General features: G+C 69.5%; 205 protein-coding genes, 8 tRNA genes, 1 other RNA gene, 5 pseudogenes and 1 riboswitch (1 of these 220 running past the window's edge). Of the genes and pseudogenes, 120 read left to right on the forward strand and 99 right to left on the reverse strand.

The window, feature by feature from the left end; translation table 11 throughout:
• The 3 genes from ACLVWQ_RS31270 to dnaA all read right to left on the reverse strand — a co-directional run.
• Positions 1-199, reverse strand: a 199-nt coding sequence (locus tag ACLVWQ_RS31270; RefSeq protein ID WP_414112604.1) for an NAD(P)-binding domain-containing protein, incomplete at its 3' end; no start/stop codon positions are given.
• A 129-nt stretch (positions 200-328) separates the two neighbouring features.
• A complete protein-coding gene (dnaN, locus tag ACLVWQ_RS31275; protein ID WP_107020400.1) occupies positions 329-1,459 on the reverse strand; it encodes a DNA polymerase III subunit beta in 1,131 nt (376 codons plus the stop codon).
• Between the two features lie 988 nt (positions 1,460-2,447).
• Positions 2,448-4,331, reverse strand: a complete 1,884-nt coding sequence (gene dnaA, locus ACLVWQ_RS31280) for a chromosomal replication initiator protein DnaA (protein WP_414112605.1) — start codon at positions 4,329-4,331, stop codon at positions 2,448-2,450.
• A 419-nt stretch (positions 4,332-4,750) separates the two neighbouring features.
• On the opposite strand from dnaA, the gene rpmH reads away from it, so the two are divergent.
• From rpmH to ACLVWQ_RS31325, 9 genes are all read left to right on the forward strand, one after another.
• Entirely contained in the window at positions 4,751-4,888 is a 138-nt protein-coding gene (rpmH, locus tag ACLVWQ_RS31285; protein ID WP_055512249.1) for a 50S ribosomal protein L34, read from the forward strand.
• A gap of 20 nt (positions 4,889-4,908) precedes the next feature.
• The gene (rnpA, locus tag ACLVWQ_RS31290; RefSeq protein ID WP_414112606.1) at positions 4,909-5,280 is read left to right on the forward strand and encodes a ribonuclease P protein component; all 372 of its coding nucleotides are present in this window, start codon (positions 4,909-4,911) and stop codon (positions 5,278-5,280) included.
• Entirely contained in the window at positions 5,277-5,642 is a 366-nt protein-coding gene (gene yidD, locus ACLVWQ_RS31295; protein WP_414112607.1) for a membrane protein insertion efficiency factor YidD, read from the forward strand. Before rnpA ends, yidD begins: the two co-directional genes overlap by 4 nt.
• A gap of 3 nt (positions 5,643-5,645) precedes the next feature.
• Complete coding sequence (yidC, locus tag ACLVWQ_RS31300) at positions 5,646-6,947, forward strand: membrane protein insertase YidC (protein WP_414112608.1); 1,302 nt, start codon at positions 5,646-5,648, stop codon at positions 6,945-6,947.
• Positions 6,948-6,962: 15 nt separating this feature from the next.
• Positions 6,963-7,472: a protein jag gene (locus ACLVWQ_RS31305; protein ID WP_414112609.1), complete on the forward strand. Its 510-nt coding sequence runs from the start codon at positions 6,963-6,965 to the stop codon at positions 7,470-7,472.
• 163 nt (positions 7,473-7,635) lie between these two features.
• Positions 7,636-8,352, forward strand: a complete 717-nt coding sequence (rsmG, locus tag ACLVWQ_RS31310; RefSeq protein ID WP_414112610.1) for a 16S rRNA (guanine(527)-N(7))-methyltransferase RsmG — start codon at positions 7,636-7,638, stop codon at positions 8,350-8,352.
• A 373-nt stretch (positions 8,353-8,725) separates the two neighbouring features.
• Positions 8,726-9,799: a ParA family protein gene (locus tag ACLVWQ_RS31315; protein ID WP_414112821.1), complete on the forward strand. Its 1,074-nt coding sequence runs from the start codon at positions 8,726-8,728 to the stop codon at positions 9,797-9,799.
• On the forward strand, positions 9,796-10,902 hold the full coding sequence (locus ACLVWQ_RS31320; protein WP_414112611.1) for a ParB/RepB/Spo0J family partition protein: 1,107 nt from the start codon (positions 9,796-9,798) through the stop codon (positions 10,900-10,902). The genes ACLVWQ_RS31315 and ACLVWQ_RS31320 overlap by 4 nt, the downstream gene beginning before the upstream one ends.
• A 321-nt stretch (positions 10,903-11,223) precedes the next feature.
• Positions 11,224-11,841, forward strand: a complete 618-nt coding sequence (locus ACLVWQ_RS31325) for a GNAT family N-acetyltransferase (protein ID WP_414112612.1) — start codon at positions 11,224-11,226, stop codon at positions 11,839-11,841.
• Positions 11,842-11,935: 94 nt separating this feature from the next.
• Here ACLVWQ_RS31325 and trxA read toward each other — a convergent pair whose 3' ends face one another.
• The 7 genes from trxA to ACLVWQ_RS31360 all read right to left on the reverse strand — a co-directional run bounded on the left by trxA (position 11,936) and on the right by ACLVWQ_RS31360 (position 21,650).
• The gene (gene trxA / locus ACLVWQ_RS31330) at positions 11,936-12,268 is read right to left on the reverse strand and encodes a thioredoxin (RefSeq protein WP_414112613.1); all 333 of its coding nucleotides are present in this window, start codon (positions 12,266-12,268) and stop codon (positions 11,936-11,938) included.
• A gap of 42 nt (positions 12,269-12,310) precedes the next feature.
• Complete coding sequence (trxB, locus tag ACLVWQ_RS31335) at positions 12,311-13,279, reverse strand: thioredoxin-disulfide reductase (protein ID WP_414112614.1); 969 nt, start codon at positions 13,277-13,279, stop codon at positions 12,311-12,313.
• 197 nt (positions 13,280-13,476) lie between these two features.
• A complete protein-coding gene (locus tag ACLVWQ_RS31340) occupies positions 13,477-14,352 on the reverse strand; it encodes a hypothetical protein (protein ID WP_414112615.1) in 876 nt (291 codons plus the stop codon).
• Complete coding sequence (gene sigM, locus ACLVWQ_RS31345; RefSeq protein ID WP_414112616.1) at positions 14,349-15,059, reverse strand: RNA polymerase sigma factor SigM; 711 nt, start codon at positions 15,057-15,059, stop codon at positions 14,349-14,351. Before sigM ends, ACLVWQ_RS31340 begins: the two co-directional genes overlap by 4 nt.
• A gap of 28 nt (positions 15,060-15,087) precedes the next feature.
• Complete coding sequence (locus ACLVWQ_RS31350; protein ID WP_414112617.1) at positions 15,088-16,812, reverse strand: protein kinase family protein; 1,725 nt, start codon at positions 16,810-16,812, stop codon at positions 15,088-15,090.
• Positions 16,813-16,930: 118 nt separating this feature from the next.
• Positions 16,931-19,180 (reverse strand): murein biosynthesis integral membrane protein MurJ, encoded by a 2,250-nt coding sequence (murJ, locus tag ACLVWQ_RS31355; RefSeq protein ID WP_414112618.1) that lies wholly within the window; start codon positions 19,178-19,180, stop codon positions 16,931-16,933.
• 46 nt (positions 19,181-19,226) lie between these two features.
• Positions 19,227-21,650 (reverse strand): DUF6049 family protein, encoded by a 2,424-nt coding sequence (locus ACLVWQ_RS31360; RefSeq protein WP_414112619.1) that lies wholly within the window; start codon positions 21,648-21,650, stop codon positions 19,227-19,229.
• A 233-nt stretch (positions 21,651-21,883) separates the two neighbouring features.
• On the opposite strand from ACLVWQ_RS31360, the gene ACLVWQ_RS31365 reads away from it, so the two are divergent.
• Entirely contained in the window at positions 21,884-23,350 is a 1,467-nt protein-coding gene (locus ACLVWQ_RS31365) for a CCA tRNA nucleotidyltransferase (protein ID WP_414112620.1), read from the forward strand.
• Positions 23,351-23,485: 135 nt separating this feature from the next.
• Here ACLVWQ_RS31365 and ACLVWQ_RS31370 read toward each other — a convergent pair whose 3' ends face one another.
• The 4 genes from ACLVWQ_RS31370 to ACLVWQ_RS31385 form a co-directional block, all read right to left on the reverse strand.
• A complete protein-coding gene (locus ACLVWQ_RS31370; RefSeq protein ID WP_414112621.1) occupies positions 23,486-23,959 on the reverse strand; it encodes a hypothetical protein in 474 nt (157 codons plus the stop codon).
• A gap of 115 nt (positions 23,960-24,074) precedes the next feature.
• Entirely contained in the window at positions 24,075-25,340 is a 1,266-nt protein-coding gene (locus ACLVWQ_RS31375; RefSeq protein ID WP_414112622.1) for an MFS transporter, read from the reverse strand.
• 102 nt (positions 25,341-25,442) lie between these two features.
• Positions 25,443-26,525, reverse strand: coding sequence for an inositol-3-phosphate synthase (locus ACLVWQ_RS31380; protein WP_414112623.1), 1,083 nt, complete (start codon positions 26,523-26,525; stop codon positions 25,443-25,445).
• A 43-nt stretch (positions 26,526-26,568) separates the two neighbouring features.
• The gene (locus ACLVWQ_RS31385; RefSeq protein WP_414112624.1) at positions 26,569-27,252 is read right to left on the reverse strand and encodes a PadR family transcriptional regulator; all 684 of its coding nucleotides are present in this window, start codon (positions 27,250-27,252) and stop codon (positions 26,569-26,571) included.
• A gap of 374 nt (positions 27,253-27,626) precedes the next feature.
• On the opposite strand from ACLVWQ_RS31385, the gene ACLVWQ_RS31390 reads away from it, so the two are divergent.
• Positions 27,627-30,359, forward strand: a complete 2,733-nt coding sequence (locus ACLVWQ_RS31390) for a transglycosylase domain-containing protein (protein ID WP_414112625.1) — start codon at positions 27,627-27,629, stop codon at positions 30,357-30,359.
• A 234-nt stretch (positions 30,360-30,593) separates the two neighbouring features.
• Positions 30,594-32,111 (forward strand): glycosyltransferase family 87 protein, encoded by a 1,518-nt coding sequence (locus ACLVWQ_RS31395; protein ID WP_414112822.1) that lies wholly within the window; start codon positions 30,594-30,596, stop codon positions 32,109-32,111.
• A gap of 192 nt (positions 32,112-32,303) precedes the next feature.
• On the opposite strand, the gene ACLVWQ_RS31400 is transcribed toward ACLVWQ_RS31395, so the two are convergent.
• From ACLVWQ_RS31400 to ACLVWQ_RS31410, 3 genes are all read right to left on the reverse strand, one after another.
• Positions 32,304-33,335: an alanine racemase gene (locus ACLVWQ_RS31400; RefSeq protein ID WP_414112626.1), complete on the reverse strand. Its 1,032-nt coding sequence runs from the start codon at positions 33,333-33,335 to the stop codon at positions 32,304-32,306.
• Positions 33,336-33,434: 99 nt separating this feature from the next.
• A complete protein-coding gene (locus ACLVWQ_RS31405; RefSeq protein ID WP_414112627.1) occupies positions 33,435-34,556 on the reverse strand; it encodes a lipid II:glycine glycyltransferase FemX in 1,122 nt (373 codons plus the stop codon).
• 318 nt (positions 34,557-34,874) lie between these two features.
• Entirely contained in the window at positions 34,875-35,189 is a 315-nt protein-coding gene (locus ACLVWQ_RS31410) for a hypothetical protein (RefSeq protein ID WP_414112628.1), read from the reverse strand.
• A 273-nt stretch (positions 35,190-35,462) separates the two neighbouring features.
• Here ACLVWQ_RS31410 and rpsF point away from each other — a divergent pair, with 273 nt between their 5' ends.
• The 4 genes from rpsF to rplI all read left to right on the forward strand — a co-directional run bounded on the left by rpsF (position 35,463) and on the right by rplI (position 37,220).
• Positions 35,463-35,753 carry a 30S ribosomal protein S6 gene (gene rpsF / locus ACLVWQ_RS31415; protein ID WP_028804085.1) on the forward strand — a complete coding sequence of 97 codons (291 nt, stop codon included), beginning with the start codon at positions 35,463-35,465 and terminating at the stop codon, positions 35,751-35,753.
• Between the two features lie 78 nt (positions 35,754-35,831).
• Positions 35,832-36,461, forward strand: coding sequence for a single-stranded DNA-binding protein (locus ACLVWQ_RS31420; protein ID WP_414112629.1), 630 nt, complete (start codon positions 35,832-35,834; stop codon positions 36,459-36,461).
• 57 nt (positions 36,462-36,518) lie between these two features.
• Positions 36,519-36,755, forward strand: coding sequence for a 30S ribosomal protein S18 (gene rpsR / locus ACLVWQ_RS31425; RefSeq protein WP_003949403.1), 237 nt, complete (start codon positions 36,519-36,521; stop codon positions 36,753-36,755).
• Between the two features lie 18 nt (positions 36,756-36,773).
• Positions 36,774-37,220 (forward strand): 50S ribosomal protein L9, encoded by a 447-nt coding sequence (gene rplI, locus ACLVWQ_RS31430; protein ID WP_414112630.1) that lies wholly within the window; start codon positions 36,774-36,776, stop codon positions 37,218-37,220.
• A 227-nt stretch (positions 37,221-37,447) separates the two neighbouring features.
• On the opposite strand, the gene ACLVWQ_RS31435 is transcribed toward rplI, so the two are convergent.
• Positions 37,448-38,785: an MATE family efflux transporter gene (locus ACLVWQ_RS31435; RefSeq protein ID WP_414112631.1), complete on the reverse strand. Its 1,338-nt coding sequence runs from the start codon at positions 38,783-38,785 to the stop codon at positions 37,448-37,450.
• A gap of 459 nt (positions 38,786-39,244) precedes the next feature.
• On the opposite strand from ACLVWQ_RS31435, the gene dnaB reads away from it, so the two are divergent.
• The 7 genes and pseudogenes from dnaB to ACLVWQ_RS31470 form a co-directional block, all read left to right on the forward strand.
• A complete protein-coding gene (dnaB, locus tag ACLVWQ_RS31440; protein ID WP_414112632.1) occupies positions 39,245-40,723 on the forward strand; it encodes a replicative DNA helicase in 1,479 nt (492 codons plus the stop codon).
• Positions 40,724-40,947: 224 nt separating this feature from the next.
• Positions 40,948-41,646, forward strand: a complete 699-nt coding sequence (locus ACLVWQ_RS31445) for a TnsA-like heteromeric transposase endonuclease subunit (RefSeq protein ID WP_414112823.1) — start codon at positions 40,948-40,950, stop codon at positions 41,644-41,646.
• Positions 41,643-43,778, forward strand: coding sequence for a transposase (locus tag ACLVWQ_RS31450; protein WP_414112633.1), 2,136 nt, complete (start codon positions 41,643-41,645; stop codon positions 43,776-43,778). The genes ACLVWQ_RS31445 and ACLVWQ_RS31450 overlap by 4 nt, the downstream gene beginning before the upstream one ends.
• A complete protein-coding gene (locus tag ACLVWQ_RS31455) occupies positions 43,775-44,893 on the forward strand; it encodes an ATP-binding protein (RefSeq protein WP_003949416.1) in 1,119 nt (372 codons plus the stop codon). The genes ACLVWQ_RS31450 and ACLVWQ_RS31455 overlap by 4 nt, the downstream gene beginning before the upstream one ends.
• A complete protein-coding gene (locus ACLVWQ_RS31460) occupies positions 44,890-47,562 on the forward strand; it encodes a TniQ family protein (RefSeq protein ID WP_414112634.1) in 2,673 nt (890 codons plus the stop codon). The genes ACLVWQ_RS31455 and ACLVWQ_RS31460 overlap by 4 nt, the downstream gene beginning before the upstream one ends.
• A gap of 119 nt (positions 47,563-47,681) precedes the next feature.
• Positions 47,682-48,524, forward strand: coding sequence for a DUF6551 family protein (locus ACLVWQ_RS31465; RefSeq protein ID WP_248844931.1), 843 nt, complete (start codon positions 47,682-47,684; stop codon positions 48,522-48,524).
• 15 nt (positions 48,525-48,539) lie between these two features.
• Positions 48,540-48,728, forward strand: a pseudogene (locus tag ACLVWQ_RS31470) (hypothetical protein); the annotation flags it as partial.
• A gap of 165 nt (positions 48,729-48,893) precedes the next feature.
• Here the strand turns inward: ACLVWQ_RS31470 and ACLVWQ_RS31475 are convergent.
• Genes ACLVWQ_RS31475 through ACLVWQ_RS31485 form a run of 3 tightly spaced genes read right to left on the reverse strand, consistent with a single transcriptional unit; the run spans position 48,894 to position 50,537 of the window.
• On the reverse strand, positions 48,894-49,175 hold the full coding sequence (locus ACLVWQ_RS31475; RefSeq protein WP_062025629.1) for a hypothetical protein: 282 nt from the start codon (positions 49,173-49,175) through the stop codon (positions 48,894-48,896).
• Entirely contained in the window at positions 49,175-50,155 is a 981-nt protein-coding gene (locus ACLVWQ_RS31480; RefSeq protein ID WP_414112635.1) for a caspase family protein, read from the reverse strand. Before ACLVWQ_RS31480 ends, ACLVWQ_RS31475 begins: the two co-directional genes overlap by 1 nt.
• Positions 50,156-50,165: 10 nt before the next feature.
• Complete coding sequence (locus ACLVWQ_RS31485) at positions 50,166-50,537, reverse strand: TIR domain-containing protein (protein ID WP_062025626.1); 372 nt, start codon at positions 50,535-50,537, stop codon at positions 50,166-50,168.
• 424 nt (positions 50,538-50,961) lie between these two features.
• Here ACLVWQ_RS31485 and ACLVWQ_RS31490 point away from each other — a divergent pair.
• A pseudogene (locus ACLVWQ_RS31490) lies at positions 50,962-51,150 on the forward strand (hypothetical protein); the annotation flags it as partial.
• A 375-nt stretch (positions 51,151-51,525) separates the two neighbouring features.
• Here ACLVWQ_RS31490 and ACLVWQ_RS31495 read toward each other — a convergent pair.
• Positions 51,526-52,065 carry a GNAT family N-acetyltransferase gene (locus tag ACLVWQ_RS31495; protein ID WP_414112636.1) on the reverse strand — a complete coding sequence of 180 codons (540 nt, stop codon included), beginning with the start codon at positions 52,063-52,065 and terminating at the stop codon, positions 51,526-51,528.
• 67 nt (positions 52,066-52,132) lie between these two features.
• On the reverse strand, positions 52,133-53,155 hold the full coding sequence (locus tag ACLVWQ_RS31500; RefSeq protein ID WP_414112824.1) for a GNAT family N-acetyltransferase: 1,023 nt from the start codon (positions 53,153-53,155) through the stop codon (positions 52,133-52,135).
• 149 nt (positions 53,156-53,304) lie between these two features.
• Here ACLVWQ_RS31500 and ACLVWQ_RS31505 point away from each other — a divergent pair, with 149 nt between their 5' ends.
• Positions 53,305-54,693, forward strand: coding sequence for a serine hydrolase domain-containing protein (locus ACLVWQ_RS31505; RefSeq protein WP_414112637.1), 1,389 nt, complete (start codon positions 53,305-53,307; stop codon positions 54,691-54,693).
• 175 nt (positions 54,694-54,868) lie between these two features.
• Here ACLVWQ_RS31505 and ACLVWQ_RS31510 read toward each other — a convergent pair whose 3' ends face one another.
• Together ACLVWQ_RS31510 and ACLVWQ_RS31515 are read right to left on the reverse strand one after the other, a co-directional pair.
• Positions 54,869-55,321 carry an N-acetyltransferase family protein gene (locus ACLVWQ_RS31510; RefSeq protein WP_414112638.1) on the reverse strand — a complete coding sequence of 151 codons (453 nt, stop codon included), beginning with the start codon at positions 55,319-55,321 and terminating at the stop codon, positions 54,869-54,871.
• A 110-nt stretch (positions 55,322-55,431) separates the two neighbouring features.
• Positions 55,432-55,896 (reverse strand): MarR family winged helix-turn-helix transcriptional regulator, encoded by a 465-nt coding sequence (locus tag ACLVWQ_RS31515; protein WP_414112639.1) that lies wholly within the window; start codon positions 55,894-55,896, stop codon positions 55,432-55,434.
• A gap of 141 nt (positions 55,897-56,037) precedes the next feature.
• On the opposite strand from ACLVWQ_RS31515, the gene ACLVWQ_RS31520 reads away from it, so the two are divergent.
• A complete protein-coding gene (locus tag ACLVWQ_RS31520) occupies positions 56,038-57,300 on the forward strand; it encodes an MFS transporter (protein ID WP_414112640.1) in 1,263 nt (420 codons plus the stop codon).
• Positions 57,301-57,331: 31 nt separating this feature from the next.
• The gene (locus tag ACLVWQ_RS31525; RefSeq protein ID WP_414112641.1) at positions 57,332-57,751 is read left to right on the forward strand and encodes a GlcG/HbpS family heme-binding protein; all 420 of its coding nucleotides are present in this window, start codon (positions 57,332-57,334) and stop codon (positions 57,749-57,751) included.
• Between the two features lie 66 nt (positions 57,752-57,817).
• Here ACLVWQ_RS31525 and ACLVWQ_RS31530 read toward each other — a convergent pair whose 3' ends face one another.
• Together ACLVWQ_RS31530 and ACLVWQ_RS31535 are read right to left on the reverse strand one after the other, a co-directional pair.
• Positions 57,818-58,684 carry a GNAT family N-acetyltransferase gene (locus ACLVWQ_RS31530; RefSeq protein WP_414112642.1) on the reverse strand — a complete coding sequence of 289 codons (867 nt, stop codon included), beginning with the start codon at positions 58,682-58,684 and terminating at the stop codon, positions 57,818-57,820.
• 5 nt (positions 58,685-58,689) lie between these two features.
• A complete protein-coding gene (locus ACLVWQ_RS31535) occupies positions 58,690-59,226 on the reverse strand; it encodes a DUF2269 family protein (RefSeq protein ID WP_414112643.1) in 537 nt (178 codons plus the stop codon).
• A 76-nt stretch (positions 59,227-59,302) separates the two neighbouring features.
• On the opposite strand from ACLVWQ_RS31535, the gene ACLVWQ_RS31540 reads away from it, so the two are divergent.
• On the forward strand, positions 59,303-59,935 hold the full coding sequence (locus tag ACLVWQ_RS31540) for an HAD family hydrolase (RefSeq protein ID WP_414112644.1): 633 nt from the start codon (positions 59,303-59,305) through the stop codon (positions 59,933-59,935).
• 394 nt (positions 59,936-60,329) lie between these two features.
• Positions 60,330-62,072 carry a globin domain-containing protein gene (locus ACLVWQ_RS31545; protein WP_414112645.1) on the forward strand — a complete coding sequence of 581 codons (1,743 nt, stop codon included), beginning with the start codon at positions 60,330-60,332 and terminating at the stop codon, positions 62,070-62,072.
• A 100-nt stretch (positions 62,073-62,172) separates the two neighbouring features.
• On the opposite strand, the gene ACLVWQ_RS31550 is transcribed toward ACLVWQ_RS31545, so the two are convergent.
• From ACLVWQ_RS31550 to ACLVWQ_RS31570, 5 genes are all read right to left on the reverse strand, one after another.
• Positions 62,173-62,655 (reverse strand): NUDIX domain-containing protein, encoded by a 483-nt coding sequence (locus ACLVWQ_RS31550; protein ID WP_414112646.1) that lies wholly within the window; start codon positions 62,653-62,655, stop codon positions 62,173-62,175.
• A 106-nt stretch (positions 62,656-62,761) separates the two neighbouring features.
• On the reverse strand, positions 62,762-63,667 hold the full coding sequence (locus tag ACLVWQ_RS31555) for a LysR family transcriptional regulator (protein ID WP_414112647.1): 906 nt from the start codon (positions 63,665-63,667) through the stop codon (positions 62,762-62,764).
• A 216-nt stretch (positions 63,668-63,883) separates the two neighbouring features.
• Entirely contained in the window at positions 63,884-65,041 is a 1,158-nt protein-coding gene (locus tag ACLVWQ_RS31560) for a cystathionine gamma-lyase (RefSeq protein ID WP_414112648.1), read from the reverse strand.
• The gene (locus tag ACLVWQ_RS31565; RefSeq protein WP_414112649.1) at positions 65,038-65,532 is read right to left on the reverse strand and encodes a low molecular weight protein-tyrosine-phosphatase; all 495 of its coding nucleotides are present in this window, start codon (positions 65,530-65,532) and stop codon (positions 65,038-65,040) included. Before ACLVWQ_RS31565 ends, ACLVWQ_RS31560 begins: the two co-directional genes overlap by 4 nt.
• Positions 65,533-65,541: 9 nt before the next feature.
• Entirely contained in the window at positions 65,542-65,919 is a 378-nt protein-coding gene (locus ACLVWQ_RS31570; RefSeq protein WP_414112650.1) for a phage holin family protein, read from the reverse strand.
• Between the two features lie 59 nt (positions 65,920-65,978).
• Here ACLVWQ_RS31570 and ACLVWQ_RS31575 point away from each other — a divergent pair, with 59 nt between their 5' ends.
• The 4 genes from ACLVWQ_RS31575 to ACLVWQ_RS31590 all read left to right on the forward strand — a co-directional run bounded on the left by ACLVWQ_RS31575 (position 65,979) and on the right by ACLVWQ_RS31590 (position 68,344).
• On the forward strand, positions 65,979-66,296 hold the full coding sequence (locus ACLVWQ_RS31575; RefSeq protein ID WP_414112651.1) for a cupin domain-containing protein: 318 nt from the start codon (positions 65,979-65,981) through the stop codon (positions 66,294-66,296).
• A 187-nt stretch (positions 66,297-66,483) separates the two neighbouring features.
• Positions 66,484-66,696 carry a DUF5326 family protein gene (locus ACLVWQ_RS31580; RefSeq protein WP_414112652.1) on the forward strand — a complete coding sequence of 71 codons (213 nt, stop codon included), beginning with the start codon at positions 66,484-66,486 and terminating at the stop codon, positions 66,694-66,696.
• A gap of 304 nt (positions 66,697-67,000) precedes the next feature.
• Positions 67,001-67,804: an IclR family transcriptional regulator gene (locus tag ACLVWQ_RS31585; protein WP_414112653.1), complete on the forward strand. Its 804-nt coding sequence runs from the start codon at positions 67,001-67,003 to the stop codon at positions 67,802-67,804.
• Between the two features lie 99 nt (positions 67,805-67,903).
• Complete coding sequence (locus ACLVWQ_RS31590) at positions 67,904-68,344, forward strand: SsgA family sporulation/cell division regulator (RefSeq protein ID WP_414112654.1); 441 nt, start codon at positions 67,904-67,906, stop codon at positions 68,342-68,344.
• Between the two features lie 208 nt (positions 68,345-68,552).
• Here ACLVWQ_RS31590 and ACLVWQ_RS31595 read toward each other — a convergent pair whose 3' ends face one another.
• Positions 68,553-70,094 carry a YibE/F family protein gene (locus ACLVWQ_RS31595; protein ID WP_414112655.1) on the reverse strand — a complete coding sequence of 514 codons (1,542 nt, stop codon included), beginning with the start codon at positions 70,092-70,094 and terminating at the stop codon, positions 68,553-68,555.
• A gap of 71 nt (positions 70,095-70,165) precedes the next feature.
• A riboswitch (TPP riboswitch) is annotated at positions 70,166-70,322 on the forward strand.
• On the opposite strand from ACLVWQ_RS31595, the gene thiC reads away from it, so the two are divergent.
• Positions 70,315-72,204: a phosphomethylpyrimidine synthase ThiC gene (gene thiC, locus ACLVWQ_RS31600; protein WP_414112656.1), complete on the forward strand. Its 1,890-nt coding sequence runs from the start codon at positions 70,315-70,317 to the stop codon at positions 72,202-72,204. (Overlaps the previous riboswitch by 8 nt.)
• 507 nt (positions 72,205-72,711) lie before the next feature.
• Complete coding sequence (locus ACLVWQ_RS31605) at positions 72,712-72,918, forward strand: DUF397 domain-containing protein (protein WP_414112825.1); 207 nt, start codon at positions 72,712-72,714, stop codon at positions 72,916-72,918.
• An 82-nt stretch (positions 72,919-73,000) separates the two neighbouring features.
• Here ACLVWQ_RS31605 and ACLVWQ_RS31610 read toward each other — a convergent pair whose 3' ends face one another.
• The 4 genes from ACLVWQ_RS31610 to ACLVWQ_RS31625 all read right to left on the reverse strand — a co-directional run bounded on the left by ACLVWQ_RS31610 (position 73,001) and on the right by ACLVWQ_RS31625 (position 77,871).
• Positions 73,001-74,077, reverse strand: coding sequence for a helix-turn-helix domain-containing protein (locus tag ACLVWQ_RS31610; protein WP_414112657.1), 1,077 nt, complete (start codon positions 74,075-74,077; stop codon positions 73,001-73,003).
• A 243-nt stretch (positions 74,078-74,320) separates the two neighbouring features.
• On the reverse strand, positions 74,321-75,193 hold the full coding sequence (locus ACLVWQ_RS31615) for a hypothetical protein (RefSeq protein WP_414112658.1): 873 nt from the start codon (positions 75,191-75,193) through the stop codon (positions 74,321-74,323).
• 183 nt (positions 75,194-75,376) lie between these two features.
• A complete protein-coding gene (locus tag ACLVWQ_RS31620) occupies positions 75,377-76,582 on the reverse strand; it encodes a metallophosphoesterase (RefSeq protein ID WP_414112826.1) in 1,206 nt (401 codons plus the stop codon).
• A 176-nt stretch (positions 76,583-76,758) separates the two neighbouring features.
• A complete protein-coding gene (locus ACLVWQ_RS31625) occupies positions 76,759-77,871 on the reverse strand; it encodes a LacI family DNA-binding transcriptional regulator (protein WP_414112659.1) in 1,113 nt (370 codons plus the stop codon).
• A 431-nt stretch (positions 77,872-78,302) separates the two neighbouring features.
• Here ACLVWQ_RS31625 and hisC point away from each other — a divergent pair, with 431 nt between their 5' ends.
• The 6 genes from hisC to ACLVWQ_RS31655 all read left to right on the forward strand — a co-directional run bounded on the left by hisC (position 78,303) and on the right by ACLVWQ_RS31655 (position 88,757).
• Entirely contained in the window at positions 78,303-79,385 is a 1,083-nt protein-coding gene (gene hisC / locus ACLVWQ_RS31630; RefSeq protein ID WP_414112660.1) for a histidinol-phosphate transaminase, read from the forward strand.
• Between the two features lie 332 nt (positions 79,386-79,717).
• The gene (locus tag ACLVWQ_RS31635) at positions 79,718-81,223 is read left to right on the forward strand and encodes a cytochrome ubiquinol oxidase subunit I (RefSeq protein WP_414112661.1); all 1,506 of its coding nucleotides are present in this window, start codon (positions 79,718-79,720) and stop codon (positions 81,221-81,223) included.
• 20 nt (positions 81,224-81,243) lie between these two features.
• Positions 81,244-82,248 (forward strand): cytochrome d ubiquinol oxidase subunit II, encoded by a 1,005-nt coding sequence (gene cydB / locus ACLVWQ_RS31640; protein ID WP_414112662.1) that lies wholly within the window; start codon positions 81,244-81,246, stop codon positions 82,246-82,248.
• 133 nt (positions 82,249-82,381) lie between these two features.
• Complete coding sequence (gene cydD / locus ACLVWQ_RS31645; protein WP_414112663.1) at positions 82,382-85,873, forward strand: thiol reductant ABC exporter subunit CydD; 3,492 nt, start codon at positions 82,382-82,384, stop codon at positions 85,871-85,873.
• Positions 85,874-85,919: 46 nt separating this feature from the next.
• On the forward strand, positions 85,920-87,503 hold the full coding sequence (locus ACLVWQ_RS31650) for a GAF domain-containing sensor histidine kinase (RefSeq protein ID WP_414112664.1): 1,584 nt from the start codon (positions 85,920-85,922) through the stop codon (positions 87,501-87,503).
• A gap of 177 nt (positions 87,504-87,680) precedes the next feature.
• Complete coding sequence (locus tag ACLVWQ_RS31655; RefSeq protein ID WP_414112665.1) at positions 87,681-88,757, forward strand: M23 family metallopeptidase; 1,077 nt, start codon at positions 87,681-87,683, stop codon at positions 88,755-88,757.
• 182 nt (positions 88,758-88,939) lie between these two features.
• Here ACLVWQ_RS31655 and ACLVWQ_RS31660 read toward each other — a convergent pair whose 3' ends face one another.
• The 5 genes from ACLVWQ_RS31660 to ACLVWQ_RS31680 form a co-directional block, all read right to left on the reverse strand.
• Positions 88,940-89,809, reverse strand: a complete 870-nt coding sequence (locus ACLVWQ_RS31660) for a Cof-type HAD-IIB family hydrolase (protein ID WP_414112666.1) — start codon at positions 89,807-89,809, stop codon at positions 88,940-88,942.
• Between the two features lie 129 nt (positions 89,810-89,938).
• Entirely contained in the window at positions 89,939-90,850 is a 912-nt protein-coding gene (locus tag ACLVWQ_RS31665; protein WP_414112667.1) for an LLM class flavin-dependent oxidoreductase, read from the reverse strand.
• 115 nt (positions 90,851-90,965) lie between these two features.
• On the reverse strand, positions 90,966-91,514 hold the full coding sequence (locus ACLVWQ_RS31670) for an RNA 2'-phosphotransferase (protein ID WP_414112827.1): 549 nt from the start codon (positions 91,512-91,514) through the stop codon (positions 90,966-90,968).
• A gap of 196 nt (positions 91,515-91,710) precedes the next feature.
• Entirely contained in the window at positions 91,711-92,655 is a 945-nt protein-coding gene (locus tag ACLVWQ_RS31675; RefSeq protein ID WP_414112668.1) for a MerR family transcriptional regulator, read from the reverse strand.
• A gap of 119 nt (positions 92,656-92,774) precedes the next feature.
• A complete protein-coding gene (locus ACLVWQ_RS31680; RefSeq protein ID WP_414112669.1) occupies positions 92,775-94,541 on the reverse strand; it encodes an SDR family oxidoreductase in 1,767 nt (588 codons plus the stop codon).
• Between the two features lie 355 nt (positions 94,542-94,896).
• Here ACLVWQ_RS31680 and ACLVWQ_RS31685 point away from each other — a divergent pair, with 355 nt between their 5' ends.
• The 5 genes from ACLVWQ_RS31685 to ACLVWQ_RS31705 all read left to right on the forward strand — a co-directional run bounded on the left by ACLVWQ_RS31685 (position 94,897) and on the right by ACLVWQ_RS31705 (position 98,969).
• Positions 94,897-95,910 carry an ABC transporter ATP-binding protein gene (locus ACLVWQ_RS31685; RefSeq protein ID WP_414112828.1) on the forward strand — a complete coding sequence of 338 codons (1,014 nt, stop codon included), beginning with the start codon at positions 94,897-94,899 and terminating at the stop codon, positions 95,908-95,910.
• Positions 95,900-96,847, forward strand: a complete 948-nt coding sequence (locus tag ACLVWQ_RS31690) for an ABC transporter permease (protein ID WP_414112670.1) — start codon at positions 95,900-95,902, stop codon at positions 96,845-96,847. The genes ACLVWQ_RS31685 and ACLVWQ_RS31690 overlap by 11 nt, the downstream gene beginning before the upstream one ends.
• 58 nt (positions 96,848-96,905) lie before the next feature.
• A complete protein-coding gene (locus ACLVWQ_RS31695; protein WP_414112671.1) occupies positions 96,906-97,817 on the forward strand; it encodes an ABC transporter ATP-binding protein in 912 nt (303 codons plus the stop codon).
• Between the two features lie 11 nt (positions 97,818-97,828).
• Complete coding sequence (locus ACLVWQ_RS31700; protein WP_414112672.1) at positions 97,829-98,545, forward strand: ABC transporter permease; 717 nt, start codon at positions 97,829-97,831, stop codon at positions 98,543-98,545.
• 136 nt (positions 98,546-98,681) lie between these two features.
• Positions 98,682-98,969 (forward strand): hypothetical protein, encoded by a 288-nt coding sequence (locus ACLVWQ_RS31705; protein ID WP_414112673.1) that lies wholly within the window; start codon positions 98,682-98,684, stop codon positions 98,967-98,969.
• A 389-nt stretch (positions 98,970-99,358) separates the two neighbouring features.
• On the opposite strand, the gene ACLVWQ_RS31710 is transcribed toward ACLVWQ_RS31705, so the two are convergent.
• The 9 genes from ACLVWQ_RS31710 to ACLVWQ_RS31750 form a co-directional block, all read right to left on the reverse strand.
• Positions 99,359-100,195, reverse strand: coding sequence for an HAD family hydrolase (locus ACLVWQ_RS31710; RefSeq protein WP_414112829.1), 837 nt, complete (start codon positions 100,193-100,195; stop codon positions 99,359-99,361).
• Positions 100,196-100,221: 26 nt separating this feature from the next.
• Positions 100,222-101,499 (reverse strand): serine--tRNA ligase, encoded by a 1,278-nt coding sequence (serS, locus tag ACLVWQ_RS31715; protein WP_414112674.1) that lies wholly within the window; start codon positions 101,497-101,499, stop codon positions 100,222-100,224.
• A 538-nt stretch (positions 101,500-102,037) separates the two neighbouring features.
• Positions 102,038-102,970 carry a prephenate dehydratase gene (gene pheA, locus ACLVWQ_RS31720; RefSeq protein WP_414112675.1) on the reverse strand — a complete coding sequence of 311 codons (933 nt, stop codon included), beginning with the start codon at positions 102,968-102,970 and terminating at the stop codon, positions 102,038-102,040.
• A gap of 68 nt (positions 102,971-103,038) precedes the next feature.
• Positions 103,039-104,439 carry an iron uptake transporter deferrochelatase/peroxidase subunit gene (gene efeB / locus ACLVWQ_RS31725; RefSeq protein WP_414112676.1) on the reverse strand — a complete coding sequence of 467 codons (1,401 nt, stop codon included), beginning with the start codon at positions 104,437-104,439 and terminating at the stop codon, positions 103,039-103,041.
• 8 nt (positions 104,440-104,447) lie between these two features.
• Positions 104,448-106,385 (reverse strand): copper resistance CopC/CopD family protein, encoded by a 1,938-nt coding sequence (locus tag ACLVWQ_RS31730; RefSeq protein WP_414112677.1) that lies wholly within the window; start codon positions 106,383-106,385, stop codon positions 104,448-104,450.
• 13 nt (positions 106,386-106,398) lie between these two features.
• Entirely contained in the window at positions 106,399-107,001 is a 603-nt protein-coding gene (locus ACLVWQ_RS31735) for a copper chaperone PCu(A)C (RefSeq protein ID WP_414112678.1), read from the reverse strand.
• Positions 106,998-107,672, reverse strand: a complete 675-nt coding sequence (locus tag ACLVWQ_RS31740; protein WP_414112679.1) for an SCO family protein — start codon at positions 107,670-107,672, stop codon at positions 106,998-107,000. The genes ACLVWQ_RS31735 and ACLVWQ_RS31740 overlap by 4 nt, the downstream gene beginning before the upstream one ends.
• A 120-nt stretch (positions 107,673-107,792) precedes the next feature.
• Positions 107,793-108,542, reverse strand: a complete 750-nt coding sequence (locus tag ACLVWQ_RS31745) for a YcnI family protein (RefSeq protein ID WP_414112680.1) — start codon at positions 108,540-108,542, stop codon at positions 107,793-107,795.
• 128 nt (positions 108,543-108,670) lie between these two features.
• Complete coding sequence (locus ACLVWQ_RS31750; RefSeq protein ID WP_414112681.1) at positions 108,671-109,543, reverse strand: hypothetical protein; 873 nt, start codon at positions 109,541-109,543, stop codon at positions 108,671-108,673.
• A gap of 224 nt (positions 109,544-109,767) precedes the next feature.
• Between ACLVWQ_RS31750 and ACLVWQ_RS31755 the strand changes: the two genes are divergently transcribed.
• The 3 genes from ACLVWQ_RS31755 (at position 109,768) to ACLVWQ_RS31765 (ending at position 111,352) form a co-directional block, all read left to right on the forward strand.
• Positions 109,768-110,223: an ATP-binding protein gene (locus ACLVWQ_RS31755; protein ID WP_414112682.1), complete on the forward strand. Its 456-nt coding sequence runs from the start codon at positions 109,768-109,770 to the stop codon at positions 110,221-110,223.
• Positions 110,224-110,362: 139 nt separating this feature from the next.
• Positions 110,363-110,500 carry a hypothetical protein gene (locus ACLVWQ_RS31760; protein ID WP_414112683.1) on the forward strand — a complete coding sequence of 46 codons (138 nt, stop codon included), beginning with the start codon at positions 110,363-110,365 and terminating at the stop codon, positions 110,498-110,500.
• Positions 110,501-110,512: 12 nt separating this feature from the next.
• A complete protein-coding gene (locus ACLVWQ_RS31765) occupies positions 110,513-111,352 on the forward strand; it encodes a triphosphoribosyl-dephospho-CoA synthase (protein ID WP_414112684.1) in 840 nt (279 codons plus the stop codon).
• Between the two features lie 854 nt (positions 111,353-112,206).
• On the opposite strand, the gene ACLVWQ_RS31770 is transcribed toward ACLVWQ_RS31765, so the two are convergent.
• A complete protein-coding gene (locus ACLVWQ_RS31770; protein ID WP_414112685.1) occupies positions 112,207-113,703 on the reverse strand; it encodes an aminopeptidase P family protein in 1,497 nt (498 codons plus the stop codon).
• A 134-nt stretch (positions 113,704-113,837) separates the two neighbouring features.
• Positions 113,838-115,349 carry a PP2C family protein-serine/threonine phosphatase gene (locus ACLVWQ_RS31775; RefSeq protein WP_414112686.1) on the reverse strand — a complete coding sequence of 504 codons (1,512 nt, stop codon included), beginning with the start codon at positions 115,347-115,349 and terminating at the stop codon, positions 113,838-113,840.
• Between the two features lie 465 nt (positions 115,350-115,814).
• Between ACLVWQ_RS31775 and ACLVWQ_RS31780 the strand changes: the two genes are divergently transcribed.
• Positions 115,815-116,480: a bifunctional DNA primase/polymerase gene (locus tag ACLVWQ_RS31780; protein WP_414112687.1), complete on the forward strand. Its 666-nt coding sequence runs from the start codon at positions 115,815-115,817 to the stop codon at positions 116,478-116,480.
• Between the two features lie 56 nt (positions 116,481-116,536).
• The gene (locus tag ACLVWQ_RS31785) at positions 116,537-117,355 is read left to right on the forward strand and encodes a hypothetical protein (protein ID WP_414112688.1); all 819 of its coding nucleotides are present in this window, start codon (positions 116,537-116,539) and stop codon (positions 117,353-117,355) included.
• Between the two features lie 244 nt (positions 117,356-117,599).
• Here the strand turns inward: ACLVWQ_RS31785 and ACLVWQ_RS31790 are convergent, their stop codons facing one another.
• From ACLVWQ_RS31790 to ACLVWQ_RS31800, 3 genes are all read right to left on the reverse strand, one after another.
• The gene (locus ACLVWQ_RS31790; RefSeq protein ID WP_414112689.1) at positions 117,600-118,589 is read right to left on the reverse strand and encodes a DUF5926 family protein; all 990 of its coding nucleotides are present in this window, start codon (positions 118,587-118,589) and stop codon (positions 117,600-117,602) included.
• 330 nt (positions 118,590-118,919) lie between these two features.
• Positions 118,920-119,549 carry an ATP-binding protein gene (locus tag ACLVWQ_RS31795; protein WP_414112690.1) on the reverse strand — a complete coding sequence of 210 codons (630 nt, stop codon included), beginning with the start codon at positions 119,547-119,549 and terminating at the stop codon, positions 118,920-118,922.
• 158 nt (positions 119,550-119,707) lie between these two features.
• Positions 119,708-120,520, reverse strand: a complete 813-nt coding sequence (locus tag ACLVWQ_RS31800) for a glycerophosphodiester phosphodiesterase (protein ID WP_414112691.1) — start codon at positions 120,518-120,520, stop codon at positions 119,708-119,710.
• Positions 120,521-120,799: 279 nt separating this feature from the next.
• Between ACLVWQ_RS31800 and ACLVWQ_RS31805 the strand changes: the two genes are divergently transcribed.
• Together ACLVWQ_RS31805 and ACLVWQ_RS31810 are read left to right on the forward strand one after the other, a co-directional pair.
• A complete protein-coding gene (locus ACLVWQ_RS31805) occupies positions 120,800-122,356 on the forward strand; it encodes a S1C family serine protease (RefSeq protein WP_414112692.1) in 1,557 nt (518 codons plus the stop codon).
• A gap of 41 nt (positions 122,357-122,397) precedes the next feature.
• Positions 122,398-122,484 (forward strand) — tRNA-Ser (locus ACLVWQ_RS31810).
• A 177-nt stretch (positions 122,485-122,661) separates the two neighbouring features.
• On the opposite strand, the gene ACLVWQ_RS31815 is transcribed toward ACLVWQ_RS31810, so the two are convergent.
• Positions 122,662-122,898: a GntR family transcriptional regulator gene (locus ACLVWQ_RS31815; RefSeq protein WP_414112693.1), complete on the reverse strand. Its 237-nt coding sequence runs from the start codon at positions 122,896-122,898 to the stop codon at positions 122,662-122,664.
• A 154-nt stretch (positions 122,899-123,052) separates the two neighbouring features.
• Here ACLVWQ_RS31815 and ACLVWQ_RS31820 point away from each other — a divergent pair, with 154 nt between their 5' ends.
• Positions 123,053-123,454: a DUF6415 family natural product biosynthesis protein gene (locus tag ACLVWQ_RS31820; protein WP_414112694.1), complete on the forward strand. Its 402-nt coding sequence runs from the start codon at positions 123,053-123,055 to the stop codon at positions 123,452-123,454.
• Between the two features lie 166 nt (positions 123,455-123,620).
• Here ACLVWQ_RS31820 and ACLVWQ_RS31825 read toward each other — a convergent pair whose 3' ends face one another.
• From ACLVWQ_RS31825 to ACLVWQ_RS31835, 3 genes are all read right to left on the reverse strand, one after another.
• Positions 123,621-124,658, reverse strand: coding sequence for an HNH endonuclease (locus ACLVWQ_RS31825; protein ID WP_414112695.1), 1,038 nt, complete (start codon positions 124,656-124,658; stop codon positions 123,621-123,623).
• 487 nt (positions 124,659-125,145) lie between these two features.
• Positions 125,146-125,709 carry a GNAT family N-acetyltransferase gene (locus ACLVWQ_RS31830; protein ID WP_414112696.1) on the reverse strand — a complete coding sequence of 188 codons (564 nt, stop codon included), beginning with the start codon at positions 125,707-125,709 and terminating at the stop codon, positions 125,146-125,148.
• Positions 125,706-126,479: a GntR family transcriptional regulator gene (locus ACLVWQ_RS31835; protein WP_414112697.1), complete on the reverse strand. Its 774-nt coding sequence runs from the start codon at positions 126,477-126,479 to the stop codon at positions 125,706-125,708. The genes ACLVWQ_RS31830 and ACLVWQ_RS31835 overlap by 4 nt, the downstream gene beginning before the upstream one ends.
• Before the next feature lie 157 nt (positions 126,480-126,636).
• Between ACLVWQ_RS31835 and ACLVWQ_RS31840 the strand changes: the two genes are divergently transcribed.
• The 12 genes from ACLVWQ_RS31840 (at position 126,637) to ACLVWQ_RS31895 (ending at position 133,909) form a co-directional block, all read left to right on the forward strand.
• Positions 126,637-126,969 carry a hypothetical protein gene (locus ACLVWQ_RS31840; protein WP_414112698.1) on the forward strand — a complete coding sequence of 111 codons (333 nt, stop codon included), beginning with the start codon at positions 126,637-126,639 and terminating at the stop codon, positions 126,967-126,969.
• Between the two features lie 2 nt (positions 126,970-126,971).
• Positions 126,972-128,312 carry an FtsK/SpoIIIE domain-containing protein gene (locus ACLVWQ_RS31845; RefSeq protein WP_414112699.1) on the forward strand — a complete coding sequence of 447 codons (1,341 nt, stop codon included), beginning with the start codon at positions 126,972-126,974 and terminating at the stop codon, positions 128,310-128,312.
• An 18-nt stretch (positions 128,313-128,330) separates the two neighbouring features.
• The gene (locus ACLVWQ_RS31850; RefSeq protein ID WP_414112700.1) at positions 128,331-128,519 is read left to right on the forward strand and encodes a hypothetical protein; all 189 of its coding nucleotides are present in this window, start codon (positions 128,331-128,333) and stop codon (positions 128,517-128,519) included.
• A gap of 72 nt (positions 128,520-128,591) precedes the next feature.
• Complete coding sequence (locus ACLVWQ_RS31855) at positions 128,592-129,233, forward strand: DUF2637 domain-containing protein (protein WP_414112701.1); 642 nt, start codon at positions 128,592-128,594, stop codon at positions 129,231-129,233.
• 15 nt (positions 129,234-129,248) lie between these two features.
• Positions 129,249-129,431, forward strand: coding sequence for a mobile element transfer protein (locus ACLVWQ_RS31860; protein ID WP_414112830.1), 183 nt, complete (start codon positions 129,249-129,251; stop codon positions 129,429-129,431).
• 15 nt (positions 129,432-129,446) lie between these two features.
• Positions 129,447-129,737, forward strand: coding sequence for a hypothetical protein (locus tag ACLVWQ_RS31865; protein WP_414112702.1), 291 nt, complete (start codon positions 129,447-129,449; stop codon positions 129,735-129,737).
• Position 129,738: 1 nt separating this feature from the next.
• The gene (locus ACLVWQ_RS31870) at positions 129,739-129,975 is read left to right on the forward strand and encodes a hypothetical protein (protein ID WP_414112703.1); all 237 of its coding nucleotides are present in this window, start codon (positions 129,739-129,741) and stop codon (positions 129,973-129,975) included.
• A gap of 281 nt (positions 129,976-130,256) precedes the next feature.
• Complete coding sequence (locus tag ACLVWQ_RS31875; RefSeq protein WP_414112704.1) at positions 130,257-130,427, forward strand: hypothetical protein; 171 nt, start codon at positions 130,257-130,259, stop codon at positions 130,425-130,427.
• The gene (locus ACLVWQ_RS31880) at positions 130,424-131,125 is read left to right on the forward strand and encodes a DNA methylase (RefSeq protein ID WP_414112705.1); all 702 of its coding nucleotides are present in this window, start codon (positions 130,424-130,426) and stop codon (positions 131,123-131,125) included. Before ACLVWQ_RS31875 ends, ACLVWQ_RS31880 begins: the two co-directional genes overlap by 4 nt.
• Positions 131,122-132,519 (forward strand): replication initiator protein RepSA, encoded by a 1,398-nt coding sequence (repSA, locus tag ACLVWQ_RS31885; protein WP_414112706.1) that lies wholly within the window; start codon positions 131,122-131,124, stop codon positions 132,517-132,519. The genes ACLVWQ_RS31880 and repSA overlap by 4 nt, the downstream gene beginning before the upstream one ends.
• 2 nt (positions 132,520-132,521) lie before the next feature.
• Complete coding sequence (locus ACLVWQ_RS31890; RefSeq protein WP_414112707.1) at positions 132,522-132,731, forward strand: excisionase family DNA-binding protein; 210 nt, start codon at positions 132,522-132,524, stop codon at positions 132,729-132,731.
• Positions 132,731-133,909 (forward strand): tyrosine-type recombinase/integrase, encoded by a 1,179-nt coding sequence (locus tag ACLVWQ_RS31895; protein WP_414112708.1) that lies wholly within the window; start codon positions 132,731-132,733, stop codon positions 133,907-133,909. The genes ACLVWQ_RS31890 and ACLVWQ_RS31895 overlap by 1 nt, the downstream gene beginning before the upstream one ends.
• 174 nt (positions 133,910-134,083) lie before the next feature.
• Here ACLVWQ_RS31895 and ACLVWQ_RS31900 read toward each other — a convergent pair whose 3' ends face one another.
• Together ACLVWQ_RS31900 and ACLVWQ_RS31905 are read right to left on the reverse strand one after the other, a co-directional pair.
• Complete coding sequence (locus tag ACLVWQ_RS31900; RefSeq protein WP_414112709.1) at positions 134,084-134,479, reverse strand: VOC family protein; 396 nt, start codon at positions 134,477-134,479, stop codon at positions 134,084-134,086.
• A 25-nt stretch (positions 134,480-134,504) separates the two neighbouring features.
• Positions 134,505-135,380: a bifunctional DNA primase/polymerase gene (locus ACLVWQ_RS31905; RefSeq protein ID WP_414112710.1), complete on the reverse strand. Its 876-nt coding sequence runs from the start codon at positions 135,378-135,380 to the stop codon at positions 134,505-134,507.
• A gap of 547 nt (positions 135,381-135,927) precedes the next feature.
• On the opposite strand from ACLVWQ_RS31905, the gene ACLVWQ_RS31910 reads away from it, so the two are divergent.
• The 9 genes from ACLVWQ_RS31910 to ACLVWQ_RS31950 all read left to right on the forward strand — a co-directional run bounded on the left by ACLVWQ_RS31910 (position 135,928) and on the right by ACLVWQ_RS31950 (position 145,318).
• Complete coding sequence (locus ACLVWQ_RS31910) at positions 135,928-136,191, forward strand: hypothetical protein (protein WP_414112711.1); 264 nt, start codon at positions 135,928-135,930, stop codon at positions 136,189-136,191.
• A gap of 262 nt (positions 136,192-136,453) precedes the next feature.
• Positions 136,454-137,659 carry an acyl-CoA dehydrogenase family protein gene (locus ACLVWQ_RS31915; protein WP_414112712.1) on the forward strand — a complete coding sequence of 402 codons (1,206 nt, stop codon included), beginning with the start codon at positions 136,454-136,456 and terminating at the stop codon, positions 137,657-137,659.
• Positions 137,656-138,735, forward strand: a complete 1,080-nt coding sequence (locus ACLVWQ_RS31920; protein WP_414112713.1) for a bifunctional MaoC family dehydratase N-terminal/OB-fold nucleic acid binding domain-containing protein — start codon at positions 137,656-137,658, stop codon at positions 138,733-138,735. The genes ACLVWQ_RS31915 and ACLVWQ_RS31920 overlap by 4 nt, the downstream gene beginning before the upstream one ends.
• Position 138,736: 1 nt before the next feature.
• Complete coding sequence (locus ACLVWQ_RS31925; protein ID WP_414112714.1) at positions 138,737-139,894, forward strand: acyl-CoA dehydrogenase family protein; 1,158 nt, start codon at positions 138,737-138,739, stop codon at positions 139,892-139,894.
• Between the two features lie 20 nt (positions 139,895-139,914).
• The gene (locus tag ACLVWQ_RS31930) at positions 139,915-140,370 is read left to right on the forward strand and encodes an acyl dehydratase (RefSeq protein ID WP_414112831.1); all 456 of its coding nucleotides are present in this window, start codon (positions 139,915-139,917) and stop codon (positions 140,368-140,370) included.
• Positions 140,367-141,542, forward strand: coding sequence for a lipid-transfer protein (locus ACLVWQ_RS31935; RefSeq protein ID WP_414112715.1), 1,176 nt, complete (start codon positions 140,367-140,369; stop codon positions 141,540-141,542). The genes ACLVWQ_RS31930 and ACLVWQ_RS31935 overlap by 4 nt, the downstream gene beginning before the upstream one ends.
• Positions 141,543-141,703: 161 nt before the next feature.
• Positions 141,704-142,597, forward strand: coding sequence for a glycoside hydrolase domain-containing protein (locus tag ACLVWQ_RS31940; RefSeq protein WP_414112716.1), 894 nt, complete (start codon positions 141,704-141,706; stop codon positions 142,595-142,597).
• Positions 142,598-142,894: 297 nt separating this feature from the next.
• Entirely contained in the window at positions 142,895-143,440 is a 546-nt protein-coding gene (locus tag ACLVWQ_RS31945; RefSeq protein WP_414112717.1) for a SigE family RNA polymerase sigma factor, read from the forward strand.
• A 234-nt stretch (positions 143,441-143,674) separates the two neighbouring features.
• Positions 143,675-145,318, forward strand: coding sequence for a long-chain fatty acid--CoA ligase (locus ACLVWQ_RS31950; protein WP_414112832.1), 1,644 nt, complete (start codon positions 143,675-143,677; stop codon positions 145,316-145,318).
• A gap of 120 nt (positions 145,319-145,438) precedes the next feature.
• Here ACLVWQ_RS31950 and ACLVWQ_RS31955 read toward each other — a convergent pair whose 3' ends face one another.
• Positions 145,439-149,845 carry a PAS domain-containing protein gene (locus tag ACLVWQ_RS31955; RefSeq protein WP_414112718.1) on the reverse strand — a complete coding sequence of 1,469 codons (4,407 nt, stop codon included), beginning with the start codon at positions 149,843-149,845 and terminating at the stop codon, positions 145,439-145,441.
• Positions 149,846-150,174: 329 nt separating this feature from the next.
• Positions 150,175-150,657 carry an SSI family serine proteinase inhibitor gene (locus ACLVWQ_RS31960; protein WP_414112719.1) on the reverse strand — a complete coding sequence of 161 codons (483 nt, stop codon included), beginning with the start codon at positions 150,655-150,657 and terminating at the stop codon, positions 150,175-150,177.
• A 290-nt stretch (positions 150,658-150,947) separates the two neighbouring features.
• Here ACLVWQ_RS31960 and ACLVWQ_RS31965 point away from each other — a divergent pair.
• From ACLVWQ_RS31965 to ACLVWQ_RS31975, 3 genes are all read left to right on the forward strand, one after another.
• Positions 150,948-151,038 (forward strand) — tRNA-Ser (locus ACLVWQ_RS31965).
• A 241-nt stretch (positions 151,039-151,279) separates the two neighbouring features.
• A tRNA-Arg gene (locus ACLVWQ_RS31970) sits at positions 151,280-151,352 on the forward strand.
• Between the two features lie 319 nt (positions 151,353-151,671).
• Positions 151,672-152,139 carry an SRPBCC family protein gene (locus tag ACLVWQ_RS31975; RefSeq protein WP_414112720.1) on the forward strand — a complete coding sequence of 156 codons (468 nt, stop codon included), beginning with the start codon at positions 151,672-151,674 and terminating at the stop codon, positions 152,137-152,139.
• Position 152,140: 1 nt separating this feature from the next.
• On the opposite strand, the pseudogene ACLVWQ_RS31980 reads toward ACLVWQ_RS31975, so the two are convergent.
• The 3 genes and pseudogenes from ACLVWQ_RS31980 to ACLVWQ_RS31990 all read right to left on the reverse strand — a co-directional run.
• A pseudogene (locus ACLVWQ_RS31980) lies at positions 152,141-152,565 on the reverse strand (transposase); the annotation flags it as partial.
• A 111-nt stretch (positions 152,566-152,676) separates the two neighbouring features.
• Positions 152,677-152,910 (reverse strand): annotated as a pseudogene (locus ACLVWQ_RS31985) (ATP-binding protein); the annotation flags it as partial.
• Between the two features lie 103 nt (positions 152,911-153,013).
• Complete coding sequence (locus tag ACLVWQ_RS31990) at positions 153,014-154,021, reverse strand: helix-turn-helix transcriptional regulator (protein WP_414112721.1); 1,008 nt, start codon at positions 154,019-154,021, stop codon at positions 153,014-153,016.
• A gap of 61 nt (positions 154,022-154,082) precedes the next feature.
• Between ACLVWQ_RS31990 and ACLVWQ_RS31995 the strand changes: the two genes are divergently transcribed.
• From ACLVWQ_RS31995 to ACLVWQ_RS32040, 10 genes are all read left to right on the forward strand, one after another.
• Complete coding sequence (locus ACLVWQ_RS31995; RefSeq protein ID WP_414112722.1) at positions 154,083-154,544, forward strand: VOC family protein; 462 nt, start codon at positions 154,083-154,085, stop codon at positions 154,542-154,544.
• Between the two features lie 239 nt (positions 154,545-154,783).
• Positions 154,784-155,683: a DUF2797 domain-containing protein gene (locus ACLVWQ_RS32000; protein ID WP_414112723.1), complete on the forward strand. Its 900-nt coding sequence runs from the start codon at positions 154,784-154,786 to the stop codon at positions 155,681-155,683.
• Between the two features lie 102 nt (positions 155,684-155,785).
• Positions 155,786-156,016 (forward strand): hypothetical protein, encoded by a 231-nt coding sequence (locus ACLVWQ_RS32005; protein ID WP_414112724.1) that lies wholly within the window; start codon positions 155,786-155,788, stop codon positions 156,014-156,016.
• Positions 156,009-156,941 (forward strand): amidohydrolase family protein, encoded by a 933-nt coding sequence (locus tag ACLVWQ_RS32010; protein WP_414112725.1) that lies wholly within the window; start codon positions 156,009-156,011, stop codon positions 156,939-156,941. The genes ACLVWQ_RS32005 and ACLVWQ_RS32010 overlap by 8 nt, the downstream gene beginning before the upstream one ends.
• A gap of 217 nt (positions 156,942-157,158) precedes the next feature.
• Positions 157,159-157,899: a response regulator transcription factor gene (locus ACLVWQ_RS32015; RefSeq protein ID WP_414112726.1), complete on the forward strand. Its 741-nt coding sequence runs from the start codon at positions 157,159-157,161 to the stop codon at positions 157,897-157,899.
• The gene (locus tag ACLVWQ_RS32020; protein ID WP_414112727.1) at positions 157,896-159,512 is read left to right on the forward strand and encodes a sensor histidine kinase; all 1,617 of its coding nucleotides are present in this window, start codon (positions 157,896-157,898) and stop codon (positions 159,510-159,512) included. Before ACLVWQ_RS32015 ends, ACLVWQ_RS32020 begins: the two co-directional genes overlap by 4 nt.
• 14 nt (positions 159,513-159,526) lie before the next feature.
• Positions 159,527-161,059, forward strand: a complete 1,533-nt coding sequence (locus ACLVWQ_RS32025) for a glycosyltransferase (protein ID WP_414112728.1) — start codon at positions 159,527-159,529, stop codon at positions 161,057-161,059.
• A complete protein-coding gene (locus tag ACLVWQ_RS32030) occupies positions 161,056-163,275 on the forward strand; it encodes an ArnT family glycosyltransferase (RefSeq protein ID WP_414112729.1) in 2,220 nt (739 codons plus the stop codon). The genes ACLVWQ_RS32025 and ACLVWQ_RS32030 overlap by 4 nt, the downstream gene beginning before the upstream one ends.
• Before the next feature lie 118 nt (positions 163,276-163,393).
• Entirely contained in the window at positions 163,394-164,923 is a 1,530-nt protein-coding gene (locus ACLVWQ_RS32035) for an MFS transporter (protein WP_414112730.1), read from the forward strand.
• Between the two features lie 81 nt (positions 164,924-165,004).
• Positions 165,005-165,805, forward strand: a complete 801-nt coding sequence (locus tag ACLVWQ_RS32040; RefSeq protein ID WP_414112731.1) for a TetR/AcrR family transcriptional regulator — start codon at positions 165,005-165,007, stop codon at positions 165,803-165,805.
• Positions 165,806-165,988: 183 nt separating this feature from the next.
• Here ACLVWQ_RS32040 and ACLVWQ_RS32045 read toward each other — a convergent pair whose 3' ends face one another.
• From ACLVWQ_RS32045 to ACLVWQ_RS32060, 4 genes and pseudogenes are all read right to left on the reverse strand, one after another.
• The gene (locus tag ACLVWQ_RS32045; RefSeq protein WP_414112732.1) at positions 165,989-166,477 is read right to left on the reverse strand and encodes a PPOX class F420-dependent oxidoreductase; all 489 of its coding nucleotides are present in this window, start codon (positions 166,475-166,477) and stop codon (positions 165,989-165,991) included.
• A gap of 48 nt (positions 166,478-166,525) precedes the next feature.
• On the reverse strand, positions 166,526-167,350 hold the full coding sequence (locus tag ACLVWQ_RS32050) for a YceI family protein (RefSeq protein WP_414112733.1): 825 nt from the start codon (positions 167,348-167,350) through the stop codon (positions 166,526-166,528).
• A 126-nt stretch (positions 167,351-167,476) separates the two neighbouring features.
• Complete coding sequence (locus ACLVWQ_RS32055; RefSeq protein ID WP_414112734.1) at positions 167,477-170,113, reverse strand: MFS transporter; 2,637 nt, start codon at positions 170,111-170,113, stop codon at positions 167,477-167,479.
• Between the two features lie 176 nt (positions 170,114-170,289).
• Positions 170,290-170,760 (reverse strand): annotated as a pseudogene (locus ACLVWQ_RS32060) (MarR family winged helix-turn-helix transcriptional regulator); the annotation flags it as partial.
• 249 nt (positions 170,761-171,009) lie between these two features.
• Between ACLVWQ_RS32060 and ACLVWQ_RS32065 the strand changes: the two are divergent.
• The gene (locus ACLVWQ_RS32065) at positions 171,010-171,210 is read left to right on the forward strand and encodes a hypothetical protein (RefSeq protein ID WP_414112735.1); all 201 of its coding nucleotides are present in this window, start codon (positions 171,010-171,012) and stop codon (positions 171,208-171,210) included.
• A gap of 42 nt (positions 171,211-171,252) precedes the next feature.
• Here the strand turns inward: ACLVWQ_RS32065 and ACLVWQ_RS32070 are convergent, their stop codons facing one another.
• The 9 genes from ACLVWQ_RS32070 to ACLVWQ_RS32110 form a co-directional block, all read right to left on the reverse strand.
• A complete protein-coding gene (locus ACLVWQ_RS32070; protein ID WP_414112736.1) occupies positions 171,253-172,056 on the reverse strand; it encodes a hypothetical protein in 804 nt (267 codons plus the stop codon).
• Between the two features lie 135 nt (positions 172,057-172,191).
• Positions 172,192-173,091 (reverse strand): RNA polymerase sigma factor SigF, encoded by a 900-nt coding sequence (locus ACLVWQ_RS32075; RefSeq protein ID WP_414112737.1) that lies wholly within the window; start codon positions 173,089-173,091, stop codon positions 172,192-172,194.
• Between the two features lie 245 nt (positions 173,092-173,336).
• Positions 173,337-174,203 (reverse strand): RNA polymerase sigma factor SigF, encoded by an 867-nt coding sequence (locus tag ACLVWQ_RS32080; RefSeq protein WP_414112738.1) that lies wholly within the window; start codon positions 174,201-174,203, stop codon positions 173,337-173,339.
• Between the two features lie 339 nt (positions 174,204-174,542).
• Positions 174,543-174,836, reverse strand: coding sequence for a Dabb family protein (locus tag ACLVWQ_RS32085; protein WP_414112739.1), 294 nt, complete (start codon positions 174,834-174,836; stop codon positions 174,543-174,545).
• A gap of 81 nt (positions 174,837-174,917) precedes the next feature.
• Positions 174,918-175,097 (reverse strand): hypothetical protein, encoded by a 180-nt coding sequence (locus ACLVWQ_RS32090; RefSeq protein WP_414112740.1) that lies wholly within the window; start codon positions 175,095-175,097, stop codon positions 174,918-174,920.
• Positions 175,098-175,358: 261 nt separating this feature from the next.
• A tRNA-Ser gene (locus tag ACLVWQ_RS32095) sits at positions 175,359-175,443 on the reverse strand.
• A 110-nt stretch (positions 175,444-175,553) separates the two neighbouring features.
• The gene (gene tadA / locus ACLVWQ_RS32100; protein WP_414112833.1) at positions 175,554-175,985 is read right to left on the reverse strand and encodes a tRNA adenosine(34) deaminase TadA; all 432 of its coding nucleotides are present in this window, start codon (positions 175,983-175,985) and stop codon (positions 175,554-175,556) included.
• 164 nt (positions 175,986-176,149) lie between these two features.
• Positions 176,150-176,704, reverse strand: coding sequence for a hypothetical protein (locus ACLVWQ_RS32105; RefSeq protein WP_414112741.1), 555 nt, complete (start codon positions 176,702-176,704; stop codon positions 176,150-176,152).
• A gap of 527 nt (positions 176,705-177,231) precedes the next feature.
• On the reverse strand, positions 177,232-177,414 hold the full coding sequence (locus ACLVWQ_RS32110; RefSeq protein ID WP_414112742.1) for a hypothetical protein: 183 nt from the start codon (positions 177,412-177,414) through the stop codon (positions 177,232-177,234).
• A gap of 197 nt (positions 177,415-177,611) precedes the next feature.
• On the opposite strand from ACLVWQ_RS32110, the gene upp reads away from it, so the two are divergent.
• Positions 177,612-178,247, forward strand: coding sequence for a uracil phosphoribosyltransferase (gene upp / locus ACLVWQ_RS32115; protein WP_414112743.1), 636 nt, complete (start codon positions 177,612-177,614; stop codon positions 178,245-178,247).
• Positions 178,248-178,386: 139 nt separating this feature from the next.
• On the opposite strand, the gene ACLVWQ_RS32120 is transcribed toward upp, so the two are convergent.
• Together ACLVWQ_RS32120 and ACLVWQ_RS32125 are read right to left on the reverse strand one after the other, a co-directional pair.
• The gene (locus tag ACLVWQ_RS32120; protein ID WP_414112744.1) at positions 178,387-179,031 is read right to left on the reverse strand and encodes a LytR C-terminal domain-containing protein; all 645 of its coding nucleotides are present in this window, start codon (positions 179,029-179,031) and stop codon (positions 178,387-178,389) included.
• 254 nt (positions 179,032-179,285) lie between these two features.
• Entirely contained in the window at positions 179,286-179,582 is a 297-nt protein-coding gene (locus tag ACLVWQ_RS32125; RefSeq protein WP_003999914.1) for a type II toxin-antitoxin system VapB family antitoxin, read from the reverse strand.
• Positions 179,583-179,765: 183 nt separating this feature from the next.
• On the opposite strand from ACLVWQ_RS32125, the gene ACLVWQ_RS32130 reads away from it, so the two are divergent.
• On the forward strand, positions 179,766-181,391 hold the full coding sequence (locus ACLVWQ_RS32130; RefSeq protein ID WP_414112745.1) for a helicase HerA-like domain-containing protein: 1,626 nt from the start codon (positions 179,766-179,768) through the stop codon (positions 181,389-181,391).
• 517 nt (positions 181,392-181,908) lie between these two features.
• On the opposite strand, the gene ACLVWQ_RS32135 is transcribed toward ACLVWQ_RS32130, so the two are convergent.
• Complete coding sequence (locus ACLVWQ_RS32135; protein ID WP_414112746.1) at positions 181,909-182,505, reverse strand: HhH-GPD-type base excision DNA repair protein; 597 nt, start codon at positions 182,503-182,505, stop codon at positions 181,909-181,911.
• Between the two features lie 101 nt (positions 182,506-182,606).
• Here ACLVWQ_RS32135 and ACLVWQ_RS32140 point away from each other — a divergent pair, with 101 nt between their 5' ends.
• From ACLVWQ_RS32140 to ACLVWQ_RS32150, 3 genes are all read left to right on the forward strand, one after another.
• A complete protein-coding gene (locus ACLVWQ_RS32140) occupies positions 182,607-183,143 on the forward strand; it encodes a cupin domain-containing protein (RefSeq protein WP_414112834.1) in 537 nt (178 codons plus the stop codon).
• Positions 183,140-183,922, forward strand: a complete 783-nt coding sequence (locus tag ACLVWQ_RS32145) for an SDR family NAD(P)-dependent oxidoreductase (RefSeq protein ID WP_414112747.1) — start codon at positions 183,140-183,142, stop codon at positions 183,920-183,922. Before ACLVWQ_RS32140 ends, ACLVWQ_RS32145 begins: the two co-directional genes overlap by 4 nt.
• 166 nt (positions 183,923-184,088) lie before the next feature.
• Positions 184,089-186,092: a copper resistance protein CopC gene (locus ACLVWQ_RS32150; protein ID WP_414112748.1), complete on the forward strand. Its 2,004-nt coding sequence runs from the start codon at positions 184,089-184,091 to the stop codon at positions 186,090-186,092.
• A 16-nt stretch (positions 186,093-186,108) separates the two neighbouring features.
• Here the strand turns inward: ACLVWQ_RS32150 and ACLVWQ_RS32155 are convergent, their stop codons facing one another.
• A complete protein-coding gene (locus tag ACLVWQ_RS32155; RefSeq protein ID WP_414112749.1) occupies positions 186,109-187,179 on the reverse strand; it encodes an aldo/keto reductase in 1,071 nt (356 codons plus the stop codon).
• A gap of 82 nt (positions 187,180-187,261) precedes the next feature.
• Between ACLVWQ_RS32155 and ACLVWQ_RS32160 the strand changes: the two genes are divergently transcribed.
• A complete protein-coding gene (locus tag ACLVWQ_RS32160; protein WP_414112750.1) occupies positions 187,262-188,221 on the forward strand; it encodes an AraC family transcriptional regulator in 960 nt (319 codons plus the stop codon).
• A gap of 270 nt (positions 188,222-188,491) precedes the next feature.
• Here the strand turns inward: ACLVWQ_RS32160 and ACLVWQ_RS32165 are convergent, their stop codons facing one another.
• Positions 188,492-189,955 carry a flavin-containing monooxygenase gene (locus ACLVWQ_RS32165; protein ID WP_414112751.1) on the reverse strand — a complete coding sequence of 488 codons (1,464 nt, stop codon included), beginning with the start codon at positions 189,953-189,955 and terminating at the stop codon, positions 188,492-188,494.
• Positions 189,956-190,089: 134 nt separating this feature from the next.
• Positions 190,090-191,514: an FG-GAP-like repeat-containing protein gene (locus tag ACLVWQ_RS32170; protein ID WP_414112752.1), complete on the reverse strand. Its 1,425-nt coding sequence runs from the start codon at positions 191,512-191,514 to the stop codon at positions 190,090-190,092.
• Between the two features lie 1,001 nt (positions 191,515-192,515).
• On the opposite strand from ACLVWQ_RS32170, the gene ACLVWQ_RS32175 reads away from it, so the two are divergent.
• A complete protein-coding gene (locus ACLVWQ_RS32175; RefSeq protein ID WP_414112753.1) occupies positions 192,516-193,652 on the forward strand; it encodes a helix-turn-helix domain-containing protein in 1,137 nt (378 codons plus the stop codon).
• A complete protein-coding gene (locus ACLVWQ_RS32180) occupies positions 193,652-194,140 on the forward strand; it encodes a DUF4411 family protein (protein WP_414112754.1) in 489 nt (162 codons plus the stop codon). Before ACLVWQ_RS32175 ends, ACLVWQ_RS32180 begins: the two co-directional genes overlap by 1 nt.
• Here ACLVWQ_RS32180 and ACLVWQ_RS32185 read toward each other — a convergent pair.
• From ACLVWQ_RS32185 to ACLVWQ_RS32195, 3 genes are all read right to left on the reverse strand, one after another.
• Complete coding sequence (locus ACLVWQ_RS32185) at positions 194,137-194,997, reverse strand: DUF6602 domain-containing protein (RefSeq protein WP_414112755.1); 861 nt, start codon at positions 194,995-194,997, stop codon at positions 194,137-194,139. The two genes, ACLVWQ_RS32180 and ACLVWQ_RS32185, sit on opposite strands and share 4 nt — an antisense overlap.
• A 112-nt stretch (positions 194,998-195,109) precedes the next feature.
• The gene (locus ACLVWQ_RS32190; RefSeq protein WP_414112756.1) at positions 195,110-195,835 is read right to left on the reverse strand and encodes a hypothetical protein; all 726 of its coding nucleotides are present in this window, start codon (positions 195,833-195,835) and stop codon (positions 195,110-195,112) included.
• An 83-nt stretch (positions 195,836-195,918) separates the two neighbouring features.
• A complete protein-coding gene (locus ACLVWQ_RS32195; protein ID WP_414112757.1) occupies positions 195,919-196,761 on the reverse strand; it encodes a sigma factor-like helix-turn-helix DNA-binding protein in 843 nt (280 codons plus the stop codon).
• 456 nt (positions 196,762-197,217) lie between these two features.
• On the opposite strand from ACLVWQ_RS32195, the gene ACLVWQ_RS32200 reads away from it, so the two are divergent.
• The 14 genes from ACLVWQ_RS32200 (at position 197,218) to ACLVWQ_RS32265 (ending at position 208,572) form a co-directional block, all read left to right on the forward strand.
• Entirely contained in the window at positions 197,218-197,508 is a 291-nt protein-coding gene (locus tag ACLVWQ_RS32200; protein WP_414112835.1) for a hypothetical protein, read from the forward strand.
• Positions 197,505-197,951, forward strand: a complete 447-nt coding sequence (locus tag ACLVWQ_RS32205) for a Pycsar system effector family protein (RefSeq protein WP_414112758.1) — start codon at positions 197,505-197,507, stop codon at positions 197,949-197,951. The genes ACLVWQ_RS32200 and ACLVWQ_RS32205 overlap by 4 nt, the downstream gene beginning before the upstream one ends.
• On the forward strand, positions 197,948-198,301 hold the full coding sequence (locus ACLVWQ_RS32210; RefSeq protein WP_414112759.1) for a hypothetical protein: 354 nt from the start codon (positions 197,948-197,950) through the stop codon (positions 198,299-198,301). Before ACLVWQ_RS32205 ends, ACLVWQ_RS32210 begins: the two co-directional genes overlap by 4 nt.
• Positions 198,298-199,158: a protein spdB gene (locus ACLVWQ_RS32215; protein ID WP_414112760.1), complete on the forward strand. Its 861-nt coding sequence runs from the start codon at positions 198,298-198,300 to the stop codon at positions 199,156-199,158. Before ACLVWQ_RS32210 ends, ACLVWQ_RS32215 begins: the two co-directional genes overlap by 4 nt.
• On the forward strand, positions 199,158-199,541 hold the full coding sequence (locus tag ACLVWQ_RS32220; protein ID WP_414112761.1) for an RRQRL motif-containing zinc-binding protein: 384 nt from the start codon (positions 199,158-199,160) through the stop codon (positions 199,539-199,541). Before ACLVWQ_RS32215 ends, ACLVWQ_RS32220 begins: the two co-directional genes overlap by 1 nt.
• Before the next feature lie 150 nt (positions 199,542-199,691).
• Positions 199,692-201,926: a cell division protein FtsK gene (locus ACLVWQ_RS32225; RefSeq protein WP_414112762.1), complete on the forward strand. Its 2,235-nt coding sequence runs from the start codon at positions 199,692-199,694 to the stop codon at positions 201,924-201,926.
• A gap of 140 nt (positions 201,927-202,066) precedes the next feature.
• Positions 202,067-202,318, forward strand: a complete 252-nt coding sequence (locus ACLVWQ_RS32230; protein WP_414112763.1) for a hypothetical protein — start codon at positions 202,067-202,069, stop codon at positions 202,316-202,318.
• 17 nt (positions 202,319-202,335) lie between these two features.
• Positions 202,336-202,530 (forward strand): hypothetical protein, encoded by a 195-nt coding sequence (locus tag ACLVWQ_RS32235; protein ID WP_414112764.1) that lies wholly within the window; start codon positions 202,336-202,338, stop codon positions 202,528-202,530.
• A 16-nt stretch (positions 202,531-202,546) separates the two neighbouring features.
• Complete coding sequence (locus ACLVWQ_RS32240; protein ID WP_414112765.1) at positions 202,547-203,029, forward strand: hypothetical protein; 483 nt, start codon at positions 202,547-202,549, stop codon at positions 203,027-203,029.
• Positions 203,030-203,231: 202 nt separating this feature from the next.
• Positions 203,232-203,879 carry a DNA methylase gene (locus ACLVWQ_RS32245; protein ID WP_414112766.1) on the forward strand — a complete coding sequence of 216 codons (648 nt, stop codon included), beginning with the start codon at positions 203,232-203,234 and terminating at the stop codon, positions 203,877-203,879.
• Positions 203,876-204,757 carry a DNA primase gene (locus ACLVWQ_RS32250; RefSeq protein WP_414112767.1) on the forward strand — a complete coding sequence of 294 codons (882 nt, stop codon included), beginning with the start codon at positions 203,876-203,878 and terminating at the stop codon, positions 204,755-204,757. Before ACLVWQ_RS32245 ends, ACLVWQ_RS32250 begins: the two co-directional genes overlap by 4 nt.
• A gap of 316 nt (positions 204,758-205,073) precedes the next feature.
• Positions 205,074-206,636: a YfjI family protein gene (locus tag ACLVWQ_RS32255; RefSeq protein ID WP_414112768.1), complete on the forward strand. Its 1,563-nt coding sequence runs from the start codon at positions 205,074-205,076 to the stop codon at positions 206,634-206,636.
• Between the two features lie 341 nt (positions 206,637-206,977).
• Positions 206,978-207,205, forward strand: coding sequence for a helix-turn-helix domain-containing protein (locus tag ACLVWQ_RS32260; RefSeq protein ID WP_414112769.1), 228 nt, complete (start codon positions 206,978-206,980; stop codon positions 207,203-207,205).
• Positions 207,206-207,288: 83 nt separating this feature from the next.
• A complete protein-coding gene (locus tag ACLVWQ_RS32265) occupies positions 207,289-208,572 on the forward strand; it encodes a tyrosine-type recombinase/integrase (RefSeq protein WP_414112770.1) in 1,284 nt (427 codons plus the stop codon).
• 62 nt (positions 208,573-208,634) lie between these two features.
• On the opposite strand, the gene ACLVWQ_RS32270 is transcribed toward ACLVWQ_RS32265, so the two are convergent.
• A tRNA-Ser gene (locus tag ACLVWQ_RS32270) sits at positions 208,635-208,722 on the reverse strand.
• 71 nt (positions 208,723-208,793) lie between these two features.
• Between ACLVWQ_RS32270 and ffs the strand changes: the two genes are divergently transcribed.
• The 6 genes from ffs to ACLVWQ_RS32300 all read left to right on the forward strand — a co-directional run bounded on the left by ffs (position 208,794) and on the right by ACLVWQ_RS32300 (position 217,726).
• Positions 208,794-208,892, forward strand: an RNA gene (ffs, locus tag ACLVWQ_RS32275) — signal recognition particle sRNA small type.
• A gap of 106 nt (positions 208,893-208,998) precedes the next feature.
• A complete protein-coding gene (locus tag ACLVWQ_RS32280; protein ID WP_414112771.1) occupies positions 208,999-211,389 on the forward strand; it encodes a DNA polymerase III subunit gamma and tau in 2,391 nt (796 codons plus the stop codon).
• 109 nt (positions 211,390-211,498) lie between these two features.
• On the forward strand, positions 211,499-212,755 hold the full coding sequence (gene purD / locus ACLVWQ_RS32285) for a phosphoribosylamine--glycine ligase (RefSeq protein WP_414112772.1): 1,257 nt from the start codon (positions 211,499-211,501) through the stop codon (positions 212,753-212,755).
• Between the two features lie 375 nt (positions 212,756-213,130).
• On the forward strand, positions 213,131-215,044 hold the full coding sequence (locus ACLVWQ_RS32290; protein WP_414112773.1) for a hypothetical protein: 1,914 nt from the start codon (positions 213,131-213,133) through the stop codon (positions 215,042-215,044).
• Between the two features lie 175 nt (positions 215,045-215,219).
• On the forward strand, positions 215,220-216,719 hold the full coding sequence (locus ACLVWQ_RS32295) for a N,N-dimethylformamidase beta subunit family domain-containing protein (protein WP_414112774.1): 1,500 nt from the start codon (positions 215,220-215,222) through the stop codon (positions 216,717-216,719).
• A gap of 107 nt (positions 216,720-216,826) precedes the next feature.
• Positions 216,827-217,726, forward strand: coding sequence for a phosphoribosylaminoimidazolesuccinocarboxamide synthase (locus ACLVWQ_RS32300; RefSeq protein WP_414112775.1), 900 nt, complete (start codon positions 216,827-216,829; stop codon positions 217,724-217,726).
• A 74-nt stretch (positions 217,727-217,800) separates the two neighbouring features.
• Here the strand turns inward: ACLVWQ_RS32300 and ACLVWQ_RS32305 are convergent.
• From ACLVWQ_RS32305 to ACLVWQ_RS32340, 8 genes are all read right to left on the reverse strand, one after another.
• Positions 217,801-217,873: transfer RNA gene (locus tag ACLVWQ_RS32305), tRNA-Gly, on the reverse strand.
• Between the two features lie 23 nt (positions 217,874-217,896).
• Entirely contained in the window at positions 217,897-218,517 is a 621-nt protein-coding gene (locus ACLVWQ_RS32310; protein WP_414112776.1) for a response regulator, read from the reverse strand.
• Positions 218,514-219,908 carry a sensor histidine kinase gene (locus ACLVWQ_RS32315; RefSeq protein WP_414112777.1) on the reverse strand — a complete coding sequence of 465 codons (1,395 nt, stop codon included), beginning with the start codon at positions 219,906-219,908 and terminating at the stop codon, positions 218,514-218,516. The genes ACLVWQ_RS32310 and ACLVWQ_RS32315 overlap by 4 nt, the downstream gene beginning before the upstream one ends.
• 134 nt (positions 219,909-220,042) lie before the next feature.
• Positions 220,043-220,861, reverse strand: a complete 819-nt coding sequence (locus tag ACLVWQ_RS32320) for an ABC transporter permease (RefSeq protein ID WP_414112778.1) — start codon at positions 220,859-220,861, stop codon at positions 220,043-220,045.
• Complete coding sequence (locus ACLVWQ_RS32325; RefSeq protein WP_414112779.1) at positions 220,858-221,937, reverse strand: ABC transporter ATP-binding protein; 1,080 nt, start codon at positions 221,935-221,937, stop codon at positions 220,858-220,860. The genes ACLVWQ_RS32320 and ACLVWQ_RS32325 overlap by 4 nt, the downstream gene beginning before the upstream one ends.
• A 147-nt stretch (positions 221,938-222,084) precedes the next feature.
• Positions 222,085-222,160: transfer RNA gene (locus ACLVWQ_RS32330), tRNA-Gly, on the reverse strand.
• Between the two features lie 79 nt (positions 222,161-222,239).
• Positions 222,240-222,311 (reverse strand) — tRNA-Gly (locus tag ACLVWQ_RS32335).
• Positions 222,312-222,728: 417 nt separating this feature from the next.
• Positions 222,729-223,046, reverse strand: coding sequence for a histone-like nucleoid-structuring protein Lsr2 (locus tag ACLVWQ_RS32340; RefSeq protein WP_414112780.1), 318 nt, complete (start codon positions 223,044-223,046; stop codon positions 222,729-222,731).
• A gap of 361 nt (positions 223,047-223,407) precedes the next feature.
• Here ACLVWQ_RS32340 and purS point away from each other — a divergent pair, with 361 nt between their 5' ends.
• Genes purS through purL form a run of 3 tightly spaced genes read left to right on the forward strand, consistent with a single transcriptional unit; the run spans position 223,408 to position 226,657 of the window.
• Positions 223,408-223,671 carry a phosphoribosylformylglycinamidine synthase subunit PurS gene (gene purS / locus ACLVWQ_RS32345; protein WP_055518089.1) on the forward strand — a complete coding sequence of 88 codons (264 nt, stop codon included), beginning with the start codon at positions 223,408-223,410 and terminating at the stop codon, positions 223,669-223,671.
• Entirely contained in the window at positions 223,668-224,402 is a 735-nt protein-coding gene (gene purQ / locus ACLVWQ_RS32350) for a phosphoribosylformylglycinamidine synthase subunit PurQ (protein ID WP_414112781.1), read from the forward strand. The genes purS and purQ overlap by 4 nt, the downstream gene beginning before the upstream one ends.
• Positions 224,399-226,657 carry a phosphoribosylformylglycinamidine synthase subunit PurL gene (purL, locus tag ACLVWQ_RS32355; protein WP_414112782.1) on the forward strand — a complete coding sequence of 753 codons (2,259 nt, stop codon included), beginning with the start codon at positions 224,399-224,401 and terminating at the stop codon, positions 226,655-226,657. The genes purQ and purL overlap by 4 nt, the downstream gene beginning before the upstream one ends.
• A 99-nt stretch (positions 226,658-226,756) precedes the next feature.
• Here the strand turns inward: purL and ACLVWQ_RS32360 are convergent, their stop codons facing one another.
• A protein-coding gene (locus ACLVWQ_RS32360; RefSeq protein ID WP_414112783.1) for a Uma2 family endonuclease crosses the window boundary here: on the reverse strand, positions 226,757-227,180 show its 3' portion. The gene runs 161 nt beyond the window's last position; 424 of the gene's 585 nt are visible here — the last part of the coding sequence; its start codon lies beyond the right edge, outside the window — the gene reads right to left on this strand; the stop codon is at positions 226,757-226,759.

Below are 227,180 nucleotides of genomic sequence, written 5' to 3' on the forward strand. Positions count from 1 at the left end.
TGGACTGCGTCGCGGCACCGGCCGGGACCATCACCCACACCACCCGCGGACCCGTCAGGCCGCCCACCAGCTCGGCCAGACTGCCCACGTCGGCTAGCTCCGGATTGCGGTCGTATCCGATGACGGTGTGACCTGCGCGGCGGATGCGCTCACGCATGTTGCCGCCCATCTTGCCGAGGCCGACGAGACCGAGCTCCATCAGGTATTTCCTTCACTAGCGAGGTGGCAGGAGTGCACTTTCGTACCTGCGTCCGAGCCTAAACCCGGACTCTCCTGCACACCTGTGGGCATAGCCGCTCAGACGTACGCCCTCACCTGCGGCTCTTCGTCAGCCGCTGAGCCGCACCGGCATGATCAGGTACTTGTAGGCCTCGTCCGCCTCGGCGTCCAGCGCGGGCCTGCCGCTGAGCAGCGCCGGCTTGGTGGACGTCGTGAAGGAGAGCTGCGCGACGGGTGAGTCGATGGCGCTCAGCCCGTCCAGCAGGAACGTCGGGTTGAAGGCGATCGAGACGTCGTCGCCCTCCAGCTGGGCGTCGACCCTCTCCACAGCCTGTGCGTCGTCGCTGGAGCCGGCCTCCAGGATGAGCACGCCCTGCTCGAAGCTCAGGCGCACCGGGGTGTTCCGCTCGGCGACCAGGGCCACACGCTTGACGGCCTCCACGAAGGGGGCGGTCTCGATGACGGCGATCGAGTTGAACTCCGTCGGGAACAGCGAGCGGTACTTCGGGAGGTCGCCCTCCAGCAGCCGCGTGGTCGTACGCCGGCCGGCGCCCTCGAAGCCGATGAGGCCCTCTCCGGCTCCGGAGCCGGACAGCGCCAGGATCACGCTGTCGCCGCTCGTGAGGGCCTTGGCGGTGTCCAGGAGCGTCTTGGCGGGCACCAGGGCGACAGCGGACGCCTCCGGGTTCTCCGGCTTCCACAGGAACTCGCGGACGGCGAAGCGGTAGCGGTCGGTCGAGGCCAGGGTGACCGTGTCGCCCTCGATCTCGATGCGCACACCGGTGAGGACGGGCAGGGTGTCGTCACGGCCCGCGGCGATGGCCACCTGGGCCGCGGCGGAGGCGAAGACCTCACCGGGGACGGTGCCGGTCGCGGACGGCATCTGCGGCAGTGCCGGGTACTCCTCCACAGGCAGTGTGTGGAGGGTGAAGCGGGAGGAGCCGCAGACCACCGTCGCCCGTACACCGTCTGTGGAAATCTCCACCGGCCGGTTGGGCAGGGCACGGCAGATGTCGGCGAGCAGCCGGCCGGAGACGAGCACCGTGCCTTCCTCGTCGATCTCGGCGTCCACCGAGACGCGTGCCGAGACCTCGTAGTCGAAGCTGGAGAGGCTCAGCGCGCCCTCCTCGGCCTTCAGGAGCAGGCCGGCGAGTACAGGAGCCGGCGGACGGGCCGGGAGGCTGCGTGCCGCCCAGGCCACTGCCTCCGCGAGTACGTCGCGTTCCACCCGGATCTTCACCGTTGCCGCCTCCGTCTGTTGCCGGCGCTCTCGCCCTGCTGGTCTTCGTCGTCTGACTCGGTGTCGCTCAGCCCACTGACGGGCAGGACTCCGGGGACCAGTCTGACGTACCGGGCTGACAGTCGGTGCCCCTCGGGGTCAAGTCGTACCGAGCGGCACCTGAGGTGCCGGACGCGAGTTGTGCACAGCCCAGGCTTCGAAACGGTTCTCTGGCTCTCTCTAGTTGTCAGTAGTAGTAGGGGCTGTGGATACCGTGGATAACCTCGTATTCGCAGGTCAGAGCAGGTTTTTTGTCCACCGGGCCTGTGGGTGGAGGCGGTGGATAACACGCCTCTTCTGTGGACGGGGAAAAGTTCTGCACACTCGATGCACAGGCAAGGGGTAGTTCTCCCCAGATCCGTCCCCAGCTTTACCCAGGTTCCCCACAGGCCAACCCGGCACCTTCGTGTGACGCCTTTCACTCGACACGGTGAGAACGCGCGTCGAGTTGCCGAACAGTGGACAGCGATGTGGAGAAGCTGACGATCACTGGGGACAACTGCCCCTAGCCTGTGGGTCGCCGGTGGACAACTTCCGGAGCGGCCTGTGGATCGTTTCTCTGTCCACAGGCTGTGGAAAACATTCGTCCACGAATCCACAGGCGACTGAGCTGGGACGATGCTCTTTCGGCGGCACCCCCTGTGGATACGATCTGGACAACTTCTCAGTCCCCAGGCTGTGGACGCCAGAAAGTACCCGAATCTGTGGAGGACGCCCGTAACCTGGCGCGTATTCGAACAGTGGATGGCTGTCCGGTAACGCCGGACCGGCTCCGGATCCGGCCCGGGACGGCCTCAGACCCGTCCGGAAGGGCTTCCGGAGAGCCCGCGAAGGGTGCCGAAGACCCCCGTGGGTGTGTCCGGCCCCGCTCTCGGGGCGTCTGCGGAACAGCGAAAGGCGCCCTCGGGAACGAGTCCCGGGGCGCCCTCGGCGACGTACCGCCGTGCTGTCAGCCGTTCTTGATGCGGTTCGTGAGCTCGGTGACCTGGTTGTAGATCGAGCGGCGCTCGGCCATCAGCGCGCGGATCTTGCGGTCGGCGTGCATGACGGTCGTGTGGTCGCGGCCGCCGAACTGCGCCCCGATCTTCGGCAGGGACAGATCCGTGAGCTCACGGCAGAGGTACATGGCGATCTGGCGCGCCGTCACCAGCACCCGGCTGCGCGAGGAACCGCACAGGTCGTCCACCGTGAGGCCGAAGTAGTCGGCGGTGGCCGCCATGATGGCCGGCGCGGTGATCTCCGGCGACGAGTCCTCGCCGCCGGGGATCAGGTCCTTGAGGACGATCTCGGTGAGGCCGAGGTCGACCGGCTGCCGGTTGAGCGACGCGAACGCCGTCACCCGGATCAGCGCGCCCTCCAGCTCGCGGATGTTGCGCGAGATGCGGGACGCGATGAACTCCAGCACCTCGGGCGGGGCGTTGAGCTGCTCCTGCACCGCCTTCTTGCGGAGGATGGCGATACGGGTCTCCAGCTCGGGCGGCTGGACGTCGGTGATCAGGCCCCACTCGAAGCGGTTCCGCAGGCGGTCCTCCAGCGTCACCAGCTGTTTGGGCGGCCGGTCGCTGGAGAGCACGATCTGCTTGTTCGCGTTGTGGAGCGTGTTGAAGGTGTGGAAGAACTCCTCCTGCGTCGACTCCTTGTCCGCCAGGAACTGGATGTCGTCGACGAGCAGGATGTCCATCTCGCGGTACCGCTTGCGGAAGCTGTCGCCCTTGCCGTCGCGGATGGAGTTGATGAACTCGTTGGTGAACTCCTCGGAGCTCACGTACCGCACCCGGGTGCCGGGATAGAGGCTGCGCGCGTAGTGCCCGATCGCGTGCAGCAGGTGCGTCTTGCCGAGGCCGGACTCCCCGTAGATGAACAACGGGTTGTAGGCCTTGGCCGGCGCCTCGGCGACGGCGACCGCGGCCGCGTGCGCGAAACGGTTCGAGGCACCGATGACGAAGGTGTCGAAGAGGTACTTCGGATTGAGACGCGCGGTGGGCTCACCGGGGCCCGTCGCGGGAGCCGGCTGGGCGGCCAGCGGGCCCGGCGCGCCGCTGGAGGCGGGCAGCGAGGAACCGACGGGTCCACCGCGGTGGACATGCCCCATGGCGGAGGGCGACGGCGGCTCGGACCGCTCACGGCGGTCCTGGCGCTGGTCGTAGTCCGAGCGCTGGTCGTAGTCGGGGCGCTGCTGGTCGTAGTCGGACCGCGGCTCGTACGGGGAGCGGCCGGGCTGCTGCCGGTAGTCCCGCGGCGGGGACGCGTAGGGGTCACGGTCCGGGAAGCCGAGCCGCTGCTGCTGCCATCCGTAGTCGTCCTGCGGGGGACGCGGCCAGGCGCCGGGGCGCTGGTAGTCGGGGTAGGCGGGGCGGGCCGTCGGGAGCTGGTCCTCGTGGGAGGGCGGCTGCTGGTCCTGGCGGTCCTGGGGGTGGTCGTCCATGCGGTCCTCCGCACGGTGGCGGCCGTATCCCCCCCGGTAGCCGTCGGGTCCCTGCGAGGACGGGCGCTCGGGCTCCTCGTAGCGCGGCCGGGACTGCTGGGCGGGCAGCGACGGTGGCGGGGCGGACTCCCCGACGGAGTCATCGACGGTGATCGCGATCCGGATCGGGCGGCCGCACTCGCGGCTCAGCGTGTCGCTGACGATCGGCGCCAGACGCCCTTCGAGGACGCCCTTCGCGAACTCGTTCGGGACCGCGAGCAGTGCGGTGTCCGCCACCAGCGCCAGCGGCTGGCAGCGCTTGATCCAGTGCTCGTCCTTGGTCTCGACACCCTGCCCGCGGCTCTCACCGAGAAGTTGCTCCAATACTCGTGGCCACACTGCGGCAAGATCGGCAGGTACGTCAGCCACAGGGCACGCTCTCTCACGGGGTCCCACGAACGTGTGATTCCTGGGACGGATTGGGTTGGAACTCAGTGGGCGGGGTGGGCGAAGCAGCTGAAGAGGCCGGAACGAATGAGATGGAGCGGAGAGAAGGGAACGAACCGGAGTCCGGCCACGGTAGTCAGGGCGACCCGTGCGGTTCAAGTTGTTGTCCCCAGCCTGTGGATAGTGTCTCCTGGGCAACGCTGGTTTGACCGGATGGCGTAGCCGCGCGTACCGTGACCAGGTCGAGTTGTCGATGGCTGCTGCCGCCTGCCTCCGATGGGCACAGATCGCGAAACAGTGATCGGGAAGCGGTGCACTCGGGCGTAAGCGAGCTACTCGTGGGCGCACGGTGACAGCCAGGACGGCACCCCGCAACTACCGATTCTTTCTGGAGCCCCCGAGTGAGCAAGCGCACCTTCCAGCCGAACAACCGTCGTCGTGCCAAGACCCACGGCTTCCGCCTGCGGATGCGTACCCGTGCCGGGCGCGCGATCCTGGCGAACCGCCGTGTCAAGGGTCGCAGCAGCCTGTCCGCCTGATTACCTAAACAGGTCATGACGTGCTGCCTTCCGAGCATCGGCTGAGGCGGCGCGAGGACTTCGCGACCGCGGTACGCCGAGGACGCCGGGCCGGCCGCCCGCTCCTCGTCGTCCACCTTCGTAGCGGTGCAACCGACCCGCACGTGCCTGGGGAGAGCACTCCCTCGACGCGTGCGGGTTTCGTTGTCAGTAAGGCCGTGGGCGGAGCCGTCGTACGCAACAGGGTGAAGCGTCGGCTGCGCCACCTGATGCGTGAACGAGTGGCTCTGCTGACCCCCGGTAGCCTGGTAGTCGTACGAGCGTTGCCCGGTGCGGGTGATGCCGACCATGCACAGCTGGCCCGAGACCTGGACGCCGCTCTGGAGCGGCTGCTGGGAGGGGGCGCGCGATGAAGTACCCGCTGCTGGCTCTCATCAAGGTGTACCAGTGGATCATCAGCCCGTTGCTCGGGCCGGTGTGCAAGTACTACCCGTCGTGTTCCCACTACGGGTACCAGGCCATCGACCGGCACGGTGCGATCAAGGGAACGGCACTCACCGCCTGGCGCATTCTGCGGTGCAATCCGTGGTCGCCCGGCGGTGTGGACCATGTCCCGCCGCGCAGGCGTCCGCGGTGGCACGAAATGCTGCGCAACGCCTGGCGTGCACGCAAGGGCGGGAACTCCGCCGCCGAACCGGCCACCGAGGGGCACGGTATGTCCAACCATCCCTCGAGCCCGGCCGCCGAGACCCCGTCCCATGCTCAAGGAGCCTGATTAGTGGACACGATTGCCGGCATTTTCAGCTTCATCACGACACCAGTCTCCTGGGTCATCGTCCAGTTCCACTCGGTGTACGGAGCCATCTTCGGCCCGGACACGGGCTGGGCCTGGGGCTTGTCCATCGTGTCCCTGGTGATCCTGATCCGTATCTGCCTGATCCCGCTCTTCGTGAAGCAGATCAAGGCGACTCGGGCGATGCAGACGCTTCAGCCCGAGATGAAGAAGATCCAGGAGCGCTACAAGAACGACAAGCAGCGCCAGTCCGAAGAGATGATGAAGCTGTACAAGGAGACGGGCACCAACCCGCTCTCCTCGTGTCTTCCCATCCTGGCGCAGTCCCCGTTCTTCTTCGCCCTCTACCACGTGCTCAACGGCATCGCGTCGAACGACACCATCGGCGTGATCAACGACCGCCTGCTGGAGAGTGCGCAGAAGGCGCACATCTTCGGAGCTCCGCTGGCCGCGAAGTTCACGGACGGCAGCAGCAAGGTCGAGGCGCTGGGCTCCACGATCACCGACGTGCGCGTCGTCACGGCGATCATGATCGTCCTGATGTCGTTCTCGCAGTTCTACACGCAGCGCCAGCTGATGACGAAGAACGTCGACACGACGGTGAAGACGCCGTTCATGCAGCAGCAGAAGATGCTGATGTACGTCTTCCCGGTCATGTTCGCCGTCTTCGGTATCAACTTCCCGGTCGGTGTCCTCGTCTACTGGCTGACCACCAACGTGTGGACCATGGGCCAGCAGATGTACGTCATCCGCAACAACCCGACTCCGGGCTCCAAGGCTCAGGCCTCCTACCTGGAGCGCCTGCACAAGCACGTCACACAGCACGAGAAGACACGCGGGCGCGGACAGAAGGCCATCGTCAAGGCCATCGTCGCCAAGGGCCGCGACCGCAACGAGTCCGAGCGCAAGTTCATCAACGGCCTGACCAAGGCCGGTCTGGCCGCGCAGGCCGACGGCAGCGTGGTGAAGAGCGAGGCCTCGACCCTCGTCGAGCCCGAGGACGGCACCCCGGCCACGGGCGGCGCTCCCAAGCGTCAGCAGCCCAAGCGGCAGAGCAAGTCCCAGCGGCAGTCGGGCGCGGTCCAGGGCGGTGCCAAGGCGACGGACGAGTCCGAGCCGAAGACCTCTCTCAGCAAGTCCGACGAACCGCAGGACGCCAAGCCCGGCCCGAAGCCGGCGGCCGGCAAGCCCGCCTCCGGCAAGCCCGCGTCCGGTGGCACCCGCAGCAAGGCCCAGTCCGGACAGCGCAAGGGCCCACAGCGGCCCAAGTCCCCGTCCAAGAAGTAAGAAGGAGTCCATCCCGTGACGGAAGGCACCACCTCCGCTGCCCCTGAGAGTGGCGACACCCTGACCCGCCTCGAGCAGGAGGGCGAGATCGCGGCCGACTACCTCGAGGGTCTGCTGGACATCGCCGACCTCGACGGCGACATCGACATGGATGTCGAGGCCGATCGTGCGGCCGTCTCGATCATCAGTGACAACGGCCGCGAGCTGCAGAAGCTGGTCGGCCGTGACGGCGAGGTGCTGGAAGCCCTCCAGGAGCTCACGCGCCTGGCCGTGCACCGGGAGACCGGGGACCGCAGCCGGCTGATGCTGGACATCGCCGGTTACCGTGCCAAGAAGCGTGAGGAGCTCTCCGAGCTGGGTGCGAAGGCCGCCGCCGAGGTCAGGAGCTCCGGCGAGCCGGTCAAGATGGAGGCGATGACCCCCTTCGAGCGCAAGGTGGTGCACGACGCCGTCAAGGCCGCCGGCCTGCGCAGCGAGTCCGAGGGCGAGGAGCCGCAGCGCTTCGTCGTCGTGCTCCCCGCCTGATCAAGCACGTCGTCGTCCCGGCCCCGTCTGCGTTCGCAGGCGGGGCCGAGCTTTGTCAGCGCGGTAGCCCTCGGCTGACGCTCTCGATCGATCCTCAGTAGTTCCTGATAGTCCTTGTAGTCAGCGCGCAGTGCGCTCAAGCGGTACGGAAGGACGGTTCCCCGTGACGGAGTCAGCGGAGCTCCCCCCTGCGCCCGAGCAGGCTCGGGCGGTATTCGGTGATCGCTTCGCGGACGTGGTGCGCTACGCGGAGTTGCTGGCCGACGCGGGAGTTCAGCGTGGTCTGATCGGTCCCCGTGAAGTACCCCGGCTGTGGGAACGGCACCTGTTGAACTGCGCGGTGCTCTCCGAGGTGGTTCCTGAGGGCGTGACCGTGTGCGACGTCGGGTCCGGTGCGGGACTGCCCGGCATCCCGCTGGCCCTCGTCCGCCCGGATCTCAAGATCACACTCCTTGAGCCGCTGCTGCGGCGCACCAACTTCCTCAACGAGGTCGTCGAGCTGCTGGGGCTCGACCATGTCACCGTCGTCCGTGGGCGCGCCGAGGAGGTCCTGGGCACGCTGCAGCCGGTCCATGTGGTGACCGCCCGCGCGGTGGCCCCGCTGGACCGTCTCGCGGCGTGGGGCGTCCCCCTGCTGCGTCCGTACGGGGAGATGCTGCTCCTCAAGGGCGACACCGCGGAGGAAGAGGTCAAGAGCGCCGGGGCGGCCCTGAGCAAGCTCGGAGCCGTGGACACCTCGGTGCTGCATGTCGGTGAAGGTGTCGTGGAGCCTTTGGCCACGGTGGTGCGCGTGGAGGTCGGGGAGAGCCCCGGTGGCGTGCGTTTTGCGGCCAAACGAGCGAAGGCGGCTCGGACGGGACGGGTCAGGCGGCGTCGCTGAGCGCGGCCCGGCGGGGGTGTTCGGTTCTGGCCATGGCGTTCAGGGTGGAGACTCGTTGAATGATCCGTCCTGACGACGAGACGTACTCCACACAAGCTGCCGAACCTATCCATGCCGGAGTGTCGCGCCGTGACAGCCCCGCGCGCTGTGCATCGTGTTTCACGTGAAACGTCGCTCACTGCTGCACGGCATCATCGGTCGCGGGCGCGCTGCGGCCGAACCCCGCGACCGTAACCCTCTGGGATCCCTGCGATCATTCGAAAAAAGACCCTCGCCGGGGGCCGTTGTGTCCCCCGAGGAGGTCACGGAGTTGTCCACAGAGGTGGATTTCTCCACAGAAGACCGGGCCTCGCTGGTTCACGACCCCGAAGGCATGGGAGGCTCTGTTCATTGCGAGCCTGAAGTCGAGGAGAGTGAATCCTTGCGGTCCGACGCCAACATCGCGGGACCGATGACCGATCCGGTCCCCGGTCCCCGAACCGAGTCGATGGGGGACGATGTTTCACGTGAAACACCGCCCCCGATGGACGACACTCCCATCGGTCGTGCTGCCCAACTTGCTGTGGAGGCTCTAGGCCGAGCCGGCGAGGGCCTGCCACGGCCCGAGCAGACCCGCGTGATGGTGGTTGCGAACCAGAAGGGCGGGGTCGGTAAGACCACGACCACGGTCAACCTCGCTGCCTCTCTCGCGCTGCACGGCGGTCGTGTCCTGGTGATCGATCTGGATCCCCAGGGCAACGCCTCCACCGCACTGGGGATCGATCATCACGCCGAAGTTCCGTCCATCTACGACGTGCTGATCGACAGCAGGCCACTCTCCGAGGTCGTTCAAGCGGTCCCCGATGTCGAGGGACTCTTCTGTGCGCCTGCCACGATCGATCTCGCCGGTGCGGAGATCGAGCTGGTGTCCCTGGTGGCACGTGAGAGCCGACTGGAACGCGCGATCCAGGCGTACGAGCAGCCGCTGGACTACATCCTCATCGACTGCCCGCCCTCGCTGGGGCTGCTGACGGTCAACGCGCTCGTCGCCGGTGCCGAGGTCCTCATCCCGATCCAGTGCGAGTACTACGCCCTGGAAGGTCTGGGTCAGCTGCTGCGCAACGTCGACCTCGTGCGGGGGCACCTCAACCGCAACCTGCACGTGTCGACGATCCTGCTCACCATGTACGACGGCAGGACCCGCCTCGCGTCCCAGGTCGCCGAAGAGGTGCGGAGCCACTTCGGCGAAGAGGTACTGCGGACGAGTATTCCGCGCTCGGTCCGTATCTCCGAAGCTCCCAGCTACGGACAGACGGTCTTGACCTACGACCCTGGGTCGAGCGGAGCCCTCTCGTACCTTGAGGCGGCGCGAGAGATCGCGCTGCGCGGGGCCGGCGTGGCCTACGACGCGCAGCATGCCCACGTGGGCGCACACAACGAACAGAACTTGGTGGAGGGGATCCAGTGAGCGAGCGACGGAGGGGGTTGGGCCGTGGTCTCGGCGCACTGATCCCTGCTGCCCCGACAGGGGAGAAGGCAGTACCACCGGCGATGGGCGGCGGAGCGTCCGCGTCGGCGGGAGCCGTACCGGTGCTCACCGCGGAGCGCGGAGTGGCGGCGGCCAAGGTGGCCGCACTTCCACCGGCCCATGTTTCACGTGAAACGGAAGAGTCGTCGACGAGCGTGTTCGGGGAGGCTCCGGCGGCACCCGTGGGAGCGCACTTCGCCGAGCTGCCTCTCGACTTCATCACGCCGAACCCGCGTCAGCCCCGAGAGGTGTTCGACGAGGACGCTCTTGCCGAACTGGTCACCTCCATCAAGGAGGTCGGGCTTCTCCAGCCGGTCGTCGTACGGCAGACCGGCCCGACGCGCTACGAGCTCATCATGGGCGAGCGGCGCTGGAGGGCCTGCCGTGAAGCGGGGCTCGATGCCATCCCGGCGATCGTGCGGGCCACGGACGACGAGAAGCTCCTCCTGGACGCCCTCCTGGAGAACCTGCACCGGGCTCAGCTGAATCCGCTGGAGGAGGCTGCCGCCTACGACCAGCTGCTCCAGGACTTCAACTGCACGCACGACCAGCTGGCGGACCGGATCGGCCGTTCGCGTCCACAGGTCTCCAACACGCTGCGTCTGCTGAAGCTGTCGCCGTCGGTTCAGCGGCGCCTCGCCGCAGGGGTCCTCTCCGCCGGGCATGCGCGGGCTCTGCTCTCCGTCGCGGACTCCGAGGAGCAGGACCGCCTCGCTCATCGGATCGTGGCCGAGGGGCTCTCGGTGCGCGCGGTCGAGGAGATCGTCACCCTCATGGGTTCGCGTCCGCAGGCGGCTCCGCGGTCGAAGGGGCCCCGGGCCGGTGCTCGGCTCTCCCCGGCTCTGAGTGATCTCGCCACACGTCTCTCGGACCGTTTCGAGACCCGGGTGAAGGTCGACCTCGGGCAGAAGAAGGGCAAGATCACCGTCGAGTTCGCCTCGATGGAGGATCTTGAGCGGATCCTCGGGTCGCTCGCCCCGGGCGAGGGGCCGGTTCTGGAGAAGAACCTTGTGGACGACGACTCCGACGAAGCGGAGTCCTGAGTCTCGATCGGCCGGTCGCTCCCGACCGGCCGACGGAGCGGGCCGTGTCCGGTGTGTACCGGAACACGGCCCGCTCTTTGCTTTCTGTCGGTATCGATGGAATCGCATCATCGATACGATGCGTTCGGGTATGGCGCATTCACCTGGCAGCACCTTCTGTGGGGAGGCGGAGGCCATGCGAACGGTGAGCCGCACCGGACTGGTGAGCGCGGGTCTTGGGCTCGGGGCGGTCGGCGGGTTCGTCGGTAGTCTGCTCAAGGAACGGAGCGCTCTGACGGCCGCTCGCGACGCTGCGAGCGAGGGAAGCGAGGAACTGCCTTCATGGGGCGTCGGCTCGTACCGCTCACGCTGGACAACCTCCAGGACCTTCCCCAGCGTTGTCGCGCGTGTGTCTTCTGGGAGCTGGACCCAGTCAGCGGCCAGGCCGCGGTAAAGGCAGGCACTCCCGATCTGGAGAAGGAGGCGTGGATCTCCGCCGTCCTCCTGGAGTGGGGATCCTGCGGCCGGGTCGTCTATGTGGACGACGTACCGGTGGGCTTCGTGCTGTATGCACCGCCCGCCTACGTGCCGCGCTCCACGGCGTTCCCCACGAGTCCGGTCTCACCCGACGCGATCCAGCTGATGACGGCGTTCATCCTGCCGGACTTCCAGGGCCAGGGGCTCGGGCGTGTGATGGTTCAGACGGTTGCCAAGGATCTGCTGCGACGGGGCTTCAAGGCCATCGAGGCTTTCGGGGACGCCCGCTGGCAGGAGCCGGCCTGTGTCCTGCCCGCTGACCATCTGCTCGCCGTGGGCTTCAAGACCGTGAGACCGCACCCGGCGTACCCGAGACTGCGTCTGGAGCTACGGACGACGCTCTCCTGGAAGGAAGACGTGGAGTTGGCGCTCGACCGGTTGCTGGGGGCCGTACAGAAGGAACCAGCGCTCCGTCCGCTGTAGGGACCGCCGGACATGCGGATGGGCCGACCCGTCCGGGTCGGCCCATCCGTGTTTCACGTGAAACATCGTCGCCCGCGGGCGACGAGCTGCCGGACTACTCGGAGATGAAGTCCTCGAGGTCCCGCACGATCATGGCCTTCGGCTTGGCACCGACGATGGTCTTGGCGACCTCGCCACCCTGGTAGACGTTCAGGGTCGGGATGGACATGACGCCGTACTTGGCGGCCGTACCCGGGTTCTCGTCGATGTTGAGCTTGACGACCTCGATCTTGTCGCCGTACTCGGCGGCGATCGCCTCGAGGGAGGGCGCGATCTGGCGGCACGGACCGCACCAGGCGGCCCAGAAGTCCACCAGTACGGGCTTGTCGCTCTTGAGTACGTCCTGCTCGAAAGAGTCGTCGGTCACATGCTTCAGGGTGCCGGCCACGGCGGGCTCCTTAACTGGTTGGTGCGGTGGGGCGGATGGGGGTCAGACGGTGGTCTTCTCGGGCTCCGCCACTTCACCGTCCGCGAGGGCGGAGAGGAAGCGCTCGGCGTCGAGAGCAGCGGAGCAGCCGGTGCCGGCCGCGGTGATCGCCTGGCGGTAGGTGTGGTCGACGACGTCGCCGGCGCCGAAGACACCCGTCAGGTTCGTCCGGGTCGAGGGTGCCTCGACCTTCAGGTAGCCCTCGTCGTCCAGGTCGAGCTGACCCTTGAAGAGCTCGGTGCGCGGGTCATGGCCGATCGCGATGAACAGGCCGGTGACGGGCAGCTCGGACGTCTCACCGGTCTTCAGGTTGCGCAGTGTCAGACCGGCGAGCTTCTGGTCGCCCTGGATCTCGGCCACCTCGCTGTCCCAGACGAACTTGATCTTCGGGTCGGCGAAGGCACGCTCCTGCATCGCCTTGGAGGCGCGGAGCGTCTCGCGGCGGTGGACGATGGTGACGGACTTGGCGAACCGGGAGAGGAAGGTGGCCTCCTCCATGGCGGTGTCGCCGCCGCCGATCACGGCGATGTCCTGGTCCTTGAAGAAGAAGCCGTCACAGGTCGCACACCAGGAGACGCCGCGTCCGGAGAGGGCGTCCTCCCTGGGCAGCCCCAGCTTGCGGTGCTGGGAGCCGGTGGTGACGATGACGGCCTTCGCCCGGTGCACGGTGCCTGCGGTGTCCGTGACGGTCTTGATCTCACCGCTGAGGTCGACCGAGACGATGTCGTCCGGGATCAGCTCGGCGCCGAAGCGCTCGGACTGCGCCCGCATGTTGTCCATGAGCTCGGGGCCCATGATGCCGTCCTGGAAGCCGGGGAAGTTCTCCACCTCGGTCGTGTTCATGAGGGCACCACCTGCGGTGACGGCACCCTCGAACACCAGCGGCTTGAGCGACGCGCGCGCAGTGTAGAGCGCCGCCGTGTAGCCGGCGGGCCCGGAGCCGATGATGATCACGTTTCGGACGTCGCTCACGGCTTGATTCCTCGTCTCTGGGGACTGCTACGTACGACCGGGTGGGAGCCTCTCTCAGTGCTCTCACCCCACCCAACGGATCCTAAGGGGCGCGCATTCCCACTGTGTCCGGGCACACGAAGGCGAGTCGACGCACGGGGAGAGCACGCTCGGGGCGGAGAGCGCTGAGGAAGGTCCGTGGCGGAGCCGAAGGCAGCTCAGTTCCGCGGGTAGGAGTGCTCCAGCAGGACCTTGCCGGCGGAGACCGACGGCCTGTTCAGACAGGCGGAGTCGACGACGTAGGCCGTGACCTGTGTCCTGTCGGTGGCGGAGGGCAGCACCACGAGATACGCGTCCGTGCCCTCGTAGGAACCTTCCTTCGAGGCGAGCGGAGTCGCGTCCCGTCCGATTCCTTGCTTGATGCAGCTGGGCACCGAGTTCGTGGGGGTGTCCAGGACCTTCGGTCCATCGGCGGACGCGCTGCCGTCGGGGCGGGAGCTGCCGGCCTTCTTCTCCTCCGCCTTGGCGAGGAGATCCGCGACCTGGCTCTCCAGTTTCTCCCCGGCGAAGGTGCCGGCGGAGTCGCTCTTCTGCGGGGAGGCCGACGGCGGGTCGTTGTCCGAGCCGTCGTTGCCCATCGACTGGATGAGCAGGCCGCCGAGCCCCAGTGCGGCAGCGGTGAACATGGCGCCCAGGACGGCGGTCCTGCGCCGTCCGCGACGGGGGCGGTTCGTGCGGCCCGGTCCGGTGGCGGCACGGGGATGCCCGGAGGGACGGTCCGCGACGGTCGATGTTTCACGTGAAACATGCCCGCCCTCCCCTCCTTCCGCTGCGTTCAGCAGGGCTTCGGCCGCGAGCGCGGCGTCGATGCGTTCCGCGACGTCGTCGGGCATGCGGGACGGGCCCGGCAGCGTACCAAGCATGCCGCGGATCTCTTCCAGCGAGTCGTAGACGTCGGTGCAGAGCGTGCACTCGTCCAGGTGGCGGCGGACATCCGCCGAACGGGACAGGGGGAGCAGCCCCTCGGTGAGGTCGGAGATCTCCGTGACGTCCGGGTGTCCGGCCGTGTCGGTCGTGCCGGTCGTGGATGTCACGCTCGCCCACCTCCGCCCTTCACAGCCGCTGAATCGCTTGGTCCGTCATGTGGTCCCGCTGCGGGTGGGACGGATGTCCCCTGCGTACGGTTCCTTCCCTCGCCCGACTTCTTGCTCGCACTGTCCCCTCCGCTGTCCGTGCGCAGGTGCTTGAGCAAGGGGAGAAGTCTGGCTCTGCCCCGAGCGCAGCGGCTCTTGACCGTGCCGGTCGGCACGTCGAGCAGACCGGCGGCCTCCGCGACGGGGTAGCCCTGCATGTCCACCAGGACGAGGGCGGCTCGCTGATCGGCGGGCAGGGTGCCCAGCGCCTTGAGCAGCTCACGGTGCAGATCGTTGCGCTCGGCCGGGGCGGCGGCCGACTCGTGCGGTTCCAGGAGCTGCTCGAGCCGCTCGGTGTCATCCACGGGGGAGGTCTTCCGGGAGGCGGCCTTGCGGGCACGGTCCAGGCAGGCGTTCACCGTGATCCGGTGCAGCCAGGTCGTCACGGCCGACTGGCCGCGGAAGGTGTGGGCGGCCCGGTAGGCGGAGACGAGGGCGTCCTGCACGGCGTCAGCGGCTTCCTCGCGGTCGCCCAGCGTCCGCAGCGCCACCGCCCAGAGCCGGTCACGGTGCCGCCGTACTATCTCGCCGAAGGCGTCGGGGTCGCCCTCCACATGACGGGCGAGGAGGTCCTGATCGCTTACTTCGCTGTAGGCGCCGTCCGCCATCGAACCCCCCTCCCCCTCGGTGGATCGCTCAGCCGGTGAACTTCACGTCGGTGATCGCCTGCTTGTAGCCGGCACTGCTGAACTCGTCGCCGGGCGAGTTCGGCACCGCGGTGATCCAGACCAGAACGTACCGGGTCTTCACCGCCTTCTTGGTCGAGATCTTCAAGTCCGTGGCACTGGTCGTGCCCGACGCGATCTTCGTCATGGAATCGCGGGACGCGGAGGACGACAGCGAGTCGGCCGCGTACAGCGTGACCGACGTGTGGTCGCCCGGGTAGTAGAGCCCTATCGACGCCGCCGACACGTCCTGCTCGGAACCGAGGTCGTAGACGATTCCGACGCCCTGCTTGAAGGGCGCCAGCGTGGGACCGCCCCGGTAGGAGTACGTCCGCCAGTACGTGGAGCTGTCCTTGTCGTAGGTCAGGTCCACGTCGTTCGCGTGCTGGGCCTTTCCGTCCGGGTAGTACTCCGCGGCGCCCTGGATCGCGAGCGGCTTGGCCGGCTTCGTCTTGTCGCCGCTCTTGTCGTTCTCGTCCGTCGTCCGGGTGTTGTCCGTCTCGTCGGACTTCCCGTGGTCCATGAGCGCGTCGGCGAGCTGCCAGCTGCCGAGGCCCAGGGCGGCGATGAGAAGCGCGGACACCGCCCACTTGAGGGCCTTGCCGGTACGGGTCTGCAGCGGGGGCAGCGGCGCGGGCATCACCTGCGTGCCGCCGGGGTGCGGCGCGGGGCGGCCGTAGCTGCCCTGCTGGTAGGTCGTGCGCTGGTACTCCGGCGGAGCGGTGAAGGTGGGCTCCGGCGGCCGGATGCGGGGCATCTCACCGATCGCCTTCACCAGCTCCTCCGGAGTGGTGCACGGAGGTTCCTGGCGGGACGCGGTCGCGCCGTCGTTGATGAGCGCGCGCATCGCGAGCTCCGACATGCCTCGGTGCACACCCGCCCGTACCTGGTCGGGTGCGATGAGGCCGACGCCCTTGGGTAGCCCGGAGAGGCCGTACGCGTCGTCCTCGTACGGCCAGCGCTGGGTGAGCGTGGCGTACAGCAGTGCGCCGATCGCCTCGGTGTCCGTGCGCTGCGGGGTGTCGGAGGTGATGCCGCGCAGCGCCGCGTTCACGGCGAGGCCCCGGATGCGCCACTGGCCGGACGAGGTGCGCAGCACAGCGCCCGGGGTCAGCTTCAGATGAGCCAGCCCCTCGCGGTGTGCGGCGGCCATCGCCTGGGAGACCTGGCTGACCATCTGGTATGCCTCGTGCACCTCCAGCGGTCCGGCCGCCAGGAGCGCCGTCAGCTCCGTGGCGTCCGGCAGCCATTCGTGCACCACGTAGACGAGGTCGTTCTCCTCGACCGCGTCCAGAACCTGGACGAACCGTGGGTCGCCCAGGAGGGCGGACGAACGGGCCGCCGCCAGGACGGATCGCGCTCGTGGATGGTCGGCGGGCAGCAGGTGCACACCGACGGCACGGCGGAGTTTCTCGTCCACCGCACGCCAACTGCTGAAACCGTCCAGACGGGTGACGCACTCCTCCAGGCGGTAGCGCCTGGCGAGTTTGTGCCCACTGTGCAGCTCGGGCGGTGAGGTCCTGCCGGGGCTCTCGTCCGCCCCGCTCCCCTGCGCGTCTTCGCTCTCCGAGCTGTCCGTGTCCCGCTCCCGGTTCTGGGCCACCCCGTCGGCCGTGGACTGGTCCGCCTTCGCGGTCAGCGGCTCATCGCCGCTGTTGTCCGCCACGTCGACGGCAGCCGTGCTCCGTTCCGCCACCGTCGTTCCTGCCTCCCCATCCGTTGCACGCTGTCCGACGCCAAAGCCAATTGTGCCCACAGTCCGTCCCTCTGCACGACACGCGGTCGCGGACGATGGTTGTGCGGCTGCCCCGCTTTCAGCGCCCAAGGCGCCCGCGGACCATGCCGACCATTGCGTTCAGTTCCTCGATGCGCAGCCGCCGTGCCGTGACGTAGAAGACACCGAGCAGTACGACACCACCGACGACGAGAGAGGCGAACGAGCCGCCGACGCCCTGTCCCAGCGTGTGGCCGATCCCGTAGCAGGCGGCGCCGCTGAGCAGCGCGGCCGGTACCGCCGCGATCGCGAGCCGCGCGTACGTACGCAGGACGCGGCCGCCGTCCAGGTCGCCGCCCAGCCGCCTGCGCAGCCGGCTCCACGCGACCCCCACGCCGATCGCGTAGGCGAGACCGTACGAGGCGGCCATACCCGCCACCGCCCAGCGCGGGGGGAGCAGGAAGAAGCAGAGCGCGGAGGCCCCGGCGTTGACGGTGGCCACGATGACCGTGTTGTAGAAGGGGGTGCGGGTGTCTTCGTACGCGTAGAAGGCGCGCAGCACGACGTACTGCACGGAGTACGGGATCAGGCCCAGGCCGAAGGCCATCAGCATGTAGCCCATGTTCGTCGCCTCGCTGGTCCCGGAGGCGCCGAACATCAGGGTGCACATCGGGACGCCGAGTGCGACGAAGCCGAAGGAGATCGGCACGATCGCCACGGCCGTCGTGCGCAGCCCCTGGGAGATGTCGTCGCGGACCGCTCCGGTGTCGCCCTCGTGCGCCGAGCGGGAGAGCCGCGGCAGCAGGGCGGCCATCAGGGAGACCGTGATGATGGCCTGCGGGAGGCCCCAGATGAGCTGGGCGTTGGCGTAGGCGGCGAAGCCCACACCGTCGACCGGTGAGTCCTTGGCGGCCGCGGTGGACAGCTGGGTCACGACGATCGCGCCCGCCTGGTTGGCGAGGACGAAGAGTACGGTCCACTTGGCGAGCATGGCCGCCTTGCCGAGGCCGTGCCCCTTCCAGTCGAAGCGCAGCCGCAGCCGGAAGCCGGTCTCCCGCAGGTACGGGACCATCGCGACGGCCTGGACGACCAGCCCGAGCAGGACGCCGATGCCGAGCAGCCGTTCGCCCTCCGGCGGAATCGTCTCGACTTCCATGCCGGAGCTGCTCGCGGTGCCGTACACCCAGATGAACAGTCCGAGCGTCGTGATGATGACGACGTTGTTGAGGACCGGGGTCCACATCATCGCGCCGAACTTGCCGCGCGCGTTGAGGATCTGTCCCATCACGACGTGGATGCCCATGAAGAAGATCGTGGGCAGGAAGTAGCGGGCGAAGGTGACGGCGACGTCGTTGGCCGCCGCGTCTCTGGCCACGGGCGCCGACAGCGCGCGGACCAGGAGGGGCGCGGCGAGCACCGCGAGCGCGGTGAGCGCGCCGAGCACCACGACGACGAGGGTGAGGAGCCGGTTGGCGAAGGCCTCACCGCCGTCCTCGTCGTCCTTCATGGCCCGCACCAGCTGCGGTACGAAGACGGAGTTGAGGCCACCGCCGACGGTCAGGATGTAGATCATCGTCGGCAGCTGGTAGGCGACCTGGAAGGTGTCGCCGAGGAGGCCGACGCCCAGCGCCGCGACGATCAGCGCGGAGCGGATGAAGCCGGTGAGGCGGGACACCATGGTGCCGGCCGCCATCACCGCGCTCGACTTCAGCAGACCCGACGCGCGGCCCCCGGACTTCTTCGCGGGGGCGCCCGCGGGCGCCCCGGGGGGCGCGGCGGCGGGCGCCGGTTCCGCTGCCGGGGCGGGGACGCCGAGCGGTGTGGCGGGGGGCCCGGCCGGCGGTCCCGCGTACGGTCCGGCCTGCGACTGGACGCCGCCCTGCTGCTGGTCCCGGAAGAGATGGGCGAACGCGTCCGGCTCGTGGCGCTCCTCGCCGGCCCGGGTCACCAGGTCGTCCACACCCACGAACTGCGTCGTACGGGGGTCGTCCCCGTACGGCAGGTACTGGGTGGGGCCCTCCGGCTCGGGGGCCGGGGTCTGCGCCCACACCCGAGGGTCGGGTGCGTACGGGGTCTGGGGCGGCTGGGAGTAGAGCGGGGGCTGGGGCTGGTACGTGCCGGGCGGCGGCGGAGGATGCGCGGCCCGGTCGTAGAGGGCCTCGGTGACGGGGTCCTGGGCGGACAGGTCCTGTGCCTGGTAGGGATCCTGGGCGTAGGCGTCCTGGAAGTACACCTCGCCCGCGGGCTGCGGAGGCACCTCGCCAGGATCCGGCGGGCCCTGCGGCGGGCCGTCGGGGCGGCCGGAGCCTCCCGCGCCCTGACCGCGGTCACCGTCGTACGGCGCGTTCATGGTTACCCCACCTCATCGTCCCCGGGCCCACCGGCCACGACATCGCTCAACGGTCCACTCTCTCACCCGTGCCGGACGGGTCGGTGATTTCCGGTGCGGTGTCCGGTGAAGGGTCACTCGGGTGCTCCGGGCCGGGTGCCCCCGACCCGGCGGCGGACGCCTCCTCGTGCCCGTCCCCCTCCGGTCCGCCACCGTTCTCCGCGCCGTCACCGTGTCCCGCGCCGCCGGCGGTGATGTGCTCCGCGTCGGCGTCCTCGGGACCGTTCTCCGCCTTCAGCGCGGCCTGGCGGGCGGCCTCCCGCTTGCGCTGCGTGTACATCCGGAATCCGGCGAGCACGAGCAGCAGGACACCGCCGGCGATGACCAGCATCACCGTCGCCGTGATCTCGGTGACCTTCACGTCGAAGGTGACCTCGGGCCCGTAGGGCCGGCCGTCCGGGGTGAACAGCTGGGCGACCACCCCGGCCCGGCCGTTGGCGTGGGCGTTGGCGGTGAACTTCACCGACTGGCTGTGCCCGCCGGCGACCGCGACCGGCTGCTCCTGGTAGGCGCCGTCGCCGATGCTGAGGCGGCTCGGCTGGGTGGACGTCAGACGCAGCACGAGGTGGTCGACGCCCTGGACGAGGTTGTTCTGCACGGTGACCGGGATCGTGGCGCTGCGGCCCGAGAGTTTCGCCTCGGACTTGTCGATCAGTCCGACGCCCTCGGTGAGTCCGATGAGGTACCGCTCCACCCCGGTGCGGAACCCCGTCGCCTCCACGGCACGGCCGCGCCAGGAGGTGGACATCGACCGGTCCATGGCCCGCCCGAAGGGAGTGACCACCCGGGACTTGTCCGAGAGGACCACCTGGAAGCTGTCGAGCTTCCGCTGGGTGCCGCCGATCTGCTCGAAGGCGGTCCGCGGCAGCTCCTGCTTGCGCAGTGAGGAGGGGTACGAGGAAGCCGACGGGACCCTGGTGGTGGCGCCCGCGTCCGGCTTGGCCTTGGTGGCCGCGGACAGCTCGGCGGACTGCGACCAGTTCCCGTCCTGGAGCGCGGTCAGCGCCCGTGCCATCGTCTTGGCCTGGCCGGCGGTCGGCATGCGCTGCGGGGCGACCACGACGGTGCGCTGCTTGTCCGGGGCCTGGCGGGTGAGCATCAGGCTCTGGGCGAGGAACCGCTGCACGGCGAGCGTGGAGTTGCCGGCCACCGTCATGTCGCCCTGGAACGCCTTGGACAGCCGGGCGTCCGCGACGACCGCGGTGATGCCGCCGCCGATCGGCCGGGCCGCCGACGGGGTGTACGGCAGGGCGCCGGCCTCTTCCAGGCTGTCGCTGCGGGAGAGCACGGTGTCGGCGCCGGCCGAGGTCGCGACCTTGACGATCGACGGGTCGATCGCGCCGTTCACGGGCCATGCGTAGTCCGTGCTGGGCTTCACATGGAGGATCGACTCCACGGTCGTCGAGGCCACGGTGGTGGCGTCCTTGAGGTGGCTCAGCGACCCGGTCACGGGCGTGCCGTTGTGCGCGAGCGAGGCCAGGTCCGGGTCGGCGAAGGGGAGGGCGACGACTTCTTCGTCCTCGACCGCCTTCTCCAGTTCGTTGAGCCACTGCTTGGCCACCGCCTGGTGGGTGCCGGCCGCGGTCGTCGTGCTGGAGCCGTTCACCTGGACGCGGTAGTTGCGCGTCATGGCGTCGACGGAGGCCAGCAGGTCCGGGTCGAGCACCCAGGTGATGTCGAGGTCCTTGCCGAGGCTGAGGAGCCGCTCCAGGCGCCCGCCGGGGGAGAGCTCCGCGGCCAGGTCGTCGTCGGCGAAGACGGGCGTCTGCTGTTCGTTCGACCCCGTCTCGGCCGTCATGTGGGAGGACGAGATCAGCGGCCAGAGGTACGTCGTTCTGGTCTTCGTGTCCGGGGCGTCCGGCTGCCACGGCAGGAAGGTCCGCTCGATGCCGAGGATCTGGTCGTACGGGGCGGCGGCGGTCCGGCCGGTCAGGGTGACCCCGAGCTGGTAGACGCCGTCGGAGCCGAGATCCAGCTTGTCGACGGGTACGGAGATGCTGAACGGCTGTGCGACGCCCTGAGCGAGCCTGGAGAACTTCGCCACGTACGTGCCGCCGACTTCCGTGCCGGCGTAGGGGTTGCTCTTGGCGACGTCGTCGACGGCCGAGCGGCCGTTCAGCGTCGGCCCGACCCGCAGACCCACGTGCGCGCCGGTGATCGGCTGCTTGCCGTTGTTGAGGATCGTGCCGGAGACGGTGATCGTGTCACCGTCGGAGGGAACGCTGGGGCTCAGCGAGTTCAGGGAGACCTCGGCCGTACGGGAGGTCACCGCGGACGCGGCACCGGGCTCCGAGGCGTACGAGGCCGAAGACATGGGTAGCTGAAGGGCACCGGCCAGTAGAGGTGCCCCGGCGAGCAGTGCGCCGGTGCGCCGCAGCCACCGGCGGGCAGGTGAGGGACTGGTCCCCTGGAAGTCTGCCGCCTCGGCCACGCGCTCGCCCGTCCCTCGTCGTCGTCAGTGGTCGTCGGATGTGCGTCCACGCATGGTAACGATGCGCGCCGAAGGTAAGTGCCGCGGTCCGCTCCACAAGATCGAAGATGAGACCGGGCTGTCCCTCTATGTGAGCGTATTCGTGGCGGTGTCCCGACACAGAAGTGGCGGGACATCTGTGCACGTTTAATGAAGGCGCTCCGGAGCGCCGCGGCCACGTACCCTTTTCTGTTGTGTCGAATGCCAACGAAGACAGTCCCAGTGCACTGAGCCAGGTACAGAGCCGCGCGGTGAGCGAGCTGCTGCGGGTGTCCCCCGTCGCCGATGAACTCGCCCGTCGTTTTCAGGAGGCCGGGTTCGCTCTCGCCCTCGTCGGCGGCTCGGTCCGGGACGCCCTCCTCGGCCGGCTCGGCAACGACCTGGACTTCACGACCGATGCCCGCCCCGAGGACGTACTGAAGATCATGCGGCCCTGGGCGGACGCCCTGTGGGAGGTCGGCATCGCCTTCGGCACGGTGGGGGCGCAGAAGGACGCCTGTGTCGGTGACGTCGAGCAGAGCTTCGAGATCGAGGTGACGACGTACCGCTCGGAGGCGTACGACCGGACCTCGCGCAAGCCCGAGGTGTCCTACGGGGACTCCATCGAGGACGACCTGGTGCGCCGTGACTTCACGGTGAACGCGATGGCCGTGGCGCTTCCCGAGAAGAGGTTCATCGACCCGCACGGCGGGCTCCACGATCTCGCCGCCCGCGTGCTGCGGACGCCGGGCACCCCCGAGTCGTCCTTCTCCGACGACCCGCTGCGGATGATGCGGGCCGCGCGGTTCGGCGCGCAGCTCGACTTCGAGGTGGCACCGGACGTCGTCGCGGCGATGAAGGCCATGGCCGATCGCATCGAGATCGTCTCGTCCGAGCGGGTGCGCGACGAGCTGAACAAGCTGATCGTCTCCGCGCACCCGCGCAAGGGGCTGACGCTGCTCGTCGACACGGGGCTCGCCGACCGTGTGCTGCCGGAGCTGCCCGCGCTGCGCCTGGAGCGGGACGAGCACCACCGGCACAAGGACGTCTACGACCACACGCTGATCGTCCTGGAGCAGGCGATGGAGCTGGAGGAGGACGGTCCGGACCTCGTCCTGCGGCTGGCCGCGCTGCTGCACGACATCGGCAAGCCGCGGACGCGTCGCTTCGAGGAGGACGGGCGAGTCTCCTTCCACCACCACGAGGTGGTGGGGGCCAAGATGACCAAGAAGCGGATGACCGCGCTCAAGTACTCCAACGATCTGGTGAGGGACGTCTCGCGCCTGGTCGAGCTGCACCTGCGCTTCCACGGCTACGGCACCGGGGAGTGGACGGACTCGGCGGTCCGCCGCTATGTCCGTGACGCGGGACCGCTCCTGGACCGCCTCCACAAGCTGACCCGCTCCGACTGCACGACCCGCAACAAGCGCAAGGCCACCGCTCTGTCCCGCGCGTACGACGGCCTGGAGGAGCGCGTGGCACAGCTCCAGGAGCAGGAGGAGCTGGACTCGATCCGGCCCGACCTCGACGGCAACCAGATCATGGAGATCCTGGGTGTCCGACCGGGGCCGGTCATCGGCCAGGCCTACAAGTTCCTGCTGGAACTGCGTCTGGAGAACGGGCCGATGGAGTACGACGCCGCGATGTCGGCGCTCAAGGAGTGGTGGGCGGAACAGAACTGAGGCGTCATAGGGCCGAGGACGCGCGGCGGGGTCATGTTTCACGTGAAACATGACCCCGCCGCGCGACCTCGCACCGGATACACCGAGGGCCGTTGTTTCACGTGAAACAACGGCCCTCGGTGTATCAACGGGCTCCTACTTGGAGGAGTACTCCGACAGGCAGAGGGTGAAGTCGCTGCTGCCACCGGTCTCGGTGTACTCGGCGTACTTGGTGCGGTCGCAGCCGGAGTCGTCGCTCTTCTTCTGCTCGACCTTGTACGCGGCCTTGGAGTTGCCGCAGTCCACGACCTCGAGGTCCGGGTCGGTGGTGCTGTTCGGGTTGCCGATGCTCATGCAGTCGCCGACCTTGGCGCTCTGGGCATCGTCACGGCTGGCCAGCCAGCCGCCGACGGCGACTATGAGGACGACGACCGGGATGGCGAACCGCAGGTACTTCTTGAGGTTGCGCTTCGGCGGCTCGGGCGGGACCGGGGCGTACGGCGCGTTCGGGTGCGGCGGGTAGCCCTGCGGGGGCTGCTGCTGCCCGTACGGGTTCCCCTGGGGCGGCTGGCCCTGCGGGGGCTGGCCCTGCGCGAACGGATTCTGGCCCTGGGGCGGCGGAGTGGTCACTTTGGGGGTCCCCCTCGAACGTGGAGCGCGTGGCGCGAAATAAGACCCACGTAAACTATCGGGCACCACTGACAACGCAGTAGTCCGCAGGGGCACTGTGGCATTGATGTGACACTTACTGGAGCCGAAACCGGGCCATAGTCGCAGCAACTGCCCCGTAGATAACGGCCACCGTGACCACAAGCGCCACGGAACGGCCGTCAGGGGGCAGTATCAGGGCAGCCACCGCCGCGGCGCCGACGAAGGCGACGTTGAACAGGACGTCGTAGACGGCGAAGATCCGGCCACGGAAGTGGTCGTCGACGGACGACTGGACCACGGTGTCCGTCGCGATCTTCGCGCCCTGGGTGGTCAGGCCCAGCACGAAGGCCGCGATCAGCAGCGGGACTTCGGCGAACGGCAGCCCCAGAGCCGGTTCCAGCACCGCGGCGGACGCGGCGCAGGCGATGATCCAGCCGCCCGGTCCCAGGCGGTTCGCCGCCGTCGGTGTCAGCAGGGCCGCGGCGAAGAAGCCCGCTCCGGAGATCCCCACGGCCAGACCGAGAAGGGCGAGCCCGTCGTCCTCGGGGCCGGACGACCAGGCGTACCGGCAGAGCATCAGCACCATGACCGTCAGCGCCCCGTAGCAGAACCGCATCAGCGTCATCGCGGTCAGCGCCCAGGCGGCCTCCCGGCGCGCGGGCTCGGCGAGATGGCGTACGCCCTCCGTCAGGCCGCGAGCGGTGCCGAGCACCGCCGTCCTCAGCCGGGGCCGCACCGACCGCCGGTCGGGTCCCAGCAGATCCGGGGCCAGTCGCAGCGAGGCGAGCGCGGAGCACACGTACAGGGCGGCTCCCACGAGGACCACCGCCGCGTCGGAGTCGGAACCGACGAGGCGTACGACGAAGGCGAGACCACCGCCGAGGGTCGCGGCGAGCGTGCCGGCCGTCGGTGACAGGGAGTTGGCGATCACCAGTCGCTCGGGGTCGACGACCCGGGGCAGCGCGGCGGACAGACCCGCCAGGACGAACCTGTTGACGGCGGTCACGCACAACGCGGACGCGTAGAAGAGCCAGTCGGGCACGCCGCTCAGCATCAGGACGGCCGTCAGGGACGCCAGGAGCGCCCGCAGCAGGTTCCCGTACAGAAAGACCTGGCGGCGTCTCCAGCGGTCCAGGAGGACGCCTGCGAAGGGGCCGACGAGGGAGTACGGGAGGAGCAGGACCGCCATCGCGGAGGCGATCGCGGCCGCGGAGGTCTGCTTCTCCGGTGAGAAGACGACGTACGTGGCGAGCGCCACCTGGTAGACCCCGTCGGCGCCCTGGGACAGGAGCCGTACGGCGAGCAGCCGTCGGAAGTTCCCCAGACGCAGGAGTACGCGCAGGTCACCCACGACAGTCATGGGTCTCAGCCTCGCACAGGCACCACAGGGAAAGGGCCCCCGGAGCGGTGCTCCGGGGGCCCTCGACAGCCGCGCGGACGGCGGTCGCGCGAAGGACGAGCCTCAGCGCTCGACCTCGCCCTTGATGAACTTCTCGACGTTGTCGTAGGCCTCGTCGTCGAAGTACTGGACCGGCGGGGACTTCATGAAGTAGCTCGACGCGGAGAGGATCGGGCCGCCGATGCCGCGGTCCTTGGCGATCTTCGCGGCGCGCAGCGCGTCGATGATGACACCCGCGGAGTTCGGGGAGTCCCAGACCTCGAGCTTGTACTCCAGGTTCAGCGGGACGTCACCGAAGGCGCGGCCTTCGAGGCGGACGTACGCCCACTTGCGGTCGTCGAGCCACGCCACGTAGTCCGAGGGGCCGATGTGGACGTTCTTCGCGCCCATGTCGCGGTCGGGGATCTGCGAGGTGACGGCCTGCGTCTTCGAGATCTTCTTCGACTCGAGGCGGTCGCGCTCCAGCATGTTCTTGAAGTCCATGTTGCCGCCGACGTTGAGCTGCATGGTGCGCTCGAGACGGACACCGCGGTCCTCGAACAGCTTCGCCATCACCCGGTGCGTGATGGTGGCGCCGACCTGCGACTTGATGTCGTCGCCGACGATCGGGACGCCCGCCTCGGTGAACTTGTCCGCCCACTCCTTGGTGCCGGCGATGAAGACCGGCAGGGCGTTGACGAACGCGACCTTGGCGTCGATGGCGCACTGGGCGTAGAACTTCGCCGCGTCCTCGGAACCGACGGGCAGGTAGCAGATGAGGACGTCCACCTGCTTGTCCTTGAGGACCTTGACGACGTCGACCGGAGCCTCGGCGGACTCCTCGATGGTCTCGCGGTAGTACTTGCCGAGCCCGTCGTGGGTGTGGCCGCGCAGGACCGGGACGTCCTTGTTCGGGACGTCGCAGATCTTGATGGTGTTGTTCTCGCTGGCGCCGATGGCGTCCGAGAGATCGAGGCCGACCTTCTTCGCGTCGACGTCGAAGGCGGCGACGAACTCGACGTCACCCACGTGGTAGTCGCCGAACTGGACGTGCATCAGACCCGGCACCTTGGCCGCCGGATCGGCGTCCTTGTAGTACTCGACGCCCTGAACCAGTGAGGCGGCGCAGTTGCCCACGCCGACGATGGCTACGCGAACCGAACCCATTCCGGTTGCTCCCTGTGTGTACTGGTGAAGCCCTGAGAGGTCTTCACGTGGCAGTGTCGCCGGACGGATCCGGCCCGGGGGTGTCCCCGGGCCGGGGCAGGCCGCCCGACTCCCCAGATGTGTTGTTCTGCTGAGCGGAGCCGTCAGGGCCGGAACGCCGGTGGTCCCGGCCCGCCCGCTCGCTCTCGATGAGCTCGTTCAGCCAGCGCACTTCGCGCTCCACGGACTCCATTCCGTGGCGCTGGAGCTCAAGCGTGTAGTCGTCGAGGCGCTCCCGGGTGCGCGCCAGTGAGGCGCTCATCTTCTCCAGGCGCTCCTCGAGCCGGCTGCGGCGGCCTTCGAGGACCCGCATCCGTACATCCCGTGACGTCTGGCCGAAGAAGGCGAAGCGAGCGGCGAAATGCTCGTCCTCGTACGCGTCGGGACCCGTCTGCGAGAGAAGGTCCTCGAAATGTTCCTTACCTTCGGCCGTCAACCGGTAGACGATCTTGGCGCGGCGTCCGGCGAGCGGCGCCGCGAGAGCGTCCTCGTGGGTGTTCCCCGGTTCCTCGATCAACCAGCCGCTGGCGACCAGCGTCTTGAGGCAGGGGTAGAGCGTCCCGTAGCTGAACGCACGGAACACACCCAGTGACGTATTGAGGCGTTTGCGCAGCTCATAGCCGTGCATCGGGGACTCGCGGAGAAGTCCGAGGACGGCGAACTCGAGGATTCCGGCACGCCGGCTCATCGTCGCCTCCTCTCTGCCGCGGCCCTGCCGTGACGGTCTTTATGCCGAGCTGATGTATCGACTCGATACATCGGAACGATAGATCGGTCCGTCCCATGCGGCAAGGGGGAGCACGGTGAACGGCGTCACATCATGGATTCGTAGGAAGCAAGTTGCCTGGTTTGGGGTGAACTTCGGCCCTAGGCGGGTTTTGACGGTGCGTAGTCTGTGCGCCATGCAGACCACCGGGAACCGAGTGACGCCCGGGGACGTCCTTGTCCTCGGTGCGGTACGGATGAATGCAAAAACGACCGCATCCGTACTTCGGGGGGACCGGAAACCAGCCGCCGTTTCCAGGCGCGCTCAGGTGCGCCTGCCCGAGGAGTAATCGTTCGATGAGCGAGCACCGTCGCAAACCGACGCAGCCGCAGGGTGGCGGACGTGCCGCGGCCCGACGCGGCCAGACCGGCTCGTCCTCCGGCCGCCGTTCGGCACCGCGGGGCGCAACCGAGTCTCCTTCCGATTCATACGACTCGGGGGGTGAGGAACGCCCGTTCGGCAGTCGCGCCGAGGCCCGACGGGCATCACAGAGAAGCAGCAGCGGCGCCGGTCGACGCAGAGCAGCCGACGGCGCGGGGCCGGGAGGCCACGGTGGTGGCGGCCGGCGAGGTGGCCCGGGTGGCCCCGGCGGGCCCACCGGCCCAGGCCGGGGCCGCGGGCGTGGGTCCGTGCCGCCGAAGAAGCGGATCATCGACTACCCCCGCGCGGGCAAGTACGGGGCGGCACGTTGGGTGCCGTCCTGGAGGCTCGTGACGGGACTGTTCATCGGCTTCTTCGGGAGCATGATGGCGGTCGCGGGAGTCGCGTACGCGCTGGTGGGCCTGCCGGACATCGCCAAGACGGCGGAGGCGCAGAACAACGTCTACTACTGGGCCGACGGCACGCAGATGGTCGCCACCGGTGGTGAGACGAACCGGCAGATCATCGACTACTCCCGGATTCCCAAGGAGATGCGCTACGCCGTCATGTCGGCCGAGAACAAGACGTTCGAGACCGACCGGGGCGTCGACCCCATGGGCATCGGCCGGGCCCTGTTCAACATGGCCAAGGGCGGCCAGACCCAGGGTGGCTCGACGATCACCCAGCAGTACGTGAAGAACGCCATGCTGGAGGACCAGTCGCAGACGGTCTCCCGCAAGTTCAAGGAGCTCTTCGTCTCGATCAAGGTAGGGGCCAAGGTCGGGAAGGAAGAGATCATGGCCGGCTACCTGAACTCGGCCTACTACGGCCGTGGCGCCTACGGGATCCAGGCCGCCGCGCGTACGTACTACGACGTGAACGCCGAGGATCTCGACGCGAGCCAGTGCGCCTTCCTGGCGGCGGTGCTCAAGGGTGCCACGTACTACGACCCGGCCGGCGCGGAGTCGATCGACCCGTCCGCCACTCCCGCGGCCAACCGCGAGCGCGCGGAGACCCGGTGGCGGTGGATCCTCGGCGAGATGGTCAAGGACGGGCACCTGACGGCGGAGGAGCGGAACAAGTACCCCGACTTCCCCAAGCTCCAGAGCCCGCGGGCCAACGCCGAGCTGGGCGGCCAGGTCGGTTACCTGGTCGACCTCGCCAAGGCGTACATCGTCAACAACAGCGAGAAGACCGGCATCACCGAGAAGGAGCTTCGGGACGGCGGTTACGAGATCCACACGACCTTCGACAAGAAGAAGGTCAAGCAGCTCGAATCCGCGGTGAAGAAGGTCCAGAAGGAGAACATCGACGCGAAGGCCCGCCCGAAGTCGGACAAGCACGTCCAGTTCGGCGGGGCGTCGGTGAACCCGAAGAGCGGTGCCATCGAGGCCATCTACGGCGGTACGGACGCGACCAAGCACTTCACCAACAACGCCGACCAGACCGGCGCCCAGGTCGGTTCGACCTTCAAGCCCTTCGTCCTCGCCGCTGCCATGAAGTGGGGCGTCCTCGATCCCGACCTGGAGCCGACCCAGGCCCAGGACGAGCGGAAGAAGGTCTCTCCCAAGAGCATCTACAGCGGCAAGAACAAGCTGAAGATCGAGGAGTACGACGGGACGGTCTGGACCGACAAGGACGACAAGGAGTGGCTGCAGCGGAACGACGGTGACGAGTCGTACAACAAGCCCAGCTTCCGGATCGACCTCCGTGAGGCGATGAGGGTCTCCGCCAACTCCGCGTACGTGCAGCTCGGCATGGACGTGGGCCTGGACAAGGTCAGGGAGTCCGCCATCGACGCGGGCATCAAGGAAGGCAGCCTGGCCAGCGCCAACTTCCCGTCCTTCTCCATCGGTACCTCCGACCCGAGCGCGATCCGGATGGCCGGCGCGTACGCCACCTTCGCGGAGAGCGGCAAGCAGAACGAGCCGTACTCGGTCGACGAGATCACCGACAAGGACGGCACGGTCTTCTCCCACGAGAACGTGGCCAAGGCGAAGCAGGCCTTCACCGCGCCGGTAGCCGACAACGTCACCGACGTCCTCAGGACCGTCGTGGAGAAGGGCACCGGTACCGCGGCGAAGCTGAGCAACCGGCCGGCGGCGGGCAAGACCGGTACGACCGACGGCAACAAGTCCGCCTGGTTCGTCGGGTACACCCCGCAGCTCTCGACCGCGATCTCCATGTACCGCATGGACGACGACGAGACCAACAAGAAGCGCGAGTTCCTGGAGATGTACGGGACGGGTGGCCAGGACAAGATCCACGGCGCCTCGTTCCCGGCCGAGATCTGGCACGACTACATGGAGCAGGCGCTCAAGGGCGAGAAGGTCGAGCAGTTCCCGACCCCCGAGCCCATCGGTGAGATCGTCGACGACGTCCCGGTCCCGACCCCGACTGCCTCACCCACTGAGACGGAGGAGGAAGAGGAGACCGAGTCGCCGAGTGCCTCACCGTCGAAGAGCGAACCGGATCCCAGCCCCTCCACGAGTGAGACCTGTGCCCCGTTCGACTTCGACTGCGAGGACGACGGCGGAACCGACGCCGGCGCCGACGCGGGCGGAACGGACGGAGGGGCGAGCCCCTCTGTCTCGGAATCCGAGACGGGCGACGAGGGCACCAGCAGAGGCAACGGCAACGGTGGTTTCCTCCAAGGCTCCTCGGGCTAGGAACGGTCCGGCCTCCTGAGGCCTTTTCGGACGCGACATGGTCGCCGACTCCGGTCGGCGGCCATTTTGCGTTCTCCGGCAGTCGGCAGTCGGCAGTCGGCAGTCGGCAGTCGGCAGTCGGCAGTGCAGGAGTGCGGCAGTGCGGGAGGGCAGGGCGCAGGGACGCCCGGGACACCCGGGACGGCGGCGGTCAAAGTGCCCACCCTCGGCGTGCTCCCAGGCACGTACGGCAGGATGTGCGGCATGCCCAGTGCAGAAACGACGCGCGCGAGCGTGCACGAGCCAGATCTGGTGCGGCCGACCAAGGAGGACCCGGTCGCCGCCACCGGCAGCGAACTGATCGGCGGTCCCCTGGGACGACGTGCGCTGCCCGGGACGTCCTGGTGGACTCCCGTGCGGGTCGTCGCACTCGTCGCGATCGGCGTGTTCGCCCTCGGCATGGTGCAGAAACTGCCCTGCTACGACGGTGCCTGGTTCTTCGGGGCCAGCTCCCAGTACACGCATGCCTGCTACTCGGACATCCCGCACCTCTACCAGGGGCGGGGCTTCGCCGACGGGCTCGTGCCGTACTTCGACAAGCTCGAAGGCGACATGGAGTACCTCGAATACCCGGTGCTGACCGGCGTGTTCATGGAGGTCGCCGCCTGGCTCACACCGGGCAGCGGCAGCATCCAGCACCAGGAGCAGGTCTACTGGATGGTCAACGCCGGCATGCTGATGGTCTGCGCGGCCGTCATCGCCGTCTGCGTGGCCCGTACCCACCGGCGGCGGCCCTGGGACGGCCTGCTGGTCGCCCTGGCGCCCGCCTACGCGCTGACCGCGACCATCAACTGGGACCTGCTGGCGGTCGCTCTGACGGCCGCGGCGATGCTGATGTGGTCACGGAGCCGCCCGCTCGCCTTCGGGGTCCTCCTGGGGCTCGCCACGGCCGCCAAGCTCTATCCCGTGCTGCTCCTCGGACCGCTGTTCGTGCTGTGCTGGCGGGCGGGCCGATGGCGAGAGTTCGGCTCGGCCCTGCTCGGCGCCGCCGGTTCCTGGCTGGTCGTGAACCTGCCGGTCATACTGCTGGCGCCCGAGGGCTGGTCGAAGTTCTACACGTTCAGCCAGGAACGCGGAGTCGACTTCGGCTCCTTCTGGCTGATCCTCTCCCAGCGCATGGAGACACCGCTCGTCACCGACACCGTCAACACGATGGCCACGGTGCTGATGCTGGTCTCCAGCGCGGGTGTCGCGGCCCTCGCGCTGACGGCCCCCCGCCGGCCGCGCTTCGCCCAGCTGGCGTTCCTGATCGTCGCGGCCTTCATCCTCACCAACAAGGTCTATTCACCGCAGTACGTACTGTGGCTGGTCCCCCTCGCCGTACTGGCCCGTCCCAAGTGGCGGGACTTCCTGGTCTGGCAGGCGTGCGAGGTCGCGTACTTCCTCGGGATCTGGACGTACCTCGCCTACACGACCAGCGGCGACGCCCACAAGGGACTGCCGCAGGAGGGGTACCAACTGGCCGTCGCCGTCCACCTGCTGGGGACGCTGTACCTCTGTGCCGTGATCGTGCGCGACATCCTCATGCCGGAGCGGGACGTGGTGCGCCGCTCGGGGGACGACGATCCCTCGGGAGGTGTGCTGGACGGCGCGGAGGACGTCTTCGCGCTGGGCGCCGCGGCCCGTCCGCCACGGCACGCGGCGCACTTCGACGGTCCGTTGGTGGAGTGGGGCAGCGGCGGCGAACCCGAGGGAAGTTCGCGTTCGCTCTGAGCGAACAGGGTGTGCGAGAGGTGCGCGGCGGACCGGCGGTGGAGTGCGTGAGAAGCACGTGAGCGCCGATGAATGCCGGTGAGCGCATGTGAAAGGCCGTACACGGAAGTCCGTGTACGGCCTTTCACATGCGGTTCTCCGCGGAGGCCTTCCGGGCGGGCGGGCCCGGCGCGCGGTGCCGTGCGGGTGCCGTCAGCGCTCGACGACGCGGTCGAACTGCGTGGTGGTGTGCCGCAGATGGGCCACCAGCTCCTCGCCGACGTGCGGCTCGGGGGCGTCCGAGGGCACGAAGAGGATCGAGACCTGCATGTGCGGGGGCTCCGCGAACCAGCGCTGCTTGCCGCCCCAGACGAACGGCGACAGGTTCCGGTTCACCGTGGCGAGACCGGCGCGGGCCACGCCCTTGGCACGCGGCATGACGCCGTGCAGGGCCTTGGGGGCCTCCAGGCCCACCCCGTGCGACGTACCGCCCGCCACGACGACCAGCCAGCCGTCCGAGGCGACCTTCTGCTGGCGGTAGCCGAAGCGGTCGCCCTTGGCGACGGGCGTGACGTCCAGGACGGCGCCGCGGTACTGCGTCGCGTCGTGGTCCCCCAGCCACAGCCGGGTGCCGATACGGGCCCGGAAGCGGGTCTGCGGGAACTGCTGCTGCAGCCGGGCGAGCTCGTCGGCCTTGAGATGGCTGACGAACATGGTGTGCAGCGGCAGCCGTGCCGCGCGCAGCCGGTCCATCCAGCCGATGACCTCCTCGACGGCGTCCGAGCCGTCGGTACGGTCCAGGGGCAGGTGGATCGCGAAGCCCTCGAGCCGCACGTTCTCTATGGCGGCGTGCAGCTGGGGCAGATCCCGCTCGCTCACACCGTGCCGCTTCATGGAGGACATGACCTCGATGACGACACGGGCCCCCACGAGGCCGTAGACGCCGTCGACGGAGGAGACGGAGCGGATGACGCGGTCGGGCAGCGGAACGGGCTCCTCGCCCCGCCTGAAGGGCGTCAGCACCAGCAGGTCGCCGCCGAACCAGTCCTTGATCCGCGCCGCCTCGTAGGTCGTGCCGACGGCCAGGATGTCCGAACCCAGGCGGGTGGCCTCGTCGGCGAGCCGCTCATGGCCGAAGCCGTAGCCGTTTCCCTTGCAGACGGGCACGAGCCCCGGGAACTGCTCGGACACGTGCTTGTGGTGCGCCCGCCAGCGTGCGGTGTCGACGTAGAGCGTGAGCGCCATGGCCGGACCTGGAACCTTTCTCGTGGCAGCGGTGTAAGCGGTCTATCAGAGGTGGGAAGCGGAGGTGGGAAGCAGAGGGGGAAGGCGGATTCTGGCGCGTCAGCGGCGCGACATGTAGATGTCGAGCGCCTTGTGGAGCAGCTTGTTGAGCGGGAAGTCCCACTCCCCGATGTATTCGGCGGCCTGCCCACCCGTACCCACTTTGAACTGGATCAGGCCGAAAAGGTGGTCCGTCTCGTCCAGCGAGTCGGAGATGCCGCGCAGGTCGTAGACGGTCGCGCCGAGCGCGTACGCGTCGCGCAGCATCCGCCACTGCATCGCGTTCGAGGGCCGGAACTCCCGCCCGATGTTGTCGGATGCGCCGTACGAGTACCAGACGTGCCCGCCGACGACCAGCATCGTGGCGGCGGACAGGTTCACCCCCTCGTGCCGGGCGAAGTACAGCCGCATGCGGTTGGGGTCCTCTGAGTTGAGAGCCGTCCACATCCGCTGGAAATACGCGAGCGGTCGGGGCCGGAAGTGGTCGCGCAGCGCCGTGATCTCGTAGAGGCGCTGCCACTCCTCCAGGTCCTGGTAGCCGCCCTGGACGACCTCGACGCCGGCCTTCTCGGCCTTCTTGATGTTGCGCCGCCAGAGCTGGTTGAAGCCCCTGTGGACGTCCTCCAGCGAACGGTTGGCCAGGGGCACCTGGTAGACGTAACGGGGCTGTACGTCGCCGAAGCCCGCCCCGCCGTCCTCGCCCTGCTGCCAGCCCATGCGGCGCAGCTTGTCGGCGACCTCGAAGGCGCGCGGTTCGATGAAGTCGGCCTCGATGTCGCGCAGGCGCTTCACGTCCGGGTCCTGGATGCCCCTCTTGATCGAGGTGGCCTCCCAGCGCCGGATGATCACCGGCGGGCCCATCTTCACGGAGAAGGCGCCCTGCTGCTTGAGGTGCGCGAGCATCGGATCCAGCCACTCGGTCAGATTCGGCGCGAACCAGTTGATGACCGGACCCTCGGGCAGATAGGCGAGGTAGCGCTTGATCTTGGGCAACTGGCGGTACAGCACCAGCCCCGCACCGACCATCTCGCCGGACCTGTCGTCGAACCATCCGAGGCTCTCGGAGCGCCACTCCGCCTTGACGTCCGCCCAGGCGGGGACCTGCATGTGGCTTGCCGCGGGCAGGCTCTGGATGTACGCCAGATGCTGCTCTCGGCTGATGGTCCTCAGGGTCAGGCTCATTCGGGGCGCTCCTCGGGCTGGTGTGTCCCCATGGATACAGGGGCTCCGGCTCTCGCGGCGAAGCCTACTGCGCCCTGGGAGCGCCTCGGCTGGCCGTATGCGTCCCGGGCCCCGACCGATACGCGGCCGGGTCACCCCGAGGTGTCGCCGTCGACGGACGGGCCCGGAGCCGGGAGGCCCGTCCGGGGACCGCCGGCTGCTGTCCGGCGCCGCCTGCGGGCGGCGGCCCGCTCCGGGCCACCGCCTCCGGGCGACTGTTCCTGGCGGCCGTCAACCGGCGCTCGTCAACCGGCGTTCGCCAACCGGTGTCGCCCGCTGTCAGCCGATGACGCCGCCGAAGAGGCCGCCGTGCGCCATGCCGAGGAAGAAACCGACGGCGGCGGCACCCAGACCCAGGATCAGCCCGAACCGTTCCCGGGTCGTCTCGGAGACGAACTGTCCGGCCGCGCCGGTGATGATCCCCACCAGCCCCGCCCATGAGCTGAGCAGATGGAGACTGTGGAACATCGCCGAGACGAAGGCCGTCACTCCGAGGATCAGGGTCACGGCGAGCAGCGTGTCCTGGAGCGGATGGGGCTTGTGGTCGGTGGCGAAGAGGGAACCGGCGGTGTTGGGTCGCAATGCCTGTGCCATGTGGCACCTCCTGCGGAAGGCGGCGCATCGTAGCGCCGTACACACCCGATGGGTACAGATTGACGGTCCCAGGCCCCTGATTTCAACCGGAAGCCGGTGAGCGGGTAGTCTGTAGCGTCTGCACCGGTGTCTGCCCAGGCCACGGCTCGGTCCCCGATCAGTTCGCTGATCGGCGGTTCGATTGTCAGTGGCTGCCGATACCGTTGCGAACGCATCAAACCCTCCTGCCACGGAACGACCGTGGCCGCTGAGTCCAAAGGAGGTGGGTTATACATGCGTCACTACGAAGTGATGGTCATCCTCGACCCCGATCTCGAAGAGCGTGCTGTCTCGCCGCTGATCGAGAACTTCCTCTCCGTCGTCCGTGAGGCGAACGGAAAGGTCGAGAAGGTCGACACCTGGGGCCGTCGTCGTCTCGCGTACGAGATCAAGAAGAAGCCCGAGGGCATCTACTCGGTCATCGACCTGCAGGCCGAGCCTGCGGTCGTGAAGGAACTCGACCGCCAGATGAACCTGAACGAGTCGGTCCTCCGGACCAAGGTCCTCCGTCCCGAGACCCACTGAGCTTTCCAGCTCAGCTGATCTCGGGCATCGAGTAGCAGCACCAAGCAGCCAGCAGCAAACCCGCCGAGAGGTTCCCCCATGGCAGGCGAGACCGTCATCACGGTCGTCGGCAATCTTGTCGACGACCCCGAGCTGCGTTTCACCCCGTCCGGTGCGGCGGTCGCGAAGTTCCGTGTCGCGTCCACTCCCCGCACCTTCGACCGGCAGACCAACGAGTGGAAGGACGGCGAAAGCCTGTTCCTGACCTGCTCGGTCTGGCGTCAGGCGGCGGAGAACGTCGCGGAGTCGCTCCAGCGAGGCATGCGCGTCGTCGTGCAGGGCCGGCTGAAGCAGCGGTCCTACGAGGACCGTGAGGGCGTCAAGCGCACGGTCTACGAGCTGGACGTCGAGGAAGTCGGCGCCAGCCTGAAGAACGCCACGGCCAAGGTCACCAAGACCACCGGCCGAGGCGGCCAGGGCGGTTACAGCGGCGGCGGCGGTGGCGGCGGCCAGCAGGGCGGCGGCTGGGGCGGAGGCTCCGGCGGCGGTCAGCAGCAGGGCGGCGGCGGTGCTCCCGCCGACGACCCCTGGGCGACCAGCGCTCCTGCCGGCGGCAGCCCGGCCGGTGGCGGTGGCGGTGGCGGCTGGGGCGGAAGCTCCGGCGGCTCCGGTGGTGCCGGCGGTTCCGGTGGCTCCGGTGGCGGCTACTCGGACGAGCCCCCCTTCTAGGCCCAGCGCCGAAGGTGGGCCGTACCCACACTTCTTGATCACACAGGAGAGACACACATGGCGAAGCCGCCTGTGCGCAAGCCGAAGAAGAAGGTCTGCGCATTCTGCAAGGACAAGGTCACGTACGTGGACTACAAGGACACGAACATGCTGCGGAAGTTCATTTCCGACCGCGGCAAGATCCGTGCCCGCCGCGTGACCGGCAACTGCACTCAGCACCAGCGTGACGTCGCCACGGCCGTGAAGAACAGCCGTGAGATGGCGCTGCTGCCCTACACCTCCACCGCGCGATAAGGGAAGGGTGACCGACACATGAAGATCATCCTCACCCACGAGGTCACTGGCCTCGGTGCCGCGGGCGACGTCGTCGACGTCAAGGACGGCTACGCTCGCAACTACCTGATCCCGCGGAGCTTCGCTATCCGCTGGACCAAGGGTGGCGAGAAGGACGTCGAGCAGATCCGTCGTGCTCGCAAGATCCACGAGATCGCGACGATCGAGCAGGCCAACGAGATCAAGGCCCGCCTCGAGGGCGTCAAGGTCCGCCTGGCCGTCCGCTCCGGCGACGCCGGTCGACTCTTCGGTTCCGTCACCCCGGCCGACGTCGCTTCGGCGATCAAGGCTTCCGGTGGCCCCGAGGTCGACAAGCGCCGCATCGAGCTGGGCACGCCGATCAAGACGCTGGGCGCTCACGAGACGTCCGTGCGTCTGCACCCCGAGGTGGCCGCCAAGGTCAACATCGAGGTTGTCGCAGCCTGATCGCTGCGCTCGGCAGAGCTGAGAGAAGGGCCGCACCCCGCGTGGGTGCGGCCCTTCTTGGTTCTCGCTGTCTGTCTCGGTCTTCTGTGTCGGTCTTCTGTGTCGGTTTTCTTCGCCGGCCTGATTCCGAGCTCCGTTTCACGTGAAACAGAGCTGCTGAGGTGCTGAGGTGCTGAGGTGCTGAGGTGCGCGACGTTTCACGTGAAACCGTCAGCGCGTGGAAACCGTCAGCGCGTGGCGCCCGTGACGATCCAGCGCCCCGAGCGGGTACGCAGCCACAGGGTCAGCATGCGCACGGTCATCATGAGGGTCATCGCGGCCCAGACAGCGGTGAGCCCGCCGCCGAAGGCAGGGACGAGCAGCGCCACCGGAGCGAAGACCGCCAGGGTGAGCAGCATGGCCCGTGCGAGGTAGGGGCCATCCCCCGCGCCCATGAGTACGCCGTCCAGGACGTAGACGACGCCACAGATCGGCTGGGAGAGCGCCACCAGGAGCAGAGCGGGCAGTGCGATGCCGTGGACGGCCGAGTCGCTGGTGAACAGCGGCAGGAAGAGAGGGCGTCCGGCGATCACCAGAGCCCCGAGTACGACACCGACGGCGACGCCCCACTCCACCATGCGGCGGCAGGCCTCACGGGCTCCCTGGGTGTCGCCCGCGCCGAGATAGCGCCCGATGATGGCCTGCCCCGCGATGGCGATGGCGTCGAGCGCGAAGGCGAGCAGGCTCCACAGGGACAGAATGATCTGGTGGGCCGCGATGTCGGCGTCTCCGAGGCGGGCTGCGACGGCGGTGGCGATCATCAGGATCGCGCGCAGCGAGAGGGTACGGACGAGCAGCGGCGCACCGGCCTGGGCACAGGCGCGTATCCCGGCGGCGTCCGGCCGCAGGGACGCTCCGTGTCTGCGCGCACCGCGGACCACCACGAAGAGATAGGCCGCGGCCATCCCGAGCTGGGCGATGACGGTGCCCCAGGCGGAGCCGGCGATGCCGAGATCCGCGCCGTAGACGAGTCCCACGTTCAGGGCGGCGTTGGCGACGAAGCCTGCGATCGCCACATAGAGCGGTGTCCTCGTGTCCTGCAGGCCACGCAGAACGCCGGTGGCGGCGAGGACGACGAGCATGGCGGGGATGCCGAGCGTCGAGATGCGCAGATACGTGATCGCGTAGGGGGCCGCGGTGTCCGAGGTGCCGAAGAGTTCCACCAGCGCGGGTGCGGTGGGCAGAACGACGGCGATGACACCGGCGCCGAGCAGCAGGGCGAGCCAGATGCCGTCCATGCCCTGTCGGATGGCGGCCTGGAGATCTCCGGCGCCGACCCGGCGGGCGACCGCGGCCGTCGTGGCGTACGCGAGGAAGACGAAGATGCTGACGGCGGTGGCGAGGAGGGCGGAGGCGACTCCGAGGCCGGCGAGTTGTGCTGTGCCGAGGTGGCCGACGATGGCGGTGTCGGCCATGAGGAAAAGAGGCTCGGCGATGAGCGCGCCGAAGGCCGGAACGGCCAGCGCGACGATCTCTCGGTCGTGCCGACGCCGGGTGGCCTTGGAAGCCGCGGGAGCCTGTGTCATGCACATCAATCTAATCTTCCACAGGTAAGAGATGCAACTATCAAGTGACCCTTACTGGCAAACTCGTGCGACGCCCCGCGGCGGGCCATTCGCGTCGATCTTGGTCCGAGTGTGAAAGTTTTTCTTCTGCACAGCCGGTGGACGGGATAGGTGCAGGTCAAAGGCGGTGCGCGAAACGGGCTGAGTGCTTGTTCACAGGACTGTCCACCGGCTCGTGCACAGGTTTTGCCGAGTTCTCCACAGCATCCGGGCCGTCGTCCACATGGCCTGTGGATAACCAGATTGGCTGACGGTGCCCGCGGGCCTAACGTGGGGCGGCACCCTCTCCCTCCTCCGTCCTCGGAAACCTCGCAAAACCGACGCGCGAGAACCGGAGTTGGGTGGTCGATTTGTCAGTGTCGTGCCGTAGGAATGAAGTGCACGGCGAGGTCCGCTCGGCGGACGGGAGGAGGTGGCCCGGTGAGTATTTCCGAGCCCTTGGACGACCCCTGGGCCGACAGCGGTCCCAGTGACCGTCTGCCCGCCTCCCGTCAGCGCCGTGACGGTGGCGGGAGGAACCGGGAGGACCAGCACGACCGCGGTTCGGACAGCGGTGCCTGGGACAGCGCGGGTTCGTCCTTCGAACGCGTTCCGCCGCAGGACCTCGACGCGGAACAGTCCGTCCTCGGCGGCATGTTGCTCTCGAAGGACGCCATCGCCGATGTCGTCGAGGTGCTCAAGGGCCACGACTTCTACCGGCCCGCCCACGAGACCGTCTACGGCGCGATCCTCGACCTCTACGCCAAGGGGGAGCCGGCCGACCCGATCACGGTCGCCGCCGAGCTCACCAAGCGCGGCGAGATCACCAAGGTCGGCGGCGCATCGTATCTGCACACCCTGGTCCAGACGGTCCCGACCGCGGCCAACGCCGAGTACTACGCGGAGATCGTCCATGAACGGGCGGTTCTGCGCCGCCTGGTCGAGGCAGGCACCCGCATCACACAAATGGGTTACGCGGCCGACGGCGACGTGGACGAGATCGTCAACAGCGCCCAGGCGGAGATCTACGCGGTCACCGAGCAGCGCACGACCGAGGACTATCTGCCGCTCGGCGACATCATGGAGGGCGCGCTCGACGAGATCGAGGCGATCGGTTCGCGGTCGGGCGAGATGACCGGTGTGCCGACCGGCTTCACCGATCTCGACCAGCTCACGAACGGGCTGCACCCCGGGCAGATGATCATCATCGCGGCGCGTCCCGCCATGGGTAAGTCGACGCTCGCGCTGGACTTCGCCCGGACCTGCTCGATCAAGCACAACATGCCGAGTGTGATCTTCTCGCTCGAAATGGGCCGCAACGAGATCGCCATGCGTCTGCTGTCCGCCGAGGCGCGCGTGGCCCTGCACCACATGCGGTCCGGCACGATGACCGACGAGGACTGGACGCGGCTCGCGCGCCGGATGCCCGACGTCTCGGCCGCTCCCCTCTACATCGACGACTCCCCGAACCTGTCGATGATGGAGATCCGGGCCAAGTGCCGCCGCCTCAAGCAGCGCGCCGACCTGAAGCTCGTCATCATCGACTACCTGCAGCTGATGCAGTCGGGCGGCAAGCGCTCCGAGAGCCGCCAGCAGGAAGTCTCGGACATGTCGCGAAACCTGAAACTGCTGGCCAAGGAGCTGGAGTTGCCGGTCATCGCGCTGTCCCAGCTGAACCGTGGCCCCGAACAGCGCACGGACAAGAAGCCCATGGTCTCCGACCTGCGTGAATCAGGATCCATCGAGCAGGACGCGGACATGGTGATCCTGCTGCACCGCGAGGACGCCTACGAGAAGGAGTCACCGCGCGCAGGCGAGGCGGACATCATCGTGGGCAAGCACCGAAACGGCCCGACGGCCACCATCACGGTCGCTTTCCAGGGCCACTACTCGCGCTTCGTGGACATGGCACAGACGTGATGTCCGCCCGTGTAGGGTCTCAAATTTCGCGGCACAATCTCAGCTCCGATGGCATATCGGCGGCACTTATGCCGTCTCCGTGAGACTTGCTGGTCGAGGCCGTCACCTTTTCGAGTGACGGGGGCTCTGGAGCATTCCGCCCGACGACGCGGCGCTGACACCCTTGCCTACGTGGGCTATTGCCCGTGGGCTGGGGGTGTGGGGTGGACAGTGCGGCTGTGACGGTGAGCGTTCGTCGGCCAGATGGCCCTCCCGCCGAGGACGAAGAGTGGGACGTGGCGCCCATCGGCCTCTTGCAGTCGGCTCAGCCCTGGCGGACGTTCCGTTGGTACAAGGGCCAGAAGCACTACTCGGGCACGTACTGGTCGGCGACTATGCGCGATCACGTGATCTACGAGTCGCGACTGGAGCTGTCGCGGTTGCTCTTCGCTGATTTCGATCGGTCCGTACGCGGCATCGTGGCCCAGCCCTTCTTGCTGAAGACAGTGCTGGAGGGGAAGGTCCGGAAGCACGTCCCGGACTATCTCCTGCTCACCGGGCAGGTCCCGGTGGTCGTCGACGTCAAGCCGCTGCACCGGTTGTCCAAGCCGGAGGTGGAGTTCACCTTTGGCTGGACTCGGCGGGCGGTGGAGTCGCGGGGATGGAAGTACGAAGTCTGGAGCGAGCGTCCGACCGTGGAGCTGGAGAACATCCGGTTCCTGGCGGGCTATCGAAGGGACTGGTTGTTCAGCCCCAAGGTTCTGGATGAGCTGCGGGGAGCTGACCTCGATGGTGTCTCTTTGGGGCAGGCTACGTGCTGTCTGTCGGATCGCCCGGAGCCTCAAGTGCGGTCTGCCATCCATCATTTGCTTTGGACGCAGTCTCTCGTTACTGATCTCGATCTACCACTCAGCCCTTCGCATGTTCTGAGGAGGTCGGTGTGAGCAGAGCAGGGGCTCGGGTCGGGGTCGGTACGCGTTTCTGCTACGACGGCGAGACCGTCGAGGTAGTGGAGATGGCCGCGACCACTGCGGGCAACGAAGTGGTCCTGAAGGACGCCCGCGGGCGACTTCTGCGGCTGTCGCTCAAGGAACTGCTGTTCTCAGACCGCGTCGCCATCAGTCCCGACGGTCCGGGACCGTCGGCAGACGACGAGGGCGAGATCGCATCCGTCGTCCTTGGGCAGCTCGACGAGGCAGAGAAGAGGAAGGTCCTTGATCGGGCTGAGCATGTCCGCGAGGTGTTGACGGGCTACCGGTCCGGCAGCCCAGAACTCGCGCGTGCTGGCGAACCTCGCTCCGAGTACTCGCCGGAGAGACCGTTGGAGGCCAGGTACGCGTCGAAGATCGCCGAGCTTGGAATCGGCCTGCGCACCTTGAAGCGCTGGATCGCCGAATTCCGGGAGCGTGGAGAGGCTGGGCTTGCTCCCAAGAAGGGACCGGCCAGGAGGTCGGAGATCGCGGCCGATGAGCGGTGGGTGGAGACCGCGTTGGAAGTGATGGTCGAGCACACAGATCAGTCGAAGCCGTCGCGCACGTTGGTGATCGAGCGGACCCGTGCCCGGGTGATCGCGCGGTTCGGACCAGATGCGGTGAAGATGCCGAGCCGGGCGACGGCGTTCCGGTTGTTGGAGGAGTTGGAGCGGCGGCATCCGCTGTTTCGGCTGAGTACGAAGCGGAACCGGGATATCGCGGGGCGTCCGGAGGGTCCGTACGGGAAGCTGCGGCCGACGCGGCCGGGTGAGTACTTGCTGATGGACTCCACTCGGCTGGATGTGTTCGGGTTCGATCCGTTCACACTGAAGTGGGTGCAGGCCGAGCTGACGGTCGCGATGGACTGGTACACCCGCTGCATCACCGGCATCCGGATCACACCGGTCTCCACGAAAGCGGTGGACGTCAGCGCGGTGCTTTTTCAGTCGTTCCGGCCCTGCCCTGCGGGGCGGGACTGGCCGCGCCACGCGGTCTGGCCCGAGCACGGGATTCCCCGCACGGTCCTGGTCGACGTCGACGGGGCCGAAGGCCCGGGGCTCGCGTCTCCTCCGTTGGTTCCCGAGACGCTGGTCGTCGATCACGGCAAGGTCTATGTCTCGGAACATCTGACCAGCGTCTGCCGTCGGATGGGCATCTCGATCCAGCCTGCCCGGCTGCGAACAGGACGTGACAAAGGGCCGGTTGAGCGCTATTTCCGCACCCTGCGCGAGGGGTTGTTGCAGGTACTGCCGGGCTACAAGGGCCCTGACATCCATTCCCGGGGCGAGAGGCCGGAGGACGACGCGTTCTTCTTCCTCGACGAGTTGGAGGCCATCGTCCGGCAGTGGACGGCGACGGTCTACCACTGCCGGCCCCACGCGGGTCTGGTCGATCCGGGGGTGCCGGGGCTGCGGATGTCTCCGGCGAAGATGTTCGAGCACGGCATGGCGCGGTCCGGCTACATCGAGGTCCCCCGTGACCGGGACCTTGCCTTCGAGTTCCTGCAGACGAAGTGGCGCACGGTCCAGCACTACGGCGTCGAGATCGGCCGCCGACGCTACAGCGGTCCTGGCCTGCCGGAGGCGGGTCTGCGCAGCCCCTACGACGGCCCGGTGAAGAACGGCTGGCCGTTCCAGGTGGACCCGGACGACATCACCCGGATCTACTTCCGCAACCCCTCGACCCGCGTCTGGCACACCCTGACGTGGGAACACGCGCCGTCGGCGCGGATGCCGCTGAGCGAGGACGCACTGGTCTTCGCCCGGCAGCTGGCCGCTGAGAAGTACCGCTTCCCCGATGACCGACTCGCCGTCGCTGATCTGTTGGAGCGGTGGAACCTCGGGCTAGGCACCACCCGCGCAGAGCGGCGCATGGTCCTGCGGCTCTCGCGTGAGCAGGCCGCCATCGAACTTCCTCCGACCGAGGAGGAGACGGTCGTCTCCCTTCCGTCCGTACGCAAAGCCCTCGGCCAGCCCGAAGTCGCGGAGGAGCCGGTGGAAGAACCGCGGTCGGAGAGCGTCGAGATGGGCGATGACGACGACGCAGATCTGGAAGATCTCGCCGCTGAGGACGACTTCTACGCCGACGCTCTGGAGGATGTGTGAGCACGGCCAGCCCGCCGGGCCTGGGCAATCTTGCCCTGTCGCGCAAGGAGGACTGGAAGGCGTTCGCCGAGACTCCGCGCCGGATCCAGCCCGAACAACTGACCCGCCGTCAGGTGAAGGCCCTGGGCGAGGAGGCGAGAGTTGAGCGTGATCGGCTGCTGCGGGAGTGGCATGCCAACCTGGGGCCGATCAAGACGCCGCAGCTGGCGGAACTGCACGACGACTTGTGGGACATCGTCGACAGCAACGTGCAGGACGGCGACAAGGCGAAGGGCGCCGTGGCGGTCGACGCTTTCCCCGGACTGGGGAAGACCACCTCGGTGCTGGCCTTCCTCGGCGAGTTCCATCGGAGGGAGATCGCTGAGCGGGGTGCCTTCACCGCGGCGGGCAATGAGCGCCTGCCGGTCTGCCGGGTCGGGCTGACCGGCAACACCGGGATGAAGGATCTCAACCGGTCCCTGCTGGAGTTCTTCGGCCATCCCGGGCGCAACCGCGGGACCACCGCCCAGTTCGGCCAGCGGGCCCTGGACTGCGTGGTGTCCTGCGAGGTCCGCCTCCTCGCGCTCGATGACCTGCACTTCCTGAAGTGGAATCAGAAGAACGGCATCGAGGTCAGCAACCACCTCAAGTGGATCGCCAACGAGTTCCCGGTGACGCTCGTGATGATCGGCGTGGGCCTCGCCGGGAAGGGTCTGTTCAGCGAGGGCGACAGCAGACGGGATACGGCACTGGCGCAGACCGGGCGTCGCACCACCCGGCTGGGCATGCGGCCTTTCACGATCGAGTCCGAGGCCGGCAGGCGGGAATGGCGGCAGATGCTGCTGGCCCTTGAACAGCGCGTCGTCCTGGCCGACAAGCATCCCGGGATGCTCGCGGACGATCTCTCCGACTACCTTTTTGCCCGCAGTACCGGTCACATCGGCTCCCTTATGACACTGATCAACCGGGGCTGCCAGCGGGCGGTCCGCAACGGTGCCGAACGCCTCAGCCGCGATTTGCTCGACGGGGTGAAGAACGATGAGGCATCCGAGGTGGCCCGCAAGGAGCTCGAAGCGGCTCTGGAGAAACGGCAGCTGACGAGCCGTCCGCGATCTCGGCGTCGGCCGGCGGCATGACCGACAGCGTCCGGACCCTGCCGATTCGGATGCCGCCCCTGGCAGGCGAGGCGCTCGATTCCTGGTTGGAGGCGTTGGCCGGGAGACTGGATGCCCAGCTCGGCGAGGTGCTGCGGCATCTGGGACTTCCGGTCAGGGACCGGTCGGGGAATCACCTGCGGGGCATTCCTTCGGACTGGACGATTCTGCTCAACGAGCATCAGATCGCGGCCATCACGCGCGCGAGCGGGCTGGACGAGCAGATCGTCAGGGGCATGACGCTCGCCCACTTCGACTCACGGGCCGTGAGTATCAATTTCGAGCGGCGGTACGTGAACCGCCGTGTCCTCTGGGGCCGCGGCAGTGGCTCGCGGTTCTGCCCCGACTGCCTGCGGGAGACCGGCGGCCGCTGGCAGTTGTTCTGGCGTCTGGGCTGGGCTTTCGCCTGTCCTCGCCATGGCTGTCTATTGGCGGACTGCTGCCCTCAGTGCGAGCGCATCCCTCGTCAGCGGCCTCGTTCCGGGCGGGTGGTTCCCCACTTGGGAGTCTGCGGCAATCCAGCTGCCAATGACGACAGCCTCGTATCCGGTGGCTGCGGCTTCGATCTTTCGCAGACCCGTACGCTCCGACTGCCTGCGGCGCATCCCGTGCTCGGGGCCCAGGAGATGCTGATGAACGTCATTGAGACGGACATCGCAGACTTCGGTGCCTACGCACTCGACCCGCAGCCGTCCCGGGCAGCATTGGCCGACGTCCGGGCGATCGGCGGGCGAGTGTTGGCAGACCTGCCCGCACACGACATCAGGAGCCTGGTGCCGGCGGACATCGCCGAGCACTACTACACCGTCGATCCCGGCTCCCCACTCGCCCGGAGAGCGGTCGAACGGCCCGGCTTCATGGCCCCACCGCGGGCCGTGAGTACGGCCGTCGCGGTGAGTATCGCCCTGCGTGTTCTCGGACAATCCGATGTCCACCGGGCGGGGACCGAGTTGCGTGGCCTGCTGGAGGCGATGCGTGAGGAGCTATGGCAAATCAGCGCCACCAGCATCGACAGCTGGGGACGTGGCCTGAGTCCCGTCCTGGGCGCGGTGAATCTTGCCGCCCTCGCCCCCTCGCTCCGACCCAGCGAACATCTCCGCTACTGCACCCCCACCGCCATGCCCCGGTTCCCGAAGAGGACGGTCCGGGAGATCGAAGATCGGGCATGGAAGGTTCCCAGCATGTTCTGGCCGTCCTGGACGGTTCGGCTCACCCCTCCCGACGGCGTCTACCCCCGCATCCTTGCTCCGGTCCTGGCCGCCGCCCTGCTGGTCGTCGACAGCAAGGTCCGCCTGGAGGATGCCGCTGAGCATCTCGGTTCGGTCACCGACAGCATCGGTATTTCCCGCATCCTTCAGATGCTGGACGACCAGCCGCATTGGTCGGACTCCGTTGCCGCACTGGTCCGACTCTCTGATCACCTCGATGCGACCGAGGTTCCCATCGACTACCAGCGGCGGCGCCGTCTGGACTACTCCCAGTTGCTGCCGCACGAGCATTGGCGGGACATCTGCCGCCGCACCGGCGCACTGCCCGGAAACGGACTCCGCGAGCGCGTCGTCCGCTGCCAGCTGTTCCAGCGAATCAGTGGCCTTCCCGCCGAATCCGCCCCCGATCACTCCAGCATCAACGAGGCACGGTTCAGGGCCGAGGCAGCCCGCTTCGCCACCATCCAAACCCCAGATTTGGCCCAGGCGTTGGCTGAGGAAGCCCGCACCTTCCTCGCCGCCCACGGCATTCACGACGAGCCGGTGACCTGGCAGCCGCCCCTGACCTTGCTGAGCGGACTCGCTCTGCCGGGACCTGATCTGGACGGCATCGATGTTGCTCAGTTGCACCAGTTCGTCCGGCAGCACAAGAGCCCGGTCCGGCATGCGGCCGAGACCTTCGGCACCAACATCGAGGTCATCCGCCTCGTGCTGGATGAACAACCCGCCCCGGCTCTCCCACCGACCGAGACCATCGCCAAGGCGACCGGCCTCATCCGTTTCAAAGCAAGTCAGGAAGTGCCAAAGGAGACCTTCACCAGCCTCTACCTGGATGAACACCGCTCGCTTCAGCAGATCGCCGAACACACCGGCTTCTCCCGCCAGACTCTGTCAGCCCTCGCCCGCGAGTACGGCATCCCGATCCGTGACGGACCCCAGGACTACAAGCGTCGCGGAACCATCGAACGGGCCTGGCTCATCGAGCAATACGTCGTCCGCCGGCGCACCCTTCCCGACCTCGCCCGCGAGACCGGCATGAGCACCGCGAACATGGCCCGCTGGGCACACATCCACAAGATCCCTCTTCGCCCCCGCGGTGGCGGAAGCCACAAGACCGCCCTGAAGGTGACCTCACAGACAGCCAGCACCCCCGCACTTCTACGCAAGGCCCTCACCAGTGCCTTCGCCTGGCAGCGGCTCGAACGCTTCGCGGCCGCGTCGTCCTACCCCACGATCGGTGAGGCAGCCAAGGCCCTGAGCATCCACTCGTCGGCCCTGGCGATTCAGATCAATCGCCTTGAACGTGACCTCGGGAAGAGGCTGTTGAAACGTGCGGAACGTGGCCGGGCCATGAAACTGACACCCTTCGGCAAGAAGGTCGTGGCGGCCGTCCGCACGAGGTCGAGAACTGGCACCGCAATCGAGGCGATCCGACCTGCGTGAATCATAGGACCTCGCTGAATATTTTGGCCATAGAAATTTACTCAGGTCGGTAAAGTGACGTAGGCTCGGCTGTGATCGGTACTGGGCGGCCGCTACCGAACTACCGAAGTGGGGGAAGAATGGATAAGCACTACGAGTCGGTGAGGGTGGGCTCGCTCACTGTCGATCCGGCGATGGACACCAATCGTCTGTACATGCAGCGCGATGAGAACACCGCTTGGACCGGGAAGATCGCCGAGAACTGGGACGTGGAGATGCTCCTGCCGGCACTGGTCTCGAAGCGAGCCAACGGCGAGATGGTGATCATCGACGGTCAGCACAGCAACCAGGCCTGCGTCATCAAGGAGGGACCGGACTTCCACCGCGACGCGATGGTCTACGAGGGACTCACCATCCAGCAGGAGGCGAAGCTCTTCCTTGCTGCAAACAAGCACCGCAAACCGGTGAAGCCGTTCGACAACTTCCGGGTCTCGCTCACGGCAGGCGACCCCATCGCGATCCGCGTCAACAACGAGGTACAAGCTCTCGGCGAGGACCTTCAGGTAGCCGCCAGCCCGAGTGCAAACCGTGTCGGTGCTGTCCAGGCCCTGCTGGCGATGGGCAAGACGCCGGGAATGGTCAAGCGGGTGCTGACACTGGTAAGCGCGGCCTGGGGTCGGGACGCGAGCACCTGGGACAACCTGGTCCTGAGGGGTGTCGCCATGGTGCTGGACGTGCCGGGGAACTGGGAGCTAGCTGACGATGCTCGGCTGATCAAGGTTCTGAAGAAGGGCGGCGCTCCGGCGATCTGGAAGCAGAACTCGGTGCGAATGACCAAGAGCGGTGGTGGCTCATCATCCCGGTCGATGCCGATGGCACAGGCCATCGTGGGTGACTACAACATGGGACTGGATCGCGAGAAGACGCTCGTACTCGGCCGGCCCAAAAAGGCGGCGGTTTCCAGTAGTGCGGCCGCGGCATAGTCGACCCGCGCCTGCATGACGAAGGCCCGGTCCTGGTGGGGACCGGGCCTGCGCAAGGCCCTCACCGGCACCTTTGCCTCGCAGCGGCTCGAACGCTTCGCGGCCGCGTCGTTCTACCCCACGATCGGTGAGGCGGCCAAGGCCCTGAGTATCCACCCGTCAGCCCTGGTGATTCAGATCAATCACCTTGAACGTGACCTCGGAAAGACGCTGTTTGAACGTGCGGTACGTGGACGGGCCATGAAACTGACCCCCTTCGGCAAGAAGATCGTGGCGGCCGTCTGCACGAGGTCGAGCTCAAAGAGACGTCCAGACACACAGGACGCCCCCCCCAGTCGGATGCCTGGGGGGTCTCTGTCGAGGGCCATTTCAGTCGGTCAGTATCTCGATGACTGTGGGCAGGTATCGCTGCACCTGCTCGCGATCGCTCTCCTGTACCTCGGGAGCAAGTTCCTCGTAGGGGGTGCGGATCTGCTCCTCCCATCGAGAGACGAGCTCTGCGGGGATCACCAATGAGCCGTCGTCGCGACGCTCGCACTGGTCGTGCAGATACTGCTGCCAATGGGCCCAACGGTCGTGTTCGACCGCCGCGAGCCTGTCGATTGCCCGATGGTTTTCGAGCGTTTCGCGGATTCCTGCTGCATCCGACATCAGATCAAGCCCTGCTTCACGAGGGACCAGTAGTGCTGGCCTAGCACGGTTAGCTCGCACGTCTTGGAGTTCATGGCCGCGTGCCACATGTGTGGTGCGCTCACTGGGCGCACCAGGTTGACGCGCACCAGCGCCTGCAGGACTGCGAAGTCCGCATTCTTGACCGGGTCCGGCGCCGGGACCGGGGGGTCCTCGGCTCCGGTGCGCTCGGGCTCGTAGCTGGGATCCAGTTGGAGCAGGGTGGTGGGCTCCTGGAACAGCTCGACAAGCTTCTGCAGCTTCTCAAGCTCGATCGGGGCGTCGGCCTTCCGCAGCGACACGAACTCCTTGACGTTCGTCTTGAAGATCGGCCGTTGCGACCACGGGCCGAGAGACTGGTCCACGTGAGCGTAGACGCTGCCCGGCGTGACCTCGCCGACGAGGTTGGCCGCGGACCCGCTGAGGGCGTCTACGAACAGGCTTGTGAAGACGCCTGAGCCGCCCGTCTCGATCGCGTACTGATTCGCCGCCGACGCGGTAAGGATCGTGACGCCCTCGGAGATCTCTGCGACCTTAGCGGAGAGCGCGCTGCCGCCAGCTGCGCCGCTGTGGCAGCTGTCGAGGATGATCACCTTGTTCTTTGCCGGCGACTTGTTGGCGTAGCCCATGATGTCCGCGAGCGAGAGGCCATCGTGCTCGCTGGCGAAGTCGCTCGCGCAGAGGTACCCGCCGATGCCGTCGATGTAACCGTGGCCCGAGAAGTACAGCAGCGCGACCTCTGCATCATCCCGGAAGAGCTGCTCGATCGCTTCGCGCAGTTCGGCGCGAGTGACGTCCGATCCCGGGCCGGTGCTCGTCATGAGGTTCGGTTGCGCGAAATTGCGAGTGCCGTCGGCATTGCGCTCCAAGGTCGTCTTGACGCTGTGCGCGTCGTTGACCGCGCCAGTGAGCGAGCCGATGTTCTCGTAATAGTCGATTCCAACGATAAGGGCTTTACGCATCGTGTCTACCTCAGAGCGAGTCGATGAACGAGGAGATGTTCGCGTCGCTCCAAACGACAGTCGCTACGCCGGCGAGCTGCGTCCGGTCATCGCTATACGCCCAGATCCCACGGATCTTCTTGCCCTCCTCCTTCGCGCACTTGATCTCCCACTCCTGCCCCTCCGACGTCAGCGAATTCTTGCTCACCAGCACGATCACGCCGTCGGAGCGCCGGATGCGGGTGCGGACCTTGTCCTTCCACCCGGACTCGTAGGCCTCCTTGACTGACATGTCGATGAACTCGTACGGCGCGCGCGGGCTGAGAGACTGCCCCTTGAGGAAGTCCCTCTGCCGCTCGTCCTCGATCGCGAACGCAACGAAAACGACCTTCTTGTCGGCCATGCCTGACACTCCTACCCGCTTGAGCCGGGCCGATCTTCGGCCGCGTTTGAAGCCCACGAGAAGCCTATTGGCGACCCCGACACTATTGCCAACTTCAGTCGACAGGTCGACAGATGCGCGCCGTGGAGGCTGGAGCATGGCCGCCTCGCCACCAAGCCAGAGACGGTTGCCTTCAGCCTGAGCCTCGGGTCCCCGGTCAACCACCTCACCCGCAATGCGCTCACCGAGTACGGCCGAGTGGTTGAGGTCTGCGCAGGTGAGTTCAAAGTAGGTGGAACTCAAGCGCCGGGGCGCGCTGCATGCTGAGGACGAAGGTTGCCAGGTCAGGGGGTAGCGGGACCATCGGCCGTAAAAGCAACGGATATCCCCGACCTGCGGCTCAGCCCTTAGCGTTGCTTTTTCGGCGAGAACTACTGGGACCCCGTCTGTCGGAACCGGCGAACAGATCTGGGGTCTGCTCGATGTCCTTCCCGACACCTTCGACATGATCCCGGAGGCTCTGGACACGGCATCCAAGAAGGGCATCGTTAACCGCATCGAGCACGCGGTGACCGTGCGCGAGTGGATGGAACGGATGGCTGACGGACAGTCTGGGGAAACGACATCGCTCTGAGACAGCAGCGGGCCGACACGTCGTGAGACTGAAGGGAAACGTCCTGGTCATAGCGGCGGCGCCTGACACCGAAAGTGAGAACCTACAGCTGTAGTTCCCCTCTTCGGGTAGAGGGCCTCCCCGGTCGTCGTCTCCGCTGCCGACGCGGACAGGACCCCGGCGTTCGGCGGTCAGTAGGGCTGCCTCGGAAAGCGTGGGGCGGTGGTTCGATGGCTGTCCTCGGTCGGCGAAGCCGTGGGCGCGGCGATTTACGTGGTGATGGAACAGAGGTGGCGCCGGGCATGTGTGCCGGCGGCACGTCGTGGTCGCTCGCGCGTCGATGGGCCGATACTTCCCGGCGGGTTCCGTCGCGAAGGCAGCGGTTCCGTCAGGAACTCAACCGGACAGCGTGACCGGGGACCACATGCCGAGCCACTGCTCGGCGCCCCAGGCCTCGAACCGCTCCACTTCGGTGAACCCCAGCTTTGCCGCAAGGCGCATCGAGCCGATGTTGGCGGTCTGGGTGGCAAGCGTCACTGGCTCGCCGGGACACACGTCGGAGAGCCAGGCGAGTGCCGCCGCGCATGCCTCGGCGGCGTACCCGTATCCCCACGCCCGCGGCAGGAACAGGTAGCCGAGATCGACCTTCCCTGCGGCAGCCGGGCGACGGTGCCCGGCCGCCCTCCTGAGCAGGATCTGGCCGATCATTGCCCCGTCGAGATCGACGACGAAGCTCCCGGGCCACCGCTCGGGCACCTCGGGCGTCTCGCGCTCCAACTCGTCACGTGGCCGAGTGCCGCCGAGGTAGGTGTGCACCTCTGGCGAAGCGAGTAGTTCGATGAACGCCGCACGGTCCCGGGCCTCGGGCTCACGGAGCACGAGCCTCTCGGTCCTGATCGGCTCAGGCGGCCAAGCCACGCGTCCCAGATCGTCCATCCGCGCACGCTACAGGTGGTCAAACCAACCGAACGGGAATGCTCGACCACACGTTCTGCTCAGCGGATCAGAAGGGCAGGCCGCGCAGGTCCACACCGATGGTGGGATGAGGCCGGTCGGCCAGGTCGTAGACCATGGTGGTCAGCGGCGAGGTCCGCGTGCCGTCGGGCTGCCGGAAGGTGACGGGCACGGAGAGCCGGCTCCATCCCAGCCGCGTACAGAACGGAACCAGTTCCGGGCGGCACAGCAGGATCACCGTCTCGGCGCCGGCCGCTCTTGCGTGTTCGACCGCCACGCTGATGACCGTCCGGGCGATGCCCTGCCCCCGACAGGCGGGGTGCACCAGCACACTGCCCAGTCCCGCGGCGCGGCGCGGCAGTCCGTCGAAGGCCGTGTCCCGCAGCAGCCATCCGACGGAAGCCACCGGTCGGCCTCCGGAGACAGCCGTGAGGGTGTGCTGCTCGTCGGCCCGCACCAGGCCGAGCCCGTCCACTCCGAAGGGGTCGAGCAGGCCATCGCGCAGTGCGGCTCTGTCTTCAGGAGAGTCGGGGCCCGGCGCATGGATCAGCTGGAGGTTCGCCCCACCGTCGTTCACCACGTCCTTCGCAGTTGCCGTGGACGCGGGGTCGAACCGGTAGCGCAGACAACGAAGGCCGCTGGACTGGACAGTTCCGTCCGCCTGGGCGCCAAGGCGGCGCAGTACCGCGATCGAGGCGGAATTGCCGGGCAGGACGAACGCGAAAAGCGCCGGGAGCGAGAGGCGGCGAAACGCCAGGTCCAGGCATGCACGCCCTGCCTCGCCGGCGATCCCACGGCCTTGGGCTCGTGGGTGCACGGCGAAACCGAGGTCGACTCCGTACCGGGCGCGATTGCGCAGTCCCACCCGGCCGAGAAAGGCGTGCGTTGCGGCATCCCTGACCGCGAAGTCGCCGTAGCCGTGTCTGGTCCAGTGGGCAACGTGGTCGTCGCACATGGCCTCGGCTGCGGATCGGCTGTCCGCCCGGCCGGTCGCCAGCCATCGCATGACGCTGTCCTGACCGACCACAGCCTCGAAGAGATCACCGCTGTCCCCGCGGCGGATCGGCTCCATCACGAGCCTCTGGGTACGCAGAACGGGTCCACTTGACGGGGCCACTCAGCGACTCCTCTCGCCCGCTGATGGTAAATCAGGTGGTGGGAACCTACAGCCCGGTGCTGAATGCGCTCGACGCGGGGCGTCGAGGCAGGTGGACTGGGGCCATGACGACGACACCTGCACAAGCGTTGCTTCCCGCCACGCGCCGAGCCCTGCTGCACACCATCGCCACCGCTCAGGCGGAGGGGCGGGCGCCGTCGTTGGTCGCGGCGGTGGTGCGGGGCGGGGAGACGGTGTGGCACGGGTCGCGCACCTCGGTGGACGGGCACGGACCCGACGAGAACGTGCAGTACCGCATCGGTTCGATCACCAAGACGTTCACCGCGGTCCTGGTCTTGCGGCTGCGCGACGAGGGCGTGCTCGACCTGGGTGATCCGCTGGAGAAGCATCTTCCCGGTACGGGCGCGGGGGAGGCGACCATCGCCGGGCTCCTCGCGCACACCGGCGGGCTGGCCGCAGAGTCGCCTGGCCCCTGGTGGGAACGCACCCCCGGATCACTGCGCCCCGAACTCGCCGACGTCCTGGGCGAACAGCCGCACCGGCATCCGGTCGGCAGGCGGTTCCACTACTCGAACCCCGGCTACACGTTGCTGGGCGCGCTGGTCGAGGAATTGCGGGGCGCACCCTGGGAGGAGGTCCTGCGCGGCGAAGTGCTCGAACCGCTGGGACTGCGCCGGACGAGCGGACAGCCGCAGGCACCTCACGCGGGCGGCTGGGCCGTGCACCCCTGGGCGGACGTCATGCTCCCCGAACCCGCCGAGGATCTGGGGCGGATGGCGCCGGCCGGTCAGCTCTGGTCGACCAGCGGCGATCTGGCGCGCTTCGCGGTGTTCCTCGCCCGGGGCGACGACCGGGTGCTGAGCGCGGAGTCCGTACGGGAGATGCGTACGCCCGCCGCACCGGCCGAGCCCGAGGAGGTGGCCGCCGGTGCCGCCTACGGGTTCGGTATGCAGATCCAGCACCGCGACGGCAGGACCCTGGTGGGACACGGTGGCTCCCTCCCGGGGTTCGTCGCCGGGCTGATGATCGGCGTCGAGGACGACGTGGCAGCCGTCGTGCTCGCCAACTGCACCTCGGGCCCGCCGGTGTCGACGGTCGCCGCCGAGCTCGTACGCATCGTCGCCGAGGCCGAGCCGCGGATTCCCGAGCCGTGGCGTCCCCTGCCCGAAGTCGACCGGGCTGTACTGGAGTTGGCCGGGCCCTGGTACTGGGGGACGCACTCTTTCGCGCTGCGTCTCACGGCCGGTGGGGACGTCACGCTCGGGCCCCTGTCGGGCCACGGCCGGCGCTCTCGCTTTCGATCCGGAGCCGACGGGACCTGGACCGGGCTCGACGGCTACTACGCCGGGGAGGTTCTACGGGCCGTGGAGGGCCCCGACGGGGTGGTGAGCCACCTGGACCTCGGCTCGTTCGTGTTCACCCGGCAGCCGTACGGCCAGGGCGCTCCGGTGCCGGGTGGCGTGGACCCCGAGGGCTGGCGCGGGATCAAGTAGCCGCGTTCCCGGTTCCTGGAAACGGCACGTGGTGTCGCCACGCGGTGTGGCCGTGTGGTGCGGCGTGTTGTGCGGCGTGCTGTGCCCGGTGTGTCGAGGGGTGCCCTGTTTCACGTGAAACATGCCCCCCTCGACACCCCCTGCGACCCCCGGAACGTCGTCGGCGAGGCGCACTTCAGAGCTGCAGCTTGAATCCGACATGCGATGCCGTGAAGCCGAGACGCTCGTAGAACCGGTGAGCGTCCGTCCGGGTGACGTCGGAGGTCAGCTGCACCAACTGGCAGCCCTCGCTCCGGGAACGCTCCACGGCCCACTCGATGAAGCGGGTGCCCAGACCGCTGCCCCGCTCGTCGGCGTGGACGCGTACGGCTTCGATGATCGAGCGGGTCGCTCCCTTGCGGGCCAGCCCGGGAACGATCGTGAGCTGGAGGGTGCCGACGACACGGCCCTCGCGCACGGCGACGACCAGGTGCTGGTTCGGATCCTTGCTGAGGCGATCCAGCGCGGTCAGATACGGGGTCAGATCCTCCGGTGACTCGCGCTGCGAGCCCAGCGGGTCGTCGGCCAGCATCGCGACGATCGCCGGGACGTCGTCCGCGCCCGCGGGGCGTATCTCAAGATCTTCCATGCCGACAGCCTAGTGACGACGGACAGCGCGGGCGGAAGCGGCTTACGCGCGTATTCGGACGCACGCGTTCAGTCGTGTGCGTCCAGTCGCGCGCGTTCACGCGGGCATGTCTATGCGGGCGCGGGGACGCTCGCCGACTCCACGACGCGAACCAGCGGGGCCAGTTCGGGGCTCTTCGCCGCCTCGTCCAGCGCTTCGCGCAGCGCGGCGTCGTTGGTGGGCCGTGCTGCCTCCAGGAGCGTGAGCCCCGCCTCGCTGACGTTCGTGTAGATGCCACGGCGGTCGGTGGGGCACAGGTAGCGCGAGAGCAGGCCGCGGTCCTCGAGCCGGGTCACCAGGCGGGTGGTGGCGCTCTGGCTGAGGACGACCGCGTCGGCGACCTGCTTCATCTGCAGATGCCCGCCGTCGCCGTCGTGCTGGCGGCTGAGGACGTCGAGGAGCGAGTACTCGCGCACGCTCAGGCCGTGCCGGCTCTGCAGGGCCCGCTCGATGTGCGCCTCGATCCTCCCGTGCAGCAGGGAGAGGGCGCACCAGCCCTGGGCGAGAGCGGTGAGTGCGGGGTCCGTCGCTGTCATGGCATTTCCTCCGTCCCGGAGCGGCTGACACCCAGGATAGGGCACACCCGCAATATCCTGCGCTTGCACTTAACCCGCGTCTGCAACTATTGTGAACGCACGTAAAGCGCTCCTGCAACCTTCTGGGAAGGTCTCCCCCTCATGCCTCTCGCGCTTCTGGCCCTCGCGATCGGGGCCTTCGGGATCGGCACCACCGAGTTCGTGATCATGGGCTTGCTGCCCGAGGTCGCGGGCGACTTCGGTGTCTCCATCCCCACCGCGGGCTTCCTCGTGACCGGCTACGCGCTCGGAGTCATGTTCGGCGCGCCCCTCATGACCGTCCTCGGCACCAAGGTGTCCCGCAAACGGATGCTGATGCTGCTGATGGGACTGTTCGTCGTCGGCAACCTGCTCTCCGCCGTCGCACCCACGTTCGCCGTCATGCTGATCGGACGCGTGGTCGCCTCACTCGCGCACGGCGCCTTCTTCGGCATCGGCTCGGTCGTCGCCGCCGATCTCGTCGCGCCGGACAAGAAGGCGGGTGCCATCGCGATGATGTTCACCGGCCTGACCGTCGCCAACGTCGTCGGCGTACCGCTGGGCACCCTCATCGGACAGTCCGCCGGCTGGCGCGTGACCTTCACGGTCGTCGCCGCACTGGGCGTCCTCGGCCTGCTGGGCATCGCCAGGCTGGTGCCCGACCTGCCCAAGCAGGAAGGCGTGCGACTCCGTCACGAACTGGCCGCCTTCAAGAACGTCCAGGTCCTGCTCGCCATGGCGATGACCGTCCTGGGCTTCGGGGGAGTCTTCGCGGCGATCACCTACATCGCGCCGATGATGACGCATGTCACCGGCTACGCCGACGGCTCGGTCACCTGGCTGCTCGTCCTCTTCGGCCTCGGGATGGTCGGCGGCAACCTCGTCGGCGGCAGATTCGCCGACCGCGCCCTGATGCCGATGCTGTACGTGTCACTGGGCGCCCTCGCCGTCGTACTCGCCCTGTTCACCCTCACCGCGCACAACAAGATCGCGGCGGCCGTCACCATCACGCTGATCGGCGCCCTCGGCTTCGCCACCGTTCCGCCGCTGCAGAAGCGGGTGCTCGACCAGGCGCACGGCGCCCCGACGCTCGCCTCCGCCGTGAACATCGGCGCCTTCAACCTCGGCAACGCCCTCTCGGCCTGGCTCGGTGGCGTCGTGATCGCGGCCGGCATGGGCTACACCGCACCCAACTGGGTCGGCGCCGTCCTCGCCGCCGGGGCTCTGCTGCTCGCCGTCCTGTCGGCCGCTCTGGAGCGCCGCGCCGGATCGGCCGTCCCGGTCTCGGCACACCCACTCTCGGCCGACCCGGCCGCGGTCACCCCGGTCGTGGCCGCCCCGGAGCCGGAGCAGGCCATGACACAGCCGTCCGTCGTCCACCACTGAGCCGTACCACCTCGCAAGGAGAGAACCCCTCATGAGCATCACCACGGTCACCCCGCTGACCATCCAGGACGCCGAGGCCCTCGTCACGGCCGCCCGTCGTGCCGCGGAAGCCGACGAGGTCACGGTCAGCGTCACGGTCCTCGACGCGGGCGGCCACCTGCTCGCCTTCCGACGGGACGACCGAGCGGTGCTGATCTCGGGCGAGACCAGCACCCGCAAGGCCTACACGGCGCTACAGCTCGACACCCCCACCGCGGACCTCGTCGAAGCCGTCCAGCCCGGCGGCCTCTTCCACAGCCTGCCGACCGCGCTCGACCGCCCGCTCCTGTTCATCGCGGGCGGTGTCCCGGTCCACCGCGACGGCCGCCTCATCGGCGCGATCGGAGTCGGCGGCGGCGCACCGGAGCAGGACCACGCCTTCGCCACCACCGCGGTGAAGGCTCTCGCCTAGGAAGTGCCTAGGAGTGCCCTGGAAATGCCCAGAGGTACTGCCCCGCTCATGCCGTGGCCGGTTGGCTCAGCCCGCGGCCACGGTGAGCGGAGCGAACCGCCGCCTCCAGTCGCCGGGCAACTCCCCGATTCCGTACGTCATGACCGCGTTGAAACTCAGGGAGTCGAGCCCGCGCTCCTTCACCCACCCCAGCAACTCCTCGTGCCGTACGTCGATGTCGGTGCGCAGGGGGAGGTCGGTGCCGGAGGCCAGCGAGCCGATGAGCGCCTTCGCCGTCTCGGTGTCCCGTGCGATCAGCGGGCCCACGACCTGGTTGTCCAGGTTGGGCCAGGCGGCCGCGTATCCGATGATCCGGCCGTTCTCCTCGGCGACGCGCAACTGGTCGCAGAAGGCGGGAAGCCGCGTGATCATGTGGGTCCGGTCCGTGCCGAAGACCTCTTCGTCGAGGCGGAGGATCGCGGCGAGATCCCCCGCCGTGGCCGGACGCGTGGCGACCTCGGGTTCCGGGCCGCGAGGGCTGAAGCGGCCGCGGACCATCTCGGCCCGTCCGACGGTCTTGAAGCCGAGTTCCTCGTAGAGCGGGCGTCCGTACGGCGTGGCGTGCAGGGTCACCGGGGTGCTCCCCAGCTCGGCCACGACATGGCGCATGAGCCGGCGTCCGATGCCCTGGCGGGCGTGCTGCTCGGCGACCAGCACCATGCCGATCGCCGCAAGATCGGGCCGGTCCTGGGGCCCGTACGCGGTCACGACGCAGCCGGTGACGAGACCTCCGCCGGGGTCGTCGATACCGAAGCCCGTGCCGGCCGCGAGCAGCAGACCCCACTTGTGTTCCTCACGGGGCCAGCCCCGGTTCTCGGAGAGGTCGGCGCAGGCGGAGAGATCGCGAAGCGTCAGACGGCGAATGGGCAGCGCGGCGGGGGAAAGAGTCGACACGCAGGTCAGGCTGTCCGACGGGCGGTCGCGGCGTCCACCGGTTTGCGGCCGGCCGCACGCATCCTTTGCCCTCGCCGGGTCAGTCCCCAGGGCTTGACGACAGAGATCACCGTCATGAACAGATACGCGGACAGCGAGACGATCGGCCCGAACAGGACATCGCCGGAATCGGGCAGCGGCCCGCCGGCCGATACCGCGGTAACCGCGGAGCCGACTCCGGGGCGCAGGGCGAAAACGGTCGCCGTGACCGTGGCCAGGGTCAGCCAGAACTTGGTGTAGACCCACCGGTGCCTCGCCAGCCCCCAGGGCGTACCCAGGGACAGCACCAGACCGCTGAGGAGCGTGAGGAACGCCAGGGGCAGCAGGAGCCAGTCGGTGAAGGTCTTCATGGCGCGGACGGAGGCTTCGACGGTTTCCGCGGACCCGGTGGTGGCCGCGGTGATTCCCAGGGCGAGCAGCCCGAGCGTGAGCCCGAGCCAGCACGCGGACGCGGCTACATGGACGACGAGGGTGGCCCGGCGTGCGGGGCGGTTTAGTTTCACGTGAAACACCGTGCCGTGTGCGAGCGGCTGAGGCGTCTGACAGCGGGAGTAACCCCGCCTACTAACCTCGGCGTACATGGCGAGACTTCATCTTTTCGATCTGGACGGGACGCTGCTGCACGGCTCGTCGGCGCCTGTGGAGATATCCCGGCAACTCGGCCTGGAGGCCGAGGCCGTGGCGCTCGACGAGGCGATCGGCGCGGGGCTCATCGGCCCACCGGAGTACGCGACGCGGGTGCGTGCCCTCTGGGCGGACCTCACCGAGGCTCATGTGGCGGCGGCCTTCACGGGCGCGCCGTGGCTGGCGGGCATCGAGGAGGTCTGGGCGCGGATCAGGGAGAGCGGTGACTACTGCGCCGTCGTCTCGCTCTCTCCGTCGTTCTTCGTGGAGAGGCTGACCGTGTGGGGCGCGCACGCGGCGTACGGATCACGCTTCCCCGCGGTGCCGTTCACCGAGCCGGTGGATCCGGCAGGGGTGCTGAGCGCGGCGGCCAAGGTGGGGATCGCGGACCGGCTCTGCGAAGAGTTCGGAGTGGGGCGGGCCGACTGCGTCGCGTACGGCGACTCGATGTCCGACAGAGACCTGTTCGGGGTGGTGCCGGTGTCCGTCGCGGTCAATGCGGACCGGCATCTGGCGGGCCTGGCCACCCACTCCTATGTGGGGCGGGATCTACGGGATGCTTATGAATTGGTGTGCCCCGCCCGGTAATTGAAAGAATTACTGGGACGTCCCCCGCTCAATTCCTGACGTAAGGAAGCGGGGACTTGTGTGGCGGACCGCGGCCGGTATGGTCGACTCCGGTTCGTGTTCGGTGAGGTGTCCGCACATCCCGTCGGGACGAACGCAGGGCAATGCAGCCTAACGGGACAGAGAGATCGAAGACCGCATTTCCGGTTACGTGACCGGGCTGTTCGCGGGGTGGGATGCTGAGACGGCGGTAGTGCGGTCGTTGTCATGCGCCCTGCCCACTTGTTCGCAGAGTGTGTGATGAAGCGGTTCGACGTGGCCGCATCGGCCGACAGGACGGAACGGGGCGAAGTAAGCAGTCTGCGGGGGAAAGCAGGCATCTTCCGATCGAGGAGGTGCGCAGACCGACCGAAAGATGTTCGAGGCGAGGCACAGCATGGACGCTCCGACCACCACGTCGGCCGACAACGGCACTTCAGGGGGTGGCGGCGGAGGCGGCTGGTTCACACCGCACACGCCGCCTGAGCCGCCCGCGGGCGGCACGCAGGAGGCGACCGAGGGGCGGCGCCTGGCTGCGCTACGGCCCGTCGGCAGGTCCTCGACGGGAGGCGGCGGTCCGGCACCGCGGCGAATACCCCCGGACGTGGAGCCCGAATCGAAGGCCGGCCGATCCGACACCGGATCCACCCACTCGAGCAGCCGCCCCGAGAGTTCCCCCGACGGCGGTTCGCCCGACGGAGGCTCCGCCCAGGCCGGTGCCGGCGCCGTCAGGCCCGTACCGGCCGGTGTTCTCGGTGAGAGGGCCGTCCACGGCGGCCCCGCGGTGTCCGCGCCGAGGGCCCATGAAGCGATGCCGCCCGCTCCGGCACAGCCCGGGGCGCCCGCTCCGCCTCCATCCGCCTCGCCCTCACCGGGCCACGAGCGTCCGCGCCCCGACCAGCGGTCCGCCTCCCCATCGGCACAGGCCCCCCACCAGGTCTCCGCCCCCGCACGGCCCGCACCTGCTCAGCCCGCTGCCGCGCGCCCGGCTCCCACGCGGCCGGCCTCCCCCGACGCCATCCTGATCCGCCGCACCATGGACGAGGTGGAACCTGTCGCGGACAAGGTCACCTCGTACTTCTACGCGTTGCTCTTCGTGCGCCATCCGGATCTGCGTCCCATGTTCCCGGCCGCGATGGACGCCCAGCGCGACCGACTGCTCAAGGCCTTACTGACCGCGGCCGAGCACATCGACAACGCCGAGATCCTGGTCGCGTATCTGGAGAACCTCGGCCGTGGCCACCGTAAGTACGGCACGCGCCCCGAGCACTACCCGGCCGTCGGGGAGTGCCTCCTCGGCGCGCTCAGCCGGTTCGCCGAGACGGTCTGGAACCAGGAGACGGAGGCGGCCTGGGTCAGGGCGTACACGAAGATCTCGCAGATCATGATCGACGCCGCGGCCGCGGACGAACTGCGCGCCCCGGCCTGGTGGTACGCCGAGGTGATCTCGCACGACCTGAGGACCCCGGACGTCGCCGTCGTCACGGTCCGCCCGGATCAGCCCTACCCCTTCCTCGCCGGGCAGTACACGAGCCTGGAGACCCCTTGGTGGCCGCGTGTCTGGCGGCACTACTCGTTCGCCTCGGCGCCCCGGTCCGACGGGCTGCTGTCGTTCCACGTGAAGGCGGTTCCGGCGGGCTGGGTCTCCAGCTCGCTGGTGCACCGGGCCCGCCCCGGCGACATCCTCAGGCTCGGCCCGCCGGCCGGCTCGATGACCGTCGACCACACCACCGACAGCGGACTGCTCTGCCTGGGCGGCGGCACCGGCATCGCCCCGATCAAGGCACTGGTCGAGGACGTCGCCGAGCACGGCCTGCGGCGCCCGGTCGAGGTCTTCTACGGTGCTCGCACCGATCAGGACCTGTACGACATCGACACCATGCTCCGGCTCCAGCAGAGCCACTCCTGGCTCTCGGTGCGTCCGATCGTCGACCAGCTCGCACACCTCCAGCTCCCTGACGCGATACGCGAGTTCGGTCCGTGGGACGAGTACGACGCCTATCTCTCGGGCCCGCCCGGCATGATCCGGAACGGTGTGGACGCCCTCCGGGACATCGGCATCCCGTCGGAACGGATCCGCCACGACTCGGTGGAGGACCTGGTCGCGACCCGGGACTGACCCGCGACCGGGAGGGCTCGGGAAGGGAAAACCCCGGACCGACCGGCGCCGACCCGGGGCGGCGCCTCGCAGGGAGGCGCGCCCCGACAGGGCCGAGCCGTCACCCCAGGTCGGGTGCCTGCATCGCCCGTACGCCCTCGATGTTCCCGTCGAGATAGTGCCGCAGCGACAGCGGTACGAGGTGGACGGAGGCGATGCCCACCCGGGTGAAGGGGATCCGCACGATCTCGTAGTCGCCGCAGGGCTCCTCGATCTCGGGGCCATGGCGCAGCGAGGGGTCCATGGACTCCAGGCGGCAGACGAAGAAGTGCTGCACCTTCACACCGGTCGAGCTGCTGTCCTCGCCGATGTGCTCCACGGTGTCGACGAAACAGGGCACGACATCGGTGACCTTGGCGCCGAGTTCCTCGTGCACCTCGCGATGGAGCGCGTCGACGACAGTGGTGTCCTCCGGCTCGACCCCGCCACCGGGCGTCAGCCAGTAGGGATCGACGCCCGGCTTGGTCCGTTTGATCAGGATCAGGTCGTCGCCGTCCAGCAGGACGGCCCGGGCGGTGCGCTTGACCACGGGTCGGTCGGTCATGGGAGGAATGTGGCCCGGTTGGTTCCACGTGAAACATGGCGGTCGTGACGAGCCGGCGCATGGCGGTCCCGACCGGGCCGGGTGTCCTGCCCGTCCGGCGTCCTCGTCACGACCAGTCGGTGGCGGCGCGCATCAGCCACTCGTGCGCCCGCGCGATGTGCGGCATGGCCAGGGTGCCCGTGCGCACCACCAGGAAGTAGGTGCGCAGCGGGGGCACCGCGGGTTCGGTCAGGGCCACCACGTCGCCCCGCGCCAGGGCCGTTCCGCACAGATAGCGCGGCAGTACCGCCAGTCCCGCGCCGGTGGTGGCGCAGGCGAGCACCGCGCGCAGGTCGGGAACGATGACGGTGCCCGATGCGGCGGGCAGGGTGTCGAAGACGGAAGCCCAGTAACGGGCGATGAACGGCAGCGACTCGTGCACCTCCACCACGGGCAGGTTCTCCAGTGCGGGCGCCCCCTCGCGCCGTAACTGCCCGGCGTCGATACGGGGGACCCAGCGCGGGGCGGCGACCAGTACGTGCTCCTCGTCGCAGAGCGGAGTCGCGGTGAGCAGCGCACCCCGGGGGCGAGCCGTGCTGATGGCCAGATCATGATGCCCGGCGGCGAGCCCTTCCAGCGTCTCCTCCGCGTTGCCGAAGGAGGCCCGCAGCGCGAAGCCATGGCCGTCGTCACCGATCAGCTCGGTGAGCGCGGGCAGCGCCCGTTCGGCGGTGAACTCCGGCGGACCGGTGAGGTGGAGCGTGCGCACGGAGGAGTCGGCGTCGAGGCCGGTCTCGGCGATCTCCACGAGGGCGTCGAGATGGGGAGCGGCCTTGTGGGCGAGCTCGTCGCCGATGGTGGTGGGGGTCACCCCGCGGGCCTGGCGCAGGAACAGGGGCCGGCCCAGCTGCCGTTCGAGCGTGCGGATCTGTGAGGTGACGGCCGGCTGGGAGAGACCGAGCAGGGCGGCGGCGCGGGTGAAGGAGCCGGCCCGGTGCACGGTCACGAAGGTCCGCAGCAGGGCCAGGTCCATGGCGTCCCTTCCTTCTCCGGCTCCCCCGGAAAGCCCCAACTATAAATATGTCGATAGGCCCCTGTCGCTACTGTGATTGGACACTGACACACAGTCAACTAGCCTTGTTCGCGCGGTTCTCGGCGCAGAGAGCCAGGACGGTCCGAGCCACGAGGGGGGAGGCTCGGACCGTCCGTTGTGCGTAGCCCCGCTACCGACCGGTCGGTCAGTTGGCGCTCACTTCGCGGACTCGTCCAGTGCGCGCAGGACGTCCGCCACCAGGTCCTCCGGATCCTCGGCGCCGACCGAGAAACGGATGAAGCCCTCCGGGACCGCGTCGCCGCCCCAGCGACCGCGCCGTTCGGCCGTCGACCGCACCCCGCCGAAGCTCGTCGCGTCGTCCACCAGCCGCAGTGCGCCGAGAAAACGGTCGGCACGCGCGCGCGTGGGCAGCGTGAACGACACCACGCACCCGAAGCGCCGCATCTGCCGCGAGGCGATCTGGTGCGAAGGGTCGTCGGGCAGCCCGGGATAGCGGACCCCGAGATCCTCGGGCCGGTCCCGCAATGCCTCGGCGATCACCAGCGCGCTCGCGTCCTGCCGGTCCACGCGCATCTGCAGCGTGGCGAGCGAGCGGTGTGCGAGCCAGGCCTCCATGGGTCCGGGGATCGCCCCGACGATCTTGCGCCAGCGCCGTACGGAGGCCATCGCCGAGGTGTCGGAGCCCGCGACGTATCCCAGCAGGACGTCTCCGTGCCCGGTGAGCTGCTTGGTGCCGCTGGCCACGGAGAAGTCGGTCCCCAGTTCCAGCGGCCGCTGCCCGAGGGGGGTCGCCAGGGTGTTGTCGACCGCGACGAGGCAGCCGCGCGCGTGGGCCGCCTCGACGAGCCGCCGCACGTCGCACACGTCTAGCCCCGGGTTCGACGGAGTCTCGATCCACAGCAGCTTCGCTCCGTCGAGGACGTCGAGCTGGGCGCTGCCGCCGGTCGGCGCGGTGCGCACCTCGACTCCGTACGCCTCCAGCTGCCCGCGTACGAGCGGCAGGACCTGGTAGCCGTCGTCGGGCAGGACGAGGGTGTCGCCCGCGCTCAGCTGGGAGAAGAGCACGGCCGAGACGGCGGCCATGCCGGAGGCGAAGACCAGTGTCTCGACGTCGTCCCGCTCCGGGGACTCCAGCTCGCCGATGGCGCGCTCCAGGAGGGTCCAGGTGGGGTTCTCGTCGCGCCCATAGGTGTACGGACCCGTGGGGTCGCCCGGGAGATGGAAGTGGGCGGCGAAGACCGGGCCGGGGAGGGTCGGCTCGTGCTTGACCGGCTCGGGCAGTCCCGCCCGCACGGCACGTGTGCCGTCACCCGCTCCTGCTCCCAGTCTCGCTTTCCCGGAAGAATCCGTCATGTCGCCTGTCCCTCCACCTGTTCGCGCACGGAGGCGAGCAGTCCGGAACTCGCCGCCTCCACCATCTCAAGACACTCCTCGAAACCGTCCATCCCCCCGTAATAGGGATCCGGTACGTCGAGGTCGTCACCGGCGGCAGCGGGGTCGTACGAGCGCAGCAGCCGGACCTTCCCGGCGTCGGCCGGGGTGGGCGCGAGGCGGCGCAGGTCGCTGAGGTGGCCGGCGTCGAGGGCTATCACCAGGTCGAGCGCGGAGAACCAGCCGGGCCGGAACCGGCGGGCCGCGTGGCCGCTCTCGTAGCCGTTCGTCTCAAGGACGGAGACGGTGCGCGGGTCGGCGCCGTCACCCTCGTGCCAGCCGCCGGTACCCGCGCTGTCCACCTCGACCAGGCCGTCGAGACCGGCGTCTGCCACCCGCGCACGGAAGACGGACTCGGCCATCGGGGAGCGGCAGATGTTGCCGGTGCATACGAAGCACACGCGATAGGACATCCGGGCTGCTCAGTCCTCGTCCGGGAGGACGACGTTCAGGGCCCAGGAGACGATCGAGATGATCAGGCCGCCCAGGACCGCGGTCCAGAAGCCCTCGACGTGGAAGTTCAGGTCGAGCTTGTCCGCCAGCCATGAGGTGAGCATCAGCATCAGGGCGTTGACCACCAGCGTGATCAGACCGAGGGTGAGGATGAACAGGGGGAAGGTGAGGATCTTCACGATCGGCTTGACGAGGAAGTTCACCAGTCCGAATACCAGTGCGACGAGCAGCAGTGTGCCGACCTTCTTGCCCGTGCCCTCACCGGCCAGGGTGATCTTGTCGAGCAGCCACACCGCCACTGCCAGGGCACCCGCGTTGGCGATCGTCTTGACTACGAAATTCTTCATGTGTCTGATCGTGACAGAAGAGATCGGATACGAGCAGCGGGCAAGGGCGGACAAGGGCGATGAAGGCATTCCGGCTGGACGAACTGGAGGCGGAGCGCGCCGCCAACGACGGCGCGTACCTCCAGTTCCTGCGCGAGAAGAACATGTCGGTCGGTCTGTACGCGCTGGACGCGGGCACGCCGGACCCGCAGCAGCCCCACCTTCAGGACGAGGTGTACTTCGTCGTGAGCGGCCGCGCCGCGATCACGGTCGGCATGGAGACGACCCAGGTCGCGCGCGGAAGCATCGTGTACGTACCGGCGGGAGTGGCCCACAAGTTCCACCACGTCAGCGAGGACCTGCGGGTTCTGGTGATCTTCTCTCCGCCGGAGAGCTGACATCCGCCTCAGGGTTCCCTAGGGGAACGGTCAGGGGAGGACAAGGGGTGCGAGGCCCCCATCGGCACCCCTGCCGCGCCTAGCATTGAGGACAGGACATTCGGGACCACATCCGGGACCCGTCACGCGGTGCGGGAACAGCAGGGCCAGCACTCGGGAACGGGCAGAGAGACAAGGGGCAAGGGCGATGCGAGAGATCTTCGCGGGCATGCCGTGGTGGGTTAAGTGGGTCGCGGTGCCGGTCATCGCCCTGGTCGTGTTCGGCGGCCTGATAGCGAGCGTCGTCGGCTTCGTGATCGGCCTGCTCTTCAAGCTGCTGATCTTTGTGGCACTGGTCGGCGGACTGATCTACGTCGTACGGAAGTTCATGTCGGGCTCCTCGTCGAGGAGCGACTGGTAGACGGTCGCACAGGGGACGGGCGATCCGCCGGACCGAGCCGACAGGTGCCGGCCGCGGATGCGCCGACCCCGTGCCGGGGGCATCGGTTCGTGGCGACCGGTGACCCGTCGGGTGGCAACCCGGCGCCGTGAAGGGAGCGACAGTTCCCTCGGGCGGGGGAAGTTTTCGGCGCATGCCGTCGACGACCGGTGGCAGACGGTTAAAGTCCGAAACTCGACGCGGGGTTGATCCTCGCGAGCGGAGTTCCGAACCCACCCGTGTCATCCCCGCACGGGAGGCCCCCCTCGTGCTTCGGGAGTGACCCTTGGCCACGGTTGACGCCGCGCCCGCAGGACCGCAGGTTTCCACCTCCGAGCCGCATCCCACGACCTTCATCGGCTCGGTGCGGCGCGCGATGCGTCTTCTGGAGTCCGTGGCGCGTCACGAGCACGGGGCGCCCGCGAAGCAACTGGCCCGTGAGGCCGGGCTCGCCCTCCCCACGGCGTACCACCTGCTGCGCACGCTGGCGCACGAGGGCTATCTGCGCCGCGAGAAGGGGCTGTTCTTCCTCGGGGAGGCGGCCGAGCACCTGAGCAGCAGCGGGGCCCAGCAGAAACGTCGCAGCACGGTCGCCGAGGCGCTGGGAACCTGGCGCGATTCGATCGGTGCCCCCGTGTACTACGCGGTCTACCGCGACGGGGAGATCGAGCTCCAGTGCGTCGCCGACACCCCGGGCAATCCCGCGGTCGAGGAGTGGGCGGACTTCCGCGAGACGGGTCACGCGCACGCGATCGGCCAGTGTCTGCTGTCCCAGCTCGACGTGGAGGCGCGCAGGGACCACCTCGACCGCTACCCCGCGCGATCCATCACGCCGTACACGGTGCGTGACGATCACACCCTGATGCGCCGCCTCGAATCGACCGGACGCATGCAGCCCGTGATCGAGCGTCAGGAGTACGCGCTGGGCGCGGTCTGTGCCGCGGTCCCGATCACGATGGGCGGCACAGCCGCCACCATGGCCATCTCCATGCCGTCCCACCAGGCCGACCGGTTGATGCCGGCGGCACGGCGATTGCAGAGCGAGATCGGCGGGCTGCTGGGGACACTTTCGCTCTCTATCAGCATCTGAAAACTCACTCCTTGTGATTTGGTGTACACGTTAAGCAAGATGCCAGAAGTGTTTAGTTGAACGATTCCCGGCCATAGACGGCAAACGACGGGGTAGGCGATGCGCGAGTCGGTAGTACAGGCAGAGGTCATGATGAGCTTCGTCGTCTCGGAGGAGCTCTCCTTCCGCATTCCGGTGGAGTTGCGCTACGAGACCTGTGATCCCTATGCCGTGCGTCTGACCTTCCACCTGCCCGGTGACGCCCCGGTGACCTGGGCCTTCGGCCGGGAGCTGTTGATCGACGGAGTGGGCCGCCCGTGCGGGGAGGGCGATGTGCACATCACCCCCGCGGACACGGAGGGGTTCGGCGATGTGCTGATCCGGCTTCAGGTGGGCGTGGACCAGGCCCTGTTCCGCTGTGGCACGGCGCCCCTGCTGGCCTTCCTCGACCGCACGGACCGGCTGGTTCCGCTCGGCCAGGAGCGCTCCCTGGCCGACTTCGACACGCATCTGGACGAGGCCCTGGACCGCATCCTGGCGGAGGAACAGAGCGCCGGGTGAACCGAGCCCGAGGTGGCCGCGGTTCGGGCGGGAGCGGCAGCGGGCAGTGGTGAAGTAACGCTTCTTCCAGTGGCTCGGCTTCCCGCGGGTTCGGCCTCCGCGGGCCAAGCGGTCGCCGACGGCCAGGTGCCTCGCTGTCCGTCACCGCCCGGTCCGTCACCGCCCCGTCAGTCACCGTGCTGTGGGGCGGTCTTCTCGACGGCCGGTTTCAGTGCTTGCGGCGGCGGCCGCTCCCGCCGCGCAACGGCGCCTTCGAGCCGGTCTGAGACTGCGGTTGAGTCTGGTTCTGAGTCTGTGTCTGGGACGGGGGCTGAGGCTGTGGGTGCGCCGGTGACTGCCGAGCCGGGGCCGCGTCGCCCGGCCGGTCCGCCGAGACCACCAGGGCCGCGAGAGCCGTCGTGACCGGTACCGAGGCGACCAGCCCGATCGAGCCGACGAGCGTGCGTACGATCTCCTCGGCCACCAGTTCGCTGTTGGCCACCGCCCCCACACTGCTCTGTGCGATGGAGAAGAGCAGCAGCAGAGGCAGCGCGGCACCGGCGTAGGCGAGGACGAGGGTGTTGACCACGGACGCGATGTGGTCGCGGCCGATACGGATGCCCGCGCGGTACAGCCCTCGCCGGCCCAGTGTCGGGTTGGCCTCGTGGAGCTCCCAGACCGCGGACGTCTGCGTCACCGTGACATCATCGAGCACGCCGAGTGAGCCGATGATGACCCCCGCGAGCAGCAGACCGCTCATGTCGATGGACGGGTAGAGCCCGTGGATCAGACCGGTGTTGTCGTCGGTGTTGCCGGTCAGCGCGGCCCAGCCGATGAACAGCGAGCCGAGCAGCCCGATCAGTAGCAGGGACAGCAGCGTGCCCAGCACCGCGACCGAGGTTCTGGCCGAGAGGCCGTGGCACACATAGAGCGCGATCAGCATGATGGCGCTGGCCCCGACCACCGCCACGATCAGCGGGTTCGAGCCCTGCAGAATCGCCGGCAGGATGAAGAACGTCAGGATCAGGAAGCTGACGGCCAGTGCGATCAGCGCCATGACACCGCGGAGCCGGCCCACCACGACCACGGCCAGGGCGAAGATGCCGGCGAGCAGCGTCATCGGCAGCCTGCGGTTCACATCGGTGACCGAGTACTGGAGCTCCTTGGGGGCGTCGGGCGCGTACGCCACGATCACCTCCTGGTCCTGCTTCAACTGCCGTGAGGAGTCGGGCTGGACGATCTCCGTGAAGGTACGGCCCTTGTCCTTGCCGGAGTCGACCCGGATGGTCGCCTTCTTGCAGGTGCCCGAGTCCTGCTGCTGTGCGGACGAACCCTCCGCCGTCGAGGTGTCGCCGGTCGGCGTCTCACCCGAGGCGTTCACGGACTTGCAGTCGACCTTGTCGACCTTGGTCACGGTGGCCTGCTGGGTCTGCCGGTCGAAGCCGACACCCGTGCGCTCGTGACCCGGGGCGCCGCCGGGCCAGAGCACCACGAGTCCGACGACGACCGCCGCGGCGAAGGGGATCAGCACCGCGGCGATGATCTTGCGCAGGTGCATGGAGACAGGGGCCGCGGGACCGTGGCTGTGCGAGTGACCGTGTCCACCGCCGACCGGTCCGTCGCCTCCGCCCCCACCGGGCTGGTCGCCCCCGCCGCTCCCCCCGGGGCCATGGGATCCGTATCCCGGTCCGCCCCCGTGACCATGGCCGTCGTGGCCGTGTCCATGGGGTGGTTCGGACGGCGGAAGCGGGGGCTGCTGCGTCGTGGTCACCGACCGATCATCGCAAGAACGAGAGGGGCCCACTGTTCACCGCGCCCATTGTGACGCTAGCGTGGAGGCACCTTTGCACACGCGGGAGCTCGGAGCACCGGGCTGAGAGGGCGCTGACCTCCGTATCCGCGATGTTTCACGTGGAACATCGCCGGACGGAAAACGCTGCGTCGACCGCTGAACCTGTTACCGGGTAATGCCGGCGTAGGGAGTAGGTCTCATGACCAACAAGGACGTACGCACGCCTGCCTCCAGCGAGACGACCGGGGCGCTCACCCCGGTCGAGGGCACCGAGGGGGCTGCTTCGCCCGACAGCGGCGGGGCGACTGCCCCGCCCCGGAACGGCGCATCCGCGAACGGCGCATCCGCGAAGTCCATCGGCTGGCACAAGGGGTATGTCGCGGGCTCACGCCCCGACCTGCGGGTGCCGGTCCGTCAGGTGCATCTCACCAACGGCGGGTCGGTCACCCTGTACGACACCTCCGGCCCGTACACGGATCCGGACGTCGACACCGACGTGCGCAGGGGACTGGCGCCTCTGCGCGAGAACTGGATCATCGCCCGCGGCGACACCGAGGAGTACCCGGGGCGCCCTGTGCGCCTTGAGGACGACGGGATCAAGCACACCTCACCGCGCGGCGGGCTGCGCAATCTCGACGCGGTCTTCCCCGGGCGTCCGCGCCTGCCCCGCCGGAGTCGCGACGGGCAGGCGGTGACCCAACTCGCGTACGCGCGGCGGGGCGAGGTCACGCCGGAGATGGAGTACGTGGCCATCCGGGAGAACGTCTCTCCCGAGGTCGTCCGCGAGGAGATCGCGGCAGGCCGAGCAGTGCTGCCGGCCAACGTCAATCACCCGGAGATCGAACCGATGATCATCGGTAAGCGATTCCTGGTGAAGGTCAACGCCAACATCGGCAACTCCGCGGTCACTTCCTCCATCGAGGAGGAGGTCGAGAAGATGACCTGGGCGACGCACTGGGGCGCCGACACGGTCATGGATCTGTCGACCGGACGCAACATCCACACCACGCGGGAGTGGGTGCTGCGCAACTCCCCCGTGCCCATCGGCACGGTCCCGCTCTACCAGGCCCTGGAGAAGGTCGACGGGCGCGCCGAGGAACTCACCTGGGAGATCTACAAGGACACGGTCGTGGAGCAGGCCGAGCAGGGCGTGGACTACATGACCGTCCACGCGGGTGTGCGCCTCCCCTTCGTTCCCCTGACCGCGAACCGCAAGACCGGCATCGTCTCGCGCGGCGGTTCGATCATGGCGGCGTGGTGCCTGGCGCACCACAAGGAGTCGTTCCTGTACGAGCACTTCGAGGAGCTCTGCGAGATCCTCGGCGCGTACGACGTCACGTACTCGCTCGGGGACGGCCTGCGGCCCGGCTCGATCGCGGACGCCAACGACGCCGCGCAGTTCGCCGAGTTGCGCACGCTCGGGGAACTCAACAAGGTCGCGAAGCGTTTCAACGTACAGACCATGATCGAGGGCCCGGGGCATGTCCCGATGCACAAGATCAAGGAGAACATCGACCTCCAGCAGGAGATCTGCGATGAAGCTCCCTTCTATACGCTGGGTCCGCTGACGACGGACGTCGCACCGGCGTACGACCACATCACCTCCGGTATCGGTGCCGCGATGATCGCGTGGTGGGGCACAGCGATGCTCTGCTACGTCACGCCCAAGGAGCACTTGGGCCTGCCCAACCGTGACGACGTCAAGACGGGCGTCATCACCTACAAGATCGCGGCCCATGCGGCGGACCTCGCCAAGGGACATCCGGGCGCACAGGAGTGGGACGACGCGTTGTCGGACGCCCGCTTCGAGTTCCGCTGGGAGGACCAGTTCAATCTGGCCCTGGATCCGGACACGGCCCGGGAGTTCCACGACGAGACGCTTCCTGCCGAGCCGGCCAAGACGGCGCACTTCTGCTCCATGTGCGGACCGAAGTTCTGCTCGATGAAGATCAGTCACAGCATCAACGAGCAGTTCGGCGGTACGGCGGCCGCGGACGCGACGGCCGAGGAGGTCGCCGAGGGGATGCTCCAGAAGTCGAGGGAGTTCGCCGCCGCCGGTAACCGGGTCTACCTGCCACTGGCCGACTGAACTGAGCGAACTGGACCAACCGGGCGGCCCCGGCTCCGTCGGCCGGGGCCGCCCGGAGGGGCACGTCCCGCGGTCGGTCGTCGGCGGCCGGCGGTGGGTTTTCACCTTTGGCCGACCGTACGGCCGTCGCGCTGTGAAGCCGGAGCCCTGGGCTTTCTTCCAGGACTTCGGTGATCCGGTCGGCGTGGGCACACGGATGAGGCCGGTGTTGAGAAAGGGGCGATCTTTTCTTTCGAGTCGCCGGGATGAGGTCGGTGTCCCATGCCCGAGCGCTTCAGGATCCCTATCGAAGCATTCCTTCAGAGGGAATATCGGTTTCTTTTCGGCCAGTCATTTGTGCCGTGCGGCTGGCATTTTATTGCGTTTATGATGCATATACCTCTATTTATCAGTATGTGATGGGTGCTCGGGTGCGTCTTGGCAGTGCTGGTGGCGGCGCCCATACTGATTTAGATGCCGAAATTCCTCGGCGTCGCCGATTTGTCCGGGCGAAAGCGTGGGGGATGCATGGGACTCGATGGTGCTGAAGTGCGGTGGCGAAAGAGTTCGGCCAGTGTCGAGGGAAACTGTGTCGAGGTGGCCGCTGTCGGTGGGATTGCCGTACGCGATTCGCATGACCCCGATGGCGCGTTACTGGGATTCAGTGCATATGCTTGGCGCTCTTTCCTTTCGGGACTGAAGCGTCGTCACACCTCCTCACGAGGTGTCTCGTAAGGAGACCTGCGCGTAGAAGCGGTGACGAGATGCTGCTCTTGTGGCCGGCGGACTGCTCCGTAGCACGCTCCCCTTGGTGCCTTCAGTCCTGGCCGAACAGGAATTCTCTCGTCACCTCGGTCGCCACCCCCCTCTCCACTTCCCAGAAGTCGTCCAGATAGTCGGTGGGGCGACGTTGCGAGGTGCGCCCCAAGGCTTTTTCGCTGATGATGACCTCGCCGTCGGCGCTCTCCAGGTAGGCAACCATCTCGTCCTCGTCCCCTGGGAATTCAAAGAGGACGTAGGGCGAGCGGAACTGCCGGTAGATACCGGCACTGAAGGGGACGGTGAGCACGGTCACGTTCGGCATCTCGTTGACCGTCAGCAGTTTCTCGTACTGCCTCCTCATGGTTTCCGGTGAGCCCACGGTCCTGCGGATCACGGCCTCGTCCAGGACGCAGAAGATCTCGGGGCCGTCGGTCTGGACGAGGCGGTCCTGACGCTCGACTCTGAGCTGGACGAGTTGTTCCGTCGCTTCCGCGCCGGCATTGGTCCGCGTCATGAGCTGATGCGCATATTCCTCGGTCTGCAGAAGTCCGGGCACCACATTGGGTTCGAAATTCCGGATGATCGACGCCGAACTCTCGTAACCGAGGTAGGTCTCGAAATCCTGGCTCACCCAGGTGCGGTACGGCCCCCACCACGGAGGTTGACGTGCCGCGCGGGCGATGTCGATCAGTACCTTGACCTGGTCCTGGTCGGTGATCCCGTAGTGGTTCAGCAGCACGCGTACATCGGTCACGGACACGCCGACGGTGCCTGCCTCGATGCGGATCACCTTGGAGGGCGACCAGTCGAGCTGCTCGGCGACCTCGCGCTGCTTCAGCCCCGCGCCCTCTCTCGCCTTCCTCAGGCGGTCCCGCAGTCGTGCACGCTGGAATCCGGGCTCTTCCTGGGCCACTTGGCTCTCCGTCCCCACGCAGAAGGTGTCGTCGGTCAGTAGGCTAACGGCCTCGATGCTGTCCGACACCCTGCTCAGGGCTGCTCGGCGGAGTGCGTGTCCGCTGTGTGCCTGCGGGCCGACAGCCTGCCTCCGGTCGGCCAGAACACCGAGTGCCCGGTCGCCCATGGCTGCCATCCCGAATGCCTTCACACGAAGTGCCTCATGCTGGATTGCCACATGGCACAAGGATCCGCCGTGCCACCGTCGAGGACAAGCCCCTTGCGTATCTGTTGAAGAAGGCCAGTTCTGTTGTTCCAGCGACGCGAGGGGGGAATTTCATTCGGTGGGGCAAGGGAAAAACGCAAAAAAGATCGACGACGGACATCCGTCGTCGATCAGTTCTTGGCCGGGCGGGTCTCTTGGCCGGACCGGCTTCCGGACCGGCCTATTGACCCGGATCAGTCCGGACCGTGACTCCGGTCAGTCCGGAGCGTGGTCCGGCCCCCCGAAGTCCGGGCTGCTGAAGTCCGGGCTCGAATAGCTGGGGCGGGTGCCTGCCGTCTGGCCGTCGTCGGGGCTGCTGAAGGCCGGTCGGTGGTAGCCGAGCTGCGGCATCCGGCCGGCCGGTGCCGACGGTTTCGTACGGCTGAGGGCCGTGGTGCCCGGGGCCGCGAGGGCGTCCCGGAGGAACGGCATGAGGCCGCGCTCCAGGAGTGCGTCGTGCCAGGCTTCCCTGGCACGGTCGACCTCGTCGTTGTGTTCGCCCTGGACACCGGCCTGGAGCGAGCTGGCGCCGTTGCGCAGGGCGGCGAGCAGCAGGCCGACGGCGGCGACCAGGATCGAGACCGCCGTGATGGCGCCGAAGACCCATCCCGTGGCGAGAAGGGTCTTCGCGATGCCCGGTTCGGGTTCGAGCATCTTCAGGATGTAGCCGACGAGCAGGAAGATGGCCGCGGCTGTGCCGGCGAGGACGGGGGCCAGTACGGCGACGACCGCGGCGACACCCGCCCCGGCGGTCTCCGTGACCTCCCCCAGAGTGGTGGCGAGCCCCACCGCGCTCGTACCCGGATCCGAGGTGTCGGTGGATCCTTCGCGGACGGGAGGGGCGGCCGGCGCCGGCTGGCGCAGTTCCTCGCGTGCCTTCACATAGTGCTGGTACTCGCTCGCCGCGGCCGCCGTGATGATCGCGGTGGCGTTGAGTGCCATGGTGCGCAGTTGTTCGGGGTTGAGCCGCTGACCGACAGCGGCGAGTTCCGGACGGTGTGGTGCGGAGCGCAGCGCCTCGTCGAGGATCCGCTCGTATTCCTGGCGGTCCTCGCTCAGCAGGTGCTGCGGAACGCTGTTCATGTGCATCCCCCGATGCTCCGTAGGGCTTGGGGCTCGGCATGCTGACGAGCCGTCGGGCAGAAACGGAGGGGAGCCTGCTACGGATAAGCCGATGGTAGAGCGGTGACGGCACAGGGTGACAGGGGGTTTCCAGAATTTGCCCCCGGCCCGCACGTGTCCCCCACCCGGGGACGTCTGCCCCGTAAACGCTCAGTTATCCAGGGGAAGTTGCTGGACCAGCAGTTTTCCGGCCATGGTCACACCGCCGTCCATCGCGATCGCGAGTTTGTCCGCGTACACATGAGGTTCTTCGACCACGGGAGGCGAGGAGTTCTCGCCGTCCTCCGAGCCGACCTCGCCCCGCAGATACGGAATGGGGCTGTGACCATGGACGATGCGCGAACCGCCGAACGTCTCCAGCAAGGAGCGCACCGCCTGCGCGCCGCCGTCGTCGCGGAAGGCGAAGCGCTTGGTGAACTTGCGGAAGAGGTCCCAGCACTCGTCCGCGTCGTTGCGGGTGAGGGTTTCGCGGATGGTGTCGTTGACCGCTTCGATGGAGTCGCCGTAGTCGAGATAGGCGGTCGTGTCGGAGTGCACGAGCAGATGCCCGTCCGCCAGCTCCATCGCGTCGAGGCGGGCCATCCACTGCAGATGGTGGTCCTGGAGGCGCTCCATGTCGGTCTTCTGGCCGCCGTTGAGCAGCCAGGCGGCCTGGAAGGTGGCGGTCCCGGCGCCGGAGTTGACGGGGATGTCCCCGAACCGCCTGGCGCCGAGCAGCAGCAGCTCGTGGTTGCCCATCAGGGCCTTGCAGTAGCCGCCCGCCGCGGCGGCCTCGGCGGACAGCCGCATCACGAGGTCGATGACGCCGATCCCGTCGGGCCCGCGGTCGGTGAAGTCGCCGAGGAACCACAGCCGTGAGGTGCCGGCCGCCCAGCGGCCCTCGGTGTCGATGAGCCCCTTCTCGCCCAGCGCGGCGACGAGCTCGTCGAGATACCCGTGCACGTCACCGACGACGTACAACGGCCCCGGCCCCTCTTCGGGTTCCGGGATCTGTCCGGCCTCGGCCTGCACCGGCACCTGAACCGTGTCACCGCGGTTGATGACGGGCAGATCGCGCACCGTCGGCGTGTAGCCCACCGGTTCCTCGGCCGGGGCGTCGCCCTCGCCGTGCGGCGGGGGCCCCGCGTGGGGCGCGGGCCGCTCGTACGGTTCCGGCGGCCCGGCGTACGGGTTCGCGGTCTGGTCGTACGGCTCGCCGGACCGGTCGTACGATCCGACCGGTTGCGGATTCGGTGCCGCCGACCGCGCGTACGGACCGACATCGTGGACGTACGCCGGCACGCGGAAGTCGCGCACCGTCGGCGTACGCATCTCGGGTCCCTGACCGGCCCCCTGAGTCATCGACCCCTCCACCACCATCGCGCCGCATCTGCACCGCGTCGGACTGCCTGGTCGCAGCGGCCCGCGGTGTCGTCCGCCCATCATAGGAATGCGGATCGCGCCATGTGATGACCCAGGGGTGGTGAATCGAAGCAGAACCCCAGTTCACCGTGGTTTTCTCCCGAATTGGGAGGTCCTTTCCGCGTTGCAGGTCACCCCTCCTCCGGGGACCTCGGCGGACTGACGGTCGTCCGCGGCGGTCGTCGCTCGGAGGAGGTACGCACGATCAGCTCCGTCGGTATCACCTGCTCGACCGGTTGGTCCGATTCGACCCCCTCGATGGCGTCGATGAGGAGCTGGACCACGGCCGTACCGATTCGTCGTGGTTTGAGCGAGAGTGTCGTGACGGGCGGTTCGGTGTTGGCGTAGACGGTGGACTCGCTGCAGCACACGAGAAGCAGGTCGTCCGGTACGCGCAGTCCGTAGCGCCGGGCCGCCGCGAGGAGGTCGGTGCCGTTCGGGTCGAACAGCCCGTAGACGGCGTCGGGCCGGTCGGGCCGGGCGAGCAGCCGGTCGGCGGCCACTGCCCCCGCGCACGGATCGTGCGCGGGATAGGCCTCGTACACCGGATCCTGGCCCACGCGCTCGCACCAGCGCAGGTACGCGGTCGTGGAGAGGTGTGTGTACGTGTCCGTGGTCGTCCCGGTCAGCAGGCCGATCCTGCGGGCCCCGGAGGCGGCCAGGTGGTCGAGGATGCCCAGGACCGCGGCCTCGTGGTCGTTGTCGACCCAGGCGGTCACCGGGAGCGAGCCGGCCGGGCGGCCGTCCGAGACCACCGGTAAGCCCTGGCGGACGAGTTCGCTGACGACCGGGTCCTGGTCGGAGGGGTCGATGACGACCGTCCCGTCCAGGGCCACGTTCGACCACACGTCGTGGCGCGAGGTGGCTGGGAGGATGACCAGGGCGTAACCCCTCGCGAGCGCGGCCGAGGTGGCGGCTCTGGCCATCTCCGCGAAGTAGGCGAACTCCGTGAAGGTGAAGGGTTCGTCCCCGTAGGTCGTCACCGTCAGGCCGATGAGGCCGGACTTGCCGGTACGGAGCGTTCGGGCCGCGGCGGAGGGGCGATAGCCCAGCCGGTCGGCGACCTCGCGGACATGGCGTCTCGTGGCGTCCGGTAGTCGCCCCTTGCCGTTGAGGGCGTCGGACACCGTCGTAATGGAGACTCCGGCGGCCGCGGCCACGTCTCTGATGCCCGCCCGGCCCGGCCGGCTTCCTCGGCGGGAGGTTTCCGACCGGCTCACCTGGTGCTTCCCTGCTGCTGTCATGGCGAGCCGATAGTAGGGCTCATGTGGTGGGGTAGTGCGGACGCATATGCACTCGTTGACAGGCACGTTTCTGCATGATCATTAGCAGCCAAATGCCTTGGAAAACAAGGGAGTTGATCGATTCAATGGCAGTACGTCACTTGTCGGCGCGCATGTGCCTGCCAAATGAGCCATGTTTCGAAGAGGTCTCATCTCACCTGCACGAGTGATGCGCGCCACGGCGTGAGCCACGGGCGCGGGCCACGATGCGTGGCGCGCCCCCCTTTCGTTCGTCTTCATGGCCTGATGTCCTGAAGTGTGCGCGGATGCCCGCCGTCGAACCGAGAGGGTCGGTCCCCGCCCGTACGCGGCGGCGGCGCGGCCTCTTAAGGTGAGGAGCATGGGAAACCGGCGACGGTGACGAGCCGGAGACGGTCACAAGGAGGACTGCGGTGAGCGAGACGAGCCCGAAGCTGCGAGCCGAGCTGGAGAGTATCCCCACCTACAAGCCGGGGAAGCCGGCGGCGGCCGCGGACGGTCCCGCGGTGTACAAGCTGTCCTCCAACGAGAACCCCTATCCGCCGCTGCCGGGTGTGCTGGAGAGCGTGACCGCGGCGGCCGGGAACTTCAACCGCTACCCCGACATGGCGTGTTCGGGGCTGATGAGCGAGCTGGCGGACCGGTTCGGGGTGCCGCTCACGCACCTGGCCACCGGCACCGGCTCGGTGGGCGTCGCCCAGCAGCTGGTGCAGGCGACCTGCGGACCGGGCGACGAGGTGATCTACGCCTGGCGGTCCTTCGAGGCGTACCCGATCATCACCCGCGTCGGCGGGGCGACGGACGTCCAGGTGCCGCTCACGGCGGGGGACGTGCACGACCTCGACGCGATGGCGGACGCGATCACCGACCGGACGCGGCTGATCTTCGTCTGCAACCCGAACAACCCCACGGGCACGGTGGTGCGCCGGGCCGAGCTGGAACGGTTCCTCGACCGGGTGCCGGGCGATGTCCTGGTGGTCCTCGACGAGGCGTACGGGGAGTTCGTGCGCGACCCCGAGGTGCCGGACGGTGTCGAGCTCTACCGGGAGCGGCCGAACGTGTGCGTGCTGCGTACGTTCTCCAAGGCGTACGGACTCGCCGGTCTGCGGGTCGGTTTCGCGATCGCCCACGAGCCGGTGGCGGCGGCGCTGCGCAAGACGGCCGTGCCCTTCGGGGTGAGCCAGCTCGCGCAGGACGCGGCGGTCGCCTCGCTGCGGGCCGAGGACGAGCTGCTGGGGCGGGTGGGCGCGCTGGTGGCCGAGCGCACGCGGGTGGTCGGGACCCTGCGCGGGCAGGGCTGGACGGTCCCGGACACGCAGGCGAACTTCGTGTGGCTGCGGCTCGGGGAGCGCTCCGTCGACTTCGCCGCCGCGTGCGAGCGGGCCGGCGTCGTCGTGCGGCCGTTCGCGGGCGACGGGGTCCGGGTGACGGTGGGCGAGACCGAGGCGAACGAGATCTTCCTGAAGGCGGCCGAGGGGTTCCGCAAGGAGCTCTGAGCCGACACGGCCTGACCGGCCGGGCGCCGCATCGGGCGCCGGAACCGAGGGACCGAAACCCGGGCCCCGGCACCCCGTACGTCGCGGGGTGCCGGGGCCCGGTGGCGTTCGTCTCATCCGCTGCCGCCGCACGCCCCTGGCCTGGTGTTTTGTACGGGGAGGGCTGAACGGCCCACCTGGGCACCCCCCACTTGTCACCCCGCGCACGACCATGCGTCATAATTGCTTGTGAATGTGAACGCGTTCACAAGCGCGTCCCATTTGCTCCCCTGTGCCTGGGGCAAGCGGGGCAAACTGCCGCGGTCACCACGGCGACGTAAGGAGATGACGACGTGGAATTGGCATTGGCGCCGGAGACGATCGCGCGATGGCAGTTCGGCATCACCACCGTCTACCACTTCCTCTTCGTCCCGCTCACGATCTCGCTCGCCGCGCTCACCGCGGGCCTGCAGACCGCATGGGTGCGCACGGAGAAGGAGAAGTACCTCAAGGCCACCAAGTTCTGGGGCAAGCTCTTCCTGATCAACATCGCGATGGGTGTCGTCACGGGCATCGTGCAGGAGTTCCAGTTCGGCATGAACTGGTCCGACTACTCGCGCTTCGTGGGTGACGTCTTCGGCGCCCCGCTCGCCTTCGAGGCACTGATCGCCTTCTTCTTCGAGTCCACGTTCATCGGCCTGTGGATCTTCGGCTGGGACAAGCTGCCGAAGAAGATCCATCTGGCCTGCATCTGGATGGTCTCGATCGGCACGCTGCTGTCCGCGTACTTCATCCTCGCGGCCAACTCCTGGATGCAGCACCCCGTCGGCTACCGCATCAACGAGGCGAAGGGCCGTGCCGAACTCACCGACTTCTGGCTGGTACTGACCCAGAACACGGCGCTCAACCAGGTGTTCCACAGCTTCTCGGCGGCCTTCCTGACAGGTGGCGCCTTCATGGTGGGCATCGCCGCGCTCCATCTGATGCGCAAGAAGCACATCGAGGTGATGCGGACCTCGCTCCGGCTCGGCCTGGTCACCCTGGCGGTCGGCGGTCTGCTCACGGCGATCAGCGGGGACACCCTCGGCAAGGTCATGTACGAGCAGCAGCCGATGAAGATGGCCGCCGCCGAGGCCCTGTGGGACGGCGAACAGCCCGCGCCCTTCTCGGTCTTCGCGTACGGGGACGTCGACAAGGGGCACAACACGGTCGCCCTGGAGATCCCCGGCCTCCTGTCCTTCCTCGCCCACAGCGACTTCGACTCGTACGTGCCCGGCATCAACGACACCAACAAGGCCGAGCAGCAGAAGTTCGGCCCCGGCGACTACAAGCCCATCGTCCCCGTCGCCTACTGGGGCTTCCGCTGGATGATCGGCTTCGGCATGGCGTCCTTCTCGCTGGGCCTGCTGGGGCTGTGGCTCACCCGGAAGAGGTTCCTGCTGCCGGCCGCCCTGCGGACCGCGGAGGACGAGGTGCCGCATCTGGTGCTGCTGAGGAAGCCGCTCGGACCGCGACTGGGCCGTCTGTACTGGCTGCTGGCCGTCTGGACGATGGCGTTCCCGCTGATCGCCAACGCGTGGGGCTGGATCTTCACCGAGATGGGCCGCCAGCCGTGGGTCGTCTACGGCGTGATGCAGACCCGGGACGCGGTCTCCCCCGGTGTGTCGCAGACCGAGATGATCATCTCGCTGGCCGTCCTGACGACGATCTACGCGATCCTCGCCGTCGTCGAGGTGAAACTGCTCGCCAAGTACATCAAGGCCGGACCGCCCGAGCTCACCGAGGCCGACCTCAACCCGCCCACGAAGATCGGCGGCGACCCGCGGGACGCCGACAAGCCGATGGCCTTCTCGTACTAGGCCCAGGGAGCTGCTGAGTCATGGAACTTCACGACGTCTGGTTCGTCCTCATCGCCGTCCTGTGGACCGGCTACTTCTTCCTGGAGGGCTTCGACTTCGGGATCGGTGTCCTCACCAAACTGCTCGCCCGCGACCGGAGCGAGAAGCGGGTGCTGATCAACACCATCGGGCCGGTCTGGGACGGCAACGAGGTGTGGCTCCTCTCGGCGGGCGGAGCGACCTTCGCCGCCTTCCCCGAGTGGTACGCCACGCTCTTCTCCGGCTTCTATCTGCCCCTGCTGCTCATCCTCGTCTGCCTGATCGTGCGCGGAGTCGCCTTCGAGTACCGGGCGAAGCGGCCCGAGGAGCGGTGGCAGCGCAACTGGGAACACGCGATCTTCTGGACCTCGCTGCTCCCGGCGTTCCTGTGGGGAGTGGCCTTCGGCAACATCGTGCGGGGCGTGAAGATCGACCAGAACTTCGAGTACGTGGGAGGCCTCTGGGACCTGCTCAACCCGTACGCCGTCCTGGGCGGCCTGGTGACGTTGTCGCTGTTCACCTTCCACGGGGCGGTGTTCGCGGCGCTCAAGACCCTCGGTGACATCAGGGAGCGGGCGCGGAAGCTGGCTCTGGGCCTCGGGCTGGTGACGGCCGTGCTCGCGCTGGTTTTCCTGCTCTGGACCCAGGCCGAGAACGGCGACGGCACGAGCCTGGTCGCGCTGGTCGTGGCGGTGGTCGCGCTGCTCGCGGCGATCGGGGCGAACCAGGCCGGGCGTGAGGGATGGGCGTTCGCACTGTCCGGCCTCACCATCGTCGCCGCGGTCGCGATGCTCTTCCTGACGCTCTTCCCGAACGTCATGCCGTCCTCGCTCAATGACGAGTGGAGCCTGACGGTCGCCAACGCCTCGTCGAGCCCGTACACGCTGAAGATCATGACCTGGTGCGCGGTGATCGCGACGCCGGTGGTGATGCTCTACCAGGGCTGGACGTACTGGGTGTTCCGCAAGCGGATCGGCACCCAGCACATCGCCGAGACCGTGCACTGAGTCCGATGAATCCGGGGCTTGACGTCACCGGGCCCGCTGAATCCGGGGTCATGTTTCACGTGAAACATGACCCAGTGAGCAGAAGGTGTGTTTCACGTGAAACATGCCTGCTTGACCCGAGGGTGTGTTTCACGTGAAACCGATCGACCCGCGACTTCTCCGATACGCCCGCGCCACCCGCTTCTTCCTGATGGCGGTCGTCGGCCTGGGCGTCGTGGGGGCGGGGCTGGTCGTCGCCCAGGCGATGCTCATCGCCGAGGTGGTCGTCGGCGCCTTCCAGCACGGACTGTCGACCGGTGAACTCCGCACGCCGCTCCTGCTGTTGGCCGCCGTCGCGGCCGGTCGCGCGCTCGTCTCCTGGCTCACCGAACTCGCGGCGCACCGGGCGAGCGCGGCGGTCAAGTCGGAGCTGCGGATGCGGCTGCTGGAGCGGGCCGGCGCGCTCGGGCCCCAGTGGCTGGGCGGGCAGCGGACGGGGTCACTGATCGCGCTCGCCACCCGCGGGGTGGACGCCCTGGACGACTACTTCTCGCGCTATCTGCCGCAGTTGGGGCTCGCGGTGGTCGTGCCCGTCGCCGTGCTCGCGCGGATCGTCACCGAGGACTGGGTGTCGGCGGCGATCATCGTCGGGACGCTGCCGCTCATCCCGGTCTTCATGATGCTCATCGGCTGGGCCACGCAGTCCCAGATGGACCGGCAGTGGCAGCTGCTGTCACGGCTCTCGGGCCACTTCCTGGACGTGGTCGCGGGGCTGCCCACGCTCAAGGTGTTCGGGCGGGCCAAGGCGCAGGCCGAGTCCATCCGGCGGATCACCGGGGAGTACCGGCAGGCCACGATGCGGACCCTGCGCATCGCCTTCATCTCGTCCTTCGCGCTGGAACTGCTCGCCACGATCTCGGTCGCGCTGGTCGCGGTGACCATCGGGATGCGGCTCCTCCACGGCGAGATGGCGCTGTACGACGGACTGGTCGTGCTGATCCTCGCCCCAGAGGCGTATCTGCCGCTGCGCCAGGTCGGCACGCGGTACCACGCGGCGGCCGAGGGTCTGTCCGCCGCCGAGGAGATCTTCACGGTCCTGGAGACGCCCGTACAGGCGCCCGGGGCCGGTGCCGCGCCCTCCTCCGAAGAGCTGCGGTTCGACGCCGTGACGGTCCGGTACCCGGGACGCTCGTCCGACGCGGTGTCGGACGTGACCTTCGTGGTCCGGCCCGGGGAGACGGTGGCGCTCGTCGGCCCCAGCGGAGTGGGCAAGACGACTCTTTTGAACGCGCTGCTGGGATTCGTCCGGCCCACGTCGGGGCGCGTCAGTGTCGGGGGAGTCGATCTCGAGGAAGCCGATCTGGGGGAATGGCGTTCGCGGGTCGCCTGGGTGCCGCAGCGGCCCCATCTGTTCGCCGGGTCCGTCGCCGAGAACGTACGGCTGGCGCGGCCGGAGGCGGACGACCGCGCGGTGCGGGAGGCGCTGGCCGACGCCGGGGCCCTGGAATTCGTGGACGCGCTGCCCGCGGGAGCGCGCACGGCCCTCGGGGAGGACGGCGCCGGGCTGTCCGCCGGACAGCGCCAACGGCTCGCGCTGGCACGGGCGTTCCTCGCGGACCGGCCGGTGCTGCTGCTGGACGAGCCGACGGCCGCACTGGACGGGGCGACCGAGGCCGAGGTCGTCGAGGCGGTCCGCCGCCTGGCCGTCGGACGGACCGTGCTCCTGGTCGTCCACCGGCCGGCCCTGCTGGACGTGGCCGACCGGGTGGTCCGGCTGGCACCGGCGGCTTCGGCGGACCGTGTCGCGTCGGGCGGTACCGGGACACGTCGCTCCGACGTGGTGGCGTCCGAGCCCGTGGCGGGCGGGGAGGAGCCCGTACCCGTCCCGCGGAGGCGGGCGGGCGCGCTCACGCGGGTACGCGCCATGGCCGGGCCACGCCGGGGGCGGCTCGGGCTGGCTCTGCTGCTCGGCAGTCTCGCGCTCGGGAGCGCCGTCGGCCTGATGGCCACCTCCGGCTGGCTGATCTCCAGGGCCTCGCAGCAGCCGCCCGTGCTGTATCTGATGGTCGCCGTCACGGCCACGCGGGCGTTCGGGATCGGCCGGGCCGTCTTCCGGTACGCCGAGCGGCTCGTCTCGCACGACGCGGTGCTGCGGATGCTCGCCGACACCAGGGTCGCCGTGTACCGGCGCCTCGAACGGCTGGCGCCCGCCGGACTGCGTACCGCCCGACGCGGTGATCTGCTCTCACGGCTCGTCACCGACGTCGACGCGCTGCAGGACTACTGGCTGCGCTGGCTGCTGCCCGTCGCCGCGGCGGCCGTGGTGTCCGCCGGTTCGGTCGGGTTCACGGCCTGGCTGCTGCCCGAGGCCGGTGCCGCTCTCGCCGTCGGGCTGCTGGCCGCCGGGGTGGGGGTGCCGCTGGTGACCGGCGCCGTCGCGCGCCGTGCGGAGCGCCGGCTGGCACCGGCACGCGGCCTGCTGGCCACCCGGGTGGCCGATCTCCTTTCCGGAACGGCCGAGTTGACGGTCGCGGGCGCGCTTCCCGCGCGCACCGCCGAGGCACGGCGAGCCGACGCGGAACTCACCCGCATCGCCTCGCGCGCCGCCACCGCCACCGCGCTCGGCGACGGGCTCACGGCGCTGTTCTCCGGACTCACGGTCACGGCCGCCGCGCTCGTCGGCGCCCAGGCGGTCGTGGACGGCCGCCTCAGCGGCGTGGCACTGGCTGTCGTCGTCCTCACCCCGCTGGCCGCGTTCGAGGCCGTCCTGGGGCTGCCTCTCGCGGCCCAGTACCGGCTGCGGGTGCGCAGGAGCGCGGAGCGCGTGTACGAGGTCCTGGACGCGCCCGAGCCCGTACGGGAGCCGGAGCGGCCCACGAAGGCGCCCGGGTCGCCGTTCCCGGTCGTGGTGAGGGGGCTGGCCGCTCGGCACGGGGGACAGGAGCGGGACGCGGTCGCGGGCGTGGACCTGGTGCTCGAACGCGGACACCGGACCGCCGTCGTCGGGCCGTCCGGATCCGGCAAGACGACGCTCGCACAGGTGCTGCTGCGCTTCCTGGACGTACGGGCGGGGACGTACACGCTGGGGGGCGTGGACGCGTACGGCATGGACGGTGACGACGTGCGGCGCATGGTCGGGCTCTGTGCGCAGGACGCGCACCTCTTCGACAGCTCGGTGCGGGAGAACCTGCTGCTCGCCCGGAAGGACGCGAGCGACTCCGCGTTGCGGGACGTGCTGGGCCGGGTGCGGCTGCTCGACTGGGCCGACGGGCTGCCCGACGGACTCGACACGCTGATCGGGGAGCACGGCGCGCGGCTGTCCGGGGGACAGCGGCAGCGGCTGGCGCTGGCCCGCGCGCTGCTCGCGGACTTTCCCGTGCTGGTGCTCGACGAGCCCGCCGAGCACCTCGATCTGGCCACCGCCGACGCCCTGACCGCCGATCTGCTGGCCGCGACCGAGGGGCGTACGACCTTGCTGATCACGCATCGCCTCGCGGGCCTCGAATCGGTGGACGAGGTGATCGTCCTGGCCGCGGGGCAGGTGGTGCAGCGGGGCGCCTTCGACGAGCTGACGCGTGCGGAGGGGCCCCTGCGGGAGATGTCCGAACGGGAGAGCCGGACGGAGCTGCTTTCCGCCGCACGGTGACGGGGTTCGACTTTCCCTGACAAATGGGACTAACTAGGCTCGGTGCATGTCAGCCGAGCCGGGCCCCGATGGCGCCCCGAACCCAGACGACGTACCGCGGGTGCTGGAGGCGATGCGGGCGGTGGGCAGCGGGCTGCACCTGCGGTCCACGCTGGAACGCATCTGTGAGACCGCGGCGGAGCTGGCGCAGGCACGGTACGCGGCGGTCGGACTCGCGGCGGAGTGCGGGGACGGGCTCGCCGAACGCGCGGGCGAGGACACCGATCCGGAGGCGGTCCGGTGGATCGGGCGGCTGCCGGACGGGCCCGAGGGAACCCGCCGTCCGCCGACGGCCGCCGGCTTCATGGGGGTCCCCATCCGCGTGCGCGGTGAGAACGTGGGCACCCTCTACCTCGCAGAGAAGCGCGACGGAGGCCCGTTCGGCGAGCACGACCTCGACACGGTGCGCGTCCTGGCGCGTGAGGCGGGCATCGCCCTGGGCAACGCGCGCCTGTACACCGCCGCCAAGCGGCGGGAGCGCTGGATCGACGGATCCGTGGCCGTCACCACCGCGCTGCTCTCCGGAGGGGACGCCGACGAAGCCCTCCAAGTGGTCGCGGAACAGGCCCGCCGGCTCTCGGACTCGATGGCGGGACTCGTGCTGCTGCCCGCCGCCGAGGGCGGCCTGGAGATCGTCGCCGTCGCGTCCGAGCAGCCGGTGAGATCGCTGGGTCTGGTCGTGCCGCCCGAGAACGCGGTGGTGGGCGACCTCCTCGCGGGCCAGTCCGTGTTCGTCGAGGACGCGGCCTCCGACCCGCGGATGGTCACCGACCTCGCCCGCGGGTTCGGACCGACGATGCTCCTGCCCCTCCAGAGCGGCGACCGGGTCCTGGGCACCCTCGTCATGGCGCGAGCGGCAGGCGCGCGTACGTTCACCGACACCGAACGCACCCTGGCGACGCAGTTCGCCTCACAGGCCGCGCTCGCGCTGATGATGGCCGAGGCACACCGGGACCGGGAGCGGCTCGCGGTCTTCGAGGACCGCGACCGGATCGCCCGTGACCTGCACGACCTCGTCATTCAACGGCTGTTCTCCACCGGCATGGTGCTGGAGAGCGCACAGCGCCGGTCCGTGCTGCCAGAGGTGCGGAAGGGCGTCGGCAAGGCGGTCGACGAACTCGACGTCACCATCCAGGAGATCCGTACGGCCATCTTCGCCCTCCAGCAGGGACCGGCGGAGTTCCCGACCGGGCTGCGGACGCGCGTCCTGCGTGAGCTCAACATGGCCGCCGTACCGCTCGGCTTCAAGCCGTCACACCGTTTTGTCGGTCCCGTCGACACGGTGGTCGGTGAACTCACGGCCAAGAACCTCATCGCGGCCCTCCGCGAAGCCCTGTCCAACGCGTTCCGGCACGCGAGGGCGTCCCGTATCGACGTCACCGTGGACGCGACGGTGCGGCTTCCGGACGGGAAGTCAGGAGTCCGCCTGACGGTCGCGGACGACGGCGTCGGCATCCCCGAAGGGGGCAGGCGCAGCGGGCTGAAGAACCTGAAGCGGCGCGCGGAGTCGCTCGGCGGGAACAGCTGGTACGGGCCGGGGCCAGGACAGGACGGCGGCGGTACGGAGGTGGTCTGGGAGGCGCCGTACTGAACGGGAAGGCGCCGTGAACGAGAAGGCGCCGCGGCGAACCAGGGAGCAGGGCGCGCCGAAGTGATCCGGAAAAGCCCCCTGTTCGGCCCAGCGCAGTGGTCCGTCCGTGCCGACCGCTCCCCCAGGTGTACGACTTGAACAGGACCGGAGCGGTCCGCGCGCGACACGATCCATGTCATGCGCTCACGTCGTCGCCGTAGTCCCCTGCTCCTCCCGGTGCTGTTGTGCGCGGTGGCCGCCCTGGTGGCCCCGCCCACGGCGGCCACCGGGGACGACGGCGGCTCCGACACCTCCGACGGCGGCGACAGTTCCGGCGGAGTCGGCGCCGAGGTCGTACGGCTGTACAAGGACGCGGCACTGGCGACACAGCAGTACGAGGCGGGGCGCCGCGAGGCCGAGTCGCAGCGGGGCCGGGCGCAGCGACTGGAGCGGCTGCTCGCACGGGAGCGGCAGGACATCGCGGTGCTGCACGGGGACCTCGGCCGCATCGCGCGGGCCCAGTACCGCAACGGCGGAGGACTTCCGCAGACCGCGCAGCTGCTGCTCGCGGAGAGCCCCGAGGAACTGATGCGCGGTCAGCACGCGGTCTGGCAGGCGGATCTGGCGGTCAACAACGCGGTCACCAAGAGCCGCCGGGCCGAGCGCAGGCTCGCCGCCGACGAGGCGAGGGCGGCGTCCGCGTGGCAGGCGCTGGAGCGCCGCAACGGAGAACTCGCCGAGATCAAGCGGGGGATCGAGCGGAAGCTGGAGGCGGCCCAGGGGACGCTCCAGGGACAGGCGAACGCCTCGGCCGCCGCCGGTGCCTGCCGGGGCGCCGTCAGGCTCGACCAGCCGCCCACGGCCTTCACCCAGCCGTGGGTCCCGCCGGTGGAGACGTACTCGCTCTCCGCGGGGTTCGGCAGCGGTGGTGCGCGCTGGGCGAGCCGGCACACCGGGCAGGACTTCGCGGTGGCCATCGGCACGCCGGTGCGTGCGGTGGGCGAGGGGCGGGTGGTGAAGGTGTCGTGCGGTGGCCCGTACGGCATCGAGGTCGTGGTGGAGCACGCCGGGGGCTACTACACGCAGTACGCCCACCTGGCCGCCGTCACCGTGGACCAGGGAGAGCGGGTGGCCGGCGGGCAGTGGGTCGGCCAGTCGGGCACGACCGGCAACTCGACGGGGCCGCACCTGCACTTCGAGGTACGACTGACCCCGCAGTCGGGTTCGGGGGTCGATCCGCGGGAGTGGCTCGCCGCGCGGGGAGTCCAGTTGTAGGAGCCGGGAGCCGGGAGCCGGGAGCCGGGAGCCGGGAGCCGGGAGCCGGACCGGCTGCGAGATCGGGTTGGCTGCGAGGGGCGGACCGACCGCCGCCTGGAACACCTTGGCGCACTGCTCCGGGCGGCAAGCGCTTCTGCGCCTACCGTTTCCTACCGCGATTCCTGCTGGTTCGTGCCGATCTACCGGTGCCGCGCGAGTATCCGCTCGATCACGACGGCCACCCCGTCCTCCGTGTTGGCGGCCGTGCGTCCGGACGCCGCGGCGATCACATCGGGGTGCGCGTTGCCCATCGCGTACGACGTGCCCGCCCAGGTGAGCATCTCCACGTCGTTCGGCATGTCACCGAACGCGACGACCTCTTCCTGCGAGATGCCCCGCTCGGCGCAGCACAGCGCGAGGGTGCTGGCCTTCGAGACGCCGGGACCGCTGATCTCCAGCAGCGCGCTCGGGCTGGACCGGGTCACGTTGGCCCGGTCGCCGATGGCCAGCCGGGCGGTCATGAGGAAGTCGTCCGGGGCTATCTCGTGGTGGTACGCGAGGATCTTGAGCACCGGCTCATCGGCGCCCGGTGCGTCCGGCGCGAGGAGTTTCTCGGCGGGCGCGAGGGTGTCGGGAGCCTCCAGGTGCAGCTTCGGATAGGCCGGCTCCTGGTAGAAGCCGTACGTCTGCTCGATGGCGAAGACGGTCCCCGGCGCGGCGTCACGCAGCAGCCGCACGGCGTCGAGCGCGTTCTCCCGCGCGAGTTCCCGGACCTTGACGAAACGGTGGGCGCCGGGGCCGCCGTGCAGATCGACCACGGCGGCGCCGTTTCCGCAGATGGCAAGGCCGTGACCGTGGACGTGGTCGCTGACGACGTCCATCCAGCGGGCCGGACGCCCGGTCACGAAGAAGACCTCGATGCCGGCCTCCTCGGCGGCGGCCAGCGCGGCCACCGTGCGCGGGGAGACGGACTTGTCGTCGTGCAGCAGGGTGCCGTCGAGGTCCGTGGCGATCAGGCGGGTCGGGAGGGGGGAGGCCGGGATCCCGGGCCGTCGGGTCGCTGAGGTCACCGCTCCATTCTCCCGTATCCGCCTGCACGGACGTGCGGCGGTCCGCACAGGTGAGTGACATGGGCCCCCACCTGGACCTTTACGAGCCGCCGTGGGCAGCTCTGGCGCCGTGCGGGTGCCGCGGCGGTGTCAGCCGAGCTGTGCGACCGCCTCCGTCGCGATGCGTTCGAAGGTCTTCTGGTCCGCCGCGAAGTCGGAGTCCGGGATGGGCCAGTGGATCACGATGTCGGTGAAGCCCAGCTCCGCGTAGCGGCCCGCGAAGTCGACGAACGCGTCGAGGGACTCCAGCGGCCTGCCGCGGTCCGGGGTGAAACCGGTGAGCAGGACCTTGTCGAGCCCGTCCACGTCGCGGCCGGCGGTCTCGCACGCGGCGGTCAGCTTCTCCACCTGGCCGCGCACGGCGTCCACCGACTGCTCGGGCGTGCCCGCCTCGAAGAGCTTCGGGTCGCCGGTGGTCACCCACGCCTGCCCGTGCTCGGCGGCGAGCTTCAGCCCGCGCGGCCCGGTGGCGGCGACCGCGAAGGGCAGCCGGGGCCGCTGGACACAGCCGGGGATGTTGTAGGCCTCGCGCGCCGAGTAGAACGTGCCGTCGTACGAGACGGTGTCCTCGGTGAGCAGCCGGTCGAGCAGCGGTACGAATTCGGCGAAGCGGTCGGCCCGCTCGCGCGGCGTCCACGGCTCCTCGCCGGTGCGCAGCAGGGTCGTGGCGTCGAAGCCGGAACCGCCGGCGCCGATGCCCAGCGTGATCCGGCCACCGGAGATGTCGTCGAGCGAGATCAGTTCCTTGGCGAGGGGCACCGGGTGCCGGAAGTTCGGGGAGGTCACCAGTGTGCCGAGGCGCAGCCGGTCGGTGGCGCCCGCGGCGGCGGTCAGCGTCGGGACGGCGCCGAACCAGGGACCCTCGCGGAACGTCCGCCACGCCAGGTGGTCGTACGTGAAGGCGGTGTGGAACCCGAGCTGCTCGGCGCGCTGCCAGGTGGAGCGCCCTCCCTCGTGCCAGCGGAGGTACGGCAGGATCACGGTGCTCAGGCGCAGACTCATGCGGCAGAGCCTAAGTGCAGCCGGTTCGCCGTGCGGCCCCGGCGGTGGCCCCAGCACGTGACGCCGGTGCGTGACCCCAGCGCGTGGTCCCACTACGTGGCCTCAGCGCGCGGCCTCAGTGCGTGGCCGGAAACCGCAGGTAGCGCGGCGGGACGGCGGCCGTGAGCCAGACGCCGTTGGCGCTGACCCTGAAGACATGGCCGGCGCGGTCCATGGCCCCGGCGTCCACGGAGAGCACCACGGGGCGGCCGCGGCGGGCTCCGACGCGGAACGCGGTCTCGCGGTCGGCCGAGAGGTGCACGTCGTGCCGGTTCATGGGCCGCAGCCCCTCGGCGCGGATCGCGTCCAGACTGCGGGCGACGGTGCCGTGACAGAGGTACGCGGGCGGGGTCGCCGGCGGCAGTCCCAGGTCGACCTCCACGGAGTGGCCCTGGCTGGCGCGGATCCGGGTGCCCTCGATCGCGAAGCGCCGCTTGTCGTTGTGGGCCACCACATGGTCGAGCTCGTCCCGGGTGAACCGGAAGCCGTGTGCGGCGGCCGCGGTCATCAACGTGCCGATCTCGACCCAGCCGCCCTCGTCGAGCGTGAGCCCGATCCGCTCGGGCTGATGCCGCAGATGCTTCGAGAGGTACTTGGACACCTTCACGGTGCGTCGCTCGTCCACACCGCTCCTGGTCACACCGCTCCTGGTCACACCGCGCGGGGGCGCGTCGCTTTCCGGCGGTTCACTTTCGTTCATCACGCCAGGGTGCACGGAGAGACGTTGATCACGCATTTGATTTTGCCCAGAGGTTTGATCCACAGCCAAATGCGTTATCCACAGGCTCAGTTGGAGAATCTGTGGACAACTGGTCGACACTTCACGGTGGTTCGTCAACTTTGGCCGTCCGATGGCCCTTTGCGGCAAGTGCGTCCAAGGCGCGGGCCCGCACCTCGCGTTCGGCGGCCAGCGCGATGAACTCGGCCGCGTGTCCGGCGCCGACCAGCCCTTCCACGACGGACATTGTCGTCGCCGGGACCACCACGGTCCGGGTCTCCTCCGTGTCCGGACGGGGCTGCTCCACCCCGAGGTGCCGACGCAGCTGCCGGTGGGCGAACAGCTGCATGGCGCGCGCCAGTTCGGCGTCCACCGTCTGCTGTGCGAGCGGCCGCAGCCGGCGTACGAGCGAGGCGGCCTCCGCGGCGGCGGCGTCGCTCGGTGGACGGTCACCGAGATACCGGGCGAAGACATGGTCGGCCGTGAACTCCAGGAAGCGCGTGGCGATGTGCTCGACCTGCCCCCTCAACTCCCGCAGATGGCCGCAGATCGCGGACAGCGGGACACCGGCCTCGTACAACTCGGCTGCCACCGCCAGCTCCTGGGGGCTCGGCACGAGGAACGTGTCCTCCTGCCCCGGAATCCGTTCGAGCACCCCCAGCTCGACGGCCTCGGCCACCGCCGCGTCGTCCTGGTCGCCGCCGAACCGCGCGCCGAGCTCGGCCCGCGAGATACGGACCGCCTCCTCGTCCGTCCATGGCCCGTCGACCTCCGCGACCAGACCGAGCACCCCGCCGAGGCCGCGCCCCGCGTCCCAGGCGTCCAGGAGTTCCTTGATGGAGGCCAGGGTGTAACCGCGGTCCAGCAGCTCCGCGATCTGCCGTAGCCGGGCCAGATGCGTGTGCGCGTAGACGTTGGCGCGACCGCGCCGCTCGGGGCGGGGGAGCAGCCCACGGTCCTGATAGGCGCGGATCGTCCGGACCGTGGCGCCACTGTGGTGCGCCAGGTCCTCGATCCGGTACGCGACACCGGCCGGCTGGTCGGTCACTGTCCCTGCCCTTCCGGATCCCGTCCCTTTCCGGATCCCGTTCCCTTCCGGATCCCCGTCCCCTACCGGGTCCCCGCCGGTACGCGATGTCTACGAGGGCGTGATGGTGCGGTGCCCTGTCACAGCGGTGGATTCATCCGGGCGATCGCGCGCAGAGCCCGGGGAGCCAGACGGGACAGGAGACGGCCACCGCGGGCCTCCGCCGTCACCGGTACCACCGCCCGGTTGTGCACGACGGCCCGCACGACGGCCGCGGCGACCTTCTCCGGCGGGTAGCCGCGCAGCCCGTACAGCAGGGCGGACTTCGTCCGGCGCCGCTTCTCCTCGGCGGCGTCGACTCCCGTGAAGCGGGCCGTCGAGGTGATCGCGGTGTTGACGAACCCGGGGCAGATCGCCGAGACGCCGATGTCCTGGCCCGCCAGTTCGGCACGCAGGCACTCGCTGAGCATCAGCACCGCCGCCTTGGAGGTGCTGTAGGCGGGCAGCACCTTCGACGGCAGATACGCGGCCGCCGACGCGGTGTTGACGATGTGCCCGCCCTGCCCGCGCTCGGCCATCTGCTTCCCGAACACCCGGCAGCCGTGGATCACACCCCACAGGTTGACGTCGAGGACGTTGCGCCAGTCCTCCGCGGTGGTGTCGAGGAAGGAGCCGGACATACCGATCCCCGCGTTGTTCACCAGGACGTCGACCACCCCGTACTCGGCGGCGACCTTCGCGGCGAGCTGTTCCATGGCCTGCTCGTCGGAGACGTCGACCGTCTCGGCCCAGGCCTCCGGGGAGCCGGCGAGACGGGACAGCTCCGCGGTGCGCGCCGCGCTCGGGGCGTCCCGGTCGACGGCCACCACGCGCGCGCCCGCCTCGGCGAACGCCACGGCGGTGGCCCGTCCTATGCCGCTGCCGGCGCCGGTGACCAGTACGAGCTGCCCGCCGAAGCGGTCGGCGTGCGGGCCGCGCGCCGCGGGAGCCGGTCGCCCGCCCTCGGTCGCGGTCACGAACTCCGTGATCCAGGCGGCCACCTGGTCGGGCCGGGTGCGCGGGATCCAGTGCTTCGCCGGGAGGGTGCGGCGCACCAGCCGCGGGGCCCACAGCTCCAGTTCGTCGTAGAGCTGCTCCGACAGGAACGCGTCCCCCAGGGGCGTGATGAGCTGCACGGGCGCGTGCGCGTACGCGTCGGTGCGCGGCTCGCGCAGGCGTGGACGGACGTTGTCGCGGTACAGCCACGCGCCATGAGCCGCGTCCTTGGGCAGCGACGAGGTCGGATAGCCGTCCGCGGGGACCTTCTCCAGCCGGCGCAGGATCTTCGGCCACTGTCTGCCGAGAGGGCCGCGCCAGGCCAGTTCGGGCAGGACGGGGGTGTGCAGCAGGTACACGTACCAGGACTTGGCGCCCTGGCCGAGCAGTTGACCGACCCGGCGGGGCGTGGGACGGGACACGCGCTTCTTCAGCCAGTGCCCGAAGTGGTCGAGGGACGGACCCGACATCGACGTGAAGGAGGCGATCCGGCCCTTCGTGCGCGGGACCGTGGTGAACTCCCAGCCCTGCACCGAACCCCAGTCGTGGCCCACCAGATGGACGGGCCGGTCCGGGCTCACCGCGTCCACGACCGCCAGGAAGTCGTCCGTCAGCTTCTCCAGGGTGAATCCGCCGCGCAGGGGCCGGGGCGCGGTGGACCTGCCGTGGCCGCGCACGTCGTACAGCACCACGTGGAAGCGCTCCGACAGGCGCCCGGCGACCTGTGACCACACCTCTTTGGAGTCCGGATAGCCGTGCACGAGCACCACCGTGGGCTGCGCGGGATCGCCCCACTCGGCGACGCACAGGTCGACTCCGCCCGTACGCACCCGGCGCTCGCGCGCGCCCGACGGGACCACTGCTGAGGTCATGCCACCGTCCGTTCCAAGCCGACTGCCGTGTGCGCCCGCAACCTGACACTGATGAATGTGACCATTGTTGGAGGCTGCGTCAATAGGCGTCGCGCGGCCTGTGGACAACGGCGCCGATGGGGACAACCACGTCGAACGGGACGGGACGGGCTGGGCCGGGCTGGTCCCGTCCCGGTCCCGGGGCCGGAGCAGGAGCAGGAGCGGAAGCAGGAGGAGTAAGAGCGGGAACGGCACTCGCCGGTTGTTCGACCTGAGGGGGACCCCTACGGGCCCGTACGACTGGAGAGTGACGGCGATACAGCTCCCAGGTCTGACGACTCGGTGTGGCCTGCGCCACTACCTTCGAATCGTGACTGTGATCGCGACCGAAAGCCTGAGCAAGCGGTTCCCCAGGGTGACCGCTCTTGACCGGCTCTCCGTGGACGTCGGACCCGGTGTGACCGGACTCGTCGGAGCCAACGGAGCCGGCAAGTCCACACTGATCAAGATCCTGCTGGGGCTGTCCCCCGCCACCGAGGGCCGCGCCGCGGTGCTCGGACTCGATGTCGCCACCAAGGGCGGCGACATCCGTGAGCGCGTCGGATACATGCCCGAGCACGACTGCCTGCCGCCGGACGTCTCGGCCACCGAGTTCGTCGTCCACATGGCGCGCATGTCCGGCCTGCCCCCGGCGGCGGCCCGTGAGCGCACCGCGGACACGCTGCGCCACGTCGGCCTCTACGAGGAGCGGTATCGCCCCATCGGCGGCTACTCGACAGGGATGAAGCAGCGCGTCAAGCTCGCCCAGGCGCTGGTCCACGACCCGCAGCTGGTCTTCCTCGACGAGCCTACGAACGGCCTCGACCCGGTCGGGCGCGACGAGATGCTCGGCCTGATCCGCCGCATCCACACCGACTTCGGCATCTCCGTGCTGGTCACCTCGCACCTGCTGGGCGAGCTGGAGCGCACCTGCGACCACGTCGTCGTCATCGACGGCGGCAAGCTCCTGCGGTCCAGCTCCACCACGGACTTCACCCAGCGCACGGCGATCCTCGCGGTGGAGGTCACCGACACGGACGAGCACCCGGACGGCACCGGCGCACTGCGCGAGGTGCTCCACGCGCGCGGGATCGACACCCACGACGGCAGCGGACTGCCGGGCGCGGGCCACATCCTCCTGCTCACCGCGCAGGGCGAGGAGACGTACGACCTCGTACGGGACGTCGTCGCCGACCTGGGCCTTGGCCTGGTCCGCATGGAGCAGCGCAGGCACCACATCGCGGAGGTCTTCACGGACAGCGACGAACAGGCAGCCAGGGACGCCGAAGCACAGGCGGTCCTGAAGGACGGCGACGAACAGCGGAAGGAGGCGGTCGGCCATGGCGGTTGAGCAGCCCCGGACACAGGTCCCCACACAGGCCTCGGCCCAGGTCCCGGCTCCGGCCCACGCGGGTGAGCAGACCCGGATCCACAACATCGGCTACCGCAACTACGACGGCCCCCGCCTGGGGCGCGCGTACGCCCGCCGCTCCCTCTACTCGCAGTCCCTGCGCGGCGCGTACGGCCTCGGCCGCTCGGCGAAGACCAAAGTGCTGCCGATGCTGCTCTTCGTGGTGATGTGCGTCCCCGCGCTGATCATGGTCGCGGTCACCGTCGCCACCGACCTGAAGGACCTGCCCGTCGAGTACACGCGCTACGCGGTCATCATGCAGGCCGTCATCGGTCTGTACGTCGCCTCCCAGGGACCGCAGGCCGTCTCCCGCGACCTGCGCTTCAAGACCGTCCCGCTGTACTTCTCGCGCCCCATCGAGACCGCCGACTACGTACGCGCCAAGTACGCGGCCCTGGCCTCGGCGCTGTTCATGCTCACCGCCGCACCCCTGCTCGTGCTCTATGTGGGCGCGCTGCTGGCCAAACTCGACTTCATCGACCAGACCAAGGGCTTCGCACAAGGGCTCGTCTCCGTGGCACTGCTCTCCCTGCTCTTCGCCGGCATCGGCCTGGTCATCTCGGCGATCACCCCGCGCCGAGGCTTCGGTATCGCCGCCGTCATCGCCGTGCTGACCATCTCCTACGGGGCGGTGTCCACCGTCCAGGCCATCGCCTACGACCAGTCCAGCTCCGACGCGATCGCCTGGCTCGGGTTCTTCTCGCCCATCACCCTGATCGACGGAGTGCAGACCGCCTTCCTGGGCGCCTCGTCCGCCTTCCCCGGCGGTGCGGGCCCCTCGACCGGAGAGGGCGTCGTCTATCTGCTCGTCGTCCTCGCACTCGTCGCGGGCTGCTACGGCCTCCTGATGCGCCGCTACCGAAAGGTCGGACTGTGAGGACCGCGACCGCCCGCCCGTCGTCCGCCACCACCCTTCCAAGGAATGGGCCGCGCCCATGAGCACTCTCACCATCGACCACGTCTCACGCTGGTTCGGCAACGTGGTGGCCGTCAACGACATCACCATGACCATCGGCCCGGGTGTCACAGGACTGCTCGGCCCCAACGGCGCCGGAAAGTCCACCCTCATCAACATGATGGGCGGCTTCCTGGCCCCCTCCACCGGCTCCGTCGCCCTGGACTCCAAGCCGACCTGGCGCAACGAGGACATCTACCGGCAGATCGGGATCGTCCCCGAGCGCGAGGCGATGTACGACTTCCTCACCGGCCGCGAGTTCGTCGTCGCCAACGCCGAGTTGCACGGCCTCGGCGAGAAGGCCGCGCACCGGGCGCTGGCCACGGTCGAGATGGAGTACGCGCAGGACCGGAAGATCTCGACGTACTCCAAAGGCATGCGCCAGCGCGTGAAGATGGCCTCCGCGCTCGTCCACAACCCGTCGCTGCTGCTGCTCGACGAACCTTTCAACGGCATGGACCCGCGCCAGCGCATGCAACTCATGGACCTGCTGCGCCGCATGGGCGACGAGGGCCGCACGGTCCTCTTCTCGTCGCACATCCTGGAGGAGGTCGAGCAACTCGCCTCGCACATCGAGGTGATCGTCGCCGGACGGCACGCGGCCAGCGGCGACTTCCGCCGGATCCGCCGCCTGATGACCGACCGCCCGCACCGCTATCTGGTCCGCTCCAGCGATGACCGCGCGCTCGCGGCCGCGCTCATCGCCGACCCGTCGACGTCCGGCATCGAGGTGGATCTCCAGGAGGGCGCACTGCGCATCCAGGCCGTCGACTTCCCACGTTTCACGGCACTGCTGCCGCGGGTGGCTCGCGACCACGGCATCCGGCTGCTCACGGTCTCGCCTTCCGACGAGTCCCTCGAGTCCGTCTTCTCGTATCTCGTCGCGGCGTAGGAGGCCGAAAGATGTACGACCCCACAGTCGCCCGGCTCACCTACCGAGGTCTCCTCGGCCGCCGCCGGGCCCTCATCCTGGGCGCACTGCCCGTTCTGCTGATCGTCATCTCCGTGGCCGTACGCGGCTTCACGGGCGCCGACGACCAGGTGGCCGCGGACGTCCTCGGCGGGTTCGCGCTCGCCACGATGGTGCCCATCATCGGCGTCATCGCGGGCACCGGAGCGATCGGCCCCGAGATCGACGACGGCTCGGTCGTCTACCTGCTCGCCAAGCCGATCAAGCGCCCCACGATCATCTTCACCAAGCTGATCGTCGCCGTCGCCGTGACCATGGTGTTCTCGGCGGTACCGACCTTCGTCGCCGGGCTGATCCTCAACGGCAACGGCCAGCAGATCGCCGTCGCCTACACCGTGGCCGCGCTGGTCGCCTCCATCGCGTACGCGGCGCTCTTCCTGCTGTTCGGCACCATCACCCGGCACGCCGTGGTCTTCGGACTCGTCTACGCCCTCGTGTGGGAGGCGCTCTTCGGGTCGCTGGTCGCCGGGGCGAAGACGCTCAGCGTGCAGCAGTGGGCGCTCGCGGTGGGCCACAAGGTGTCCGGGGATCTCGTCACCTCGGACGTGGGCCTCATCACCGGCACGGTGCTGCTGGTCGCGGTGACGGTCGCCGCCACCTGGTTCGCCGGTCAGAAACTGCGGACGCTGACACTGGCCGGCGAGGAGTAGGCCCCGCCGCCCTCGCGTCGGGGCGTCGGAGCGGCTCCACGCGCGCGTGGAGCCGCAGCCATTTGTGATCTTGAAGCCGGTTTTATCCGTGTCACGGCACACTTGTCCGAGGGGATGCGACGAGGAGGAACGGGGAATGGCAGCGAAGACACCACGCGGCGCGGGGCAGGACCCCGGCGAAGACGGGGAAGGGCGGGGTAAGGCCCCCGAGGAGGGCTGGGACGACGAACTCGTAGCCGGCGAACTCGTACTGGACGAGGACTTCATCCGCTCCGCCGGTACGGCCGAGCCGTCCGCGCGCGCCCGTATGCTCGCGGCCCGCTGGCGCGAGGGCGGCCCCGACCCGCAGCCCTGGCGCTCCGACGAGCCGCCGGCAGGGTGGTTCTTCAGCAAGGCACGGCGTCGCGGGTGGCGCCGCCGCTGATCGTCCCGGGGCCGATCAGCGAACGATTCGTGGCCGATCCGGGGTGATCCGTCCCCGCCCGGGTTCCCTGCTTCCCGCCCCCGGCCCCTCGCCGCCCCCGTCTCCGGCCCCGGCCTTGTCCGGTTTTATTCGGTGGCGTCCGACTCGGCCCACGGGCACAGTGGTGATGTCCAGGTCGCCGGATTTCTCCGGCGCCACAGTCCGGGAGAGGAGCACGACGGCGCCCGTCAGCGGCGGTCCGTCGAGCTTCCGGCAGGACAGCGTGCGGGCTCCGGAGCAGTTACCCCTCCGTCGAGTCCACCCCGCACGGGGAGCTGTCCGGGGCGGCCGTTTCGAGCGCGCACCTTGGCGCGGGCCGCCCACCCGGAGGGCTGTCGTCCTTCGAGCCCTCAGCCGAGCAGCTTCTCCAGGACCACAGCGATCCCGTCCTCGTCGTTCGAGAGGGTGATCTCGTTCGCCACGGCCTTGAGCGACTCGTGGGCGTTGGCCATCGCCACGCCGTGTGCCGACCAGGCGAACATCGGGATGTCGTTCGGCATGTCGCCGAAGGCGATCGTGTCGGCGGCCTTCACACCGAGGCGGCGGGCCGCCAGGGAGAGCCCCGTGGCCTTCGACAGCCCGAGCGGCAGGATCTCCACGATGCCCTCGCCCGCCATCACGATGCTCACCAGACCGCCCGCCGCCGCCCGCGCCGCGGACGCCAGTTCGTCGTCGGTGAGACGGGGATGCTGGATGTACATCTTGGTCAGGGGCGCGGCCCAGACCTCGGCCACGTCGGTGAACGGGACGGACTGCAGCAGACCCTGCACCCGGTAGCCGGGCCCGACCAGGACGTCGCCGTCGAGGCCGTCACGGCTCGCGGCGAGGGCCAGCGGGCCGACCTCCGCCTCGATCTTGGCGAGCGCGAGCCCCGCCACCTGCCGGTCGAGAGTCACCGAGGTGAGCAGCCGGTGCGCCCCGGCGTCGTAGAGCTGTGCGCCCTGACCGCACACCGCGAGTCCCTCGTATCCGAGGTCGTCGAGGATGTGCCGGGTCCAGGGGACCGCCCGCCCGGTGACGACGAGGTGCGCGGCACCCGCCGCGGTGGCCGCGACGAGTGCCTCACGCGTGCGCGGCGAGACCGTGTCGTCGGAGCGCAGCAACGTTCCGTCGAGATCGGTCGCGACGAGCTTGTACGGAAATCCCCCGGCCGGCCCGGCTGGTCCGGACGACCCGGTGGAGCTGATCGAGCCGGTCGGCCCGGTGGTGCCGGTCACTTGGCGATCGGCTCCAGCAGCTCACGGCCGCCCAGGTACGGACGGAGCACCTCGGGCACCCGTACGGAACCGTCGGGCAGCTGGTGGTTCTCCAGGAGCGCCACGATCGTGCGCGGGACGGCGCACAGTGTGCCGTTCAGCGTCGCGAGCGGCTGCACCTTCTTGCCGTCCCGCATACGCACCGAAAGACGACGCGCCTGGAAGCCGTCGCAGTTCGAGGCCGAGGTCAGCTCGCGGTACTTGCCCTGGGTCGGGATCCACGCCTCGCAGTCGAACTTGCGCGAGGCGGACGAGCCCAGGTCGCCCGACGCCACGTCGATGACCTGGAAGGGCAGCCCCAGACCGGTCAGCCACTGCTTCTCCCAGTCGAGGAGCCGCTGGTGCTCGTTCTCCGCGTCCTCGGGGTCGACGTACGAGAACATCTCGACCTTGTCGAACTGGTGCACGCGGAAGATGCCCCGGGTGTCCTTGCCGTACGTGCCGGCCTCGCGGCGGAAGCACGGCGAGAAGCCCGCGTAGCGCAGCGGCAGCTTGTCGGCGTCGAGGATCTCGTCCATGTGGTACGCCGCGAGCGGGACCTCGGAGGTGCCGACCAGGTAGTAGTCGTCCTTCTCCAGGTGGTACACGTTCTCCGCGGCCTGGCCGAGGAAGCCGGTGCCCTCCATGGCGCGCGGGCGGACCAGCGCCGGGGTCAGCATCGGGATGAAGCCGGCCTCGGTGGCCTGCGCGATCGCCGCGTTGACGAGCGCGAGCTCCAGGAGCGCGCCGACACCGGTGAGGTAGTAGAAGCGCGAGCCCGACACCTTGGCGCCGCGCTCGACGTCGATGGCGCCCAGCGCCTCGCCGAGCTCCAGGTGGTCCTTGGGCTCGAAGCCCTCGGCGCCGAAGTCGCGGATCGTGCCGTGCGTCTCCAGGACGACGAAGTCCTCCTCGCCGCCGACCGGGACGTCCGGGTGCACGAGGTTGCCGAGCTGCTGGAGGAGACGCTTGGTCTCCTCGTCCGCCTCGTGCTGCTCGGCGTCGGCCGTCTTCACGTCGGAGGCGAGCCGGCCGGCCTTCTGGAGCAGTTCGGCCTTCTCGTCGCCCGAGGCCTTGGGGATGAGCTTGCCGAGCGCCTTCTGCTCGGAGCGCAGCTCGTCGAAGCGGACGCCGGACGACCTGCGCCGCTCGTCGGCGGAGAGAAGGGAGTCGACGAGCGCGACGTCCTCTCCACGGGCGCGCTGGGAGGCGCGAACACGGTCGGGGTCCTCACGGAGCAGGCGAAGGTCAATCACCCCGCAAGGCTACCGGTGCGAGGTTCCGGGACACGACCCGGTATTCCGATCTGCCGTATCTGTCATGGTTTGGCGGCATTTTTTGATTCGCGTGGATTGTGCCCATTCGCGTCAATCGAAAAGGGCCAGGCCCCCCGGAAAGAAGCAGGCGGGCTGTGACGTGTTGACTCGATTCCCTTGTGGATCAAGGGACTTGGAGTGGGGGTTGTCCACAGGAATCCACATCCAGGAAAGTTATCCACAGGCTGTGCGAAAGATCTGTGGACATCGGAAGTGATCGTTTCGAAAACCCCGTCCAGGACGAGGAATTCCCGAGCCAAACCCTCCCTACACCCACGTTCGAGTGGAAATGTCTCCCTCTAAGGGATTGCTCCCAGGAAACAGGTGGACGAGGGGTGACCTGCGGGGCTGTGGACGCAGTGGTGAGCCGTAGGCCGATTTGTCGACCGAATCACACTTCGTTGTCGACTTGTCCCCAGGTCGAGAAGACATCCTGTGGATAACTCTGTGGACAGAGAAAATCTGCAGGTAGGACCGACTAGAAACGGCCGTCCTGGCACCGGGCCAGCCAGTCCGAGGCCGCCGCGAACTCGGAGTCCGACGTACCGGCCCGCGGTGCGCGCATGTCCTGGGGATCGACGTCCGCCTGCGGATAGGACCCGAGGAACCGCACCTTCGGGCAGACCCGCTTGAGCCCCATCAGCGCCTCGGCCACCCGGCGGTCCGAGATGTGCCCCTCCGCGTCGACGGCGAAGCAGTAGTTGCCGATGCCCTCGCCGGTCGGCCGGGACTGCAGCAGCATCAGGTTGACCCCGCGGACGGCGAACTCCTGGAGCAGTTCCAGCAGGGCACCGGGGTGGTCGTCGCGCTGCCAGATGACCACGGACGTCTTGTCCGCGCCGGTCGGCGCCGCGGGCCGGGCGGGCTTGCCCACCAGGACGAACCGGGTCTGCGCGTTCTCCGCGTCGTGGATCTCGGTCTCCAGCGCCTCCAGGCCGTACCGCGCCGCCGCGAACTCGCCCGCGAAGGCCGCGTCGTAGCGCCCCTCCTGGACCAGCCGGGCGCCGTCCGCGTTGGAGGCCGCCGACTCCCAGACGACGTCGGGGAGGTTCTTCCGCATCCAGTTGCGCACCTGCGGCTGGGCGGCCGGGTGCGCGCTGACCGTCTTGATGTCGGACATCTTCGTGCCGGGGCGGACCAGCAGCGCGAAGGTGATCGAGAGGAGCACCTCGCGGTAGATCATCAGCGGCTCGCCGACGGCCAGCTGGTCGATCGTGGTGGTGATGCCGCCCTCCACCGAGTTCTCGATCGGCACGAACGCGGCCTCGGCCTCGCCGGCCCGTACGGCGTCGAGCGCCGCGGGGACGGACACCATCGGGACGAGCTGCCGGGTGGCGGACTCCGGAAGAGTCCGCAGGGCCACCTCGGTGAAGGTGCCCTCGGGGCCGAGATACGCGTAGCTGGCTGGCATGGCCTCACCCTAATGGGCCTTGCGGAACGCGGCTCACGCTTCCGCCACCTCGCCCCGCGAAGCTGATCTCATCCCTCCAGCAGCTTCTGCCCCACGTACTCCCCCTCCGCCGCCCCGCCCGGCACCGCGAACAGGCCGCTCGACTCATGGCGGATGAAGGTGGACAGGGCGTCCCCGCGATCGAGCTTGCGCTGCACGGGGACGAAGCCACGCAGCGGGTCGGCCTGCCAGCAGACGAAGAGCAGCCCCGCGTCCGGCACCCCGTCCGCGTCGATGCCGTCGTGGAAGGAGAAGGGCCGGCGGAGCATCGCCGCGCCGCCGTTCTCGTCGGGCCGGGTGATCCGGGCGTGCGCGTTGATCGGGACGACCAGCTTGCCGTCGGCACCGGTCTTCTCCAGGTCCATCGCGGTCGTCTCGGTGCCGCCGGACAGCGGCGCCCCGTCGGACTTCCGGCGCCCGATCACGCCCTCCTGGTCCTTGACCGAGAGCTGCTCCCAGTCGTCGAGGAGCATCCGGATACGGCGTACGACGGCGTACGAGCCGCCCGCCATCCAGGACGGGGCACCCGCGCCGGCCGGATCACCCGCGTCCGGTACGAAGATCCGCCGGTCGAAGTCGGACTCCGACGGCTCGGGATTACGGGTGCCGTCGATCTGCCCCATCAGATTGCGGGCCGTCAAGGGGCGGGCGGTGGCGCCGGGCGAGCGGTTGAAGCCGTTCATCTGCCAGCGCACCCTGGCCGCCCGGCCCGCGTCCCGCTGGATCGCGCGCAGGGCGTGGAAGGCGACGAGGGAGTCGTTCGCGCCGATCTGGACCCACAGGTCGCCGTTGCTGCGGGCCTTGTCGAGGTGGTCCGAGGAGAAGTCGGGCAGCGGGTCGAGGGCGATGGGGCGCTGCTTCGCCAGTCCCGTACGGGCGAAGAAGCTGTGGCCGAAGCCGAAGGTGACTGTGAGGGACGAGGGCCCGGCGTCGCGCGCCACGTCCGTGTCGTCGCTCGTGGACGCCTCGCCCGCCATCAGCCGCCGGGCGGTCGTCGACCAGCGCCGCAGCAGGGCGGCGGCCTCCTTGCGGCCGGCGCCCGCCGCCAGGTCGAAGGCGACGAGATGGCCGCGGGCCTGCAGGGCGGTCGTGATGCCCGGCTGATGTTTCCCGTGAAACATCACCTCGTCCGCGCCGAGCGAGCTGAGGAGCGCGGTCCGGTCGGCGGAGGGGGCGGCGGCGTACCCGGCGGCTCCGCCCGCCGCGCCGAGCGCGAGACCCGTGGCACCGGCGGTGCCGAGCAGGCGCCGACGCGAGACGGCGCCGGCGCGCCTGGCGGCGGGCTGCCGTGCCTCCGGGGGAACGGCAGCCTCGGGGGAGCCCTTCTCGGCGGTCTTGGAGATCTCCGAAGTCTCCGAAGTCTCCGAAACGGGCTGCGAGGGCTGTGATGGTGGTGATGGTTGTGCGGGATGTGTGGGCTGTTCAGCCATGGTGTCGTTCAGCCGATCTGCGCGTTCTTGTCCACGGTCACCTGGTCGATGTCGGACGTGCGCACGGTCACCGCGATCTGCCAGTTGCCCGCCATCGGGATCTGCACCCCGCTCGCCGTCCAGTGTCCGGTGGCGATGCGGTCGGGGACCACGGGCAGCGGTCCGATGTCCTTGGCCTTGAGGGTGAAGGCGACCTTGACCTCGGGGATGTCGAAGGCCTTGCCGTTCGGCCGCTCCACGTAGACGTGCATGTCGTTGCCGCCGACGCGGGCCGGGTCCATCTCGACCCGGGCTATCCCCTTGCCGTCCTGACTGCCCGTGTCGAAGGGGATGTCCAGCGACAGCAGCGCCCCGCTGGCCTGTTCCGAGGTGGCGGCGGTGGCGGCCTTCGCCTCCTCCTCCGTACGCCCCGGTTCGGTGGAGGTGAGCACGGTGGTGACGGCCAGCAGGACGACCGCGACGCCCGCCTCGGCGAGCACCGAGTGGCGCAGGCCCGAGCGGAGCGGGTCCGCGTCGCGCAGGCGCTTCTCGCGCGCGGTGGCCACCGCGGCCCGCTGCCGGGCCAGCTGGGTGGCCCGCTTGCCGCCGCCACCGCCGCCGGCTCCCTTCGCCCCCTTCGAACCCGCCGATGCCTTCGTGGCCTGCGAGCTCTTCGAGCTCTTCGAGCTCTTGGACGTCGAGGCCCCGACCGAGGCCTTCACCAGTTCCTTGGCGGGCGTCCGGGCCAGTCGGCCGGTCCAGCGCCGCGAGATCCACGCGATGCCGACGAGGACGACCACCAGGCCGATCTTGACCAGCAGCAGCTGTCCGTACCCGGTTCCCGTGAGGGCCGACCAGGAGCCGACCTGGCGCCACGACTGGTAGATCCCGGTGACGACCAGGACGGCCACGCTGCCGAACGCGATCTGGGAGAAGCGCTGTACGGCCGACCGGTCGAGGGACGGCGCCGGCGCGCGGTAGAGCGCCACCAGCAGCGTCGACAGACCGCCGAGCCAGACCGCGACGGCGAGCAGATGCAGCACGTCGGCGGGCATGGCGACACCGGTCTGGAGACCGGTCGAGGCGTGCTCGGCCATCGCCCAGGTCGCGGCGAGACCGGCCGCCACGACGAACCCGCCGATGGCGAGCCCGAAGGTCAGGTCGTTCTTCTCCTCGTCGTCCTCGCGCTTCTCGTACGCCCCGAACAGCACGGCGATGAACAGCGCGGCCGCGGCGAGCAGCAGCAGCCGCGAGACCAGGGCGGCGCCTGTCTTGGTCTGCAGCACCTGGCTGAGCAGGTTCAGGTCGAAGACGTCCCCGACCTTCCCCGAGCCGGTGTACGACCCGCGCAGCAACAGCATGGCGAGGGTGGCCCCGGTCAGGGCGAGCCACCCCGAGACCACGAGCCGCTGCACCGCCCGTACGCCGGTGCCGCCCTGCCAGCAGGCCAGTACGAAGGCCGAACCGCCGACGAGGAGAATGAATCCCGCGTACGAGACATAGCGGGCGAAACCGTAGAGGCCGCCCACCACGCCGCCGCCGACCTCCTGGTCGGACACGGCGACGGAAGTCTTCGAGGGCGCCCCGATGGAGAAGGTGAAGGCGCCGGAGACGGGATGGCTGTCCGCCGACACCACCTGGTAGGTGACGGTGAACGTGCCGTCGGGCAGGCCGGAGTGCAGCTTGACCGAGTACGAGTTGCCGCCCTGTCCGGACGTCTTGCCGGTGTCGACGCGCTTGCCCTTGGGGTCGAGCACGCGCACCGAGTCGTCGGACATCGCGACCTGCTCGGAGAAGGTGAGCGACACCTGGGCGGGTGCCTCGTCGACCACCGCTCCCTGCTGGGGGTCGCTTCCGGTCAGTGCGGCGTGCGCGGAGACGGGCGCGGCCCCGACGAGGAGCGCGCCGGTGACGGCGAGGAGCAGCAACAGCAGTGTCCGGACACGGGGAGCGATGGTCTGACTCAACGTGGTCCCTCCCTCAGCGGTGCGACGTCTTGGACGAGTGCTTGGACGTACGTGACGAGTGTTTGGACGAGTGCCTGGACGAACCGTGGTCCGAGTCCTGCCCTGAGCCCTGGCCCGAGCCCGTGGACGATCCCGTCGTCGCCGGCGGCTGGTAGGTGGCGGACTTCACCGGCATCTCGACCGTGATCGGCGCGGACTTCGTGAAGCGCAGTTCCAGGGACACGGTGTCGCCCTCCTTCGGCTTGCGCTTCAGCTTCTCGAACATGAGGTGGTCGCCACCGCTCTCCAGGACGAGCTTGCCGTGGGCCGGGACGGCGAGGTCCTCGACCTGCTCCATCGACTGCCCGGCCGTCGTGTGGAGGGTGACCTCGCCCGCGATGTCGCTGGTGACGGAGGACAGCCGGTCGCCCGCGCCGCCGTCGTTGGCGATGACCAGGAAGCCGGCCGCCATGGAGTCCGAGACCGGCTGCGGCATGTAGGCGGAGCCCACCGACAGCCCGTCCCCCGACGTGTCGGAGTCGGAGTCGGAGCCCCCGCAGCCCGCCAGGGTCAGGGCGGCGGCCAGGACGAGGGCGGCCGCGGACGCCGTACGAGCGGACGCCGTGCGACGGGTCACGGCTTCGCGCCCTTGATCAGCGCGGGCAGATCCTTGGTGTAGTCGTCGACGGTGGCGTCCTCGCCGTACAGCACGTACCCGCCGTCCGTCTTCGGGGAGAAGGCGATGACCTGCGTGCCGTGCATGGAGACGACCTTGCCGTCCTTGTCCTTCGTCGGTGCCTCGATGGAGATGCCCAGGGTCCGGGCACCCGCCTGGATCGTGTCGAAGGAACCGGTCAGGCCGACGACGTCCGGGTCGATGCCCTTGAGCCACTTGCCGAGCGCCGCGGAGGTGTCCCGCTCCGGGTCGGTGGTGACGAACACGACGCGGAGCGAGTCCTTCTCGGCCTGGGACAGCTTCTTGTCCTGGGCCAGTTGCTTCTTGGCGACGGCGATGTTGTTCATCGTCAGGGGGCAGACGTCGGGGCAGTTGGTGTAGCCGAAGTAGACCAGCGTCGGCTTGCCCTCGGTCGCCTCGCGGAGGTCGTACTTCTTGCCGTGTGTGTCGGTGAGGACGAGGTCCGGCTTCTCGAACGGCTTGTCGAGGACGGTGGCGGCCTTGTCCGCGCCGGCCTCGGCGGACACCTCGGCGACAGCGTTGCCACTGTCGCTGTCCCCGCTTCCGCAGGCGGAAAGGGTCAGAGCGGCCGCGGCGAACAGAGCGGCCGCGGCGTACGTCTTCTTGCGCATAGTGCATTCTCCCGGGGACGCCGCGCCCGGCCGCTGAGGCACGGGCCCGGAACCCCGGCCGCTGAACGATCGGCCGGGGGTCCCGGTGGGGCGTCCTACGTTGGGTCGGTAGGGCTGGATTTAAGCGGTGGTACGCCGACGGCCGGCGAGGACGCCGAACGCCACGCCCGCCACGCCGACGACGATGCCCACGACGCCCAGGACGCGGGCCGTGGTGTCGCTGCTGTCGCCGGAGGCGGCCTCGGTCGAGGTGCTGGCGGCGGCCTTCGCGTCGTCGCCCTTCTCGGTGTCGGCGGCGGTGTCGTCGGAGGCGGCGGCCCCGTGGTGGTCGTCGGTGGCGGCGGACAGCGCGAGCACCGGAGCCGGCGTCTCGGGCTCCTCCTCGCCGTCCTTCTGCGTCTCGATCCAGCGCACGACCTCGTCGTTGGAGTACGTCTGGATGGCCTTGAAGACCAGTTCGTCGGTGTCCTCGGGGAGCGCGCCGATGGAGAGCGGGAACTTCTGGAAGAAGCCGGGCTGGATGCCCTTGCCGTCCGCGGTCCAGGTGACCTTGGTGATGGCCTCGTTGATCTTCTCGCCGTGCAGTTCGAGCGGCTTGTCGAGCTTGGACTTGGTGACCTTGACGTTCCAGCCGGCGACGGGCTGCGGCATGACCGAGGCGAGCGGGTGGTCGGCCGGGAAGTTGATCTCCAGTTTGGTGGTCGAGGCCTTGTCGCGCTCGTTCGGCACCTTGAAGTTGACCGTCGCGTAACCGCCCTTGGCGGCCGTGCCCTCGGGCGACACGCTGACGTGCGCGAACGCGGGGCCGGACAGGACGAGGACGGCGGAGGCGGCGACGACACCGGTCGCGGCGATACGAGAAGCCTTCATGGCGGGAAACACTTCGCTTTCAGCACTGGTTCGGTGAGGAACGGGGATTGCGCGCGTGAAGGAGCGGGCACGCGCGCGTGCCGCACGACGGCACCCCTGGAGTGATACGTCCGAAGCGGTGTGCCGTGTCAGGCGGCGAGGAGGAATGCCTCGCCGGCCGGCGGACCGCGCCGGACGACCGAGTGCTGAAGAGCGGTGGTACGCGGGAGTGGTGGCTCGTTCCCCCCTGTGCGCGGTGCGCCCGGCACCGCGGGGGTCACTCCGGGCAGGCCCGCCAGCAGAACGCGTACGAGCGCCAGGGCTCCGCGCAGGGAGGCGAGGGCACCCTGCGTCACCCCGTGCGCCGAGAGCCGCAGGAGGCGCCGAAGGGCGATGTCCCCGCGGCGCAGCAGCCACCCGGTGGCGACGGCGGCGAGCACATGGCCGAGGAGCATCGGCAGCGACGGCAGCACGGACGCCGGCATTCCGACGGCGGTGGACAGGGCGCCGGCCTGCTCGTGCAGGGCGTGCGCGCCGCCCGCGTCCATGTCCATGCTGCCCGTGCCGCTCGTACCGACGCCGACGCTTCCGCTGACGTCGACGTCGCCGCTCGTGTCGAGCTGTGCGTCGGCGAGGATCCGCTGCGCCTGGGCGGGGCTGAGCGTCGCGATGGACGCACCGCACACCAGCCGGGCGGCCCGGGTCACCAGCGAGGTGTCCACGCCCGTGGACGAGGCGGCCGGCGTGCCGTGCTGCCCGAGTCCGAAGAGTGTGTGCAGCACCGTCTGGCCGGTCGCGAGGAGCACCGTGATGCCCGGCAGCGAGCGCTCGCGCCCGGCGAGCGGTGCCGCGACGGCGAAGACGGCGAGGAATCCCGCGCCGAGCGACCACAGGGGGACCGTCGCGCAGGAGACGATGGAGTGACCTGCCGCGGCCAGCACGACACAGACGGCGGTGAACACCGCGGCCCTCAGGACCCGGAGATCACCTCCGGTGCGCGCGCGCTGGTGGTGAGCAGTCATGGCGGGGTCATCATCGCACTGGCCCTACCCGCTCCATACGGCAGGTCCACAAGATGACGTACGGTCCGGAAGAGTGCGTTCTGGCATGAGAAGCCCGTACATACACCGGCAGATGGCCTCGGCATATCCCCCTTATGGGCGGCATCACGTCGCGGGCACGCTTACATCCGGTGCGCGGCGGCAATACGTATCGGTATGTCGAGCCGCGGCCAGGAGGCTGGAGCATGAGCATTTGGTGGTCCCTCCATCTCCGGCGTGAGGCGGCGAGCGTTCCGCTCGCCCGGCGCCTGCTGATCGGCACGATGGAGTCCGCGGGGGTGGATCCTGACATCTCCTACGACATCTCCGTCGCGCTGAGCGAGGCCTGCGCCAACGCCGTCGAGCACGGAGGCGACGCGGTACGGGGAGAACCCACCGAGGCCTACCGGGTCACGGCCTATCTGGACGGCGAGAAGTGCCGGATCGAAGTGACCGACTCCGGCCCCGGGTTCCCCTCGGGGCGGGGCCGTGCGCCCCTGCGGCCCTCCCACACCGACGCCGAGAACGGCCGGGGCCTGTGTCTGATCCAGGAACTGGCCGACCACGTCCACATCGGCAACAGCTCCCTCAGGGGCGGGGCCGTGGTCAGCTTCGACAAGATCCTCAAGTGGCGCGAGGGCACACCGCTGCTCGCCGGCTGACCCTCCCGGGGACGGCTGACGGCCCTCCCGGCCCCACGAGGGCGGCGTTTTCCCGCCGAATTCAGCTTTCCCGGCATTCTCAGGGCGCTCACAGCTTCCACCCATGTCCCTGACGGCCGGCCTCCCTAGGTTTCCCGTCATGACGGGAAACCACGAAGGAACGAGCATCACGCGGCGCCGCGTGATCGCGCTCACCGGCGGCACGGCCACGGCCGCGGCCGGCGGGCTGGCGCTCGTCGGCTACCAGGCCGTCTTCGCTTCTTCCTCGTGCTCGTAAGGAGCCATGGTGATGAGCAACCGCGAGGACGAGACGCTGGCACAGGCCGCCGTGGCCGCGCTCACCGGGCAGTTGGCGCTGGCACCCAAACCAGGACTGCCCGACCCGCGCGATCTCGGTGCCCGCGTGACCGGCGAGGACCACTGTTCGCTGCGCTGGTCGGCCAGGGCGCTGGAGCCGGGCCTCGCGGCGATGGCGGCAGCCGCCCGCCGGACCGGCTCGGCGACCCCCGGACTCCGGGCCGAACTCGGGGCGATCGGCCGCTCCACCGAGCACTCGGTGGCCCTGGCGGGCGGCGGGCACCGTGGAGCGCTGTGGGTGCTCGGCCTGCTGGTCGCCGCGGCGGCTCTGGAACCCAGGGCCGGGGGACGGGAGCTGGCGGCGACCGCCAAGCGGATCGCGGCCCACTCCGACCGGCGGGCGCCACGACGGCCCTCCCGCGGTTCGTCGGTCTCCGCGAAGTACGGTGCGGCCGGTGCGCGGGGCGAGGCGAAGGCCGGATTCCCGCATGTGCGACGGGCGTTGGAGACACTGGCCGTGGCTCGCTCCGCGGGTGTTCCGGAGCCGTACGCGCGGCTCGACGCCCTGCTGGCCGTCATGTCGACGCTCCAGGACACCGAGTTGCTGTACATGGCAGGACCACTTGGTCTGCGGCACGTCCAGGCGGGTGCCCGCGGGGTCGTCGAGGCGGGCGGTACGTCCACGGCGGCGGGGGGTGCGGCGCTGGCCGCCTTCGACGAGGACCTGCACGCGCGCGCGTGGAGTCCCCGTGGGAGTGGGGGGCTGCTGGCGGGGGCGCTGTTCGCGGACTCGCTCGCTGTCCGGGGCGCTCCGTCGGCGTTCACGGGGTGACCTGCCGGTGCCGGTGTTGAGCGTCCGCCCGGTGCCCGGACCCGGCTGGCGCCGGTCCGACCGGGTGGCCCGGCCGTCCAGGTCCCTGCGGGCCGTCCGTGGCTGGTCGCGCAGTTCCTCGCGCCCCTGAGCGGCTCGGTGTCCTTGGGCCTGTGCGGGCCGGTGGGGGTTGATCGCGCAGTTCCTCGCGCCCCTGAAAAGCCCCCGAGCCCCCCGCGCCTGAAAGCCCCCGAGCCTCCGCGCTTGAACGGCAACCCCGCGTCCCGCGCTTGAAAGCCCCGAGCTCCCGCGCTTGAACGGCAACCCCGCGTCCCGCGCCTGAAAGCCCCGAGCTCCCGCGCTTGAACGGCAACCCCGCGTCCCGCGCCTGAAAGCCCCGAGCTCCCGCGCTTGAACGGCAACCCCGCGTCCCGCGCTTGAAAGCCCCGAGCTCCCGCGCTTGAACGGCAACCCCGCGTCCCGCGCCTGAAAGCCCCGAGCTTCCGCGCTTGAACGGCAACCCCGCGTCCCGCGCCTGAAAGCCCCGAGCTCCCGCGCTTGAACGGCAACCCCGCGTCCCGCGCCTGAAAGCCCCGAGCCTCCGTGCCTGAACGGCAACCCCGCGCCCCCGCGTCTGAAAGCCCCGAGCTCCCGCGCTTGAACGGCAACCCCGCGTCCCGCGCCTGAAAGCCCCGAGCCTCCGTGCCTGAACGGCAACCCCGCGCCCCCGCGTCTGAACAGCGCCCCCGCGCCCCCGCCCCTGAAAAGCTTGCGTGTCCGGAAACGTTGGCACGCGCGTGTGTCCATCGGCAGGGACGGCCGGGCGCCCCTTCGGGTACCCGGCCGTCAGGCCCGTGTCGGTGTCGGTGTCGGCGTCAGCCCTTCAGCGTGGCCATCCATGCCTCGACCTCGTCCGACCGGCGGGGAAGTCCGTCCGACAGGTTCCGGTTGCCGTCCCGCGTGACGAGGATGTCGTCCTCGATGCGGACGCCGATGCCCCGGTACTCCTCCGGCACGGTCAGGTCGTCCGCCTGGAAGTACAGCCCCGGCTCGACGGTCAGGCACATGCCCGGCTCCAGCGTGGCGTCCACGTACGTCTCCGTCCGGGCGGCCGCGCAGTCGTGGACGTCCATCCCGAGCATGTGACCGGTGCCGTGCAGCGTCCAGCGGCGCTGCAGCCCCAGCTCCAGGACCCGCTCGACCGGACCCTCGACGAGCCCCCACTCCACGAGCTTCTCGGCCAGCACGCGCTGGGCGGCGTCGTGGAAGTCCCGGTACTTGGCGCCCGGCTGCACGGCGGCGATGCCGGCCTCCTGGGCCTCGTACACCGCGTCGTAGATCTTCTTCTGGATCGGCGAGTACGTGCCGTCGATCGGCAGCGTGCGCGTGACGTCGGCCGTGTAGAGGGTGTGGGTCTCCACGCCCGCGTCCAGCAGAAGCAGGTCCCCGGCGCGCACCGGACCGTCGTTGCGCACCCAGTGCAGCGTGCACGCGTGCGGTCCCGCCGCGCAGATCGAGCCGTAGCCGATGTCGTTGCCCTCGACCCGCGCACGCAGGAAGAACGTTCCTTCGATGTAGCGCTCGCTGGTCGCCTCGGCCCGGTCCAGGACCCGTACGACGTCCTCGAAGCCGCGCACGGTCGAGTCGACCGCCTTCTGCAGCTCGCCGGCCTCGAACTCGTCCTTGACCAGCCGGGCCTCGGAGAGGAAGACGCGCAGTTCGGCGTCGCGTTCGGCGGTGACCTTGTCGGCGAGCGCCGCCTCGACACCGGCGTCGTGGCCGCGTACGACCCGGACGGGCCCTGTCGCCTCGCGCAGCTTGTCGGCGAGTTCGCGGACGTCCGCGGCGGGGATGCCGTACAGCTGCTCGGCCTCGGTCAGGGAGTGGCGGCGGCCGACCCACAGCTCGCCCTGGCCGGAGAGCCAGAACTCGCCGTTCTCGCGGTCGGAGCGCGGCAGCAGGTAGATCGTGGCCCGGTGGCCGTCCGCGACCGGCTCCAGGACGAGGACGCCGTCCTCGGTGAGGTTGCCGGTCAGGTACGCGTACTCGACCGAGGCACGGAAGGGGTACTCCGTGTCGTTCGAGCGGGTCTTCAGGTTCCCCGCGGGGACGACCAGGCGCTCGCCGGGGAAGGCCGCGGAGAGCGCGGCACGGCGGGCGGCGGCGTACGCGGCCTGCTCGATCGGCTCCAGGCCGTGCAGCTCCGTGTCGGCCCAGCCGGACTTCATGCTCTCGGCCAGCTCGTCCGACACGCCCGGGTACAGGCCGTTCTTGCGCCGCTTGATGGGCTCTTCTGGCTCTACTTCGTCCGCCTGGTCGGCGGCCTCGTCAAGCACGGCTTCCGGGGTCTCCGGATTGAGCGCCTCCGACACGATCTGCCTCCTTGATACGACTCTGGACGCCGTCCATCGTACGGTCGTACGGAAGGACGACCAGGGCTGGAAGGCTTTTCGAAGGCCCTGGTGACGTACGCGGTGACGTGCGGCTCGTCCGAGAGACGCGCCGCTCACTCGAAGCGGGCCGCGAGGAGCACCACGTCGTCGTCGCTGTCGGCGTCGTCGAGGCCGTCGGGGAGCATGCCGCGCAGGACGTGGTCGGCGACGGCGCCCGGGTCCGCGCGCAGCGCCCTGGGCACGCTCGCGGCCGCCGCGTGCAGCCGGGAGAAGGCCCGGTCCATGGGGTCGCCGGTACGGTGCAGCAGCCCGTCCGTGTAGAGCAGGACCGTCTCTCCGGCCTCCGCCTGGAACTCCACACTGGGCGCTTCCCAGCAGGCGAGCATCCCCAGGGGCGCCGAGAGCGACGTCTCCACGTACTCGGTGCGGCGCTCGCCGATCACCAGCGGCGGGCTGTGTCCGGCCCCGGCCAGCGTGATCTTGCGCAGCGCGGGCTCGCAGTACGCGAACAGGGCCGTGGCGGAGCGGGCCGGCTCGGTGAGCCGCAGCAGCAGTTCGAGGTCGGACAGGACGGCGACCGGGTCCTCGCCCTCCATCACCGCGTACGCCCGCAGGGAGGCCCTCAGCCGGCCCATCGCCGCGACGGCGCTGGGACCCGACCCGGTGACGGAGCCGACCGCGAGGCCGAGCGCGGCGTCGGGCAGCGGCAGCGCGTCGTACCAGTCGCCGCCGCCGTGCGGCCCCGTGCGGTGCCGGGCGGCGAGCTGGACCCCGAAGACCCGGGGCAGCCGGGAGGGGAGCAGCTCCTCGCGGATGGTCGTGATGCACGCGCGCGTGCGCTCCAGCTCCAGCAGGCGGGCCAGGTGCTCGGACGCGTGTCCGGTGTAGAGGCCGACCAGGTGGCGCCGGCGCTCGTCGGGCTCGGCCGGTTCGTCGTAGAGCCATACGGCGGCGCCCAGGCGTCCCGACGTGTCCGTGGACAGCGGCAGGGTGTAGCTCGCGGCATAACCGAGCCGGGCGGCCACCTCGCGGTGCCGCGGGTCGAGCCCGTCCTCGGAGAGCAGGTCGGGCTGGGCGATCTCGCCCTCGCCCCCGGGAAGCCCGTCGAGGATCTTCCCGTACGACATGGAGCTGCGCGGGACGGTCTCGATGTGCCCGAGATCCGCTCGGGCGAGTCCCAGGCCGATCGTCGTGTCCGGGCCGAGTCCGTCGCCCGGCTCCAGCACCACGAGACCGCGCCGGGCGCCCACGAGGGCGGCTCCGGCGCGTAGCAATTCCTGGAGTGCGTCCGTCAGCGAGGCGGTGCGGGCCAGCCGCTCGGTGAGCTCGTGCAGGGTGGTGAGATCGGAGACCCAGCCTGCGAGTCTGTCCTGGAGGACGGCACCGGGCGCGTGTGGAGAAGGGGCCGGTGGGGAACCCGTGGTGGCACGTGCCGGCGCGACAGTCTGTGCGGGCGAGGGCACCGTTGAATCGATTCCGGCCACTTTCGGGAGGTGAGGGGCGTTCATGGCGTCCGGCTTTCCGACCGGTGCGTATTGCTCGATAGCATCGCAAACCCCCATGTCATTCTGCGCCGCTAGCAGTGTCTCCACATGTACACGCACTCGTGAGGAGATGTCCAGCATTGTCCTGCTGGGATTACTGGTGTCCGTGAGGCTGCTGCGGAAGAGTAAAGTTGGCTTAAAACTGACTCGAGTCACGGTGTACTGCGGTCGACTGGCCTTGCTCCACAGAGCGTCACAGCGGTCGTGATGGGTACGTACTCGGTGAAGGCCAGGTGTGGTTGGGATCCTCCCGGAACCTGGCGACGGACCCGGGCGTCTTAACCACCGACGACCGTGCCCCATCCTCCCGTGGCGGAGGCGGCGAGAAGTACGCGGGACAGCAAACGCCAGGCGCCGCCACCCCACGCCATGCCCGTGCTTTGGCCAGACGCAGTATGGACACGCGGACGCAGCCCAACGCTCAACCCATAGGGGTTCCCCTTGTCTCCGACGAGGGTGTGATGCGCCAGTAGGTACGCACAGTGCAGAGATCGTCACATGGTGTGATGTGGTTCCTCGGCGTTCAACGGAAAGGAACGAGCGCATATGCGCGAGATCCTCGGAAGGCGACGCAGGCTCCGGTCCCGGCGAAACGACGGAAGGCCTGAGATGCTCAGCGCGGCCCTGACCTTCGCGACCGCTTGGCAGTGGCCCGTACTCCCGGGCGTGGCCCCGGACCCGCAGGGGCGGGCCCGATGCGGGTGTCCGGACCCCGAGTGCACGGTGCCAGGTGCCCATCCCTTCGACCCAGGTCTGCTGGCGGCCACCACCGACGAGCGCATGGCGCGCTGGTGGTGGACGAACCGGCCGACGGCCCCGATCATCCTCGCCACCGGAGGAAAGGCCCCGTGCGCGGTGAGCCTGCCGGCGCCGGCAGCGGCGCGTGCGCTCGCGGCGCTCGACCACATGGGGATGCGCCTGGGCCCCGTGATCGCGTCCCCGACGCGCTGGGCGCTGCTCGTGAAGCCGTACTCCCTGGAGCAGCTGGGTGAGCTGCTCTACGCCAAGGACTTCGTGCCGGGCTCGCTGCGCTTCCACGGCGAGGGCGGCTACGTGGCCCTGCCTCCGTCCGAGACCGGCCAGGGCGGGATCCGCTGGGAACGTGCTCCGCTGCCCGGCTCGGCCGCCCCCTGGGTGCCCGACGTGGAGGCCGTGGTGGACGCGGTGGTGGAGGCGCTCACTCGTACGGGTGTGAGCGCCCCCGAGTTGTAGGGGAATCGGGCGCGCGGCTCGCCGCGCGCCCGCCCTCGCTCGTTATCGTCCCTTTCATGCTGCGCCAATCCGGGGGACGGCCCCTGGACTCCCGAAGTGTCCGTCCGGGCCCGGACCCGGACCCCCGACGTGTCCGCCTGACGGTGCTGACAGGCATCGTCGTCCTCACGGTCGCGCTGCCGCTGGCGGCGGCCTCCGCGGGGCAGGTGGGCGGCGGGGCCCCTGCCTCCGTGTCCGCCTCCACGCCCGCGTCCGAAACCGGGGCCGAATCCGAAACCGCGTTCACGTCCGATTCCAGGTCCGGTTCCACGTCAGACTCCGTGTCCGGCTCCATCTCCGACTCCAGATCCGAACGTGCTTCCGCCCGCGCGGCCTTCGTGGAGCGGTCCTCGTCCGTGGGGCGGGTCTCGGACGGGCGGTCCGCCGGCGGCTCTGACGGCTCCGGTGGTGTCGACGGTGGGGCGCCCGAGGACGGGCGCGGGTCGCGTCCCGACGGGGCCGAGCGTCCCCGGACGCTGGGTGTGGGGCTCGCCACGGCTGCCCGGTGCGGACCCGAGCTCGTCTCTCCCGAGGGCGTCGAGGCACAGACCTGCGTCCTGACGCAGGGACGGGAGACCTGGGCGCGTACCTATTACCGCAACGCGACCGGTGACGATCTCACGGCCGTCCTGGCGCTCATGGCGCCCGGCGGCCGCACGGTGCGGATGCACTGCGCCGTGGGCGCCGGCGACGAGCCGGAGGTGTGTGAGACACCGCGGGAGCGAACGTCCGGCGATGTGTCGGCGTACACCGCGATCGCCGAGTTCGCGAAGGGTGCCGACGGGCCGCTGCTGTTGCGCTCAGGGAGCAACTCACCTGCGCAGAAAGCGCGTTGAGGACTTCGCCGACGGCGGTCCCGCATCCGCACATGAAAAGACCCGGTTGCTGGCGACGGGGGATGCACCAGCAACCGGGCTACTCGAACGGTAACAAGAGATCGGCGGTTCGCAAATTCGATCTCGGCTATTCAGACACCGATTCGCTTGTCACGACGGGGAGTTGTGACAGGAGTCACCCACTCCGGACACCTGTCGACCGGCTGACCGGTCGGTCAGCCGGGACAAGGGGGTCCGGCGGGCGTCAGCTGAGGGTGACCTGGCGGTTGGTGAGGCCGCCGCGGGCCCGGCGCTCGTCCGCGGTGAGCGGCGCGTCCGTGGCCAGCGCCGCCGCGAGCCTCTCGGCGAACTCGGACGCGGGCTTCTCGACGTCCTGGGCCGTGACGCCCGTCGGCAGGTCCCAGACCGGCACGGTGAGGCCGTGAGCCCGGAAGGAGCCGACCAGACGGGTGCCCTCCCCGAGGCTCGAACCGCCGGCCGCGTGCAGTCGCGCGAGCGCGTCCAGAAGCTGCTCCTCGGGGTGCGGCATGACCCAGCGCAGGTGGTTCTTGTCGGGGGTCTCGCACCAGTACGCCGCGTCGACGCCGGTGAGCTTCACCGTCGGGATGGCGGCGGCGTTGGCGCGCTCCAGGGAGGCGGTCACCTCCGTGGTCGCGTTCTGAGCGTCCGGAACCCAGAATTCGAAGCCCGCGTGCACAACTGGCTCGAACGCGCCTTCAGGGTCGAGGAGGTCCTGCAGCCGTGGCCCGTCGCTCGGGGCGCGGCGGCCCTGGACCGGAGTGCCCGGGTCCGCGGTGAGCGCGCGCTGGAGGGTGTCGGCGAGGTCGCGGCTGATGTCGCCGGACGCCGTGTCGTTCTGCAGGCCGATGAGGACCGAGCCGTCGTCGCGGCGCAGGGCCGGCCATGCCATCGGCAGCACCGTCGCGAGCGTGACCGACGGGACACCCTCCGGGAGGGCGTCCTTCAGGTGCAGCTCGACGGTGGCCGCGGGCACCAGCTCGCGCAGCGCGATCCAGTCGCCTTCGCTCGGCAGGCCCTCGAAGGGGCGCTGCACCAGTTCGGTCACCGCGTGGGCGGCGGCGCGTCCGTGACAGGCCTTGTAGCGGCGGCCGCTGCCACAGGGGCAGGGCTCGCGCGCTCCGACAACCGGCACAGGTCCGTCAGCGACGGCGGCGCGGGCCCCATTCTGCGGCTGCGGCTGCTTGGCCTTCGTCTGGGGTCGCTTCTTGGCCATTGTGGCTGTCTCCCGGTTACGGCTCGACTCGTACGGGCGCGAGCCTAGCCGCTCGTACGAGGACCCACGGGACCCTGTGGACAACGTGCCGGGCCGTACCGGGGACGGCGCTGCGGTTCGTCCCGGAACCGGTGCTTCCGTCGCCTTCGCCCCAGACCACAGCCTGGCCCGCGACCTGGCCCGAGACCTGGACCACGGCCTGGACCGCGAACTTGGCCGTCGCCTTCGGCCCTTTCCCATCGACCGCCGGTCCTGCGCGCTGCTGCCGGTACCAGTGCCGGTGCCGATGCTGCTGCCGGTGTCTGCGTCGGTGCGGCGCCGCGGTCCGTCTCAGTCCAGGCCGTCGAAGGCGTCGCTGAAGTTCAGGTCGGGCATCGCGGACACCGAGGGGGCCGCGACCCGTGCGGTGAAGTCGTCGCGGCGGCGCGCGGCGCAGGCGTCCTTGTGTACGACCACCCACACCGTGACCTCACCGCGGGTGTCGTCCCGGACGCCCCAGTCGTCGGCCAGGGCCGTGATGATGTTCAGCCCGCGACCGCCGTGCGCGGTGACCGACGGTGTGGCCGGAACCGGACGGGTCGGACCGCCGCCGTCCGTCACCTCGACGGTCAGCCTGCCGGTCCGCTCGACCCGCCATGCGGCCCGGACGTCACCGTCTCCGGCCAACGCGTCACCCAGTGGCCTGCCGTGCCTGCACGCGTTGCTCAGCAGTTCGGAAAGGATCAGTACGGCGTCGTCGATGACTGTCTCCGCCACGCCGCCGGTGCGCAGTTGATCCCGCATCCGGTGTCTTGCTTCTCCCACGCCGGCAGGGCCATGAGATACGGCCATGCTCGACGACGTGGGCACCTCCTGTGCCACCACCAACGCCACCCCCGAGACCTCCTTTGTCCCACGCCACGGTGTGGATGCCCTCCAGGGCTGGACCGGAAACCGGCCAACGCACGTGCGGTGACGCACTCGTAACGATCGAATACGGAACGAACGCGCCGGAGCACTCCCTGTAGTCGAGTGGCTGGAACTCGATGGTTTGGCCTAAACCCGGCATTCGGGGGCGAAACGCGCGTTACCTGCGGGGGGACCGAGGGGGCTGAGAGGCGTGGTTCAGCGGATGCGTCTCAGCGGCCCAGCTGGTGCAGCACCGCGCGGGGGCGGTTGGTGATGATGGCGTCGACACCCAGCCCGACGCAGAGATCGACATCCTGCGTGTCGTTCACCGTCCATACGTGAACCTGGTGGCCGGCCCGCTGCAGGCGCTCGATGTACGCCGGGTGGTTGCGCGCGATCCGCAGGGCGGGACCGGCGATCCGGACGCCCGGGGGCAGCCGTCCGTCCCGCAGCCGGGGCGAGACGAACTGCATCAGGTAGACCGTCGGCAGGGTCGGGGACGCGGCGTGGACGCGCTGCAGTGAGCGCGCCGAGAAACTCATGACGCGTACCGGTGACTCGGCGGGAGAGGGCGGTGCGTCGAGGCCGAAGCGCTTCAGGAGGACCAGCAGTCGCTCCTCGACCTGGCCGGCCCAGCGCGTGGGGTGCTTCGTCTCGATGGCGAGCCGTACCGGACGGCCGGCGTCGGCCACGAGTTCGAGCAGGCGTTCCAGGGTGAGGACCGACTGCTGCTCCCATGAGGGGGGCTGCTGCTGTTCCCAGTCGGGCGCCTCGTCGCGGTTCTTCCAGGAACCGAAATCCAGGGCGGCGAGATCGGAGAGTTCCAGGGCCGAGACGGCACCGCGGCCGTTGGAGGTGCGGTTGACGCGGCGGTCGTGGACGCAGACGAGATGCCCGTCCGCGGTCAGCCGTACATCGCACTCAAGGGCGTCGGCCCCGTCCTCGATCGCCTTCTCGTACGCGGCCAGGGTGTGCTCGGGGGCCTCTTCGGAGGCCCCGCGGTGGGCGACGACCTGGGGCTGGTGCTGTCGTGCGTGGGTCACCGCGTCATGGTGCCATCGCGGACGGGTGGGTGTGCGGTCGGCGACGCGGGGCATGCGATGGTTTTGTCAGACCTGTCCTATATAAGTAAAGATCTCGGAGTCACAGGTGCCGCTTATGGCGCCCTGACGTCCCGTGGGAAAAGCTGACGGCATACAAAAGCACATGCACAGCTGAATCGTGCCGGTTCCCGAACATGCGTGAGTGAAGTCTTGAACACACACGACTGAACGTGACCGGATATGAATTGACTGAACAGCCGCGGATCGAGAGGAAGAGCTGTGAGCACCGAGAACGAGGGCACTGCAGTACCCCCGGCCCCGTCTGCACCTCCCGTGCCGGTGGACACTCCCGCTGCTTCCGAGTCGCCGGAGCAGGCGGTTTCGCCGGGAGCGGGTCCTGAGGGTCCCGCGGGTCCTGCGAGCCCTCACCAGGGCAGTACGGCGCACCCCCAGGGGCCGGGCCCCTTCCAGGGCGACGCGCCGACGGCCACGTTGCCCCCGGTGCCTCCAGGGGCTCCGCAGGGCGCCGCGCCGGCTCCCGAGGCGGGCGCCTGGCCGCCGCCTCCGCAGGCCACACCGTCGTACGCGGACGCGGGCGGCCCCGGCCCGTACGCGGGAGGCCCGGGCGGCTCTGGTCCGTACGGAGGCGGGGGTGAAGGCGGTTCCGGGGACGCCTGGGGCTCCTCGTACCAGCAGCCCGCTCCCAAGCCGAAGTCCGGCGGACGCGGTGGTCTGGTCGCCGGGGTCCTCGCGGCGGCGCTGATCGCGGGCGGCGTGGGCGGTGGCATCGGCTACTGGGCGGCGGACCGCAACGACGACTCCTCCGGTTCTACGACGGTCTCCGCGTCCGAGAGCGGCGGCGACCTCAAGCGTGATGCGGGCACGGTGGCGAGCGTGGCCGCCACGGCGCTGCCGAGCACGGTCACCATCGAGGCCGAGGGCAGCAACGGCGAGGGCGGTACGGGCACCGGCTTCGTCTTCGACAGGCAGGGCCACATCCTCACCAACAACCACGTGGTGGCCGAGGCGGTCGACAGCGGCAAGCTGTCGGCCACGTTCTCGAACGGCAAGAAGTACGAAGCCGAGGTGGTCGGCCACGCCCAGGGGTACGACGTCGCGGTCATCAAGCTCAAGAACGCGCCGGACAACCTCAAGCCGCTGTCGCTCGGCAACTCGGACAGGATCGCCGTCGGCGACTCGACCATCGCGATCGGGGCTCCCTTCGGCCTCTCGAACACGGTGACCACGGGCATCATCAGCGCCAAGAACCGCCCGGTGGCCTCCAGCGACGGCAGCTCCAGCAGCAAGGCCTCGTACATGAGCGCCCTGCAGACCGACGCCTCGATCAACCCGGGCAACTCCGGCGGCCCGCTCCTGGACGCCAAGGGCGCGGTGATCGGCATCAACTCCGCGATCCAGTCCACGAGCGGCGGCCTGGGCGGTACGAGCCAGTCGGGCTCGATCGGTCTGGGCTTCGCGATCCCGATCAACCAGGCGAAGATCGTCGCCCAGCAGCTCATCAAGACCGGCAAGCCCGTCTACCCGGTCATCGGTGCCTCCGTCTCCCTGGAGGAGGGCACGGGCGGCGCGAAGATCACCGAGGAGGGCGCGAGCGGCTCCGACGCGGTCACGCCCAACGGCCCCGCCGCCAAGGCCGGCCTGAAGCCCGGCGACGTCATCACCAAGCTCGACGACCGGGTGATCGACAGCGGCCCCACCCTCATCGGCGAGATCTGGACCCACCAGCCCGGCGACACCGTCAAGCTCTCCTACACCCGCGACGGCAAGCAGCGAACGGCCGAAGTCACCCTGGGCCAGCGCGAGGGCGACAGCTGACCGGTTAGTCTTGTCCCCGCGCCGATCTCTCAGCGGCGCGGGGTGGGTTGCCCGAGCGGCCTAAGGGAACGGTCTTGAAAACCGTCGTCGCAGCGATGTGACCGTGGGTTCAAATCCCACACCCACCGCAGGTGAACGGCCCCCGACCAGGTAGATCGGTCGGGGGCCGTTCTCGTGTGCGCTGTCCGCCAGTAACCGTGGTTCCCCGTCAGTTCCCGGCCGAACGGGCACGCGAGGGGCACGGGCACCCTCCGATCCGTGGCTCTGGATAGATCGGTCGTCGACGGTCATACCGGCAGCGGTACCTATGACTTGGGCAACTCGGTGACGAACGTTCCGATGCCTGGTTGCATCTGCGCCAGTCCGGCGTCTCGGAGCTCGGTGAGTACACGTCGGGCCGTCATCTGTGCGATACCGAATTCACCTTGGATCGCGAGGACGCCCGGGAGCTGGCTGCCAGGCGGGTACTCGCCGGCGGTGATGCGCTGCTCAATGACCCCGTAGACCTGCTTCCAACGCGGGATATCCGGCTTCCAGTCCATGATCCGAAGCTAGGCGGCCTAAGCTCCATCAGCGAGACGAGATTGCCTGACTCGCCTAGCTACCCTAGCTAGCTAGGTCTAGGCTGCTCATACACGCATGGAATGCCCTCCACCTGTCCGGGCTCGGGGGGTGGCCGACTGGAGTGGAGCCGACGTGGATCACCGTACTGGCGAGCCGTCCGTCACGGCCGAGAGAGCCACCCACAGGAACATGAGGCTGTCGCTGGACATCGCCGTGATGCGCGACGCTGCTCGTCAGCTCCTCGGCGAAAACGCTGAGCTGCCATCAGATGAGGAGGTCGACACGGTCACGCTCCAGCTCCGCGGGCACCTCATGCTGTTGATTCCCGAGGTCGAGACTGCGGCGCTTCGTCTGCCCGAGTGTGACATCCCCCGGGCCTGCGCGCTGGCCTGCATCGGCGAGGCCAGGATGAGGCTCCGTGCCGATCCTGCCTCCGCGTTGCCCAGGCAGGTCGCGCACGTCCAGCGGCTCGCTCGCTCCGTGAACGCCCTTGTTGATCACTTCGAGAACCTTGGCGCTATCCGTGGCGGGTGACTTGTCCCTGCTGCCGGCCGTCGCCTGACCGCCGAACCCCTGCCGCTCGCAGTGCTGAAGACACGCGTGCGACAGGTGCGGCCGTCACGCCACCCCCGAGGTGGACGGCCGCGGGCCCGTCGCCGCATCTGGTGCCTGCTGGCGGCGGGCCGCTGACCGTCACCAGTCATGATCGGCTTGGTTCGGGCTCCTGTTGTGCAGGAATTCGCGCTTCGCTCCGGGTCTCCGTCTGCCGAATGAGGTCTCGAAGTTCGCCGGGTGTCGGCCATGGGGCGCTACGGTGGATCATTCGGTGGCAGTTGGCGCAGATCAGAGCAAGATCGCTGAGCTTTGTTCGCCCCTCACCGGCCTCGTGGAGAGGCACGACGTGATGGCACTCGATGTATCCGGCACCCCGCGGGCCGTAGGTCGCCTCGAAGTCGAACCCGCATGCCTCGCAGTTGAGCCGGCGGCCCTGGCGCAAGACGGCATCGATCTTTCGCTTGCGTAGCCCTTTGTCCCGCTCCCGGGTCTTGTGGCGGCGGATCAGCAACCTTCCCTCCGGCGCGCTGTAGTCGTCTTCTCCTGGCTCCGGGGGTAGGTCCTGAAGCTCGCCTGTGTTGAGGCCATCCCGGATCTGCTGGGCTACCTTCGCCATCTCGATTGGCCGGGCGAGGAAGTCGTTCATGACTTCGACATCGAGCACGTTGCCGTTCGTGGGCTTCCCCCGGTAGTCCGGGTGCCGGGATGTGATATCTACCGTTTTGCGGGCTACGCCATTGGGGTTCCGGAACAGCTCATTACGTAGTTCTTCAGGATGGATCGGCATGGTCTGGAGCAGCGCGGACAGCTCGATCACTCGTGAGTCGTCGAACTCCAGTCGCTTCCATCCGTTGGCCATCGCCAGATCGCAGGCAAGGATGATCTCGTCGCGGGTCCAGTCGGGGCTCCGGGACGCACGGATATGGAAGCCGAGTCGAGCGAGCCACCTGGCGGCGTGTGACCGTCCCCCGCTCAGCTCGTCTGGCTTTAGCGCTCGGCCTTGATCAAACTTATGGGCCACTCCGGCGATGGCCTTCGAGTCGTATGTCCGGTCCTCGTGGACGAGGAAGTAGCCGGTCGCCGGCTCGTACCCATACTCGGACAAAAACCGGTCGCGGCCCAACTGGTCATACTCCGCCATGGCTTGCAGGACACCGTCTCGGCTGATCGCACCTTTGCGCATGCCGTAAGGGTAGATGTCACCACTGACAACCCGTTAGATGAGCCCCTTCCTCTGCCACCACTTACCCAAGCTTCCATCCCGTCCGCCGTCGACCCACACACCGTGGAGCAGGCGTGGTTCAGGGGCGTCAAGGTGGAGCGCGCCACTGTACGAACGACCTTGACGCCCCTGGGCCGCGTCTGCTCGGCTCTGCCTGGGTCGGCGGTGGACGGGATGGAAGCTCTCTACGCACGCCACAACTTGCCCGCGGTCGGCGACGGCGCCCCTCTGCCCCGGTGCCGGCCGATCCCCCGCCGGAGGCATGTCCTGACCGTAACGTGCTGCATGGTGATCAACTCATCGCCGGCCTATCCACGCGTGGGCGCGCGTCGGCGGCGGCAGCGCCGAGCGGGCCGAAGGCAGGAGCGCGGGCGCGGCCAGAGCCGGGAGCGCGCCCGGCGGAGCGGAGCGCAGCCGGACTTGATGAGGTAGAGAAACCTGTAACAGCTCAGGCGCGTAGCGGCTCGGGGGCTGATGTCTCGTCGATGAGGTCGATAGCCGCTGGCCGGGTGGAACGTTGGGCAAGCCAACCTGAGACACGCGGCCCACCGTTGACGGCGCTGCCTTCGAGGACGGTCCTCACATGCTGGAACCCTTGCTCCAGGTAGTACCGCTGTAGCCGCTCGTTGCTGGTCCAGGCGTCGAGTCGTAGCCACTTCGCGCCCGCGTGGTACGCGCGATCACCGGCCCAATCAAGCAGCATGCCGCCGAGGTTACGGCCTGCGTAGTCGCGCGCCACCGTCAACTTGTTGACGAACATGGAGGGATCGCCGAGTTCCCCCACGGACCACAGCCCCTCCTCGGCCTCCGGGGTCAGGGTGACCGTGCCGGCGGTGCGCCCCTCGTCCCTCAGCATGAAGACGGTCCCGGTCTCGATCGTGGCCAAGAGGCGGTCTGCGGGGTACGGGCGACTCCACTGGTCGCTACCGAGCTCGCTGATCCAACCCGCCGCTTCCTTCCGGAAGTTCAGCAACTGGTCGAGGTCGGCAGGTATGGCACTGGTGATCTTCACTTGACTTCGTCCTCCCCCCGGGCCGACAGGTCGCCGATCTCGTAGTTCATGCGGTTCAGGTCGCCTCGGAAGGTTGTGACTGTGCACCGTACGGGGCGTTCGGCCGTGTACCCCGTTCGCGTCCAGAGCAGGACTGGGACACCAGGGCTGATCTCCAGGAGGCGCGCCTCGTCCGGGGTGGGCATGCGAGTAGAGATCTCGTCCGCGTATCCGAGCTGCTCGATGCCTACACCGGCGAGATAGCGGGTCGTGCCTTCCTCTATGTCGCCCGGGTCGGTCAGCCGGGGCGCGTCCTGGACAAGCCAGTCCGGGTAGTGCGTTGCCTGCGTCGACCACGGCACGTCATCCACGAAGCGATGGCAGAAGCGGAGCACTGACCGCGTACCCGGCTCGACCTTCAACCGTTCGGCGATGTAGTCCGAAGTCGTCGTCACCTCCACGCGAAACGTCTGGTGAGGGCGGCGGCCGGCGTTCGTCACGTCGGTTGAGTACGCGTCGCCGTTCTGGGGGAACGTCAGGTTCTCGAAGCGAGAGGCGTTCAACTGGAACACCTCGTGCTTGCGCACCTCGTACCCCAGACCCTGACTCGACGTGACGAGCCCCTGACTCACCAGCACGCCCAACCCTGAGCGGACGGTGTTCCGGGACGCATCGAACCGGGCGGCCAACTCGGCCTCCGACGGCAGTCGAGCCCCGGGTGCATACGTGCCGTTGTCGATCTCGCGACGCAACGCGTCGGCCACCTGTTGGTATTTCGACTGCCTACTCATGACCCCATCATGACGCACCAAGCCAACTTGTAGGTACATGTAGCGCAGAAGTGCTTGACGTCTCACCGTGTATGCGTCAATCTTCAGGAGTCGGCTTGTACCAACAAGTTGAGCAAGAGGTCCAAGGGACCTAACTCTGATCTGTCCTGGAGTAAGCATGCCGTCGTTCAAAATCGACCTTCAGACCGCGATCGTGATCGTGGCGACTGCCCCGGAGCCGAAGCTCGTCGACAAGCGCACGGGTGAGCGGGCGGTGGACCGGGATTCCGGTGCGGGTCTGTCCACGGTGGGCCTGGTGATCTCGGACGAGGGGGAGGGCAACCTCTACAAGGTCACCGTGCCGGAGACGGGCTTCCCGGAGGGTCTTCAGCCGGGTGCGATCGTGCGGGTGGTCGGCCTGAAGGCGCGTGACTGGGAGAACGAGTTCAACGGGCAGAAGCGTCACGGGATCTCGTTCCGTGCGGTCTCGATCATGCCGGTTGGTGCCTGACCATGGCTGATGTCGCTACCTGGTTGGAGCTGGGCGGCGCTGCGGCCGGCGCCGGTGGGCTCGGCTACGCGAAGGTCCGCGCTCCTCGCGTGTACTGGTCGCTGGTCGGCCTGCCGGTGACCTGGTCCCGGTTCACCTGGTCCTACCGCTCGACGATGGAGGTCTGCGGGCTGACTGTGCAGCCAGCGGGGTTCCGTGCGTTCATGACGCGCAACCTGGCTCGCCGTGAGGTGCGGCCTCTCCCGCCGAAGGTCCGCCGGGTCTGGGGTACCTCGACCGGTCTGCGTATCTCCCTGCGGCTGCCTGCCGGTCTGGAGCCTGCGGACGTGGCCGCGTCCTCGGAGCGTCTGCGTCACGCCTTCGGTGTGCAGTCGGTGACCGTCGCGGAGATCAAGCCGGGGTATGTCGAACTTCGGATGACGGGCTATGACGTGCTGCGTCGGGTCCGTCTCCCTCGCAAGGCTCAGCCCCGGGATCTGGTCGTGCCGGTCGCGGTGCGGGAAGACGGCTCGGTGTTCGAGCGGGACTACCGCGCGGTTCCGATGGCGCTGACCCTGGGCGCGAACTCCTCGGGCAAGTCCATGTATCAGCGCAACTTGGTCAAGGGGCTCGCCAAGCTGCCGGTTGGGTTGATCGGGATCGACTGCAAGCGGGGCGTCGAACATGGCCGGTACGCGCCGCGTCTGTCGGCTCTGGTCACCGATGCGGACGCGGCCGGCCGTCTGATAGACGCGCTGGTGCTGGAGATGGGTGAACGCTTCGATCTCCTCGCGCTCTACGGCGTCTCGGACGTGTGGGAGCTGCCCGAGGAACTGCGGCCGGTGCCGCTGGTCGTCCTGATCGACGAGGTGGCGGAGCTGTTCTTCGTGACCTCCAAGAAGGAAGAGGCGGCGCGCGATCACACGGTCATGCAACTGGTGCGGCTTGGCCAGATGGCTCGTGCGGTTGGCATTCATCTGGAGGTCTGCGGGCAGCGCTTCGGCTCCGACCTCGGCAGGGGCGCCACGGCGTTGCGGGCTCAGCTCACCGGCCGTGTGGTCCATCGCGTCAACGACAAGGCCACGGCGGAGATGGGGCTGTCCGACATCTCCTCTGAGGCGGTCGTGGCCGCGACCTCGATCCGGGTCGACCGTCCCGGCGTCGCGGTGGCCGGTGACACCTCGGGTGGCTGGTCCCGTATCCGTACCCCGATGACCACTCCGGACGAGGCGGCGGCCGTCTGTCGACAGTTCGCACACCTCACCCCGGAGCTGCCGTTCCTGGCCCCGTTCCGGCCGGTCAACCGCCTCGTGCCGCCGAAGCCCACGGTCCCGCCGCGCGTGCCCCCGCAGAAGACGCCCTGACCTGGCAGGAGATCCCTCATGGCTGCACGTCGTATCACCAAGCCCAAGCCGAAGCCCGAGCCGGTTGTGTGCTCGGACTGCAAGGGCACGGGGGAGACCGCTGAAACTGTCCGGGTCGGCGCTCGCAAGGGACGTGCCACCGATCACCGGCAGGCGGCCGTGTGCCTGACCTGCTGGGGATCCGGTGAGGCCCCCGCCGACGACTGAACCGCCGAGACCCGGCGGCCGGACCGTCCTCGGCCGCTCCTCGGCTCGACCCCGCGAAGGGAGGTGAAGACCGTGTCTCGCTCGATCCGCATTGACGCTGTACTCGTCCAAGCCGTGATCGCCGGCGCGCTGTCCTTCGCCCACCTGCACGACCTGGCTGCCGCTGCCGGACAGACCGGCTGGAAGGCATGGGCCTACCCGGTCTCTGTCGACCTGCTCCTTGTCGCCGTGTGGCGCCGGCTGCGCACCGAACGTTCCAAGCTCGCCTGGTTCTGGTTCCTGGTTGCCCTGGTCGCCTCGCTCGGCGCGAACATCGCCACCGCCGGGCTCCTCGACCTCGAACACGTCCCGTCCTGGCTACGCATCCTCGTGGCCGGGTGGCCCGCGCTCGCCTTCCTCGGCGGCACCCTGCTTGCTCACACCCCGGACGCTTCCCCGCCGGGCCCGAAGCCTGCGTCTGAGCCTCGGACCGTGCCGGTGGTCGACCGCCTCGACGTGACCGACCCGGCCTCCGAGGTTCCCGCCCCGGAACTTGTCCCGGCCCTGCCACAGGTCCCGGCACCTGCCGTGCCTCCGGCGCTGGTCGACCACGCGCGCAAGGTCGCCACCGAGCACCGCACCCGTACCGGCTCCGACATCGACACCGCGACCCTGCGCGCTCGCCTCGGCGTCCCGGAAGACCTCGCCGGCGCGATCGTCGCCCAACTCGCCTGAAAGGAGGTGACCCCTGTGCGCCCGAACCGCTTCTACGACGTGATCCGTATCGGTCCGGTCCAGGTCGGCACGTTCAACAACGGACGTGGCCAGACCCGGCACACCGCCGCGTGCACCGCACCCGCCTGCGGCTTCTCCAACGAATACCGCGACCGCTCGGCCGCTGAACTCGCTGCCCGTACCCACCGCTGCACCTGAGAGGAGGACACAGTCATGCAGCTCCCCGAGGACCAGTTGCGCGCCGGTCACATCCCCGCTGACCTCTACCGGCAGATCCCGCCCGGTACTGATGTCCGCAAGGTCGTGATCGTCCAGCAGGCGCCGCGCTCCTACACGGGTCCGATCGTCCTGACCCTGGTCATCGCCGCCGGGTCCGTCGCGGTGCTGCTGGTCATCGCCTTCGTCGTCCAGGTCATCGCCGGCGCGGCCGTCGCCGTTCTGTCGGCCACAGGCGGCCTGACCTACTCGATCAATCGCGCCTCAAAGACACGAAAGGGCATCTGACATGGGCATCTTCAGCCGCAAGAACAACGACACTCCGGCCAACGCCGAGATGACCGAACTCGGCCGCGAATACGCCATCGCCCAGCGCCACGGCGACCGCAAGACCGTCAGGCGGATCAACCGACAGGTCGGCGAATCCGGCCTGAGCGGGAACGACCGCACCTCGTTCGAGCAGGGCCGCGCGTCCTACGACGCCATCCCGCCCGCCTACTCCAAGCGCCGCAACCGCCGACGCTGAAGCCCTCCGGGGCGGCCTCTACCGCCAAGTATCCGCCGCCCCGGACGGCCCGACCGCTTCCAGATCCAACGGACCCGAAAGGGCTCTCTCATCATGCCTCAGCATGCCCCGAACACGCCCGTCTGCCGCGACTGCGACGGCTTCCCTGTCGTCTCCGTGGCCACCGGTGCCCGTCACCCTGACGGCTCCCGCGCCCTGCTTCGCGTCGTCTGCCGGGCCTGCGACGGCACCGGCCACACCGCCCCCGTCCGTCTCCTCACCCGCGTGGGGAGGTGACCGCCGTGGCTCTCCTCGACTGGCGCTCACCCGAGCACTTCGACCACACCGGCGACCAGCCGTGCGTGATCTGCACCCAGCCCACCCCGCTGCGCTCCGACCGCGGCAGGCCCGTCCACAAGGTCTGTGCCGAGAACTGGATCGACCAGCACACGCCGAAGGAGGACGACCAGTGACCGCCCCCGTACGGCGGCGCGTCCTGGACCTGTTTTCCTGTGCTGGCGGGGCTGCCATGGGCTACCACCGTGCCGGGTACGAGGTGGACGGCTGCGACATCGCGGAGCGTCCCCGCTACCCCTTCACCTACCACCGTGGCGACGCGCTCGAATACCTCGCTCACCTGATCGCTACCGGTGAGATCGAGCGCTACACCCTCGTGCACGCCTCCCCGCCCTGCCAAGCCGGCTGCGCACTGACCGTGGGCACCAACCACTCCCAGGGCTGGGGCGAGGCACACACGGACCTGGTCGCTCCCACGCGAGAACTGCTCGACGCCTCCGGTCTGCCGTACGTGATCGAGCAGCCCAACGGCCGCGCGAAGATCCGCAAAGACCTCTCACTGTGCGGCGTGATGTTCGGGCTCGGCGTCTTCCGGCACCGCAACTTCGAACTTGGCCGCTGGTCCACGCCCAAGCCTCGGCACGTCAAGCACGAAGGCTACGTCCGCGGCTGGCGCCACGGCGTCTACCGCGACGGTCCGTACATCGCTGCGTACGGCGACGGCGGCGGCAAAGCCACCGTGCCCGAAATGCAGTCAGCCATGGGCATCACGTGGACCGACGTCCGCGAGGAACTCACCGAAGCCATCCCCCCGGCCTACACGCGGTGGATCGCCACCGCCTTCCTGAACGCCCGTCAGGAGGTGTTGGTGTGAGCGACACCGCCACCTCGGCGGGTCTCGACCCGGCCACCCTCAGCGACGTGTTGAGGGTGGCCGGTGCCGACGACTTCGACCGCTGGCACGACCAGATTCGCCGCACCGGCGGTTGCTCCGACCCGATCCGCCTGTCCGGTGCCACGAAGACGATCGACCCGACGACGAAAAGCGTCCTGCACTCGTACAGCACCGAGCACGAGCCGGGCGGCCTGCTCCGCATCGCCTGCGGCAACCGGCGTGCCTCGCGCTGCCCGGCCTGCGCCTGGACCTACGCGGGCGACACCTACCACCTGATCCGAGCCGGACTCGTCGGTGATCCGGCCAAGGGCACCCCGCACACCGTGCGCGAACACCCCCGCGTCTTCGCCACCCTCACCGCACCCTCGTTCGGCCCCGTCCACAACCGACCCGGCAACCGGCCCTGCCGCTGCGGTGCCCGGCACGCCGACGACGCCCCGGAACTCGGCACCCCGCTCGCCCCGGACACGTACGACTACGCGGGCGCGGTGCTGTGGAACAACCACGCCTCCGACCTGTGGCGCTACTTCACGATCTACCTCCGCCGCGAGATCGCGAAGCGGGCCGGGCTCACCCAGAAAGACGCCCGTGAGCAGTCGCGGCTGTCGTTCGGGAAGGTCGCCGAGTACCAGAAGCGTGGGGCCGTCCACTTCCACGCGGTGATCCGCTTCGACGGACCGGACGGTCCCGACTCCCCGCCCCCGCACTGGGCCACCCTCGGCCTGCTCGACGAAGCGATTCATGCCGCTGCCGCTCGCGTCGCGATCGATGTCGCGCCCGCGGGGGATGAGCCGGCCCGCACCCTGCGATGGGGAACTCAGCTCGACGTGCAGCCGATCGGCGCGTTCGGCAACGGCGAAGACCTCACCGAACAGGCCGTCGCCTCCTACGTCGCCAAGTACGCCACGAAAGCGGCCGAGACCACTGGCACCGTGGACCGCCGGGTCGGCAACAAGGAAGCGCTGATCCTGCTCGGCGTGCCCGACCACCCCCGCCGGCTGATCGAGGCATGTCTCGACCTCCATGCGCTCTACCCGGAACGCAAGCTCCGGGACTGGGCTCACATGCTCGGCTTCCGCGGCCACTTCTCCACGAAGTCCCGCCGCTATTCGACCACCCTCGGCGCCCTGCGGCAGGTCCGTGCCGACTACCGCGCGGCCCAGCAACGAGCCGCGCTCGGCCTGCCCGACCCCGACGACCACCCGGAGGCCACCACTCTCGTGCTCGCCCACTGGACCTACGCCGGCCACGGCCACACCCCCGGCGAATCCTGGCTTGCTGCCAACATCCGCCGAGACATCCGACTGAACCGCGAGACAGCCCGGGAAGCTCTCGCAGATCTGCCCGACTCCGGCGCAGAGGGTGAGTGGTGACCATGGAACGTCTCCTCAACGTCCAAGAGGTCGCCGAACTCCTCGGCACGACCGTGCGCTTCTCTCGGCGGCTGATCGAAGAGCGCCGGATCACCTTCGTCAAGGTCGGGCGGCATGTCCGCATCCCTGAGCGGGCGGTAGAGGCCTACGTGGTCGCGAACACTGTTGAACCGGTCGTTCTCCGACCGACAGGGCTTGGGAGGGCCGCCTGATGGCCGGAAAGCGCAAGTCTCGCCGTGGCTTCGGCAGGATTCGGAAGCTTCCCTCAGGGCGGTACCAGGCTCGGTATCCGGGGCCTGATGGCGTCCTGCGCCCTGCTGACCGGACGTTCGCCACGACCACGGACGCCGATCGCTGGTTGGCAAAGAAGCGTATCGAGATCGAAGAGGGCCGCTGGCTCGATCCCGTCGAAGGCCAGACGACAGTTCGGGACTGGTCCGCTCGCTGGCTGGCCGCTGTCTCACCACAGCTCAAGCACAAGACACAGGCGTCGTACCGGTCGCTGATCAATTCGCTGATCAACCCGGCGTTCGGAGACCGTGAGCTGTCGAGCCTGAGGCCGATCACCGTGACTGAGTGGGTCGCGCAGATGCGAACGAGGGGGCTCAGCTCGTCGCGCATCCGGCAGGCGTACCGAGTGCTGTCGCAGGTCATGGCCTCGGCCGTCGACAACGACCTGATCGCGCAGACACCTTGCCGGGGCGTGCGTCTCCCTCGGATGCCGCAGACCGAGCCGCACATCCTGACGCCACTCGAAGCGTCACGCGTCGTACGGGAGGCCGACAAGCCGCATGATCTGCTGATCGCGCTTCTTGCCTTCGCCGGTCTCCGGGTGGGTGAGGGGTTCGCACTGCGCCGCGATGATGTGGACGTGGCGGGCGGCACGGTGCTGGTTGACGAGAACCTGGCTGAGGCGAACGGCGCCCTGGTCTTCGACACCCCGAAGTCCCATCAGAAGCGTCTGCTGCGCGTGGCGCCCACCCTCGCGCGACGGCTCGGGAAGCACCTGGCGAACCTGCCGGACGACGGCCGCGCGCTGCTGTTCACCACGGCTGCGGGCAAGCCCCTGCACTACAACCAGTGGCGCAAGGCCTACTTCGATCCTGCCGTGTCGGCGGCCGGCCTCACCGACGTGACCCCGCACGACCTCCGGGCTTCGCACGGGACTTGGGTAGCTGACAAGTACGGTGTGATGACGGCCGCTCATCGCCTCGGACACTCGAATGCGAGCGTGACCACTCGGCACTACGCACGCCCGGTCGCCGGTCGCGATGACCAGGTGGCCGAAGCCTCGGACGCGTGGGTCAACGGGCACGATCATGACCGAGGGGCACGTAGCGGGCACGACGACGATGACGACGGCTTGGCGGGGGCGCTCGTACCCGTCTGACCTGCGGCGGAGACCTCCTCGCCCGTGATCGGCGAAAGGTCTTGAAAACCGTCGTCGCAGCGATGTGACCGTGGGTTCAAATCCCACACCCACCGCAGGTGAACGGCCCCTGACCAGGTGAATCGGTCGGGGGCCGTTCTTGTGCGCGTCGGCTTTCGTCGGGCCTAAGGGCTCCTACTGCCGGCGTTGGCCGAGGACGCAGAATTCGTTGCCCTCGGGGTCCGCCATGACGATCCATGACTGGTCGCCCTGGCCGATGTCCACGCGCTGTGCGCCGTGAGCTTCGAGGCGGGCCACCTCGGCGGCTTGGTCGTCCGGCCTGAAGTCGAGATGCAGGCGGCTCTTGGCCTGCTTGGCCTTCTTGGTCTCGGCCTTGTCGCTCTCGTTCTTGTTCTTGTTCTCTTCGATCCGGACGAAGTCCAGTCCCGGCAGGCGGTCCGGCGCCGGGCGGATCTCGAACTCGTCGTCGGTGGAATGGACCACGACCCAGCCGAGGGCCTCTGCCCACCACTGCCCGAGGGCCGCCGGATCCACCGAGTGGACGATTACCTGTTCCCATTCCAAGGCCATCCGTCGAGCCTAGGCGAACGTGACGTCAGGGGCGGTGGCTTGTCATGCGGGACGCCGAGGTGATCGTCGAGCGGGCCTCGCGTTCGGTGAGGCCCGTGTGGACGGCGGCTTCCACGAGGGCCTCCGTCAGGTGCGGGCCCAGGCCGTTCTCGTAGGCGCGGCAGGCCGCCCAGAACAGGCGGGTGTTGCGCTGGCCCTCGTGCGCGGCGAGGACGAACTGGACCAGGCCCTGGCCCTGTTGGCTCGGCGTGGCGGCAGAGGCGGCAGGAGCGGTGTGGGTGCGAGGCGGTGGCAGGAGGAGCCGCAGCAGTGAGGCCGGGCAGGGGGCGGGCGGCAGGTGGGCGGTGCCCGGGGCCGTGTCGTAGACGCCGTGTTCGGTGCGTGAGCCGGGGCCGACGAGGTAGCCGCCGGCTCCGCGGATGTCGATGCCCGGGGCCAGCCGGCCCGCGGAGTTGGGGACGACCACGTCGGGCGGGCCGCTCAGCCAGAGGTGGCGGCCGCCGCTGGGGGTCAGTACGACGACCGTCTCCGGGATCGTGAACAAGTGGCGCAGCGCCAGTTCCCGGAGCGCCGCGGACGAGTCCGTGCCCGACTTGGTGTCCAGGTCGACGCCGATGAGGTGGTGCGGGTCCAGGCCGCAGGCGATGCCGTATCCGGTGGCCCAGGGAGCTGCGGCGAAGAGTTCGCGGATGCGGAGGGGATCGGTCGAGGCGTCGTACACGCCGTGTCCGAAGCGGCCGCACTCGCCGTGGCAGGGCGGTGCCGTCGGGTCGTCGCGGTGCGGCGAGCGCAGCGCAGGGAGCTTGGTCCGGGACAACGGGATGACGGCCAGTCCGCGTTCGGCGGCTGACAGGGCGTGGGCGAGGGCCAGCGTCGTGGCCTGCCGGTCGGTGGTGGCCATGCTTCTATATTCGTACGCACGTTCGAGTAAGGGAAGGGGTGGGCGGCTTCCAGGCGAGGTTCCCCGGCGGGGATGCAGGGGGATGCAGGGTGGGATTCCAGGCGGGGGTGTCGGGCGGGGGCGCCGCGTGGCGCGCGGCCGGGGTTCAGGTGGGGAGTGCGAAAAAAACTGCCTGGGGGTGTCGGGTTGGGAGGGGTGACGGAACGCTTCATCCCTTGTGGCCCATGGGGTGAGTCGTCTGCGCCATCCTGAACTGCGGTTTTGGGGGCGTGAAGGGGGTTTATCGACATGTCCTCACGCTTGCGAGGGAATAGAGGCTTCCGGGGTGGTTCGGAGGGGATTCGGTGGGCAACTCTGATCCCGCGACGTCGTGAACGAACTCCGGGGCGGCCGGCCAACTGCCCCGGGATCAGCCGTACCAGCAGTGCCGGCAGTACTGGTGGCGCCAGCCGTATCAGTCGTATCAGTCGTATCAGTTGTATCGGACGTATCAGACGCAGCAGCCGGTCCTGGCCGGCACGTACTTCTCGCTTCTGGAGGAACAGACATGGCAAGCATCCGTACCGCCCGCGTACTCGCCGCCGTTGCGGCCCTGCCGCTCGCCGCCGCCCTCTTCTCAGGAGTGGCGACGGCCGACACCGGCTCCTTCGCGGACAACGGATCGAACGCCGCCGCGTCCACGACGCAGCAGCAGGCCGTCGGCGCGGGCGCCTCGAACCAGAGCAACACGGCACAGGTGAACGGCTCGGCGTTCACGGTCATCGACCAGTCGAACGAAAACGTCGCCGTCAACTTCACCGAGCTCTGGTGAGCCGGCGGCCGTCGGGGACTGGAGACCCCCGACGGCCGTAAGCCTCCTTTGTGGGGTGCTTTGTGGGGTAGTAACACGTCTGTGCGGCGGTGCTTCGGCATCGTCGCACAGACGTTTTCGGTGGCGGGTCGCGTGTCACGTGGCTTGCTCGTGTGTGTGCGTCGTCCGGCCCTGCTGGCCCCGACCCCGACCTTGACAGTGGGATGCATCTGACGGACAGTCAGAAACCCTTGTTCGTACGAGGTCCGGGAGGGCCGTCGTCGTGCATCTCGCCCCCACCGAGCGCCAGCGACGGCTGCGCGCCGAACTCCGCGCCTACTTCCGGGAGCTGATGCCGGACGGGCCGCCCGCCGCCGGTTCCGGCGAACACCGGGCGCTGCTGCGGCGGATCGGTGCCGACGGGTGGTTGGGGCTCGGCTGGCCCGAGGTCTACGGAGGGCAAGGGCGAGGCGCCGACGAGCAGTTCGTCTTCTTCGACGAGGCGTACCGGGCGGGCGCCCCCGTCTCGATGGTCACGCTGAACACCGTCGGGCCCACGCTCATGAAGTACGGGACCGAGGAGCAGAAGGACTTCTTCCTGCCGCGGATCCTGCGCGGTGAGCTCGTGTTCGCGATCGGGTACAGCGAGCCGTCGGCCGGGACGGATCTGGCGTCGCTGAGGACGCGGGCCGTGCGGGTCGGTGCCGGTGCCGGTGCCGGTGAGGGGCACGGGGATGCGTGGCGTGGTGGTGAGTGGCTTGTCGACGGGCAGAAGGTGTTCACCTCCAACGCCCAGCACGCCGACTGGATCTGGCTCGCCTGCCGCACGGACCCCGACGCGCCGAAACACCGGGGCATCTCGATCCTGCTGATCCCCACGGACGCCCCCGGGTTCTCGTGGACGCCCATAGAAACGGTGGGCGGGCTGACCACGACGGCCACGTACTACGGCGGGATCCGCGTCCCGGCCTCCCGTCTCGTCGGCGAGGAGAACGGCGGCTGGGGGCTCATCACCAACCAGCTCAACCATGAGCGGGTCGCGCTCGCGGCCATCGGTATGCAGGCCGAGGACTTCTACGCGGCCGTGCTGGCCGCGGCCGGCACACCTGATCCGGTGACCGGGCGGCGCAGGGTTGACGAGCCGTGGGTGCGTTCCAAACTGGCCGAGGTGCATGCGCGCCTGGCGGCAACGCGCCTGCTCAACTGGCGTTTGGTGGGGGACGTGGGGGCGGGCCGGCTGGCCCCGGGCGACGCCAGTGGGGTGAAAGTCGTGGGAACGGAATCGGCGGTCGAGGCGTATCGAATGTGTCAGGAAGTCATTGGATCGGACGCTTTGGTCCGTTTCGGTTCGCCGGGGGTCTTCGAGGACGGCGAGCTGGAGCGGATGAACAGGGCGGCGCAGATCAACACCTTCGGGGGCGGGGTGAGCGAGGTGCAGCGGGAGATCGTGGCGACCATGCGGCTCGGCATGACCAGGGGGCGGCGATGAGCGAGAGGGCCGCCGCGTCGGGAGCGGTCGCGGCTGTGGCACGCGGAGGCGGAGGGCCGGCGCCCGTGGACGTCTACGCGCGGCTGAAGGCGTACGAGGGGCGCGCGGCCGTCGGAGGCGTGGGCAAGGACCCGGTCAACGAACCGATGATCCGGCACTGGTGCGAGGCGATGGGAGACACGAACCCGGCCTACACGGGAGCGGCCGCCGTCGCGCCACCCACCATGCTCCAGGCCTGGACGATGGGCGGCCTGTCCGGGCACGGGGGACGCTCGCAGGCGTACGTCGAGCTGCTCGGGCTGCTCGACGAATACGGGTACACCTCGGTGGTGGCCACCGACTGCGAGCAGGAGTACCTGCGGCCGTTGCGGCCCGGGGACCGGATCACCTTCGACTCGGTGATCGAGTCGGTCTCCGAGCGCAAGACGACCAAGCTGGGCACGGGGTACTTCCTCACGACGCGGACGGATGTGCGGGCAGAGGGGGAACTGGCGGGGACGCATCGGTTCCGGATCCTGAAATACGTACCCGTGCCGCCGGCGAAGCCCACGCACCTCGCACGGCCCGAGCGGACTCCGAGGCTCGAGCGGACTCCGAGGCCCGAGCTGTCTCCGAGGCCCGAGGGGTCTCTGCGTCCTGAGCGGCCTCCGCGGCCTCGGCCCGTCGTCAACCGGGACAACGCCGGTTTCTGGGAGGGCGTGTCCCGGCACCGGCTGCTCATCCAGCGGTGCGAGAAGTGCGGGACCCTGCGTTTCCCCTGGCTGCCGGGGTGCAACGCGTGCGGCTGCCTGGAGTGGGACACGGTCGAGGCGGCCGGCGAGGGGACCGTCCACTCGTACGTGGTGATGCATCATCCGCCCTTCCCGGCCTTCGATCCGCCGTACGCCGTGGGGCTGGTCGAACTCGCCGAGGGCGTGCGGATGATCAGCAATGTCGTGGGGGTGCCGTACGACCGGGTGCGGATCGGGATGCCGGTGCGCCTGGGGTTCGAGCGGGTGGACGAGGACCTGGAGCTGCCGGTCTTCCGAGCCGTCGAGGGCGGCGTCGGGGGCGGTATCGAGGGGAGCGGGGGCTGACATGGACTTCACGCCGACGGAGGAGCAGACGGCGGCCCGCGATCTGGCCGCGCGGATCTTCGGTGACCTCTCCACGCACGAGCGGCTGACCGCCGCGGGGACGGGCAGCGACGGGGAGTTGTGGAAGGCGTTGTGCGCGGCGGGACTGCCGGCCTCCGTCGAGGAGACCGGGCTTCTCGGGCTGGTGCTCCTCCTGGAGGAGCAGGGGCGGACGACGGCCCAGGTGCCGTTCGCCGCGAGCTGTGTCTACGGGCTGCTGGCGGTGTCGGCACACGGTTCGGCGGAGCAGCGGGAGCGGCTGCTGCCGGGGATCGTGGACGGCACGGTCGTGGTGACCGGCGCCCTGCCCGAGTCGGCCGTGCGGTCCGCGGTACGGGCGGACCCGCCGGGGCGGTTGAGCGGAGTGGTCCCCGTGGTGCCGTGGCTCCGCGACGCCACGCACGTGCTGGTCGCCGACGCCGGGCACCGGCTGTGGCTCGTACGGACCGCCGACGCGCGGTGCGATCCCGTCGAGCTGACGGCCCCGTGGTCGGCCGGGCGGCTGACCCTGCGCACCACACCGGCCGAGCGGCTCGGCGACCCGGACGGAGACGGCAGCGGGAGCACGGCCGGCCGCGGCGGTATCGGGGAGAGCGGGGAGATCGAGGGCGGGCCCGAGGTCGGGAAGGCCGGGAAGGGCGGGAAGGGCGTCGAGGGCGTGGAGGCGTACGACGACGTGCTGGCCACCGCGCGTACCGCCTTCGCGGGGCTGCAGGCCGGAGTGTGCGCGGGCTCGGTCGCCAGGGCCGTGGCGTACACGAACAGCCGTGAGCAGTTCGGGCGGCCGCTCGCGGCCAAGCAGGGGGTCCAGCTCCGGGCGGCCGACGCGCACATGGACACCGAGGCGATACGGGTCACGGCGTACGAGGCGGCGTGGCGCAGGGACGAGGGGCTGGCGTACGCCACGCACGCGCTGACCGCCGCCTGGTGGGCGTCGGAGGCCGGACGCCGCGTCGTCCACGCCGGGCAGCATCTGCACGGCGGCATGGGAGCCGACGTCGAGTACCCCGTGCACCGGCACTTCCTGTGGGGCCGGCAGCTGGACGCGTATCTGGGGTGCGGGAGCGAACTGCTCCAGGAGCTGGGGGAGTTGATCGTGCACGGTGAGGGGGAGACATGAGCATCGACGCCGGGCGGCCGGTGCGGGCCGGTGACGAGCTGCCGCCGCTGGAGATCGAGATCACCCGCACGCTCGTCGTCGCCGGGGCGATCGCGTCGCGCGACTTCCAGGATGTGCACCACGACGGGGAGTTGGCACGGCAGAAGGGTTCGCCGGACATCTTCATGAACATCCTGACGACCAACGGGCTGGTCGGGCGCTACATCACGGACCACTTCGGGCCCGCGGCCGTGCTGCGCAAGGTGGCGATCAGACTGGGCGCGCCGAATCATCCCGGCGACACGATGGTGCTGACCGGCGTGGTGGAGGACGTCCGGGGCGACACGGCGTCCGTGCGGGTGGTCGGTGCCAACAGCCTAGGCAGCCATGTCACGGGGACGGTCACGGTCACGGTGCCGCGGACGGCGGAGCCCGCGGACGCCGGGACGGACAGGGCCGGCGCCTCCGCCGTCCGGACTCCGGGGGGCCGGGCATGAGCGTGCGGAGGCGGGACGGTCTCGGCGGGCGGGCCGCTGTCGTCGGGATCGGGGCCACCGAGTTCTCCAAGGACTCGGGGCGCAGCGAACTGCGGCTGGCGGTGGAGGCGGTACGGGCCGCGCTGGACGACGCGGGGCTCACACCGGGCGATGTGGACGGCCTGGTGACGTTCACGATGGACACGAGCCCCGAGATCACCGTCGCCCAGGCGGCCGGCATCGGAGAGCTGTCCTTCTTCTCCCGTGTCCACTACGGCGGCGGGGCGGCCTGCGCGACCCTCCAGCAGGCGGCGCTCGCGGTCGCCGCGGGGGTGGCCGACGTGGTGGTCTGCTACCGGGCGTTCAACGAGCGGTCGGGGCGGAGATTCGGCTCCGGGGTACAGCGCAGGGAGCCGTCGGCCGAGGGCGCCGCGCTCGGCTGGGCGCTGCCCTTCGGACTGCTCACGCCGGCGTCCTGGGTGGCGATGGCGGCCCAGCGCTATCTGCACGTGTACGGGCTGACGCCTGAGGCGTTCGGGCAGGTCGCGGTCGTCGACCGGAAGTACGCTGCGACCAATCCGGCGGCGTACTTCCACGGCAGACCGATCACGCTCGCGGACCATGCCGCGTCGCGCTGGATCGCCGAGCCGTTGCGGCTGCTCGACTGCTGTCAGGAGACCGACGGCGGTCAGGCTCTGGTCGTCACCTCGGTGGAGCGGGCACGTGACCTGCCCCATCCGCCTGCGGTGATCGTCGCGGCCGCCCAGGGCGCGGGGCGGGCACAGGAGCAGATGACCAGCTTCTACCGGGACGATCTGACCGGGCTGCCGGAGATGGGTGTGGTGGCGCGGCAGCTGTGGCGTACGTCGGGGCTGACGCCGGCCGGGATCGACGTCGGGATCCTGTACGACCACTTCACGCCGTTCGTGCTGACGCAGCTGGAGGAGTTCGGGTTCTGCGAGCCGGGTGAGGCCGCGGACTTCGTGGCGGAGGAGCGGCTGCCGCTGAACACCCACGGGGGACAGCTCGGGGAGGCGTACCTGCACGGGATGAACGGGATTGCGGAGGGGGTACGACAACTGCGCGGATCGTCCGTGAACCAGATACCCGGGGCCGGCCGCGTACTGGTGACCGCCGGGACGGGTGTTCCGACGTCGGGGCTGATCCTCGGTTCGGACGATCAGGGCGGGTGACCTCCGGTCGTGGCGGTCGGGGTGGTCGTGGCGCCGACCTTCCTTTCGGGACGGTCGTGGCCGGCCCTCGGTTCGGGCGATCGGGGCTGATTGCGGGGCGGACGGATGAACGTGGCGCGTGTCCGGGGCCGGTGGCGCGGGCGGGGCCGTTGACTCGGCCCATGCGTTGGCTGCGATGTCACAAGATGATCGTCGGATTCGGGTTCGTGCTGCTTCTGCTGGGGCTCACGGCCGCGCCACCGGCGGCCGCGGGTGCGGGTACGGGTGCGCGTACGGGTGCGGTGGCGACCGGATCCCGGACCCTGGAGGCCGGGAGCGGGGAGGGGGGCGCGAGACCGAAGGCGCTCACGTTCAAGGGGCGTGCCTTCGACACCTGCCGGGCGCCGTCCGCGGACACCATGCGGAGGTGGCGGGCGTCCCCGTACCGGGCCGTGGGCATCTACTTCGGCGGTCGCGGGCGGGCCTGCCGGTCGCAGCCTCATCTCAGCCACAGCTGGATGCGGACGGTGCAGGGCCAGGGCTGGCGGGTGCTGCCGCTGTACGTGGGCTCGCAGGCGACCTGTGTGTTCGCGCGGCACAAGAACGTACGCATCGGGCGCCATCCCTGGAAGCAGGGGACGGCGGAGGCCCGCGACGCGGTGCAGAGGGCGAACGCGCTGGGGATCAGGCCCGGTAGCCCGCTCTTCCTGGACATGGAGGCCTACGCGTACGGGAAGAAGAAGTGCGGTCGCTCCACGCTCCTGTTCGTGCGGGGGTGGAACCGGGAGGTGTCGCGCCGGGGCTATCTGCCGGGGTTCTACAGCAGCGCCGAGTCGGGCATCCGCCATATGGAGCTTTCGCGGCGGGCCGGTGTGCGGGATCTGCCGGCGGTGGTGTGGTTCGCGCGGTGGGGCGTACGGAACGGGTTGAACCGTGAGCCCGTGCTGCGGAAGACCGCGTGGCTGCCCGCGCGGCGGATCCACCAGTACGCGGGGAACGTCCGCGAGCGGCACGGCGGCCGTACGTTGCTGATCGACCGCAATCTGATGCACGCGCCGGTCGCGCGCATCGGTTGATCCGGTTGATCCGTGGTAAGCCAGGTAAGCCAGGGGATCCGGGTGAGGTCGCCGGAGTCGCCGGGCCGAGTCCTTCCAAAGTGACGGACGTACTTCTCCAGCACCATGCCCGGGGTTCGGACTACTGCGGGGGGAGTGCACCGGGAGCCGTCTCTCAGGGGCGAACCCTCAGGGGTCGGGACGTCGGCGTCCACCTTCAGGAGGTGGGGCCTGCCCCCTTCCTACAACCTGAGGCGGACAAGGCTTCGGGACCTGCGGCCGATCCGCTGGAGTAGGGGGTGATCCTAGCGTGGAGCCATGACCACACCCGTCTGCACCAGCGCTTCGAACGCAGCGACGCGGACCCATGCGTACCCGTCGTTCTCCTCGTACGTAAGGGCTCGCCAACCCGTGCTGTTGCGTACCGCGCGCTCGCTGACCGCGAACCCGTGCGATGCGGAGGACCTGCTGCAGACCGCACTCACCAAGACGTATGTCGCATGGGAGCGGATCGAGGACCACCGGGCACTCGACGGCTACGTGCGGCGGGCTCTGCTGAACACACGGACGTCGCAGTGGCGGAAGCGGAAGGTCGACGAGTTCGCGTGCGAGGAACTGCCGGAACCGCAGGCTCCGCCGGCCGGGGACCCGTCGGAACAGCAGGCGCTGCACGACGCGATGTGGCGCGCGATCATGAAGCTGCCCGCACGACAGCGGGCCATGGTCGTCCTGCGGTACTACGAGGACCTGAGCGAGGCGCAGACGGCGGCCGTGCTGGACGTGTCGGTGGGTACGGTCAAGTCGGCCGTGTCGCGCGCGCTGGGCAAGCTGCGGGAGGACCCTGAACTGGGCCACGCGCGCTGACCGGCGCCGACCGGCACGGCAAGCATGGCACGAGCAGGGCGCGGGGGTACGGCGAGCGTACGGCGGGAACGCGGCGCGAGCACGGACCGCGGAGTCGGCAAGCAATCCTTGCCGTGACGTGATCGATCGCCCCGGAGTAGTGACATACCGCGCGGTATGTGAGCAGAATCAGCGCAACCCCCTTAACAACCGCGTAGGCAATGTCGCCCCCGGGAGGACGCCGTGCTGAGCACGATGCAGGACGTACCGCTGCTGATCTCCAGGATCCTGACCCACGGGTCGACGATCCACGGCTCATCTCAGGTGATCACCTGGACCGGCGAGGGCGAGCCGCAGCGCCGCTCGTTCGCCGAGATCGGGGCACGGGCGGCCCGGCTGGCGCACGCGCTGCGCGACGACCTCGGAGTCCGGGACGACGACCGGGTCGCGACGCTGATGTGGAACAACGCCGAGCACGTCGAGGCGTACTACGCCATCCCCGCCATGGGTGCGGTCCTCCACACGCTCAACCTCCGGCTGCCCGCCGAGCAGCTCGTCTGGATCGTCGACCACGCCGCCGACCGGGTGGTCGTGGCCAACGGCTCGCTGCTGCCGCTGCTCGCGCCGCTGCTCCCGCACCTCAAGTCGGTCGAGCACGTGGTCGTCTCCGGCCCCGGCGACCGCTCGCTGCTCGACGGGGCGACCGTCCGGGTGCACGAGTACGAGGACCTGATCGCGGACAAGCCGGACAGCTACGACTGGCCCGAGCTGGACGAACGCCAGGCCGCCGCCATGTGTTACACCTCCGGCACGACCGGCGACCCCAAGGGCGTCGTCTACTCGCACCGCTCCATCTATCTGCACTCGATGCAGGTCAACATGACGGAGTCCATGGGCCTCACGGACCAGGACACGTCGCTCGTCGTGGTTCCGCAGTTCCATGTGAACGCGTGGGGCCTGCCGCACGCGGTGTTCATGACCGGCGTGAACATGCTGATGCCGGACCGCTTCCTGCAGCCCGCACCGCTCGCCCAGATGATCGAGAGCGAGCGTCCGACCCACGCGGCCGCCGTTCCCACCATCTGGCAGGGTCTGCTCGCGGAGCTCAAGGCCAAGCCGCGTGACGTGAGCTCGCTGACCCAGGTCACCATCGGCGGCTCCGCCTGTCCGCCCGCCCTCATGACGGCGTTCGACGAGCTGGGCATGCGGGTCTGCCACGCCTGGGGCATGACGGAGACCTCCCCGCTCGGAACGGTCGCGCGGCCGCCGGCCCGTGCGGTGGGCACGGACGACGAGTTCGCCTACCGGCTCACCCAGGGGCGGTTCGCGGCCGGTGTCGAGGCACGGCTGACCGGTCCTGGCGGCGAGCGGCTGCCGTGGGACGGTGAGTCCGCGGGCGAGCTGGAGGTGCGGGGTCCCTGGATCGCGGGCGCGTACTACGGCGGACAGGGCGCCGACGTCCTGCGCCCCGACGACAAGTTCAGCGAGGACGGCTGGCTCAAGACCGGTGACGTCGGCACGATCAGCTCCGACGGCTTCCTGACCCTCACCGACCGCGCCAAGGACGTCATCAAGTCGGGCGGGGAGTGGATCTCCTCGGTCGACCTGGAGAACGCCCTCATGGCGCACCCCGATGTCGCCGAGGCCGCGGTCGTGGCCGTACCGGACGACAAGTGGGGCGAACGTCCGCTCGCCACGGTCGTGCTGAAGGAGGGCGCGGGCGCCGACTTCGACGCCCTGCGGTCCTTCCTCGCGAGCGAGGGCAAGATCGCCAAGTGGCAGCTCCCCGAGCGCTGGACGATCATCGAGGCGGTGCCGAAGACGAGCGTCGGCAAGTTCGACAAGAAGGTGCTGCGCAGGAAGTACGCGGCGGGCGAGCTGGACGTCACGCGCCTCTGACGCCGGACCTCTTCTGGGATGTTCGGCGCTGTTTAGCGATGTTTAGTGCCGTTTGGTGCGGTACGCGGATTGGGGCACTGTTTCACGTGAAACAGTGCCCCAATCCGCGTGTACGGACGTTCAGTTCGTGCCGATCCGGGCCAGCAGGTCCACGATCCGGTCCTGCACCTCGGCGCTCGTCGACCGCTCGGCCAGGAACAGCACCGTCTCACCCGCGGCCAGCCGGGGCAGTTCGGTCTGGTCGACGGCCGCGGTGTAGACGACCAGCGGCGTGCGGTTGAGCTGGCCGTTCGCGCGCAGCCAGTCGACGATCCCGGCGCGTCGGCGGCGTACCTGCATCAGGTCCATCACCACCAGGTTCGGCCGCATCTGCCCGGCCAGCGTGACCGCGTCCTCGTCGGACGTGGCCCGCGCGACCTGCATCCCGCGCCGCTCCAACGTCGACGTCAGCGCGAGTGCGATCTCCGCGTGCTCCTCGATGAGGAGAACGCGCGGCGGGTGCTGCTCGCTGTCGCGCGGCGCCAGCGCCTTGAGGAGCACGGCGGGATCGGCGCCGTACGCCGCCTCGCGTGTCGCCTGGCCGAGGCCCGCCGTCACCAGGACCGGCACCTCGGCGGCGACGGCGGCCTGACGCAGCGACTGGAGCGCGGTGCGGGTGATCGGGCCGGTGAGGGGGTCGACGAACAGCGCGGCCGGGAAGGCGGCGATCTGAGCGTCGACCTCCTCGCGCGAGTGGACGATGACGGGCCGGTAGCCGCGGTCGCTCAGTGCCTGCTGCGTGGTGATGTCCGGCGCGGGCCAGACCAGCAGCCGACGCGGGTTGTCCAGCGGCTCCGGGGGCAGCTCGTCGTCCATCGGCTGGGGGTGGGTCTGGTTCGCGACCTCCACCGCGCCGCCTGGACCGTCGAGCGGCTCGGGCCCTTCGTCGGCGTTCTCGTCCGGTGCTCCTATGGCGTACGAGCGGCCGGTGCCCTCGGTGGTGTGGGCGAGCCGGGACTGCTGTCCCCCGCTCCCCTGGTGCGAGCGTGTCGCCGTGTCCGTCTGCTCGGCGGCGGGGTCGGTGCGGGTGCCGAGCTTGCGGCGCCGCCCTGATCCGTTGGTCGCGTGCGGGGGCGGCGTGGGGGCCTGGGGCTGCGGCGCGGCTCCTGCCTGCGCCGCGGGCTGTGCCTGCTGTTGGGCCTGCCGAGCCTGCTGGCCCTGTCCCTGCGCCTGTCCCTGCGCCTGTCCTTGTGCCTGTCCTTGTGGTGCGGGAGGAGCCGTCCGGCCGGGCCCGGGCTGCTGGGCGTCGATCATGCGGCGGCCGAACGGGACACCCTGCCCGAGCGTACGGACGCTGATCGCCCGGCCCTGGGTCGAGTTGGGGTCGACGGGCGGCGCCGCGGCCTCCGCCGGCAGAGGCTGCGCGACGCGCGGCTGCTCCGGAGCGGGGACAGGGGCAGGGGTAGGAGCAGGAGCCGGTACGGGCTCCGGTGCGGCCGACGTGTCGGCCGTGCCCGGCCACGGCTGAGGGGGCGCGGTGCCGTCCCCGGCCGGAGTCCCGGCCGCGGGGGTCTGAGGGACAGGGGGCAACGGTGTCTGGGGTTGCGGCAGCGGCTGAGCGAGCCCTGCGGCCGCCGGAGTGCCCTGGGCAGGCGTGGCGGGGGCCGCCGCGGGCCCCGCGAGACCGACGGGGGCGACCTGACCGGGAACTGCCTGCGGCGGGAGGGCCTGACTCTGACCCTGACCGGGCCCGGGCTGTCCGGGGACGGCTTGGGCGGGGGGCAGCGCGCCTGGCAGGGGCTGCCGTGCGGGAACCCCCACGGTTCCACCTCCGGCCGTCACATCACCCGCACCTGTGCCCTCACCCTGCCGGGCCCGTCGACGTCCGCCGGGTGCCTGCACCGGGTGCGGCTGGGGAGGCGTGTGGTCGTCGGCAGGGTCCTGCATGGCCACGTCGTGGCGTCCGGCGGCGTACTGGGCGGCGGCGTACTCGGGAGAGCGGTCCGCCTCGGCGGGCGGCAGTGCGAACACCGCGCGAGGCCCTGCCTCCTGGGCCGCGGCTCGCTCCGCCGCGGCGGCCAGCGCACGCCGGCGGCGTCCGGTCGGCTGGGCTCCGCCACCGTCGGTGTTCCCGTCGGCACCCATGTCCGCACCCGTGCTGGTCCCCGTGCTCGTCCCCGCACTCGCGTCCGGAGCCTGAGCGGGAGAGGCAGCCGCGGGCAGTGCGGCCGGCAGGGCCTGTCGGCCGCCGCCGTCCTGCAGTGCGGGCCGTCCACCGGCCGGTGCGGGTACGCCCTGCGGAGGCACGGTCGCTCCGAGCCCCGTGGCCGCGGCACCGGCCGCGTGCTCGGCGGCGGTCACCACCGCGCCCTCGGAGACGCCGCCCTCGACGGGCCGCGGCAGCCCACGCCTGCGGCCGGTCCCGTCGTTGCCCTCGGAACCGCCGTGGCCGCCGCCCTCGTTCGGGGAGACCTGAGCAGGCAGTGCGGCAGGCTGCCCCGCGTCTCCGGCGTCTCCCGCGGCGCGCCTGCGCCGTCCGGTGGGCGCGGCCTTCTCCGTGGAGGGACCGACCTCGCTCTCCAGGAACGCGTCGACGGACGCGCGCCGAGCCCGCCGCCGCCCGCCCGACTGCGGGGAAGGCGCGGAAGGTGGGGAAGGCGCGGAGGCCTGTCCGGGCAACGCGAGCGCGGAACCGACCCCGCCGGCTCCCGTCGCCCCGGCCGGACCGCCACCGGAGATCACACCCGGCGGCCCCAGCCCCGTACCGGGATCCATACCCGGGGCCATCCCCGGAGCGACGCCTTCGGGCATGCCCGCACCCGCACCCGTACCCGCGACCGCGACCACGCCCGAGGCCGCACCCGGAGCGACGGCCGGGACGGACCCGGCGCCGCCCCCGATGGGCACTTCGAGAACGAACGCGCTGCCACTCATCCCGGGGACCTCGTGCGTCTGCAGCACTCCGCCGTGTGCGCGCACGATGCCACGCACGATCGGCTCGTGCACCGGGTCTCCCCCGGCATACGGCCCGCGCACCTCGATCCGTACGACCTCACCGCGCTGCGCGGCCGCCACGACGACCGTGTTGTCCATGTAGCCACCGGCCGAGGCCGGCGAGTTGCCCGTCGAGTCGACGCCCGCGACATCCGCGATGAGGTGCGCGAGCGCGGCCGCGAGGCGCTGCGGGTCGACCTCGGCCTCGATGGGCGGCGCGTGCACGGCGAACTGCACCCGGCCGGGCCCGATCAGCTCGACGGCTCCGTCGACACCGGCGGCGACGACCGCGTCCAGCATCACTTTCGTACGGGTGACGCCCTCGGTGCCCGAATCGAGGCGCTGGTACTCGAGCACGTTGTCGACGAGTGTGGTGATGCGCGCGTAGCCGGCCGCGAGGTGGTGCAGCACCTGGTTGGCCTCGGGCCACAACTGCCCGGCGTCGTCCGCGGCGAGGGTGGCGAGTTCACCGCGCAGCTGGTCGAGCGGTCCGCGCAGGGAGCGCCCCAGGACGGCAAGGAGCTGTTCGTGCCGCGCGGACAGTGCCTCGTAGCGGTCCTTCTCGCGCTCACCGAGGGCCGCGTACCGGTCGTCCCCGGCGGCCAGTTCCTCCGCCTGCTGCTCGCGCAGCTCGGCGAGGACCCGGGCGTGTTCCTCCCGGAGCGAGGCCAGTTCCTCGGCGTGCGCCTCGGCGGCCTGCGTGAGTTCCTGCTGATGCCGCTCGGCCTCGGCGTCCTTCTCCTCGGCCAGCGCGTCGTACGGCCGCCGGTCCGTGAACGTCATCACGGCCCCGACGAGCTGGTCGCCGTCCCGTACCGGCGCGGTCGTCAGGTCGACCGGCACCCGGTCGCCGCTCTTCGACCACAGCACCTGGCCGCGCACCCGGTGCTTGCGTCCGGAGCGCAGCGTGTCGGCGAGCGGCGACTCCTCGTACGGGAAGGGCTCGCCGTCGGCGCGCGAGTGCAGCATCAGCGGGTGCAGTTCCTGCCCACCGAGGTCGCTGGCCCGGAAACCCAGGATCTGGGCGGCGGCGGGGTTGACGAGGACGACCCGTCCCTCGGTGTCCGTGCCCACCACGCCCTCCGCGGCGGCACGCAGGATCATCTCCGTCTGCCGCTGCGAACGCGCGAGCTCGGCCTCCGTGTCGACGGTGCCGGAGAGGTCGCGCACGACGAGCATCAGCAGCTCGTCGCCGGTGTAGCCGTAACCGTCGTACGCCTGCTGCGCGTTCTCCAGGTTGGCGCTCGTGACCTCGACCGGGAACTCGCTGCCGTCGGTGCGGCGGGCGATCATCCGGGTCGGGCGGGTGCGTCCGCTGTCGTCGACGGTCTCGGGCCGCCGCATCGTGCCGGGGATGAGCCGGGAGTCGAACTGCGGCAGCAGGTCGAGCAGTCCGCGCCCCACGAGCGCGGTGCCCGGGGCCTCGAAGGCCTCCAGGGCGATGGTGTTGGCGTTGACGACCGTTCCATTGGCGTTGACCAGCACCAACGCGTCGGGAAGAGCGTCGAGTATGGCTGCGAGGCGAGCAGCGCCTCGGGATGGCCTGCTGCTCACGAGCGCTTCCTCCCTGTTACCGCACCTTGCCGACCGCGGTAGCCATCTTGCCAACGGGTCCGCGACGTGTCACGCGAGGGAGTCTACGGGCAGTGGTTGCGCCGGCGGCCCCGGATGAGAGGGAGGTCGCACGTAGAGGGGACGCAGAACGCACGCAGAAGACACGGAGAACCTGTGACCGTGTGTTTCGCGGCCCCCGGTCGCCGACCGAACTCATGAGCCCACCGTGCCCGTGCCCTTACGCGTCCTTCCGTGTCCTTCCGCCCGTATACGCCGTGCCTGTCGAGGCGCGTGTCCTCCTCCGGGTGTGTCTCCCGCCGAAGCGGGTCCTATGCGCCGAGATCGGGCAGTACGGGCACGAGGGCGTCCCAACGCGCGATGTCGCACCCGTTCTCACGCTGGTACGTCGCGTCGACGGGGCGGCCGGCCCAGGTACCGGTGACGTGCGCGGTGGCCGGACCGCCGTACTGCATCGTGCACATCCCGCCGTCCTGCGCCGGCGCGAACGGGCTCTTGCCCCACGAGGTGTTGCGGTCCAGCCGCTCGCAGGCGGCGAGGACGTCGGGATGGCTGCCGCCCGCCGGATGGCAGTCGAGCTCGAACGTCCCGTCGTTGCCTCCGCCCGCCTTGCTCACCGTCACGGTGAGGTGGTCGCCGCCGTCCGCCCCGTTCGCCGGCATGGGCAGGGGCAGCGGTACCGGCATGAGGGGAAACGAATCGGCGTACGCAACCGGCGACGCGGCGGACAGCGCGGCGAGGGACGCGGCGGCGGAGGTGACGACGGTGAGGGCGATGCGGCGCAGCACGGGCATGGGGGCTCCACGGGATGCAGGCGGATTCACGAGGAACTCGCGAACGGCGAACGGGAACGGGAACGGGAACGGGGACGGGGACGGGGAGGGGGAGGGGAACGGGCAAGCGAGGAACGGGGCACGTGCGTGCCCCACTGCTCTAACGCCGTCCGCCCGGTGACGATGCGCCGCAGACATCGGCTTTGCCCTCGGACCTTTCCGCCTAGTACCGTAGGGAGCGATTGGTGACGGCCCACTCGGCTGTGTCATCATCTGCACGCACCATTCGCGCTCGCGCGGACGGTTGTGCTGGAGGCGTCGCCTAGTCCGGTCTATGGCGCCGCACTGCTAATGCGGTTTGGGACGCAAATCCCATCGAGGGTTCAAATCCCTCCGCCTCCGCAGAAGATCACGAAGCCCCGGTCACCCGTGACCGGGGCTTCGGTCGTCTCTTGATCGCCCCTTGATCGTTCCCGGCGCTTCACGGGGTCTCGCGAGGGTCCGTCGGAGGGTCGTTTTCGCAGGTCAGGCAGGGTCCGGCAAACGGATTTCGCCTCACGCCGCCAGTCATGTAATGTTGTTCCCGCAACGCCGACCGGGTAGAAAAACCCGGAAGGAAGAGCGAAGACAACAAAACACACAAGCACTCGTAGCTTAACGGATAGAGCATCTGACTACGGATCAGAAGGTTGCAGGTTCGAATCCTGCCGAGTGCACACAGGTCAAAGGCTCCGCCGGTTCGCCCGGCGGGGCCTTTGAGCTCGTAACACGATCTTGTTGAGGTGACCTGGTCGGGCGTGCCCGATGGGATGATTCGGCCGTTCGGGAGAGTGTGAGTACTCGGCCATGAACGGTGGATGACGACTTGTGGATGCTGATCGAGCCGCTGCCGAGGAATGGTCAAGGCCTGTGGATCGGCGTGTCATGCGACTTGTTGGTCGCGTCCTGATTCCTGGCTGGCTTCTTCGATGGGTCGTTCGATGAGTATGGGCTCAGCGGAACCTCTTTGGTCCTATTTGGTCCTAGGATCGGGCCATGAGCAGGACCGACCGTGCCAGCCGGGTGATCGCGGCACCACCGGCGACTGTCTACGACGCCCTCCTCGACCGGGAGTCGCTCGAGGCCTGGCTGCCGCCGGACGGCATGCGCGGGAGGGTCGAGCGGTGGGATCCCCGGCCTGGCGGCGGGTTCCGGATGATCCTCACCTACCTCGACTCCACCGACAGCCCCGGCAAGACCTCTGACGCGACGGATGTCGTCGACGTCGGGTTCGCCGACCTGGTGCCACCGGAGCGCGTGGTGCAGCGGGCGGTGTTCGAGGCCGACGACCCGTCGTACGCGGGCACCATGACGATGACCTGGCACCTCGCCGCCGCCGGTGACGGGACCGAGGTGACCGTCACTGCCACGGACGTACCACCCGGCATCGACCGAGCGGACCACGAAGCTGGGATCGCCTCCTCGCTGGCCAACCTGGCGTCGTACGTCGAAGCGGCCGGCTGACTCAAGTCGGCCGCGCCCTGGCTCGGCCACGATGCTCTCTCAGGTGGCCGCGTTCGAAGCGGGCTCCGGCCCGGACGAGTGCGACGAGGTGGGGTGCGTTCACGGCTCGCCACGTTGCTGGGCGGACTCGACGAGCTCGAAGACCATCGCGAGAGCGGCGGCCGCGCTGCCCGCTCCCTTGGTGACCTTGGTCCGCAGCCGCACGGTCGCGAAGGTCGGCTCAATGGGATTCGTCGTGCGCAGGTGAACCCAGTGCTCCGCGGGGAAGCCGTAGAACGCCGGCAGCTCATCGACGTCGTCGGTGATCTTCTTGACGGCCTTGGGCCACTTCGAGCCGTACGTCTTGTCGAACGTGGCGACCGCCTTGACGGCGTGCTCGCGGTCTTCGGCGTTGTAGATGTCCTGCAGGGCCTTGCGGGCGCCGGGAGGTTGGCGGTTCGTGTCATTGCCGGGAAAAGAGCTTGCGATGTGGTCCGACGCCACGGGGACGGGAAGAGGCGAAGACGGTTGGCCTGCGGCCTGTTGGGCGCGGGTCTGGGCAAGGCGGTAGGAGTCGGTTCCGGTCTCGATGATGTTGCTGCCGAAGGTGAGGCGGTCGACGATGGCGCCGCAGAGCCGGGGATCGGTGAAGGTCTTGGCCCAGCCGGACTCCTTATCCACTCGGCGCAACGGCTGGCGGAGCCCTGGACCGAAGGCGGCCGCATGCGCCGGCCGAGACCTGCGGCTGTAGAGATTGCACTCAGCGCCCACAAGTCGTCGTCCACGATCCATGGCCGAGCGCTCACACCATCCTGAACGGCCGAATCATCACGTCGCTCCCGCCCGACCAGGAAACTTCAACAAGATCGTGTCAGGAGCTCTTACGTGACAGCGCTCAGGTGGAGTTCTCGGTCAGTCGGCGTCCGAGTGTGAGAACCACTGTCTTGAGGGCTTCCGGCTGTTGGATGATGAAGGGCCGGTCCAGCATGGCCAGAGTGCCGGCGACCCACTCGAGGTGCTCGGCACGCAAAAACACCTCCAGCCAGTCTGGGCCCTCCGCGGAATCGGGAGCGGACGCCGGCGTCACCGACGCAAGCGTCTCCGGGATCCAGCGCCTTACATGGGCTGGGTCAGCGCGGACAAGGAATGAGACGTCGTGGAGTGAAGGTGCCGCGGACAGGGGCCCGAAAAGCAGCGCTGCCGGGTCGATGTTCGTAGGCGCGGCAAAGGTGCCCGGCAGAGGCCGTAGACCGGTCATCCGATCCAGGCGGTAGGTACGCAGCGCCTGCCGGTCAGCGTCGAAGCCGGTCAGGTAGAGCAGGTTTCGGTGTGCCACTACGCCGTGCGGCTGTACGTGCCGCGTCGCCGTATGTCCCTGGCGGGTCCGGTATTCGAAAGCAACCGGGTGCTGATCTCGTGCCGCCTCAGCCAATCCGAGCAGTGTCTGGGCACCTTTGTCATCGCCGCGGGGTCCGGCGTCGTGGTCTTCCGCGCCTGGGCGTTGCCCGTCGGTGAAGTCCACTGTCTGAAGCACCGCGTCGATGCGCCGTGCGAGCGTGGCGGGCAACACTCGGCGCACCTTGGCCGTGGCCGTCTCCAGCGCGAGCGGGGTTGCCGGGCCACTGTGCGCGTGGTGGCTGACCAGCAAAGCCCACACCACGGCAAGGCCTTCCTCGTCGGTCAGCATCAGCGGCGGCATGCGGTAGTGGCGGGTGAGACGGTAGCCGCCGTAGCGGCCGCGGACCCCGTCCACCGGGATGTCCATTTCGCGTAGCTGCTCAACGTAACGACGCACAGTGCGCTGATCGACTCCGAGTCGCTCGGCGAGGTCGACGACGGTGCGGGTTCCTCCGGCCTGCAACAACTCCAGCAGAGCCAGTACTCGTGCGGTCGGTCGGGCCATACGCGTAATGATCCAGCATTTCCGGGCGGAAAGTGACCTGTATTGACTCTAGGTTCGCCCTATGACCAACGCACCCAGAGTTCAGCTCGCCTCCATTCGCGTCATCACCGAGGACGTTCCACGGCTCGTCCACTTCTATGAGGTCCTCACCGGCGCGACCCCGCAGTACCTGACCGAGGACTTCGTTGAACTGGTGACCCCCTCTGCCACCTTCGCCGTCAGCGGATCCGCCCGCGTCGCTTTCATCACCACCGGCACGCCCCGCGGGGGCGCGAACAGCAGCGCGATCGTCGAGTTCCTCGTCGAGGACACCAGCGCTGTGTACGAAGGGCTTGCTGCCGAGTTCGGCGACGAGCTCGATGTCGTTCAGCCTCCGACCGTGATGCCGTGGGGCAATGTGTCGGCTCTCGTCCGCGACCCGGACGGATCTCTCGTCAACCTCTACACGCCTGTCACGCCTGAGGCGTGGCAGCTTCAGCACAATCGGACACCGAAGCCATTGAACGCTCAGAGAGTCTTCTAGAGAGCTCGTAACAGGACAACTGCATCGTCTCCTGCTTGCCGAGCTGAACGCGGCCGGCGAACTCGACTGGTCCCGCGCGTGCGTGGACGGCTCCCACGTCCGCGCGAAAGGGGGTGCCGCGACCGGTCTCCCATGCCCCACCACGACACGACTACCGGGGCTCATTCGCGTGATCGTGTCACGAGCCCTTTGGCGTTGTGGGCGTTCCGTTGTCAGTGGTGGCCTCTAGGCTCGTCGTGATGGTTCAAGTGTGGAAGTGCGCGGGGGTTCGGTGGGACGGGCGGGAGCCCGTGCTGGCGTGGGACGGGGGGCGGCGTAGTGCGTTGCCGTGGGGGAAGCAGGTCGCGTTCGCCGTCGTGGGCGAGGGGACGCGGCGGTGTGTGGGAGCCCGTGGGAACGGGTGTGCGGTGGGGGCCGCGGTGTCCGGGCGGAGTGTCGGGGCGCGGTGCGAGGAGTGTTCGCGGCTCGACCGGGCCCATTCCGTCGCCGCCGACACCATCGCCGACGACCCCCGGCCCTACTCCGTCTATCTGGCCTGGTTCGGACCCGGGATGGTCAAGGTCGGGATCACCGCCGTCGAGCGGGGGCCGGTCCGGTTGCTGGAGCAGGGCGCCGTCGTCTTCACCTGGCTGGGGCAGGGGCCGTTGATGGCCGCCCGGCGCAGTGAGGAGTTGCTGCGTACGGCGCTGGGGGTGCCGGACCGTATCGCGTACGACGCCAAGCGGGCCGTCCGGAGCGCGCTGCCGGAGGCCGGGGTCCGGGCGGCGGAGGTGCGGGAGCTGCACGCGCGGGCCGTGGGGCTGGACCGGTGGCCGGAGGCTTTGGCGCGGATGCCGTTCGAGGCCGTCGATCACGGGGGCGTGTTCGGGCTCGACGGGCTTCCGCCGGCCGTTGCCGTCGTCGGGGAGCTCGTGCCCGGCGGTGTCGTGCGGGGAGAGCTGGTCGCCGCCGCCGGGCCCGATCTGCATCTGCTGACCGGGCGCGGGGTCGTCGTGCTCGATACACGGCTCATGCGGGGGTGGGAGCTGACCAAGCCGGGCACAGGCACGGGTCCGGGCTCGGGGGAGAGCGGGGAGCGGGGAGGAGGCGTCAGTGTTCCTGTGCGGGAGTTCGGCGGGGTGCAGGACGGGCTCTTCTGAGTGGGCGGCCCCGTGGTCGAGTGGTCAAGAGATCGAACCCTTGGGGTGTCCCTCGGTAAAGACCCTGGACTTGGTGCGTCGGCCGGACCGAGAGTGGGCGACATGAGCCATCAGCCCATGGCGCCTGTCGCCCAGCCCTTGCCTGTTCCCGCCTCTGCCGTATCTCCCGCTGTCATGCCGGTCGGCGAGGGCGGCGAGTACGGCGCGACCGCCGAGCGGATGGAGGAGCTGGTCAAGTCCATTCCGGGATACCTCGGGACGGACCACGCGGGGTCGCCCGGCGGGCTGTCCGTCACCGTCCGAAACCAGGAAGTCGGGCGAAGGGATGGCTGACGCGGTGCGTGCCGAGGTGGACGCCGAGGGCAGTCCCGCGGTCCGCGACGACGCCGGTGACGTACGGCGGTTCTGGGAAGCGCTCGGGACTCCCGGGCTCGTCGACGTCCACACCCACTTCATGCCCGAGTCGGTCCTGAGGAAGGTCTGGGCGTACTTCGACGCGCTCGGGCCGCTCACCGGCGGCGTCGAGTGGCCCATCACCTACCGGGCCGAAGAGGGCGAACGGGTCGCACTGCTGCGGGAGTTCGGTGTGCGGGCCTTCACCGCCATGCTGTACCCGCACAAACCGGGCATGGCCGAGTGGCTGAACCAGTGGGCCGTGGACTTCGCCCGCCGCACCCCCGACTGCCTCCACACGGCCACGCTCTTCCCGGAGCCGGGCGTGGCGGCGTACGTGCGCGGGGCGCTGGACGACGGCGCCCGGGTCTTCAAGGCACACGTCCAGGTCGGCGCGTACGACCCGGCCGACGAACTGCTCGATCCGGCCTGGGGAGTGCTCGCCGAGGCGGGGACCCCTGTCGTGATCCACTGCGGTTCCGGGCCCTCGCCGGGCAAGTTCACCGGCCCTGAGCCCATCGGACGGGTGCTCGCGCGGCATCCGCGGCTGCGGCTGGTCTTCGCGCACCTCGGCATGCCGGAGTACGAGGACTTCCTCGACCTCGCCGAGCGGTTCCGGGAGGTCCGGCTGGACACGACGATGGCGTTCACCGAGTTCAGCGAGGGCTTCGCCCCGTTCCCCCGGCGCGCGCTGCCTCGCCTCTCCGGCCTCGGCGACCGGATTCTGCTCGGGACCGACTTCCCCAACATCCCCTACCCGTACGTCCACCAGCTGCGGGTGCTGGAGGAGCTCGGGCTGGGAGAGGAGTGGCTGCGGGCGGTGTGCCACGACAACGGGGCGCGGCTGTTCGGGCTGACCGAGTGACCTGTGACCTTTGGTGACCTTTGCCCAAGGGGGCCACTCGGCGCTGCGGAGTCTCCACCCTCCTCCACCCTCCTCCATGCGGTCCCATGCGGTCCCATGCGGTCCCGCGTGTTCCCATGTGTTCCCATGTGTTCCCTGAGAGGCTGCTGTGTGTTTCTCAGGGAATTCATAGGTTCCCGAAAGCGTGCTCTCAGGGCGGCCCAGCAGTGTGTCGGCTATGACCACGACCTCGCCCCAGGGGCGCACCGAACTGCTGAGGCCGGACGGGAGCCCCGTCCGCGTGCTCGTCGTGGACGACGAGCTGTCGATCACCGAGCTGCTGTCCATGGCCCTTCGCTACGAAGGGTGGCAGATCCGCAGCGCGGCCGACGGGACGGGCGCCGTGCAGGCCGCCCGTGAGTTCCGGCCCGACGCCGTCGTCCTCGACATGATGCTGCCGGACATGGACGGTCTCGCCGTCCTCGGGCGGCTGCGCCGGGACCTGCCGGACGTGCCCGTTCTCTTCCTCACCGCGAAGGACGCGGTCGAGGACCGGATAGCGGGTCTGACGGCCGGCGGCGACGACTACGTCACCAAGCCCTTCAGCCTCGAAGAGGTCGTGGCACGGCTGCGCGGCCTCATCCGCCGTTCCGGCGCCGCCGACCGGCGCTCCGAGTCGGTGCTCGTCGTCGGTGACCTCACCCTGGACGAGGACAGCCACGAGGTGTCGCGCTCCGGCGACGGCATCCACCTCACCGCGACCGAGTTCGAGCTGCTGCGGTTCCTGATGCGCAATCCGCGCCGGGTGCTCAGCAAGGCGCAGATACTCGACCGCGTGTGGTCGTACGACTTCGGCGGCCAGGCCAACGTCGTCGAGCTCTACATCTCGTACCTGCGCCGCAAGATCGACGCCGGTCGCGAGCCGATGATCCACACGCGGCGCGGCGCCGGGTATCTGATCAAGCCCGCCACGTCGTGAGCGGGCGACGACGGCCGAGGCCGCAGCGACGCCGACAGCCTCGGACCCTGCGGACCCGGCTCGTCGTCTCGGCGGTCGCGCTGATCGCGGTGGTGTGCGCGGTGATCGGCACGGTCACGACGATCGCGCTCCGCTCCCACCTGTACGAGCAGCTCGACGACACGCTGGCCGACGCCGCCATGAGGGCGGCGGGGCCGCTGAAGCCCGGTGGCGACCGGCCCGACCCCGGTGGCCAGGGCAAACCGCAGAAGTCGCTGTCGGAGTTCGTCCTGCAGGGCCCGCAGCCCAGCGGCACGGTGGCCGCGGAGGTCACGGGCGGCAGCATCACCGAGGCGCAGGTCGGCAAGAAGACCAAGAGCGACGACGGGATACCGGACGTCGACCCCCAGCCGCTCACCTCGGCGCAGCGGTCCGTGCTCGCCGGTGTGCCGCAGGACGGCAAGCCGCACACGGTCACCCTGCCGGGCCTCGGCGACTACCACGTCCAGTTCCAGACGGGGGACAACGGCTCGTTCTACGTGGGCGTGCCCACCGAGGACGTCACCACCACGCTCAACACCCTCATCCTCGTCGAGGTCAGCGTCACCGTCGCCGGTCTCATCGCGGCCTCGTTCGCCGGGGCCACGATCGTGAGCGTCGCCCTGCGTCCCCTCCGCAAGGTCGCCGCCACCGCCACCCGGGTCTCCGAACTGCCCCTCCACACCGGCGAGGTGACCCTCGACGAACGGGTCGCCGAGTCCGAGACCGACCCCCACACCGAGGTCGGGCAGGTCGGCGCCGCGCTCAACCGCATGCTCGACCACGTCCACGGCGCCCTGCACGCGCGCCAGGAGAGCGAGACGCGCGTACGGCAGTTCGTGGCGGACGCCAGCCATGAGCTGCGTACGCCCCTCGCGTCCATCCGCGGATACGCCGAGCTGACCAGACGCGGGCGCGAGCAGACCGGGCCCGACACCCGGCACGCGCTCGGCCGGATCGAGTCCGAGGCCGGGCGGATGACGGGCCTGGTCGAGGACCTCCTGCTGCTCGCGCGCCTGGACGCGGGACGGCCGCTGAGCTACGAGCACACCGACCTCTCCCCGCTGGTCGTGGACGCCGTGAGCGACGCCCGCGCGGCCGGACGCGAGCACAACTGGCGGCTCGAACTGCCCGACGAGCCCGCGCTGGTCCTGGCGGACGCCGCCCGCGTCCAGCAGGTCATGGTGAACCTCTTCGCGAACGCCCGCACCCACACACCGCCGGGCACCACGGTCACCGCACGCGTGCGCAGGCAGGGCGCCTGGGTGTGCGTGGACGTCCAGGACGACGGCCAGGGCATTCCGCAGGACCTGCTGCCGCACGTCTTCGAACGGTTCGCGCGAGGCGACTCGTCCCGTTCGCGCGCCTCCGGCTCCACCGGGCTCGGGCTCGCCATCGTGCAGGCCGTCGCGGCCGCGCACGGCGGCGCGGTGACTGTCGACAGCGTGCCGGGCCACACCGTCTTTACCGTGCATCTGCCCGCGCCGGCCCCTCAAGCGCCCCATTCTCATGAGGCGTTCATTTCCGAAACACATTCAAAACCGTACTCACAGGCACAGCACAGCACGACCACATGGGTGCAACAGGGCGCTTGACGACAGTCGTCGTCATGCGAACCGAACCTTCTCCCGGCAACTTGCCGGCGCGGGAGCACCTCCCGGCCGGAAATGCCGGTACGCCTGTCCTGGACGTAGTGATCCCCGTCTACAACGAGGAGAAGGACCTCCAGCCGTGTGTGCTCAGACTCCACGAGCACCTGTCCCGCACCTTCCCGTACGCGTTCCGCATCACCGTCGCGGACAACGCGTCCACGGACACCACTCCCCTGGTGGCGGCGCGGCTGGCGGCCCAGCTGCCCGAGGTCAGGTCGTACCGGCTGGAGCAGAAGGGCCGCGGCCGGGCGCTGCGCACCGTCTGGTCCGCCTCGGACGCCCCGGTCCTCGCCTACATGGACGTCGACCTCTCCACCGACCTCAACGCGCTGCTCCCGCTGGTCGCCCCGCTGATCTCCGGTCACTCGGACCTGGCGATCGGCTCGCGGCTGGCCCGCAGTTCACGGGTGGTGCGGGGTGCCAAGCGGGAGTTCATCTCCCGTACGTACAACCTGATCCTGCGGGGCTCGCTGCAGGCCCGGTTCTCCGACGCGCAGTGCGGCTTCAAGGCGATCCGGCGCGATGTCGCGCAGGTGCTGCTGCCGCTCGTCGAGGACAGCGGATGGTTCTTCGACACCGAGCTGCTGGTGCTCGCCGAACGGGCGGGGCTGCGCATCCACGAGGTGCCGGTCGACTGGGTCGACGACCCGGACTCGACGGTGCACATCGTGAAGACCGCCACCGACGACCTGAAGGGCGTGTGGCGCGTGGGACGCGCCCTCGCCACCGGCTCACTGGCCCTCGACCGGCTCGCCCGGCCGTTCGGCGACGACCCGCGCGAGAGCGAGATCAGCGGCGTTCCGAAGGGCCTGGCCCGCCAGCTCGTCGGGTTCTGTGTCGTGGGCGCCCTGTCCACGCTGTTCTACCTGGTGCTCTACAGCGGCTTCCGTACGTTCTCGGGGGCGCAGATCGCCAACGCGCTCGCCCTGCTCGTGTCGGCGGTCGCCAACACCGCGGCCAACCGCCGGCTGACCTTCGGTGTACGGAGCCGGGGCGGCGCGGTGCGGCACCAGGCGCAGGGCCTGGTCGTCTTCGGCATCGGGCTCGCCCTGACCAGCGGCTCGCTCGCCGCCCTGAACGCGGCGACGGACGAGCCGGCGCACTCCACCGAACTGGCGGTCCTGGTCGTCGCCAACCTCGCGGCGACCGTGCTGCGGTTCCTGCTCTTCCGGGCCTGGGTGTTCCCCGACCGGCACGACACGTCACCGTCGACCGTCGTCGCCTCGCACACACCCGCCGTACCGAATATGCCGAGCATGCCGAATGTGTCGGCCGTGCCGGCCGGACCGGCGTCGTCCGTCTACGCGACGGCGCCGCGGTCCCCGTACGGCCACGGCGCGTCGGCCGCCGACACCTACGGCACGTCGACCGCCGACACCTACGGCTCGGCCACCGCCGACGCTCCGTACGACCACCAGAACTGGGGGGACGCGACCATGCAGATGCAGCCGGTGCGCCCGGACGATCACGATCCGAGGGGTACGCGATGACGACCACTCAGCACGAGGGCGTGCGGCCGTCCGACGGAACGGCCGTTCCGGAATCAGTAGTTCCGGAACCCGCTGTTCCGGCGGAGCCGGTCGCAGGCCCCGAGGACGCAGGACCCAAGCAGCCCTTCGCGCGCAGACTGTGGCGCGGGCGGCCCGAGGACAACCGGTGGGTGCGCCCCGCCTTCCTCGGCACGCTGCTGCTGATCGGCGCGCTGTACACCTGGAACCTCACGGCCTCCGGGTACGCCAACTCGTTCTACTCCGCGGCAGCCCAGGCCGGCAGCCAGTCCTGGAAGGCCCTCTTCTTCGGCTCGCTCGACTCGGCCAACGCCATCACCGTCGACAAGCCCCCGGCCTCCCTGTGGCCGATGGCCCTGTCGGTACGGGTGTTCGGCCTGAACTCCTTCGCGATCCTGTTCCCGCAGGTCCTCATGGCCGTCGCCACGGCCGGCGTGCTGTACGGGGCCGTGCGCCGCCGGTTCCGCGCCGGGGCCGGTTTCCTCACCGTCGCGGTGTTCGCGCTCACGCCGGTCGCCGCGCTGATGTTCCGCTTCAACAACCCGGACGCGGCCCTCGCGCTCCTGATGGCCGCCACGGTCTACTGCGTGCTGCGCGCCATGGAGAAGGCCCGGACGAAGTGGCTGGTGTGGGCCGGTGCGGCCGTCGGTCTCGCCTTCCTGGTGAAGACCCTCCAGGCCTTCCTGATCCTGCCGCCCCTCGCGCTGATCTACGTGGTCTTCGCGCCGACGACCCTGCGCAGGCGCATCGGCCAGGTGCTCCTGTCGGGCCTGTCGATGATCGTCGCGGGTGGCTGGTGGGTGGCCGCCGTCGAGCTGTGGCCCGCCTCCTCCCGCCCCTACATCGGCGGCTCCCAGAACAACTCCTTCCTGGAACTGACCTTCGGCTACAACGGACTCGGCCGGATCAACGGCGAGGAGACCGGCAGCGTCGGAGGCGGCGGCGGAGGAGCCGGGGGCGGCGGCTGGGGCGAGACCGGCTGGGACCGGATGTTCAGCTCCTCCATCGGCGGCCAGATCTCCTGGCTGATCCCGGCCGCGCTGATCGTGCTCGCCGCGGGCATCGCCCTGACCTGGAAGGCGCGCCGGACCGACACGGCCCGTGCCGCGTTCCTCGCCTGGGGCGGCTCGCTGCTCATCACCATGCTGGTCTTCAGCTACATGCAGGGCATCTTCCACGAGTACTACACCGTGGCCCTCGCCCCGTACGTCGCCGCCGTGGTCGGCATGGGCGCGAGCGTGCTGTGGGAGGAGCGCGGCCGGATGTGGGTCTCGCTCACCATGGCGGCCGGAGTCACGGCCACCGCGGTCTGGGGGTACGTCCTGTTGAACCGTTCCTCCGACTACCTGCCCTGGCTGAAGTGGCTGGTCCTGGTCGGCGGCCTGGTCGCGGCGCTCGGCCTGATCTTCGTCGCGCGGCTCGGGCGCAGGCTCGCCCTGGCGGTCGTCGGGCTCAGCTTCGTCGCGTCCCTCGCGGGCCCGACGGCGTACACGCTCACCACGCTGAACGAGGGCCACAGCGGTTCGATCGTCACGGCGGGGCCCACGGTCTCGGGCGGTCGCGGTGGTCCGGGCGGCGGTGGCGGCATGGGCGGCGGCCCCGGAGGCGGCGGCGGTATGCCGGGCCAGCGGGGCGGCACCGGGCAGAACCAGCAGGGCGGCGGCATGGGCCAGCCCCCGGCGGGCGGCTTCCCCGGCGGCGGCCAGAACCAGAACGGCAACGGCCAGACCGGCCAGAATGGTCAGAACGGCCAGACCCAGCCGGGTGGCGGCGCCGGTGACGGCGGCGGCACGGGCGGGGGCGGCGGTGGTGGCGGTATGGGCGGTCTGCTCAACGGCGCGACGGTCAGCTCCGAGGCCAAGGCGCTCCTGGAGAAGAACTCGGCTCAGTACACCTGGACCGCGGCGGCCGTCGGAGCGCAGAACGCGGCGAGCTACCAGCTCTCCACCGGCGACCCGGTGATGGCGATCGGCGGCTTCAACGGCAGCGACCCGTCGCCGACACTGGCCCAGTTCAAGAAGTACGTGGCGGACGGGAAGATCCACTACTTCATCTCCTCCGGCTCCATGGGCGGCGGTGGCGGCGGCGACAGCTCCGGCACGGCGACCCGGATCAGCGAGTGGGTGGAGAAGAACTACAAGGAGGTGACGGTGGGTTCGTCGACGTTCTACGACCTGACGCAGCCCACCAGCGGCTGACGGCTGACGGTTGGCCCTGGCCGGGGCAGGGTGGGGGTGGGGGTGGAGGCGAGCGTGCCTCCACCCCCACTCCCGTCTGTGTTGTACGCCGTACGAGAGCTGTTCTACGGTGTAAAGCATGCCAACCTCGCACGACCGGTCCGACCGGTCAGGTCATCCCCAGCGGTGGCTGATCCTCGGTGTCATCTGCCTCGCGCAGCTCACCGTCCTGCTGGACAACACCGTGCTGAACGTCGCGATCCCCTCCCTCACCGAGGAACTCGGCGCGGGCACCGCGGACATCCAGTGGATGATCAACGCGTACTCGCTCGTGCAGTCGGGCCTGCTGCTCAGCGCCGGCAGCGCGGCCGACCGCTACGGCCGCAAGAAGATGCTGGTCGCCGGGCTCGTCCTGTTCGGCGCCGGCTCGCTGGCCGCCGGACTCGCCGACACCACCGGGCAGTTGATCGCCGCCCGCGCGGGCATGGGCGTCGGTGGCGCGCTCCTGCTCACCACCACGCTCGCCGTCGCCATGCAGATCTTCACCACCGAGGAGCAGCCGAGGGCCATCGGCATCTGGAGCGCCGTCAACGCCCTCGGCTTCGCGGCCGGCCCGCTGCTCGGCGGGTTCATGCTCGACCACTACTGGTGGGGCGCGATCTTCCTGGTCAACCTGCCGGTGGTGGCGCTGGCACTCTGCGCGGTGATCGCCCTCGTACCGGAGTCCAAGGCTGTATCTTCCCGGGGAGCGACCCCCGGACCCCCAGGGCGGGGCGACCGCCCCGACCTCCTCGGCGCGCTGCTCTCCACGATCGGCATGACCGCCCTCGTGTACGCGATCATCTCCGGCCCGGAACATGGCTGGACCTCCGGCCGCGTCCTCGGCACGGCGGCCCTGGCGCTGCTGGTCCTGGCCCTCTTCGTGTACTGGGAGAACCGGATCCCGTATCCCATGCTGGACCTGCGCTTCTTCCGGGACCGGCGCTTCACGGGGGCGGTCGCCGGGGCCGTACTGATCACCTTCGGGATGGGCGGCGCGCTCTTCCTGCTGACCCAGCACCTCCAGTTCGTCCTCGGGTACGGGCCGTTGGAGGCCGGTCTGCGCACGGCGCCGCTCGCCCTGACCGTGGTGACCCTCAACTTCACCGGGCTGTCCGCGAAGTGGACGGCGAAGCTCGGCACACCGGTCTCGATCGCCCTCGGCATGGTGCTGATGTCGGGCGGCCTGGTGTCCATCGCGACCCTCACGGCGAACGGGTACGCCGGGACGCTGCTCGGCCTGCTGCTCATCGGCGCGGGCTGCGCGATCGCCAACCCCGCCATGGCGTACGCCATCATGAGCGCGATCCCGCCGGAGAAGGCGGGCGTGGGCGCGGGCATCAACGGCACGCTGGCCGAGTTCGGAAACGGCCTCGGGGTGGCGGTCCTCGGCGCGGTGCTCAACGCCCGCTTCGCCGCGCTGATCCCGTTCGCGGCGGCCTCGCTGCCGGCGACGCTCGCGGCGGCCGGCTCGGCGGACGAGCGTGCGCGGATCACGGACGGGTTCGCGTCGGGCCTGGAGACCAGCCAGTCGGTGGGCGCGGTGGCCGTGCTCCTGGGCGGACTCCTCGCGGCGGAGTTGCTCCGGCGGGCGGAGCGGGCAGACTCCGCGGTGACGATGGCGGCGTGATGCCCGCTTAGCATCAGGGAGGGGGTGGACCTCGGGGTTCCGGGGTGCCCTCTCCGTCACGAGTTCCGAGGAAGGTGCGCCATGGTGAGGGCAGCCGACAGGGCCGAGCGCCCGGCGCGGACCAGTGTGTGGCTGGAGGGCAAGGCCCCGCGAGGCGGTGGTGCGCGGGGCGGTCAGCCGTCGTCCCTGGACCGGGAGCGGATCACCGCGGTCACGGTACGGCTGCTCGACGCGGAGGGGCTTGCCCGGTTCTCGATGCGGCGGCTGGCGGCGGAGCTGAACGTGACCGCGATGTCCGTGTACTGGTACGTGGACACCAAGGACGACCTTCTTGAGCTGGCGCTCGACGCGGTGTACGGGGAGCTGGAGCTGCCGGATCTCGACTCGGAGTTGGGTTCGGAGCCGGGTTCGGGGCCGGACTGGCGGGATCAGCTGCGGGCGATCGCCACCGGGTACCGGACCCTTCTCGTACGGCATCCGTGGGTGTCGCCGCTCACCGGGACGTTTCTCAACATCGGGCCCAGGTCGGTCGCCTTCTCGCGCACCGTGCAGCGGGTGATCCGTGGGACGGGGCTGCCGACGCACCGGCTGTCCGGGGCGATCTCGGCGGTCTTCCAGTTCGTGTACGGGTTCGGCACGATCGAGGGGCATTTGACCGTGCGGTCGGCCGAGGCGGGGATGAGTCCGGACGCGTATTTCCAGCAGGCGCTGAGCATGTTGCGGGAGGCTCCTGAACTCGACGACATGCTGGAGGAGTCGGAGGAGATCATGCGGGCGCGTGGGGGGAGCACGTTGGAGGAGATGTATGAGCGGGACTTTCACTTCGCGCTGGATCTGGTGATCGCGGGCATCGAGGTGATGGTGCTGCGCGGGGAGCGGTGAGTGAGTGGGAGGGCGCGGGGTGGTGGGCGGGTGCGGGTGAGTGAGGGCTGGGCGCGCAGTTCCCCGCGCCCCTGAAATGCGGGGGTTGCCCCAGGGGTTGGAGGGGACGGGGCGCCGTCGCCCGGGGGCTGAAAGATTGCGCAGTTCCCCGCGCCCCTGAAATGCGCCCCCCGATCGGGTCGGTTACTTCTGTCCCGGCTGCTCCGGCTGCTCCGGCTGCTTCGGGGGGAAGCCGCCTGTTGCCACCGGGCCCCAGGTCTGTGGGGTGATCCTGATGATCGACTTGGCTTGCTTGAGCATCGCCTCGCGGTACTCGTCCCAGTCGGGGTGTTCGCCCGCGATGTTGCGGTAGTACTCGACCAGGGGTTCGACCGAGTCGGGGGAGTCGATCACCTCGGCCGTGCCGTCGATCTGGACCCAGGGCCCGTTCCACTCGTCGCTCAGGACGATCAGGCTGACCCGGTCGTCGCGCTTGGCGTTGCGGGTCTTGGCGCGCTCCGGGTAGGTCGAGACGACGACCCGGCCCGAGTCGTCGACCCCGCAGGTCAGCGGCGAACCCTGAGGGTTGCCGTCCGACCTGCGGGTCAGCAGGATCGCGCGGTGCCGGGGACGGACGAAGTCCAGCAACTCGTCCAGCGATACGGAGGTGTTCGTCGCGATGTTCGGTGCCATGCGGGCAGCTTAGGCGGTGTGCCGCGGCCGAGCCTGCTCCTGGCGTGCCTACGCCTGCGGGAGTGTCTCCCCCTGCACGGCCTGGATGTCCAGCTCGACCTTCAGCGTCGTACCGATGGCCGCGATGCCCGCCTGGACGACCTGGTTGTAGTTCATCGCGAAGTCCTCGCGGCGCAGTTCGGTCGTGGCACGGAACGCCGCCCGGGTCCCGCCCCAGGGGTCGGCGCCCGTGCCCAGGTAGGACAGTGACAGGTCGACCGGGCGTACGACCCCGCGCATGGTCAGTTCGCCGTGCACCGTCCAGCGGTCGCTGCCGGTGTCCGGGGCCAGGCCCGTGGAGACGAACCTGATCTCCGGGTGGTGCTCGACGTCGAGGAAGTCGGACGACTTCAGGTGGCCGTCCCGCATGGCGTTGCCCGTGTCGATCGAGTCGGCCCGGATCACCGCCTCCACCCGCGACTTGGCGATCTCGTCCGGGGCGATCTCGATCAGGCCCGCGAACTCGGTGAACCGCCCGTGCACGCTGGAGATGCCCAGGTGCTGGGCCACCGCGCCCACGGAGGAGTGGGCCGGGTCGACGGTCCAGGGGCCCGGCGGCGGCAGCTCGGTGCCGCCCTGCCGGGCGAGGGTCACGGTGCCGACCTCGGCACGGCCACTGGCCGTGACGATGGCGCTGGACGCGACAGGTGCGTATCCGACGGCCGTGACGATCACCGTGTACGCGCCGGGCGCCAGCTCGACCGCGTCCCGTACGGTGCCTTCCTCGTCCGCCTCGGCGCGCACCACCTGGGCGCCCGTCATGTCGGTCATCGTGACGACCGCGTGCGACACGGCCCAGCCGTCCCGCGTACGGATCCGCGCGGTCAGTCCCATTGCAAGCAACCTCATCTCATGAAACCGGCCCGTGGAGCGCGCCTCCGCTCGGAACGCGCTCCACGGGCCGGGGCCTGTAACCACCGGAGTCTGTGACTGCCGGAGTTGTGACTACCGGGTTCCCGGCTACTCGCCGGGGTGGGCGAGCCGGATGTCGTGGCCCTCGGCGCCGCCGCCCTTGACGGTCAGCGCCGTGGCGACCGGCGGGTATCCGGTCGCGATGACCGTGTACTCGCCGCTGTCCAGGTCGGTGAAGGCGTACGCCCCGTCCGCGCCGGTGGTGGCGGTGCCGATCACATTGCCCGCCGCGTCGACGAGCGTGACCCGGGCGTCGCCCAGCGGCCCGCCGGGCGCGTGCACGACGCCCTGGAGCTGCGCCCCGGAGGTCAGCTCGACCTCGACCCGGGTGACCCCGGCGCCGCCGACCTCGACCATCAGGGCACGGGGCCGGTGTCCGGCGGCGTTCACCGCGACGGTCACGGCACCGGGCACCAGCTCGGCGAAGGTGAACTCGCCCTGCTCACCGGTGGTCCCGGTGGCCAGCACGTCGCCGCGCACGTCGGTCACGATGACCATCGCGCCCACGACAGGACGCCCGCCGTCGGCGGCCTTCACCGCTCCGGAGAGCCCGCTCGTGCCGCTCAGCAGGATGTCGTACGCGAGCGGCTCACCGTTCACGACGACCGTCGAGGCCTGCGGCTGGAACCCGTCCGCGGAGGCGATCAGCACGTACGAACCCGTGCCGGGCGCGTCCACCGCGTAGCCGCCGTCGGCCTGTGCGACCGCGCGGCCCAGCTGACGGCCCGCGAGGGAGATCAGCGTGACGGCGGCCCGGGGCACGGGCGCGCTCTCGGCGCCGCGCACGAATCCGTGGACCGGGACCCCGCCGGCGGCCGGAGCCGCTCCGGAGCCGTTCTCGGTGGCCAGGGTGGCGAGGCCCGCGAGCCGCTGGGTGCCCTCGGGACCGGACCCGACGCCGCCGCTGCCGTTGCCGTTTGAGGTGCTGTTGTCGGTGCTGTTCTCGGTGTCCGCGACGGCCCAGCTCGGGCTCGGGCCGCTCTCGGCGGCCTGGGCCGCCGGGAGCGCGCCGGTCGATCCGGTCACCGCCGGGGTGGCCTCGGCGACCGCCGTGACCTCCGCCGGTACCTCGGCCACGCCCTCCGCCTGGGCCTTGGCCTCGGCGGCCTGCGCCAGTCCGCCCGTCGTACGCAGCGGGACCTCCTTGATGAACAGGGTGACGAGGAACGCGAGCAGCGCCGTGGCGGCCGCGATCAGGAAGACGTCCGCGATGCCGTGCCCGTAGGAGCTCTCCACGACCGTGCGCAGCGGGCCGGGCAGCGTGTCCATGTCCGGGATGGCGCCGTTGGAGCTGGCGCCCGCGGCCGCGTACTTGGGATCGAGACCGGCGACGCCGTCGTCGACGTAGTGGGTGATCCGGGTGGCCATCACCGCGCCCAGCGCGGAGACGCCGATCGCGCCACCGAGGGAACGGAAGAAGGTCACCGTGGAGCTGGCCGCGCCGAGGTCCTGCGGGGCCACCTGGTTCTGGGTGCACAGCACCAGGTTCTGCATCATCATGCCGATGCCGAGACCCAGCAGCGCCATGAAGACGCCGACCCGCCAGTAGTCCGTGTCGTACCGGATGGTGCCCAGCAGACCGAGGCCCGCCGTGACGAGCACGCCGCCGCCGACCAGCCAGGCCTTCCACTTGCCGGTCTTGGTGATGATCTGACCGGAGACGGTGGAGGAGACGAAGAGACCGGCGATCATCGGGATCGTCAGCACACCCGACATGGTGGGCGACTCGTTCCGCGCCAGCTGGAAGTACTGGCTGAAGAAGACGGTGCCCGAGAACATCGCGACGCCGACGAAGAGCGAGGCTATGGAGGAGAGCGTGATGGTCCGGTTGCGGAAGAGCCGCAGCGGGATGATCGGCTCCTTGGCCTTCGACTCGATGAGCACGAAGATCAGGCCGAGCACGATCGCGCCGCCGACCATGGCGTACGACTGCCAGGAGACCCAGTCGTACTTGTCACCCGCGAAGGTGACCCACAGGAGCAGCAGCGAGACCGCGGCGGAGATGAAGAACGCGCCGCCCCAGTCGACCTTCACGTCCCGCTTCACGACGGGCAGGTGCAGGGTCTTCTGCAGCACGATCAGCGCGATGACCGCGAAGGGGACACCGACGTAGAAGCACCAGCGCCAGCCGAGCCAGCTGGTGTCGGTGATGACACCGCCGAGCAGCGGGCCGCCGACGGTCGCGACTGCGAACGTGGCGCCGAGGTAGCCGGAGTACCGGCCGCGCTCGCGCGGGGAGATCATCGAGGCCATGACGATCTGTGCGAGGGCGGAGAGACCGCCCACGCCGATGCCCTGCACCACGCGGCAGGCGATCAGCATGCCGGCGTTCTGCGACAGGCCGGCGGCGGCCGATCCCAGCACGAACACGATCAGGGCTATCTGGACGAGCGCTTTCTTGTTGTAGAGGTCCGCGAGCTTGCCCCACAGGGGCGTGGACGCGGTCATCGACAGCAGCGCGGCGGTGACGACCCAGGTGTAGGCGGACTGGCCGCCGCCCAGGTCGCCGATGATCTTGGGCAGTGCATTGGAGACGATCGTCGACGACAGGATCGCGACGAACATGCCGAGCAGCAGCCCGGAGAGGGCCTCCATGATCTGCCGGTGCGTCATCGGGGCGCCGTCGGGGGCGCCTCCGTGCTTGGCGTGTGAGCCCCGCACACCGGCTGGTGTGGTGGTTGCCATGGGCTTCCTTTTCTTGTGATGCGTCAAACGGGTGTACGGGCGGTCCGCTCTGCGGGCGTCGCTGCGGGAATCCGGCCGGACGCCTCTGCGGGCACCCCGGACTTCTCGGACTCCTCGGGCGCGACGGGTGTGGCAGGCGGTGAGGTCGAGGAGTGCGTGACCTCCGGGTGCGGCACCGCCGGCGTCGCGGCCGGCAGGAGGGTCGAGGCCGGTACGGACCTGCAGTCGCCGAAACTGGCGCGCAGCCGCCCGAGCAGGGTGTTGAGCTGGTCGACCTCGTCGTCCGACCAGTTCGCCAGGTAGTGGGCGAGCGCGTTCATATAGCGCTCGGAGAGTTCGGCGAGCATGCCTTGTCCCGCGGGGGTGAGGCGCAGGATGCGCGAGCGCTTGTCGGCGGGGTCGGGGGACCGGTCGATCCAGCCGTGCTCGGCGACGTGGGCCACGTGCCGGCTGGTCACCGACATGTCGATGGCGAGCAGCTCGGCGAGGCGGCTCATCCGCATCTCGCCGTGCCGGTCGAGCACGGTGAGCACCGCGGCGGAGCCCGCCGGGCAGTCGTGCGGGAGGACCCGGCCCAGGCCCCGCTTCACGGCGCCGATGCCGCTCAGCTGCTGTGCCAGCTCCTCGTACTGCCGTCGAGCGGCCATCGCACCTCCCTCTTTTGTTGCTTGAGGCAACCATAAGAACTGTTGGTTGCTGCAGGCAAACGAAAAGGGGACCTGTGGGCTAAAACCTTGGCAAAGGCAAGTATTGGCGAACGTAAACCTGCAGGTGGGACGGGCTCACCGGGCCGTTCCGGCGGGGTCGGTGGTCCGCCGACCGAAAAAGGGTACGTAGCAGCGGAAGTCGGCCCCCGAAACTTGGGGTCGCCGAACGCACCCGATAGGGTCACGCGCATGGCAAACACCCAGGGCCCCGAGGGCAACTACGACCCCGCGGGTAGCACCCAGATGTTCCGAGCGTTCGTCGACGACCCGCAGAGCGGTCAGCAGCAGGCAGCTCCCCGAGCCACCCGAGGTCCCCGTGTCGGTCTGATCGTCGGTGTGATCGTGGCCGTCGCGGTCGTCGCCGTGGTCGCCTGGCTCGCACTCAAGTAGCCACGACCGGCGCCTGACCGGGCCTGAGCGCAGGCGGGCGCCCTACTCCCACCGGACGGACACGTCCCGCGTCTCGACGTGCATGCCGAGAGGCACCCGCCACGCGTCGACGCACACCGTCCAGGTCTTCTTCTCCCGGCTGCCCGGAGCGATCGGCACGGGCAGCCGCTCGGTGGACTCGACGGTCGCCCAGTCGATGCCGAGCGCGCCGATGACGTGCGTCCCGAAGGTCACCGTGCCCGAACGCACCGCCGTACCCCCGGTGTTGTGGAACGTGACGGTGACCTTCTCGCACCAGCGCTCGTCGGCGGGTCCCCGCTCGGGATCGCCGACGGCCAGTACGGCGGGACCGGCGGGCGTCGCGGGGTCCGACCCCGACCCTGAACCTCCGGCCGTTCCGCCACCGCCGCCGCCCGCGTCACCCGTACCGCCGTCGTCCGACGACGGCGACGGGTTCGTACGGCCGCCGCTGCCCTGAGCGCCGTCCTGAGCGCCGCTCTGCGTGTCGTCCCGCGGGCCGCCCTGGGCGCCGGCCGATCCGGACGCGGACGAGCCCGTACCGCCCCCGCTCGACCGCGCGTCGTCGGGCGGGGCCGAACTCCCGGATCCGGGCGTCCCGTTGGACGCCGAGTCGCCCTTCAGGGGCACCAACTCCACGTCGCCCGTGGGTGGCACCGCCTTCACGGACGGCGAAGGGCGCTGTACGGCGACGTAACCGTCTCCAGCGCCCTCACCGCCGCCCGCGCAGGCGACCAGTACGGCCCCCAGGCAGACCACAGCCGCCGAAGCGCCCCCAAGGGCCCCTCGACGACCACGTATCGACCGCTGTTCCACCCGTCGACGCATCGCGCCAGTGTGGCTGACGACCCGTCAATTATGAAGCCCCGAACGGGGCCTTGAGCGAAACCCTGACTTGAGCAGTGGCCCGGCGGTGGATCGACCGCCGGGCGACGGCCGGACAGCAGCCGCGCAACGGCCGGGTCAGTCGGAGATGAGACCTTCCCGCAGCTGCGACAGCGTCCGCGTGAGCAGCCGGGAGACGTGCATCTGGGAGATGCCGACCTCCTCGCCGATCTGCGACTGCGTCATGTTGGCGAAGAAGCGCAGCATGATGATCTGCCGCTCCCGGGGCGGGAGTTTGGCGAGCAGGGGCTTCAGGGACTCGCGGTACTCGACGCCCTCCAGCGCCGTGTCCTCGTAGCCGAGGCGGTCCGCGAGGGAGCCCTCGCCGCCGTCGTCCTCGGGGGCCGGCGAGTCGAGGGACGACGCCGTGTAGGCGTTGCCCACGGCCAGGCCGTCGACCACGTCCTCCTCGGACACACCGAGCACGGTGGCGAGTTCGGCGACGGTCGGCGAGCGGTCCAGCTTCTGGGAGAGCTCGTCGCTCGCCCGGGTCAGCGCGAGCCGCAGCTCCTGGAGCCGGCGCGGTACCCGCACCGACCACGACGTGTCCCGGAAGAACCGCTTGATCTCACCGACGACGGTCGGCATCGCGAACGTCGGGAACTCCACCCCGCGTTCGCAGTCGAAGCGGTCGATCGCCTTGATCAGGCCGATGGTGCCGACCTGGACGATGTCCTCCATCGGTTCGTTGCGTGACCGGAAACGGGCGGCCGCGTAACGCACCAGTGGGAGGTTGAGTTCGATGAGTGTGTCTCGTACGTAGGCACGCTCGGGGCTGTTCTCGTCGAGTGCGGCGAGCCGCAGGAACAGGGAGCGGGACAGAGTGCGGGTGTCGATCACTTCCGGGGTCGGGGGGAAGGCCGGGGCTTCCGCGGCCGGGATGGCCGGTACCTCGACAACGACACTGTGAAGCACGTCGGGCGCGGATTCGCTCTTCGCGAGCGTGAGCACCTTCGAGCTGCCCTGGTCTGCGGACATGCCACCCCCTTTGGGTCGCGGACGGTCGCGGCGGACGCTCCCGTCGAAGGAACGCAGCCTCCACCTGAATACCGGAGGCGAGGCTGCGGCAAACGCGTCACCGGAAGAATGTCACATGTCGGCAACACGCTGTAGTGACTTGTCGACAGAGAGAAGGCGAATAGGCCCTGGAAAAGGGGGGTCTGACGCTTTTTGGCCACAGAAACGTCAGGAAAAGGGTCTTGGGAGCGATTCGCTCCCCGGAGTTACGCTTCGATCCTGTTTGCGGATCGCAGCCGGGCGAAGCTGCGGGCGAGCAGCCTTGACACATGCATCTGTGAGACGCCCAGCTCGGCACTGATCTGGGACTGCGTCAGATTGCTGTAGTAGCGCAGCAGAAGGATGCGCTGCTCCCGCTCGGGGAGCTGGACGAGGAGGTGCCGTACGAGGTCCCGGTGCTCCACGCCGTCCAGTGCGGGATCCTCGTAGCCGAGCCGGTCGAGGAGGCCCGGCAGCCCGTCGCCCTCCTGGGCGGCTTCCAGGGAGGTCGCGTGGTACGAGCGGCCGGCCTCGATGCAGGCCAGCACGTCGTCCTCGGTGATGCGCAGCCGTTCGGCGATCTCGGCGGTCGTGGGCGTGCGTCCGAAGGCCGTGGTGAGGTCCTCGGTGGCGCTGTTCACCTGCACCCACAGCTCGTGCAGCCGGCGCGGTACGTGGACGGTGCGGACGTTGTCGCGGAAGTACCGCTTGATCTCGCCGACGACGGTCGGCATCGCGAAGGTCGGGAACTGCACGCCCCGGTCGGGGTCGAAGCGGTCGATGGCGTTGATGAGGCCGATGGTGCCGACCTGGACGACGTCCTCCATGGGCTCGTTGCGGGACCGGAAGCGGGCGGCGGCGTACCGCACGAGCGGGAGGTTCGCCTCGATCAGCGCGGCCCGCACCCGGCCGTGCTCGGCGGTGCCGGGCTCCAGGTCCTTGAGCTCGCCGAAGAGGACCTGGGTGAGGGCCCGGGTGTCGGCCCCGCGGCGGCGTTGTGGACTCGGCTCCTGGGACTCGCCTGGTTCGTCGAGCCGTTCTTGCGCCTGCGGCTTCTGCTGGGGAGGTGCTTGAGGCGCGGTACTGGCCGGCACGGTCAACTCCACCTCTGGGTCCGTCAACCCGTGAAAACACAAGTCCGAACGACGTCCGTCAGACACATGCGTCAACTCATCGATCAAAAGCGGTCATAGCATCACAAGACATGTGCACTGTGTGCAAGCACCTCATCACTTCGTGTTGAGGGCGGGAGGATGCCGGGGACGGAGCCGAGGAGGGTGCCGGGCGTGAGTCCGGCATGGGTCCGGGCATGGGTCCGGGCATGAAACAACCCCCCGCCGTCCGGGCGAGGGGCCATGGGCCGACGGTGCGCGCGTGCGCGTGGGTGTGCGCGCACGGTGGGGCCGGGAGGAGGGCCGGCGGGCGGCTCGGGGTCAGATCGCGTAGTCGGCGATCACCCACGTGGCGAACTCGCGCCACAGCGCTACGCCCGCCTGGTGCGCGGGGTGCTCCAGGTACCGCTTGAGCGCGTCCGTGTCCTCGACCGCCGAGTTGATGGCGAAGTCGTACGCGATGGGGCGGTCGGTGATGTTCCAGGCGCACTCCCAGAACGTCAGTTCGGGGATCTGTGCGCCGAGCGCACGGAAGGCGGCGACGCCCTCGACGACGCGCGGGTCGTCCCGCTCGACACCTTCGTTGAGCTTGAAGAGGACCAGGTGGCGGATCACATGCGCTCCCAGAGCGAACAGGGACTGAGACGGAGACTGAGACGGAGGCGAGGCGTGGGGCGGGACCCGGGCGGACCTCGGTCAGTCCTTGGCCCCGTGGGCGATCCAGGTCATGAAGTCACCGACGGCCCGAGCGGCGTTCGATATGCCCTCGAAGCCTATCTGGACGTAGTCCGCCGCCTTCTCGGGGTCGGTGATGATCACGTACAGAACGAAGACCACGAGTACGTAGACGGCGATCTTCTTCGAATTCACCGCCATCGCGGCCTCCCCGTGTGCCTGCTGTCTCTGCCTCTGAGCTTGTCGTAACCCCTGTCACCGGCGGCGAGTCTAACCCCGGGCCCTTGATCTGACGATCTTTCAAGAGTGTTGGAAAGGGGTGTGAGTCGTCCATTTCTTGTGACGGGACGCAAGGCGTACGTATAGGCGGGTTCGCTCGGTTCGGCCACCGGACACACCGGGGCGGCGTCCCGGAGCAGCACGAAGGGCCCGGTCCATCGGACCGGGCCCTTCATCTACCTGCGGTAGCGGAGGGATTTGAACCCTCGGTGAGTTTCCCCACACTCGCTTTCGAGGCGAGCTCCTTCGGCCGCTCGGACACGCTACCGAGAGAGATCCTAGCCCACGATGGGCCGTGCTCGGAAATCCGTATGCGGCGGTCGGTCCCGGTCGGGCCGGGCCTGGATCCGACGTTCGAAGAGGCCCGTCCGGAGCGGCTCAGCGGCCGCGGAAGAACTCCGTGAGCAACCGGGCGCACTCGTCGTCGAGCACACCGGTGATCACTTCGGGCCGATGGTTGAGACGCCGGTCGCGGACGACGTCCCAGAGGGAGCCGGCCGCGCCCGCCTTCTCGTCCCGGGCGCCGTAGACGACCCGGTCCAGGCGGGACTGGACGATCGCGCCGGCGCACATCGTGCAGGGTTCGAGGGTGACGACGAGCGTGCAGCCGGTGAGCCGCCACTCGCCGGTCCTCGCGGCGGCCCGGCGGATCGCCAGTATCTCGGCGTGGGCGGTCGGGTCGCCGGCCGCCTCGCGTTCGTTGTGCCCGGTGGCGAGCACCGTCGTGCCGTCCGGGGACAGCACGACGGCACCGACGGGCACGTCCTCGCCTCGGCCGGCCGCCCCGGCCTCGTCGAGGGCGAGCCGCATCGCGGGCCGCCACCGGTCGCGTACGGGGTCGGGGTCGGGGTTTTCGGGGGCCACGGAGGCCGCAGGGACCTCGGAGACCCCGTCATCTCCGTGATCTCCGTGATTTCCGTGGGCTTCGGTGGCTTCGGGGACCTGCTTCTCCTGGGTGTCGGGGTCCGAGGGCGTCAGCGGACGGTCTCCAGGACCTCCGCCGCCCCGAGGACCTCGGCGATCTCGCCGAGTGCGTCGGTGCTGTCCAGAGCCAGCAACTCCTTCTCGTCCACCCCGAGATCGACGAGGACCTCGCGGTCTCCGATGGGTCCGGACGGCACGATCTCGCCCTTGGACGTGGTGCTGACGTCGTCTTCCTCGTCGGCGTCGGCCTCGTCCTCGGGTTCACCGTCCTCCGTGCCGTCGAGGTCGAGGGAGTCCAGGTCGGCGACGCCGTCGTCGCCGGGATCCCTTCCGAGCAGTTCGTCCGTGAGCAGGATCTCGCCGTACGAACTACGGGCAGCGGCCGCGGCGTCCGAGACGTAGATGCGAGGGTCCTCCTCGCCGTCCACGCGGACGACTCCGAACCACGCGTCCTCCTGCTCGATGAAGACGAGCACCGTGTCGTCGTCGACCGAGGCTTCGCGGGCCAGGTCGGTCAGATCCGACAGGGTCTCCACATCGTCGAGCTCTGTGTCGCTCGCTTCCCATCCGTCTTCGGTGCGCGCGAGCAGTGCGGCGAAGTACACCGTGACTCTCCCACTGGTCCTAGGCGTGCCGGTTGGGGGTCCCCCCGGCGGAGGTTGTGGGCGGGGAGCGCGTGCTCCGAGTCCCGCCCACTCGGAATCGTGGCAGAAACAGAGCGCTCAGGAGAGGTCTTCGGCTCGCTGTGTTCCGGTCGCGTCTTCACGCCGGGTCGCGTGACGCGTGTGTCGCGCCGCCGCAGGGCCTCACCTGGGCGCCCGGCGCCCACCGACAGCGGGATCGTACGCCGACAGAACCCCCGCTTCGTACGCGGCTGTCCGAGGGGTGCCCGGCGGGTCGCGGCGCGGCGCGCCTTCTGGGCGCGCGCGGTGGTGTGCGGTGGTGTGCCGACGGCGCGCCGGGTGGTGGGGTCCGCGCGGAGGCGTCTACCGGCGGTGGGACACCGAGGCGGCCGGGCGTCGGTTGGACGGCCACGGTGACGGGCTGGACGGTCACGGCCACGGTGACGAGCTGGAGGGCCACAGTGGTGGGCTGGAGGGCCACGGTGAACTGCCGCCCTGCACGCGCGCACCTACCAGCGGAACGTACGCATGCGCATGGCGTGGCGCAGCCGGGCCGTCTTCGCCCGGCGTGGCTGCACCCTGTCGCGCAGCTCCCGGGCCTCCGTGAGATCCCGAAGGAACTGGGCCCGGCGTCTGCGGCGCTGGGCGTCGCTCTCCAGGTCCTCCCGGTTCTGTTGCTCCGGTTCCGGCATCCGCAACACCCCCAGTCGATCCCTCCCACTTTCCCTCCGGCAGGCGGTTTGATGCCACCGGAGGTTTGCGGGGTGGTAACGGTGAGGCGTCCCGGACCACCGGGTGCGTACCGGGTGCGTACCGGGTGGGAACCAGGTGACGACGGGCGACGGGCGGGCGACAGGCGGGCTGGACGGGCCCGGATACCCTTGTGGGCATGCGTCTCCACGTCGTCGACCACCCCCTGGTCGCTCATAAGCTCACCACGCTGCGCGACCGCCGCACCGACTCCCCGACCTTCCGTCGGCTCGCCGACGAGCTGGTCACCCTGCTCGCCTACGAGGCCACGCGGGACGTGCGCACCGAGCAGGTCGACATCGAGACCCCGGTGTCGGGCACCACGGGCGTCAAGCTGTCCCACCCGCGGCCCCTCGTCGTACCGATCCTCCGGGCGGGCCTCGGCATGCTCGAAGGAATGGTGCGCCTCCTGCCGACCGCCGAGGTGGGCTTCCTGGGCATGATCCGCGACGAGGAGACGCTCCAGGCGTCCACGTACGCGACCCGTATGCCGGAGGACCTCTCCGGACGCCAGGTGTACGTCCTGGACCCGATGCTCGCCACCGGCGGGACCCTGGTCGCCGCGATCCAGGAACTGATCAAGCGCGGCGCCGACGACGTGACCGCCGTGGTCCTTCTCGCCGCTCCCGAGGGCGTCGAGGTCATGGAGCGCGAGCTGGCGGGCGCCCCGGTCACGGTCGTGACGGCGTCGGTCGACGAGCGCCTGAACGAGCACGGCTACATCGTCCCGGGCCTGGGCGACGCGGGAGACCGTATGTACGGCACGGCCGAATAACCGACCGCCGGGCGGACGGGAGGACCCGGCGGCCCCGGAGGACCGGCGCGCGGGCGCACTGGGCGGGCGCCCGCGCGGGTGCACTGGGCGTCCGTGAGGGCGCGCGCCCGCGGTCCGACAGGGCCTGGCCAGCAGCTGGCTAGCAGTCCTTCTTCGTCGTCGAGGGCGTCGGTGCGGGCCTGGCCAGGGTGGTCAGGGCCTTGTCGGCGTCCTTCTTCGTCGTCAGGGCCTTGAAGGTCTTGCCGAGGATCAGGTCGACCTCCGCGGGCTTGGCCCGGGTGTCGGTCTTCGTCTCGGCGCCGGCGAGCTGCGTCGCGAGGACGGGGAGCGCGGTGTCGGCGGCCGCCTTCGCGCCGAGCACCAGGCCGGCCCCGTCGACCTTCTTGTCGTACGCCTTCGTGGCGTTGCCCACCTCGCCGATCTTGAAGCCGCGCTTCTTCAGCGCGTCGGCGGTGTCCTTGGCGAGACCGGCGCGGGCCGTGGCGTTGAGGACGTTCACCGTGATCTGGCCGGGCTTGAGGAGGACGGCCTCGACCGGGCTCGCGGACGGGGAGGGGGACGCCTTGCAGTCCGTGGCCCCGCCTGCCGCCGACGCCTTGGCGCCGCCGCCCGTGAAGACATCGATGAGCTGCAGGGTTCCCCAGCCGACCAGTCCGAGTGCGGCGACGGAGGCGACGACCGCGAGCACGATTTTGCGGCGCCCCCGGTTTCTGCGCATCCGTGGGTACTTGTCCCCCGTGATCCGGTACTGGCCGCCCATGCCAGGGGGAGTGAGCATGCTCATGGGCGCAGCGTAGTGTGCCGGAGCGTCGATGCCTACTAGATGATCATTGACCGGGGTTCAGTCCAACCCAAAAGGTCCAACCCGGACGGACATCAGCGGTACCCGGGCACGACTCGACCGCCGGGGGCGGCGCGACGCGACCTCGGGTGGCCGGGTGGACCGGGTGTGCCAGGAGGGCCGGAAGGCGGGCGTCCGGTCCCAGTGTCCCGGTGTCCCGGTGGAAGTCCGGTCGGGCCCAGGGTCCGCGGAGGGACTCAGTCCAGTTCGAGGACGCGGGCGTGGAGCACCTGGCGCTGCTGGAGCGCGGCGCGGACGGCGCGGTGCAGACCGTCCTCCAGGTACAGGTCGCCCTGCCACTTCACGACGTGCGCGAAGAGGTCGCCGTAGAACGTCGAGTCCTCGGCGAGCAGCGTTTCCAGGTCGAGCTGGCCCTTGGTCGTCACCAGTTGATCGAGGCGGACCGGGCGCGGCGCGACATCCGCCCACTGCCGGGTGCTCTCCCGGCCGTGGTCGGGGTACGGCCGTCCGTTTCCGATGCGCTTGAAGATCACACGGAAAGCCTACCGGCCAAGAGCTTCCGAGCGCAGCCATGGCGGCGGAGTGCGACGCTGGAAATGACGTCGTAAATGTGGGCAAACCGGTAATTCTCCCGGATCACCCGTTCATGATCCGTTCAGAACCGGGTCGGGGACAGGTTCGGGCAAACCGGGAACAGGGGTCGGAAGTGACTGACGATGACTGACAGCGAAGCGCCGCCGCCGAAGCCGCCCGAAGCCCCGCAGGAGGCGCCGCTCCCCCAGGAACAGGAAGCACTGCTCCCCCAGGAGGTCCAGGACATCGCCTCCGGGTACGCCTTCGAAGGGCCCACGCTCGATCTGGGAGCCCTGTTGTGGGACGGGCGGTGTCTGCCCGACGCGCAGATCCGTGTCCCGCTGTCGACGCTCAACCGGCACGGTCTGGTGGCCGGGGCCACCGGAACCGGCAAGACCAAGACCCTGCAACTCGTCGCCGAGCAGTTGTCGGCGCAGGGCGTGCCGGTGTTCCTCGCGGACGTGAAGGGTGACGTCTCCGGGATCTCGGCGCCGGGGCAGGACAGCGGCAAGGTGCGCACGCGGGCCGCGGAGGTCCGGCAGGAGTGGAGGCCGGCCGGTTTCCCCTGCGAGTTCTACGCCCTCGGCGGCATGGGCCACGGCATCCCCGTACGGGCGACCGTCACCAGCTTCGGTCCGGTCCTGCTGGCCAAGGTGCTCCGGCTGAACCAGACCCAGGAGCAGTCGCTCGGCCTGATCTTCCACTACGCCGACCAGAAGGGTCTGGAGCTGGTCGATCTGAAGGACCTGCGGGCGGTGGCGACCTTCCTGACGTCCGACGAGGGCAAGTCCGAGCTGAAGGGGATCGGCGGTCTGTCCTCGGCCACGGCCGGGGTGATCCTGCGCTCGCTGACGGCGTTCGAGGCGCAGGGGATGAGCCCGTTCTTCGGGGAGCCGGAGTTCGACACGAACGAGCTGCTGACGGTGGCGGAGGACGGGCGGGGCACGGTCTCCGTACTGGAACTGCCCGCGGTGCAGGACAAACCGCAGCTCTTCTCCACGTTCCTGATGTGGCTGCTCGCCGACCTCTTCCACGACCTGCCGGAGGTCGGTGACGTGGAGCGGCCGAAGCTCGTCTTCTTCTTCGACGAGGCGCATCTGCTCTTCGCCGACGCGTCGAGGGCGTTCCTGGACTCCATCACGCAGACCGTCCGGCTCATTCGCTCGAAAGGGGTCGGCGTCTTCTTCGTCACACAGACCCCGAAGGACGTACCCCAGGACGTCCTCGCCCAGCTGGGCAGTCGGGTGCAGCACGCGCTGCGCGCCTTCACCCCGGACGACCAGAAGGCGCTCAAGGCCACGGTGCGGACGTTCCCCGACTCCCCGTACGACCTGGAGGAGGTCCTCACCGCACTCGGCACGGGGGAGGCCGTCGTCACCGTCCTGAGCGAGAGGGGCGCGCCGACGCCGGTCGCGGCGACGCGGCTGCGGGCGCCGGAGTCCCTGATGGGCCCGGTGGACCCGGCGGTCCTCGACCGCGCGGTCGAGGAGTCGCCGCTGCACGCGCGCTACGCCGAGGCGATCGACCGCGAATCGGCGTACGAGCGGCTGACGGACACCGGGGAGGGGCCTGCGGCGGACGGGGAGGCCCGGCCTCGGCCTCGGAAGACGGAGCCCGATCGGCACCAGCGGGAGCAGCGGGAGCAGCCGTCCGTGGTTCGGCAGGTCGTCGGCAGCGGGGTCTTCAAGTCACTGACGCGCAGCCTGGGCACGCAGATCGGCAGGGAGATCACCCGATCGATCTTCGGCACGGCCCGCCGCAGCCGCTAACCGAAGCCCGCCTGAGCCGCCTGCGGCTGGCTCGACCGCGACCGCCGCCCTTTGCGACCGGCCGGAGCCGCGCCGATCGGCGCGTAGAGGCGCGATCGGCATCTTCAGGCGCCGTCAGCCGCCAGCAGGCGTCGATCCTGTCAACCGCGTCCGGTCGGCCGGGTCGGTCCGGGCCGTGGCTGAGCCGCCTGCCAGGTTGGGCCCGACCTGACCCGCCTGCGGTCCGAGCCGACTGTGACCGCGCAGCCTGCGACCGACCGGACGGCGGCTCACCGGATCGGCACCTGCTGGCGGCTGAACGCGCCGATCACGTGCCGATCACGCCCGCCCCGATCCGGCCGGGCCGACCCGCCTGGGCTGGAGCCGACCGCAGCTGCCGGCGGCCGACCGCGCCGGGACCTGACTGGCCCGACCCGGCCACCCCTGCTGACCAGGTGCGGCAGCCGCAGGCGAACATGCCGCCGTTTCAATGCACCTCGGCACCTCGGCGCCACATCCCACGGCACCCCCACCCCCGTCACCCGCCGGAGGCCCTCGCCGCGGCCTTCATCTCCTGTTTGTACGCCCGCACCTTCGTCAGCGACTCCGGCCCCGTGATGTCCGCGACCGAGTGGAAGGACTTGGCCTCGCCGTACGAGCCCGCGGCCGCACGCCAGCCCTTCGGGCGTACCCCGAGCTGTTTGCCGAGCAGGGCGAGGAAGATCTGGGCCTTCTGCGTGCCGAAGCCGGGCAGCTCTTCCAGTCGGCGCAGGAGGTCCGCGCCCGTCTCCGCCCCGGACTCGGCGCCTGCCCAGACCTTCGCCGCGTCCCCTTCGTAGTGCTCCACCAGGTACTGGCACAGCTGCTGGATCCGCTTGGCCATCGAACCCGGGTAGCGGTGCACGGCCGGTTTCGTGGACAGCAGCGCCGCGAACGCCTCCGGCTCGTACCCCGCGATCTCGTGCGCGTCGAGATCGTCCCCGCCGAGCCGCTGAGCGATCGTGTACGGGCCCGCGAACGCCCACTCCATCGGGACCTGCTGGTCGAGGAGCATGCCGACGAGGGCGGCGAGCGGGCTGCGCCCGAGGAGCTCGTCGGCCTCGGGCTGCTGGGACAGGTGCAGGGTGACGTCCATGGTCCGATCATCCCGCGTACGGGTTCAGCCCGCTCGCTCGCCGGTACGAGTCGGCGCATCGACAACTGCCCATGGGGCATGGTCGGTGGGTGGCCAATGACATCACCGGCACCAATCCCGGCACCAATCCCGGCACCAACCCCGGCACCCCTTCCGGCGTCACTCCCGAAGCCCTTGTCGCTCACTACCGGCTGGAACCCATTCCCCGAGAGGGCGGCCTCTTCCGCCGTACCTGGGCGGGCCCCGAGCGGTCCGACGGACGGCCCGAGGGCTCCGCGATCGTGGCCCTGCTGACCTCGCGGCCCGGCGACTTCTCCGCCCTGCACCGCCTTCCTGCCGACGAGACCTGGCACTTCTACCTGGGGGATCCGCTGGAGCTGCTCCTCCTCTCCCCCGACGGCAGCTCCCGTACGGTCCTGCTCGGCCCGGACGTCCTCGGCGGCCAGCACGTCCAGTTCACCGTGCCCGCGCGTACGTGGATGGGCGCGCGGGTCGGCGCGGACGGAGCCTGGTCGTTCTTCGGGTGCACGATGGCGCCCGGCTTCACCTACGAGGGCTACGAGCACGGGGACGGGCCCGGACTCGCCGCCCGCTACCCGGCGGAGGCCGCGCGGATCGCCGCGCTGAGCCGGCCGTGACCGGGCTGCCGGACGGTCTGCTGGCCGGGCAGGTGGCGCTGGTCACCGGGGCCGGGGGCGGCATCGGACGGGGGATCGCGCTGCGGTTCGCCGCGGCGGGGGCGGCCGTCGCCGTCCACTTCCGTACGAACGCGGAGGCGGCGAGCGAGGTCGTCGCTCTCGTCGAGGACGCGGGCGGACGCGCGGTGGCCCTGCGGGCCGACCTCACCGTGGAGGCGGAGTGCCACCGGGTGGTGCGCGAGGCCGCGGACTGGGGAGACGGCGTCCTGACGGCCCTGGTCAACAACGCGGGCGTACAGCCGGTCCAGGAACTGCCCGGCATGACGGCGGCGGACTGGCGGGCGGTGCTCGACGCGAACGTGTCGAGCGTGTTCGCCTGCACGCAGGCGGCGGCCGAACTGATGCGGGACGGACAGGCGCCCGAGCGCAGCATCACCCACATCGCGTCCATCGAGGCCACGCACCCCGCCCCGCACCACGCGCACTACTCCGCGTCGAAGGCGGCCGTCGTCACGCACGCGCGTTCGGCGGCCCTGGAGTACGGTCCCTACGGAATCCGCGTGAACAGCGTCTCCCCGGGGCTGATCGACCGCGCAGGTCTCGCGCAGGCGTGGCCGGAGGGCGTACGGCGCTGGCGGGAGGCGGCCCCCACCGGGCGGCTCGGACGCCCGGAGGACGTGGGCGACGCCTGTGTGTTCCTCGCCTCGCCGATGGCCTCCTGGATCACCGGGCACGACCTGGTCGTGGACGGAGGGGTCTCGGCGCGGCCGACGTGGTGAGCGCGTGCTCCGGGCGGGCGCGGGCGGGGTTGAACAGCGTGCCGCGTACATCCGTACCCCCACAGAGGTCGCGGACGTACACGGCGGTCGCGCGAACCGGTGCGAACCGGTGGAGCCGACGTGAATCGGTACGAGAAGTACGGCACGAGGAGCAGGGGGAGGCGTCGTGGGCCGAGCGCGCCGCACACACGGGGTGCCGTCACGGACGCGGTCACGGACGCTGTCGCGGATACCGGCGCCGGGCCGGGCCGCGGCCTCACTCGTCGTCGCCCTGCTGGGCACGCTGTTCCTGCTCGCCGGTGCGGGCTCTGTGTCCGCCCACTCGGCCGTGCGGGACACCGACCCCCGTGAGGGGTCCGTCGTGCAGAGCGCGCCGCGCCAGGTCACCATGACCTTCACCGAGGCGGTCGGCATCACCGACGACTCGCTGCGCGTCCTCAGCCCCGAGAACCGCCGGGTGAACGCGGGCGACACGGAGCACGTACCCGGCCACTCGGACCAGGTCCGCGTACGGCTCGGGGACGGTCTGTCCGACGGTACGTTCACGGTCGCCTGGCGCGTGGTCTCGGCGGACAGCCACCCCATCTCCGGCGCCTTCACCTTCTCCATCGGCGAGCCCTCCGAGACGACGGCCGCCGTCTCCGCGGAGCCGGCCGTGAACCCCGCCTCGGGCGCCCTCTACGACATGGCCCGCTACGCCGCGTACGCCGCCGTCGCCCTGCTCGTCGGTGTGGCGGTCTTCGTCCTCGCCTGCCGTCCGCCCAGTCCGGAACCGGTACGCGGACTCGTCAGGACCGGCTGGTGGACCCTCCTCGTCACCACGGTCGTCCTCGTCTTCCTGCGCGGCCCCTACGAACGCGGCACCGGCCCTTCGACCCTCCTCGACCCGGCCCTCCTGGAGAACACGCTGACGACCAGGCCGGGTTGGGCGCTGCTCGCCCGGCTGGTCCTGCTGGCGGGGGCGGCGGTCTTCCTCGTACGGACGGAGACCGGACTACGGAGCCCGGCCGGACCGGATCCAGTACCGGAACCAGTACTGGATTCAGAACCGGAACTGGAACCGAGGGCCGAATCGGGGGCGGAGCCGGAACCGGGGGCGGAGCCGGAACGGGTCGCTGAACCGAAGGCGGCCGTCCTCGTGGGCGGTGGGCTCCTGGCCGTCGCCCTGGCGGGCACCTGGGCCGTCGCCGAGCACGCGTCCGCGGGCATCCAGGTACCCCTGGCGATGACCTCCTCCGTACTGCACCTGCTGGCGATGGCGGTCTGGCTGGGCGGTCTCGGCGCCCTGCTCACCGCGCTCCACCGGTCGCAGACCCCGCTTCCGGCCGCCGTCGTGCACCGTTTCTCGCGGCTCGCCTTCGTCTCGGTCGCCGTCCTGGTGCTGACCGGCGTCTACCAGTCCTGGCGTGGGCTGGGCTCGTGGGACGCGGTGTTCGGCACCTCGTACGGCCGGCTCCTGGTCGCGAAGGCGGGTGCGGTGGCGCTGCTGCTGGCCGCGGCGGGCTTCTCGCGCCGCTGGACGGCCCGGCTCACGGACGAGGCGGCACAGCCGTCGAAGGCGCTCGTACTGGAGCCGGCCGGGGTGGTGGGAGCGGTGGGAGTGGACGCCGACGTCTCGACGCCGCCGTCCCCACCCGCCGCCGCCGGCCCTCCGGACGAAACGGGCACCAGCCACCGATCCCTGCGCCGCTCCGTCCTCGCCGAAGTCGTCGTGGGCGTGACGGTGCTGGTCATCACGACGGTCCTGACCGGCACCCAGCCCGGCCGCGCCGAACGGGAGACCGCGGCGGCGGCCGGTGCCACCGCGGGCGCCGCCGCGGACGGCCGCACCGCCTCCACGACCCTGATCCCCTTCGACGTGGGTACCCCGGGCGGTCACGGCAAGGTCCAGATCGTCCTGGAGCCGGGCCGCGTCGGCGAGAACACGGTCGAGGCGGTCGTCATCGGCCCCGACGGAGGCATCGCCACCGTCCCCGAGATCCGGCTCTCCTTCACCCTCCGGTCCCAGAAGATCGGCCCCATCGACGCCAAGCTCACCGACCAGGGCGGCTACTGGGGAACCCGGTCCCTCAACCTGCCCCTCGCCGGCACCTGGACGATGAAGGTCACGATCCGCACGTCGGACATCGACCAGGTCGCGGAGACCCGCCGGGTGAAGATCGCCCGCTGAACCGGCGCGCCGGTCGTCACCAGGACGGCATGATCGACTCCGGGTAACGGGACCCGGCGGCTCCCTTCGGCAGGATCTCCTGGACCCGGTCCAGGTCCTGCGGGGTGAGCGTGACGCCCGCGGCGGCCACGTTCTCGGCGAGGCGCTGCGGACTGCGGGTGCCCGGGATCGGGACGATGTCGTCGCCCTGGGCCAGCAGCCAGGCCAGGGCCAGCTGTGTGACGGAGATCCCCTTGGTGGTCGCGAGCGCGGTCAGCTCGTGGATGGCGGTCAGGTTCCGCTCGTAGTTGCCGGGCTGCCAGCGGTCGTCCCAGCTGCGCATGTCGTCCTCGGGATACTCGGCGGCGGGCTTCACCGTGCCGGTGAGGAAGCCCCGGCCGAGCGGCGAGTACGGCACGAATCCGATGCCGAGCTCGCGCACCACGGGCAGGACGTCGGCCTCCACGGCGCGCTCGAACACGGAGTACTCGGTCTGCAGTACGGACACCGGGTGCACGGCGTGCGCGCGCCGCAGGATGTCGGGGCCCGCCTCACTGAGCCCGAGGTAGCGCACCTTGCCTTCGGCGATCAGCTCACCGATGGTGCCCGCCACGTCCTCGATGGGTACATCCGGGTCGACGCGGTGCTGGTAGAGCACGTCGATGTGGTCGGTGCCGAGGTGGCGCAGGCTGTTCTCGGTGACCTCGCGGATGTGCTCGGGCCGGCTGTTGAGGAGGTAGCCCTCGGCGTTCTGCGGCGCGCTCATGTCGAAGCCGAACTTGGTGGCGATCACGACGTCGTCGCGGATGCCGCGCAGGGCACGGCCGACCAGTTGCTCGTTGCTTCCGGTGCCCAGTCCGTACAGCTCGGCGGTGTCGAAGAGGGTGACGCCGAGCTCGTACGCCCGGCGGATGGTGGCGATGCCGCCGGGCTCGTCACCGGCGCCGTACGCCATGGTCATGCCCATGGTGCCGAGGCCGATCGCGCCGACAGTCAGCCCCTGCCCACCGAGAGCGCGTACCGGAAGAGCGCCGGTCCTGCCCTGCTGCTCGCCCTGCCCGTCCTGCTGGTCCTGCTTGTGCTGCTGTTCGTCACCGTGCTGTGTCATGTCGTCAACGCTAGGAGCGCGGACGCCGAGGGGCATGGGCCGTCGACCGCATAGGATTGCCTGATTCTCTCAGGGAGTGCTGATGGACGAGACGACGATCGAGGCGATGGGGGAGCTGAGCGCGGCCATCGCCCGGCACGGCGGCGACATGTGGACCGACACCGCGGTGCCGCGCCAGAGGCTGGTGGTGCTGGACGAGATGGTCGCGCCGCTCGACATGCTGTACGAGCCGATGATCTGCTTCATCGTGCAGGGGGCCAAGAGCAGCGTCGCCGGCGACCGGAGCTGGACGTGCGGTCGCGGGGAGGCGTTCCTCAACTCGCTCGTCCTGCCGGTCACGGCCACGTTCGAGGAGATGCCGTACCGCTCGGCGGTGCTGCGCCTGGACGACGGCATGCTCGCGGAACTCCTGCTCGAACTGGAACCGGCACCGGAATCGGAACGGGAGCGGGAGCAGGAGCGGGATCGGAATGGCACGGGGTCGAGCGTGCTGCCCGGCCCGGACCCCGCCGGCCGGCTGACCACGCCGATGACGCCCGAACTGGCCGACGCGGTCACCCGCTGGGTACGGCTGCTGGACACCCCGCAGCACATCCGGGCCCTGGCGGGGCGTTTCGAGGCGGAGATCCTCTACCGGCTGCTCGGCAGCGAACTCGGTCCGGCCCTTCGCCACTTCACCCTGACCGACTCCGCGGCGGCCAGGGTCCGTACGGCGGCCCGGTGGATCAGCGGCCGCTTCACCGAGCCGCTCGGCGTCGAGGAGATCGCGGCGGTGGCCCATATGAGCCCCGCCAGTCTGCACCGCCACTTCAAGGCCGGCACCGGGATGAGCCCCCTCCGCTTCCAGAAGCACCTCCGCCTCCAGGAGGCCCGCCGACTGCTGCTCGCCGGGGACACCACGGCGTCCATGGTCGCGGAGAAGGTCGGCTATCTGAGCGCGACCCAGTTCAACCGCGAGTACCGACGGGCGTACGGTCTGCCGCCCGGCCAGGACACGGCCCGCCTGCGCGACCGGCTGGCGGAGGTGGGCCGGGGGGCGTAGGCAGGCTCCGGCTCGGCTGAGCCTGGTCGCCGAGCAGGGCGCGCAGCCCACCGCCGAAGCCACGCCACCGTCGTCAGAGCCGGCCGCACTCGGGTCGGGCCGGGTCAGGCGAACTGAGCTGTTCCGGCTACCCGTTGCCCACCTGTCCGCCCGTCTCATACCGACTCCGCGATCGTCCCTTGCGCCACCGCGCACAGCGTCCGTGTTCCCTCGCCGTCCACGGTGGGCGGGTCGCAGCGGCAGCGGTCCAGTGCGCCGGGCCCGGCCGGTTCATTTCGCCGAACCAGGCCGGTTCAGGGCCGCGTAGCGGTGTGCGACGCCGCCGGGGAGCAGGTACTCGGCCAGCAGGTTGCCGGCGCGGCGGGACGGCAGGCCCATGTCGTGCAGGAGTTCGTCCGCGCAGTGGATGTCGTAGGGGCCGAAGTCGTAGCCGCCGGATCCTGGTAGCACCCGCTCCTGCCAGGCCAGGCGGGCGTCGATGGCCTCCCGCATCTCCTGCTCGCCCGGGGCGGTGCGCAGCGTCGCCCGGAAGTGACGGGTGAGCCAGTGCGCGGTGAGTTCCACTCCCATGATGTTGTTGAAGACCTGCCGGAAACCGACGAACCCCAACTGGTCGGCGCCGCACGGCACGATGCCCCGGTAGAGCCGCAGCCGCCCGGCGGAGTCGTGCGTACGCACCGCCGGATCCAGGAACGGGAAGACCTTGTGGTGCCCCGTGGCGAACACGACGACGTCCGCTGCCACTTCCTCGCCGGTCGTCAGGCGCAGCCCGTCGCCGGTGTACGACGCGACAGCACCGATCCTGGGAGCGATCAGGCCACGGCGGACGGCCCGTACGTAGCCGCGTGGCATCACTCCCGCGTGGGCCAGATGGAAGGGGAGTGGGTGCGCGGGCCGCAGGTGCGCGGGCAGCCGGTACAGCCCGGCGGAGAACAGCATGTCGCGAGTGATGAGCCACCACAGGGCCCGCTTGACCCGCTCGTCGACACGGTCGATCGGACGGACGCAGTCCGGATCGTGGTAGCGGGGCAGGAGCGACTCACCGAGCCGGGTGAACAGGATCCACTTGTAGCCGACCAGCCCGAGCAGGAGCCGCTCGGGGATCATCCAGTTGACCTTGCGCTGCACGAGGGTGGCCGAGACCGCCTCGTGCGCGGCGCGGGTGATCAGGTCCAGCGCGGACTTGCCGCCGCCCACGACGACCACGCGCCGGCCGGTGAAGGCCCCGTCCCGCACGTCGTTGGAGTGCAGCACGTCCCCGCGGAACGACTCGCGGCCGGGCAACTCGGGCAGCCGGGCGTGATGATGAGCCCCGCTGGCGACCACGACGTGGTCGAAGGTCTCGTGCTCGACCTCCGCCGCGTCGTCCCCGGCGGCCCGAGAGCCGACCGACCAGCCGGAGGCGCCCATGCGGCCGGGCCCGTCCACCGGTTGGACGGAGATCACTTCGGTGCCGGGCCGGACGTGGTCCAGCACACCGAACGTACGGGCGTACGTCTCCAGGTAGCGCTGTGTGTCCACGGCACCGGCGAAGCACAGGCGGTTGGGCAGGTCCGCGAACTCGAAGACGCGCGGCGCGGACTGGTTGGCCAGCCCGTCGTAGCAGCCCTCCGCCGACCAGATCCCGCCGACCTGCCGGTACTTGTCGAGGACGGTGACGTCGAAACCGTTCTCCAGCAGCACCTTGGCGGCGACGATCCCACCGGGCCCGGCCCCGACCACACACGCTCTCATCGGCCACGGCTCCTTGGATGATCGACGCATCCGGCCCGTTCATCATCCCGGCCGCGGGCGTCCGTGCCCAGCGCACGACCACGGCCGGTGTTCGCCCGGTTCGGACGTTCGCCCGGCTCTGTCGAGCAGCCGGTTCAGTCGAGCAGGCTCTCCCCGAGCCGTGATCCGCTCGCGAGGCCGAAGTCGGCGGAGCTGAGGGACGTGGAACCGGTGCCGGTGAGGCCGGAAGCGGTACCGGGCAGGGTCCACAGGCCTCCGCTGCGGTCGTTCTCGAAGGAGGCGGTCACCGCCAAGTCGGCTTTGCCGTTGTTGTCGTAGTCGGCGAGCCGGACCTGGGCCCCGAAGAGGTCACCGGTCTCGGCGACGCCGGGAACGCCGGCGGTGTCCTGGGAGACGCGCACGACTCCGGACTGCGAGACACCGGACGCGGAGCCACGGAACACGGTCACGTCGCCGGCGTTCTCCAGGCTGCCGAGCGCCTCGCCGTTGGCGCCGACCACCAGTTCGGCCTTGCCGTCGCCGGTGATGTCGCCGATCGCCACCGAGGATCCCCAGTTGTCGCCGTCCTCGTCGGCGCCGGGGACACCGGTGCTGTCCTGGTGCAGGGTCACCGGGTCGCCGAAGCCCGTCCGGCTGCCGTATCGGACGGTCACGTAACCCGAGCCGTTGCTGGGGTCGTCGACGTAGAAGGCGTCGGGCCAGGTGAGGGAGGTGGCCATGTCGGCGAAGCCGTCGCCGTCGATGTCGCCGAGGGCGACCGCGGTGCCGCCGTCGTCCACCCGCTGGATCCGGTTCGGACGGCCCTCCTGACCTGTGTAGATATCGGTACCCGGGCGTCCCGTGCCGGGATCGCCGGTCACTGCCAGGTCGTCCTTGCCGTCTCCGTTGACATCGCCCACGCCCGCCTCCCAGTTGAGGAGCTGGGCACCGGTGACGGTCAGGGTGTAGGCCGGGGTCGTCCGGCCCGTCCGGGAAGAGCCGCCCTGGTAGACGACGACCGCGTCCGGCTCCACCACGGCGAGGTCCGCGGCGCTGTCACCGGTGAAGTCCCCCACGGCCACGTCCAGGCCATGGCTCTGCCACTGGTGCGGGTCGTCCACGGTGGTCGTGGTGCTGCTGGTGAACGGCTTGGCGCCGCCCCAGAGGATGGTCACGCTGCCCTGGCCTTCGTAGTCACCCACGTCCTCACCGTCGGCACCCACCACCAGGTCCGCGTACCCGTCCGAGTCCAGGTCACCGCCGGCGATCGACATGCCGAAGAGGTCGCCCTCCTCCGGCGTACCCGGCACCCCCGCGGAACTCTGGGTGAGCTCGATCTTCTGCGTGGTCAATCCGGTGGCCGACCCGAGGGACACGACCACGGCCCCCGCAGCCGAGGCACCGTTGACGGACTTGTACGGTGCGCCGATCGCGATGTCCCGGTGCCCGTCGCCATTGAAGTCGTCGGCGTACTTGGCGGGGGCGGCGGACGCCGGTACCGCGGTCGCGACGGTGAGCAGCCCACCGCTCAGCGCGCCGACGATCGCGGCGGCGACAACGGTACGGAAGGGCAGGGCCATGACGGTTTCCTCCTGGAGCAGTTCCGGGCGATGCCGTAGACGACCCACGTGACGGAAGGGTTGTACGAGCCGACCGAGCCGAGCACACACCCATGAGCCCGAGCACTGCCCACCACTGGCTCAAGAAGCCACCGACGGGCCGGAGGAAGGAAACCGAGACGGACGACGCGAAGGGCCCCACCGCAAGCGGTGGGGCCCTTCGACGTTAGTGCCCGGTGAGGCACTGGCGGAGGATACGAGATTCGAACTCGTGAGGGGTTGCCCCCAACACGCTTTCCAACTGTCCGCATGGCTGTACGGGGGCGTCCGTGGGGGTTCAAGGGGCAGGTCGCACCGGGTACGCGTACGGCGGCGAACGGCGGCGTCCGTCAGCGCACTGGACAAAGACCAGGACAACGAACGGCTCAGAGCCGAGGTCTCAACTCAGGCGCGATGGACGACGCCGACGAATTCTGCCCTCTTGTGGTTGCCCATGATGAAGGCGAAGCCGTGTCCGTTGCTGCATGTGAGGTCGACTCGCACGTACCCGCCGCGGGTCCCTAGCGGACTGTCGTAGTCGTCCCGGTCAGGCTGCACCGTCACCGCCTCGTGGTCGTCGGCTACACCAGCTCGGTCAACGGAATCGTTGCCGCAGGCTGGACACTTGAGCCGCCATCGCATGTTCCACGAACCACCAGCGCTCTCCGCCGGTACCAAGATCTCCGCGTGAGACATAGGCATTGCGCGTCCTCCATCGTAGGTAGGCCGTGCTCCATCACACCGGATCGCGGGTGATTCCGTCCTGCGATCACCTGATCTCTATGGATGGGAGGTGGCGGTCGGCGTAGGCGCATAAGTGGGGGTTGGCTGTGACGGGAATCAAACCCGCGTAACTCGCCTTGCAGGTTCGTCTGGTCGGTGCAGGGGCTGATCGGCCCTGTTCGCTCCATACAGCCCAAGCCTGCCGTCATCGATCGGGCACAGGTAGTGACCATGGTGAGGATGCGTACTACTCTGATCACATGGCGGCCCAGAAGCAGCACATCAACCCAGACGTGCTCGTCTGGGCGATGAAGCAGTCTGGGATGAGCCGTTCCCGACTCGCCGATGAACTTGACACGGATCCTGTCACGATTGACGGATGGATGACCGGCGACGAGTTCCCAAGCCTGACCGAACTTAAGCAGCTTGCAAAGGCATTGCGGCGCCCAACCTCGCTCTTCTTCATGTCGCGAGTTCCGACGCAGCAGCCAGTGCAAACAGCTTTCCGTAAACCCATTGGCTCAAAAGGTGTACGGAACCTCTCTATTGAGGAACGGGCAGAGATCCGTTCAGCGCAGCGTCGCCAAAAGATCGCAGTTTGGGCTGCGGAGCGAGTCGAAGAGCATTTGCCAGTCCGCATGCCGACTCGACACAAGTCACCCGAAGCCGCGGCGCAACGCATACAGACTTGGCTGCAGTGGGATGTTGCGATCCAGGTCAAATCAAGTAAATCTGCTGTCACTAGGTTGGTGCGACGCTCCCTTGAGGATCAAGGGGTCATGATCATCCAACTGTCAATGAATAGTGATGCATGTCGAGGGTTTTCAATCTACAGCGATACTGTCCCTCTAATTGCATACAACAGCACTTCGCACGTGGCTGCGGCGCGCACTTTCACCATTCTTCATGAACTCGGGCACTTGCTGTCACATGAGCAAGCGGTTTGCGATCAACCTGATGATGCCGAGGAACGATGGTGTGACAGGTTCGCCGCCGCCTTCCTAATCCCAGAGTCGCACCTGCGTGCTTACATGGCGAAGTATCTAAAGGTCGCATTCGTTGAGAATGATGACCTGGAGTCAGTCCGGAAGATTTCTAATCGCTACGGGGCAAGTTTTCAGTGTGTCGCTCTTCGGCTAATTGATCTCAAGATCGCAAATTGGCCTCTCTATCGGGCGGTCTCTTCGAGCCCTCTAGAAATCGATGGGCCGGCCTTCGGCGGTGAGCCGCAGACGACTGATCTGGTGCGCATGCGTGAGTACGGTGTCACCTACCCTCGACTGCTTCTTGCGGCGAGGGATAGAGGGAAGCTACATGATCTAGACGCGCGCAAATATCTCAACGTGAATGGAGAGCAACTGAGGCGTCTTCAGCAGCGCATAGCGGAAGAGGTGTAATGCCGCCGCTGTTTGTTATTGACGCCCATGCGTTGCTGGCACTTCCTCCACTTTGTGCGGACGCGACGAAGGTCCATGCGTTCTTTGACCGTTTCACCGGGGAAGTGGAAGCTGGCAACCTTACTTTCCCTAGCTTGGTTATGCAGGACTGTCGTAAATTCGCTGAGGGAGAACTGCTCTACACGTGGGTTAAGGCAGTTGCTGCTCATCGCAAGTTCTCCCGTGTTGACAACAGTTGGCAAGAGGAGGTGCTCACTGTATGTGAAGAGCTTGCTGACATTGACGATGACTGTGAGCAGACTGCGGTTTTGGTCGCTTCCATGGCGATGATGTTGGAGGATGCTGGCCGTTCTGTTTCCGTTGTTACGGAAGACAAATATGAATTGCCCAACAGGATGTGCCTCTACGACGCCTGCGGCCTGCTTGAAATTGACACATTGTCAGCTGTTGAGTTTGTCCACGCCCTGGGGATGGAGCAATTTCTTTAGAGAGGAAATAGCTCCAACGCTGTCCCCTGCATGTAATGCGAAAGTGTCGGAGGTGGCAACGTTGAGACTTTGCTCAATTTATTGAGAATAATTGAACAGAAGATGAGCAGTGCTCGGCCTGGATCTCCAAGGATTCTGCTCTCATTTCTTGGGGTAGTCCTGCCGACAGGGTGTGGAAGACCTAGTCGAAGTGCTACCTTCCCTCGATCCTCTGCATTAGGCCGCTCCCAAGTCTCCGAAATCCGCTCTCCTGACGAGTCCCGGGAATGCAGAGCAGCCAAACCGATTACATAGTCTCCCTGCTGTCCGGCAAGCATGCTGTCTGTGGTAGCCAGAATTCCAGGATTCACTACGCATAGAGCGTCCGGACGCTCTTGCTGGTCCAGTGTGCGTAGCTGCTTAGCTACTGTGGAAAGCATTCCTTCGGCGTTATATGCGAGCACCATCATGGATGGTGGAGGGTTGCCGTTCGCAGGGCGCAGTTCCTTCTGTTTCTTGTACTTTCCGGCACAGTCCCTGATCTCTTCATCGTCGAGCGTGGTCTTTACCTCGATTGTCATCATGACGTTCTCGACGGGGTAGATAGCCTGTGTTGTTTGGGCCAAGATGGAAGGCTGATCGCTAGAGCTGTAGATGATGATGTCGGTCTGTTTTGAGATTCCACCGAATGAATCGATCACCATTCCGCTTCCCACTCCGACGTTTGTAGGCAGCAGATTTCTCAATAGTCGGACCAGGGATAGTTCATTCTCTCTTCCTTGCTCGCCTGCATGACCGATCAGTTTATTGAACGTGTCAACCTCTTCCTGAAGCCTGCGGGCTACTCCTGACCAGTATTGCTCAACGATTTTACTCATATGCGTACAGTCTCCCTTTCGATTTTCCTGGACGTAAGGACCTCTGCTCACGTTCGGGAACGAGTCCGTCGAACTTTTTCTCATGTGGTTGGCTACACGAAACTCAGCGATGTCACCATCTGCAGAACGCCACGGTTGCATCGTCACCTGATTTGTAGCGAGGCCAGCGGCGTCCGGTGGGGTCTGTGCCTTCGACCTTTCGCACGGTCTCGATTAGCTCGCGCGGGCCGCCCGTCTGAAGCGTGGCGAAGACTTCGGACCAGGTCGCCATCTCGTACTCGGTTACAAGTCTCGATACTCCGTCCGACAAGACGGCAGCGGAGTGCACCTCTTTGATTTGGGTTGTTCCATTCAGCGCATGTTGTGCTGCTTCCGCGCTGGTTGCTGCCACCCAGTAACCCTCTGCCGTGTTGCGTACCTGCCGCTGCGCGAGCACGAGGCGTTGAAGGGCTTTCCTGTGCCCCTGGGTGTGGGTCTCGTGTTGCTCAACTTCGGCTCGCAGGTCCGGCAGAACCTCATCTACACGAAGGTCACTTATCACCGTGTAGCCTTCCGGGCCGTCGAGAACGATGGGCGAGTCGGCAAGTACGAGATGGTCTAGAACGCCGTCTCCATGGCGCAGGATCGCGACTGTGGCGGACGGCGTCCCGGGGTTGCTGAGGTCACAATCAGAGTGCATTGCGGCTACGCGTTCGAGCGCATCTGCCAAGCCGTGTGTGAGTGGGCGCTCGGGGTCTGCCAGGGCGGCCACAAGGTGCCCGCCGAGGTGGGCGACGTACCACGGGACGCCATGACGGCATCCCGTGGTCAGTCCGGCCGTGCTGAGCCCGTCCAGCACAACGGCGAGTTTGGGGGTGCCAGCGACCCAATCTTCATTTGGGTTAGCTCCCCCAGGTTGTGTGTCAACGCAGACGCGCATGATCAGCCCTCGTGTCGGTACAGCGGAGTGACGCGGCGACTTTCCAGAACGTCCAGCGTCTCGGGGTCGTAGCGACACGAAATGAGTGTCGAGAAGCGGCGGGTGCGGACGTCTCGATACAGCTCGGCAAGGTTGTTCTCCAGAAAGTGAACGACCCCGTTCGCGCCTATGGCGTGGATTCCGGCGATGTACAGGAACGTCCCACGGCCGTCCAGCCGAGGGAGTCGCCCGAGGTAGCCGAAGTCGCTCGCTGAACCGTCCTCATCCATCGGTGACCGGTACTCCTTCCCGGCTTTCTGATCCACTAGGTGCCAGGCTCGGTCTTTCTCAAATCGCAGGTTGTCATCCCCTTCCAAGACCTGAGCCACGATGGGCGATAGCCGTGGGCCGCAAACGACCACGTGGTTCTCACGGTTCAGATTGACGATGCCCGTTGAGGGGATCACCTCATACTGAGCCTCAAGCTTCATGCTGCTCAGCAGCTTGCGCAGGTGCTCGAAGTTGTCGAGGTCTTCCCTGGTTACAACGTCACTGGGGTTCTGCTCGGGGGTCTTCCCCGCTTCAGGCTTGCCTCCGAGTGACACCGTCACCAGGTCCGTGCCGAAGAAGGCTCGCTCCGGGGGCGGGCCGGCGGACGCTAGCTGCCCTACACGGCCCCGACTGACCCCGAGCCGTTTGGCGATCTCGGCCTGAGTCAATCCGGATGCCTGCGCTTCCTCGATGGCCTCGCGCCGGACGCGGGACAGCTCCAGTACCCAGCCCTGATACCTCGCCATCAGGTCGATTGCTGCTTTGGCTCGGTCGACTGGGTCTGCGATCCCAGACACCTGCTCCATGTCGTGCACGACTCTCCCATCGCTCGCTTAGGGGGGCTAGCGAACTGTATCGCGAGAGGGGGTTGCGCGCAGCCTTGGGTTTGCCTACGGTACCTAACAAGCAAGACGGCAACCCCCCCTAAGCAAAGCCAGGGCGTGTTGTTGCGGCTGTTTGACCTGCATAGACAGCGTCCGGAGGAAAGCCCGAGGGGGCGAGTACGAAGGCAGCGCCGGTTCCTTGAGAACTCAACAGAGTGCTTTGAGATCGACGGGGCTTGACCCCGTCCCCGTGGCGGCCGGGTAACGACCGTCGGACCCCGGTATTCAGCCGTGAGGGCGCGGAATCGACTTCCGCCCGGGGCACTTGGCCTGCCGTGACGTGCGGCGTTGGCCTCATTTTCCGGACACGGCGGCACTCCCGGACAGGACAGCCCGCCGCGCCGGATCTCCGTATCCCGACGTACCAAGGAGAGATCCACCATGCGTATGCGCAGTTTCGTCGCCGGCCAGGAAGCGCACGGCGACATCGAGTTCGCGGAACTGGCGCTCGGTATCGACGTCGACCTGTTCCGGGGCCCGCTGGAGTTCGAGACGGATGATGAGCGGGCTGCCCGTGAGGACGCTGCCCGCGACGTCCTCGCCGACCTGCGTGCGGAGGCGGATGCCGGTGACGAGGTTGCCGGTTGGGACGCCCTGTACGCCGACGCGCTGACCCACACGGTGCCGTTCCTGCGTTCGGTTCGCGGCCTCCGGTCGGGGACGGGGGAAGCGGCATGAGCACCGCTACACAGAATCTGACGGTCGCGCACGCCGAGGTGAAGGCGGAGATCGCGCGGACCGACACCAAGACCGGTCTGCTGCTGGCGTTCGTCGGCGCGGTGCTCGCCGGCGCCTGGACGGTTGCCCGTGACCTGCAACTGAGTGTTTCTGCGTACGTGGCGGGCGGGTTGGGGATGACGCTGCTGATCGGGGCGGCTGGTCTGCTGCTGCGGTCGGTGCGCCCGAACCTGCGGGGCCGGCACGGCTTCCCGCTGTGGGCCACGCTCACCGCCGACCAGATCACCGCCACCCTCACCGCCGACCAGGCGGCGGCGGTGGCGAACTTGTCGCGCATTGCGCTGGCCAAGTACACCGGCCTGCGCCGCGCCATCGACCTGACCATGGCCGGCGGGGCGCTGCTCGTCCTCGCCGCGCTGCTCGCTCTCGGGGGTGTGGCATGACGGACGCATTGACGCTGAACGAATTGGCTGGACCGTTGCAGGCGCTGCGGCTGCTGGCTCTGGATTTCGGGCATCTGCCCGCCCTGAACGTGGACGTGACGCCTCTCTACCCGAAGGTGCTGCGGCTGTCGCTGCACGAGACGACGTGCGACAGCTTCGCCGCGTTCGAGCAGTGGCGCCACGCGCTGAGCATCGAGACCGGTGACGTCGACTTCCACGTTCAGATCAATGGCCGCACCGCCGTCCTCGACGGTCACGGGACGTACGGGGGCATGGCTATCGAGTTGACCGCCTTCGCCGCCGTACCTTCCGCCGACACGGCGTCCGTGGTTCAGGGGGTCCCGGCATGAACGCCAAGACCGTTCTTCCAGCCGTCGCGATGACGGCGGTATCCATGGTTCTCACTCTGGCTGTGGTCGTGATGTGGCTGGGCACGGCGATGCCGTGGCCGGTCGCCCTGGTCGTCGGTCTGGGGATCGACGGCGGTTGGCTCGCGACCCTCGCCTATGAACGGCGCCTCGCCGCGCAGGGCGACCACAGCAACGCCGTGACTGCTGTCGGTTGGTCCTTCGGCCTCATCGCGACCGGTGTCCTGATCGCTCACGCCCTCACCGGCGAGGACAACCCGGGTGCGTGGTTGGCCGTGGCGTGGTTGCCGATCGCGGCCAAAGCCCTGTGGCTGGTCCACGGACTGTGGGAGCGCACCGCCCTTACCCCCAACGCCCTCGGGGCGATCCGCGGCATTCAGCAGGAAGCGCGTGACGAAGCGGCCGTGGCCCGTGCCCGCCTTCGGGCCGAAGCTACGACTGAGGAGACGCGGCTGACGGCCGTGACGGAAGCCGGTGCGCGCGTCGCCCGCGTCCAGGCCAAGACGGCACAGAGCCTGTCGCGGGCGTGGTCGACGCTGGAATCGGCGCGGGAGGGTGAGGAGACCGGCAGGGCGCTCACCAGCGTGACGAGCCGCGTCACACCCGACGTCACGCCCCGCTGGGACCTGCCCGTATGGGGCCCCATTGAGCCCGTTTCCGCGCGGCTGGAAGCGGCCCCGGCGCTTACCGACGAGGCGTTGGAAGCGCTGGTGGATGAGATCCGGCACAGCGAGGTTCCCGCCCTGTCGTACCGCGAGATGGCGACCCGCTTCCGTGCGGCCGGCCACTCCGCATCCGAGGTCCGCCTCAGGGCGGCGTGGAAGCGGCTGGTCGCCTGATGTCCGGGGTCTACTGCAAGTGCTATGACCCCACCGGCGCCCGTCACGGCATCCCCACCTACCCGTGGCGTCTGGCTCCGGACGGGTTGGCCACGCGTCGGCAGTTACGGGCGCAGGGTCTGCGTCCGGGAGGTCAGCCGATCGCGGCGCAGGTGATGCGGGTCAACCGGCGGGCCGGCGCCGTACGCGTCGCCTACCTCTACCGCGAGGACCAGGCCAAGCCGGTCCGCCCGATGACGTCGCGCAAGTGGGGCGCGCTCGCGCTGGCGATGCTCGCCCGGCGCACCTGCCCCCGCTGCCTGCTCGATGTCGGCTACTGCATCCCCACCTCGTACGGCATCTGCGGACTGTGTATCGCCCTCGAAGAACAGCGCGCCGCCTGAGAGCAGGCGGACAGCCCCGGCAGTCATGCCGTGAGGGTGCCGGATCGAATCCGGCCCGGGGCACGCACGAACCACACGACACGGGTCCGGCCGTCCGCCTCCTACAGCAAGCCGGCCGGACCCTTCGACTCCCGAAGGAGTACGTACATCGTGACCGAGAATCCCGTGTTCCCGCCCCCGGACGAGCCGGAGGGCACCGACGAGCGGTCGGCCGACGTGCTGCCGTTCCCGCTCAAGAAGACCCCCACCCCCGCGGCCGTCCCCGAGTCTGCCGGTGAGGGTGACGTGAAGCCGGGTGAGTGGGAGGCCGAACTCCCCGACACCGACGACCCCGAGGCCGACGGACTCACCGACGGCGCCCCGGTCGACCCGCCCCGCGAGGTCTACCCGCCCTCGGTAGCGGAGTGGATGGAGGCCAAGGACAAGACCCGGCTTGCGGTACTGCCGGATTGGGTCAAGCTCCCTGACCAGCGCACGGCCGTCCGCAAGTGGGCGGTCCGGCACTACTCGGCTGTGATCGGCTACCACGCTGTCCGCCTGCCCTGCATCTACACCCCCAAGATCCTGTGGTACTCGCCGCGCGGCGCGTGGCGCTGGTCAACGGCCATCGGCCGGTGGGTGTTCGACGCCGAGGGCAAGGGCCTGCGTCTCGCCTCCGTGGCCAACGAGGACGCGGCGGAATACCTGAAGCTCTCCCGGCAGCGCAACGACCGCGTGCGGCTGCGGGGCATCGTCGCCTCCATCGCCTCGCTGGTCGGCCTCGCCGCGACGCTGACCCTGTACGTCATGGCGCCGTCCTGGCTGTTGCTACTGGCCATGGCCACGCTCACCACCACACTCGGTGCGGTGGGGGCGCCGGCGGACCGGCCGCTGATCGACCTGGCGAAGGTGACGTTCCGCAAGCGCAAGTTGTCCTCGGACATCGTCATCCGCGCGCACGAAGCAGCCGGACTGACCAGCAAGGATCAGTCCATTGCCTTCCCGCGGCCGATCGGGCGCGACGGTGACGGATGGCGCGTGGTCGTGGACCTGCCGTTCGGCCGGACCTTCGGGGACGCGCTCAAGGCGCACGGTCGCCTCGCGTCGGGGATGGACATCGCCTCGACTCAGCTCTTCCTCGACAAGGACGAGACGAGCAACCGGCGGGTGTCGTACTGGATCGCCGACCGCGACCCGCTCGCCGTGCCGTCGGGCAAGTCTCCGCTGCTGGGGGCGACGCGGGTGGACTTCTGGAAGCCGTTCCCGTGGGGCGTGGACGAGCGGGGTAATGCCGTCATGGCCACGATGCTGTGGCTGTCGCTGCTGGTCGGCGCCGTCCCCCGGCAGGGCAAGACGTTCTCCGCCCGCACCATCGCCCTCGCCGCCGCGCTCGATCCGTACGTCCGGTTGTACGTGTTCGACGGGAAAGCCTCGCCGGACTGGCGCAAGTTCGCGCTGGTCGCGCACCGCATCGGCTTCGGCATCGTCCCGAAGAACGGCATCGACCCCGTCGGACACCTGCTGACCTCGCTGCGGGAGCTGCGGGCGGATGTCGAGGACCGCTACCACCGGCTCTCGGAACTGCCCCTGCACATCTGCCCCGAGGGCAAACTCACCCCGGAGATCAGCCGAGACCCCAAGCTGAACATGCCGCTCACGCTGTTCGTCGTGGACGAGGTGCAGGAGTACCTGACCCACCCCGAGCACGGCAAAGAGATCCTGTCCCTGATGGTCTACCTCGCCCGCGTCGCCCCCGCGGTCGGCGTCAGCGTCATGACGTCCACGCAGAAGCCGGACGACAAGGCGTGCCCCTCGGAACTGCGCGACCAGCACCAGGCGCGGTTCGCGCTGCGGGTCGGTGCTTACCAGGTCTCCGACGTCATCCTCGGCGCCGGCTCCTACGGCGAGGGTCTGGACGCGTCCAAACTCCTCAAGTCCCACAAGGGAGTTGGCCTGCTCAAGGGCATGTCCGACGACGCGGGGATCGTGCGGACCTACCTCGCCGACGGGCGCGACGCGGAGCGCATCCTCACCCGCGCCGCCGCGCTGCGCGAGGCCGAGGGCACCCTGTCCGGCGACGCGGCCGGCGAGGCACCCGCACCCGAGACGTCCGCGACGATCCTGGACGACGTCGCGCAGGTGCTCGGCAAGGGCGAGGCGAAGGTGTGGTCGGAGACCATCGTCGACCGCCTCGCCGACCTGCGCCCCGACACCTACGGCGCATGGGCCGAACTGGACGCCAAGCCGAAGGCGGAAGCGCTCACCGCGGCGCTCAAGCCGTACGGGGTGGCCACCGAGCAGATCGGCCGCCGCATCGACGGCAAGGCGGTTAACAAGCGCGGCATCAAGCGCGAGGACCTCGCCACGGCGATTACGCAGCGCAACGAAAATCGGGACGCCGGATAGCTCTCCGGGGTCGCTAACGCTAGCGGCAGGCGTCGCTAGCGTTAGCGACCCTGCTAGCGACCCAAACGGCATCTGATCAGGTCGCTAGCGGCTAGCTGCCCACCTGCGGAAACCCTCAAAACCCGCCTGAGAGGCCCCTGATGAGCCTGCCCCTCCTCGCTATCGCCTGCCTACTCGCCATCACGCTCGGTTACGGCGGTAAGTGCTGGCTGAGCCCGTTCGGTGACTGCCGCAAGTGCCGCGGCATGGGCCACGAACTCAAGACCGACCGCAAGGGCCGCCTCAAGCGCGGCCGTGACTGCCGCCGCTGCCAGGCGACCGGCAAGCGCATACGCGTCGGCCGCTGGATCTACAACCGCGCCGCGCGCACCTACCGCGCCGGCACCCGCTGACCCACCCCGGAGGACTTGTGGTCATCACCATTCCGCTCGTGCTGCTGCTCGCCGCCGCGCTCGCCGCGCTGCTGCGCTTCAAGGCGCTCGGTGCCGGTGCGGCCGTCGTCGCCGTGCTCTTCGGCTTCTACCTCGCCGCCACCGATGCGAGCGACACAGTCGACCAGCTCGTCACCGCCGTCACCGACGCCCTCGCCGACACCGGCCACTGAGACAGGGAGACCGGACATGAACGAACCCACCACGCCCTACGACCGGCACCGCCTCGCGGTGCGCGACACGACGGCGGCCGTCACGATCCACCACCCCACACCCCTCGCCTCCATGCAGCACACCGCGCCGCTCGTGCCCGTGCAGCCGGGGCACGTCGCGTCCGTGGCAAGCGTCGTCCTGCCGGACGGCCGCGTGGTCACCGGCTACGCGATGGAGCCGGCCAAGCCGGAACCGGTCGCGGTCAAGCCGGCCGTCTCGCGCACGGCGGTGAACATCGCGCTCGGAGGGATCGGGTTCGGCGCCGTGTGCGGCGGGCTCGTGCTGCTGACCGCGTTCATCGCCGCGCTGGCCGCGCTGATCCACCAGCTCATCGTCCTCGCCGCGGTCATCTTCGGCGGGTGGATCGCCGTGCAGATCCTCGGGGCGGGCGGTCACGGCGGTGGCACCACGGTGAACATCCGCAAGGCAGTGATCAAGCGCAACCGCTTCTACAGCTAGCTACGCCCGAGGGCGGCGGCACTCCCGGACAAGGACAGCCCGCCGCCCTCGGTCTCCGTATCCCGACGTAGCAGAACAGGAGACCTACAGCATGACCCAACTGCGCATTTTCGGCGAGGGCCCTTTGGCCCCTGCCACTCGTTCGGGGCGAGAGTCCCGGCCGCGTCTGCTGGATCTGTTCTCGTGTGCCGGTGGTGCCGCGATGGGCTACCACTGTGCCGGATTCGCCGTGGACGGCTGCGACATCGCCGCCCGCCCGAACTACCCGTTCCCCTACCACCGCGGCGACGCCCTCGCGTACCTCGCCGCCCTGATCACCACTGGCGAGATCCGCCGGTACGCGATCGTCCACGCCTCCCCGCCCTGCCAGCACGGATGCGCGCTCACCGTGGGCACCAACGCCTCGCAGGGATGGGGCGGCGCACACGTCGACCTGGTCGCCCCCGTCCGAGACCTGTTGGAGCGGACCGGTCTGCCGTACGTCATCGAGCAACCCAACGGCCGCGCGAAGATCCGCAAAGACCTCACCCTGTGCGGGGAGATGTACGGGCTCGGGGTGATCCGGCACCGCAACTTCGAGCTGGGCGGCTGGACCGCCGTCAGGCCCGCGCACGTCACCCACCGGGGCCGGGTGCGCGGCTACCGGCACGGCGAGTACTTCGACGGCCCATACGTTGCCGCGTACGGCAACGGCGGCGGCAAGCCGTCCGTTCCGGAACTCCAGACGGCGATGGGCATCACGTGGACCGACGTCCGTGAGGAACTGACCGAGGCCATTCCACCCGCCTACACCGAGCACATCGGCCGCGCGTACCTCGCCGCCTCCACACCGTTGGGAGCGGCGGCATGAGCGCAATGCCTGTAGTGCTGCGGGTCGCCCTCGCGCTCGCGGAGGCCGGCGTCCCGGTCCTGCCGCTACGAGGCAAGGTCCCGTTCGGCAACTGCCGCTCCTGCACCGGGACCCCGCCCCGGTGCGGCGGTCGGCCGGTCATGAAGAGCGCGGGCCCCTGCCGGTGCCCCGCGCCGTGCCACGCGTGGGCCGCCGCGACCACCGACCCGCACGTCCTCACCTCGCCCGCGTGGGCGCCCGCCTGGCGGGAAGCGGTCACGGCCGCCTACCACCCCGGCGGGGCAGACCTGACCGTGGTCGACCTCGACAACGCGGCGGCCGTCGCATGGGCCCGCGAGAGCCTGCCCGCCACTCGCACGGTGGTGACGACGCGCGGGGAGCACTGGATCTACCGAGGCGCCATGCCGTCCGCGAACGCGGTCCGCCCCGGTGTCGACGTCAAGTCCCGGGCGCAGTACGCCCGGTGGCTCGGACCCGGCACCGGCCGCATGGTCGCCCTCCCGGCGGCCGTGCGCGCCCTGGTCGTGAAGGAAGAGACCACCCCATCCCGGGGGCGGGTGGTCTCTTCTGTCCCCGAGCGCGCCACGTGGGACCGGACGGTTGCCACCGGGTGCCGCCACAACGAGCGGTACGTGCGCACCGGTCTGGAACGCGGCCTCGCCCTGATCCGAGCGCGCACCGAATCCGGCGCCGGATCACAGACGTTCGGCGTCGCCCGCTTCCTCGCCGTCCAACACGCGAGGTGCCCGGGGCCGTGCGCACTGGCCGTACTCGGGGCGGAGATCACGGCCGCCGCCGTCTCCGTCGGTGTCCCCGAGTCCTACGCCCGCCGCGCGGTCGCCAACGGCCTTGCGGCGGCTGTGGAGCGCGCGAAATGAACAAAGCATCCCGAACCCCCGCGAACAACCCGCAGGGCGCCGTACAGGGCCTGCCACGGCATGCTGTGGGCGCATCGAAGGTCGCCGCCCGCAAGGGCGTCCTTTCTGCCGTTGTCCCTGACCCGCAGACGGTCATCGTCTGCGGCGTCCAACCGGGTTTCCACGTCCGGTGCGAGGGCGTTGCCGTGGCGGACTGGCTGTGTGCCTGCGGGCAGCACGAACGTGCCCGGGGCCGCGCCGCCGTCATCGCGCTCAGTGCCCGCGTCGTCGTCGGCATCTGCCCCCACACCACCGCATCCGAAGGGAGGGCCGTCTCATGACTCCACAGCCTGTGGACAGCCCCGACCTATGGGCCGGACTGCCCACCCTCGAAGAGGCGTCCGGCGAGGACGACACTCCACCGGACGTGTGGGAAGACCCCATTCCCCTCACCGGCCGCCGCGAGCGACCGCCGTTCCCCGCTCACGTTTTCCCCACCTGGCTGGGGGAGTTCGTGGCGGCCGTCGCGGAAGAGACACAGACCCCGGTCGACCTCGCCGGTTCGGTTGCCCTCGCCGTGCTCGCCACGGCGGCAGGCGGCCGGTCGGTGGTTCACGTACGCGGGCACTGGCGTGAGCCGACCAACCTCTTCACGGTGGTCGCGCTCCCGCCCGGCAACCGCAAGTCGGCCGTCTTCGGGTTGCTGACCGACCCGCTGTACGAGGCCGAGAAACTGCTCCAAGCGGCGATGAAGCCCCAGATCGTGGAAGCGGAGTTGACGGCGCGGTTGGCGAAAGAAGCGGCCGACAAGGCCACCGTCAAGGCCGCGTCCGCCGACGCCGACAAGCGAGACGAGATGGTGAAGACCGCCGTTGGTCTCGCGCAGACCGCTGACACGCTCACCGTGCCGGCCGAACCCCTGTTGCTGGCGGACGACTGCACACCCGAGACCGTCACCTCGCTCATCGCGGAACAGGGCGGCCGGCTGTCGGTGATGAGCGATGAGGGAGGAATCTTCGACATCATCGCCGGCCGCTACTCGGGCAGTCCCAACATGGAGGTCTTCCTCAAAGGACATGCCGGGGGGCGTCTGAGGGTGAATCGGCAGACCCGCCGCGAGTACGTCGATGCCCCCGCCCTGACCATGGGACTGGCAGTGCAGCCCGATGTGCTGCTGGACATGGGGAAGATCAAAGGCGGGAAGGGTCGCGGTCTGCTGGGTCGTTTCCTGTACTCGCTGCCGGTGTCGACGGTCGGTGACCGGAAGGTCATCACCGATCCGGTCCCCGAACAGACGGCCGCCACCTACACCGCCCGGGTCATCGACCTCACCCTGTCCCTCGCGGACTGGACCGACCCGGCCGTCATCCAGCTCACTCCCGAGGCGGACGCGGCCCTGATCGCCTATCAGGAACGGGTCGAACCGTGGCTCAAGGCGCGCGGCGGCAGGCTGGGCCACATCAGCGACTGGGCGGGGAAACTCGTCGGAGCGACCGCCCGTATGGCCGCGCTGCTGCACCTCGCCGAACACGGTGGCAACGGCTACGCCCACCCCGTCACCGAGGACACCGTGAACGCGGCCATCGAGCTGGGGGAGTACTACACCGCCCATGCCCTCGCCGTGTTCGACGCCATGGGCGCCGACCCGGTCATGGGCCGCGCCCGCAGTGTCCTGGACGCGCTGAGGGACAACGGATGGGAGGACGTCAGCCGGCGGGACGTCTTCACCGTCCTGTCCCGCAGCGAGGTCCCCACCGTCGCTGACCTCGAACCCGCCCTCGCGCTGCTGGAAGACCACGGATACCTGCGGTCTTACCAACCCGAGCGTACCGGAAAGCGCGGACGCCCCCCGGCACCCCGCCTACTCGCTCACCCCGGCCTGCGGCGCGGCGGCAGGTAACCCCGGTCGCGCCCTCAGACCGTCCCGCACAAACCGCAAAATCCGCAATAACCCCCGAACACCCCCGCTGACCTGCGACGCGGCTCCCGCACCATCCCGGTCGGGGGTCCGTCGCACAATCCCGCGATATTCCGCAAAAAACCCGAGCACGACCCCACCGCCCGGGGCCGGTCTACGGCCGCGCTGATTTTTGCGGAATATCGCGGATTTCTGCGGAGCACCGTCCACCACCACCCGCCACCACAACGCCGCAGGTCAACGGCCTACCTCGGCTTTTCTGCGGATTTCGCGGTTTGTGCGGCGGCACCTGCCCATGAACTCAGCCCTCACCGGAGCGACCCATGGACGAACACCGCACCCTCGCCACCCCCGCCGACGACGACACGACCCTCGTACTCCTCACCGTCGAAGAGGCCGCCCGCCGACTCCGTATCGGCCGGACCACCTGCTTCGCGCTCATCCGCACCGGCGAACTGGAGTCGATCGACATCGGCCGTCTCCGCCGCGTTCCGGCGGACGCGCCCGCCGAATTCCTCGCCCGCCGACGCGCGGCCAAACGAGCCGCTTGACCACCCCGGGGCGGCAGCACTCCCGGACAGGACAGCCCGCCGCCCCGGTCTCCATCCCGACACTCAGAAACAGGAGTCTGCCTGTGGCAGAGAAGAAGAAGGGCACCCGCCGCGCGAACGGCGAATCCGCTATTTACCTCGGGAAAGATGGCCGTTGGCACGCCCGTGTGCCGATGGGCTACAAGGACAACGGGGAGCCGTACCGCCGACACCTGACGCGCAAGACGCGCGAGGACCTGGTTGATGAAGTCAAGAAGCTGGAGAAGCAGCGCGACACGGGTTCGGCGCGACAGCCCGGCAAGCCATGGACGGTTGGGAAATGGCTTGAGCACTGGGTGGAGAACATTGCCAAGCCAGCCGTCAGCGAGAACACCTACGACGGGTACGAGGTCGCCGTTCGCGTTCACCTCGTGCCCGGCGTCGGCAAGCACCGCCTTGACCGCTTGGAGCCCGAGCACCTGGAGAGCCTGTATCGCCGTATGCAGGCGAACGGGGCGCGCAAGGCCGGAACGGCACACCAGGCTCACCGCACCGCCCGAACTGCGCTCGGGGAGGCGCTACGGCGCGGCCACGCGGCCAAGAACGCTGCCGCGTTGGCGAAACCGCCACGGATGGAAGAGGACGAATCAGAGGTAGAGCCCTACTCCGTGGAAGAGGTTCAGTGCCTACTACTGGAAACTAACAAGCACCGGAACAGCGCTCGTTGGATGCTGGCACTGGCGCTCGGACTGCGACAGGGCGAGACGCTCGGACTGCGCTGGTCTGACGTCGACCTCGACAACGAGTACTTGAAGCTGCGTCGGAACCGTCTACGCCCGCGGTACGAGCACGGGTGCCCGGAATCCTCACCGTGCGGCCGAAAGGCGGGGTACTGCCCCAGCAAGGTGCAGGTTCGGCGTGAGACCAAGAACACTAAATCCCGCGCGGGCCGGCGTGCTGTGCCCTTGCCCGGCCCGCTGGTCTCGATGCTCCGTGCACATGCCGAGACGCAAGCGCGTGAGCGCAAGGCGGCCGGCGACCTGTGGACCGAGTCGGACTACGTGTTCACCAAGCCGCTCGGTGGCCCCCTGAGCCCGAACACGGACTACCACGACTGGAAGCGGCTACTCGAAGATGCGGGGGTTCGGAACGCCCGGCTGCACGATGCCCGGCACACTGCCGCCACCGTGCTCATGCTGCTCGGTGTCCCGGCCCGCGTCATCGACCAGATCATGGGATGGGAACCGGGCACCTCCGACAGCATGCGAGCGCGGTACCTCCACGTGCCGGACGCCATGCTCAAGGACGTCGCCCGGAAGATCGCCGAAGCCATCTGGGGACCACCGGAAACAGCCGCTGTGGACAAAAACCAGGACAACGAGAGCTGAGAACCGTCGAAGGGCCCCACCGCGAACGGTGGGGCCCTTCGACATCGTGCCCGGTGAGGCACTGGCGGAGGATACGAGATTCGAACTCGTGAGGGGTTGCCCCCAACACGCTTTCCAAGCGTGCGCCCTAGGCCACTAGGCGAATCCTCCGCGGCAAACAATACAAGACGTTGAGGAGTGCTCGCGAACTCGTTCCCCCCGCTCGGATCGGGTACTGTGAGCGCAGCCCCTCACGTGGCGCTATCTGACTGAACTCCCCCAGGGCCGGAAGGCAGCAAGGGTAGGTTGGCTCTGGCGGGTGCGTGGGGGGCGCTTGCGTTTGCGGGCCCCGGCGGAGCCGGTGTCGGTGGGGTCGGGGCGGACAGGTACCGGACAGGTATCTGCGGGCGGTCCTCGTTGTCAGTGGGCGCCTATAACCTCGTCTGTGTGTCGTCTCTCGCTCTGTACCGCCGTTATCGCCCGGAGTCGTTCGCCGAGGTCATCGGGCAGGAACACGTAACCGACCCGTTGCAGCAGGCGCTGCGGAACAACCGGGTCAATCACGCGTACCTGTTCAGCGGGCCGCGCGGCTGCGGAAAGACGACCAGCGCCCGGATCCTCGCGCGGTGTCTGAACTGCGAGCAGGGGCCCACCCCCACCCCCTGCGGGGAGTGCCAGTCCTGCCGTGACCTGGCGAGGAACGGGCCGGGGTCCATCGACGTCATCGAGATCGACGCCGCCTCCCACGGTGGTGTGGACGACGCCCGTGACCTGCGCGAGAAGGCGTTCTTCGGGCCCGCGAGCAGTCGTTACAAGATCTACATCATCGACGAGGCCCACATGGTCACGTCGGCGGGGTTCAACGCGCTGCTGAAGGTCGTCGAGGAGCCGCCGGAGCACCTCAAGTTCATCTTCGCCACCACCGAGCCCGAGAAGGTCATCGGGACCATTCGGTCGCGTACGCATCATTATCCGTTCCGGCTGGTTCCGCCCGGGACGCTGCGGGAGTACCTCGGTGAGGTCTGCGGGCGCGAGGGCATGCCCATCGAGGACGGGGTGCTCCCGCTCGTCGTGCGGGCCGGAGCCGGGTCCGTGCGTGACTCCATGTCCGTCATGGACCAGCTCCTCGCGGGTGCCCGCGACGACGGTGTGACATACGCCATGGCCACCTCCCTCCTCGGGTACACGGACGGGTCGCTGCTCGACTCCGTGGTCGAGGCCTTCGCCGCCGGCGACGGAGCCGCCGCCTTCGAGGTCGTCGACCGCGTCATCGAGGGCGGCAACGACCCCCGGCGCTTCGTCGCCGACCTGCTGGAGCGCCTGCGGGACCTGGTGATCCTGGCCGCCGTGCCCGACGCCGGCGAGAAGGGGCTCATCGACGCCCCCGTCGACGTGGTGGAGCGGATGACCGCCCAGGCCGGGGTCTTCGGCGCGGCCGAGCTGAGCCGCGCCGCCGACCTCGTCAACACGGGGCTGACCGAGATGCGCGGCGCCACCTCCCCCCGCCTCCAGCTGGAGCTGATCTGCGCGCGCGTGCTGCTGCCCACGGCGTACGGCGACGAGCGGTCCGTCATGGCACGGCTCGACCGCCTTGAGCGCGGCGTGAACTTCACGGGGGCGACGTCCAGCGGCGCGCCCGCCGTGGGGTACGTACCCGGACCCGACGCCCATCCGGGGATGGGGACAGGGATGGGGACAGGGACGGGCATGGGGGCGCAGGGTGGTGGTTCCGTCGGCGGGGCGGCTTCCGCCGGGGCGCCTGTTCCGCCCGGTGGCGGTGCCGCCGCCGTTCGCGCCGCGGTGCGGGGCACCGGCGGCTCCGGTGGCCCCGGCAGCGGTGATACGGGGCAAGCGGGTCCCCAAGCTCCGGCCACCTCCTACCCGGCCGCGCCCACTCCCGCCGCCGCACCTGCACCAGCACCAGCGCCCGCAGCGCCCGCTCCCCCTGTGGAGCAGCCGCCCGCCCAGGCCGGCAGCGCGCCCGGCGCATGGCCCACCCCCACGGCTGCGGGCAGCGGCCGGCGGCCCGGTGGCTGGCCGACCGCGGCGGGCGGGGCATCCGCCCCGGGGGATTCGGGTGGCGCGGGGGGCGCTCAGCCCTCGGCGCCGTCGGCGGCGTCCGCTCCCTACGCCCCCGCCCCTGCCCCCGCCGCGGCGACCGCCGCCTTCTCCGGGCCTCCCCCCAGCGGTGGGCCCGACCCCCGCACGCTCTGGCCGAACATCCTGGAGGCGGTGAAGAACCGGCGCCGCTTCACCTGGATCCTGCTCAGTCAGAACGCCCAGGTGACCGGCTTCGACGGCACGACCCTGCAGCTCGGCTTCGTCAACGTGGGCGCACGGGACAACTTCGCGAGCAGCGGCAGCGAGGACGTGCTGCGGCAGGCGCTGTCCGAGCAGTTCAACGTGCAGTGGAAGATCGAGACGGTCATCGACCCCTCCGGAGGTTCGGGCCCGCCGCCCGCGTCCCCGCCGGGATCCGGGTTCGGCGGTGGTGGCGGAGGCGGCGGCGGAGGTGGTGGTTACTCGGCAGGCGGCGCGACGCAGTACGGCGCGCCCCGTCCCGCCCCGCAGCAACCCGCCGCTCCGGCTCAGGGCCCCGGACCGGCCGCCTCCGCGTCGTCCCGTAGCCAGCCGGCGGCGTCCGGAGGCGGTTCCACGGCCGGGCCTGCACATCAGCCCGCGTCCCGCCCCTCCGCCCCGGAGCCGCCCCCCATCTCCCCGGAGGACGACACCCCGGAGGACGACGACCCCGACCTCGACGAGTCGGCACTGTCGGGCCACGAGCTGATCGTGCGCGAACTGGGAGCGACCGTGGTGGAGGAGTTCTCGAACGAGTAGTCCCGCCGCACCCCGAACCGACGCCGCCTGCCCTGTCCACCTTGCCCGCCTGCCCGCCGATGACCTGCGTGGCCTCGGCACCAGGGCCCTGCCAGCTAGGCTGACCCCCGTGAAGGTCCTAGTAATCGGCGGCGGTGCCCGCGAACACGCCCTGTGCCGCTCCCTCTCCCTCGACCCCGACGTCACCGCGCTGCACTGTGCCCCAGGCAACGCGGGCATCGCCGAAGTGGCCGAGCTGCACCAGGTCGACGCCCTCGACGGCAAGGCCGTGACCACGCTCGCCACGGACCTCGGCGCCGAACTGGTGGTCGTCGGCCCGGAGGCCCCCCTCGTGGCGGGCGTCGCCGACTCCGTGCGCGAGGCGGGCATCCCGGTGTTCGGCCCCTCGGGTGAGGCCGCCCAGTTGGAGGGCTCCAAGGCCTTCGCCAAGGACGTCATGGCGGCCGCGGGCGTACCGACCGCCCGCTCGTACGTCTGCACGAACCCCGCCGAGGTGGACGAGGCGCTCGACGCCTTCGGCGCCCCGTACGTGGTGAAGGACGACGGTCTCGCGGCCGGCAAGGGCGTCGTGGTGACCGACGACCTCGCCGCGGCGGCGGCCCACGCCAACGCCTGCGACCGGGTGGTCATCGAGGAGTTCCTCGACGGCCCCGAGGTCTCCCTCTTCGCGATCACCGACGGCGTGACGGTCGTCCCGTTGCAGCCCGCGCAGGACTTCAAGCGCGCCCTCGACGGCGACGAGGGTCCGAACACCGGCGGCATGGGCGCGTACTCGCCCCTCCCGTGGGCCGACCCGAAGCTGGTCGACGAGGTCATGCAGACCGTCCTGCAGCCGACCGTCGACGAGATGCGCCGCCGTGGCACCCCGTTCTCCGGGCTGCTCTACGCCGGTCTCGCGATCACCTCGCGCGGTGTGCGGGTCATCGAGTTCAACGCCCGCTTCGGCGACCCCGAGACCCAGGTCGTCCTCGCCCGCCTCAAGACCCCGCTGTCCGGCGTCCTCCTTGCGGCGGCCGACGGCACCCTCGCCGACCTCGCCCCGCTGCGCTGGAGCGACGACGCGGCCGTCACCGTGGTCATCGCCTCGCACAACTATCCGGGCACCCCCCGCAGCGGCGACCCCATCGAGGGCCTCGACGAGGTCGCCGTGCGGGACGCTCCGCACACGTACGTCCTGCACGCGGGTACGAAGCGTGACGGTGACGCGGTCGTCAGCGCGGGCGGCCGGGTCCTGTCGGTCACCGCGAGCGGAACGGACCTCACCCAGGCCCGCACCCGCGCGTACACGGCGGTCGGCCGGATCAGCCTCGACGGCTCCCAGCACCGTACGGACATCGCGGCGAAGGTGGCGGAAGCCGCCGGCTGAGCCCCCCCGGCCGGCTGAGCCCCCCTCCCGCCGGCTGGGCGCCCCTCTCCTCCTGAGCACCCCTCGGTCACGGACCGTCATCTGCCCCGTCACCCACCGCACGGCACCTTCGGGCCCCGGATCCTGCACAGGATCCGGGGCCCGTTCGTCAGCACCTCTAGCCAAAGCCATTCCATCGAGTGACCGATCCCCCATCCGGCTGACGAGGGCCGGGGCCCCAACTAGGGTGCGGCGCAAGCGTTCCGGCACTTGGCCCACCGGCATTGCGATGTCCGTCGTGGGTGCCACAGTGGGGGAGTGAGCGACACCATGGACGTCTGTCGGCGGTGGCTGGGTATGCACACGCCGGGCGGGCAGTAGGGGGTGACACCGGTCGTGTCCGGTATGGGAGTGGAGTTGGGCGCGCACACCGCGCGCTCACGGGCTCTCGCCGTGCTGCGCATCCGCAGCAGGGCGCTGGCCGTCGCCCTGCTGCCCGCGGCCGTCGCCGTCATCCTGCTCGTCGGCGGGTCGACGGGGCACATCGACGGCCGGGGCTGGGGCGTGGCGCGCTGGGTCGTGTCGGGTCTGGCCGTGCTCGTGCTCCTCGCGGCCGCGGGTATCGCGCTGATCGTGGTCCGTGCGAGGCCGGCCCTGAGCCCCACGGTCCCGGTGGCCGAGGAGTCGGCGCCGGACCTGTACCGCATGGTGCGGGACCTGGCCGAGCGCCTCGAAGTGCCCGCACCCTCCGCGATAGCGCTCACCCCGGACTGCGACAGCTGGCTGGAGGACCGCACGCACCGCGCCCACGGCTCGTCCCGTTCGGAGTCCGAGGACGAGATGGAGGGCGGCAAGGGCCTGTCGTCCGCACACCGGCGTACGCCTGCCGCGCCCGTCCTCGTCATCGGCTCGCCCTTCCTGTGGTGGATGCGCGTCGGCGAGCTGCGCGCCGTCCTCGCACCGGTCGTCGCCGGTACGGGACCCTCGGCGCACCCCGACATAGCCGCGGCCCGTCGTTTCGTACGCGGGCTCGACGCGGCCGTGGCGGTGACCTCGGCGCCCACCCGTGGCCCCCTGGTCCGTGCGGTGCTGGGCGTGGCCGGCTGGGTGACGCGGGTTCTGCTGCGCAGCTGTCGCGGGCACGCGGCGGAGATGGAGCGGGGTGTGGCGACCGCGGCGGCGGAGCGCGCACAGGCTGTGGACTACGGTCTGCGGATCGTCGCCCAGGAGCAGGTGGGGCTGGCCTACGCCGGCTGGGACCGGCTGCTGACGAGGGTCGCGCTGCCCGCCTGGCGCATGGGGCGGTGGCCGTCCCGGCTCGACGCGGGTGTCGTCGCGGCCCTCACCGAACTCTCCCGGCGCGACCGGCTGGCCGAGGGCTTCACCTCCCGGCTCGGTGAGCGGCCCGCCTGCGATCTCCTGGAGGAGCCGGGCGCGATCGACGAGGCGACGTCCCTGCTGGCCGCGCGGCTCTTCCACGGCGGGCCCGCCGAGACCGGCCCCGGCTGGGCCCCGGTCGACTGGGCCGACTACCCGGACGAGGTCGTCGACCGGAAGTGGCGCACGGACGCGGCACGCCTGCACCGCGTGCTGGACACGCTGGGCGTGAGCCGCACGTCGGAGCCGGGCACGTCGGACCCCGAGGGCCCGACCTTGTCCCGGGTGATGAACCACCTGGCCACACCCTCGACTCCGGCCTCCGCCTCGCAGGCACCCTCACTCGCAGACGGCGAGCGGCGGGCCCCCGACGCGGCCCCCGCCACGGCCGCCGAGGCCGCCGACACGGCGTACGAGTACGAGAACGGCGCCCGGCCTGAGAGCGATGCTCCGCCGGAGAGTTACGCGCTCGGGCTCGCGGACGAGGTCGGAGACGACGAGGACGGTGTCCCGGCGACCGAGCGGAGCGCGGAGCTCGCGGCGATCCTGAGCGCGGAGGTGGCCCGCGAGGAGGCCGCGGTGGCCGCCGGCCCCGCGGCACCCTCGGCGGGCTCCGCCGGGCAGGGCGGCCCCGACCTGGCGCTCTGGGACGACGGCGCGCTGCCCCTGTTCCCGCTCCAACCACCGCGGACGGGCCGGGAGTTGCTGGGCGACCACGTGACGGCGATGGTCTGCTGCGCGGCGATGGACACGGCCGGGGCGCTGCCGGGGCTCGACTGGCTGGACGGCCCGTCGCTCCTGGTCGGCGGCGAGCGTTCGGCCGACCTGGGCCCCCGGGTCCTCAGCCTCATCGAGGACGGCGATCCCGTCCCGCTCCGGGCCTGGCTCCTGGACCTGGGAGTACGCCCGGAGAAACCGGTCCGCCTGGTCTGACCGCGGACCGCCCCCCACGCCCCACGCTCTCACCTCTCACCCCTCGTCCCTCACCCCTCATCTCCCCACCCGCGTAAGGCAATCCGCGACGAACAGTGACGGAACGCATGCGTAATGTGATGTGCTGAGCCCGGCCACCGGACGCAACCGCGACGCACACGGGAGGGAACGCCGCATGGGGTCGGAGCAGATCCGCCGATGGGAATCGGAAGCGCTGGCGCACGCCGCCGCAGACCCCCTCGGCCAGGCCCCTGTCCCCTGGCACGTCGACCTCACCCCACCACCCGGCGCGACTGTCCCCGGCGGCGCCCACCGAAGCCCCGGCCCGGACATCCCCCCGCCCGGCAGAACAGCCCTCGGCACAACAGCCCCCCGCGCAACCGCCGGAGGCCCCCGCTCGGCCGACGACCTCCGGCGCCAGATCAAGGGCTTCGCCTCCACCGGCGCGGTCACCCCCGGCGCGGCAATCGACTTCCACATCACGGTGGACCCGCCCCAGCAGTTCGGCGTCGACATCTACCGCATAGGCCACTACGGGGGCGACGGCGCCAGCAAGGTCACCACCAGCCCGCGCCTCTCCGGCATCGTCCAGCCGGCCGCGCTCACCGCGGACCGCACGGTCTCCTGCCACCACTGGTGGCTCTCGTGGCGGCTCCAGATCCCGGCGCACTGGAGCATCGGCGCGTACGTCGCCGTCCTCACCACCGACGACGGGCACCGTTCCCACATCCCGTTCACGGTCCGCGACGACCACCCCGCCGACCTGCTGCTCCTCCTGCCGGACATCACCTGGCAGGCGCACAACCTCTACCCCGAGGACGGCCGTACGGGGGCGAGCCTCTCCCGTGCGTGGGACGCCGACGGGCGGCTGCTCGGCGAGGACGACGCCGCGACGACGGTCTCCTTCGACCGCCCGTACGCGGGCACGGGCCTGCCCCTGCACGTGGGCCACGCCTACGACTTCGTCCGCTGGGCCGAGCGGTACGGCTACGACCTGGCGTACGCCGACGCCGGCGACCTGCACGCGGGCCGCATCGACCCCACGCGCTACCGGGGCCTGGTCTTCCCGGGACCCGACGTGTACTGGACCCCGGCCATGCGCCGTGCCGTGGACGTCGCCCGCGAGCAGGGCACCTCGCTCGTCTTCCTCTCCGCCCGCACCATGTACTGGCAGGCGGAGCTGGCGCCCTCCCCGTCCGGTGTCCCCGACCGGCTGCTCACCTGCCGGAAGCGCCACGGCCCCGGAAAGCCCGCGCTGTGGCGGGAAGTGGACCGCCCGGAGCAGGAAGTCCTGGGAATCCAGTACGGGGGCCCGGTCCCCGAGGCCGGCCCGCTCGTCGTCCGCAACGCCGACCACTGGCTGTGGGAGGCGACCGGGGCCCACGAGGGCGACGAGCTGGAGGGTCTGGTCGTGGGCGGGGCCGACCGTTACTTCCCCCGCGCCGCGCTCCCCGAGCACCAGGGCCGCATCCTCCTCTCCCACTCCCCGTACCGGGACCCCGAGGGGACGGTCCGCCACCAGGAGACGTCCCTGTACCGGGCGCACTCCGGTGCCCTCGTCTTCGCGGCCGGCACCTTCGGCTGGGCCCCGGCCCTGGACCGCCGAGGCCACGTCGACCCCCGCGTCCAGCGCGCCACGGCCAACCTCCTGGACCGCATCTGCAAACGCGACTGAGACCGCCAGGACCGGTCGCCGCTCCCGCCCCCGGCAGCCCCCTGGCCGAGCACGGGCCTCCCATACGGGAGAATCGGGTAAGTCAGTCAGAACCGCGGGGAGGAACCGTGTCCGGATTCGTAGAAAAGCCCGAGCCTCTTCAGGTTCCGGGCCTGGTGCACCTGCACACCGGCAAGGTGCGCGACCTGTACCAGAACGAGGCGGGCGACCTCGTGATGGTCGCCAGCGACCGCATCTCCGCGTACGACTGGGTGCTGCCCACGGAGATCCCCGACAAGGGCCGCGTCCTGACGCAGCTCTCGCTCTGGTGGTTCGACCAGATCGCCGACCTGCTGCCGAACCACGTCCTCGGCACCGAACCGCCGCCCGGCGCGCCCGCCGAGTGGCAGGGCCGCACCCTGATCTGCAAGTCCCTGCGGATGGTCCCGGTCGAGTGCGTCGCCCGCGGCCATCTCACCGGCTCCGGTCTCGTCGAGTACAACGAGACCCGTACGGTCTGCGGTCTCGCTCTTCCCGAGGGGCTGACCGACGGCTCGGAGCTGCCCGCGCCGATCTTCACCCCGGCGACCAAGGCCGCCGTCGGCGAGCACGACGAGAACGTCTCGTACGAGGAGGTCGCCCGCCAGGTCGGCGCCGACACCGCGGCCCAGCTGCGGCAGGCGACGCTCGCGGTCTACGGCCGCGGCCACGAGATCGCGCGCGACCGGGGGATCATCCTCGCGGACACGAAGTTCGAGTTCGGCTTCGACGACGAGACGCTGGTCGTCGCCGACGAGGTGCTCACCCCGGACTCGTCCCGCTTCTGGCCCGCCGACCAGTGGGAGCCGGGCCGCGCGCAGCCCTCGTACGACAAGCAGTACGTACGCGACTGGCTGACGTCGGCCGAGTCCGGCTGGGACCGCAGGAGCGAGCAGCCGCCGCCGGCCCTGCCCCAGCAGATCGTGGACGCGACCCGCGCCAAGTACGTGGAGGCGTACGAGCGTCTGACGGGCACCCCCTGGAGCTGAGCCTCCTCGGCACACACCGGCACACACGAAGAAGCCCCCGGTCGCGATGACCGGGGGCTTCTCCACTTGCTCTGAGCGGACGACCAGGTTCGAACTGGCGACCTCAACCTTGGCAAGGTTGCGCTCTACCAACTGAGCTACGTCCGCGCTGCGCCGTGGCGCGAGAGCAACTATACCCAACCTCGCTCGCGTGCGAGACGCACCGCCGAGTGACGGTTCTCGGCTCCGAGCTTGGTCACGGCGGACGACAGATAGTTCCGTACGGTCCCCTGCGACAGCGCGGCCCGCTCGGCGATCTCCGTGACGGGCGCCCCGTCGGCGGCCAGCTCCAGCACCTCGGCCTCGCGCGCGGTCAGCGGCGAGTCCCCGGCGGAGATCGCGTCGGCGGCCAACTCGGGGTCGACATAACGGTTTCCGGCATGCACGGTACGGATGATCTCCGCGAGCCGCTGTGCGCTGACGGTCTTCGGCACGAACCCGCGCACACCCGCCGTCAGCGCCCGCTTGAGATGCCCGGGGCGCCCATGGCTCGTCACGATCAGCACCCGGCAGGCGGGCAGTTCGGTGCGCAGCGATGTGGCCACGCTCACACCGTCGGTCCCGGGCATCTGAAGGTCCAGTACGGCCACATCGGGTTCGTGCGCCCGTGCCATCGCCAGCGCCTCGGGCCCGCCGGCCGCCTCGGCCACCACGAGCAGGTCGTCCTCAAGACCCAGCAGCGCGGCGAGCGCCCCTCGGATGAGGTGCTCGTCGTCGGCGAGCAGCAGCCGGATGGGTCGTACGGATGTCATCGGGTGACCTCTTCGTTCACGGAGCGCGGGGCGGGGGAGGGAGGCGGCGGCGGGGAAGAGGACAGCGAGCCCGATGAGCCCGACGAGCCCGACGAGGGCGGTGCGGCGTCGGCGGCCTCGGAGTCTCTGGAGATCCTGGAGGTCCTGAGGGCCTTGGAGTTCTTGGGGGTCGTGGCAGCCGGAGGCAGTGGGACCTCGGCCACCACCCGGAACCGGTCACCGTCGACCGGCCCCGCCTCCAGCGTTCCGTCCACCGCCGACAACCGCTCGCGCAGCCCGGCGAGGCCGGACCCCTTGGCCGTGGGCGTACTCGGCACCCGGTCCCTCTCCACCCCGTCGTTCTCCACGGTCAGGACCACGTGGGCCCCCACCACTCCCAGTGACACACCGCAGTGCTCCGCGCTCCCGTGCCGCAGCACGTTCGTGGTGGCCTCCCGTACGACCCACCCCAGCGCCGACTGGACCGCCGGAGGCAGCCCCGCCGCGGAACCGGTCACCGTGCAGTCGACGCCGGCCGCGGCCAGGACACCCTGCGCGCCGGCCAGCTCGGCACCGAGGTCGGCCTCGCGGTAGCCGCGTACGACCTCACGTACCTCGCGCTGCGACTCGCGGGCGATCCGCTGCACCTCGATCATCTGGTCCACGGCCTCGGGGCGTTCGCGGCGCGCGAGCTGCACGGCGAGTTCGCTCTTCAGGGCGATCACCGCGAGGTTGCGGCCCATCACGTCGTGCAGATCGCGCCCGAAGCGCAGCCGCTCCTCGGCGACGGCGAGCCGGGTACGGGTCTCGCGGGCCGCGTCGAGCTCGAACACGGCGTCGAGCAGCCAGACGGAGAAGATGGAGGTGAAGGAGAGGAAGCCACCGCCGATCAGGGTCGCGAACACCGTGCCCAGCGCGGCGGACCCGGTGAGGCCCACGGCGAGCGCCACGATTCCGGCGCCCACGGCGAAGCAGGTCACGATCGCCAGCACCCGCCGCCGGTCGCGCACGCCGAGCGAGATGGTGCCGACCGCGAAGGACAGCACGCCCACGTAGAGCGGGACCACGGCCGAGGCGGTGCCGTCGTCACCGGGCCCGTGCTTCACGAGGCTGAGCACGGCGGCCCCGAACAGCACGGAGATCGCGCCGAGCCCGTAGAGCAGGCGTACGGGCTGGTCACGGAGGCCGCGCTTCCAGTCGAGGGCCCGGGACGCGATCACCGCGCACAGCACGGAGTGCGCACACAGCGGCAGGAACAGCCAGACGGCGAACCCCGCCCGCACATGCGTGAACGTCGGCAGCCCGATCGCGACGATCTCCACCACCGGGAAGAAGTGGAAGGACCAGCGCGTGTACGTCTCGACCTTCGCCGGGGTGCTCTTCCCACGCCACCAGAGAAGCGGCCCGCGCATTTTCGAACTCCCGATTCCCATCGCCGACCGTCCTCGTTCCCGTACCGGTGCCCGTACTGGTTCTCGTACCGGTGCCCGTACCGGTGCCCGTACCGGTTCTCGTCCCGTTCCCGACCTTTCCGCGTCGGCCCTGGTCAGCGCCTCGGCTCCCAGCGGAACCACTTCCGTACAGCAAACACCGCGAACACGGTCCAGGCCAGCGCCGTCGCGACGGCACCCAGGACCTCGTACCCGGAGAGGTTCCCGGTCCAGCCACCGCGGATCAGCGTGATCACCGGGGACAGCGGCAGTCGTTCGCAGACGGCGGCGACCCGGTCGGGCATGATCTCGAAGGGCACGACGGTGCCGGAGCCGACCATGGACACGAGCAGCAGCGGCATCGCCGCGACCTGGGCGCCCTCCACGCTCCTGCTGAAACTCGCGGTCACCGCCGCGAGCGCCGCCCACATCACGAGCCCCAGCAGCAGCCCCACCACGGCGAGGAGAGGCGCCTCGGGCACGCCCACGTCCATGATCACCGCGCAGGCGGCGGTCAGTACGAGGCACTGCACCAGGCCGATGAGGACCGAGGGGACCGCGGTCCCCGCCAGGATCTCCACGTCCCGCAGCTCGCCGGTGCGCAGCCGCTTGAGGACCAGCTCCTCACGGCGGGCGGCGTAGACGCTCACCAGCGAGCTGTAGACGGCGAAGAGGAGGGAGAAGCCGACGGCGGCGGGCAGGATGACCGAGCCGATCGAGAGACCGGTCTCCTTGAGGTCCATGTCCTTGACCGTCGAGTGCAGGCTGAACGGCAGGACCAGCGGCACGAACACCGCCGCGAAGAACGTGGCCCTGCTGCGCCCGATCAGGGTGAGCTCGGCCCGCGCGAGGGAGGCCATGCGCCCGGCCGCGGTGACCGTCGACGCCACGGGCGCGGTGCTCGGTGGGGTACTGGTCACGGTTCCGGCGCTCATGCGACGTGCTCCTTCTTCGAGTGCTGAGGCTGCTGAGGGTGCTGAGTGTCCGCGGACGTCTCGGACTTCTGGGACCTCGCGGAGCCCTCCGAGCCCTCCGAGTGCTGCGCTTCCCGTGCTTCCTGTGCTTCCCGTGCCTCCTGTGCGTCCTGCTCCGACACGTCCCGTGCGATCCGCAGGAACGCCTCCTCCAGGGACCCCGACCGCGCGTCGAGCCCCCGCAGCTCGACGCCGGTCCGCTCGGCCCAGGTCAGCAGCCCGGTGGCGGTCCGCTGCAACTCGTTCGTACGCAGCCGCAGTACCCGCCCGACGACCTCGTGCCCGATGACGCCGAGGGCGTCGAGCGGCGGCAGGTCGCCGGGGAAGTAGCCGGTGGGCAGTTCGAAGGAGATCCGCGACGGCTGGGAGGCGGTCACCTCCGCCGGGGTGCCGGTGACCGCGATCCGCCCGGCGTGCAGGATCGCGAGCCGGTCGGCGAGCCCCTCCGCCTCCTCCAGGTAGTGGGTGGTGAGCAGCACGGTGGTGCCCGTCGACCGCAGTTCGCGCACCAGTTCCCAGGTCTCCTGGCGTCCTTCCGCGTCGAGCCCCGTCGTCGGCTCGTCCAGGAAGAGCACCTCGGGCCGTCCGAGGAGCGCGAGCGCCAGGTCCAGGCGCCGCTTCTCCCCGCCGGACAACTGCTTCACGCGGACGTCCGCCCGGCGGGTGAGGCCGACGAGCGACAGCGCCTCGCTCTCCGGCCGGGCTCCGCTCGTGCAGCCGGCCCACATCCGTACCGTCTCGGAGACGGTCAGCTCGGACGGGAAACCGCCTTCCTGGAGCATGACGCCGATGCGCGGACGGACCGCGGAGCGTTCGGCGTAGGGGTTGTGGCCGAGGACGTGCACCTGGCCGGCCGACGGGGGCGCGAGGCCCTCGATGAGTTCGACGGTGGAGGTCTTGCCGGCGCCGTTGGTGCCGAGGAGCGCGAAGAGTTCACCGCGGCCGACCTCGAAGGAGACTCCGCGGACCGCCTCGAACCCTCCCGCGTAGACGCGTCGTAGATCGGTGACCTCGATCACGGGCTCATTCGTATTCATGACTCAAGCGTCTCGGCTGCCGGGACGACTCGGCAGTGCACGCTGTCACTACTGAACATGACAAATGTCAGAGGCGGTGTGCGCACACGAGAAAGGCCCCGGTCATATGACCGGAGCCTTCGCGCACTGCTGCTCACACTTACTTACTGGAGCGGACGACCAGGTTCGAACTGGCGACCTCAACCTTGGCAAGGTTGCGCTCTACCAACTGAGCTACGTCCGCATTGCCTCCGACCGGCTTTCACCGATCGGCGCGAGCACCAGCCTACCCGATCCAGAGAGGGATCAGACCGGCGGTGCAGAGCGGGTGACAGGAATTGCACACTGCGCCTTCCCCCTGGAAGGGGGATGTTCTACTACTGAACTACACCCGCGTGACTCCGTGAGCCGGGCCTTTCGGCCTTGCCCCTCGGCGTGTTCCAGACTCTATCCGATCGCCCGGGGTACAACGCAAGTCGACTGCCCTCAGGGCCGGATGACCCCAACGGCCCCGCCCACGAAGGGGCGCGGGGAACTGCGCGCTCAACCCCGACGCACCAGCACCCACAAGACCCCGCTCCACCCCACCCCACCAAGGGGCGCGGGGAACTGCGCACCCAACTCCGACGAACCCGCACCCACAAGACCCCGCTCCACCCCACCCCACCAAGGGGCGCGGGGAACTGCGCACCCAGCCCCCACTGAGCCGCACTCACCGACAAACGCCCACCCCCACCCCCTAGGGCCCCAGGCCAGGCGAGGCCAGCCGAGGCCAGGCCAGGCCAGGAGGCCAACCCCAAGGGCGGCCTCCCTCACTGCGCCGCGGTGAACGCCTCGTACACCCGCTTCGGAATCCGCCCCCGCGCCGGCACCTCCAACTTGTTCGACTGCGCCCAGGCCCGCACCGCCGCCGGGTCGGGAGCCACCGCCGTCTGCCGGTAGGCCTTCCCGGAGCGCGACCGCTTGCGGCCGGCCTCCACGTAGGGCTCCAACGCCCTGCGCAGCTTCTTCGCGTTGGCCGGATTCAGGTCGATCTCGTACGATTTGCCATCCAGACCGAAGGCGATCGTTTCCGCCGCTTCCGAGCCGTCGATGTCGTCGGAGAGAGTGACTACGACACGCTGCGCCACGAATATCGGTCCCTTCGTGCGGCACCTCTTCGACCACGCACGATGACGTGCCGAGATGCCGACTGTCCGACTGCTTTTATGGGTGATTGGGCAAAGTATCGGCTATTGCCAATTCATTTGTACAGTGCCCGGCAATCCAATGTGAAGCTCGACTAAATCTCTTGGCGTGTCCCCGAGGCAATAGGAACCCTGGTCTCGATCTGGATCTTTCCCAGGATTTTTCGTGAAGGGCAGGCCGACGATAGACCCTCGATGCGGAATCGTGATGGCCGTCACGTAGATTCCTACCAATCTACCCGCGTAGAAATTTTGTACGGGTAGTCTGAACGGACCTGCTCAGCACCACACACCGGGAGTGCCAGTGGCACGCGTCGTAGTCGACGTCATGCTCAAGCCGGAGATCCTCGACCCCCAGGGCCAGGCGGTGCAGCGTGCACTGCCGCGCCTCGGTTTCGAAGGCATCTCCGACGTCCGTCAGGGAAAGCGATTCGAACTGGAAGTGGACGGACCGGTGGACGACACCGCGCTGGCCCGCATCCACGAACTCGCTGAATCCTTCCTCGCCAACACCGTGATCGAAGACTTCACCGTCAAGGTCGAGGAAGTCGCGGAGGCCGGAAAGTGACCGCTCGTATTGGCGTCGTCACTTTCCCGGGGAGCCTCGACGACCGGGACACCCAGCGGGCGATCAAGCTCGCCGGTGCCGAACCGGTCGCGCTCTGGCACAAGGACAAGGACCTCAAGCAGGTCGACGCCGTTGTCCTGCCGGGCGGTTTCTCGTACGGCGACTATCTGCGCGCCGGGGCGATCTCGCGCTTCTCGCCGGTGATGGAGACGCTCATCGAGCAGGCGAAGTCGGGAATGCCGGTGCTCGGCATCTGCAACGGCTTCCAGATCCTCACCGAGGCCCACCTCCTCCCGGGCGGCATGCTCGGCAACGACCACCTCCACTTCATCTGCCGCGACCAGAAGCTGCGCGTGGAGAACGCGTCGACGGCCTGGACCGCGGACTACGAGGCCGGCCAGGAGATCCGTATCCCGCTGAAGAACATGGACGGGCGGTACGTCGCCGACGAGCGCACCCTCGACATGCTGGAGGCGGAGGGCCGCGTCGTCTTCCGTTACGTGGTCGGTGCCGGTGCCTCCGACAGCACCGGCACCGCTGCCGCCGCCTCCGACGGCTACGGCAACCCCAACGGCTCGCTGCGGGACATCGCCGGCATCACGAACGAGGCGGGCAACGTCGTCGGTCTGATGCCGCACCCGGAGCACGCTGTCGAACCCCTCGTCGGGTCCGGCCGCACCGACGGCCTCCCCTTCTTCACCTCGATCCTCAAGAAGCTGGTCAACGCATGAGCCGGACGCCTCTGGACACGGTCGAGCACGCGGCCGGGACCCCCGACGTCGAGCTGCCCTGGGCCGAACTCGGCCTGAAGAAGGACGAGTACGAGCGGGTCGTGGAGATCCTCGGCCGCCGCCCGACCGGCGCCGAGCTCGCCATGTACTCGGTCATGTGGTCCGAGCACTGCTCGTACAAGTCCTCCAAGGTGCACCTGCGCCAGTTCGGCGAGAAGGCCCCGCACAGCGACGCCCTCCTCGTCGGCATCGGTGAGAACGCCGGTGTCGTGGACGTCGGACAGGGCTACGCGGTCACCTTCAAGGTCGAGTCGCACAACCACCCCTCCTACGTCGAGCCCTACCAGGGCGCGGCCACCGGAGTCGGCGGCATCGTGCGCGACATCATCGCGATGGGCGCGCGGCCGGTGGCGGTGGTCGACCCGCTCCGCTTCGGCGCGGCGGACCACCCGGACACCAAGCGCGTCCTGCCCGGTGTCGTCGCCGGCATCGGCGGCTACGGCAACTGCCTGGGCCTGCCCAACATCGGCGGCGAGGTCGTCTTCGACGCCTGCTACCAGGGCAACCCGCTGGTCAACGCCGGTGCCATCGGCGTCATGCGGCACGAGGACATCCACCTCGCGAAGGCGTCCGGCTCGGGCAACAAGGTCATCCTGTACGGGGCCCGCACGGGCGGCGACGGCATCGGCGGAGCCTCGATCCTGGCGAGCGAGACCTTCGACGACGCGAAGCCCTCCAAGCGCCCCGCGGTGCAGGTCGGCGACCCCTTCCAGGAGAAGCTCCTCATCGAGTGCACCCTGGAGGCCTTCGCCGAGAAGCTGGTCGTCGGCATCCAGGACCTGGGAGCCGCGGGACTGTCCTGCGCCACCAGCGAGCTGGCGTCCAACGGCTCCGGCGGCATGCGCGTCACGCTGGACGACGTACCCCTGCGCGACTCGACTCTGTCTCCCGAGGAAATCCTCATGAGCGAGTCGCAGGAACGCATGTGCGCGGTCGTCGAGCCTTCGAAGGTCGACCGCTTCCTGGAGATCTGCGACAAGTGGGACGTCATCGCCACGGTGATCGGTGAGGTCACCGACGGCGACCGCCTGGAGATCTTCTGGCACGGCGGCAAGATCGTCGACGTCGACCCGCGTACGGTCGCGCACGACGGCCCGGTCTACGAGCGCCCGTACGCCCGCCCGCACTGGCAGGACGCGCTCCAGGCGGACGACGCCAACAAGCTGCCGAGGCCGACGACTTCGGAGGAGCTGAAGAAGCAGGTCCTCCAGCTGGTCTCGTCCCCGAACCAGGCCTCCAAGTCCTGGATCACCTCCCAGTACGACCACTTCGTGCAGGGCAACACGGTGCTGGCGCAGCCCGAGGACTCGGGCATGATCCGCATCGACGAGGAGTCCGGCCTCGGGGTCGCCATCGCCACGGACGGCAACGGCCGGTACGCCAAGCTGGACCCGTACCACGGTGCCCAGTTGGCGCTGGCCGAGGCGTACCGGAACGTGGCGACGACCGGCGCCAAGCCGCTCGCCGTCTCCGACTGTCTGAACTTCGGCTCGCCCGAGGACCCGGCGGTCATGTGGCAGTTCGCGGAGGCCATCCGCGGACTGGCCGACGGCTGCCAGCAGTTGGGCACACCGGTGACCGGCGGCAACGTCTCGCTCTACAACCAGACGGGCGAGGCGGCCATCCACCCGACCCCGGTCGTGGCCGTGCTCGGTGTGATCGACGACGTCGCCCGCCGCACCCCGGTCGCCTACCGGGAAGAGGGCCAGCTCCTCTACCTGCTCGGCGACACCCGCGAGGAGTTCGGCGGGTCGGCCTGGTCGCAGGTCGTCCACGACCACCTCGGGGGCCTGCCGCCGAAGGTCGACCTGGAGCGCGAGCGCCTGCTGGCCGAGATCCTGATCTCCGCGTCCCGCGACGGCATGATCGACTCCGCGCACGACCTGTCCGACGGCGGTCTGATCCAGGCCGTGGTCGAGTCGGCGCTGCTCGGCGAGAAGGGCGCACGGCTGGTCGTCCCCGACGGCCTGGACGCCTTCACCTTCCTGTTCTCCGAGTCCGCGGGCCGCGCCGTCGTCGCGATCCCGCGCTCCGAGGAACTCCGCTTCACCGACATGTGCGGCGCACGGGGCCTGCCCGTCACGCGCATCGGAGTCGTCGACGGCGACGCGGTCGAGGTCCAGGACGAGTTCACCCTCCCCCTGGCCGAACTCCGCACGGCACACACGGAGACGATCCCGGCGCTGTTCGCGTAGTTCGGCCCGGTCGTACGGGGTTCAGGTCGTACGGCTCGTACAGGGTGAAGCCCTCACCCGGAAGCTTGCTGTGTCGCTTCCGGGTGGGGGATTCTCTGCTTATCGCACGTAGTTCTTGAGGATCGCCGTGTCGAGTTCGATGCCGACCGGTTCAGGGACGGACACCGTCTCGCCCACCTTCGCCGTGTGCCTGGCGCGGTAGCCGCCGATCGTCCGGTCCGGGTCGCTGTGCACGGTGACAGTGCAGGAGTCCCGGTCGATCAGCAGATACAAGGGGATCCCGGCCTGGCCGTACGCGGCCGGTTTCTCGTACCGGTCCCGCCGGTCCGTGTCCGAGTCGTACGAGGTGACCTCGACGACCATGAGCGTCCCCTCCGGGTCGGCCCACTCACCGTATGCCGCGAAGTGGGCCTCGGGCGTGAGCGCGGCGTCAGGCTTCGCCCGGCCCTGCCGATACGCGGCTACCCGGAGGCCTCGACCGTGGTACACGTCCAGGTCGGGTCGGGCTTGGATACAGCGTTTG

This window comes from Streptomyces sp. CWNU-52B (assembly GCF_047444975.1).
GTDB lineage: Bacteria > Actinomycetota > Actinomycetes > Streptomycetales > Streptomycetaceae > Streptomyces.

Bases quoted from the DNA above. Each gene is read 5' to 3' on its own strand.
- ACLVWQ_RS31510 (WP_414112638.1), bottom strand. From the start codon at position 55,321: ATGGAAGATCTTGAGATACGCCCCGCGGGCGCGGACGACGTCCCGGCG.
- ACLVWQ_RS32245 (WP_414112766.1), top strand. From the start codon at position 203,232: ATGGGCTACCACTGTGCCGGATTCGCCGTGGACGGCTGCGACATCGCC.
- ACLVWQ_RS32110 (WP_414112742.1), bottom strand. From the start codon at position 177,414: ATGCCGGAACCGGAGCAACAGAACCGGGAGGACCTGGAGAGCGACGCC.
- ACLVWQ_RS32180 (WP_414112754.1), top strand. From the start codon at position 193,652: ATGCCGCCGCTGTTTGTTATTGACGCCCATGCGTTGCTGGCACTTCCT.
- ACLVWQ_RS31765 (WP_414112684.1), top strand. From the start codon at position 110,513: ATGAGCAACCGCGAGGACGAGACGCTGGCACAGGCCGCCGTGGCCGCG.
- ACLVWQ_RS32165 (WP_414112751.1), bottom strand. From the start codon at position 189,955: ATGAGAGCGTGTGTGGTCGGGGCCGGGCCCGGTGGGATCGTCGCCGCC.
- ACLVWQ_RS32055 (WP_414112734.1), bottom strand. From the start codon at position 170,113: ATGGCAACCACCACACCAGCCGGTGTGCGGGGCTCACACGCCAAGCAC.
- ACLVWQ_RS31520 (WP_414112640.1), top strand. From the start codon at position 56,038: ATGCCTCTCGCGCTTCTGGCCCTCGCGATCGGGGCCTTCGGGATCGGC.
- ACLVWQ_RS32205 (WP_414112758.1), top strand. From the start codon at position 197,505: ATGAGCACCGCTACACAGAATCTGACGGTCGCGCACGCCGAGGTGAAG.
- ACLVWQ_RS31740 (WP_414112679.1), bottom strand. From the start codon at position 107,672: ATGCGCAAGAAGACGTACGCCGCGGCCGCTCTGTTCGCCGCGGCCGCT.
- ACLVWQ_RS32175 (WP_414112753.1), top strand. From the start codon at position 192,516: ATGGCGGCCCAGAAGCAGCACATCAACCCAGACGTGCTCGTCTGGGCG.
- ACLVWQ_RS31975 (WP_414112720.1), top strand. From the start codon at position 151,672: ATGAGCAGGACCGACCGTGCCAGCCGGGTGATCGCGGCACCACCGGCG.
- ACLVWQ_RS32185 (WP_414112755.1), bottom strand. From the start codon at position 194,997: ATGAGTAAAATCGTTGAGCAATACTGGTCAGGAGTAGCCCGCAGGCTT.
- ACLVWQ_RS32015 (WP_414112726.1), top strand. From the start codon at position 157,159: ATGACCACGACCTCGCCCCAGGGGCGCACCGAACTGCTGAGGCCGGAC.
- ACLVWQ_RS31525 (WP_414112641.1), top strand. From the start codon at position 57,332: ATGAGCATCACCACGGTCACCCCGCTGACCATCCAGGACGCCGAGGCC.
- tadA (WP_414112833.1), bottom strand. From the start codon at position 175,985: ATGCGGCTCGCCCTCGACGAGGCCGGGGCGGCCGGCCGAGGCGAGGAC.
- ACLVWQ_RS31900 (WP_414112709.1), bottom strand. From the start codon at position 134,479: ATGGCCTTGGAATGGGAACAGGTAATCGTCCACTCGGTGGATCCGGCG.
- ACLVWQ_RS32170 (WP_414112752.1), bottom strand. From the start codon at position 191,514: ATGGCCCTGCCCTTCCGTACCGTTGTCGCCGCCGCGATCGTCGGCGCG.
- yidD (WP_414112607.1), top strand. From the start codon at position 5,277: ATGAAGTACCCGCTGCTGGCTCTCATCAAGGTGTACCAGTGGATCATC.
- ACLVWQ_RS32050 (WP_414112733.1), bottom strand. From the start codon at position 167,350: ATGGGACTGACCGCGCGGATCCGTACGCGGGACGGCTGGGCCGTGTCG.
- ACLVWQ_RS31815 (WP_414112693.1), bottom strand. From the start codon at position 122,898: ATGGACTGGAAGCCGGATATCCCGCGTTGGAAGCAGGTCTACGGGGTC.
- ACLVWQ_RS31580 (WP_414112652.1), top strand. From the start codon at position 66,484: ATGCGAGAGATCTTCGCGGGCATGCCGTGGTGGGTTAAGTGGGTCGCG.
- ACLVWQ_RS32240 (WP_414112765.1), top strand. From the start codon at position 202,547: ATGAACGAACCCACCACGCCCTACGACCGGCACCGCCTCGCGGTGCGC.
- ACLVWQ_RS31625 (WP_414112659.1), bottom strand. From the start codon at position 77,871: ATGACAGCAGCAGGGAAGCACCAGGTGAGCCGGTCGGAAACCTCCCGC.
- ACLVWQ_RS31575 (WP_414112651.1), top strand. From the start codon at position 65,979: ATGAAGGCATTCCGGCTGGACGAACTGGAGGCGGAGCGCGCCGCCAAC.
- ACLVWQ_RS31960 (WP_414112719.1), bottom strand. From the start codon at position 150,657: ATGCCCGTGCTGCGCCGCATCGCCCTCACCGTCGTCACCTCCGCCGCC.
- ACLVWQ_RS31465 (WP_248844931.1), top strand. From the start codon at position 47,682: ATGGATAAGCACTACGAGTCGGTGAGGGTGGGCTCGCTCACTGTCGAT.
- ACLVWQ_RS31780 (WP_414112687.1), top strand. From the start codon at position 115,815: ATGCGCGAGATCCTCGGAAGGCGACGCAGGCTCCGGTCCCGGCGAAAC.
- ACLVWQ_RS31375 (WP_414112622.1), bottom strand. From the start codon at position 25,340: ATGACTGTCGTGGGTGACCTGCGCGTACTCCTGCGTCTGGGGAACTTC.
- ACLVWQ_RS31995 (WP_414112722.1), top strand. From the start codon at position 154,083: ATGACCAACGCACCCAGAGTTCAGCTCGCCTCCATTCGCGTCATCACC.
- rpsF (WP_028804085.1), top strand. From the start codon at position 35,463: ATGCGTCACTACGAAGTGATGGTCATCCTCGACCCCGATCTCGAAGAG.
- ACLVWQ_RS31835 (WP_414112697.1), bottom strand. From the start codon at position 126,479: ATGAGTAGGCAGTCGAAATACCAACAGGTGGCCGACGCGTTGCGTCGC.
- efeB (WP_414112676.1), bottom strand. From the start codon at position 104,439: ATGGCTGAACAGCCCACACATCCCGCACAACCATCACCACCATCACAG.
- rpsR (WP_003949403.1), top strand. From the start codon at position 36,519: ATGGCGAAGCCGCCTGTGCGCAAGCCGAAGAAGAAGGTCTGCGCATTC.
- ACLVWQ_RS31700 (WP_414112672.1), top strand. From the start codon at position 97,829: ATGTACGACCCCACAGTCGCCCGGCTCACCTACCGAGGTCTCCTCGGC.
- ACLVWQ_RS31395 (WP_414112822.1), top strand. From the start codon at position 30,594: ATGTGCGGCATGCCCAGTGCAGAAACGACGCGCGCGAGCGTGCACGAG.
- ACLVWQ_RS32120 (WP_414112744.1), bottom strand. From the start codon at position 179,031: ATGAGCATGCTCACTCCCCCTGGCATGGGCGGCCAGTACCGGATCACG.
- ACLVWQ_RS31400 (WP_414112626.1), bottom strand. From the start codon at position 33,335: ATGGCGCTCACGCTCTACGTCGACACCGCACGCTGGCGGGCGCACCAC.
- ACLVWQ_RS31785 (WP_414112688.1), top strand. From the start codon at position 116,537: ATGCTGCGCCAATCCGGGGGACGGCCCCTGGACTCCCGAAGTGTCCGT.
- ACLVWQ_RS31500 (WP_414112824.1), bottom strand. From the start codon at position 53,155: ATGGAGCCGATCCGCCGCGGGGACAGCGGTGATCTCTTCGAGGCTGTG.
- ACLVWQ_RS31545 (WP_414112645.1), top strand. From the start codon at position 60,330: ATGTTCGAGGCGAGGCACAGCATGGACGCTCCGACCACCACGTCGGCC.
- ACLVWQ_RS32005 (WP_414112724.1), top strand. From the start codon at position 155,786: ATGAGCCATCAGCCCATGGCGCCTGTCGCCCAGCCCTTGCCTGTTCCC.
- ACLVWQ_RS31945 (WP_414112717.1), top strand. From the start codon at position 142,895: ATGACCACACCCGTCTGCACCAGCGCTTCGAACGCAGCGACGCGGACC.
- ACLVWQ_RS32250 (WP_414112767.1), top strand. From the start codon at position 203,876: ATGAGCGCAATGCCTGTAGTGCTGCGGGTCGCCCTCGCGCTCGCGGAG.
- ACLVWQ_RS32255 (WP_414112768.1), top strand. From the start codon at position 205,074: ATGACTCCACAGCCTGTGGACAGCCCCGACCTATGGGCCGGACTGCCC.
- ACLVWQ_RS31745 (WP_414112680.1), bottom strand. From the start codon at position 108,542: ATGAAGGCTTCTCGTATCGCCGCGACCGGTGTCGTCGCCGCCTCCGCC.
- ACLVWQ_RS32160 (WP_414112750.1), top strand. From the start codon at position 187,262: ATGGACGAGACGACGATCGAGGCGATGGGGGAGCTGAGCGCGGCCATC.
- ACLVWQ_RS31920 (WP_414112713.1), top strand. From the start codon at position 137,656: ATGAGCGAGAGGGCCGCCGCGTCGGGAGCGGTCGCGGCTGTGGCACGC.
- ACLVWQ_RS32075 (WP_414112737.1), bottom strand. From the start codon at position 173,091: ATGTCCGCAGACCAGGGCAGCTCGAAGGTGCTCACGCTCGCGAAGAGC.
- ACLVWQ_RS31435 (WP_414112631.1), bottom strand. From the start codon at position 38,785: ATGACACAGGCTCCCGCGGCTTCCAAGGCCACCCGGCGTCGGCACGAC.
- ACLVWQ_RS31570 (WP_414112650.1), bottom strand. From the start codon at position 65,919: ATGAAGAATTTCGTAGTCAAGACGATCGCCAACGCGGGTGCCCTGGCA.
- ACLVWQ_RS32310 (WP_414112776.1), bottom strand. From the start codon at position 218,517: ATGACATCCGTACGACCCATCCGGCTGCTGCTCGCCGACGACGAGCAC.
- ACLVWQ_RS32030 (WP_414112729.1), top strand. From the start codon at position 161,056: ATGACGACCACTCAGCACGAGGGCGTGCGGCCGTCCGACGGAACGGCC.
- ACLVWQ_RS31940 (WP_414112716.1), top strand. From the start codon at position 141,704: ATGCGTTGGCTGCGATGTCACAAGATGATCGTCGGATTCGGGTTCGTG.
- ACLVWQ_RS31485 (WP_062025626.1), bottom strand. From the start codon at position 50,537: ATGGCCGACAAGAAGGTCGTTTTCGTTGCGTTCGCGATCGAGGACGAG.
- ACLVWQ_RS31475 (WP_062025629.1), bottom strand. From the start codon at position 49,175: ATGTCGGATGCAGCAGGAATCCGCGAAACGCTCGAAAACCATCGGGCA.
- ACLVWQ_RS31950 (WP_414112832.1), top strand. From the start codon at position 143,675: ATGCAGGACGTACCGCTGCTGATCTCCAGGATCCTGACCCACGGGTCG.
- ACLVWQ_RS31505 (WP_414112637.1), top strand. From the start codon at position 53,305: ATGACGACGACACCTGCACAAGCGTTGCTTCCCGCCACGCGCCGAGCC.
- ACLVWQ_RS31605 (WP_414112825.1), top strand. From the start codon at position 72,712: ATGGGACTCGATGGTGCTGAAGTGCGGTGGCGAAAGAGTTCGGCCAGT.
- ACLVWQ_RS31870 (WP_414112703.1), top strand. From the start codon at position 129,739: ATGGGCATCTTCAGCCGCAAGAACAACGACACTCCGGCCAACGCCGAG.
- ACLVWQ_RS32010 (WP_414112725.1), top strand. From the start codon at position 156,009: ATGGCTGACGCGGTGCGTGCCGAGGTGGACGCCGAGGGCAGTCCCGCG.
- ACLVWQ_RS31565 (WP_414112649.1), bottom strand. From the start codon at position 65,532: ATGTCCTATCGCGTGTGCTTCGTATGCACCGGCAACATCTGCCGCTCC.
- ACLVWQ_RS31480 (WP_414112635.1), bottom strand. From the start codon at position 50,155: ATGCGTAAAGCCCTTATCGTTGGAATCGACTATTACGAGAACATCGGC.
- ACLVWQ_RS31750 (WP_414112681.1), bottom strand. From the start codon at position 109,543: ATGACTGCTCACCACCAGCGCGCGCGCACCGGAGGTGATCTCCGGGTC.
- ACLVWQ_RS31705 (WP_414112673.1), top strand. From the start codon at position 98,682: ATGGCAGCGAAGACACCACGCGGCGCGGGGCAGGACCCCGGCGAAGAC.
- ACLVWQ_RS31650 (WP_414112664.1), top strand. From the start codon at position 85,920: ATGTCAGCCGAGCCGGGCCCCGATGGCGCCCCGAACCCAGACGACGTA.
- ACLVWQ_RS31410 (WP_414112628.1), bottom strand. From the start codon at position 35,189: ATGGCACAGGCATTGCGACCCAACACCGCCGGTTCCCTCTTCGCCACC.
- ACLVWQ_RS31665 (WP_414112667.1), bottom strand. From the start codon at position 90,850: ATGAGTCTGCGCCTGAGCACCGTGATCCTGCCGTACCTCCGCTGGCAC.
- ACLVWQ_RS32065 (WP_414112735.1), top strand. From the start codon at position 171,010: ATGGCAAACACCCAGGGCCCCGAGGGCAACTACGACCCCGCGGGTAGC.
- sigM (WP_414112616.1), bottom strand. From the start codon at position 15,059: ATGGCGGACGGCGCCTACAGCGAAGTAAGCGATCAGGACCTCCTCGCC.
- ACLVWQ_RS32295 (WP_414112774.1), top strand. From the start codon at position 215,220: ATGGGGTCGGAGCAGATCCGCCGATGGGAATCGGAAGCGCTGGCGCAC.
- ACLVWQ_RS32200 (WP_414112835.1), top strand. From the start codon at position 197,218: ATGCGCAGTTTCGTCGCCGGCCAGGAAGCGCACGGCGACATCGAGTTC.
- ACLVWQ_RS31905 (WP_414112710.1), bottom strand. From the start codon at position 135,380: ATGGCCACCACCGACCGGCAGGCCACGACGCTGGCCCTCGCCCACGCC.
- ACLVWQ_RS31390 (WP_414112625.1), top strand. From the start codon at position 27,627: ATGAGCGAGCACCGTCGCAAACCGACGCAGCCGCAGGGTGGCGGACGT.
- upp (WP_414112743.1), top strand. From the start codon at position 177,612: ATGCGTCTCCACGTCGTCGACCACCCCCTGGTCGCTCATAAGCTCACC.
- ACLVWQ_RS31865 (WP_414112702.1), top strand. From the start codon at position 129,447: ATGCAGCTCCCCGAGGACCAGTTGCGCGCCGGTCACATCCCCGCTGAC.
- ACLVWQ_RS31990 (WP_414112721.1), bottom strand. From the start codon at position 154,021: ATGGCCCGACCGACCGCACGAGTACTGGCTCTGCTGGAGTTGTTGCAG.
- ACLVWQ_RS31935 (WP_414112715.1), top strand. From the start codon at position 140,367: ATGAGCGTGCGGAGGCGGGACGGTCTCGGCGGGCGGGCCGCTGTCGTC.
- ACLVWQ_RS31775 (WP_414112686.1), bottom strand. From the start codon at position 115,349: ATGCTGGACATCTCCTCACGAGTGCGTGTACATGTGGAGACACTGCTA.
- ACLVWQ_RS31840 (WP_414112698.1), top strand. From the start codon at position 126,637: ATGCCGTCGTTCAAAATCGACCTTCAGACCGCGATCGTGATCGTGGCG.
- ACLVWQ_RS31385 (WP_414112624.1), bottom strand. From the start codon at position 27,252: ATGAGCCGGCGTGCCGGAATCCTCGAGTTCGCCGTCCTCGGACTTCTC.
- ACLVWQ_RS31755 (WP_414112682.1), top strand. From the start codon at position 109,768: ATGAGCATTTGGTGGTCCCTCCATCTCCGGCGTGAGGCGGCGAGCGTT.
- ACLVWQ_RS32135 (WP_414112746.1), bottom strand. From the start codon at position 182,505: ATGGACGTCACCCTGCACCTGTCCCAGCAGCCCGAGGCCGACGAGCTC.
- ACLVWQ_RS31615 (WP_414112658.1), bottom strand. From the start codon at position 75,193: ATGCACATGAACAGCGTTCCGCAGCACCTGCTGAGCGAGGACCGCCAG.
- ACLVWQ_RS32210 (WP_414112759.1), top strand. From the start codon at position 197,948: ATGACGGACGCATTGACGCTGAACGAATTGGCTGGACCGTTGCAGGCG.
- ACLVWQ_RS31380 (WP_414112623.1), bottom strand. From the start codon at position 26,525: ATGGGTTCGGTTCGCGTAGCCATCGTCGGCGTGGGCAACTGCGCCGCC.
- ACLVWQ_RS31405 (WP_414112627.1), bottom strand. From the start codon at position 34,556: ATGAGCCTGACCCTGAGGACCATCAGCCGAGAGCAGCATCTGGCGTAC.
- ACLVWQ_RS31325 (WP_414112612.1), top strand. From the start codon at position 11,224: ATGGGGCGTCGGCTCGTACCGCTCACGCTGGACAACCTCCAGGACCTT.
- ACLVWQ_RS32035 (WP_414112730.1), top strand. From the start codon at position 163,394: ATGCCAACCTCGCACGACCGGTCCGACCGGTCAGGTCATCCCCAGCGG.
- ACLVWQ_RS32230 (WP_414112763.1), top strand. From the start codon at position 202,067: ATGAGCCTGCCCCTCCTCGCTATCGCCTGCCTACTCGCCATCACGCTC.
- ACLVWQ_RS31910 (WP_414112711.1), top strand. From the start codon at position 135,928: ATGGCAAGCATCCGTACCGCCCGCGTACTCGCCGCCGTTGCGGCCCTG.
- ACLVWQ_RS32260 (WP_414112769.1), top strand. From the start codon at position 206,978: ATGGACGAACACCGCACCCTCGCCACCCCCGCCGACGACGACACGACC.
- ACLVWQ_RS31460 (WP_414112634.1), top strand. From the start codon at position 44,890: ATGACCGACAGCGTCCGGACCCTGCCGATTCGGATGCCGCCCCTGGCA.
- ACLVWQ_RS31655 (WP_414112665.1), top strand. From the start codon at position 87,681: ATGCGCTCACGTCGTCGCCGTAGTCCCCTGCTCCTCCCGGTGCTGTTG.
- ACLVWQ_RS31515 (WP_414112639.1), bottom strand. From the start codon at position 55,896: ATGACAGCGACGGACCCCGCACTCACCGCTCTCGCCCAGGGCTGGTGC.
- rplI (WP_414112630.1), top strand. From the start codon at position 36,774: ATGAAGATCATCCTCACCCACGAGGTCACTGGCCTCGGTGCCGCGGGC.
- ACLVWQ_RS31560 (WP_414112648.1), bottom strand. From the start codon at position 65,041: ATGACGGATTCTTCCGGGAAAGCGAGACTGGGAGCAGGAGCGGGTGAC.
- ACLVWQ_RS31825 (WP_414112695.1), bottom strand. From the start codon at position 124,658: ATGCGCAAAGGTGCGATCAGCCGAGACGGTGTCCTGCAAGCCATGGCG.
- ACLVWQ_RS32315 (WP_414112777.1), bottom strand. From the start codon at position 219,908: ATGCGCGGGCCGCTTCTCTGGTGGCGTGGGAAGAGCACCCCGGCGAAG.
- ACLVWQ_RS31925 (WP_414112714.1), top strand. From the start codon at position 138,737: ATGGACTTCACGCCGACGGAGGAGCAGACGGCGGCCCGCGATCTGGCC.
- ACLVWQ_RS32215 (WP_414112760.1), top strand. From the start codon at position 198,298: ATGAACGCCAAGACCGTTCTTCCAGCCGTCGCGATGACGGCGGTATCC.
- ACLVWQ_RS32090 (WP_414112740.1), bottom strand. From the start codon at position 175,097: ATGGCGGTGAATTCGAAGAAGATCGCCGTCTACGTACTCGTGGTCTTC.
- ACLVWQ_RS31555 (WP_414112647.1), bottom strand. From the start codon at position 63,667: ATGGACCTGGCCCTGCTGCGGACCTTCGTGACCGTGCACCGGGCCGGC.
- ACLVWQ_RS32070 (WP_414112736.1), bottom strand. From the start codon at position 172,056: ATGCGTCGACGGGTGGAACAGCGGTCGATACGTGGTCGTCGAGGGGCC.
- ACLVWQ_RS31690 (WP_414112670.1), top strand. From the start codon at position 95,900: ATGGCGGTTGAGCAGCCCCGGACACAGGTCCCCACACAGGCCTCGGCC.
- ACLVWQ_RS31420 (WP_414112629.1), top strand. From the start codon at position 35,832: ATGGCAGGCGAGACCGTCATCACGGTCGTCGGCAATCTTGTCGACGAC.
- ACLVWQ_RS31680 (WP_414112669.1), bottom strand. From the start codon at position 94,541: ATGACCTCAGCAGTGGTCCCGTCGGGCGCGCGCGAGCGCCGGGTGCGT.
- purL (WP_414112782.1), top strand. From the start codon at position 224,399: ATGAGCCGGACGCCTCTGGACACGGTCGAGCACGCGGCCGGGACCCCC.
- thiC (WP_414112656.1), top strand. From the start codon at position 70,315: ATGACCAACAAGGACGTACGCACGCCTGCCTCCAGCGAGACGACCGGG.
- ACLVWQ_RS31845 (WP_414112699.1), top strand. From the start codon at position 126,972: ATGGCTGATGTCGCTACCTGGTTGGAGCTGGGCGGCGCTGCGGCCGGC.
- ACLVWQ_RS32025 (WP_414112728.1), top strand. From the start codon at position 159,527: ATGCGAACCGAACCTTCTCCCGGCAACTTGCCGGCGCGGGAGCACCTC.
- ACLVWQ_RS31695 (WP_414112671.1), top strand. From the start codon at position 96,906: ATGAGCACTCTCACCATCGACCACGTCTCACGCTGGTTCGGCAACGTG.
- ACLVWQ_RS31895 (WP_414112708.1), top strand. From the start codon at position 132,731: ATGGCCGGAAAGCGCAAGTCTCGCCGTGGCTTCGGCAGGATTCGGAAG.
- ACLVWQ_RS32130 (WP_414112745.1), top strand. From the start codon at position 179,766: ATGACTGACAGCGAAGCGCCGCCGCCGAAGCCGCCCGAAGCCCCGCAG.
- cydB (WP_414112662.1), top strand. From the start codon at position 81,244: ATGGAACTTCACGACGTCTGGTTCGTCCTCATCGCCGTCCTGTGGACC.
- murJ (WP_414112618.1), bottom strand. From the start codon at position 19,180: ATGAACGCGCCGTACGACGGTGACCGCGGTCAGGGCGCGGGAGGCTCC.
- ACLVWQ_RS32325 (WP_414112779.1), bottom strand. From the start codon at position 221,937: ATGAATACGAATGAGCCCGTGATCGAGGTCACCGATCTACGACGCGTC.
- ACLVWQ_RS32320 (WP_414112778.1), bottom strand. From the start codon at position 220,861: ATGAGCGCCGGAACCGTGACCAGTACCCCACCGAGCACCGCGCCCGTG.
- ACLVWQ_RS32040 (WP_414112731.1), top strand. From the start codon at position 165,005: ATGGTGAGGGCAGCCGACAGGGCCGAGCGCCCGGCGCGGACCAGTGTG.
- ACLVWQ_RS32045 (WP_414112732.1), bottom strand. From the start codon at position 166,477: ATGGCACCGAACATCGCGACGAACACCTCCGTATCGCTGGACGAGTTG.
- ACLVWQ_RS31315 (WP_414112821.1), top strand. From the start codon at position 8,726: ATGGGAGGCTCTGTTCATTGCGAGCCTGAAGTCGAGGAGAGTGAATCC.
- ACLVWQ_RS32155 (WP_414112749.1), bottom strand. From the start codon at position 187,179: ATGACACAGCACGGTGACGAACAGCAGCACAAGCAGGACCAGCAGGAC.
- ACLVWQ_RS31495 (WP_414112636.1), bottom strand. From the start codon at position 52,065: ATGGACGATCTGGGACGCGTGGCTTGGCCGCCTGAGCCGATCAGGACC.
- ACLVWQ_RS31790 (WP_414112689.1), bottom strand. From the start codon at position 118,589: ATGGCCAAGAAGCGACCCCAGACGAAGGCCAAGCAGCCGCAGCCGCAG.
- ACLVWQ_RS32220 (WP_414112761.1), top strand. From the start codon at position 199,158: ATGTCCGGGGTCTACTGCAAGTGCTATGACCCCACCGGCGCCCGTCAC.
- ACLVWQ_RS32000 (WP_414112723.1), top strand. From the start codon at position 154,784: ATGGTTCAAGTGTGGAAGTGCGCGGGGGTTCGGTGGGACGGGCGGGAG.
- ACLVWQ_RS31540 (WP_414112644.1), top strand. From the start codon at position 59,303: ATGGCGAGACTTCATCTTTTCGATCTGGACGGGACGCTGCTGCACGGC.
- ACLVWQ_RS31850 (WP_414112700.1), top strand. From the start codon at position 128,331: ATGGCTGCACGTCGTATCACCAAGCCCAAGCCGAAGCCCGAGCCGGTT.
- ACLVWQ_RS31590 (WP_414112654.1), top strand. From the start codon at position 67,904: ATGCGCGAGTCGGTAGTACAGGCAGAGGTCATGATGAGCTTCGTCGTC.
- pheA (WP_414112675.1), bottom strand. From the start codon at position 102,970: ATGCCAGCCAGCTACGCGTATCTCGGCCCCGAGGGCACCTTCACCGAG.
- ACLVWQ_RS31550 (WP_414112646.1), bottom strand. From the start codon at position 62,655: ATGACCGACCGACCCGTGGTCAAGCGCACCGCCCGGGCCGTCCTGCTG.
- ACLVWQ_RS31890 (WP_414112707.1), top strand. From the start codon at position 132,522: ATGGAACGTCTCCTCAACGTCCAAGAGGTCGCCGAACTCCTCGGCACG.
- ACLVWQ_RS31760 (WP_414112683.1), top strand. From the start codon at position 110,363: ATGACGGGAAACCACGAAGGAACGAGCATCACGCGGCGCCGCGTGATC.